212 protein-coding genes, 4 tRNA genes, 1 pseudogene and 1 riboswitch are annotated in these 223,673 nt (G+C 70.9%); of the genes and pseudogenes, 127 read left to right on the forward strand and 90 right to left on the reverse strand.

All coding sequences use genetic code 11. The features are described from left to right. The 3 genes from ACFY1H_RS05645 to ACFY1H_RS05655 all read left to right on the forward strand — a co-directional run. Positions 1 to 83, forward strand: an 83-nt coding sequence (locus ACFY1H_RS05645) for an integrase core domain-containing protein (RefSeq protein ID WP_386945928.1), incomplete at its 5' end; no start/stop codon positions are given. Between the two features lie 83 nt (positions 84 to 166). Continuing rightward, positions 167 to 3,190 (forward strand): DEAD/DEAH box helicase, encoded by a 3,024-nt coding sequence (locus tag ACFY1H_RS05650; RefSeq protein WP_386944881.1) that lies wholly within the window; start codon positions 167 to 169, stop codon positions 3,188 to 3,190. Then, a complete protein-coding gene (locus ACFY1H_RS05655) occupies positions 3,183 to 3,914 on the forward strand; it encodes a hypothetical protein (protein ID WP_386944882.1) in 732 nt (243 codons plus the stop codon). Before ACFY1H_RS05650 ends, ACFY1H_RS05655 begins: the two co-directional genes overlap by 8 nt. A gap of 42 nt (positions 3,915 to 3,956) precedes the next feature. Here the strand turns inward: ACFY1H_RS05655 and ACFY1H_RS05660 are convergent, their stop codons facing one another. Next, entirely contained in the window at positions 3,957 to 4,589 is a 633-nt protein-coding gene (locus tag ACFY1H_RS05660; RefSeq protein ID WP_386944884.1) for a GAP family protein, read from the reverse strand. 74 nt (positions 4,590 to 4,663) lie between these two features. Beyond that, positions 4,664 to 7,021, reverse strand: a complete 2,358-nt coding sequence (locus ACFY1H_RS05665; protein ID WP_386944885.1) for an arylsulfatase — start codon at positions 7,019 to 7,021, stop codon at positions 4,664 to 4,666. Between the two features lie 225 nt (positions 7,022 to 7,246). Between ACFY1H_RS05665 and ACFY1H_RS05670 the strand changes: the two genes are divergently transcribed. The 3 genes from ACFY1H_RS05670 to ACFY1H_RS05680 all read left to right on the forward strand — a co-directional run bounded on the left by ACFY1H_RS05670 (position 7,247) and on the right by ACFY1H_RS05680 (position 9,934). Then, the gene (locus tag ACFY1H_RS05670) at positions 7,247 to 8,197 is read left to right on the forward strand and encodes a formylglycine-generating enzyme family protein (protein ID WP_386944887.1); all 951 of its coding nucleotides are present in this window, start codon (positions 7,247 to 7,249) and stop codon (positions 8,195 to 8,197) included. Positions 8,198 to 8,216: 19 nt separating this feature from the next. After that, complete coding sequence (locus ACFY1H_RS05675; RefSeq protein WP_386944889.1) at positions 8,217 to 9,119, forward strand: HAD family hydrolase; 903 nt, start codon at positions 8,217 to 8,219, stop codon at positions 9,117 to 9,119. Positions 9,120 to 9,505: 386 nt separating this feature from the next. After that, entirely contained in the window at positions 9,506 to 9,934 is a 429-nt protein-coding gene (locus tag ACFY1H_RS05680; protein WP_366588896.1) for a nuclear transport factor 2 family protein, read from the forward strand. A gap of 126 nt (positions 9,935 to 10,060) precedes the next feature. Here the strand turns inward: ACFY1H_RS05680 and ACFY1H_RS05685 are convergent, their stop codons facing one another. Together ACFY1H_RS05685 and ACFY1H_RS05690 are read right to left on the reverse strand one after the other, a co-directional pair. Beyond that, positions 10,061 to 10,873, reverse strand: a complete 813-nt coding sequence (locus ACFY1H_RS05685) for an SDR family NAD(P)-dependent oxidoreductase (protein ID WP_366588898.1) — start codon at positions 10,871 to 10,873, stop codon at positions 10,061 to 10,063. A gap of 141 nt (positions 10,874 to 11,014) precedes the next feature. Continuing rightward, positions 11,015 to 11,911 carry a TIGR03619 family F420-dependent LLM class oxidoreductase gene (locus ACFY1H_RS05690; protein WP_366588901.1) on the reverse strand — a complete coding sequence of 299 codons (897 nt, stop codon included), beginning with the start codon at positions 11,909 to 11,911 and terminating at the stop codon, positions 11,015 to 11,017. A gap of 174 nt (positions 11,912 to 12,085) precedes the next feature. Between ACFY1H_RS05690 and ACFY1H_RS05695 the strand changes: the two genes are divergently transcribed. From ACFY1H_RS05695 to ACFY1H_RS05705, 3 genes are all read left to right on the forward strand, one after another. Further along, complete coding sequence (locus ACFY1H_RS05695) at positions 12,086 to 12,595, forward strand: flavin reductase family protein (protein WP_366588903.1); 510 nt, start codon at positions 12,086 to 12,088, stop codon at positions 12,593 to 12,595. A gap of 27 nt (positions 12,596 to 12,622) precedes the next feature. Continuing rightward, on the forward strand, positions 12,623 to 13,447 hold the full coding sequence (locus ACFY1H_RS05700) for a CoA ester lyase (RefSeq protein ID WP_366588906.1): 825 nt from the start codon (positions 12,623 to 12,625) through the stop codon (positions 13,445 to 13,447). A gap of 180 nt (positions 13,448 to 13,627) precedes the next feature. Continuing rightward, positions 13,628 to 14,386 (forward strand): IclR family transcriptional regulator, encoded by a 759-nt coding sequence (locus tag ACFY1H_RS05705; RefSeq protein WP_366588908.1) that lies wholly within the window; start codon positions 13,628 to 13,630, stop codon positions 14,384 to 14,386. A 10-nt stretch (positions 14,387 to 14,396) separates the two neighbouring features. Here ACFY1H_RS05705 and ACFY1H_RS05710 read toward each other — a convergent pair whose 3' ends face one another. Then, the gene (locus tag ACFY1H_RS05710) at positions 14,397 to 15,842 is read right to left on the reverse strand and encodes an aldehyde dehydrogenase (protein ID WP_386944892.1); all 1,446 of its coding nucleotides are present in this window, start codon (positions 15,840 to 15,842) and stop codon (positions 14,397 to 14,399) included. A 140-nt stretch (positions 15,843 to 15,982) separates the two neighbouring features. Between ACFY1H_RS05710 and ACFY1H_RS05715 the strand changes: the two genes are divergently transcribed. From ACFY1H_RS05715 to ACFY1H_RS05745, 7 genes are all read left to right on the forward strand, one after another. Beyond that, positions 15,983 to 17,053 (forward strand): LLM class flavin-dependent oxidoreductase, encoded by a 1,071-nt coding sequence (locus ACFY1H_RS05715; protein WP_386944894.1) that lies wholly within the window; start codon positions 15,983 to 15,985, stop codon positions 17,051 to 17,053. Further along, positions 17,050 to 18,435: a carboxylesterase family protein gene (locus ACFY1H_RS05720; protein ID WP_386944895.1), complete on the forward strand. Its 1,386-nt coding sequence runs from the start codon at positions 17,050 to 17,052 to the stop codon at positions 18,433 to 18,435. The genes ACFY1H_RS05715 and ACFY1H_RS05720 overlap by 4 nt, the downstream gene beginning before the upstream one ends. Further along, positions 18,436 to 19,611 carry a CaiB/BaiF CoA transferase family protein gene (locus ACFY1H_RS05725; RefSeq protein WP_386944897.1) on the forward strand — a complete coding sequence of 392 codons (1,176 nt, stop codon included), beginning with the start codon at positions 18,436 to 18,438 and terminating at the stop codon, positions 19,609 to 19,611. Continuing rightward, on the forward strand, positions 19,608 to 20,459 hold the full coding sequence (locus ACFY1H_RS05730) for a MaoC family dehydratase N-terminal domain-containing protein (RefSeq protein WP_386944899.1): 852 nt from the start codon (positions 19,608 to 19,610) through the stop codon (positions 20,457 to 20,459). Before ACFY1H_RS05725 ends, ACFY1H_RS05730 begins: the two co-directional genes overlap by 4 nt. A gap of 121 nt (positions 20,460 to 20,580) precedes the next feature. Next, on the forward strand, positions 20,581 to 21,741 hold the full coding sequence (locus ACFY1H_RS05735) for a CapA family protein (protein WP_386944900.1): 1,161 nt from the start codon (positions 20,581 to 20,583) through the stop codon (positions 21,739 to 21,741). A 96-nt stretch (positions 21,742 to 21,837) separates the two neighbouring features. Further along, positions 21,838 to 23,187 (forward strand): MFS transporter, encoded by a 1,350-nt coding sequence (locus ACFY1H_RS05740; protein WP_366588928.1) that lies wholly within the window; start codon positions 21,838 to 21,840, stop codon positions 23,185 to 23,187. 38 nt (positions 23,188 to 23,225) lie between these two features. Beyond that, positions 23,226 to 23,990 (forward strand): alpha/beta fold hydrolase, encoded by a 765-nt coding sequence (locus ACFY1H_RS05745; protein ID WP_386944901.1) that lies wholly within the window; start codon positions 23,226 to 23,228, stop codon positions 23,988 to 23,990. 111 nt (positions 23,991 to 24,101) lie between these two features. On the opposite strand, the gene ACFY1H_RS05750 is transcribed toward ACFY1H_RS05745, so the two are convergent. The 6 genes from ACFY1H_RS05750 to ACFY1H_RS05775 form a co-directional block, all read right to left on the reverse strand. Beyond that, positions 24,102 to 24,764, reverse strand: a complete 663-nt coding sequence (locus ACFY1H_RS05750) for a GPR1/FUN34/YaaH family transporter (protein ID WP_386944902.1) — start codon at positions 24,762 to 24,764, stop codon at positions 24,102 to 24,104. Between the two features lie 84 nt (positions 24,765 to 24,848). Then, positions 24,849 to 25,955 (reverse strand): NADH:flavin oxidoreductase/NADH oxidase, encoded by a 1,107-nt coding sequence (locus ACFY1H_RS05755; protein WP_386944904.1) that lies wholly within the window; start codon positions 25,953 to 25,955, stop codon positions 24,849 to 24,851. Positions 25,956 to 26,004: 49 nt separating this feature from the next. Further along, the gene (locus ACFY1H_RS05760) at positions 26,005 to 26,985 is read right to left on the reverse strand and encodes a PDR/VanB family oxidoreductase (RefSeq protein WP_386944906.1); all 981 of its coding nucleotides are present in this window, start codon (positions 26,983 to 26,985) and stop codon (positions 26,005 to 26,007) included. A gap of 142 nt (positions 26,986 to 27,127) precedes the next feature. Next, the gene (locus ACFY1H_RS05765; RefSeq protein ID WP_366588941.1) at positions 27,128 to 28,459 is read right to left on the reverse strand and encodes an MFS transporter; all 1,332 of its coding nucleotides are present in this window, start codon (positions 28,457 to 28,459) and stop codon (positions 27,128 to 27,130) included. Between the two features lie 177 nt (positions 28,460 to 28,636). After that, positions 28,637 to 28,915 carry a hypothetical protein gene (locus ACFY1H_RS05770; protein ID WP_366588943.1) on the reverse strand — a complete coding sequence of 93 codons (279 nt, stop codon included), beginning with the start codon at positions 28,913 to 28,915 and terminating at the stop codon, positions 28,637 to 28,639. After that, entirely contained in the window at positions 28,908 to 30,221 is a 1,314-nt protein-coding gene (locus ACFY1H_RS05775; protein ID WP_366588945.1) for a Rieske 2Fe-2S domain-containing protein, read from the reverse strand. The genes ACFY1H_RS05770 and ACFY1H_RS05775 overlap by 8 nt, the downstream gene beginning before the upstream one ends. Before the next feature lie 288 nt (positions 30,222 to 30,509). On the opposite strand from ACFY1H_RS05775, the gene ACFY1H_RS05780 reads away from it, so the two are divergent. The 6 genes from ACFY1H_RS05780 (at position 30,510) to ACFY1H_RS05805 (ending at position 34,867) form a co-directional block, all read left to right on the forward strand. Continuing rightward, entirely contained in the window at positions 30,510 to 31,751 is a 1,242-nt protein-coding gene (locus ACFY1H_RS05780; RefSeq protein WP_386944908.1) for a TetR/AcrR family transcriptional regulator, read from the forward strand. A gap of 698 nt (positions 31,752 to 32,449) precedes the next feature. Beyond that, on the forward strand, positions 32,450 to 32,647 hold the full coding sequence (locus ACFY1H_RS05785) for a hypothetical protein (RefSeq protein WP_366590568.1): 198 nt from the start codon (positions 32,450 to 32,452) through the stop codon (positions 32,645 to 32,647). A gap of 275 nt (positions 32,648 to 32,922) precedes the next feature. Next, entirely contained in the window at positions 32,923 to 33,072 is a 150-nt protein-coding gene (locus tag ACFY1H_RS05790; RefSeq protein ID WP_386944910.1) for a hypothetical protein, read from the forward strand. 16 nt (positions 33,073 to 33,088) lie between these two features. Next, a complete protein-coding gene (locus tag ACFY1H_RS05795) occupies positions 33,089 to 33,640 on the forward strand; it encodes a cupin domain-containing protein (protein WP_386944912.1) in 552 nt (183 codons plus the stop codon). A gap of 78 nt (positions 33,641 to 33,718) precedes the next feature. Further along, on the forward strand, positions 33,719 to 34,423 hold the full coding sequence (locus ACFY1H_RS05800) for an SDR family NAD(P)-dependent oxidoreductase (protein ID WP_386944913.1): 705 nt from the start codon (positions 33,719 to 33,721) through the stop codon (positions 34,421 to 34,423). 33 nt (positions 34,424 to 34,456) lie between these two features. After that, positions 34,457 to 34,867 carry a YybH family protein gene (locus tag ACFY1H_RS05805; RefSeq protein ID WP_386944914.1) on the forward strand — a complete coding sequence of 137 codons (411 nt, stop codon included), beginning with the start codon at positions 34,457 to 34,459 and terminating at the stop codon, positions 34,865 to 34,867. Positions 34,868 to 35,661: 794 nt separating this feature from the next. Here ACFY1H_RS05805 and ACFY1H_RS05810 read toward each other — a convergent pair. Next, positions 35,662 to 36,270, reverse strand: coding sequence for a TetR/AcrR family transcriptional regulator (locus ACFY1H_RS05810; protein WP_386944916.1), 609 nt, complete (start codon positions 36,268 to 36,270; stop codon positions 35,662 to 35,664). A gap of 214 nt (positions 36,271 to 36,484) precedes the next feature. On the opposite strand from ACFY1H_RS05810, the gene ACFY1H_RS05815 reads away from it, so the two are divergent. The 5 genes from ACFY1H_RS05815 to ACFY1H_RS05835 are packed head-to-tail and all read left to right on the forward strand — an operon-like array spanning position 36,485 to position 44,717. Next, on the forward strand, positions 36,485 to 37,249 hold the full coding sequence (locus tag ACFY1H_RS05815; protein ID WP_386944918.1) for an SDR family NAD(P)-dependent oxidoreductase: 765 nt from the start codon (positions 36,485 to 36,487) through the stop codon (positions 37,247 to 37,249). A 58-nt stretch (positions 37,250 to 37,307) separates the two neighbouring features. Next, positions 37,308 to 39,389: a hydantoinase/oxoprolinase family protein gene (locus ACFY1H_RS05820; RefSeq protein ID WP_386945929.1), complete on the forward strand. Its 2,082-nt coding sequence runs from the start codon at positions 37,308 to 37,310 to the stop codon at positions 39,387 to 39,389. Beyond that, positions 39,389 to 41,686 (forward strand): hydantoinase B/oxoprolinase family protein, encoded by a 2,298-nt coding sequence (locus tag ACFY1H_RS05825; protein WP_386944919.1) that lies wholly within the window; start codon positions 39,389 to 39,391, stop codon positions 41,684 to 41,686. Before ACFY1H_RS05820 ends, ACFY1H_RS05825 begins: the two co-directional genes overlap by 1 nt. After that, complete coding sequence (locus ACFY1H_RS05830; protein ID WP_386944921.1) at positions 41,686 to 43,209, forward strand: class I adenylate-forming enzyme family protein; 1,524 nt, start codon at positions 41,686 to 41,688, stop codon at positions 43,207 to 43,209. The genes ACFY1H_RS05825 and ACFY1H_RS05830 overlap by 1 nt, the downstream gene beginning before the upstream one ends. Continuing rightward, positions 43,206 to 44,717, forward strand: a complete 1,512-nt coding sequence (locus ACFY1H_RS05835) for a flavin-containing monooxygenase (protein ID WP_386944923.1) — start codon at positions 43,206 to 43,208, stop codon at positions 44,715 to 44,717. Before ACFY1H_RS05830 ends, ACFY1H_RS05835 begins: the two co-directional genes overlap by 4 nt. A gap of 833 nt (positions 44,718 to 45,550) precedes the next feature. On the opposite strand, the gene ACFY1H_RS05840 is transcribed toward ACFY1H_RS05835, so the two are convergent. Further along, positions 45,551 to 48,043, reverse strand: coding sequence for an FtsX-like permease family protein (locus ACFY1H_RS05840; protein WP_386944925.1), 2,493 nt, complete (start codon positions 48,041 to 48,043; stop codon positions 45,551 to 45,553). After that, on the reverse strand, positions 48,043 to 48,789 hold the full coding sequence (locus tag ACFY1H_RS05845) for an ABC transporter ATP-binding protein (protein ID WP_366576932.1): 747 nt from the start codon (positions 48,787 to 48,789) through the stop codon (positions 48,043 to 48,045). The genes ACFY1H_RS05840 and ACFY1H_RS05845 overlap by 1 nt, the downstream gene beginning before the upstream one ends. Positions 48,790 to 48,923: 134 nt before the next feature. Between ACFY1H_RS05845 and ACFY1H_RS05850 the strand changes: the two genes are divergently transcribed. Together ACFY1H_RS05850 and ACFY1H_RS05855 are read left to right on the forward strand one after the other, a co-directional pair. Continuing rightward, entirely contained in the window at positions 48,924 to 49,616 is a 693-nt protein-coding gene (locus ACFY1H_RS05850; protein ID WP_366576930.1) for a response regulator transcription factor, read from the forward strand. Next, positions 49,609 to 51,063: a sensor histidine kinase gene (locus ACFY1H_RS05855; RefSeq protein ID WP_386944927.1), complete on the forward strand. Its 1,455-nt coding sequence runs from the start codon at positions 49,609 to 49,611 to the stop codon at positions 51,061 to 51,063. Before ACFY1H_RS05850 ends, ACFY1H_RS05855 begins: the two co-directional genes overlap by 8 nt. A gap of 275 nt (positions 51,064 to 51,338) precedes the next feature. Here the strand turns inward: ACFY1H_RS05855 and ACFY1H_RS05860 are convergent, their stop codons facing one another. From ACFY1H_RS05860 to ACFY1H_RS05870, 3 genes are all read right to left on the reverse strand, one after another. Next, on the reverse strand, positions 51,339 to 51,485 hold the full coding sequence (locus ACFY1H_RS05860; protein WP_366576926.1) for a hypothetical protein: 147 nt from the start codon (positions 51,483 to 51,485) through the stop codon (positions 51,339 to 51,341). A 60-nt stretch (positions 51,486 to 51,545) separates the two neighbouring features. Further along, positions 51,546 to 53,567: an ABC transporter ATP-binding protein gene (locus tag ACFY1H_RS05865; RefSeq protein ID WP_386944929.1), complete on the reverse strand. Its 2,022-nt coding sequence runs from the start codon at positions 53,565 to 53,567 to the stop codon at positions 51,546 to 51,548. A 1,161-nt stretch (positions 53,568 to 54,728) separates the two neighbouring features. Continuing rightward, positions 54,729 to 55,355, reverse strand: a complete 627-nt coding sequence (locus ACFY1H_RS05870; protein ID WP_386944931.1) for a hypothetical protein — start codon at positions 55,353 to 55,355, stop codon at positions 54,729 to 54,731. Positions 55,356 to 55,557: 202 nt separating this feature from the next. Here ACFY1H_RS05870 and ACFY1H_RS05875 point away from each other — a divergent pair, with 202 nt between their 5' ends. Continuing rightward, on the forward strand, positions 55,558 to 56,112 hold the full coding sequence (locus tag ACFY1H_RS05875) for a YkvA family protein (protein WP_386944932.1): 555 nt from the start codon (positions 55,558 to 55,560) through the stop codon (positions 56,110 to 56,112). 25 nt (positions 56,113 to 56,137) lie between these two features. On the opposite strand, the gene ACFY1H_RS05880 is transcribed toward ACFY1H_RS05875, so the two are convergent. From ACFY1H_RS05880 to ACFY1H_RS05890, 3 genes are all read right to left on the reverse strand, one after another. Then, entirely contained in the window at positions 56,138 to 56,578 is a 441-nt protein-coding gene (locus ACFY1H_RS05880) for a hypothetical protein (RefSeq protein ID WP_386944934.1), read from the reverse strand. Positions 56,579 to 57,535: 957 nt separating this feature from the next. Next, on the reverse strand, positions 57,536 to 58,534 hold the full coding sequence (locus ACFY1H_RS05885; protein WP_386944936.1) for an NAD(P)-dependent oxidoreductase: 999 nt from the start codon (positions 58,532 to 58,534) through the stop codon (positions 57,536 to 57,538). Positions 58,535 to 58,658: 124 nt separating this feature from the next. Continuing rightward, the gene (locus ACFY1H_RS05890) at positions 58,659 to 59,033 is read right to left on the reverse strand and encodes an ArsR/SmtB family transcription factor (RefSeq protein ID WP_386944938.1); all 375 of its coding nucleotides are present in this window, start codon (positions 59,031 to 59,033) and stop codon (positions 58,659 to 58,661) included. A gap of 96 nt (positions 59,034 to 59,129) precedes the next feature. Between ACFY1H_RS05890 and ACFY1H_RS05895 the strand changes: the two genes are divergently transcribed. Further along, on the forward strand, positions 59,130 to 60,416 hold the full coding sequence (locus tag ACFY1H_RS05895) for an MFS transporter (RefSeq protein WP_386944940.1): 1,287 nt from the start codon (positions 59,130 to 59,132) through the stop codon (positions 60,414 to 60,416). Here the strand turns inward: ACFY1H_RS05895 and ACFY1H_RS05900 are convergent. The 7 genes from ACFY1H_RS05900 to ACFY1H_RS05930 all read right to left on the reverse strand — a co-directional run bounded on the left by ACFY1H_RS05900 (position 60,342) and on the right by ACFY1H_RS05930 (position 64,409). Beyond that, positions 60,342 to 60,680 carry a hypothetical protein gene (locus ACFY1H_RS05900; RefSeq protein ID WP_386944942.1) on the reverse strand — a complete coding sequence of 113 codons (339 nt, stop codon included), beginning with the start codon at positions 60,678 to 60,680 and terminating at the stop codon, positions 60,342 to 60,344. The genes ACFY1H_RS05895 and ACFY1H_RS05900 overlap by 75 nt on opposite strands. 617 nt (positions 60,681 to 61,297) lie before the next feature. Continuing rightward, on the reverse strand, positions 61,298 to 61,816 hold the full coding sequence (locus ACFY1H_RS05905) for a S1 RNA-binding domain-containing protein (RefSeq protein WP_386944943.1): 519 nt from the start codon (positions 61,814 to 61,816) through the stop codon (positions 61,298 to 61,300). A gap of 217 nt (positions 61,817 to 62,033) precedes the next feature. Continuing rightward, on the reverse strand, positions 62,034 to 62,273 hold the full coding sequence (locus ACFY1H_RS05910; RefSeq protein ID WP_386944945.1) for a hypothetical protein: 240 nt from the start codon (positions 62,271 to 62,273) through the stop codon (positions 62,034 to 62,036). Positions 62,274 to 62,342: 69 nt separating this feature from the next. Beyond that, entirely contained in the window at positions 62,343 to 62,699 is a 357-nt protein-coding gene (locus ACFY1H_RS05915; RefSeq protein WP_386944947.1) for a hypothetical protein, read from the reverse strand. Between the two features lie 95 nt (positions 62,700 to 62,794). After that, on the reverse strand, positions 62,795 to 63,754 hold the full coding sequence (locus tag ACFY1H_RS05920; RefSeq protein WP_386944949.1) for a tyrosine-type recombinase/integrase: 960 nt from the start codon (positions 63,752 to 63,754) through the stop codon (positions 62,795 to 62,797). After that, positions 63,703 to 64,068, reverse strand: coding sequence for a hypothetical protein (locus ACFY1H_RS05925; RefSeq protein ID WP_386944951.1), 366 nt, complete (start codon positions 64,066 to 64,068; stop codon positions 63,703 to 63,705). The genes ACFY1H_RS05920 and ACFY1H_RS05925 overlap by 52 nt, the downstream gene beginning before the upstream one ends. Then, on the reverse strand, positions 64,065 to 64,409 hold the full coding sequence (locus ACFY1H_RS05930; RefSeq protein ID WP_386944952.1) for a hypothetical protein: 345 nt from the start codon (positions 64,407 to 64,409) through the stop codon (positions 64,065 to 64,067). The genes ACFY1H_RS05925 and ACFY1H_RS05930 overlap by 4 nt, the downstream gene beginning before the upstream one ends. 402 nt (positions 64,410 to 64,811) lie before the next feature. Between ACFY1H_RS05930 and ACFY1H_RS05935 the strand changes: the two genes are divergently transcribed. From ACFY1H_RS05935 to ACFY1H_RS05945, 3 genes are read left to right on the forward strand one after another with little or no spacing between them, the layout of a single operon-like run. Then, on the forward strand, positions 64,812 to 65,597 hold the full coding sequence (locus ACFY1H_RS05935) for a hypothetical protein (RefSeq protein WP_386944953.1): 786 nt from the start codon (positions 64,812 to 64,814) through the stop codon (positions 65,595 to 65,597). Continuing rightward, on the forward strand, positions 65,594 to 66,385 hold the full coding sequence (locus ACFY1H_RS05940; RefSeq protein ID WP_386944955.1) for a TRM11 family SAM-dependent methyltransferase: 792 nt from the start codon (positions 65,594 to 65,596) through the stop codon (positions 66,383 to 66,385). The genes ACFY1H_RS05935 and ACFY1H_RS05940 overlap by 4 nt, the downstream gene beginning before the upstream one ends. Beyond that, complete coding sequence (locus ACFY1H_RS05945) at positions 66,379 to 66,735, forward strand: hypothetical protein (RefSeq protein ID WP_386944956.1); 357 nt, start codon at positions 66,379 to 66,381, stop codon at positions 66,733 to 66,735. The genes ACFY1H_RS05940 and ACFY1H_RS05945 overlap by 7 nt, the downstream gene beginning before the upstream one ends. A gap of 232 nt (positions 66,736 to 66,967) precedes the next feature. On the opposite strand, the gene ACFY1H_RS05950 is transcribed toward ACFY1H_RS05945, so the two are convergent. The 8 genes from ACFY1H_RS05950 to ACFY1H_RS05985 form a co-directional block, all read right to left on the reverse strand. After that, positions 66,968 to 67,909: a hypothetical protein gene (locus ACFY1H_RS05950; RefSeq protein ID WP_386944958.1), complete on the reverse strand. Its 942-nt coding sequence runs from the start codon at positions 67,907 to 67,909 to the stop codon at positions 66,968 to 66,970. Between the two features lie 22 nt (positions 67,910 to 67,931). Beyond that, the gene (locus ACFY1H_RS05955; protein ID WP_386944959.1) at positions 67,932 to 68,168 is read right to left on the reverse strand and encodes a hypothetical protein; all 237 of its coding nucleotides are present in this window, start codon (positions 68,166 to 68,168) and stop codon (positions 67,932 to 67,934) included. Positions 68,169 to 68,183: 15 nt separating this feature from the next. Next, on the reverse strand, positions 68,184 to 69,785 hold the full coding sequence (locus ACFY1H_RS05960; protein WP_386944961.1) for a hypothetical protein: 1,602 nt from the start codon (positions 69,783 to 69,785) through the stop codon (positions 68,184 to 68,186). 23 nt (positions 69,786 to 69,808) lie between these two features. Further along, entirely contained in the window at positions 69,809 to 70,870 is a 1,062-nt protein-coding gene (locus tag ACFY1H_RS05965; protein ID WP_386944963.1) for an FG-GAP repeat domain-containing protein, read from the reverse strand. After that, positions 70,867 to 72,915: an FAD-dependent oxidoreductase gene (locus tag ACFY1H_RS05970; RefSeq protein WP_386944964.1), complete on the reverse strand. Its 2,049-nt coding sequence runs from the start codon at positions 72,913 to 72,915 to the stop codon at positions 70,867 to 70,869. The genes ACFY1H_RS05965 and ACFY1H_RS05970 overlap by 4 nt, the downstream gene beginning before the upstream one ends. Further along, complete coding sequence (locus ACFY1H_RS05975; protein ID WP_386944966.1) at positions 72,903 to 73,859, reverse strand: polyprenyl synthetase family protein; 957 nt, start codon at positions 73,857 to 73,859, stop codon at positions 72,903 to 72,905. Before ACFY1H_RS05975 ends, ACFY1H_RS05970 begins: the two co-directional genes overlap by 13 nt. Then, positions 73,856 to 74,470, reverse strand: a complete 615-nt coding sequence (locus ACFY1H_RS05980) for a hypothetical protein (protein ID WP_386944968.1) — start codon at positions 74,468 to 74,470, stop codon at positions 73,856 to 73,858. The genes ACFY1H_RS05975 and ACFY1H_RS05980 overlap by 4 nt, the downstream gene beginning before the upstream one ends. Positions 74,471 to 75,032: 562 nt before the next feature. Further along, positions 75,033 to 75,467 carry an Lsr2 family protein gene (locus ACFY1H_RS05985; protein ID WP_386944970.1) on the reverse strand — a complete coding sequence of 145 codons (435 nt, stop codon included), beginning with the start codon at positions 75,465 to 75,467 and terminating at the stop codon, positions 75,033 to 75,035. 226 nt (positions 75,468 to 75,693) lie between these two features. Here ACFY1H_RS05985 and ACFY1H_RS05990 point away from each other — a divergent pair, with 226 nt between their 5' ends. Together ACFY1H_RS05990 and ACFY1H_RS05995 are read left to right on the forward strand one after the other, a co-directional pair. After that, positions 75,694 to 76,035: a helix-turn-helix domain-containing protein gene (locus tag ACFY1H_RS05990; protein WP_386944972.1), complete on the forward strand. Its 342-nt coding sequence runs from the start codon at positions 75,694 to 75,696 to the stop codon at positions 76,033 to 76,035. Positions 76,036 to 76,068: 33 nt separating this feature from the next. Then, positions 76,069 to 77,400 carry a tyrosine-type recombinase/integrase gene (locus ACFY1H_RS05995; RefSeq protein WP_386944974.1) on the forward strand — a complete coding sequence of 444 codons (1,332 nt, stop codon included), beginning with the start codon at positions 76,069 to 76,071 and terminating at the stop codon, positions 77,398 to 77,400. Positions 77,401 to 77,448: 48 nt separating this feature from the next. On the opposite strand, the gene ACFY1H_RS06000 is transcribed toward ACFY1H_RS05995, so the two are convergent. The 4 genes from ACFY1H_RS06000 to ACFY1H_RS06015 all read right to left on the reverse strand — a co-directional run bounded on the left by ACFY1H_RS06000 (position 77,449) and on the right by ACFY1H_RS06015 (position 78,246). Continuing rightward, positions 77,449 to 77,523: transfer RNA gene (locus ACFY1H_RS06000), tRNA-Val, on the reverse strand. Between the two features lies 1 nt (position 77,524). Then, positions 77,525 to 77,595, reverse strand: a tRNA-Cys gene (locus ACFY1H_RS06005). Between the two features lie 25 nt (positions 77,596 to 77,620). Continuing rightward, positions 77,621 to 77,693, reverse strand: a tRNA-Gly gene (locus tag ACFY1H_RS06010). A gap of 127 nt (positions 77,694 to 77,820) precedes the next feature. Continuing rightward, the gene (locus ACFY1H_RS06015) at positions 77,821 to 78,246 is read right to left on the reverse strand and encodes an SsgA family sporulation/cell division regulator (RefSeq protein ID WP_005159130.1); all 426 of its coding nucleotides are present in this window, start codon (positions 78,244 to 78,246) and stop codon (positions 77,821 to 77,823) included. Between the two features lie 385 nt (positions 78,247 to 78,631). Here ACFY1H_RS06015 and ACFY1H_RS06020 point away from each other — a divergent pair. The 10 genes and pseudogenes from ACFY1H_RS06020 (at position 78,632) to ACFY1H_RS06065 (ending at position 88,703) form a co-directional block, all read left to right on the forward strand. Beyond that, positions 78,632 to 78,706: transfer RNA gene (locus ACFY1H_RS06020), tRNA-Val, on the forward strand. Between the two features lie 996 nt (positions 78,707 to 79,702). Next, a complete protein-coding gene (locus tag ACFY1H_RS06025; RefSeq protein WP_386945931.1) occupies positions 79,703 to 81,268 on the forward strand; it encodes a sugar transferase in 1,566 nt (521 codons plus the stop codon). 180 nt (positions 81,269 to 81,448) lie between these two features. Continuing rightward, positions 81,449 to 83,476: a threonine--tRNA ligase gene (gene thrS, locus ACFY1H_RS06030; protein ID WP_386944976.1), complete on the forward strand. Its 2,028-nt coding sequence runs from the start codon at positions 81,449 to 81,451 to the stop codon at positions 83,474 to 83,476. Next, positions 83,473 to 84,021 (forward strand): HIT domain-containing protein, encoded by a 549-nt coding sequence (locus tag ACFY1H_RS06035; RefSeq protein WP_366576903.1) that lies wholly within the window; start codon positions 83,473 to 83,475, stop codon positions 84,019 to 84,021. Before thrS ends, ACFY1H_RS06035 begins: the two co-directional genes overlap by 4 nt. A gap of 168 nt (positions 84,022 to 84,189) precedes the next feature. Further along, positions 84,190 to 84,720, forward strand: coding sequence for a MarR family transcriptional regulator (locus tag ACFY1H_RS06040; RefSeq protein WP_366576901.1), 531 nt, complete (start codon positions 84,190 to 84,192; stop codon positions 84,718 to 84,720). Positions 84,721 to 84,820: 100 nt separating this feature from the next. Then, positions 84,821 to 85,429: pseudogene (gene pgsA / locus ACFY1H_RS06045) on the forward strand (phosphatidylinositol phosphate synthase); the annotation flags it as partial. A gap of 161 nt (positions 85,430 to 85,590) precedes the next feature. Beyond that, positions 85,591 to 86,508, forward strand: coding sequence for a phosphatidylinositol mannoside acyltransferase (locus tag ACFY1H_RS06050; RefSeq protein WP_366576899.1), 918 nt, complete (start codon positions 85,591 to 85,593; stop codon positions 86,506 to 86,508). A 16-nt stretch (positions 86,509 to 86,524) separates the two neighbouring features. Then, on the forward strand, positions 86,525 to 87,670 hold the full coding sequence (locus ACFY1H_RS06055) for a glycosyltransferase family 4 protein (protein WP_366577009.1): 1,146 nt from the start codon (positions 86,525 to 86,527) through the stop codon (positions 87,668 to 87,670). Further along, positions 87,667 to 88,155, forward strand: a complete 489-nt coding sequence (locus ACFY1H_RS06060) for an NUDIX hydrolase (protein WP_366576897.1) — start codon at positions 87,667 to 87,669, stop codon at positions 88,153 to 88,155. Before ACFY1H_RS06055 ends, ACFY1H_RS06060 begins: the two co-directional genes overlap by 4 nt. Positions 88,156 to 88,190: 35 nt before the next feature. Beyond that, on the forward strand, positions 88,191 to 88,703 hold the full coding sequence (locus ACFY1H_RS06065) for an XdhC family protein (RefSeq protein WP_366576895.1): 513 nt from the start codon (positions 88,191 to 88,193) through the stop codon (positions 88,701 to 88,703). Positions 88,704 to 88,721: 18 nt separating this feature from the next. Here the strand turns inward: ACFY1H_RS06065 and ACFY1H_RS06070 are convergent, their stop codons facing one another. Continuing rightward, a complete protein-coding gene (locus ACFY1H_RS06070) occupies positions 88,722 to 90,833 on the reverse strand; it encodes an elongation factor G-like protein EF-G2 (RefSeq protein ID WP_386944980.1) in 2,112 nt (703 codons plus the stop codon). 144 nt (positions 90,834 to 90,977) lie between these two features. On the opposite strand from ACFY1H_RS06070, the gene ACFY1H_RS06075 reads away from it, so the two are divergent. Together ACFY1H_RS06075 and ACFY1H_RS06080 are read left to right on the forward strand one after the other, a co-directional pair. Next, positions 90,978 to 92,417, forward strand: a complete 1,440-nt coding sequence (locus tag ACFY1H_RS06075; protein ID WP_386944982.1) for an FAD-binding oxidoreductase — start codon at positions 90,978 to 90,980, stop codon at positions 92,415 to 92,417. Between the two features lie 59 nt (positions 92,418 to 92,476). Continuing rightward, positions 92,477 to 93,442, forward strand: coding sequence for a DUF5937 family protein (locus ACFY1H_RS06080; RefSeq protein ID WP_386944983.1), 966 nt, complete (start codon positions 92,477 to 92,479; stop codon positions 93,440 to 93,442). A 4-nt stretch (positions 93,443 to 93,446) separates the two neighbouring features. Here ACFY1H_RS06080 and ACFY1H_RS06085 read toward each other — a convergent pair whose 3' ends face one another. Both ACFY1H_RS06085 and ACFY1H_RS06090 read right to left on the reverse strand, forming a co-directional pair. Further along, complete coding sequence (locus ACFY1H_RS06085) at positions 93,447 to 93,767, reverse strand: AzlD domain-containing protein (RefSeq protein WP_386944985.1); 321 nt, start codon at positions 93,765 to 93,767, stop codon at positions 93,447 to 93,449. Further along, positions 93,767 to 94,462, reverse strand: coding sequence for an AzlC family ABC transporter permease (locus tag ACFY1H_RS06090; protein ID WP_366576885.1), 696 nt, complete (start codon positions 94,460 to 94,462; stop codon positions 93,767 to 93,769). Before ACFY1H_RS06090 ends, ACFY1H_RS06085 begins: the two co-directional genes overlap by 1 nt. 70 nt (positions 94,463 to 94,532) lie before the next feature. Here ACFY1H_RS06090 and ACFY1H_RS06095 point away from each other — a divergent pair, with 70 nt between their 5' ends. Next, complete coding sequence (locus tag ACFY1H_RS06095) at positions 94,533 to 95,096, forward strand: XRE family transcriptional regulator (protein ID WP_366577007.1); 564 nt, start codon at positions 94,533 to 94,535, stop codon at positions 95,094 to 95,096. 41 nt (positions 95,097 to 95,137) lie between these two features. On the opposite strand, the gene pdxS is transcribed toward ACFY1H_RS06095, so the two are convergent. Further along, complete coding sequence (gene pdxS, locus ACFY1H_RS06100; protein ID WP_366576883.1) at positions 95,138 to 96,052, reverse strand: pyridoxal 5'-phosphate synthase lyase subunit PdxS; 915 nt, start codon at positions 96,050 to 96,052, stop codon at positions 95,138 to 95,140. A 453-nt stretch (positions 96,053 to 96,505) separates the two neighbouring features. Between pdxS and pdxT the strand changes: the two genes are divergently transcribed. The 3 genes from pdxT to ACFY1H_RS06115 all read left to right on the forward strand — a co-directional run bounded on the left by pdxT (position 96,506) and on the right by ACFY1H_RS06115 (position 98,701). Continuing rightward, entirely contained in the window at positions 96,506 to 97,150 is a 645-nt protein-coding gene (pdxT, locus tag ACFY1H_RS06105; RefSeq protein WP_366576881.1) for a pyridoxal 5'-phosphate synthase glutaminase subunit PdxT, read from the forward strand. Between the two features lie 60 nt (positions 97,151 to 97,210). After that, positions 97,211 to 97,966: a YebC/PmpR family DNA-binding transcriptional regulator gene (locus ACFY1H_RS06110; protein WP_360604005.1), complete on the forward strand. Its 756-nt coding sequence runs from the start codon at positions 97,211 to 97,213 to the stop codon at positions 97,964 to 97,966. 213 nt (positions 97,967 to 98,179) lie between these two features. Beyond that, positions 98,180 to 98,701, forward strand: coding sequence for a DUF4262 domain-containing protein (locus ACFY1H_RS06115; RefSeq protein WP_360604007.1), 522 nt, complete (start codon positions 98,180 to 98,182; stop codon positions 98,699 to 98,701). 34 nt (positions 98,702 to 98,735) lie between these two features. On the opposite strand, the gene ACFY1H_RS06120 is transcribed toward ACFY1H_RS06115, so the two are convergent. After that, positions 98,736 to 99,182 carry a cupin domain-containing protein gene (locus ACFY1H_RS06120; protein WP_386944989.1) on the reverse strand — a complete coding sequence of 149 codons (447 nt, stop codon included), beginning with the start codon at positions 99,180 to 99,182 and terminating at the stop codon, positions 98,736 to 98,738. A 74-nt stretch (positions 99,183 to 99,256) separates the two neighbouring features. On the opposite strand from ACFY1H_RS06120, the gene ruvC reads away from it, so the two are divergent. From ruvC to ACFY1H_RS06160, 8 genes are all read left to right on the forward strand, one after another. Continuing rightward, the gene (gene ruvC / locus ACFY1H_RS06125) at positions 99,257 to 99,898 is read left to right on the forward strand and encodes a crossover junction endodeoxyribonuclease RuvC (protein WP_255638075.1); all 642 of its coding nucleotides are present in this window, start codon (positions 99,257 to 99,259) and stop codon (positions 99,896 to 99,898) included. Continuing rightward, a complete protein-coding gene (gene ruvA / locus ACFY1H_RS06130) occupies positions 99,895 to 100,491 on the forward strand; it encodes a Holliday junction branch migration protein RuvA (protein WP_366576876.1) in 597 nt (198 codons plus the stop codon). The genes ruvC and ruvA overlap by 4 nt, the downstream gene beginning before the upstream one ends. A gap of 3 nt (positions 100,492 to 100,494) precedes the next feature. Further along, a complete protein-coding gene (gene ruvB / locus ACFY1H_RS06135; RefSeq protein WP_386944992.1) occupies positions 100,495 to 101,577 on the forward strand; it encodes a Holliday junction branch migration DNA helicase RuvB in 1,083 nt (360 codons plus the stop codon). 155 nt (positions 101,578 to 101,732) lie between these two features. Further along, on the forward strand, positions 101,733 to 102,161 hold the full coding sequence (gene yajC, locus ACFY1H_RS06140) for a preprotein translocase subunit YajC (protein ID WP_386944994.1): 429 nt from the start codon (positions 101,733 to 101,735) through the stop codon (positions 102,159 to 102,161). 205 nt (positions 102,162 to 102,366) lie between these two features. Beyond that, positions 102,367 to 104,121, forward strand: coding sequence for a protein translocase subunit SecD (secD, locus tag ACFY1H_RS06145; protein ID WP_366576871.1), 1,755 nt, complete (start codon positions 102,367 to 102,369; stop codon positions 104,119 to 104,121). A 1-nt stretch (position 104,122) separates the two neighbouring features. After that, complete coding sequence (secF, locus tag ACFY1H_RS06150) at positions 104,123 to 105,391, forward strand: protein translocase subunit SecF (RefSeq protein WP_386944996.1); 1,269 nt, start codon at positions 104,123 to 104,125, stop codon at positions 105,389 to 105,391. A 5-nt stretch (positions 105,392 to 105,396) separates the two neighbouring features. Next, positions 105,397 to 105,915 carry an adenine phosphoribosyltransferase gene (locus tag ACFY1H_RS06155; protein ID WP_386944998.1) on the forward strand — a complete coding sequence of 173 codons (519 nt, stop codon included), beginning with the start codon at positions 105,397 to 105,399 and terminating at the stop codon, positions 105,913 to 105,915. 178 nt (positions 105,916 to 106,093) lie between these two features. Beyond that, complete coding sequence (locus tag ACFY1H_RS06160; protein WP_386944999.1) at positions 106,094 to 108,457, forward strand: RelA/SpoT family protein; 2,364 nt, start codon at positions 106,094 to 106,096, stop codon at positions 108,455 to 108,457. Here ACFY1H_RS06160 and ACFY1H_RS06165 read toward each other — a convergent pair. Beyond that, positions 108,433 to 109,296 carry an alpha/beta fold hydrolase gene (locus tag ACFY1H_RS06165; protein ID WP_386945001.1) on the reverse strand — a complete coding sequence of 288 codons (864 nt, stop codon included), beginning with the start codon at positions 109,294 to 109,296 and terminating at the stop codon, positions 108,433 to 108,435. The two genes, ACFY1H_RS06160 and ACFY1H_RS06165, sit on opposite strands and share 25 nt — an antisense overlap. Before the next feature lie 73 nt (positions 109,297 to 109,369). On the opposite strand from ACFY1H_RS06165, the gene ACFY1H_RS06170 reads away from it, so the two are divergent. Next, the gene (locus tag ACFY1H_RS06170) at positions 109,370 to 110,149 is read left to right on the forward strand and encodes an enoyl-CoA hydratase-related protein (RefSeq protein ID WP_366576865.1); all 780 of its coding nucleotides are present in this window, start codon (positions 109,370 to 109,372) and stop codon (positions 110,147 to 110,149) included. Between the two features lie 18 nt (positions 110,150 to 110,167). Here the strand turns inward: ACFY1H_RS06170 and ACFY1H_RS06175 are convergent, their stop codons facing one another. Both ACFY1H_RS06175 and ACFY1H_RS06180 read right to left on the reverse strand, forming a co-directional pair. Then, on the reverse strand, positions 110,168 to 110,953 hold the full coding sequence (locus ACFY1H_RS06175) for an aminotransferase class IV (protein WP_386945003.1): 786 nt from the start codon (positions 110,951 to 110,953) through the stop codon (positions 110,168 to 110,170). An 18-nt stretch (positions 110,954 to 110,971) separates the two neighbouring features. Beyond that, positions 110,972 to 111,859 (reverse strand): peptidylprolyl isomerase, encoded by an 888-nt coding sequence (locus tag ACFY1H_RS06180; protein ID WP_386945005.1) that lies wholly within the window; start codon positions 111,857 to 111,859, stop codon positions 110,972 to 110,974. A gap of 146 nt (positions 111,860 to 112,005) precedes the next feature. Between ACFY1H_RS06180 and ACFY1H_RS06185 the strand changes: the two genes are divergently transcribed. Next, positions 112,006 to 112,581, forward strand: a complete 576-nt coding sequence (locus ACFY1H_RS06185) for an MBL fold metallo-hydrolase (protein ID WP_386945007.1) — start codon at positions 112,006 to 112,008, stop codon at positions 112,579 to 112,581. A 5-nt stretch (positions 112,582 to 112,586) separates the two neighbouring features. After that, positions 112,587 to 113,243, forward strand: coding sequence for a hypothetical protein (locus tag ACFY1H_RS06190; RefSeq protein ID WP_366576858.1), 657 nt, complete (start codon positions 112,587 to 112,589; stop codon positions 113,241 to 113,243). Here ACFY1H_RS06190 and ACFY1H_RS06195 read toward each other — a convergent pair. The 3 genes from ACFY1H_RS06195 to ACFY1H_RS06205 all read right to left on the reverse strand — a co-directional run bounded on the left by ACFY1H_RS06195 (position 113,215) and on the right by ACFY1H_RS06205 (position 116,874). Next, positions 113,215 to 113,502, reverse strand: coding sequence for a hypothetical protein (locus ACFY1H_RS06195; protein WP_366576856.1), 288 nt, complete (start codon positions 113,500 to 113,502; stop codon positions 113,215 to 113,217). The genes ACFY1H_RS06190 and ACFY1H_RS06195 overlap by 29 nt on opposite strands. A 101-nt stretch (positions 113,503 to 113,603) precedes the next feature. After that, entirely contained in the window at positions 113,604 to 114,923 is a 1,320-nt protein-coding gene (locus ACFY1H_RS06200; protein ID WP_386945934.1) for a YibE/F family protein, read from the reverse strand. Between the two features lie 973 nt (positions 114,924 to 115,896). After that, a complete protein-coding gene (locus ACFY1H_RS06205) occupies positions 115,897 to 116,874 on the reverse strand; it encodes a GlxA family transcriptional regulator (RefSeq protein WP_386945009.1) in 978 nt (325 codons plus the stop codon). A 98-nt stretch (positions 116,875 to 116,972) separates the two neighbouring features. Here ACFY1H_RS06205 and ACFY1H_RS06210 point away from each other — a divergent pair, with 98 nt between their 5' ends. From ACFY1H_RS06210 to ACFY1H_RS06230, 5 genes are all read left to right on the forward strand, one after another. Next, the gene (locus tag ACFY1H_RS06210; protein ID WP_386945010.1) at positions 116,973 to 117,674 is read left to right on the forward strand and encodes a DJ-1/PfpI family protein; all 702 of its coding nucleotides are present in this window, start codon (positions 116,973 to 116,975) and stop codon (positions 117,672 to 117,674) included. Positions 117,675 to 118,426: 752 nt separating this feature from the next. Then, a complete protein-coding gene (locus ACFY1H_RS06215; RefSeq protein WP_386945012.1) occupies positions 118,427 to 121,387 on the forward strand; it encodes a BTAD domain-containing putative transcriptional regulator in 2,961 nt (986 codons plus the stop codon). 98 nt (positions 121,388 to 121,485) lie between these two features. Further along, positions 121,486 to 121,992, forward strand: a complete 507-nt coding sequence (locus ACFY1H_RS06220) for a hypothetical protein (RefSeq protein WP_386945014.1) — start codon at positions 121,486 to 121,488, stop codon at positions 121,990 to 121,992. A gap of 186 nt (positions 121,993 to 122,178) precedes the next feature. After that, on the forward strand, positions 122,179 to 122,529 hold the full coding sequence (locus tag ACFY1H_RS06225) for an STAS domain-containing protein (protein ID WP_366576846.1): 351 nt from the start codon (positions 122,179 to 122,181) through the stop codon (positions 122,527 to 122,529). Between the two features lie 113 nt (positions 122,530 to 122,642). After that, the gene (locus tag ACFY1H_RS06230) at positions 122,643 to 123,041 is read left to right on the forward strand and encodes an SPW repeat protein (protein ID WP_366576844.1); all 399 of its coding nucleotides are present in this window, start codon (positions 122,643 to 122,645) and stop codon (positions 123,039 to 123,041) included. On the opposite strand, the gene ACFY1H_RS06235 is transcribed toward ACFY1H_RS06230, so the two are convergent. Both ACFY1H_RS06235 and ACFY1H_RS06240 read right to left on the reverse strand, forming a co-directional pair. Then, positions 123,025 to 124,458 carry a DNA polymerase ligase N-terminal domain-containing protein gene (locus ACFY1H_RS06235; RefSeq protein ID WP_386945016.1) on the reverse strand — a complete coding sequence of 478 codons (1,434 nt, stop codon included), beginning with the start codon at positions 124,456 to 124,458 and terminating at the stop codon, positions 123,025 to 123,027. The genes ACFY1H_RS06230 and ACFY1H_RS06235 overlap by 17 nt on opposite strands. Before the next feature lie 50 nt (positions 124,459 to 124,508). Further along, positions 124,509 to 125,258 carry an SRPBCC domain-containing protein gene (locus ACFY1H_RS06240; protein WP_386945018.1) on the reverse strand — a complete coding sequence of 250 codons (750 nt, stop codon included), beginning with the start codon at positions 125,256 to 125,258 and terminating at the stop codon, positions 124,509 to 124,511. Positions 125,259 to 125,378: 120 nt separating this feature from the next. Here ACFY1H_RS06240 and ACFY1H_RS06245 point away from each other — a divergent pair, with 120 nt between their 5' ends. After that, entirely contained in the window at positions 125,379 to 127,127 is a 1,749-nt protein-coding gene (locus ACFY1H_RS06245; RefSeq protein WP_386945020.1) for a pyruvate dehydrogenase, read from the forward strand. Positions 127,128 to 127,209: 82 nt separating this feature from the next. On the opposite strand, the gene ACFY1H_RS06250 is transcribed toward ACFY1H_RS06245, so the two are convergent. From ACFY1H_RS06250 to ACFY1H_RS06260, 3 genes are all read right to left on the reverse strand, one after another. Next, positions 127,210 to 129,111, reverse strand: a complete 1,902-nt coding sequence (locus tag ACFY1H_RS06250) for an ABC transporter ATP-binding protein (RefSeq protein WP_386945936.1) — start codon at positions 129,109 to 129,111, stop codon at positions 127,210 to 127,212. A gap of 104 nt (positions 129,112 to 129,215) precedes the next feature. Beyond that, positions 129,216 to 130,949: an ABC transporter ATP-binding protein gene (locus ACFY1H_RS06255; protein ID WP_366576838.1), complete on the reverse strand. Its 1,734-nt coding sequence runs from the start codon at positions 130,947 to 130,949 to the stop codon at positions 129,216 to 129,218. A gap of 123 nt (positions 130,950 to 131,072) precedes the next feature. Then, a complete protein-coding gene (locus ACFY1H_RS06260) occupies positions 131,073 to 131,726 on the reverse strand; it encodes a TetR/AcrR family transcriptional regulator (protein WP_386945022.1) in 654 nt (217 codons plus the stop codon). Positions 131,727 to 131,963: 237 nt separating this feature from the next. Between ACFY1H_RS06260 and ACFY1H_RS06265 the strand changes: the two genes are divergently transcribed. Together ACFY1H_RS06265 and ACFY1H_RS06270 are read left to right on the forward strand one after the other, a co-directional pair. Next, positions 131,964 to 132,854, forward strand: coding sequence for a Ku protein (locus ACFY1H_RS06265; RefSeq protein WP_366576834.1), 891 nt, complete (start codon positions 131,964 to 131,966; stop codon positions 132,852 to 132,854). Between the two features lie 187 nt (positions 132,855 to 133,041). Further along, a complete protein-coding gene (locus tag ACFY1H_RS06270; protein ID WP_285966505.1) occupies positions 133,042 to 133,254 on the forward strand; it encodes a hypothetical protein in 213 nt (70 codons plus the stop codon). A 254-nt stretch (positions 133,255 to 133,508) separates the two neighbouring features. On the opposite strand, the gene ahcY is transcribed toward ACFY1H_RS06270, so the two are convergent. From ahcY to ACFY1H_RS06295, 5 genes are all read right to left on the reverse strand, one after another. Further along, positions 133,509 to 134,984 carry an adenosylhomocysteinase gene (gene ahcY / locus ACFY1H_RS06275; protein WP_386945025.1) on the reverse strand — a complete coding sequence of 492 codons (1,476 nt, stop codon included), beginning with the start codon at positions 134,982 to 134,984 and terminating at the stop codon, positions 133,509 to 133,511. A gap of 95 nt (positions 134,985 to 135,079) precedes the next feature. Continuing rightward, entirely contained in the window at positions 135,080 to 135,208 is a 129-nt protein-coding gene (locus ACFY1H_RS06280) for a hypothetical protein (RefSeq protein ID WP_366576829.1), read from the reverse strand. A 17-nt stretch (positions 135,209 to 135,225) separates the two neighbouring features. Beyond that, positions 135,226 to 135,309: riboswitch (S-adenosyl-L-homocysteine riboswitch) on the reverse strand. Between the two features lie 63 nt (positions 135,310 to 135,372). Beyond that, positions 135,373 to 136,146 (reverse strand): GAF and ANTAR domain-containing protein, encoded by a 774-nt coding sequence (locus ACFY1H_RS06285; protein ID WP_366576827.1) that lies wholly within the window; start codon positions 136,144 to 136,146, stop codon positions 135,373 to 135,375. A 73-nt stretch (positions 136,147 to 136,219) separates the two neighbouring features. Beyond that, positions 136,220 to 137,281 carry a DNA polymerase IV gene (locus tag ACFY1H_RS06290; RefSeq protein WP_366576825.1) on the reverse strand — a complete coding sequence of 354 codons (1,062 nt, stop codon included), beginning with the start codon at positions 137,279 to 137,281 and terminating at the stop codon, positions 136,220 to 136,222. Positions 137,282 to 137,344: 63 nt separating this feature from the next. Then, positions 137,345 to 137,614 (reverse strand): DUF3040 domain-containing protein, encoded by a 270-nt coding sequence (locus tag ACFY1H_RS06295; RefSeq protein ID WP_366576823.1) that lies wholly within the window; start codon positions 137,612 to 137,614, stop codon positions 137,345 to 137,347. A gap of 468 nt (positions 137,615 to 138,082) precedes the next feature. Between ACFY1H_RS06295 and ACFY1H_RS06300 the strand changes: the two genes are divergently transcribed. From ACFY1H_RS06300 to ACFY1H_RS06310, 3 genes are all read left to right on the forward strand, one after another. Continuing rightward, a complete protein-coding gene (locus ACFY1H_RS06300) occupies positions 138,083 to 139,897 on the forward strand; it encodes a serine/threonine-protein kinase (RefSeq protein ID WP_366576821.1) in 1,815 nt (604 codons plus the stop codon). Next, positions 139,894 to 140,727: an FHA domain-containing protein gene (locus ACFY1H_RS06305; protein ID WP_366576819.1), complete on the forward strand. Its 834-nt coding sequence runs from the start codon at positions 139,894 to 139,896 to the stop codon at positions 140,725 to 140,727. Before ACFY1H_RS06300 ends, ACFY1H_RS06305 begins: the two co-directional genes overlap by 4 nt. Before the next feature lie 68 nt (positions 140,728 to 140,795). Beyond that, positions 140,796 to 141,545 (forward strand): FHA domain-containing protein, encoded by a 750-nt coding sequence (locus tag ACFY1H_RS06310; RefSeq protein ID WP_386945028.1) that lies wholly within the window; start codon positions 140,796 to 140,798, stop codon positions 141,543 to 141,545. A 16-nt stretch (positions 141,546 to 141,561) separates the two neighbouring features. Here ACFY1H_RS06310 and ACFY1H_RS06315 read toward each other — a convergent pair whose 3' ends face one another. Further along, positions 141,562 to 142,041: a MarR family winged helix-turn-helix transcriptional regulator gene (locus tag ACFY1H_RS06315; RefSeq protein ID WP_366576816.1), complete on the reverse strand. Its 480-nt coding sequence runs from the start codon at positions 142,039 to 142,041 to the stop codon at positions 141,562 to 141,564. A 98-nt stretch (positions 142,042 to 142,139) separates the two neighbouring features. On the opposite strand from ACFY1H_RS06315, the gene ribA reads away from it, so the two are divergent. Further along, positions 142,140 to 142,775, forward strand: coding sequence for a GTP cyclohydrolase II (ribA, locus tag ACFY1H_RS06320; RefSeq protein WP_366576814.1), 636 nt, complete (start codon positions 142,140 to 142,142; stop codon positions 142,773 to 142,775). A gap of 27 nt (positions 142,776 to 142,802) precedes the next feature. Here the strand turns inward: ribA and ACFY1H_RS06325 are convergent, their stop codons facing one another. Next, positions 142,803 to 143,786 carry a LacI family DNA-binding transcriptional regulator gene (locus ACFY1H_RS06325; protein WP_366576812.1) on the reverse strand — a complete coding sequence of 328 codons (984 nt, stop codon included), beginning with the start codon at positions 143,784 to 143,786 and terminating at the stop codon, positions 142,803 to 142,805. 164 nt (positions 143,787 to 143,950) lie between these two features. Here ACFY1H_RS06325 and ACFY1H_RS06330 point away from each other — a divergent pair, with 164 nt between their 5' ends. From ACFY1H_RS06330 to ACFY1H_RS06350, 5 genes are all read left to right on the forward strand, one after another. Then, a complete protein-coding gene (locus tag ACFY1H_RS06330) occupies positions 143,951 to 144,715 on the forward strand; it encodes a sulfite exporter TauE/SafE family protein (RefSeq protein ID WP_366576810.1) in 765 nt (254 codons plus the stop codon). Positions 144,716 to 144,799: 84 nt separating this feature from the next. Further along, the gene (locus ACFY1H_RS06335) at positions 144,800 to 147,064 is read left to right on the forward strand and encodes a xanthine dehydrogenase family protein molybdopterin-binding subunit (protein ID WP_366576809.1); all 2,265 of its coding nucleotides are present in this window, start codon (positions 144,800 to 144,802) and stop codon (positions 147,062 to 147,064) included. A gap of 1 nt (position 147,065) precedes the next feature. Then, complete coding sequence (locus ACFY1H_RS06340) at positions 147,066 to 147,536, forward strand: (2Fe-2S)-binding protein (RefSeq protein WP_366576807.1); 471 nt, start codon at positions 147,066 to 147,068, stop codon at positions 147,534 to 147,536. Further along, positions 147,533 to 148,348, forward strand: a complete 816-nt coding sequence (locus tag ACFY1H_RS06345) for a xanthine dehydrogenase family protein subunit M (RefSeq protein WP_366576805.1) — start codon at positions 147,533 to 147,535, stop codon at positions 148,346 to 148,348. Before ACFY1H_RS06340 ends, ACFY1H_RS06345 begins: the two co-directional genes overlap by 4 nt. Positions 148,349 to 148,433: 85 nt before the next feature. Then, positions 148,434 to 149,132 carry a flavin reductase family protein gene (locus tag ACFY1H_RS06350; RefSeq protein ID WP_366576803.1) on the forward strand — a complete coding sequence of 233 codons (699 nt, stop codon included), beginning with the start codon at positions 148,434 to 148,436 and terminating at the stop codon, positions 149,130 to 149,132. Positions 149,133 to 149,153: 21 nt separating this feature from the next. Here ACFY1H_RS06350 and ACFY1H_RS06355 read toward each other — a convergent pair whose 3' ends face one another. Continuing rightward, positions 149,154 to 150,104 carry a hypothetical protein gene (locus ACFY1H_RS06355; protein WP_366576802.1) on the reverse strand — a complete coding sequence of 317 codons (951 nt, stop codon included), beginning with the start codon at positions 150,102 to 150,104 and terminating at the stop codon, positions 149,154 to 149,156. Positions 150,105 to 150,287: 183 nt separating this feature from the next. Here ACFY1H_RS06355 and ACFY1H_RS06360 point away from each other — a divergent pair, with 183 nt between their 5' ends. The 13 genes from ACFY1H_RS06360 (at position 150,288) to ACFY1H_RS06420 (ending at position 165,980) form a co-directional block, all read left to right on the forward strand. Continuing rightward, a complete protein-coding gene (locus tag ACFY1H_RS06360) occupies positions 150,288 to 150,779 on the forward strand; it encodes a helix-turn-helix domain-containing protein (protein ID WP_366576801.1) in 492 nt (163 codons plus the stop codon). 103 nt (positions 150,780 to 150,882) lie between these two features. Continuing rightward, positions 150,883 to 152,100 (forward strand): MFS transporter, encoded by a 1,218-nt coding sequence (locus tag ACFY1H_RS06365; protein WP_386945033.1) that lies wholly within the window; start codon positions 150,883 to 150,885, stop codon positions 152,098 to 152,100. 68 nt (positions 152,101 to 152,168) lie between these two features. After that, positions 152,169 to 152,672: a DUF302 domain-containing protein gene (locus ACFY1H_RS06370; RefSeq protein ID WP_366576797.1), complete on the forward strand. Its 504-nt coding sequence runs from the start codon at positions 152,169 to 152,171 to the stop codon at positions 152,670 to 152,672. 32 nt (positions 152,673 to 152,704) lie between these two features. Continuing rightward, a complete protein-coding gene (locus tag ACFY1H_RS06375; RefSeq protein WP_386945035.1) occupies positions 152,705 to 153,211 on the forward strand; it encodes a DinB family protein in 507 nt (168 codons plus the stop codon). A gap of 82 nt (positions 153,212 to 153,293) precedes the next feature. Then, on the forward strand, positions 153,294 to 154,223 hold the full coding sequence (locus ACFY1H_RS06380; protein ID WP_366576794.1) for a 2-dehydropantoate 2-reductase: 930 nt from the start codon (positions 153,294 to 153,296) through the stop codon (positions 154,221 to 154,223). Between the two features lie 302 nt (positions 154,224 to 154,525). Then, on the forward strand, positions 154,526 to 155,374 hold the full coding sequence (locus tag ACFY1H_RS06385) for an ESX secretion-associated protein EspG (RefSeq protein WP_366576792.1): 849 nt from the start codon (positions 154,526 to 154,528) through the stop codon (positions 155,372 to 155,374). A gap of 29 nt (positions 155,375 to 155,403) precedes the next feature. Beyond that, positions 155,404 to 155,820 (forward strand): hypothetical protein, encoded by a 417-nt coding sequence (locus ACFY1H_RS06390; protein WP_386945038.1) that lies wholly within the window; start codon positions 155,404 to 155,406, stop codon positions 155,818 to 155,820. 10 nt (positions 155,821 to 155,830) lie between these two features. Further along, positions 155,831 to 157,792 (forward strand): hypothetical protein, encoded by a 1,962-nt coding sequence (locus ACFY1H_RS06395; RefSeq protein ID WP_386945040.1) that lies wholly within the window; start codon positions 155,831 to 155,833, stop codon positions 157,790 to 157,792. 7 nt (positions 157,793 to 157,799) lie between these two features. Further along, positions 157,800 to 158,435, forward strand: coding sequence for a type VII secretion target (locus ACFY1H_RS06400; protein ID WP_386945041.1), 636 nt, complete (start codon positions 157,800 to 157,802; stop codon positions 158,433 to 158,435). An 84-nt stretch (positions 158,436 to 158,519) separates the two neighbouring features. Continuing rightward, positions 158,520 to 159,089, forward strand: a complete 570-nt coding sequence (locus ACFY1H_RS06405) for a YbaB/EbfC family nucleoid-associated protein (RefSeq protein ID WP_366576788.1) — start codon at positions 158,520 to 158,522, stop codon at positions 159,087 to 159,089. A 22-nt stretch (positions 159,090 to 159,111) separates the two neighbouring features. Then, the gene (locus ACFY1H_RS06410; protein ID WP_386945043.1) at positions 159,112 to 164,901 is read left to right on the forward strand and encodes an RHS repeat-associated core domain-containing protein; all 5,790 of its coding nucleotides are present in this window, start codon (positions 159,112 to 159,114) and stop codon (positions 164,899 to 164,901) included. Positions 164,902 to 165,361: 460 nt separating this feature from the next. Continuing rightward, a complete protein-coding gene (locus ACFY1H_RS06415) occupies positions 165,362 to 165,889 on the forward strand; it encodes a DUF4190 domain-containing protein (protein WP_386945045.1) in 528 nt (175 codons plus the stop codon). Then, a complete protein-coding gene (locus ACFY1H_RS06420) occupies positions 165,825 to 165,980 on the forward strand; it encodes a hypothetical protein (RefSeq protein ID WP_386945047.1) in 156 nt (51 codons plus the stop codon). The genes ACFY1H_RS06415 and ACFY1H_RS06420 overlap by 65 nt, the downstream gene beginning before the upstream one ends. A 46-nt stretch (positions 165,981 to 166,026) precedes the next feature. Here ACFY1H_RS06420 and ACFY1H_RS06425 read toward each other — a convergent pair whose 3' ends face one another. Further along, the gene (locus ACFY1H_RS06425) at positions 166,027 to 166,659 is read right to left on the reverse strand and encodes a nitroreductase family protein (protein ID WP_386945049.1); all 633 of its coding nucleotides are present in this window, start codon (positions 166,657 to 166,659) and stop codon (positions 166,027 to 166,029) included. Positions 166,660 to 166,724: 65 nt separating this feature from the next. Beyond that, positions 166,725 to 167,306 (reverse strand): TetR family transcriptional regulator, encoded by a 582-nt coding sequence (locus tag ACFY1H_RS06430; protein ID WP_386945050.1) that lies wholly within the window; start codon positions 167,304 to 167,306, stop codon positions 166,725 to 166,727. Between the two features lie 122 nt (positions 167,307 to 167,428). Here ACFY1H_RS06430 and ACFY1H_RS06435 point away from each other — a divergent pair, with 122 nt between their 5' ends. From ACFY1H_RS06435 to ACFY1H_RS06475, 9 genes are read left to right on the forward strand one after another with little or no spacing between them, the layout of a single operon-like run. Continuing rightward, positions 167,429 to 169,045 (forward strand): ATP-dependent acyl-CoA ligase, encoded by a 1,617-nt coding sequence (locus ACFY1H_RS06435; protein WP_386945052.1) that lies wholly within the window; start codon positions 167,429 to 167,431, stop codon positions 169,043 to 169,045. A 16-nt stretch (positions 169,046 to 169,061) separates the two neighbouring features. Then, positions 169,062 to 169,811, forward strand: coding sequence for an enoyl-CoA hydratase/isomerase family protein (locus ACFY1H_RS06440; protein ID WP_386945054.1), 750 nt, complete (start codon positions 169,062 to 169,064; stop codon positions 169,809 to 169,811). A gap of 20 nt (positions 169,812 to 169,831) precedes the next feature. Continuing rightward, positions 169,832 to 170,320 carry a MaoC family dehydratase gene (locus tag ACFY1H_RS06445; RefSeq protein WP_366576774.1) on the forward strand — a complete coding sequence of 163 codons (489 nt, stop codon included), beginning with the start codon at positions 169,832 to 169,834 and terminating at the stop codon, positions 170,318 to 170,320. Beyond that, positions 170,317 to 170,763, forward strand: a complete 447-nt coding sequence (locus ACFY1H_RS06450) for a MaoC/PaaZ C-terminal domain-containing protein (protein WP_366576772.1) — start codon at positions 170,317 to 170,319, stop codon at positions 170,761 to 170,763. Before ACFY1H_RS06445 ends, ACFY1H_RS06450 begins: the two co-directional genes overlap by 4 nt. Continuing rightward, a complete protein-coding gene (locus tag ACFY1H_RS06455; protein WP_386945056.1) occupies positions 170,760 to 172,277 on the forward strand; it encodes an acyl-CoA carboxylase subunit beta in 1,518 nt (505 codons plus the stop codon). The genes ACFY1H_RS06450 and ACFY1H_RS06455 overlap by 4 nt, the downstream gene beginning before the upstream one ends. A 10-nt stretch (positions 172,278 to 172,287) precedes the next feature. After that, a complete protein-coding gene (locus ACFY1H_RS06460) occupies positions 172,288 to 173,112 on the forward strand; it encodes a CoA ester lyase (protein WP_366576768.1) in 825 nt (274 codons plus the stop codon). Beyond that, complete coding sequence (locus ACFY1H_RS06465) at positions 173,112 to 174,035, forward strand: LLM class flavin-dependent oxidoreductase (RefSeq protein WP_366576767.1); 924 nt, start codon at positions 173,112 to 173,114, stop codon at positions 174,033 to 174,035. The genes ACFY1H_RS06460 and ACFY1H_RS06465 overlap by 1 nt, the downstream gene beginning before the upstream one ends. Further along, on the forward strand, positions 174,028 to 175,767 hold the full coding sequence (locus ACFY1H_RS06470; protein WP_366576765.1) for a biotin carboxylase N-terminal domain-containing protein: 1,740 nt from the start codon (positions 174,028 to 174,030) through the stop codon (positions 175,765 to 175,767). Before ACFY1H_RS06465 ends, ACFY1H_RS06470 begins: the two co-directional genes overlap by 8 nt. Positions 175,768 to 175,813: 46 nt before the next feature. Next, positions 175,814 to 176,593 carry an SDR family NAD(P)-dependent oxidoreductase gene (locus tag ACFY1H_RS06475; protein WP_386945059.1) on the forward strand — a complete coding sequence of 260 codons (780 nt, stop codon included), beginning with the start codon at positions 175,814 to 175,816 and terminating at the stop codon, positions 176,591 to 176,593. An 18-nt stretch (positions 176,594 to 176,611) separates the two neighbouring features. Here the strand turns inward: ACFY1H_RS06475 and ACFY1H_RS06480 are convergent, their stop codons facing one another. Beyond that, a complete protein-coding gene (locus ACFY1H_RS06480; RefSeq protein WP_366576761.1) occupies positions 176,612 to 177,988 on the reverse strand; it encodes an NADP-dependent succinic semialdehyde dehydrogenase in 1,377 nt (458 codons plus the stop codon). Between the two features lie 303 nt (positions 177,989 to 178,291). Next, positions 178,292 to 178,918 (reverse strand): helix-turn-helix transcriptional regulator, encoded by a 627-nt coding sequence (locus ACFY1H_RS06485; protein WP_366576759.1) that lies wholly within the window; start codon positions 178,916 to 178,918, stop codon positions 178,292 to 178,294. A 184-nt stretch (positions 178,919 to 179,102) separates the two neighbouring features. On the opposite strand from ACFY1H_RS06485, the gene ACFY1H_RS06490 reads away from it, so the two are divergent. Continuing rightward, entirely contained in the window at positions 179,103 to 179,951 is an 849-nt protein-coding gene (locus ACFY1H_RS06490) for a helix-turn-helix domain-containing protein (protein ID WP_386945062.1), read from the forward strand. Next, a complete protein-coding gene (locus ACFY1H_RS06495) occupies positions 179,948 to 180,130 on the forward strand; it encodes a DUF397 domain-containing protein (protein ID WP_366576755.1) in 183 nt (60 codons plus the stop codon). The genes ACFY1H_RS06490 and ACFY1H_RS06495 overlap by 4 nt, the downstream gene beginning before the upstream one ends. Positions 180,131 to 180,214: 84 nt before the next feature. On the opposite strand, the gene ACFY1H_RS06500 is transcribed toward ACFY1H_RS06495, so the two are convergent. The 4 genes from ACFY1H_RS06500 to ACFY1H_RS06515 all read right to left on the reverse strand — a co-directional run bounded on the left by ACFY1H_RS06500 (position 180,215) and on the right by ACFY1H_RS06515 (position 184,030). Continuing rightward, positions 180,215 to 181,078, reverse strand: a complete 864-nt coding sequence (locus ACFY1H_RS06500) for a dioxygenase (RefSeq protein WP_366576753.1) — start codon at positions 181,076 to 181,078, stop codon at positions 180,215 to 180,217. 34 nt (positions 181,079 to 181,112) lie between these two features. Continuing rightward, positions 181,113 to 181,910: a citryl-CoA lyase gene (locus ACFY1H_RS06505; protein ID WP_386945064.1), complete on the reverse strand. Its 798-nt coding sequence runs from the start codon at positions 181,908 to 181,910 to the stop codon at positions 181,113 to 181,115. After that, a complete protein-coding gene (locus ACFY1H_RS06510; protein WP_366576750.1) occupies positions 181,907 to 183,115 on the reverse strand; it encodes a CoA transferase in 1,209 nt (402 codons plus the stop codon). The genes ACFY1H_RS06505 and ACFY1H_RS06510 overlap by 4 nt, the downstream gene beginning before the upstream one ends. A gap of 96 nt (positions 183,116 to 183,211) precedes the next feature. Then, positions 183,212 to 184,030, reverse strand: coding sequence for an IclR family transcriptional regulator C-terminal domain-containing protein (locus ACFY1H_RS06515; RefSeq protein WP_366576748.1), 819 nt, complete (start codon positions 184,028 to 184,030; stop codon positions 183,212 to 183,214). Between the two features lie 226 nt (positions 184,031 to 184,256). Between ACFY1H_RS06515 and ACFY1H_RS06520 the strand changes: the two genes are divergently transcribed. The 6 genes from ACFY1H_RS06520 to ACFY1H_RS06545 all read left to right on the forward strand — a co-directional run bounded on the left by ACFY1H_RS06520 (position 184,257) and on the right by ACFY1H_RS06545 (position 192,588). Further along, positions 184,257 to 185,693: an amidohydrolase family protein gene (locus tag ACFY1H_RS06520; RefSeq protein ID WP_386945067.1), complete on the forward strand. Its 1,437-nt coding sequence runs from the start codon at positions 184,257 to 184,259 to the stop codon at positions 185,691 to 185,693. 70 nt (positions 185,694 to 185,763) lie between these two features. After that, on the forward strand, positions 185,764 to 186,765 hold the full coding sequence (gene ligD, locus ACFY1H_RS06525) for a non-homologous end-joining DNA ligase (protein ID WP_386945069.1): 1,002 nt from the start codon (positions 185,764 to 185,766) through the stop codon (positions 186,763 to 186,765). A gap of 278 nt (positions 186,766 to 187,043) precedes the next feature. Further along, positions 187,044 to 187,652 carry a short chain dehydrogenase gene (locus tag ACFY1H_RS06530; protein ID WP_386945071.1) on the forward strand — a complete coding sequence of 203 codons (609 nt, stop codon included), beginning with the start codon at positions 187,044 to 187,046 and terminating at the stop codon, positions 187,650 to 187,652. Between the two features lie 715 nt (positions 187,653 to 188,367). Next, on the forward strand, positions 188,368 to 189,066 hold the full coding sequence (locus ACFY1H_RS06535) for a hypothetical protein (RefSeq protein WP_386945073.1): 699 nt from the start codon (positions 188,368 to 188,370) through the stop codon (positions 189,064 to 189,066). A gap of 23 nt (positions 189,067 to 189,089) precedes the next feature. Beyond that, a complete protein-coding gene (locus ACFY1H_RS06540) occupies positions 189,090 to 191,207 on the forward strand; it encodes a bifunctional lysylphosphatidylglycerol flippase/synthetase MprF (RefSeq protein ID WP_386945075.1) in 2,118 nt (705 codons plus the stop codon). 70 nt (positions 191,208 to 191,277) lie between these two features. Next, a complete protein-coding gene (locus ACFY1H_RS06545) occupies positions 191,278 to 192,588 on the forward strand; it encodes an MFS transporter (protein ID WP_386945076.1) in 1,311 nt (436 codons plus the stop codon). A 12-nt stretch (positions 192,589 to 192,600) separates the two neighbouring features. Here ACFY1H_RS06545 and ACFY1H_RS06550 read toward each other — a convergent pair whose 3' ends face one another. The 4 genes from ACFY1H_RS06550 to ACFY1H_RS06565 form a co-directional block, all read right to left on the reverse strand. After that, positions 192,601 to 192,855: a hypothetical protein gene (locus ACFY1H_RS06550; RefSeq protein ID WP_366576735.1), complete on the reverse strand. Its 255-nt coding sequence runs from the start codon at positions 192,853 to 192,855 to the stop codon at positions 192,601 to 192,603. Between the two features lie 63 nt (positions 192,856 to 192,918). After that, positions 192,919 to 195,264, reverse strand: coding sequence for an aerobic carbon-monoxide dehydrogenase large subunit (locus ACFY1H_RS06555; protein WP_386945079.1), 2,346 nt, complete (start codon positions 195,262 to 195,264; stop codon positions 192,919 to 192,921). After that, the gene (locus tag ACFY1H_RS06560) at positions 195,261 to 195,734 is read right to left on the reverse strand and encodes a (2Fe-2S)-binding protein (RefSeq protein ID WP_386945081.1); all 474 of its coding nucleotides are present in this window, start codon (positions 195,732 to 195,734) and stop codon (positions 195,261 to 195,263) included. The genes ACFY1H_RS06555 and ACFY1H_RS06560 overlap by 4 nt, the downstream gene beginning before the upstream one ends. A gap of 5 nt (positions 195,735 to 195,739) precedes the next feature. Beyond that, on the reverse strand, positions 195,740 to 196,606 hold the full coding sequence (locus tag ACFY1H_RS06565) for an FAD binding domain-containing protein (protein ID WP_386945083.1): 867 nt from the start codon (positions 196,604 to 196,606) through the stop codon (positions 195,740 to 195,742). 188 nt (positions 196,607 to 196,794) lie between these two features. Here ACFY1H_RS06565 and ACFY1H_RS06570 point away from each other — a divergent pair, with 188 nt between their 5' ends. The 15 genes from ACFY1H_RS06570 (at position 196,795) to ACFY1H_RS06640 (ending at position 209,747) form a co-directional block, all read left to right on the forward strand. Continuing rightward, entirely contained in the window at positions 196,795 to 197,031 is a 237-nt protein-coding gene (locus ACFY1H_RS06570; RefSeq protein ID WP_285966560.1) for a hypothetical protein, read from the forward strand. Positions 197,032 to 197,041: 10 nt separating this feature from the next. After that, a complete protein-coding gene (locus ACFY1H_RS06575; protein ID WP_386945085.1) occupies positions 197,042 to 197,905 on the forward strand; it encodes an FAD binding domain-containing protein in 864 nt (287 codons plus the stop codon). Next, entirely contained in the window at positions 197,902 to 198,420 is a 519-nt protein-coding gene (locus tag ACFY1H_RS06580) for a (2Fe-2S)-binding protein (protein WP_366576726.1), read from the forward strand. The genes ACFY1H_RS06575 and ACFY1H_RS06580 overlap by 4 nt, the downstream gene beginning before the upstream one ends. 10 nt (positions 198,421 to 198,430) lie before the next feature. After that, positions 198,431 to 200,821: an aerobic carbon-monoxide dehydrogenase large subunit gene (locus ACFY1H_RS06585; protein WP_366576724.1), complete on the forward strand. Its 2,391-nt coding sequence runs from the start codon at positions 198,431 to 198,433 to the stop codon at positions 200,819 to 200,821. A 10-nt stretch (positions 200,822 to 200,831) separates the two neighbouring features. Then, complete coding sequence (locus tag ACFY1H_RS06590; protein ID WP_386945088.1) at positions 200,832 to 201,773, forward strand: XdhC family protein; 942 nt, start codon at positions 200,832 to 200,834, stop codon at positions 201,771 to 201,773. Continuing rightward, on the forward strand, positions 201,767 to 202,351 hold the full coding sequence (locus ACFY1H_RS06595; protein WP_366576720.1) for an SRPBCC family protein: 585 nt from the start codon (positions 201,767 to 201,769) through the stop codon (positions 202,349 to 202,351). The genes ACFY1H_RS06590 and ACFY1H_RS06595 overlap by 7 nt, the downstream gene beginning before the upstream one ends. An 11-nt stretch (positions 202,352 to 202,362) precedes the next feature. Beyond that, positions 202,363 to 202,617: a hypothetical protein gene (locus ACFY1H_RS06600; RefSeq protein WP_366576718.1), complete on the forward strand. Its 255-nt coding sequence runs from the start codon at positions 202,363 to 202,365 to the stop codon at positions 202,615 to 202,617. Positions 202,618 to 202,630: 13 nt separating this feature from the next. Beyond that, positions 202,631 to 202,858 carry a hypothetical protein gene (locus ACFY1H_RS06605; RefSeq protein ID WP_386945090.1) on the forward strand — a complete coding sequence of 76 codons (228 nt, stop codon included), beginning with the start codon at positions 202,631 to 202,633 and terminating at the stop codon, positions 202,856 to 202,858. A gap of 13 nt (positions 202,859 to 202,871) precedes the next feature. Beyond that, positions 202,872 to 203,114 carry a hypothetical protein gene (locus tag ACFY1H_RS06610; RefSeq protein WP_366576716.1) on the forward strand — a complete coding sequence of 81 codons (243 nt, stop codon included), beginning with the start codon at positions 202,872 to 202,874 and terminating at the stop codon, positions 203,112 to 203,114. Positions 203,115 to 203,119: 5 nt separating this feature from the next. Further along, on the forward strand, positions 203,120 to 203,395 hold the full coding sequence (locus ACFY1H_RS06615) for a hypothetical protein (RefSeq protein WP_220241270.1): 276 nt from the start codon (positions 203,120 to 203,122) through the stop codon (positions 203,393 to 203,395). Further along, positions 203,392 to 203,751 carry a hypothetical protein gene (locus ACFY1H_RS06620; protein WP_366576714.1) on the forward strand — a complete coding sequence of 120 codons (360 nt, stop codon included), beginning with the start codon at positions 203,392 to 203,394 and terminating at the stop codon, positions 203,749 to 203,751. Before ACFY1H_RS06615 ends, ACFY1H_RS06620 begins: the two co-directional genes overlap by 4 nt. Before the next feature lie 230 nt (positions 203,752 to 203,981). Further along, positions 203,982 to 205,415, forward strand: coding sequence for a cytochrome ubiquinol oxidase subunit I (locus ACFY1H_RS06625; RefSeq protein ID WP_366576712.1), 1,434 nt, complete (start codon positions 203,982 to 203,984; stop codon positions 205,413 to 205,415). Further along, positions 205,412 to 206,455: a cytochrome d ubiquinol oxidase subunit II gene (locus ACFY1H_RS06630; protein ID WP_366576710.1), complete on the forward strand. Its 1,044-nt coding sequence runs from the start codon at positions 205,412 to 205,414 to the stop codon at positions 206,453 to 206,455. The genes ACFY1H_RS06625 and ACFY1H_RS06630 overlap by 4 nt, the downstream gene beginning before the upstream one ends. Before the next feature lie 104 nt (positions 206,456 to 206,559). After that, a complete protein-coding gene (locus ACFY1H_RS06635) occupies positions 206,560 to 208,419 on the forward strand; it encodes a glycoside hydrolase family 15 protein (RefSeq protein ID WP_386945093.1) in 1,860 nt (619 codons plus the stop codon). Continuing rightward, a complete protein-coding gene (locus tag ACFY1H_RS06640) occupies positions 208,416 to 209,747 on the forward strand; it encodes an NAD(P)/FAD-dependent oxidoreductase (protein WP_386945094.1) in 1,332 nt (443 codons plus the stop codon). Before ACFY1H_RS06635 ends, ACFY1H_RS06640 begins: the two co-directional genes overlap by 4 nt. Before the next feature lie 57 nt (positions 209,748 to 209,804). Here ACFY1H_RS06640 and zwf read toward each other — a convergent pair whose 3' ends face one another. The 6 genes from zwf to ACFY1H_RS06670 form a co-directional block, all read right to left on the reverse strand. Beyond that, positions 209,805 to 211,205 (reverse strand): glucose-6-phosphate dehydrogenase, encoded by a 1,401-nt coding sequence (gene zwf, locus ACFY1H_RS06645; protein WP_366576705.1) that lies wholly within the window; start codon positions 211,203 to 211,205, stop codon positions 209,805 to 209,807. Between the two features lie 108 nt (positions 211,206 to 211,313). After that, positions 211,314 to 211,703, reverse strand: a complete 390-nt coding sequence (locus ACFY1H_RS06650) for a hypothetical protein (protein ID WP_366576704.1) — start codon at positions 211,701 to 211,703, stop codon at positions 211,314 to 211,316. Next, the gene (locus ACFY1H_RS06655; RefSeq protein WP_366576702.1) at positions 211,700 to 211,966 is read right to left on the reverse strand and encodes a hypothetical protein; all 267 of its coding nucleotides are present in this window, start codon (positions 211,964 to 211,966) and stop codon (positions 211,700 to 211,702) included. Before ACFY1H_RS06655 ends, ACFY1H_RS06650 begins: the two co-directional genes overlap by 4 nt. Positions 211,967 to 211,978: 12 nt before the next feature. Then, positions 211,979 to 213,082, reverse strand: coding sequence for a VWA domain-containing protein (locus tag ACFY1H_RS06660; protein WP_386945097.1), 1,104 nt, complete (start codon positions 213,080 to 213,082; stop codon positions 211,979 to 211,981). After that, a complete protein-coding gene (locus ACFY1H_RS06665) occupies positions 213,075 to 213,950 on the reverse strand; it encodes an AAA family ATPase (protein WP_386945098.1) in 876 nt (291 codons plus the stop codon). Before ACFY1H_RS06665 ends, ACFY1H_RS06660 begins: the two co-directional genes overlap by 8 nt. Positions 213,951 to 213,954: 4 nt before the next feature. Then, a complete protein-coding gene (locus ACFY1H_RS06670; protein WP_366576696.1) occupies positions 213,955 to 214,203 on the reverse strand; it encodes a hypothetical protein in 249 nt (82 codons plus the stop codon). Between the two features lie 100 nt (positions 214,204 to 214,303). On the opposite strand from ACFY1H_RS06670, the gene ACFY1H_RS06675 reads away from it, so the two are divergent. Next, the gene (locus ACFY1H_RS06675; RefSeq protein WP_366576695.1) at positions 214,304 to 215,248 is read left to right on the forward strand and encodes a LysR family transcriptional regulator; all 945 of its coding nucleotides are present in this window, start codon (positions 214,304 to 214,306) and stop codon (positions 215,246 to 215,248) included. 8 nt (positions 215,249 to 215,256) lie between these two features. Here the strand turns inward: ACFY1H_RS06675 and ACFY1H_RS06680 are convergent, their stop codons facing one another. After that, positions 215,257 to 215,544: a putative quinol monooxygenase gene (locus ACFY1H_RS06680; protein ID WP_386945100.1), complete on the reverse strand. Its 288-nt coding sequence runs from the start codon at positions 215,542 to 215,544 to the stop codon at positions 215,257 to 215,259. Between the two features lie 53 nt (positions 215,545 to 215,597). Continuing rightward, the gene (locus tag ACFY1H_RS06685; protein WP_366576691.1) at positions 215,598 to 215,747 is read right to left on the reverse strand and encodes a hypothetical protein; all 150 of its coding nucleotides are present in this window, start codon (positions 215,745 to 215,747) and stop codon (positions 215,598 to 215,600) included. A gap of 191 nt (positions 215,748 to 215,938) precedes the next feature. Between ACFY1H_RS06685 and ACFY1H_RS06690 the strand changes: the two genes are divergently transcribed. Next, positions 215,939 to 216,271, forward strand: a complete 333-nt coding sequence (locus ACFY1H_RS06690) for a hypothetical protein (protein WP_366576689.1) — start codon at positions 215,939 to 215,941, stop codon at positions 216,269 to 216,271. A 128-nt stretch (positions 216,272 to 216,399) separates the two neighbouring features. Here the strand turns inward: ACFY1H_RS06690 and ACFY1H_RS06695 are convergent, their stop codons facing one another. The 7 genes from ACFY1H_RS06695 to ACFY1H_RS06725 form a co-directional block, all read right to left on the reverse strand. Continuing rightward, positions 216,400 to 216,723 (reverse strand): putative quinol monooxygenase, encoded by a 324-nt coding sequence (locus tag ACFY1H_RS06695; RefSeq protein ID WP_366576687.1) that lies wholly within the window; start codon positions 216,721 to 216,723, stop codon positions 216,400 to 216,402. A 1,070-nt stretch (positions 216,724 to 217,793) separates the two neighbouring features. Beyond that, entirely contained in the window at positions 217,794 to 219,443 is a 1,650-nt protein-coding gene (gene groL, locus ACFY1H_RS06700) for a chaperonin GroEL (RefSeq protein WP_366576685.1), read from the reverse strand. A 50-nt stretch (positions 219,444 to 219,493) separates the two neighbouring features. Then, the gene (locus tag ACFY1H_RS06705) at positions 219,494 to 220,519 is read right to left on the reverse strand and encodes an NAD(P)-dependent alcohol dehydrogenase (protein ID WP_386945102.1); all 1,026 of its coding nucleotides are present in this window, start codon (positions 220,517 to 220,519) and stop codon (positions 219,494 to 219,496) included. Further along, positions 220,516 to 221,085 carry an iron-sulfur cluster assembly protein gene (locus ACFY1H_RS06710; protein WP_386945104.1) on the reverse strand — a complete coding sequence of 190 codons (570 nt, stop codon included), beginning with the start codon at positions 221,083 to 221,085 and terminating at the stop codon, positions 220,516 to 220,518. Before ACFY1H_RS06710 ends, ACFY1H_RS06705 begins: the two co-directional genes overlap by 4 nt. Further along, positions 221,082 to 222,116, reverse strand: coding sequence for an amidohydrolase family protein (locus ACFY1H_RS06715; RefSeq protein ID WP_386945106.1), 1,035 nt, complete (start codon positions 222,114 to 222,116; stop codon positions 221,082 to 221,084). The genes ACFY1H_RS06710 and ACFY1H_RS06715 overlap by 4 nt, the downstream gene beginning before the upstream one ends. A 101-nt stretch (positions 222,117 to 222,217) precedes the next feature. Next, on the reverse strand, positions 222,218 to 222,568 hold the full coding sequence (gene mimD, locus ACFY1H_RS06720; RefSeq protein ID WP_360603108.1) for a propane 2-monooxygenase effector subunit MimD: 351 nt from the start codon (positions 222,566 to 222,568) through the stop codon (positions 222,218 to 222,220). Further along, positions 222,565 to 223,668 carry an aromatic/alkene monooxygenase hydroxylase subunit beta gene (locus ACFY1H_RS06725; protein WP_386945108.1) on the reverse strand — a complete coding sequence of 368 codons (1,104 nt, stop codon included), beginning with the start codon at positions 223,666 to 223,668 and terminating at the stop codon, positions 222,565 to 222,567. Before ACFY1H_RS06725 ends, mimD begins: the two co-directional genes overlap by 4 nt. Positions 223,669 to 223,673: the final 5 nt, after the last annotated feature.

Genomic DNA, 223,673 nt, shown 5'->3' on the forward strand with positions numbered 1-223,673 from the left:
CCTGGCTCCAGCACTACAACACTCAACGCCGCCACAGCGCACTCGGCGGGCATCCACCCACCAGTCGACTGCCACCAACCTGACGGCCGAATACAACTAGCCGCAACCTGGCCCTGCCGTGCGACGATCTGCGGGGAACGCAGATCGGACGAAGGAGCCACAGACCTTGCCCTTGGTGCACGCTCTGTGGTCTCCGGGCCGGGGTCTGCTGCTCTGGGCGGAGCACGACCGAGGCCCGGCCGGCACGTCGAGCCGTTCGGCGCGGATCGCGCTTCCGCATCCGTTCGCCGTCTCCAGCACGAAGCTGACCGCTCTGCATCCCGGAAAGCCCACGTCGGTGACGTTGCTGCTGCCGTCGCGGGCGAACCGGCCGCTCGCCTCCTCCGAGGCGGCGGCGGGTGGCAAGCGGCGTGGGCCGGCACCGTCGCTGCGGCCGTGGTCGGTGCCGGCGTTGATCGTGGACGCGACCGAACTGGACGACCTCGACGACTCGGCTTCGTACGGCTCTTCGGTCACCTACTTGCGGGCGGTGGCCCGCCTGGCCGCGGATCTGGTGCGGCGCGGGCGGGTTCTGCCGACGCTGGTCCGCCAGGGCGATGTGGCCGAGGCGCGGTGGCGCCCGGTGCTCCAGGGCGTGGATTTCGTCGCGTTCGAGGCGCTGGTCGCGGCCATGCCACCGGTCGGGCGGGCCGAGCAGATCGCGCCGCTCACCGGGGCCTCGCCTCGCGCACTCGTCACCGATGCCCTCCACACCCTGGTCGACGCGGCGGTCCGGGACCGGCTGGCGCGGGCGGATCCGCCCGTCGACCTGCGCGCGGGCCGGGGCCCGGCCGGGGTGTGGCTGTCCGCTTTGCAGGGCGGCGTCGCCCGCGTCGAGCTGCCGCTGGGTGAGCTCGGTGTCCTGGCCGACGCGGTCGCGAAGTGGGACGAGGTCGCCGATACCGACGTCGTCGACGGCCGGGCGTGTTTCCGGCTGGCCGAAGTCGGCACCCTGCGTCCGCAGGACGCGGACGATCCCGACGACCAGACCGGCGACGGCACCAAGTGGCAGCTGCAGTTCCTCCTGCGGGCGACGGCCGATCCGAGCTTGCTGCTGCCGGCGGAGCAGATCTGGTCGGGCCGGGCGATCGGGCTGGTCCGGGATCCCGAGGGGCTGCTGGTCGCCGAACTGGGCCGGGCCGCGCTGGTGGAACCGATGCTGGCGCCGGCCCTGCGCCGGGACCGGCCGGCCGAGTACGACCTGACCTTCGAGGAAGCCGAACTGTTCCTCACCTCGGGTGCGACCCGGCTGGTCGAGGCCGGGTTCGAAGTGCAGCTTCCGGCCACCTGGGACGGCCGGCGCCGGCTCGCGCTGCGGCTGTCCGTCCGCAGCGCTCCCTCGGAACAGGTCGTCGCCCGCAGCCGGGTGGGCCGCGACGAGCTGGCCGGGTTCCGCTGGTCGATCGCGGTGGGCGACGACGAAATCGGCGAAGAGGAGCTGGCCCGGCTCGTCGCGGCGAAGACCTCGCTGGTGCGGCTGCGGGGCAGGTGGATCAGCGTCGACGCCGACCGGCTGCGCGCCGGTCTCGAGTACCTGCGCCGCGACCCGCACCGGCAGATCCGGGGCATCACCGCCGCCGAGCTGCTGGAGCTCGTCCACCTCGGGCAGGAGACGCCGCTGCCGGTCACCGACGTCAGCGCCGACGGCTGGGTCGGGGACGTCCTGGCCGGACGGGTCCACCGGACACTCCAGCCGGTCGAGCTGCCGCCGTCGTTCCGCGCCACCCTGCGCCCCTACCAGCAGCGGGGTGTCGCCTGGCTGGTGTTCATGTCGGCGCTGGGGCTCGGCGCGTGCCTGGCCGACGACATGGGTCTCGGCAAAACCGTCCAGACGCTGGCCTTCGAGGCCGTCGAGCGCGCCGGCCACGACCACGGGCCGACGCTGGTGCTGTGCCCGATGTCGCTGGTCGGGATGTGGCAGCGGGAGGCGGCGAACTTCGCCCCGGGGCTGCGTGTCCACGCCCACCACGGCAGCGCCCGCGCACACGGGGACGCGCTCGCCGAGCAGGTCGCCGCGGCCGACCTCGTCGTCACGACCTACGCCACCGCCGCCCGCGACGCCGACGAACTCGAGACGTTCACCTGGCGGCGCCTGGTGCTCGACGAAGCGCACGCCATCAAGAACGCCGACACCGCGACGGCCAAGGTGGTGCGCCGGTTCGCGGCCGGGCACCGGCTCGCGCTGACCGGCACCCCGGTGGAAAACCGGCTGGCGGACCTGTGGTCGGTGCTGGACCTGCTCAACCCCGGGCTGCTCGGCAGCAGGTTCGAGTTCCGGCAGCGGTTCGCGGTCCCGATCGAGCGGCGGGGCGACACCGCCACGGCCGCCGCTCTGCGCCGGCTCACCCAGCCGTACCTGCTGCGCCGGGTGAAGACGGACCCCGCGATCGTCCCCGAGCTCCCGGAAAAGATCGAAATCAGGCAGGAATACCGGCTCACCCGCGAACAGGGCACGCTGTACAGCGCGATCGTCGACGAGATGATGAAGAAGATCGAGAACAGCCGGGGCATCAAGCGCCGCGGCCACATCCTCGCCGCGATCACGAAACTCAAGCAGGTCTGCAACCACCCCGCGCACCTGCTGCACGACGGCTCCCCGATCGGGCACCGCTCCGGCAAGGTCGCCCGCCTCGAAGAGATCCTGGCGGAAATCCTGGCATCGGGCGATCGGGTGCTGTGCTTCACGCAGTACACCGAATTCGGTCATATGCTCGTGCCCCATCTGTCGGAGCGGCTCGGCGTCGAAGTCGCGTTTTTGCACGGCAGCCTGGCAAAAGGGGCGCGAGACGCGATCGTGGAACGCTTCCAGTCCACAGATGGGCCGCGGATCCTCTTGCTCTCGCTCAAGGCAGGCGGTTCCGGGCTCACGCTGACCGCCGCCGGCCAGGTCCTGCACCTGGACCGCTGGTGGAACCCGGCCGTGGAGAACCAGGCCACCGACCGGGCGTTCCGGATCGGGCAGGGCCGCAACGTCCAGGTGCGGAAGTTCGTCTGCCCGGGCACCATCGAGGACCGCATCGACACCTTGATCACGAAGAAGCGCGCGCTCGCGGGCATGGTCGTGGGCGAGGGCGAAAGCTGGCTCACGGAGCTGTCGACGGACGCGCTGCGCGGAGTGCTCACGCTGGGGGAGGACGCGATCGATGACTGAGCCACTCCCGTGGTGGGCGACCCGGTTCATCCGGGCGTTGACGGCGATCGGCGTTCTCCTGCCGGCGCGCGGCCAGGGGCGCGTCGTGTCGCTGGAGGTCGGTGCCGGGCGCGTCGACGCCACGGTGCAGGACGGCCGCCCCCAGCAGGTGCGGATCGGGCTCACGGCGTTCGGGAAAACGGACTGGGCGGCGATCACCCATGCCCTCGCCGCGAAAGCGTCGGCCACGGTCCAGCTGCTCAGCGGCGAGCTGCCCAGTGACGTCGAACAGATCTTCACCGCGCTGCGGCTGCCCTTGTTCCCGTCGTCGGCGCGGGAGGTGTCACTGGACTGCACCTGCCCGGACGTCGAGGTGCCGTGCGGCCACCTCAACGCGGTGTTCTCGGCGCTCGTGGCGCAGGTCGGCGACGATCCGTTCACCGTCCTCGCGTTGCGCGGCCGGGACCGCGAAACGCTGCTCGAAGAGCTGAAGAACCGGCTCATCTCCGCGGAGCCGCTCGATCCGGACGACCGGTCTCCGGCCCTGACCGAGGTCATGGACTCCTTCTTCGACTGCGGTCAGGCCCCGGGCCTGGGCGGCGCGGCGCCGTTGCCCGGGCCGCGAGCGCAGTTCGACGCGCTGCTCGGCCAGGCCCCGCCGTTCGCGATCACGGTGGGCGGTGAAGACGTCACCGAGCTGCTCCGCCCGGCGTACCGGGCCCTCGCCGGAGAGCACGGCGGTTAGCTTCGGCACCCGGTGTTCCCCGGTTCGTCCCGGCGGTGTGGATCACACGAGGTGGGCGATGCCCGAGCCGATGAGGAAGATGCCGAAGCCGGCCGCCACGACGACGATGATGGTCCGGCCGTGTCGTCCCAGCCACGCGTTCACGGCGGTGACCCAGCGGATCGTCGTCTCCGGCCAGATGGCGTGGGCGATGATCGGTATCTCGATCAGCAGCATGTAGATCACGGCGACGAGGATGATGCTCAGCGCCGTCACCAGCAGGCTGGCGTGCGCCTTGGCGATCGCGTGCAGCGAGGCCAGGTACAGCGCCGTCGGCGTGTACATCAGTATCCCGACGCCCAGCAACCCGATCACGCCGAGCTCGCGGCGCTTCTTGGCGGCCTTGGGTCCGCGCGGCGGCCGGAACCAGACCACCAGGGCGAAGGCCACCAGCACCACGCCGATGGTGAGGTCGATCCAGGCCGGCACGGTGTGGTGCTGGGGGCTCTCGGCTCCGCTGCTCTGCAGCACCAGCACCGAGAGGAAGCCGAAGCCGAGGGTGATGAACACGGCGCCGGCCAGGAAGATCAGCGCCCGCTTCCTGGGTTGCGGATTGACCAGCAGGAACGCCATGAACAGCAAGGCGGGCGGGTAGATCGCCGCACCGAACGCGGCGGGAACAGCTTCGGACAACATCGCCGTCGGCACCTCCTCGGGCCGGCCGGCCGGCGGCGACCCGGGGGAGGTGCCGACGGCAGACCGGCGTGCGGCTACTCGCGCATGAGCATCGCCTCGGCCTCGCGCTCCTGGTCGACGTAGGGTTCGCCGCTGACGTCGATCACGACCCGTTTGATGGTGCCGCCGGTGAACCGGTGGGGGCGCTGTCCCCGGTAGTCGTCGGTGACGGCGGCCCCGCTGTCGCGGCCGACGCACAGGCCCTCGCCGGCGAGTTCGAACGCGCCGGGTTGTGTCTTGATGCGGCCTTCGCCGACCTTCTGGTCGCCGTGGTAGAGCGACAGGGTTCCGGTGGCGATGCCGGGCGGGTCCTCACCGTCCTTGTCGAACGAGGCCGCGAGGATCAGGTTCTCACCCGTCGGCAGGTCCTCGGTCCCGTCGATCTTCTGCTCCAGCATGCCGACGAAGTTGTAGACGTAGTGCAGGCGGTTGTCCTTGACGTAGAGCGCGTGTCCGCCGAACCGCGCGCCGTGGGCGAACAGCACGCCCTCGGCGCCCTTGCCGGGGATGTCCACAAGGGACCCGATCGAGTAGGACCGGTTGCGGATGTTGACCGCCTGTTGTTCGGGAACGTCGGCGACGTCGGCGTAGTAGACGTACCGGTTGCGGGCCGCGGACAGCTGCGGCCGCGGCGTGTTGAGGATTTCCAGTGGTGACCGGTCGTCGAGCGGGAACGCGCCGTTGGCGTCGGCCTCCGCGAACCAGAGCCGGATCAGCTCCTCGAGCTTCTCGGGCCGTTCGGCCGCGAGGTCGTGCACCTCGGAGCGGTCGACGTCGGTGTGGTAGAGCTGCCACACGTCGTCGTCGAAGTGGCTCCAGCCGCTGATCGTCGGGTGTGTCGTCACGGCCTTCCAGCCCTCGTGCCAGATCCCGCGCGAGCCGAGCATCGAGTAGAACTGGGTGGATCTGGCCGACGGCGCCGAGGGATCCGCGAAGCTGTAGCGCATGCTCACCCCGTCGAGCGGGCTCTGCGCGTGTCCTTTGATCGCCTCCGGCACCTGCACGTCCAGGCAGTCGAGCATCGTGGGCACGAGGTCGATCGCGTGGTGGTACTGGTGGCGGATCTCGCCGCCGTGCCCGAGAACCGCGGGCCAGGAGATGATGCACGGGTCGGCGGTGCCGCCGTTGAACTCGTAGCGCTTCCACATCTTGAACGGCGTGTTGAAGGCCATCGCCCAGCCGTTCGCGTAGTGGTTGTAGGTCTTCGGACCGCCCAGCTCGTCGAGCATCGCGAGGTTCTCGTCGAGGTCGTCGGGGATGCCGTTGAACAGTTTGTTCTCGTTCACCGAACCGTCGGGGCCGCCCTCGCCGCTGGCGCCGTTGTCGGAGACCAGGATGACGAGCGTGTTGTCCCGTTGCCCGGTCTCTTCCAGGTGGTCGAGCAGCCGGCCGATGTGGTGGTCGGCGTGGGCGAGGAAGCCGGCGTAGACCTCGGCCATGCGCGCGAAGAGCCGCTTCTCCCGGTCGGACAAGGAGTCCCACGGCTTCGTGTAGTCCAGCGGCGGGAAGGGCTGCCCGTCCGGGCCCTGGCGGGTCTGGGGAGTGCCGATCGGGTTGATCGGCGGGAGTTCGGTGTCGGCCGGCACGATGCCGAGTTCTTTCTGCCGCGCCAGCACGGTTTCGCGCAGCGCGTCGTAGCCCAGGTCGAAGCGGCCGGCGAATCGTTCGATCCACTCCCGCGGTGCGTGGTGCGGCGCGTGGCACGCGCCCGGCGCGTAGTAGAGGAAAAACGGCTTGTCCGGCGCGATCGCCTTGGCGTCCTTGATGAACTCGATCGCCTTGTCGGTGATGTCGTCGGTGAAGTGGTAGCCCTCCTCCGGGGTCTTCGGCTGGTCCACGGGGTGGTTGTCGTACACGAGGTCGGGGTACCACTGGTTCGTCTCGGCGCCGAGGAAGCCGTAGAACCGCTGGAACCCGCGCCCGGTCGGCCAGTTGCGGCGCGTCGCGGCGAGGTTCATCTCGTCGGTCGGGCACAGGTGCCACTTGCCGACGATGTAGGTGTTCCAGCCCCGCTCCTCGAGGATCTCGGAGATCATGCCGTTCTCCGGCGGGATCGTGCCGTTGGCATTCGGGAAACCGATCGCCGCCTCGGTGATGCACGCCATCGCGTTGCGGGTGTGGTTGCGCCCGGTGAGCAGGCAGGACCGGGTCGGTGAGCACAGCGCGGTGGTGTGCCACTGCGTGAACCGCACGCCGTCGGCCGCGATGCGATCGATGTTGGGGGTCTCGATGACGCCGCCGTAACAGCTCATCGCGGAGTACCCGACGTCGTCGAGAACCAGGTACACCACGTTCGGGGCACCCTCGGCCGCCTGTGCCGGTTCGAAGGGTGCCCAGTCGGGCACCGAGTCGCGGATGTCGACGTTGATCTTGCCCTGGAACGAGTTGCTCATGTCACTCCTCGGATCCCCCGGGTGAAGGCGGCCTCGACCACCCCATCCGACCGCGTGCGGCGGCGCCCGGCTTCACCTGCACCAGGTGAACACCGCAGGGGTCGGGCTCGCGCCGTTCCGTCGTGGGGATCGTCCGGCGCAGGTCACCCGGCACGGGTGATGAAGCGCGATCGGGCCCGCTGCGAATGTGTGGCGACGTCGCGCACAGCAGACAGGGGACACCGGATGGCCACGGCGCACACGGGGCAGGGCCGTCGGCCGGCCGTGGCCGCGAACCCGGACCCGACGACGGGAATGGTGTGGATCGCCGGCCGCACGTTCGCGATGGGCTCCGACGAGCACTACCCGGAGGAAGGCCCGGTCCACGACGTGACGGTCGGCGCGTTCTGGATCGAGCCCACCGCGGTGCGCAACCGTGACTTCGAGCGCTTCGTCCGCGCCACGGGCCACGTCACGCTCGCCGAGCGGGCACCCGATCCGGCGGACTACCCGGATGCGGCGCCTGAGCTTCTCGTGCCGGCGTCGTCGGTGTTCGTCGCACCGCGGCACGAGGTCGACCTGCGCAACGCCTACAACTGGTGGAGCTCCGTGCCCGGTGCGGACTGGCGCCACCCGTCCGGCCCGGGCAGCTCGATCCGCAAGCGACCCGACCATCCCGTGGTGCACCTGGCGTGGGAGGACGCCGAGGCCTACGCGCACTGGGCCGGCAAGGACATCCCCACCGAGGCGGAGTGGGAGCTCGCCGCGCGGGGCGGGCTCGACCGCACCGGCTACGCGTGGGGTGACGAGCTCACCCCCGGCGGCGTGTGGATGGCCAATACCTGGCAAGGCCGGTTCCCGTACACGAATACCGGCGCCGACGGATACCTGGGCACCGCGCCGGTCGGGCGCTACCCGCCGAACGGATACGGCCTCCACGACATGATCGGCAACGTGTGGGAGTGGACCGCGGACTGGTACTCCGCCCACGACGAGCGACCCGGCTCCTGTTGTGGCCCGAGTCCCCGGGACCGCAGCATCGCACGGGGTGAACGCGTTCCGCGCAAGGTGATCAAGGGCGGCTCGTACCTGTGCGCGCCGGACTACTGCCGTCGCTACCGGCCTGCCGCCCGCACGGGGCAACCGGTCGACACCGCGACCTGCCACGTCGGTCTCCGCTGCGTGGTCCGGCCCTGACCCCGGGAAGGACGGTTGCGTGGTGCTGACCACCTGGCGTGAAGGCGCGGCGAAGAAGGCGATCACCGAGTTCGTCGAGCACGCCTCGGACGTGCCGGCCGACGAACGGGTGGCGACCTTCGACAACGACGGCACGCTGTGGTGCGAGAAACCGGTTCCGATCCAGCTGGACTTCATCCTGCGCCGCCTCGTCGCGATGGCGGGGGAGACTCCCGAGCTGCGCTCGCGGCAGCCCTGGAAAGCTGCGTACGACAACGACCTGGCGTGGTTCGGCGCGGTGGTCGCCGCGCACTACGCCGGGGACGACACCCAGCTCCCCACCCTCGCGGCCGGAGTGCTCGAGGCGTACGCCGGCATCGGCGTCGAGGACTTCGAAGCCCAGGCGAACGCGTTCCTGACCACCACGCAGCACCCCACGTTGCGCAGGTCGTACGCGCGCTGCGCCTACGCGCCGATGGTCGAACTGCTGGCCCACCTGCGCGACAACGGCTTCAGCACCTACATCGCCTCGGGTGGCGGCCGCGACTTCATGCGGCCCATCAGCCAGGCGGTCTACGGCGTGCCGCGCGAGCAGGTCATCGGCAGCACCGCGACCCTGTCCTACGAGGACGACGAGCACGGCGGCACCATCCGCCACCAACCCGTCCTCGACTACCTCGACGACGGCCCGCAGAAGCCCGTCCGCATCTGGAGCCGCACCGGACGCCGGCCCCTGCTGGCCGCGGGCAACGCCAACGGCGACATCCCCATGCTCCGCTTCACCCACCACACCGGTAAACCGACCCTGCGCCTCCTCGTCCTCCACGACGACCCCGACCGCGAGTTCGCCTACACCGCCGGCGCCGAACAGGCACTCGAACAGGCCGGCCGCGACGGCTGGACCGTCATCAGCATCCGCGACGACTGGCACACCGTCTTCTGAGCGGTTGACGCTCTCACCGGGGCTTCCCGCCCACCGGGGCCCGATCCGGAGCCGCCGGCCGACGCGCGATCCACCGACCTTTCCACCACGTGGAAACGCCCGCGGCGCGAAGGCCGCCCGCCGCTTTACCTTCGGGACGGTGATCGACAAAACTCACGGAGGGACCCGATGAGCCCTCACGACAAGGTGACGCCGCTTCGCCACCCGGACCGCGTCCTCATCGGCGGCGAATGGGTTCCCCCTGCTCGGGCTGAACGCGTCGGTGTTCACCGCCGGCACCGACCGCGCGCTCCGTCGCCGTGATGGTCGGCGCCGGCCTGAAATCAGTCCACAACAGACTTTTCGGCGCGGTTTCGCCCGTCGCCACCACCGGAATGGAGAGCGAAATGAGTGAGCACCGCACGGTCGAGGAGCGCAATCGCGCCATCGTGCAGCAGGCCTACGAGCTGACGGCCCGGGACGACCTCGAGGCCCTGTTCGAGGTGCGGGACCGGAACTACCGGGTGACCCTGCCGGACGGGTTCCCGGTTCCGGGCTCCTGGACGGGGGAGGACGCCAACGCCGCGAGGCTGGAGATCTTCGGCACCCTGGGCGCCGACGGGATCAAGTACCACGAGATCATCGCCGACGGGCCGAACCGCGTCGTCGCGCTGTGCGAGCCGACCGGACTCGACGGCGAGGGCAAGCGGTGGTCGATGCTCCTCGCGGAGTTCTTCTGGATCGAGGACGGCAAGATCACCGACATCCGGCCCTTCTGGTGGGACGTCGTCGAGTTGCGGCGCGTCGCGGAATCCCGGAAGGCGGCACGGAGCTAGCGCGGGCGCCGCGGAAACGCCGTCCGCTCGCATCGCCCGGGGGCCGCCGTGACGCGGCCCCCGGCCCTTGTCGATCCTTTGTGGACACACGGTCCGGGACGGCTGCCCCGGACCGTGTGCGCCGCGCTAGTGCATCACCGCACCGCCGTTGACGGCCAGCGTCTGTCCGGTCACGTAGGACGCCATGGGCGACAACAGGAACTCGACCGCGTCGGCGACGTCCGAGGCCTCCCCTTGGCGGCCCAGCGGAATCGTGGCGGCGGCCTCGTCGCTGACGATCCCCGTGCGGCTCGACTGCGCGACGACGCGCGCCGTGCGGATCACGCCCGGGGCCACGCAGTTGACGCGGATCCCGTCCGGCCCGACCTCCGCCGCGAGATAGCGGGTGTACTGCACGATGGCCGCCTTGGCGGACCCGTACCCGGCCAGGTAGCCACCGGCCCGGACGCTGAGCGCGGTGCCGCTCGCGACCGTCACGATCGCGCCGCCGCCGGCTGAACGCATCAACGGCACCGCCGCGCGGCAGCAGTTGACAGCCGTGCGCACGTTCGCGTCGAGCAGCGCGGTCAGGTCCTCGTCCGGAACGACGCTGGCCCGGCTCCTGTCGTACGGCGTGATCGCGCCACCCGCCGTCGTGACGAGCAGGTCCACCCGCCCCCATTCCGCGGACGCCGCGTGGACGGCGTCGGCGGCCTGCTCCGGCGAAGCCAGGTCGGCTTGCAGGGCCAGGCCGGCCCCGGCCCGGGCGATGAGCTCCTCCGCGACCGACGACGCGGTGAGGCTCTCGCCGTACTCGGCTGCCGCGGCCAAGTCTCGGTCGACGACGGCGACGCGCGCGCCGAGCTCCGCCAGGCGGAGGGCGCAGGCTCGGCCGATCCCGCGCGCTCCGCCCGTCACCACGGCGACCGCGTCCCGAAAACCCTCTGCAGCAGTATGCATTCGACCTCCATGTGAACTTCGCCGGTCACCACCGCCGGACAAGTCGACGAGGCGGCCCGGCTGCGTCAGGTCGGCTTACCCGGCCTCACGCCGCGGCCGCAACGAAACCGTTCCGCGCCATGGAAATCGGTGCCGCGGGGTTCACAGCTCGTTCGAGATCAGCGCTGCCGCGGCGGTGCTGATCTCGACGTGTTCGGCCGCCGAGCGGCCGGCCCCGCGGCAGTCGACCGTCAGGTGCGTCGGCGCGGCCGCACGGATGTGCGCGAGCTTCGCCCGCAGCGTCGCGTCGTCGTCCCCGGCACCGACCACGAGCGTGGCCTGGATCCCCAGCGAAGCCGGATCACGGTCCGCCCGCTCGGCGCACTCCCGCAGCGCGGACACGGCCGGAGCGAGCTGCTCCGGCGCCAGTTGCGGTGCGGTGATCCAGCCGTCGCCGAGTGCCACGACGCGGCGGCGGACTCGTTCGCGCGCCCACTCGGTCTTGCCGAGCCCGCCGCCGAGCCAGAGGGGGATCGGCTCGGGAGGCAGCGGAGCGACGCCGACCGCGTCCAGCCGGTGGTAGCGGCCGTCGAAGGACACCGCGCGGCGCGACCACAACAGCCTGAGCACGGCGATCTGCTCCTCCATTCGCTCGGCGCGAGTGCCGAACGTGGCGCCGAGGGCTTCGAACTCCACGGCGTTCCAGCCGACGCCGACCCCCAGCCGCACCCCGCCACGGCTGAGCAGCGCCAGCTCCGCCGTCTGCTTCGCCACCACCGCGGTCTGGCGCTGGGGCAGGACCACCACACTGGGCACCAGCTCCAAGGTGGTGAGTGCCGACACGTGTCCCAAGTGGACGAACACCTCGCGAAACGGGTCCGCGGCGGTGTAGCGGCCGGTCCAGCCGGGCCGGTGCGTGGTGTCCGCGCCGACGACGTGGTCGGCCAGCGTGAGGTACCGGTACCCGGCGTCCTGCGCGGCGGTCACCAGCGCCCGGCGATCGCCCGGGACGTCGTGGGGCAGGGCTAGGCCGATCCGCACCGGCGCGGTGGGGGACATGTCAGGAACCTCCGAGGCAGATCTGGTCGGGTTTGCGGCGGAACCGAGCGTTCAGCCCGGCGGCGTCGGTCGCAACACCGCGTTTCCACGCCGCGGAAGCGCAACGTCGACAAGGCAGCGCACGACGTCTGAAGCTGGCGAGCACCACAACCCGTGATCCCGAGGTGATCAGACATGACACAGGCATCGGCACCGATCCCCGGCCCCGGACACCAGGACCTCCGCCGCGCGTTCGCGGCGTTCCCGTCCGGGGTGACCGCGGTGTGCGCGTTCGTCGACGGCGCGCCCGCGGGCATCGCCGCGAGCTCGTTCACGTCCGTTTCCCTCGATCCGCCGCTCGTCAGCGTCGCACTCGGCGCGCGGTCACGGACGTGGGCGCGGCTGCGCGAGGCCACGCACCTCGGCATCAGCGTCCTGGCCGAGGAACACGCCGAGTACTGCCGCGTGCTCGCCGGGCCGGGCGAGCGCTTCGCCGAGGTCGACTGGACGGCCACGCCGGAGGGGGCCGTGCACATCGGTGGCTCCGCGCTCACGCTCACGTGCTCGATCGCGGACCTGACGGCGGCCGGTGACCACGAGGTCGCCTTCCTGCTCGTGGAGGACATCCACCAGCCCGACGGTGTCGAACCGCTGCTGTTCCACGGCAGCAGGTTCCGCCGCGTCGCCGACCGCGTGGCGGTTTGACCGCGCATCCGAGGAGCAGCACGGAAAATGCCGACGAACGAGTCACCCGCGAGCGACGACCTCCGGCACGCCAGGACGTTCCTGTTCGTGCCGGGGCACCGTCCGGAACGGTTCGCGAAGGCGGCCGCGGCCGGCGCGGACGTCGTGGTCGTGGATCTGGAAGACGCGGTCGCGCCGGCGCAGAAGGCCGAAGCCCGGGAAAACGCCCGGGCGTGGCTGGCCGAGGGGCACCGGGCGGTCGTCCGGCTGAACGCGCCCGGGACTTCCTGGTATGAAGCCGATCTGGCGGCCGTCGGCCCGCACGCGGCGGGCGTGTTGGTGCCGAAAGCGGAAGACCCGGCCACGCTCGCCGCGGTCGCCGCCGCCCTGCCGGCGGGCAGCGGCGTGGTGCCGCTGCTGGAGACCGCAGCGGGCATCGCGAACGCGATCGCCCTGTGCGCGTGTCCGTCGGTCGTCCGTCCGGCGTTCGGCAGCGTCGACCTCGCCGCACAGCTCGGCGTCGACCACCGCTCGCACGAGGCCCTGCGCTACGCCCGGTCCACCGTGGTGCTGGCCGCCGCCGTCGCCGGCCGCGGTGCCCCGGTCGACGGCGTCACGACCGCGTTGGCCAACGAGGGCGCGCTGACCACCGACCTCGACCACGCGGTGCTGCTGGGCTTCACGGGGAAGCTGTGCATCCACCCACGGCAGGTGGAGCCGTCGAACCGGCGCTTCAGCCCGACGGATCGTGAAGTCGAGTGGGCTCGCGGGGTGCTGGCGGCGGACCGGGACGGTTCCGTGGCGGTGTACGACGGACAGATGATCGACCGCCCGGTGGTGCGGCGGGCACAGGCGATCCTGGCCCGCCGGTGAGTGCCGGCAGGGCCCGCGGTCCAGCGGCACACCTGGTGACGCGACTGCGCCACGCGGTGCCTTTCCGTATCGTGGAAGATCGTGGAAGCGTTGGGCCTTCCGGGTTAACATGGGCGACACGTGCGCGGGGCGCGCTCCGCCGCCGGTGGTCGTCCCGCAGCCCCAGTACCCGGAGGAGTGATGGCGCGGAAGCCCGGTGCCGAGCTCGGCAGCCACGTCGGTCGCGTGTTCGGCATCCTGGACCTGCTGGGCGGATCCGAGCCGCTCACGCTCAGCCAGGTGGCCCGCCGCGCCGAGCTGCCGGTTTCGACCACGCACCGGCTGCTGGGCGAGCTCGTGGCCTGGGGCGGGGTCGAACGCACCGAGTCCGGCAGCTACCGGCTGGGTGACAAGATCTGGCGCCTCGGCGCTTCCTCGTCCTGGGAACGGGAGCTGCGCCGCGCGGCGCTGCCGTTCGCCAACGAACTCGCCGGACGCACCGGCGCCGCCGTCGCGATCAGCACCATGATCGGCGACCGCCTGGTGTGCATCGACACCGTCCGGGGCAAGCTCGACAGCATCTATCTCGCGCACGCCGGCGACGAGATCCCGCTGTTCGCGACCAGCGCCGGCAAGCTGCTGATGTCCACTGTGGACCGGCCGGTGCTGGCCGAGGCGCTGCGCACGCGCCTGGAGCGGCGCACCCCGTACACGCAGGTCGTGCCGCGCCTCGTGCTCGCGCAGCTGGAGGCCGCGCGGCAGGCGGGGTTCGCCGTGTCCCGATCGGAGAGCACGGCGGGGCAGTCCTCGCTGTCGGTGCCCGTCGCGACCGGGATCGACCGCACGCCGATGGCGCTGACGGTCCTGGCGCCCGCGACCGACGTCAACCTCGCCCGCCTGGTTCCGACGCTGCGCCAGTACGCGTCGTCCATCTCCCGGTCGATCGCCGACGCCGGGTGAGCCCGCCGGCTCACCCGTAGACGGCCTTGACCTCCTGGAAGCCGGCCAGGGCCGCCGGGCCCAGCTCGCGGCCCAGGCCGCTGTCCTTCATCCCGCCGAAGGGCGCACCCGGGTCGACGCGGTACCCGTTGATCCCGATAGTCCCGGTTCGCACGCGCCGGGCCACGCCGTGGCCGCGTTCGGGATCGGCGGTCCACACGCTGCCGCCGAGGCCATACGGGCTGTCGTTCGCGATCCGGACGGCATCGTCGTCGTCCGCGTAGGGCAGCACGGTCAGCACGGGACCGAAGATCTCCTCGCGGGCCACCACGCTGTCGCGGTCCAGCCCGGTGAACACGGTCGGCTCCAGGTACCAGCCGGTGGGCTGCCCGGCCGGTCGGCCGCCGCCGGTCACGAGGGTGCCTCCGTCGGCTCGTCCGCGCTCGATGAACCCCTCGACGCGGTCGCGGTGTGCCGCGGTCACGAGCGGACCCAGCTGCGTCGCGGGGTCCAGCGGGTCACCGATCTCGAGCGATGACACGAAAGCGGCGAGGTATTCGGTGATCTCGTCGTGGCGGCCGCGCGGCACGAGGACGCGGGTGCCGAGGTAGCACGTCTGGCCGGTGTGGCCGAGCAGCGCGGACGCGAGCCGTACGTTCAGGCCGGGCGCGGTGAGGTCGACGTCGTCGAGGAACACCGCGGCGGACTTGCCGCCCAGCTCCAGCGTGGCCGGGCGCAGCAGCCGCCCGCAGACCTCGGCGATCGCGCGCCCGGTCGCGGTCGACCCGGTGAACGCGATCTTGTCCACCTCGGGGTGCGCGACCAGGTACCGGCTTGTGTCACGGCCGGCCGGGAGCACGTTCAGCACCCCCGGCGGTAGTCCGGCGTCGGCCGCCGCTTCGGCGAGGAGGTTCGCGTCCAGCACGGTTTCCGGCGAAGGCTTGATCACCACGGTGCAGCCCGCCGCCAGCGCGGGCGCGTACTTGAACGACGCCAGTGACTGCGGCGCGTTCCAGGGCGTGATCGCGGCGACCACACCGAGCGGTTCGTGGAGCACCCAGGTGGTGCCGCCGCGCATGCTCGGCTGGGCGTGCTCGACGTTCGTGACGGCGGCGACGCCGGCGAAGTGCCGCAGCAGCCGCACCGGCAGGTCCGCCTCTCCGGCCACCGCCATCGTGATGGGCATGCCGTTCTGCGAGCTGACGCGCCGCGCCATTTCGTCCCGGCGCGTTTCCAAGGCGTCCGCCAGCTTCTCGAGCACTTCGGCCCGTTGCCGGCCGGTCCAGCGGGACCAGCCGAGCGGGTCGTCGAACGCCCGCCGGGCCGCGTACACCGCCCGGTCGGCATCGGCCTCGCCTGCGTCGGGCACGGACCCGAGAACCTCTTCGGTCGAGGCCGAGCGGACCGTGATGCGCTCGGCCGAACGCGGAGCCAGCCAGGCCCCGTCGAGGAACAGCGAGGAGTAGTCCATCGTCATGGAGCCAGTGAAGGGACACCGGTTTCCGCTGTCCACGCACCGCTTCCGCGCGATGGAAAGATCCTCTCGACCCGGTCGCCTCCCGTGCTCCAGAGTGATCCGACATCCACCGGCACGCGAAGAAGCGGAAAGGTCGTCGCATGGCTTTGGAATTCGGGATCTTCGATTCGTTCGACCTCGCCCGGGGCGGCGTGGGCGAGCTGCTCGACGATCGCCTGCGGTTCGCTCAGGAGGTCGAGCGGCTCGGCTTCGCCCACTACCACGTGACCGAGCACCACGGCACGCCGTTGTCCGTCTGCCCGTCGCCCAACCTGTTCGTCGCGGCGCTGAGCCGGCTCACGAGCACGATGCGGCTCGGCACACTGGTGAACGTGCTGCCCGCCTACGAGCCGTTCCGCCTGGCGGAGGAGATCGCGACGCTGGACCAGCTCACCCACGGCCGGCTGGACTTCGGCGTCGGTTCCGGCATCAGCCCGCTGGAACTCGGCATTCTGGGCGTGCGGGGCGACCAGGCGCGCGAGATCTACCAGGAGACGCTGACCGCCGTCACGAACGCACTGCGCACCGGCCGGATGACGCACCAGGGCACGCTGCTGCGCGACTACGACGCGGCGCTGTCGGTGTTGCCGGTCCAGCGCCCGTACCCGCAGCTGTGGTACGCCTCCGGCAGCGCGGTCACCGCCGAGTGGGCCGCCGCCAACGGCATCAACTTCGTGACCCGGTGGGAGGACGGCGCGGTCGCCGAGGTGGGTACCACCTTCTGGACCGCGTGGGAGAAGCACCGGCACGACGAAGGCCGCCTCAACCCGATCACCGGGCAGCCCCGCTTCGGCATCTCCGGCCCCGTCGTCGTCGCCGGCAGCCGGGCCGAGGCGGAAGACGTCTTCGGCCGCGCCAATGAGCTGCACGAGGAGCGCCTCCTGCACCTGTGGCACGAACACGACGACCACCGGCTCGACGGCGTGTTCGGCACGGAGCGCGTGCTGGCCAAGGGCAACGGCATCATCGGCACCGCCGACTCGGTGCGCGACGAGATCGTGGCGCAGGTCGAGGCGTCCGCGGTGAACTACCTCGAGCTGAAGATCATCTTCGGCGACATCGGTCGCGACGCCGCCGTCGCGACCGCCCGCACGATCACGGGGCACGTCGCCCCGGCCGCCCGGGAGGCCGCGGACAGGGCGGCCCGCCGCCTCGGCCTCCCGGTCGAATGACCGCCGGCTCCGCATCGGGCTCGGCGCGCCGCGTACACGTCGAGTCGGGCGAGCTCGAAGGCACGGCCGAGGACGGGGTCGCCGCGTTTCTCGGTGTGCCGTATGCCGCGCCGCCGAGCGGGGCGGCGCGGTTCCGCCCGCCCGGGCCGGCGCGGCGCTGGCGGGGTGTGCGGCCGGCCGTGCAGTTCGGCGCGGCGGCTCCACAGCCCGGGAGTCTCCGTGCCCGCCTGATCCTCGGGCGGTCGGTGCCGTCCGGGGCCGACTGCTTGGTGCTGAACGTGTGGGCACCGGAGGGCGCTCGCCCGGGCGCGTTGCCCGTGCTGGTGTGGCTCCACGGCGGCGGCTTCACCAACGGCTCGGGCGACGTGCCCGCCCTGCGCGGCGCGGTGCTGGCCAAGGACGTCGACGCGGTCGTCGTCACGGTCAACTACCGGCTCGGCCCGCTCGGTTTCGCGTGGCATCCCGACCTGACCGGAGACCACGCGAACCTCGGCCTGCTCGACCAGCGGGCCGCGCTGGAGTGGGTGGGCCGCAACATCAGCGCGTTCGGCGGTGACCCCGGCCGGGTCACGCTGGCCGGTGACTCCGCTGGCGCGATGAGCGCCGCGATCCAGTCCGCGCTGCCCGGCGCGGGGGAGCGGATCTCCGCACTGGCCCTGCACAGCGGCCTGCCCCGCCTGGCCGAGCCGGACGCGGCCGCCGACGGGGTCGAGCGCCTGGCGGCCTGGCTGGGCGTGCCGGTGCGCGCGCTGGCCGAGGTCGGCAACGACGCGCTGATCACCGCCGCGGCCGCGATCGCCCCCGCGCACCGGTTCGGCCCGGTCGCGGCGGGCGAACTGGCGCGCGGCCTGCCCGCTCCCGGCGCGCTGCCGACGCTGCTCGGCACCACCGGTGACGAGGGCACGTTCTTCCTGCTCGACGAGCGTTCCCCGCGCGAGCTCTCCGATGCCGAGGCGCGCACCCTGGCCGAGGCGCTGCTCCCCGGCGACGCCGCAGCCCGGTACGAGGCCGCGGCCCTGGCGCTGCCGCCCGAGCGAGCACTCGGCTCACGCTGGGCCGTGGCCGCCGCGGCCACCGTGGCCCTGTTCGACGAACCGGCCGACGAGTGGGCCGCCACCGCGCCCGGGCCCGTGTGGCGCACGCAATACTGCCGGCCGGCGACGCTGTGGGACGGCTGGCTCGGCGCCACCCACACGCTCGACGTGCCGGTGCTGTTCGGTACCCACCGGAGTCCCGAGCCGGCCCGGCTGTTCGACGGTGACGACGGGGTCGAGCTGGTCTCCGCCCGCTTGCGCCGCGACTACCGCTCATTCCTGCACCGAGGCGTGCTCGACTGGCCACAGTGGACGCCCGGTGCCCCTGTCGTGCGAAAGGTGTCCTGAATGGACCTGAAGAACCTGCCGCTGTCCGGTGTCACCGTGGTCTCTCTGGAACAGGCGGTGGCCGCGCCGTTCGCCACGCGCCAGCTCGCCGACCTCGGCGCCCGGGTGATCAAAGTGGAACGGCCCGGCGCCGGCGACTTCGCCCGTGACTACGACCGCACCGTGCACGGCCAGGCCAGCTACTTCGTCTGGCTCAACCGCGGCAAGGAGAGCGTGGAGCTCGACATCAAGGCGCCCGCCGATCGCGCGCTGCTGGACGCCGTGATCGCGAAGGCGGACGTGTTCCTGCACAACCTCGCGCCCGGTGCCGTGGACCGTCTCGGCCTCGACGCCGAGACGGTGCGCGCCCGCCACCCGCGCCTGATCACCTGCGCCATCTCCGGGTACGGCACGGCCGGGCCGTACCGCCGGAAGAAGGCCTACGACCTGCTGGTGCAGTGCGAAACCGGCCTGGTCTCGGTGACGGGCACGCCGGACACCCCGGTGAAGGTCGGCGTCTCGATCGCCGACGTCGCCACCGGCATGTACGCCTACAGCGGGGTGCTGACCGCGCTGTACGAGCGTGAGCGGACCGGGGAAGGCAGCGCGCTGGACATCGCGATGCTGGACGCCCTCGGCGAGTGGGTCGCGCAGCCGTACTACTACTCGGTGTACGGGCAGCGCGCGGCCGAGCGCACCGGCGCGCGGCACGCGTCGATCGCGCCCTACGGCCCCTACCCGGCGGGCGACGGCGGCACGGTGTTCCTCGGCCTGCAGAACGACCGGGAGTGGGCCGTGCTGTGCGAGCGCGTGCTCAACCGTCCCGACCTGACCGGCGACCCGCGGTTCGCGCACAACCCCGACCGGGTGGCGCACGACGACGAGCTGACCCCGATCGTCGAAGCCGCGTTCGGGAAGCTGACCGCGGACGAGCTCGTGGCGCTGCTGGACGAGGTCGGCATCGCCAACGCGCGGCTGCGCACACCGGCCGAGTTCGCCGAGCACCCGCAGCACGAGGCCCGCGGCCGCTGGCGCGAAGTGGACACCCCGAACGGGCCGATCCGCGCGCTGCTGCCGCCCGTCACCGTGGCCGGCCGGGAGCCGGCGATGGGGCCGGTGCCGGCATTGGGCGCACACACCGACGCCGTGCGGGCCGAGTTCCTCGGCGCGCGGGCCGGACAGGAGGAGACGTGGTGAACGAGCAAACCGTTGCCGGACGGGAAACGGCCGAGCACGTGGTGCGGACCGAGGTCCTCACCGGCGGCCCCGCCCACGCGCTGGCCGGCCTGATCGAGGTTCCCGAGCCCGCGCCCGGCTCAGGACTGCCACCGCTGTGGCACTGGGTGTACCTGCTGGACCACCCGCCGCGCTCCGCGCAGGGCCCCGACGGCCACCCGGTCACCGGCGTGCCCCGTCCGCCGGGACCGGGCCGCCGCCGGATGTGGGCCGGCGGGCGGGTGCGCCGGCTCGACCGGCTGCTCGTCGGCGAGGAGGCGACGCGCCGCACTTTCGTGCGCCGATCGGTGGACAAGCAGGGCAGCACCGGTCCGCTGACCTTCGTCACCGTCGCGCACGAGATCAGCCAGGGCGGCCGCGTGGTCGTCGACGAGGAACAGGACCTCGTCTACCGCGCGGCGACCGCGGCCGGGCCCGGCGCACCCGAGTCCGCCGAGGTCGTGCCGCCGGAGGGCAAGGAGCGCCGGATCGTGGTCGATCCGGTGCTGTTGTTCCGCTACTCGGCGCTCACCTACAACGGCCACCGCATCCACTACGACCGCGACTACGCCCGCGACGTCGAGGGTTACGCCGGGCTGGTCGTGCACGGTCCGCTGCAGGCGTTGCTCATGGCGGAGGCCGCGCGCGCACGCCGGCCCGAGGTGACGGCGGTGGAGTTCGACTACCGCCTCGTCTCGCCCTTGATCGACCACCAGGGCCTGGTCGTCTCGGCCGTCGCGGGGGAGGACGGCGCGCTCGTGACCCGGGCGCGCGACGACTCCGGCCGCACCACCGCGACGGGCATCTGGCGACCGCTCGCGTCCGCCTGATCTCCGTGCGTGGCCCGGGCCGCCCGCCTTCGGCCTGGTTTCCACGCGGCGGAAAACCCTGGTCGACGCCGCCCCGGCCGGCCTTGATACTCAGCCCATCCGCGCAGCGAGGAGGCTCCGCATGTCGGTTCCCGATCCGATCCGCGTCATCGCCACGGGCGAGCTCATGCTCTGCATGGAGGATGACCCGGAGCCCTATTTCGAGCCCACGGCCCCTTACCTGCGTGCCGCGGACGCCGTCATCGGGCACCTGGAGTTCCTGCACACCACCGACCCGCAGCCCGCGTGGGACAACCGCTTGCCCGCGCCGCACCCCGACAAGCTGCGCGGCCTGCTCACCGGCAACGTCACCGCGGTCACCCTGGCCGGCAACCCCGCCTACACCTACGGCCCGCCCGGGGTCACCGACACCCTCGCCTGGCTGGACGAGCACGGCATCGCGCACACCGGCGCGGGTCACAACATCGACGAGGCGGTCGAACCCGCGATCCTCGAGCTGAACGGCACGACCGTCGGGCTGCTGTCCTACGACTGCATCGGGGTCGAGGCCAACGCCGCCACCCCGACCAAGCCCGGCGTCGCCTACGTCGACGTGATCACGCACTACGAACCGGGCCGGATCACCGCCGGCCCGCCCCAGATCTACACGTGGCCCGAACCGTGGAGCCTCGAGGCGATGCGCGAGGAGATCCGTGCGCTGCGCCGGAAATGCGACGTGGTGATGGTCGGGATCCACATGGGACTGGTGCATTTCGCGGCCGCGCGCAACGAGATCCGGCTGGCCGACTACGAGCCCGCGGTGGCGCGGGCCGCGATCGAGGCGGGCGCGGACGTGGTGCTGGGCAACCACGCGCACGTGCTCAAGGGCGTCGAGTTCTACCGGGGCAAGCCGATTTTCTACTGTCTCGGCAACTTCGTGACCGCGTTCCCGTGGGAGGCGCACTTCGCGTTCCGCCGTGAACCGCTGACCACCCGGATGCGCTCCCGGCTGCGTGAGCGGCCGGGGTCCGCCGCGGACCACATCGACCCGGCGTACCCGAACTACCCGTTCCCGCCGGAGTCCCGCAAGGCGATGCTGGCGACCATCGACCTCCGCGGCGGCGCCGTGTCGCGGCTCGGCCTCGTGCCGTGCCTGATCGACCCGCACGGGGTGCCCGTGCCCGTGTCCCGCGAAGCCGGCGGCGAGGACGTCGTGGGATACCTGCGCAAGGCCACCGAGGGAGCGGGCCTGAACGCGAAGTTCGACTGGGACGGCGACGAGGTCGTCATCACCGAGAGCTGATCCTGCTTCACCACCTCCGCCTGGCGCGCCTCGCGCCAGGCGACTTCGACGCGCTCGCGTCACGTGATCTTCGGCCACCACAAGGGAGAATCAACGATGATTACACCACCGCTGCCATCAGGTTCCGCGCCGCGTTCGCGGCTGCGCGGCTGGATCGTGGTGACCGTGCTCCTCATCTTCATGATCATCAACTTCGTGGACAAGTCGGTGCTGGGCGTGGCCGTCAAGCCGATGCTCGCCGATCTCCACCTGAACCTCGACCAGTACGGCTTGGCCTCGAGCGGGTTCTTCTTCCTGTACTTCGTCTCGGCCCTGGTCGTCGGATTCGCGGCGAACCGCCTGCGGGTGCGATGGATCCTCTTGACACTGGCGATCGTGTGGAGCCTCGCGCAGTTCTCGATGCTGACGGCGGCCGGGCTCGGGACCGTGCTGATCTCCCGGATCGTGCTGGGCGCGGCGGAAGGCCCGGCGTTTCCGTTGGCCAACCACGCGGCGTACAACTGGGTCCCCGACCAGGATCGCCCGGTGGCGAGCTCCATGCTCGCGGGCGGAGCGGCCGGCGGCATCCTGGTCGGCACGCCGCTCATCGCCTACCTGGTCTCCGCGCACGGCTGGCGGTCGGCGTTCCTGGTGACCGCGCTGATCACCGTCGCGTGGTGCGTCGTGTGGGCGTTCGTCGGCAAGGAGGGGCCGCTCGCCCGGCCGGTCGCGCGGCGCAGCGCCCCGAGAACGCGCGCGGAACGCCGGGCGCTGTGGGCGTCGTACCGCAAGGTGTTCCTGTCCGGCACGTTCCTCGCGACCGTGTTCGCCGGGTTCGCGGCCAACTGGGCCACCGTGCAGGACGGGGCCTACGCGCCGCTGTACCTGCAGGACGCGCTGGGCTTGTCGTTGGGGCAGGCGAGCGCGTTCGTCGCGGTGAAGCAGGGTTTCGCGGTCGTCGTGGTCTTCATCGGACTCGGCGCGCTCATGAAGGCGATGCTCCGCCGCGGTGTGCCGACCCGGCACGTGCGCGGCACGGTTTCCGGCGTGTGCCTGTTCGTCTCGGGCGTTTCGGAAGCGGCGTTCGTGCTTGTTCCGGGTGCGGCGGGGAAGCTGGTGTTCAGCTGCCTGAGCGTGCTGTCGCTGGTGATCTTCGCGGTGTCGCAGACGGTGTGCGCCGAGATCACGCCGATTGCCCAGCGAGCCGGCGTCCTCGGCGCGTACAGCGCGGTGTACTCGCTGGCCGGCGTGATCGCCCCGGCGCTCACCGGCCGGATCGCCTCGGCCCAGGGCGAGGTCGCGGGCCTGCAGACGTCGTGGCTGATCGTGGCGGCGCTCCTGGTGGTTTCGGGCGTGCTGGCCATCGTTTTCATCCGTCCGGCTCGCGACGCTGCCCGCGTCGCCGCCCGGCTCGGCCACGCCGGGGGACTCCGGCCCGGCGTGGCCGAGCCCGCGGTGGTGGACTGAGGAAGACCCCCCGAGTTCGACGTCAGACGAGGAGGACCATGAAGCACGCCGGAGCGCATTTCGTGCTCGTGCACGGAGCTTGGTACCAGGCCTCGTGCTGGGCGAAGATCGTCCCGCTGCTCGAAGCGGCGGGGCACACCGTGGACGCGGTGAACCTGCCCGGCCGCGACGGCCGCCGGCCGATCGAGACCGTGACGCTGGACGACTGCGTCGCGACCGTCCGGGCCCGCGTCGAGGCGGCCGGGCGGCCGGTGGTGCTGGTCGGGCACAGCATGGGCGGGCTCACCGTCGCCCAGGTCGCCGAGCAGGTGCCCGACCGGATCGCGCAGCTGGTCTTCCTGTGCGCGTTCGTACCGGGCGACGGCCAGCTCCTCGCCGACCTCACCGCACTGCCGGAGTTCCGGTCGTCGTCGGCCGCGCGCCACCAGCGCCGGGACGTCGCCAACGGCGTGTCCACGCTGCCGGCTGAGCACGCCACCGAGGTCCTGTTCGGCACGTGCGCGCCCGACGTCGCCCGCGAAGCGGTGGGCCGGCTGGTTGCGGAAAGCCTGGGAATCGGAGCCCAGCGGGTGTCGCTGACGCCCACCGCGTACGGCACAGTCCGCAGCGCCTACGTCGAAGCGCTGCGCGACGAAGCGATCCCGCTCGCGGCCCAGCGCGCGATGCACCGCGCCGCCGCGTGCCAAGAGATCGCCGCGGTCGACTCCGACCACTCGCCGTTCCTGTCTCAGCCCGAGCGACTCGCGGACGTGTTGCACCGCCTCGCCGAACCGGCTGCCCGTACCGGGGAAGCCGGCGCTTGACCGCCCGGCATCTCCGGATCGTGCTGGGGAAGCCCCGTGAGCCCGGGAACGAGCGCCGCGCGCGGAAGGTCGCGCAAGCTCTCGGGCGCTTCACCGGCCCACGCGGGGGTGTCAGCGAGTGAGCAGGGGCCGGCCGAGCGGAAGTCCACGGCCGCCGGTTTCGGTGGACATGAGGTCGGCGTAGAGGTAGACGGAAACGGCGACGAAGGCGAACACGACGGCGCCGCCGGCGCGGGTGAGGCCGGTGGCCCCGGTCATGGTGCCGGCGAGGAGCAGGGCTAGGGCGAGGTCCACCAGGCCGAGCAGGAGGGTGAAGCTCGACGGTAGGCGCAGGGTGACGAGCGTGAGCAGGACGATGGTGATCAACCAGGACAACAGCCAGGTGACCTGGGCGTCGGTGGCGGAAACGACGGAGGTGCCGAACCAACCGTGGGCCAGGCCCAGCGTGAGGGCGGCGTAGCTGGCGTAGAACCCGAAGAACACGGCGAACAAGCTGGCGGACGCGTTCTGCCCGAGGGCCGCGGCCCAGACGGTGGTGATCAACAGCCCGATGACCGTGCAGGTGCCGAGGATGGCGAGCGTGGCGCCGGAGGCACCGCCGGGCATCGCGCCGATGTTGATGAGGCCGAGGCCGACGGCGCCCGCGATGACGGTGGGGATGCCCACGACTCCCGGGTTACCCGCCAGCGGATTGGCCGTTGGGGCTTCCGGCTCCGTGGATTTTCCGGTGGCGCCCGCAACGCGGCCTTGTGCGTGCTCGGACATGACGGTCATCGCGGTGCTCCTTCGTGGTGCGGATATGGTGCGGATCAGATCGGGACGTCGAGAAAGATGGAGCCCGATACCGCCGGAAGGGCATCACGGTCGTGCGCGGTTGTATTGGACCGGCGTCCGGACCTCGCCCCCGAGCTCGGTCGCGGCTCGGCGCGCCCAATACGGGTCGCGCAGCAGCTCGCGGGCCAGCAGAACCGCGTCGGCCTTGCCCGAGGTGATGATCTCCTGCGCCTGCGCGGGCTGGGTGATCAATCCGACGGCGGCGACCGGCATCCCGGCCTCGGCGCGGACGCGCTCGGCGAACGGCACCTGGTAACCAGGACCCCGGACGATCTTCGCATCGGGCACGTTGGCGCCGGTGGACACGTCCATCAGGTCGACGCCGTGCGCCGGCAGCTCCTTGGCGAAGCGGACGGTGTCGTCGGCGGTCCAGCCCTCGCGGTCGTCGTCGGGGTTTTCGGTGAGCCAGTCCGTGGCGGAGATGCGGAAGAACACCGGCAGGTCCTCCGGCCACACCCGCCGGACGGCGTCGACGACCTCCCGGGCGAACCGCGTCCGGCCCTCGAACGAACCACCGTATTCATCGGTGCGGTGGTTGCTGTACGGCGAGAGGAACTGGTGGATCAGATAACCGTGCGCGCCCTGGATCTCCACGACCTCGAACCCGGCTTCCAGGGCACGTTCCGCAGCCGCCGCGAACTCCTGGACGATCTCGCCGATCCGCGCCCGGGTCAGCGCCTGCGGGACGGTCGAGGAATCGCTGAACGGGATCGCACTGGGACCGACCGGCGTCCAGCCGTGCGGTTCGCCCGGTGCGAGGCGGCGGCCGCCGTCGACCCAGGGGCGCTCCACACAGGCCTTCCGGCCCGCGTGCGCCAGCTGGATTCCGGCGGTCGTGCCCTGGGACTTCAGGAACGTTGTGATACGGCGAAAGCCGTCGACCTGCGTGCGGTTCCAGATACCGAGGTCGTGCGGGCTGATCCGGCCCTCCGGGCTGACCGCCGTACCCTCGGTGAGGATCAATCCGGTACCACCCGCGGCGCGCGCGGCGAGGTGGGCGAAGTGCCAATCCGTCGGAACACCGACTTGCTCGCCGCCGGGCGCCGCGCTGTACTGGCACATCGCCGACATCCAGATCCGGTTCGGGATCGTCAGCGACCGCAGCCGGTACGGGGTGAAGAGCGTGTTCAACCTCGACTCCTTTGTGGACTTCGGGTTCGGGTCGGGGGTCCGGAACCGCCTAGAGATACAGTGTCAGATGTGCCGTCTTCGCTCGGGAAACACAGATCATCATCACGTTGTTCTCGGCGCGTTCCTCGTCGGTCAGGAGCATGTCGCGATGGTCGGGGACGCCCTCGAGGACAGCGGTCTCGCAGGAGCCGCAGACGCCCTCCTCGCACTGGGAAACCTGCCGGACACCCGCGTCGCGAAGAGCGACCAGAATGCTTTCACCGGCGGGAACGGTCCGCCGGACGCCCGACCTCGCGCACCTGACCTCGAACGCCGCGTCCTGAGACGTGTCGATGTCGTCGGCGGCGAACCGTTCCGTCCGCACCGGAACGTGCGGCGGTGCGGCATTCTCGATCGCGCCCAGCAGACGGGAGGGACCGCAGGCGTAGACGGAGGTGCCCGGGGACAGCCGCTGAAGCAGCCCTGGGACGTCGAGCCGCCGGGTCCCCGACGGATAGAGGGTCACACGGTCGCCGTAGCGGGCGGTGAGCTCGGCGACGAAGGCCATGCTCTCGGCGCTGCGCCCCGCGTAGTGCAGTTCCCATTGCACGCCGCGGGAACGCGCCTCCTCGATCATGGCCCGGATCGGCGTGATCCCGATCCCGCCGGCGACGAACACCACCGGACCGCTGCCGGCGAATGCGAAGTGGTTCCGCAGGCCACTGATCCGAAGCGTCGCACCTTCGGCCACCTGGCTGTGCAACCAGGACGACCCGCCTCGCGACTCGGGCTCCCGCAGGACGGCGATGCGCAGAAAATCGGCGCCGGGCGGTCCGCACAGTGAGTACTGGCGAGTCAGTCCGGCTTGAGGAATGTCCACGTCGACGTGCGCGCCCGCCGACCACTGCGGCAGTGGCGTTCCCGCCGGTGGTGCGAGATCGAGCGTCATCACCGCATCGGCCACGCGTCGGCGGCGAACGACGCTGAATTCGCTCGGGAAGACGCCGGTGCCACCGGCAACTGTTTCGATGCTGGACGAGGAGAGCGGCACGAGCATCCTTTCAGGGAGAGAAGACGATTTACCGGTGTCCGCGGCGAGGTGCGGGCCGACGTCGCGGTTCGAGCCGCAAGGGCGGTCGACCGGGCGGGCGAGCGGGAGCACCGCTCGCCCGCCGGATCTCGCGACGGTCGGTTCAGGCCACGGCGGGCAGCGTGGCCTGCTCGCGATTCTCCTTCGCTGCCTTGCCGAGCAGGCTCATGGACACGAAGCTGATCACGCACAGGGTGACGGAGTATCCGGCCACGGCCATCCAGGATCCTGTCGCGGTCAGCAAAGCCTGCGCGATGAACGGCGCGAATCCGCCACCGAGGACCGCTGCGACCTGGTAGCTCAGCGAAATCCCGGTGTAGCGCACCTTGACGCTGAAGGTGGCGGCGAGGATCGAGGCGATCGGCGCGTACGCCGCGGCGTTGAAGGCGTTGCCGAGCATGCGCACGGCGAGGATCGCCGCGAAGGACCCGGTGTTGACGATCAGGTAGGTCGGGAAGGCGAGCAGCGCCAACCCGATGAGTCCGACGTAGAAAACCGCTCGGTTGCCGACCCGGTCGGCCACCCGCGCCGCCACGAAAGTCATTCCGGCGTTGACCGCCGAACCCATGATCGTCACCAGCAGCATCGACGAGGCCGGTACTCCGGCGTTCGTCGTGGCGTAGGACAGCAGGAACACCTGGCCGAGGTAGAAATCCGTGCTCGTCACGATCGTCAGGCCGATCGTCAGCGCGACCGAGCGGGGGTACCTGGTCAGCACCTGAAGCAGCGGCGGGCGTTGCGGCCGCTTGCTCTTGGCCGCGAACTCCGGGCTCTCGGGCACGCCCGAGCGCACGACGATCGCGATGGCCACCACCACGATGCTGAGCAAGAACGGGATTCGCCAGCCCCAGGAGAGAAGCGCCTGGCGGTCGAGTGCACCTTGGAGCACGAAGAACATCGCCGCCGAGAGGAGATAGGCGATGGGAACGGCCGCCTGGGTGAAGGCGCCGTAGAACGTGCGACGGTGCCGCGGTGCGTGCTCGATGGCCATCAGCGTGGCGCCGCCCCACTCGCCGCCGGCGGCGAAGCCCTGGAGCAGCCGGAGCAGCACGAGCAGTGAAGGCGCCCAGATCCCGATCGCCGCGTAGGACGGCAGGATGCCGATCGCGACGGTGGCGCCTCCCATGAGCAGGACCGTCGCCACGAGCATCGGGCGACGTCCGTACTTGTCGCCGAGGTGCCCGATGATCACCGCGCCGAGCGGGCGCATGACGAATCCCGCGCCGAAAGCGGCGAACGCGGTGAGCGTGCCCGTCGCCGGATCACTGCTCGGGAAGAAGACCTGGGAGAAGATCAGGGCGGCGGCCGTGCCGTAGATGAAGAAGTCGTACCATTCTATCGTCGTGCCGAGCATCGCCGCCGCGAGTACCCGCGCGGTGCTCACCTTTCTCTGGGGCAAAGTCGGATCTTTCGACTCGGCCGAAGCTTCGATCATGACCGTACCTCCGTTGGTGCGGTGGGATTCGAGGGTGAAAACAGGCTGCAGCTATTTCTCGTACCGGGTTTCGATCTGATCGCGGGCGCCGGAAGCGGCTTTGCTTCGGCATGCCGATGATTCGCTACGAGAGCGAAACAATTAAATGAAGTTCCGCGCGGGGAGTCGTCGATCCGTTCAGGACCGCAGCGACGGACGCGGAATCGGAATTTCCCGGTTGGTCTCCACCCGATGCCGCAGCCATTGCTCGCGCTGCCTTTCGAGCTGGTCATGGGCGTCGAGAGCGTCCCTGCTCTCGGCGACACACCCGGCCAGCTCCGGGTATTCGAGGCGGCAGACCCACTCGCCGCTTTCGGACTCGCGAGTGGACACGTCCATCATGTACGGAATGGACAGTGCGCGCTCGAGGGCGCCGTCGCCAGAGGTGCGGCCGGCGGCTTCGCTCGGCTCAGACACCGGCGGCCAGCGCGGGATCGGTCGTCGGCTTTTCGGTGCCGTCACGGAGTCCTTGCGTCGCGGTGAGCCAGTCGGCGCCGGTCGGCAGCACGACCCCGCCGGAGCGCTGCCGGTAGAGGTCGGGCTCGTTGGCACCGGGGGGAAGTTCGCCGCTGTCGACGAAGGTGCGCAGAGCTCGCAGGATCCTCCGCCGGACGCGGATGACCATCACGTCGGAGCTGCCGAGGTGTTCATGGCGGCGGTCCAGGACGCCTCCCATGCTCTCGGTCATCGCCCGGTCCTCGAGCGGCACGCTGTCGAGGCCGGTGAAGCTGCGCCCACTGCGCTGGGCGTCACGGTCGATGTCGTAGTCGTTGTCGAGCGTACGAGCGGAGCGGAACCGGCCGTGCCAGTCGGTGGTGTTCGGCAGGAGCTTGAGATTCTCGTACGTCTCGGCGCCGATCGCGAGATCGCTGGGCACCTCGTCCGCGGTGGCCAGGTAGACCATGGTGTGCTCGTCGTCGAGGGGCACCCGTGCGGTCACGGTCTTCGAGCTGCCGAGAAGCCCGGTGGGGATCATGGTGTAGAACGGGAACAGGTAGTGGGCGATGCGCCAGTAGGTCTCCTGATCGTTTCCGGCAGGTCGATACGCACCGTAGGACGAGCCGAATTCGGTGTCGACCACCTTGTACCTCGGGGCCCGGTCCTCCAGCATGTGGCGGAGGAAGGTGCCCTCGGGCGCGGCATCGTCGGCCAGGTGCCCCACGTGCAGAAATCCGAAGTGGCTCGTGTCGATGTCGCCTTCGAGAGCCTGGAGCCAGTTGCAGTTGATCTGGAAGACGTTCACCGCCTTCGTCGCACTCGGTCCGTCGTCGAAGAACTCCAATGCGGGCAGCGGCGGCGGCTCGGCCTGTGAGCCGAGGTAGGCCCACACGAGCCCGCCCCGTTCGACAACCGGCACGGACCTGGCTCGGACTTTGTCCTTGAAATTGCTCTCGGCCGGCTCGTTCGGCATGTCGAGGCACCGCCCCGAGACGTCGAACTTCCACCCGTGGTAGACGCACCTCAGGCCGCCCTCTTCGTTGCGCCCGAAGAACAACGAAGCGCCGCGATGCGGGCACTGCGCGGAAAGCATCCCCACGGATCCCGAACTGTCGCGGAACGCGATGAAGCGTTCGCCCAGAAGGAGAACGCGGACCGGGTCGCAGTCGGGCGCGGGCAACTCCGTGGACACCAGCGCGGGCATCCAGTACTCGCGCATCATCGACCCCATCGGGGTGCCCGGTCCGACCTTGGTGAGTAGCTCGTTGTCACTCGAGCTGAGCATCGCTTCTCCTCGACTTTGAGGCGCGCCGCGTACACGCAACGCACGAACGGAACCCCTGGTCCGACCCGGGGCAGGAACTCGAACATCGTTCAGCTTCGGTATTTACGCACTTGATCTCGACGCCTGTCAAGCACGTCTTTCGGCAGGTCTGCCCCCGGCAGGTCGACCGTCCGGGGCGGCGGCTGTAGCGTCAGGACGGTGTCGACAGCCCCTGAGAACTCGCCGGCGAGCCCCGCGAACGTTGCCCTCCCGCCTCAGGAACGAGGGCGGACGCGGCATGCCCGGATCGTGCGCGCCACGGCACTCTTGATCGATTCGGCGCCCTCCTCGGGGCGCCGGCCGCTGACGCTCCGCGGAATCGCCGAGGCCGCCGACGTACCCGTGGCGTCGATCTACCACTACTTCCCCGACGTGGACTCGATCGTCGCCGCCGTGGCCACCCAATACGGCAATGAACTCAGCTCCGCTGTCGAAGCCGGGGTGTCCCGCCCGACCGAATCCCCGAGTGCGCTGCTGGACACCATTTTCACCATCTATCGAGAGTTCTTCGCGGCGCGACCCGGCCTGCGCGAGCTTTGGTTCGACCGGAAAGCCTCGGAGAAGGTCGTCGAAATCCACCGCTACTTCCGCGCCGGCCTGGCCGAGATCCTGCGCTCGGGAATGCACGGGTATTCGACCGAGCCGCACGATCCGCTGGCTTATCAAACGTGGATCGAAATCACCGGAATCCTCTGGGAACTGGCTTTCCAGTCCGATCCCGAGGGGGACCCGCGCGTAGTCGCGGAGATTCGCGAAGTGTCCGAGCGCTTCCTTTGCAGGCGATTGGGTCTCGAATTTCCCCCGACTGACCGGGAAGGCCGGAAAGACCACGACCAGCCCGGCGCAAGCCTCTCGGCACCAGCGGGAGAGTCGGCGCCCCATGCCTGGGAGCTGCCACTTCCGCCACAGGCGCGAGGGCGGAAGAACAGGGCGCAGATCCTGTCGGCCGCGTCGGCGATCATCGATTCCCAGGGGCCGCACGGCCCGGACGTGAACGTCCGCGCCATCGCCAGCGCGGCCGGGACGTCACCCGGGTCGATGTATCGCTACTTCGAAGACCTCGATTCCCTGGTGGCCGCGGTCGCCGACACCTACATGCACGACCTCCTGGCAGTTCTCGACGAGGTGGAGGCCGCTTCCGAAGGACAGGACTTCGCCGCGTTCAACAAGCGCAAGATGGTTGCGTACCAAGCTTTCTTCGCGCGACGTCCGGGCCTGCGGGAGCTTTGGTTCGATCGCCGCGCCTCCGAAAAGGTGCAGGAAATCCATGCCCACTATCGCCGCGTCCTCGCCGAGCGCAACCACCAGGCGATGTCCCGCTACGCCCCCCGTCCCGGGGAACTGTTCGGCCACACGCTGCACATCGAGGTGACGGGCGCCCTGTGGGACCTGGCTTTCACACTGGATCCCGAAGGGCACCCGTACGTGATCGACGAAATCGAGGAGCTCGGCATCGACTTCGTGCGGCGTCTTCGCGAAGGTTCGAGCTGACGAACCGGCACGGATACGGGACGAAGCTTCAACGAAAGTCTGTACATCCGTCGGTTGTCTGTAGAAGGATCTGTCTCACTCTGCCGGTCGGGGGGCGTCGGTCCCCTTGGCGGCACGGGGACAGGGGTCCGAAACCGACGTCACGACGCGCCTTCTCTTGCGCGGCTGGTGGGGCGCTGTGCGGAAGGGAGTGCGCCTGGTGACTGCCGAGATTCGGTCCTGGGCCACACCGACGATGCGATCGTGGTGAGTGCGTCGACGAGTCCGATGCTGTCGTGGTGACTGTGGTGTCGAGTGATCGTTGCAGCCTGTGGAGCCCACCCCGGACGCCAGTGGCCTCGGGGACCAGGATCGCCCGCGGCACCGTAGCCTGCTCAAACGTGTGGGTGACGTCCATCTCAGATATGGACGTTCTAGTCCAGTTGAACCAGGGTTAAGCTGAAACAATCATACTGCACGGAATGAAGTGGACTATATAGTCCAGTACGTTCGCGCTTCACCCAGTTGACACGACGACTTGGCAGAGACCGCACCCGCCTGAAAGTGGACACCGGACGTTGAGATATCAAGCGCCTCAACCATGACAGAAGCGCGAACCAGACCGCACTGGCCACCGCTCCAGGTTCGCGAATCCACCGAACCCGCGCCCCCGAGGTGCCGGGGGTTGGACAGCACCTCGCCGACGCTCAGGAGGAACGATGAACGAGAAGCCCGCACCCACGATCCACAAGCTCCACGACGCGGTCGATCTCGAACTTGCCGAGGTCGCCAACAGCGCCGACCCCGAAGGCGATGACGTGCCGGAGCGCGAACTCTACGAGGCGGAACTACGCAGCTTCCACGACGCTGTTGTGGTCGTGGAGAAGGCGGAGGAGACGCGCAACTCCGAAAGTTGATCGTGCGGCACCTGCGTTGCTCGGCCGGCCGCCGCTCATGAACCCACCGTGCGCTGGAAGCCGCAGCGAACTGGCCCGAGGCCGGGCTCCAGCAACACCGATCGGATCGCGCGCGACCACGAGCAGGTGCGTTGCGATCGATGGGCGCCCGACAGGGCACTTTCGGGCAATCGTTCGCCGAACCCCGAAAGATTCGCCCCTCGGTCTACACCAATCGAAGTTGACGACGACGGCCGACGGCACAAGCCGCGGCCCCATGGTGATGGGAGCCAGCCATGCCGGTGGAGACCACCGAACGGAATTTCGACCCGGACGACCCGGAGTACTTCATCGCCCAGCTCGCACGCGACCGCGAAGCCGCGCCCGCTGAACCGGCCGCGCCACGGGGTGAGCCGGACGACGCCGGCAGCATGTCACATCCATGACAACCGGGGAGTCACCATGGGCGACACAACGCCTCCACCACTGACGATCCTGCAACCGGGAGAGGGAAAGGAGGGGGATCTCGGCGACATCGGAGTGGTCTTCAAGCTCTTCAGCCACGAGACCGGAGGTGCGGTGTCGATCGTGGAACACCCCTTCGCGGTCGGCGCACTGGTCGCTCCGCACCTGCACACGCGTGAGGACGAGTACTCGATCGTGACCGAGGGGGAGATCGGTTTCCGATCAGGCGACCGCGAGGTCGTACTCGGCGCGGGTGGATACATCACCAAGCCACGCGGAGAGCTCCACACGATGTGGAACGCGGGCAAGACGCCCGCGCGGATGATCGAGGTGATCGCCCCGGGCGGCTTCGAAGGGTTCTTCCACGACCTGTCCGACCTGATGGCAGGCAGCCCGCCCGCCGAAGGGGAGATGGCACGCCTCGCGGCCGAGTACGGACTGGAGTTCGCCACCCCCGATTGGCTGCCGGACCTCATCGCCCGCTACGGGCTCACACCACCGCCGGCCGCGCCTAGCCCTGCCGCGGTGGGCGTGCGTCCTATCGACTGACGGCGGTAGCCGAGTCGAGGAATCCCATCCCGTCACCGAGCCCGTGTGCGCGCTCGGTCGAACATCCGGAGGAATGTCATGAATCAGAAGGTTGCCGTCATCACCGGTGCCTCGCAGGGTATCGGCGCCGGCCTGGTCGAGGCCTACCGCAAGCTCGGCCACGCGGTCGTCGCCACCTCGCGCACCATCACCCCCGCCGAGGACGCGGGCGTCCTCGCGGTCCAGGGCGACATCGCCGACCCGGCCACCGCCGAACGGGTGATCTCCGCTGCCCTCGAGCGGTTCGGCCGCGTCGACACCCTGGTCAACAATGCGGGCGTCTATGTCTCCAAGCCGTTCACCGACTACACCGCCGAGGATTACGCCACCATCACCGGGATCAACCTGGCCGGGTTCTTCCGTCTCACCCAGCTCGCCGTCGGCCAGATGCTCGCCCAGGGCGGCGGGCACATCGTCACCCTGACCGCCAGCATCGTCGACAACCCCGATTCCCGGGTCCCGTCGGTCCTCGCCGCGCTGACCAAGGGCGGGCTGCAGGCCGCCACCAAGTCCCTCGCCATCGAGTACGCCACTCGCGGCATCCGGGCCAACGCCGTCTCCCCGGGCACCACCCGCACCCCGATGCACGACCCGCAGATGCACGAGTTCCTCGCCGGCCTGCAGCCCGTCGGCCGCATGGTCGAGACCCGCGACGTCGTCGAGGCCGTCATCTACCTGGAGAACGCCCCGTCCATCACCGGCGAGATCCTCCACGTCGACGGCGGCATGAGCGCCGGCCACTGACCACGCTCACCCACCCTTTCCTGGAGCACTGCCATGAACCAGAACACCGCGGACAGCGAGACGATCCTGCGCGGCGTCCTCGACGGCTGGAAGGCCGCCGTCGACAAGCATCAGCCCGACCAGGCGGCCGCCCACTTCACCGACGACGCCATCTTCCAGGGAATGCACCCCTACAGCGTCGGACGTCCCGGCGTCGCCGCCTACTACGACTCCCAGCCTCCCGGCCTGACCGCCGAGTACCGGATCCTGGAGACCAGGCGCCTCTCCGACGACCTCGTCCTCGGATACCTCAACGTCGACTTCTCCTTCACCGACCGTCCCACGGTCAACGTCTACCTCAGCATCCTGCTGAAACAGACCGCAACCGGCTGGGCTATCGCCCTCTACCAGGTCTCCAAGCTCGACCAGGACACCACCGGCGAAGCCTCCGACGGGCCGACGTAGCGGACAGCACGGACCTGGAGAGCCGCGAGGGATCAGCACGGCGCTCGCCGATCAGCCTCCGGCCCTTGAGGTCGAGGAAAAGAATCGCTTAGGCCGCACAGGGCGCGGTGTCCATGGTCATCGATCAGATCATCCCGCTCGGCTCGTCCGCACCGCCCGGTGCTGCCGCGCCATCCGGATTTCGGCCGGTCCGCAGACCTTCTCCGCCGCCGTCCCGGTCCCGGACGACCTCCACTCCGCCCTCGACGAACTCCACCGTCATTTTCGCGAGACGATTCTCCCGCAGCCTCGCCGGCCGGCGGTGTGTTGGCACCGCTCGCCGTGTCAACCTGAGCCGGCTCGCTCTCGTGGAGCGGGTGTCCGTCGCGCTTCTATACTTCATGCTCACTGAAGGGGGAGTGGCGATGGCGGAGGTGCCCGCTCGCCGGCCGTCGACGGGGCGGCCGCGTATGCCCGGCGTGGAAGAGGCGGTGCTCAAGATGGTTTGGTGGATCTTCTTACCCGTGATCGTTCCTGTGGCCTTTGACTCGGCATTGCCGATCACCACGGTGCCCCTCGCCCGTCGGAAGTCTTCGGTCGCGTCGAGCTCGTTGTCCTCATGGGTCGCGCAGTCTCAACTCGTGTAATCGAGGGGCAACTTTCGTTGTGAGATAGGAGAGCTGATGGCGATTCTTGCGCAGACGCTCGGTCGCCGAGTGGGTTGAACTGCGACCGAAGCTCGTCTGCGGCCCGTCGTGCCGTCGGCTTCCGGCTTGCGGCCGACTCGCAGACTGCCTGTGAACGGTGAGCGGCTGCTACCGAGCCGGTCGTGCGCCCAGGATCGTCGTGACGATGTCGGTGTAGTGGTCGACAAGCTCGGAGCGGGTCAGGGGGCCTCCCGGGGCGAACCATTCGCGGACGCCGTTGAGCATGTCAAGCACGGCCATGGTCGTGATCGGGACGTTTTGTACGCTGAATTCTCCGCAGCGGCAGCCGTCCTCGATGGTGTCCCGTACTGCGTCGTGGTAAGCGGACTGCAGTTTGATGCCCTGTTCTTTCTGGGCTTGGTTGAGGGCATAGCGGATCGGGTTGCCCACGAGGAGCTCGGGGCGGCGGTGATCGCTGATCTCGATATGGAGGCGGACTGCCCGCCGGATTCGCTCGGTCGGGTTCACCGTGCGGTCGCGAAGCATCGGGACGGTGGCATCCACGAAGTCGGTCATGAATCGCGAGACTATGGCGTGCAGGACGTCCTGCTTGTTCGCGAAATGGTGGTACATCGTCGAGGACGAGATTCCGGCCGCGTCGGCGATGTCCCGAATCGACGTTGACCCGAATCCCCGCTCGTAGAACAGTCGGCCGGCCTTCTCGAGGATGTGCCCGCGCAGCACAGGCCCGTCGTCGAGCGACTTCTTCCTGGCCACGCGCGCACCTCCTGTCGAGCCCCGCCGGCCCCGGGTTCGGCGATGGTAGCGGACACCGGCGTTGTGTCGATCGAGTGATCGACATATGTGCCGAAACCATTGACGCCGTGGTCGGCGTCACTATACCGTTCGTGTCGATCGAACGATCGACATTGCCGCAGGGGCGGTGACCTGGGGCGATCGTGGTGCGAGTCGGATGACAAGGTGGTCATGCATGGCGGAGTTCGGTTCGGGATGGTCGACGACGCCTGTCACGGGAAGCCGGGTCGTGGTCACCGGAGCGGCCGGTGGTCTCGGCCGTGAACTCACTTCGGTGCTGGCCGGCATCGGGGCGGACGTGGTCGGGATCGATCGCCCGGGCGCCACGAGCGCGCCCGGAGTGCGACTCGTCGAAGCCGACCTCACCGACGACGGCGCCGCACGCCGCGCCCTCGACCAGGCCGGTGAAATACTCGGCGGTATTGACGCGCTGGTCTGCGGCGCGGGAATCGTCGACACCATCCATCGGGCGAAGACGTTCCCCCTCGCGGATTTCCGTGCCGACGTCGAGGCGAATTTGCTCTCGCAGTTTGTGGTCGCGCAGGCCGCATATTCCGCGTTGGCGGCGGCGGACTCGTCCTCGATAGTGTTCCTGGCCTCGATCGCGGCGCAGGATGGTTTGCCCGGTCAGGCCTCGTATGCCGCGGCGAAGGCCGGGGTGCTGGGCCTGACCAGGAGCCTGGCCGCGGAGTGGGCACCCGACGGGATCCGGGTGAACGCGGTCGCGCCCGGGTTGTTCGCGACGCCGAAAGTGCTCGCGATGCCGGATTCGGCGCGGGACCGGCTTCTCGCCTCGGTGCCGATGAAACGGGTCGCCAGCCTCGGCGAGGTGGTCGGCTCGGTGCTCTATCTGCTTTCCCCGGCCGCCGGTTACACGACCGGCCAGATCCTGCGCCTCGACGGCGGCGCCGGTCTCACTCTCGGCGGCTTTTACCGCTGATCCCCTCGACCTCCGCCGCGGCATCGCGCCGCCGCGGAGCAACAGTCAGGAGTTGCGTTTGTACTACATCGGCGTAGACATCGGTGGCACCTTTACCGACTGTGTCCTCGTTGACCAGAACGGCAAGCACCGCACGGCGAAGGCGTTGTCCACAAAGGATGATCCAGTGTCCGGGGTGATGACCGGGCTCGGGCGGCTCGCGGAGGCCGAGGGACTCGATTTGGCCACCCTGCTGGCGCGAACCAACCGGTTCGGGCACGGCACGACGATCGGTACCAACGCGGTTCTCGAGCGGGCGGGCGCCAGGGTGGGCTTGGTCGCGACCGCGGGCCACGGCGACGCCCTGTTGATGATGCGCGGATCCGGACGGGTGGCCGGCCGGTCCATCGAGGACGTCTTCGCGGTACACGGCAGCCGGCTCCCGCAGCCGATCACTGTGCCCGGAGCGATTCAGGAGGTGCACGAGCGGATCGACGCTTCCGGCGCGGTCGTGGTCGACCTCGACACGGAGCAGGCGGTCGAGGACATCACGCGGATGATCGCCGAGCACCGGCTGGACTCGATCGCGATCTCGCTGCTGTGGTCTTTCGCCAACGCCAAGCACGAGAGGGCCTTGGCCGAGGCGCTCGCAGCGGCGGCTCCTGATGTGTTCGTGTCCAGTTCGGCGGTGGTGTCGCCGCGGCTGGGCGAGTACGAGCGCACCGTCGCGACTGTGATGAACGGCTACGTCGGGCCGGCGTGCTCCCGCTACCTCAGCCGGCTCGCCGACCGTCTCGGTCACACCGGGCTCACCGAGCCACTGCTGGTCATGCAGTCCAACGGCGGTGTCCTCCCGGCGGAGGCGGCCGCGGCGACGTCGCTGGGCACCATCGACTCCGGTCCCGCCGGTGGGCTGACCGGAGTCGCGACCCTCGCGCAGGCGTACGGCCACGACCGGGTCGTGGCCACCGACATGGGCGGTACGTCCTTCGACATCGGTCTGGTCATCGACGGTAAGCCGGTCATGGCGGAGGACAACGTCATCGACCAGTACACCTACCGGCTCCCGCACCTGGCGGTGAAGACCATTGCCTGCGGCGGAGGAACCCTCGCGCGGTTCGACGAGGCGACAGGCGGTCTGCGGGTCGGGCCGCAGAGCGCGGGTTCCGAGCCGGGGCCCGCCAGCTACGGCCGTGGCGGCACCGAGCCCACGGTCACCGACGCGGACGTCGTGCTCGGGCTCCTGCGGCCGGCGGCCTTTTTGGACGGACGGATGCCGCTGGATCGCGATGCGGCGGTCGGCGCGGTCGGGCGGCTGGCCGAGCAGCTCGGGTTGTCGTTGGAGGAGACCGCCGCCGGAATCCTGGAGATCAACAACATGCGTGCGGCGACGGTGATCCGGCAGCAGACGCTCGAACGCGGGCACGATCCACGCGACTACGTGCTCTACGCCTACGGCGGCGCGGGCCCGGTGCACGCCTTCGGCTACGCGGCCGAGTCCGGGGTGCGGGAAGTCGTCATCCCGTTGGGCAACGGAGCATCGACCTTGTCGGCCTACGGGATCGCCTCCGGCGACGTGGTGCTCTACAAGGAGCTCGAACGCGGCGTGCTCGCACCGTTCGACGGTGAGCAGGCCGATGCCCTTGCCGCAGGCGTCGCGGAGGTGGAAGCCGCCGCCCGTGCGGACCTGGCCGCGGCCGGATTCGGGGATGACGTGGTCGTCGAGATCGACGCGCTGATGCGCTTCCGCGAGCAGCTGATGCACAGCCTGGAGATTCCGGTGACGCTGCCTTCGGACGGCAAGCGACTGCTGGCCGATTTCGACGCGGAGTACGTGCGCCGGTACGGCTCCGGCGGGACCGCGATGTTCCAGACCGTCGAGGTGTTCGCGTTCCGGGCCCGGGCGTCGGTCGCCGCGGGTATCCCGATTCCCGCGCCGCACAGCGAGCCGGCCGCCCCGGTCGAACACGCCGATGTCTACTGGCCCGGCCGCGGATGGACCTCGACCGAGGTGCACCGCGGTTCCGTGACCGGAACGGTCTCCGGCCCGGCGCTCGTCGAGCTCGCGCACACGACCATCGCCGTCCCGCCCGGCGCGTCCCTGTCCACCGGGACCCGCAACGAGCTCCGCCTGCAGCTTCCGACCACGAAGGAGTCCTGATGCCCATCTCTCCCGAGGCCCCGGGTGTCGTCTGGGACGGTGTCGCGCGCGGGTACATCCCGAGCGAGCCGCTCACCGTGCCGTCAACCGTGCAGCTGCACACTACGGCTTCCGCCGCCGTCGACCCGGTGACGTTCGAGGTCGTGCGCTATTCGCTGATGAACATCAATCTCGAGCACGGCCAGACCCTGCAGCGGCTCTGCGTCTCGCCGGTCACCATGATCACGCGGGACTTCCAGCCGTCGATCCTGACCCAGGAGGGCGATGTCGTCTTCCTGGGGCCGTACCTGCAGTACTTCTCCAACTCCCAGTCACTGACCATCAAGTGGGTCCTGGAGAACCGGGCCGAGGACCCCGGCATCGCTCCGGGGGACATGTACGTCTCGAACGACCCGTTCGTCGGGTCGCCGCACCAGCCCGACGCCGTTGTCGCCGCGCCGGTCTTCGTGGGTGAGGAGATCTTCTGCTGGGTCTCCAACGTTCTGCACCACAGCGACGTCGGTGGCTCGGTGATGGGCAGCTTCTGCGTCGACGCCACCGATATCTTCCTCGACCCGCCCGCCTTCCCGCCGTTCAAGCTCGTGGACCGCGGGAAGATCCGGCCGGATCTGGAACAGATGTTCCTGCGCCAGTCCCGGGTTCCGACGAACGTGCACATGGATCTGCGCGCGGCGATCTCGGCGAACCTCGTGGCCGTGGAGAAGATCACCAAGCTGTTGGAGCGCTACGGCGCGGACACGGTGAAGGCCGTCATGAACCGCGTGCTGGACGCGGGGGAGCGAACCGTCGCGGAGCGGCTGGCGAAGATCCCCGACGGCACCTGGTCTCACCGCATGTACGCCGAGGCCGCGCACACGGGCGACAATGCCACGTACGTCTACCAGACGACGGTGCGGAAGGTCGGCGAGCACCTCTACGTCGACAACCGCGGCACCGATCCGCAGACCGGGTCGATCAACGTCGCCTACGCGGGGTTCGCCGGTGCCTTCCTGGCTGCCCTGACGGCGTCGCTGACCTCGGATCTCGCCGGTGCCTACGGCGGGGTCTACCGGCGGGTGCATTTCGAGCCGGTCCCCGGAACGCTGTCCTGCGCGGACTTCCCCGCCGCGGTCAGCCCGGCGGGGATGTACACCATGGAGACATTGATCAGCCTGGCCAGCACCGTGATCGGCAAGATGCTGGCGTGCGCCGAGCCGGAGATCGCCGGGCTCGCGATCGGGCCGGCTCACCCCGCGTTCTACGCGATGATCTCCGGTGGCGTCACGGCGGAGGGAAATCAGTTCATCGGCACCAACGCCAACAACATGATCGGTTCGCTGGCGGCGTCTCCGGCGGGCGACGGCGTGGATTTCGGCGGTCATTTCTGGATCCCCGAGGGCACGGCGAGCAACGTGGAGGAGCTCGAACTGCTGTGGCCGATGCTCTACCTCTACCGGCGGGCACTTCCGGGCGGCGCCGACGGTGCGGGGCAGTTCCGCGGTGGCCGCGGGTTCCTCGAGGCCGCCATCCCGTGGGGGGTCCCGGGTCTGGCCGCGGCGGTCTACATCGACGAGTCGTTCCCCAAGGTGGTCGGTGCGTTCGGCGCCAATCCGGGGTCGGTCGGGCATTTCCGGCTCAAGCACGGCTCGGACGTCCGCAAGTCGTTCGAGGCCGGCGTGATCCCTCAGGACTTCGACGCCATCGGGGGCGCTGAGGCGGCTGTCGAGGCGAAGGGCCCGGCGCTCATGGTCGGCGATGACGGGGTGTGGGAATGGACCGGTGCCAACGCGACCGGTTTCGGTGACCCGCTGGCCCGCGAGTCCGACTCGGTCGCCGCGGATGTGGCCGCGGGTGCACTGCCCGCCGATGCCGCGGACCGGGTCTACGGCGTGGTGCTCCGCTCGGGCGGCGAGGTCGACGCGCCGGCGACGACCTCGCGGCGAGCTCAGCTGCTGCGAGACCGCCTCGCCGCGGCGACCGTACCGGACGGCGTGCACACCGCACCCGAGTCGGCTGAGCTGCACCTGCTCGGCGGTGAGCTCGCACTGGTCCGGCACGAAGGGGCGTGGCACTTCGTCACCGCGTCCGGCCGCGCCTTGCTCGCGCCGGTGACCGCGAACTACAAGGACGGCTGTGCGGTGCTCGAGCGCCCGGTGCGGGAACTGGGGCCTGAGTTCTCGACACACGAGACGCGCGCCGGCTACACCGTGCGGTACCGCGAGTACCTGTGCCCGGTCACGGGACGCCGGATCGAAACCGAGATCCTGCGGGACGGCGACGAGCCCCTTCGCGACATGGCTCTCCAAGAGCGAGCGTGATGACGGCGACCAACGTGGCGGGACGGTTCGTCGAGGTCGCCGGTGCCCACGCTGCTCGCGAGGCATTGGTCGACGGACCCGTGCGGCTCAAGCACCAGGAGGCCCTGCGCCACTCGACAGCCGTCGCGGTCCGGTTGCTGGCCCGGGGTATCGCGCCGGGCGACCGGGTCGCGATCCTGCTGCCCAACGGCTGGCAGTACGCGATCGGGTACTGCGGCGCACAATTGGCCGGCGCGATCGTCGTGCTCGTGAACACCCGGTTGACCGAGCCGGAACTCGATCACATCCTGAACGACAGCGGTGCCACCGTGATCGTCACCGATGACACGCTCGGCGCCCGGGTGCCGGCGGCGCTCGCCGACCGGATCGTCACCGCGGACCTTCTCACGGCCGAGCCAGGCGCAGCCGAGGATGTCGATCCCGCGACCCTGCCCGGGTGTGCCCGCGCTCCGCACGACGTCGCCCACCTGCTCTACACATCCGGGACGACGGGCCGACCCAAGGGGGCCATGCACACACATGCGAACCTGCTGTTCAACGCGCGCACCGTCCGGGAACGGCTCGGTGCGGCCGCGAACGAGCGGACGCTGATCGCGGCGCCGATGTTCCACGCGACCGGCACCGTCTCCCAGTTCATCGGCTTCTTCACCGCGGGAGCGTGCTGTGTGTTCACCCCCGCGTTCAAGGCCGAGACCGCCGTGGCGCTGATGACCCATGAGCGAGTCACGTTCTTCGCGGGAGTCGCCGCGATGCTCAGGCTCATCCTGCTCAAGGCGGCCGACACCGCCGCGGATCTGTCCGCGCTGCGGTTGTTCGTCCTGGGCGGCTCCGCGGTGCCCGAGGGGTTTCCCGCGGAGGTCGCGCGGCAGCTTCCCGGGCTCACCCTCGGCAACGTGTGGGGCCTGACGGAAGGAACCTCGATCGTCACCTACACCGAAGGCAAGGAGTACCTCGGCCGCACCCAGACGGTGGGCAAGCCGGTCACCGGCGTGCAGGTCGCCGTTTCCCTCGAAGGTGGGCGGCCCCGGGATGTGCGCGACACTGTCGGCGAACTGTGCGTCCGGGGGCCGGTGGTCGCGGGCGGCTACTGGAACAACCCTGAGGCCACCGCCTCGACCTTCGTCGACGGCTGGCTGCACACCGGCGACGTGGGCAGTATCGACGCCGACGGGTTCGTCCGGGTCCTCGACCGGCTGAAGGACATGATCATCCGGGGTGGCGAGAACGTCTACAGCCTCGAGGTGGAGAACGTCCTCGCCACCCATCCGGACGTGGCCGAGGTGGCCGTCGTCGGGGTGCCGGACCCGATCTTCGACGAACGGGTGCGGGCGGTCGTGGTCCCGCGGCCGGGGCGCACTCCGAGCGTGGCGTCGTTGCGCGCCCATGCCGCCGGCGCGCTGGCCGACTACAAGGTGCCCGCCGAAATCCGCTTCGTCGGCGAACTACCCCGCAACCCCTCCGGAAAAGTCCTCAAACGCCGCCTCGTCGAGGACGCGGCCGCCACCGGCGAAGGAGTTCGATGACTTCCGCGGCTGATACTTCCTCGGCCGAGGCCGAGGTACCGGCCGTCAACGACGTCGACGTCGTGATCGTCGGCGCCGGATTCAGCGGGCTGGGCGTCGCGACGATGCTCGGCAAGGCCGGCATCCGGTCCTTCAGGATCCTCGAGGAAGCCGACGACCTCGGCGGAACCTGGCGGGACAACACCTACCCGGGCTGCGGTTGCGACATCCCTTCGCCGCTCTACTCCTACTCGTTCGACCAGAAACCCGACTGGACCCGGCTTTTCGCCGGCCAAGCGGAAATCCTGGACTACCTGCGTGAGGTCGCCCGGCGCCGCGGCCTGATCGACCACACCCGGTTCGGGCAGCGCGTGCAGCGGGCACGGTGGATCGAGGCGGACGCCCGCTGGGAAATCCTGACCTCGACGGGGGACAGCTACCGCGCGCGATTCCTGATCTGCGCGGTCGGGCCCCTGCACCATCCGGCCTACCCGGACTTGCCCGGTGTGGAGACCTTCCGGGGGCCGGTGTTCCACTCGGCGAACTGGCGGCACGACGTCGACTTGAACGGCAAGCGGGTCGCGGTCATCGGGACGGGTGCCAGCGCCATCCAGTTCGTCCCCACGATCGTCGATCAGGTCGCCTCCCTGACCGTCTTCCAGCGGACCCCGCCGTGGATCGTCCCCAAGGCCGACCGGCCCTTCGACGAGCGGCACCGCAGGCTGGCGCGATGGCTGCCGCCCTACCGATGGTGGGTGCGGGAGCGGCTGTTCTGGATCCACGAAAACCGCGCCGCGGGCTTCGTCAGCGACCCGGCCGCGATGGAGCAGACCGCGGCGCTCGCCCGACGGCTGATCAAGAAGCAGGTGCCGGACCCGGAACTGCGCGAGATCGTCACGCCGGACTACACCATCGGCTGTAAACGGTTGCTGATCTCCAGCGACTGGTACCCCGCGTTGTCGAAGCCGCACGTCACCGTGCACCAGGGCGGAGTCGCCCGGGTTCGGGCCGACGCCGTCGTCGGTGCGGACGGCGCCGAGACCACCGCCGACGTCCTTATCTACGGCACCGGGTTCGACTCTCAGAACACTGTGCGCATCGACATCGCCGGACGCGACGGCCGCACGCTCGCCGAGGCCTGGAGCGAGGGGAACAAGGCCTACCTCGGCACCGTCGTCGCCGGATTCCCGAACATGTTCCTGATGGTCGGGCCGAACACCGCGCTGGGCCACAACTCGCAGGTGTTCATGATCGAGTCGCAGGCCCGCTACATCGTCGACAGCCTGCGCAGGCTCCGGCGGCGAGGAGCGGAGTGCGTGGAGGTCCGGCCGGAAGTACAGGACTCGTACAACGAATGGCTCGATTCACGGATGGCCGGCACCGTGTGGCAGACCGGCGGCTGCCGCAGCTGGTACCAGGACCCTCGCTCCGGGCGCAACACAGTCCTGTGGCCGGACACGACGATCGCTTTCTGGCGCCGAACCCGGCGGGCCCGGATGTCGGACTTTCAGCTGCGAATGTCGCGGTAATCCCATTTGACCGTGAACCTGCAGTGGCGCTGGTGACTGCATGCGCCGGACCACGCGGCACCGAATCGTAACCAGATTTCCGGTTACGAGACGCCACTTCCCGTTGACCTCGGAATGTGCGCCCGGGTTCTGCGGGGCGGGGCGCTGCGGGAGCAGCGCGTAGGCCGCCCCTGTCGCGCCCTGACCAGGGCGCCGCAGGGGCTCACCCAAGCCGCATTGGTGGGCGGGAACAGCTGGTACGAGGTCGACAAGGTCGCAGCCAAGCAGATCATCGCGTCCATGCCCGAGGTGGGCGCGGTTCGCGCGGGAGAACCGCAACTTCCTGACCCGCGGCTGCCGGTGGCTGGTCGAGCAGACCGAGGTCCGCCAGGATCAGGTAGTTCTCGACGGGTTCCTGGACGTTGAGAGTGGGGCGATGTCGCGGCCGCGTGCGTGAACGCGGACTCGGTAGGAGCCGGCACCCGTGTGGGCCAGTTCGCGGCCCGGGCCGTGGTCTTCGTAGTAGAGCTCGATCGGCGCGCCGTTTTCTTCCCCGACTGTCACCTTGGGCATGAGCTGTCCTCTCGTGCGCGAAACGGAGTGGGTGCGGAGCCTCGGGTCGTGGCGTCGTTGCCGGCACCGGTGCTGCCGAGGTGAACGCCAGTCCGGTGCGGTGGTGTGGCGGCAGCACCACGACCGGTGAACTTCCGGTGCCCGGCGCCGTGACCTGCGTGTCGTTCGCCGAAATTGTCTTATCGGATAAGGGGAACCCGCCGGCAGCACACTTTTTGCCGACGGCGCGTTCCCCGATCGACCACGGACCGAGGTAAGAACGGACGTCCTCTGTGGACTGGTTATTGCCCGGCCATCCCGGCGGTGAGCGAGCCCCGGGCGGCGCGCCGGGCCGGCAGTGCCGCTGCGATCGGGGCCGCGAGCACGGCGGCGGCCAGCAGCACCGCGAGGCGGGCCCAGGGCAGCGCGAAGAGCACGGGCTCGGCGTCGGTCGAGGCCACGCGGGCGATCAGCCACGCCGAGCCGATCCCGAGCAGCAGGCCGCAGGCCGCGCCGAACACGGCGACGAACACCGACTCGGCTGCCAGTGCGGCGCGCAGGCCACCCCTCGTCAGGCCGAGGGCACGGAGCAGGGCCGATTCGCGGGTGCGTTCGAGGACCGAGAGCGACAGCGTGTTGGCGATCCCGGCGAACGCGATCAGCACGGCGAGCGCGGTCAGCGCCCACAGCAGGTCGAGCGCGCTGCGCAGCGGCGCCGACAGCTGGTCTTCCAGGTCCGCGATCGTGCTCAGCTTCGCCAGCGGAGTCGGTTGCAGCGCCCGATCGAGCGCGGTTCCGACCTGGTCGGTGTCGGCGCCATCCGCCAGTTTCACCAGCACACTGCCGCCGTGTTCGCTGTCCGGCATCGCGATTTTCGGCAGCTCACCCTGGTCGACGAGCGCGAGGCCGAGGTCGGCGCCCGGCGCGTCGACGCTGTCGTAAACGGCCACGACCCGCAGCGACGACCCCGAAGCCGTGCGCACGGTCGCGCCCGCCGCCAGCCCGGTCTCTTCGGACAACTGCCGGCTCACGGCCAGCTCGCCGGGGCCGAGTCGGTCGAGCGCACCGGAGACGACCACCGGCCGCAGCAGCGTGCCGAGCGAGTCGCCGCGCACGGCGGTCATGCCGTACGCGCCGAGCGAGCCGAGGTCGCCCGTGAACTCGGTGACCGACGTCGTGGCCGCGACCCCCGGCACCGCCGCGAGCGTCGCGGGGAGGGTCGCGGGCAGTCCTTGCCCGTTGACCACCGAAGTCACCGTGAAGTCTGCTCGCAGCTGCTGCTCTACGCCTTGGCTGCGGCCGGCCTCGACGCCCGCGGTCACCGTGGTCACGAGCGCGACGACGGCCAGTCCGATGGTCAGCGCCGCAGCGGTTGCGGCTGTGCGGCGGGGGTTGCGGTCGGCGTTGAGCGCCGCGAGCTTCGCCGGCTCGCGCAGCACCGGGGCGGTGACGGCGCCCAGTACCCGCACGGCGGGTCCGGCCAGCAGCGGCCCGACCGCGAGCAGTGCGCCGAGCAACGCGACCATCGCGGCGACGGCCAGCACCGCGCCGTCCTGGGCGTCCGCCGCGAGCGCGGCCACCGCCGCCCCGACTCCGGCCACGAACAGCACGGCCGCGACGATCGCGCGGGGCCGTCCCGCGCGGGCCTGACGTCCTTCGACCGGCTTTCGCAACGCCGCCACGGGCGCCACCCGCGTCGCCGCCCGCGCCGGGGGCACGGCCGCCAGCACCGTGACCAGCACGCCGACGACGAGCGCCAGCACCGCCGTCCGCGCGGTGAGCGGGACGTACACCGGCGCTCCCGGAGAGCCGGTGATCGCCTGCAGCGCGGCGGCCACCCCGAGCCCGCCGAACAGGCCCACGACGGACGCCACCACTCCGACCACGGCCGCTTCGGCCAGCACCGCGCCGAACACCTGCCGTTTCCCGGCGCCCACGCACCTCAGCATTGCCAGCTCGTTCGCCCGCTGCGCGACCAGGATGGTGAACGCGTTGGCGATCACCATCGCGGCCACGACCATCGCCAGCACGGCGAACGCGGTGAAGAACTTCGTGAGCTCCGCCGAATCGGGCGCGGTCGTGTTCAGCAGCTCGGCGGCGGCCCGGCTTCCCGTCACGACGGAAATGCCCTGCCCGCCTACCGCCTGGTCGAGGTTGGTGACGAGTTGAGACGGGGCCACCCCCTGCGCCGCCCGCACCACGATCTCGTCGAACTCCGCGCCGGGTGCGACCTGGCGCAGACCCTCGGGTGTGAGGACCAGGTCGTCGGCCCCGATCCCGGCGTCCGTCGGCCGGCTGAAGGTGCCGACGAGCGTGTAGGCGTGTTCTTTGCCCTGCTGATCGAACAGCGTTACCTGCTGCCCGAGCGAGAAGTCCCGGGCGGTGGTCGCTTCCATTGCGAGCTCGCCGGGCTGCTGAGGGAACCGGCCACCGGCCAGGTCGAACGGCCGCAGCGCGGCATCGGCGGGCAGCGCGGTTGCGGCCGCGTCGGTCGCGTGCCCGGAGGCGGCGCGGATCGGCGCGCTCACGGTGACGCGGCCGTCCGCCGCCGCGACGCCGGACACCCCGCGCACCTTCGCGAGCAGCGCGTCGTCCAAGGTCGCGCCGCGGGTCTGGCTGACGACCGCGTCGGCTCCGCGCAGGTGGACGGACACCGCGTCGCGGAGCCCAGCGCCGACGGCACCGGAGAGGATGAACGAACCGGACACGAACGCCACGCCGAGGGCGATCGCGACGGCTGAGAGCAGCAGGCGCAGGGGCCGGGCCCGGACCCCGGCGGCGATGACGCGCAGCATCACACCCCCAGGCCGGTCAGGGCGGCCAGCACGGAGTCGGCCGTCGGACGGGGCACGTGGGCGGCGACGCGACCGTCGGCCAGCAGCACGCCGTGGTCGGTGTAGGAGGCGGCCACGGGATCGTGCGTCACCATCACCACCGTCTGGCCCAGCTCGCGCACCGACGCGCGCAGGAAGCCGAGCACCTCGGCACCGGAGCGCGAGTCGAGGTTGCCGGTGGGCTCGTCGGCGAACACGACCTGCGGCCGCCCGATCAGCGCTCGCGCGCACGCCACGCGCTGTTGCTGACCGCCGGACAGTTCCCCCGGGTGGTGGCGCAGGCGTTGCCGCAGGCCGAGCGCGTCGACGACCACACGCAACCAGGCCGGGTCGGGCTTGCGGCCGGCCAGGCGCAGGCCGAGCAGGATGTTCTCCTCGGCCGTCATGGTCGGCAGCAGGTTGAACGACTGGAACACGAACCCGACGTGGTCGCGCCGCAGCCGGGTGAGCGCCGCGTCGGAGAGCCCGGTGAGCTCGGTCCGTCCGATCCGGACGCTGCCGGCGTCCACGGTGTCCAGCCCGGCGAGGCAGTGCATCAGCGTGGATTTGCCGGAGCCCGACGGCCCGAGCACGGAGGTGAACCGCCGCGCCGGGAAGTCGAGGGACACGTGGTCCAAGGCCCGCACCGCCGTGTCGCCGCGTCCGTGGATCTTCACGACCTGCCGCACTCCCGCTGCGACGGGACTGTCCACTGTGTCTGGTTGCATCCGCTCTCTCCCCGACCTCGTCGCGCCGTTCTCGGCGCCTCGGCCCGAGCTTGGCGGGCCCGTGCTGAAGCACTCCTGAAGAACCCTGAAGATCGCTTCAGGTTCCCGCGCGGGCTTCTGGGAAGATCGGGTTCATGAGGGTGCTCGTGGTCGAGGACGAGAAGCGATTGGCCGAGACGCTGCGGTGGGGGCTCGAGGCCGACGGATACGCCGTGGACCTTGCCCACGACGGCGAGACGGGGCTGGAATGGGGGCAGCTGCACCCGTACCAGGTGATCGTGCTGGACATCATGCTGCCGAAGCTCAACGGCTACCGGGTGTGCGCCGCGCTGCGCGAGCGCGGGGTGACGACGCCGATCCTCATGCTGACGGCCAAGAACGGCGAGTACGACGAGGCTGAGGCCCTCGACACGGGCGCCGACGACTTCCTGAGCAAACCGTTCTCCTACGTGGTGCTCACCGCCCGGCTGCGCGCGCTGGTCCGCCGCGGCCGGGCAGGCGCGGCGGCGACGCTGACGTTCGGCGACCTGGTGCTCGATCCCGCGAAACGCACGTGCCGGCGCGGCGGCACGCCAGTCGCATTGACCACGAAGGAGTTCGCCGTGCTCGAATGCCTGCTGCGCCACGACGGGCACGTGGTGGCCAAGCACGAGATCCTCGGGCAGGTGTGGGACGTCGCGTACGAGGGCGATCCGAACATCGTGGAGGTCTACGTGAGCGCGTTGCGGCGCAAGCTGGACACGCCGTTCGGGCGGCGCACGATCGCCACCGTGCGCGGCGTGGGGTACCGGCTGGTCGCCGACGGACCCGGTGCGTCGCATGAGTAGGTGGTGGCCCGAGTCCGTGCGGCGGAGCACGGCGCTCGCGGCGGTGCTGCTCAGCGTGCTGGTGTTCGGGCTGGGCTGGTGGGGGATCCGGCAGTTCGTGGCGACGCAGCTCTCGCGCAACGCCGTGCAGGCGACCCGGGCGCAGCTCGAGCGCGTTGCCGACGCGTATCGCCTGGGCGTGATCGACTCCGCGGCGCTCAACGGCGACGCGATGTTCGAGGTGGTCGCCGACGACGGCCGGGCCGTGGTCCACAGTGGCAACCTGACCCGGCTGGATCCCGCATGGAAGCCACTGCCGCCGGCCCCTCGTGACGCGCCGCACGGGTGGACGACCACCACGACCGCCGCGCTGCACCCGGGCACCCACCCGCAGTGGCGCGAGTACCGCACCTACACCGTGGTGGGCACGGTCGTCGACGATGTGCCGGGCAGCCTGGTGGAACCGCTCGGCCGTGAAGGATCCACTGTGGACACCGGCTTGTCGCGTGCCGCCTCGAGCACGCACTACCGGTTGACGCTTTACCTGTTCGTGCTCCCGTGGGACACGCTCACCACACTGACGCTGCTCGACGACATCCTCGAGGTGTTCGTGCCGCTGGCCGTGCTCCTCACGGCGCTCGTCGCGTGGTTCGCCGCCGGGCGCGCGCTGCGGCCCGTGGAGGCGATCCGCGGCGAGCTCGCCGAAGTGAGCGGCAGCCAGCTCGGCCGCCGCGTGCCGGTGCCGCGCTCGCGTGACGAGATCGCACGCCTGGCGCACACGACCAACGCCACGCTCGACCGTTTGCAGCACACCCACGAGCAGCAGGAACGATTTGTCGCCGACGCGAGCCACGAGCTGCGCAGCCCCCTGGCGAACCTGCGGACCGGCCTGGAGGTCGCCCTCGCACACCCGGAGCGCGCCGACTGGCCCGCCGTCGCCGAACGCTCGTTGCTCGACGTCCGGCGCCTGCACCGCATCACCGCCGACCTTCTGCAGCTCGCCGTCGACCCCGGTCGCGTCGCGCCGGTGGAGGTCGACCTGGCGGACGTGGTGCGTGAGCAGGTCGCCGAACGTTCGGCCGTGCCGGGCCGCCCGGCCGTGCGATCCTTTGTGGACGGCCCCGCGCGAGCGCTCGGTGAACCCGTGCAACTCGAACGCCTGCTGCGCAACCTCCTCGACAACGCCGTCCGCCACGCGACCTCCGCCGTGACCGTCACCGTGGGTCGCCACGGCACCTCCGTGGTGCTGGAAGTGCTCGACGACGGCCCCGGCATTCCCCCTGTCGATCGGGAACGCGTCTTCGACCGCTTCGCCCGCCTCGACGACGCCCGCACCCGCGACGCCGGCGGCTCCGGACTGGGCCTCACACTGGCACGCGAAATCGCCCGGCGCCACGGCGGTTCCCTGGCGGTGGCCGACTCGGAAACCGGCGCCCGCCTGGTTGCGCGGCTACCTGCCGCGGACTGAGGTGGTCGTTACGTCGTGCCGGGAGTACTCGGCACGCTCGTGGCACCGCACATCGAGACGATGGCGCTGACCTGTGTCGCGGCCGGCTTGCCCGGCGTCGCTGCGCGGCCATGGTCTGCACCCCTGCTGGCCCCGGTGATTCGATTCTGAGCGAGATGCAACGGCGTGGGCGTTGGCGGCCTCTTTCGGGGAGGGCTGGATTGCCGGCGTCGGAAGGTGCGAGGCTCGGCATGGTGTGGCGGCAGTTCGGGGTGTACGGCGCCGCCGGTGGACTCCTAGTCGAGCTGCTCGCGCTCTTCGGCGCTGTCGCCGCTTGGCAGGCGGCTCTGCGGACATAGAGCGGCCGCGTTGCGAAGCGTCCGGCGCGCCTGAGGACGTTCGTCGATGTTCAGACGCACAGCTGCACCGGTTTCGGTGAACACTGGTACTCACCGCCGGCGCGGAAGCAACCCGTACCTGGAGATCGATGCATTCTTGCCCAGTCACTGCGAAAGGGCGGAACGGTGGCCGTCCTCTGGGTCGAAAAGCTGGCCCTGTATCCGCCAGCGGACGGGTTCCATCCCCGGACGCCGCTCGCCTTCGCGTCGCGCGGCTGTCACGGAACCGTGGATAGTGGAAGGGTCAGTCGTCTGGGGACCACCAGCCTCCGGCTTTGCCTGCGAGCCCACCAGCGCCCATGGCGACGTGGGTGGGGTTTTCGCTTCAGCCCGGTGCTGCGCGTACAGCTTGGCGTACGGTCCGTGAAGGTCCAGTAGGTCTTGGTGCCGACCGGATTCGATCAGCCGGCCGTGGTCCAACATCAGGATGTGATCTGAAGCCGGTGCCAGGGACAGATCATGGCTGATCAGGATCGTCGTCTTGCCGCTGGCCAGCCGGCGCAGTGGTTCGATCACGCGCTGGACGGCACGCGCGTCCAGCCCGGCGGTGGGCTCGTCCAGGACCAGGATCGGGGTGTCGCGGACGATGGCCCTGGCGATCGCCAGCCGTTGCCGCTGCCCACCGGAGAGCCGCTGGCCGGAGCTGTCCAGCACGGTCTGATATCCCTCCGGCAGGGCGGAGATGAACTCGTGGGCGTCCGCCGCGACCGCCGCGGCCACGATCTGGGCATCGGTGGCCGAGGGCCGTCCGTAGGCGATGTTGTCACGCACGGTGCCATGGAAGACCTGGGTCTGCTGCAGCACCAGGGTCACCTGTTCGCGCAGCGATTCGGTGGTGATACCGCGCAGGTCGAAGCCGTCGAGCCGAATACTGCCTGAAGACGGGTCGGCGAAGCGCAGCAGCAATTTTGTGATGGTCGACTTGCCGGCGCCGCTGGCCCCGGTGATCACCACCAACTGGCCACGGCGGACCGTGAACGACAGCTCGGTCAGCGCGGGCCGGTCGGCCTCAGGATAGCGGTAGGTGACCCGCTCCACGCTGATCTCGCCACGGGAGTGGGCCAGCACGTGGGCACCCGCGTGGTCGACGACCGTCGGTCTTGTGTTCAGCAATTCCGAGATGCGGTCGGAGCTCGCCGTGGCCGCGTTCACCATGATCGTCAGAGAGCCGAGCTGGCGCAGCGGAGGGTAGAGATAGCCGAGGTATGCGGTGAACGCCAGCACGCCCCCCGGGGTCAGGTGATGCTGGCTGATCTCCCAGATCCCTGCGCCGACGACCAGCAGCAGCGCCGTGACCTCCGTGATGTCCACCAACGGTGCGTACGCTCCGGACACCCGTGCTTCGCGCACCTTGGTTCGCATCCAGGACGCGCCGTGTGCGTGCAGCCGCTGTTGTTCGGTCTGCTGTTGGTTGTAGGCCTGCACCAGGGGCAGGTTCGTCAGGCTTTCCTGGACCGCAGCGGTGATCATGCCGTTGTAGTCGCGCTCGTCGCGGGACACTGTCTTGATTCTCTTCGAAAACGACCGTGCCGCCAGTCCGAACAGCGGGGCGAGAATAAATGACGCGAGTGCCAGCTGCCAGGATACGATCAGTGCCGCGCCGGCGTAGAAAATCGCGGTCACGATCGCGCTGACGGTTTCGACCGTCCCGGACGCGGTCAACTGTTCGACCATCTCGATGTCACTGGTCACCCGGGCCACCAGGTCACCGGTGTCATGCCGGGCGAAGAAGTCGGGGGAAAGCTGTTGCAGGTGCGCGTATACGGCGTCGCGCAGGCGAAGCAGGAACCGCTCTGACACCCAGGAGGTAAGGAGGCCGCCTCCGAACGAGGCGAACCCCCCGACTGCGGCCATGCCGACCCAGATCGCGGCGGGCCGCCAGAACCCGCGGAGGTCGCCCGTGGTCAAGGCGTCGTCGATGATCACACCGAAGGTCCAGATCGCCACGGTCTCCGCGACTGCACTGATCACCAGTAAGAGAATGGCCAGCAGCAGCAGACGGCGTTCGGCGCGGACATAGGGCCAGAACCTCCGGAATGCCTGACGTACCGACGCCGGCTTCGTGGGGATGTCCGCGTCGTTCGGGTAGGTGCCGCTGTCGCTCGCCGCGGGAATAATGGCGGTCACGCACACCTCGTTTCGAGTCGTTCCGTCGACTGCGGGTTGGCCGGCCGGGTTGGGGAAAGAGTGAGGGCCGGCGCCTTCGACGCGCCGGCCCCTCTCCCTCTTTCGGGATCAGGACTTGCTTGTCCTGACCATCAGAACAGGATCAGCGACCGTAGCGACGGTTGCGGTTGTACCGCCGGGAGTGGTCGTGGTCGTTACGCCGCGAGTCGTAACGGTCGCGGTGAACCGGCTTGAAAGAACCCATCGTGATCTCCTCCTCAATACAGTTTGAATCTGTTCCGTCGGCGCGCCCCGACATCAACGACGGTACCCCGGAAATCGACAAGCAGACTTGGTGCGAGAAGTGTCGTCGAACACGTCGCGTAGACCGTGAAAACTGCGTAAGGAAAGGCGATTTCCGGCCATGGTCCGCATTTGCGCAGAGTGCGCAAATGCGACGCCAGCCGATGAAAAGCCACACACCACGCAACCCATAGATCAACTCCTGCGCCCACATCGGATTAGAGTAAAACTGTCGCCGATCTTGACGTCTTCATGGGGCCGGCTTGGCTCGCGCATACCTGACAAATGGGAAACAGGAAGCGCGGCAACCGACCTTCCTCGATTCGCTGTCTGGCCCGAGTTTTCACGTCTGAACTGGGCGATCAGGAACTTGATGATCACGCATGAAGCCCCTGGGTGATCATGCTCCCTGCGACAGAAAGTCGATCACACCAAGGCCTTCAGTTGATCAGCGTGCGCAATGCCGGCGTTGCGACATCCGGAGCCTCACCCGCTCGCGGCCGGAGCTCCACTGCCGCCGAGGGACCGGTCCGCTCGTTGCCGGAGTCATCGGCCAGGCGAACCCTGTCGTCGGGGCTCCACAGGGCGGCGAAGGCGGGCTCGCCCGTGACGGGTAGTTCGCGAGCAGCTCACTCCGCGACGCCGAGTCGCCAAGCGAGCCTGACGAGCACGGCTGCCGGCGGCACCGCGCAAGCGACGTGCGCCGCCGGAGTTGCCGGGGTTGACCGCGGCGTCGGTTTGGCTGTGTACGGCGATCGTCCGAGCGTTGCTGCGTGCCTGCCGGCGCGCTCGACGGTCGGTTTCCTCCCGCGTCTCGCGCGGAAGTCACCCAGCGCGACGTGCCGTGCACTCACTGGTATTCGGGATGCCCGGTGGGACTCAATCGCCGCACATCCAGCCGTATTTGCCGAGTCGTGGCCGGAGTTTGCGGTCGACGCTCCACATGGCGTTGCCCGGAGCGGCCAGCAGGGCCAGGGCAGCGATGATGTACCCGATCGACGGGCCGATGTCGGTGGCGCCGGCCGCGGACCACGGGAGGCCGAACGCCTCCGCCGCCGACCAGATCCCGAACGAGTACACGGCGCTCCCGACATACACCACATTGCACAGCGTGCCGGTGAGCAGGCCGACCGCGATGAGCGTTTCGACGATGGCCGTCGCGACGCCCATCCCGGTGGGCACCAGGGCGGCGATGTACTGCCACAGGTCGATCCACTGGCGGATGACGGGAGTGGTGATCTGGTCGTGGATGCCGAACTGGTGGGCGAACACCTGGCCGCGCAGGAAATCGGGGCGCCACTTGAGCGAGGCGTCGATCGCCCACACCACCCCGAACAGGATCCGCAGCACGCCGGCCAGCCGGCGGCGGCCGGAGACCGGAGCCGCCGACTGATTCGGCTCGTGGTGCTCCTGCATCTCCCGGGGCGCCGGGGCCGTCCTGGTTTCGTCCGCGAACCCCGCCGGGTTGGCCCCGACGTCGCCGTCGTGCGGTTCTCCGTGTTTCACCGCCGCTCACCACCCAGTGAACCGCTCGTGGATTCCCAGCGCTCCCGTTGCAGCAGCTCGAGGACGCCTTCGTTGTTCTCCGCCATGGAAACCTCCTTCTTGTCACCTGAAGGCTTCCCGGGAACACGAAGTTCATGCCTCGAACTTTTCTGCGACGGCAGCTCGCCCTCGTCGCCGGAGGAACGGCGGGACCGGTGTCGGCGTGGGCGACCGCCCGGACGTCACCGGTCCCGCAGCGCAAGGGCCGGTACGTGCCGGAGTCGACTGCACACCAGGCGAAGATGCTGCCTGCTGTTGGCTCCACGCTCGGCGCCGACATCCTCGAAGTAGGCGAGCGCGGGCTCCGCCGGGGCAGCCGGATGAACTGGAGCTCGTCGACCACTGGCGCCGCTGCCTCGACAACAACGCCTCCTGCCTTGCGCTCCCGATCGACCCGATCCCCGGCGTCATCTCGGTCCTGGGCTACGCCGACGACGCGATCGTGGTGACTGCGGTGCTCCGCGCGGTCGTGCGCCGCGCCGGCCTCGACACCGTTGGTGCCGCAGGCCGGGCACCGACGACGGCGTCGACGAGTTCGATGCTGTCGTGGGGCAGTGCGGTGCCGGGTGGTGGAGGGAGGTCGTTGCAGCCGATGGAGCCCACCCCGGAGGCCACTGCCGTCGGGGACCAGTATCTCCTGTGGCGCCGTAGCCTGCTCGAACGTGTGGTGGCGTTCATCTCAGCGTTGGACTTTGCAGTCCATTTGAATCAGGATTAGGTTCGAATCATTGGGCTGTGCGTCATCAAGTGGACCTCATGGGCCTGTTTCTGACAGAACCGAGTTTTCCTTGTGCACGGTGAGAGTCTCGAGAGGAGATCACGTCGTCATCGCCGCACGCCGGCGAGGTGGCTGTATCGGTCTCCGTCGCTGTAAACGTGCCGTGCTGGAAGAACCGGTCGCCTGCATGCGCGCCCTGGCAAAACGAGAAGAACTCCCACGTCTGCTTGCACTCCTCCAGCCCTGCGGCGAACTCCCGGACGTAGAGCAGCTGGTCGGCGCGGCCCACGATCGTGGACAGGTCGTCGGCCTCCCGTTGGCCGCGAGTCAGGCCGAGGAATCCAAGCAGCGTGCCGACCTCGATGCGATGTATGGGCGGCGGAAGATGAGCCCTTGACTGCGCCGCCAGGGCCACGAGGTGGCCTTCTGCACCGTCGACCGGGTCAAGCGCGAACTCGGCCTGCATGGGGTGACCCGGGGCCACGCACCGCGGACCACGATCCGCGCCAAGGACGACGTGCGAGCCGGCGACCGGCTCAACCCCGGGATTTCAGCGCCGGCGCCCGAACCTCGCTTGGGTCGCCAACTTCACCTACGTGTCGACCCGGACGGGATGGGTGTATGTGGCGTTCCTGTTCGACGTTCAATCCCGCGCCATCATTGGCTGGACCGCCGCGGGTTCGAAGAGCGGCCCTGGTATCCAAGCCCCTGAATATGGCGATCTGGCGACGTGATCGCGCCGGGCATCCGGTCGAGCCGGAGCTGCTCCACCACTCCAACGCGAGCAGTGAACCCGGGTTCAACCGGTCGACGCAACACCAACTTTACTGACGTGACAGCGCCGGAACCCTCCCGAGACCACAGCGGCCCCCGCGCCCGCCGCCACCAAACAGCGAACCTTCGGTCGCGCCCGCGCCGATCGCGATGGCGCAGGAGCTGTCGGTGATGACTATGCACGCCCCGCGCGTCGAGGACCACCAGAATGGTTCGCCCAGGATAAGCCATTTCGGCATGGGGGACGGGTGATCCACCGGAGCCGAGACGGATTCGTGTGACGGCGGGAACTCGCCGGCGGCCTTGCCACCTCTGGTGGGTTCGCTGGAGCGGCCCGATGCGGTATGCGCCGTGATCACCAATGCGGCCCCTGCCGGATGCCCTGCTGGTCACGCTCGCCGAATCGTAAACCTTCGCGTCGGGGGCCAGACGGCCGTACCGAACCATCTGATCGTGGGTTTCGCTTCATGCGCAGAGCATGCCGACTGCCGGCAGCAGTGGCAGCTGCGGCGGACCGTGCGTCATTTCAGTTTGGCCGACCGCTTGCTGAGCAGCGCCTGGCCACAATGAGTTCAAGCGCGCAAATACCGGCGTGTTATTGATTTGCCGTGGCAGCAGCACCATCCCAGATAACCGGCCTGACGACTCACTACCGCGGCAACACTCCACCCACCGCATCGGGGCGTCGCCGCGCGGCGGGCGTGAAGGCCAGTTCTCGCGGGTCGAGGCACGACGCGAGGTAGTCCTCCAGCTGCCCGGCGGCGCCTGAGGCGAATTCGGCGAAGGCTTCGCGCACGGTCCAGCCGATGTGAGGGGTGAGCACTACATTGGACAGGTTGCGTAGTGGAGAGTCCTCGGGCAGCGGTTCGGTGGTGAACACGTCCAGCCCGGCGGACTGAAGCGGGCCGTCCTGCAGAACTTCGGCCAGCGCGTTCTCGTCGACGATTGCTCCGCGAGCGGTGTTGATCAGCACGGAGCCGGGTTTCATTTTGCTCAGCTTCGCCGCGTCGAGCAGGCCGCGCGATTCCGCGGTGAGCCGCAGGTGGATGCTCACCACGTCAGAGGTTCCCAGCAGCTCCTCCAGCGGCAGCCGAGGGACTCCGTCGTCCGCTGCGGCGCGACTGCCCGGCCTGGCCCAGGCGACGACGTCCATGTCGAATGCCTGCCCGAGCCGGGCCACGGCCGCGCCCTGCAGGCCCATGCCCAGCACGCCCAGGCGACGGCCGCGCAGCGTGCCGCCAAGGAGGCCGGGCCACCTCCCGGTGCCAAGGGAGTGGTGCGCCTCGGGAAACTTGCGCAGCGCGGCGATCATGAGGCCGAAGGTGAGTTCCCGCATGGCGGCCTCGCACGCATCGTGGCGGCGCCACAGCGGCACCGCGATGCCTCGCCGGGCCGCCTCGTCGAGGTCGATGTGGTAGGCGTGTCCGCCGGTCTGCAGGATGAGCTCGAGCAGGGGCAGCCGATCCAGCATGGCCACGTCGAACCGGGTGCGTTCGCGGATCGCCAGGACGACGCGAACGTCTGCCAGCTCGGTATCGGGTACGTCGGCGAGCGGGCTGTCCAGCACGGTGACGTCGGCCAGCTGCCGTAACCGGTCCGCGCCGGGCGCGGTGCGGAGCTCACCTTCCCAATCGTCGAGGATCAGCATCTTCGGTCGTGGTCGGCTCATTGCTGGGCGAGGTCCTTTCGCTCGGTCGTGGTGCTCGGCACCTCGACGGTGGCTGAGGTGTCACAACAGTCGTCCGCCACACCGAGCAGGACGCGCGACACTCTCACTTCGGGCTGGACGCGGGTTCCCACGCCGCGACCAGGTCCAGCAGACCGGGAAACCGGGCGTCGAGGTCTTCGGTGCGCACGCGGCTGCGGCGTTCCAGCCCGTACTGCCGCTGCCGCAGGACACCGGCTTCCCGCAACGCTTTGAAGTGGTGCGTCAAGGACGACTTCGGCCGGTCCAGCTCGAACCAGCCGCAGGTGTGGTCGTAGGCCTCGCGTTCCCGCAGCAGCTTGCGCACGATCGTCAGCCGCAAGGGGTCGCTCAGCGCGCCCAGCACCGCCTCCAGCCGCAGCTCCTCGCGAGCCGGCTCCGCCAGCGCGGGTGGCAGATCTGCAGGAGGGGTGTCCGGGCCGGTCACGGTCGACGTGGTCATGGACACAGTCAACACCTCAATACGAATAAAGTCGAACTACCGTCGGTTGCACAGCGAAACCCCGCATAGTTCGACCTCATTCGTACTGGAGTTCCCATGGACGACGCGCGCGACACCGCACCAGCCCGGACGAGCAGCCCGTGGCCGGCCGCGTGGCCGGTCACCGCCGTGTTCGTCCTGTCCAATGCCCCCACGCCGCTGTACGTGCTGTGGCAGCACCGACTGGGCTTCTCCGCCGGCACGCTGACGGTGATCTTCGCCGCCTACATCGCCGGCCTGCTGGCCGCGCTGCTGGTGGCCGGCCGGGCCTCGGACCGGATCGGCCGCAAGCCGGTCATCCTGCCCGGCGTGGTGCTCGCGCTGGTGGCCTGCGTGCTGTTCGCCACCGCCGGCTCCGTCGAGGTGCTGGCGCTCGCGCGCTTGCTCACCGGCGTCGCGGTCGGCATCACCGTGTCGGCGGGCATGGCGGCCGTCGTGGACGTCGGTGGCCCGGGCCGGGCCCGCACCGCCACCCTGGCTGCGTCCACCGCGATGGTGTTCGGCGCCGGCCTGGGACCGCTGCTGGCCGGAGCCCTGTCCGAGACCCTCCCCGCGCCGACGGTGTCGATCTTCGTCCTCGCGGCCGTGCTCCTGCTCGTCGCCGCGGTCGTGGCCGCTCGGCTGCCACTGAGCCGCCCGAGCACCGACGCCGGCGGCGGCTGGGTCCGCGTGCCCAACGTGCCGCGCGCCCACCGCAAGCACGTCGCGCTCGGCATCGCGGTCTTCGCGCCCGGCATCACCTCGACGTCGTTCGTGCTCTCGCTCGGCCCGGCCCTGCTGGCCGACGTCCTCGGCACCGCCAGCCGGCTGCTCGCCGGGGTCACCGCGTTCGTCATGTTCGGAACCGCTACCGCCGTGCAGTTCGCGGCGAAACGGCTCGGCATCCGCGCCGTCCTGCTCACCGGCGCCATCAGCGCCTTGGCCTGCATGGGCTCGCTGCTGGCGGCCGTGCACGCCGGCTGGATCGCGGCCATCGTCGTCACCGCGATCTTCGCCGGTGCCGCGCAAGGCCTCGGCCAACTCGGCGGGTTGACGATGATCAGCACCCACGTCGCCGCCCACCGGCGTGCGGAAGCCAACGCACTGCTCAACTTCGGCGGCTACATCCCCGCCGCGTTGCTCCCCGTGGCCACCGGCTACCTCAGCGACAGCCTCGGCCTCGCCACGGGAACGACCCTCTTCGCCGTCGTGCTTTCCCTCGCCGCGCTGGCCGCCGGGGGGCTCGTGTGGCGGCACACCGCGACCGCGCGGACGGATCGTCCGGCCGGCTCAGCCGGCCGCCGGTGGGGTCGAGGAGCCGTCCGCAAAGTCCCAGCTCCCCAGCAAGTTCAGCGCTCGCTGTGACGGCGAACCGGGTTCCGCGGTGTAGACGTGGAGCGTGGCGTCCGGGTCCCCGGCCGGCGTGAAGGTCTCGCAGTCCGCGGTCAGGTCTCCGACGACCGGGTGCCGCAGGCGGATCGCCCGGCAGGCGCGGTGGTGCACCCGGCGTTCGTGGCGGGTCAGTTCGGGAAGGCAGCGTTCGACGCGGTCGGTCCGCTGCTGTTGATCGGATGGTCGGAGGTCGGTCCTGCCCTTGTGCAGGCGATCGGCGCCACCAACAATGCGCATTCCCCAGACGAGGACGATGCACCCAAGCCAATTTCCGCGGAGGTACTACGCGCCCGGCTTGGAATGGGGCGTGCCGCGCCCGCCATCTGGTCAACGTCGTCCGCGCCGAATTCGCCGAGGAGGCTGCCCAGTGACCTGGACGTGAGACCCGGCCGGAAACTGCTCTGCGGCCATCAACGCCGCACAAGTCCGGTGGCGGTGCGCGAGGATCTTCGGCTCAGTCCGGATGCGGTATTGGCGTGGTCCTCCGGGCGACTATGGCGCGGCATGTCGGAGATTGTGCGGTCGGCTCGATCTCGAATGAGTTGCGCCACAATGACCGGAGTCACTTGTGTTGTCGCTGTACGTAGCGGTCGTACAGCGCGATTGCAAGGCCCGCGACGCAGGAATGCTGCCCCAGGCTTGGGAGGTCGTCGATCAGGGGGTGGGTGATCGTGCCGGGGCCGCGGCCGCTGCGCGAACCGGTGCTGGGCGGCTGGACCGTGCGCAACCATGGCGGAGCCCCGCGAGGGAGGTTCTTCTCGAACCAGCTCTGGCCGTCGACGCCGTCGGGGTAGTGGATGATTAACCGCACTATGGCATTCACTCGCGTGTGTCATGCGCCGGTCGGTGATTGGTCAGCTTCTGCGCAGCAGCACCCGGCGCGTGGTGTCGAGGTGGCGGTCTACCACGAAGCGGGCGTTGGCGCCGACCACGGGCGGCGTGCCCGTCCACGCAAGGACGGACCAGACGCCATCGAACCTGACGCAGTATTCGCGGTTCGACGTGAAGACGTCGGTGATCTCGGCGATCACTTCAAAACCAACGGGATACCTGTGCTTCACCGACTGCCACTCGGGCTCGCTTCTCCAGAAGTCGGCCGTGTCCGACCGGAATGCTTCGTCGAGCGGCCAGAGTCGGACCTGTTGGTGGCGGTGCTGGAGCACCTCGAAATCGGTAACAGTGCCGATGCCCGGCCACTGGTCGACGGATCGGGGGAGGTGAACTGCGTCGACGAATCCGGTTGGCGGCCGGCCAAGGTCAACGAACAGCCCTATGCGCGGGATCAGTGTGACCTTCCCGGTCACGTGATCACCAACCGGATATGTCTGGCGAGCAGTGTCAAGTTCCAGGTCGCGGGGATCAGGGTCGGTCATCGTATGACCATCTCAACGATCGGCGCGGCCGGTTGTCAACCATCAGTGATCAGAACCAGGTGGCTGTGGTCAAGACAGCTGCAGGTCGTCGACCACGACGGGTCGCCGGTTGAGACGACTCTCAAGCTTGTCTGGTGATCAGGCCGTTACATCGAGCGTTGCCACCGGCCTAATCTGCCCGGTACTCACTGCGGAGCAGCACCGCCCACGCGCGCAGTCAGGTGCGGCTGGGCGAGGTCCGCAGCGCGGGCATGCCGATGGTCACCGGTCCGCCGTTGCCGGCGCGCTCGAGCGCCCGGTCGAGGTCGGCGAGTTTCGTGGTGGCGGCGGAGAGGCTGGTGGCCAGGCCTTCGACTTCACCGAGCCAGCCGTTGAGACGGGCCCCGGTGATCCGGTCGCGCAGGTTCGACACGATCTCCACCAGCCGGCCGCGTTGGCGCGGGTCGACGTGCAGCATTGGGCACCGGACACAGGCTTAACCGAAATGATCTTGAGTTGCTTGACCGTGTGAGCTGCTCCGTCGATGTCACTGAAAGTGATCGAGAGGATCTTCACGCCACGCATCCCCTGCTTCGTAGCCCCGATCATGGATGACGGGGAAAGTCTGCTCTGTCGAGACGATCCAGGCGTCAACCTGGTCAGGTGAGCACCTGACCGCTTCGATCAGCGCTTCGATGGCTTCCAGCTTGCCTGCGGTCACGTGCGCCTGGAGTTCACGTGTGGTCACCTCTTGATAGGGCATGGCCAGCTGCCATACGAATCTCATGAGGTAACGACACTCATCCTGTTCTCGGTCATCCGCGAGCCGTTCCTGGATCACGGCTTGCGCGCGCCGACGCTGCGCTTCGTCACGAAAGCCACTGCTGAGGTCGGTCAGGCTCATGCTCGGACGCTATCAAGAGAACGTGTCGATGGCTGACACATTTTCAGGCTCGCGGCTGCTGAAGCGCACCGTGCGGAGTGTGACCTGCGTGCCGTCTACGTCTGGGTGAATCGGCCCGACGCCGACCGCAGATCCGGCATGCCAAGGTGAACAGTCGCACTGCGGGTGGCCCGCATGGCTCCGAGTTTCTGGGCAGCGGCGGCCATGGTGGTCTTGATCGCGGCGACCTCACCCAACCAGCCCTGCCCCTTCGCCTCGGCGAGCCGGTCGACGAGGTTGGTATGGATCTCCTCCAGGCGCGGCATCTGGGCTGGGTCAACCCGAAGGAGTGGGCATCTGACACACGCATTTTCGTGCTGGCAAGGGGTTCCGTGGTCGCGACCACAGGTTCCGAGGGCCACTTCCCGCAGTTCGAAGTGGGCGAGGAACTCGTCCCATTCGGCGGTGGTGAGCTCACGGTATTCCTCGCTAGGCCGCTCAGCGCGACGACGGGCGATGAACGCCCGGTGGTGTGCGATCACGCCCTCGGGACAAATAGCAGCGTATCCTATGGTTGTGTCCACTGTGGAATGGCCGCAGACCTTCGCGGCGATGTGCGGGGGCAACCCGGAGCGGATGGCGTCGGTGACAAAGATCCTCCGAAAATCGTGGGGCCGCCATTCCAGCGGCTGACCGCCGGCAGTGATCTCGGTAGCCTGCGACATGGTGACAAGGCACTCCCGGATGTAGCTGCGAGTGAGAGGCCGGTCCTCGGTGCCGAACCTGCGTTGGAACAGGAACGGCATCGGCGAGCACCAGGTCTGCTCAAACACGTCGTAGGCCGACACCAACGGCAGGGCCGCTTTGCCCACACGGACCCGAAAGATGATCGCGGTCAAGACCTCCGCGAGCTCGGGCGAAACCAACAGAAGCCTCTCCGCGTCTGTCTTCGACGGAGCGACTTGCAGCATCGGCACCACCTCGCCGGTGGTGGGCAGCGTGTAAGCAATGAAGCTGTGGTGGGTCAGCTCCAGCATCTCCTCGATCCGGACGCCGGTGTGCCGCAACACTTCCACCGTCGCCCAGGACCAGAACGCGGCCTGCTCCTCGTGGGTGAGGTCCCGTTGCTTTCGGTGGCCAGGTCGGTGGCGAAGACCCGCCCGGACTGACCCGCTCGAGAGGCTTTCCACCACGTGCGGGCGATGCCCTCGGTGTGCGGTAGCGCGTGCCACATCAGGATGACCGGGGCGGCGGCGATCAACAGGATCGTCAGCATCGCCCGCACGATGAACGTGATGAGCAGGACCACGATCATTACCAGCAGTCCCAGACCGATGAAGATCAGCCACAGCCCGCCGCCCTGCAGTGTCTTCAACACCATGTCGGTCATCGCCTTGCTCGCGGCCTCGGGATCGACCCCTGGCCCATCACCGCCTGCGCGAGCCCGTTGGCCAACGAGATCGCCTTGCCCGCGATGAACAACGACAACGTGCCCGCGAGGAACCCAACCGCGAGCCGCGGCGCGATCTCCTTGACGCTGTAGCGCGGCTGCAGCGTCTGATACGACATGAGGATCAACCCGGCTACCAGCACGACGATCCCGTAGACCGCGAGCAGGATCTGCCACGACTCGGTCCACAGCTGCGCCAGCCCAGGCACCGAGGCCGGGTCCGGGGTAGCCAGCAGTGTCTTGCCCAGCAGAGCCAGCAGCGAGTTCAGCGCATCGGTCACGACGCCACGGAAGAACCTGCCCAACGCCTCGGTGACACGCGCGCGCAGATCGGTCAGGCCGCAGTCATCAGACTGATCACCGTCTCCAGCCGACGGGCCGGGCGACTGGCCCGGCGTCGGGTAGAGCGGGACCGGCTGAGGGATGCAATCCGGCCCGTCACACGACGGCGGTGGCGCGGACGTCGGCAGCGCAGGCGGAGTGCACTCGGACGTGATGGCACCGGGGAAACACGACGCCGACGGCGGCATCGGGTGTGCCGGAACTGGCACCAGCGGTCTACTCGGCAACCCGGTCGGCGGCGGCGGGGGCGGGCCGGGCAGCGTGCACACCGGGTCGGTCGAGCCCGGTTCACACGGGTCGGTCGTGGGCAACGGGATCGGCGGCGGCGCGGGAGTCGGCTGTTGCGCCGGCGCGAACGCAGAGGCCCCGTCGACCGGACGAGCTGGCGCCGCCTCGGCGCGCGCCGCCATGCCGCCAATCGCGGCCACGAGCATGAGCAGGACCGGGACCGAGCGGAAGTGGCGGCGCGGGGTCCGCAGCGCTTTCGAACGGGAGCGCTTCGGCAGCGGGTTCGGCTCGACGAAAGTTGTGCATGCGACAGCGAGCTAGCCGCCGCACGCGACGCGGTGCGCGCAGCAGGGCGAGACGTCGCGGTTGCGCAGCTCGTCGTGGCGAGGTCTCCGAACGCCTCGTCGGCGAGCGACGCCACCTACCTGTGCGGCACCACGGCGCACGACGAACACGCGGAACTTGACGATGGCGAGCAGCCGTGCCCGGAGGCCACGGAACAGGTCGACTTGATTGTCACGGCGCTCCCCGCGGACCGCCGAAACGATCCCTCGATCGAGGCCGTTGCGCTCGCGGCCGCTCGCAGGCTCACCTTCGGTGGCATCTTCGCCGTCTACACGCACGGCGATTGGACCACCGGGCGACTGCACGACCCGTCAAGGCTGATGATCGCCGCCGCGCAGAACGCGGACCTGCTCTACCTCCAGCACATCGTCACCCTGCACACACCCATCCGGAACGGCCGGCTCCAGCCGCCCGCGGCGAGCGTACGTCTGCTCGAGGAAACCGCAGTGCCTCGCGACGTCGGATCGCCGACGCCGCACGTCCGCGTGCACGGCGACGTGCTCGTGTTCGCCCAAGCGCACGCCGACGCCGGACAGCCCGAGGAACTCCGATGACCGAACGACCGGAAGCCAGGTACCGCGCCATGACCATCACGCCCCTCACACCGCAGTCGACGGTCGACGAGCCGACCGTGCCATTCCCACGCGCGTTCATCGACGCCCTCGACACCGCCCCACCCGCCGAGCGCGCGGACACGACCAGCACCCCGCCCACCACCGCGCCGACCGACTGGGACGAGACACCGGTGTCGGTGTGGGCGACCGCCCAGACGTCGCCGGCCGCGCAGCGCAAAGGCCGGTACGTGCCGGAGTCGACTGCGCACCCGGCCAAGATGCTGCCCGCCGTCGCCGCGCACGCCATCGCGCACTACACCCGGCCCGGCGACGTCGTGCTCGACCCCATGTGCGGAATCGGCAGCACGCTGGTCGAAGCGATCGACCTCGACCGCCGCGCGGTCGGCGTCGAATACGAGCCGCACTGGGCCGACATCGCCCGGGCGAACCTCCGCTTCGCCCGCCAGCGTGGTCATGACCACGACGCCCGGGTCGTTCGCGGCGACGCCCGCCAGCTCACGACGCTGCTGCCGCCGGAGTACGTCGGGCAGGTCGCGCTGGTAGTGACGTCGCCGCCGTACGGACCGTCGGCACACGGGCTGGTGTCAACGGGCGAACAGACCGACGACGGGAAAGTCCGCAAGCACCACTACCGGTACGGCAGCGCCCTCGACCGCGGCAACCTCGCGAACATCGGTCATCACCGCCTGCTGGCAGGCTTCACCCGCATCCTCACCGCATCCTCACCGCGTGCGCGGGTGTCTTGCGCCCGGGGGGCCACGTGGTGATCACGGTCAGGCCATGGCGCGAGCACTCCGAGCTGATCGACCTGCCGTCACAAGTCATCGCCTGTGGAGTCGCCGCCGGTCTGATTCCGGCCGAGCGGTGCGTTGCCCTGCTCGCCCGGGCCGCAGACACCGAGCTGATCGCGCGCGGCAGCTTCTTCCAACGTGACTTCATCCGCAAACAGCGCGCAGCAGGGCTACCGCTGCACCTGATCACTCACGAAGACGTGATCGTCCTGCGAGCTCCGGACGATCAGGATGTCGTCCACCAGCGTTCAGCCGCGGGAGCGGCGCGTCCGAACTCTGTACATCACGAGTGCGGGATGATCGGGCCCGGTCACTGGGCTGCCTGACCGGCACGTCCGAGCGGGACGACAGTGGTGTCGCCAGTTCCACATCAGAACTGGTTCGGGTGGCGAAACCACACCTCCGGGCGCTTCGGCGCAGCCGCGGCCTTCTCGTAGGCCAAAGGTCGAATCTGGTCTGAACCGTGGCTCTGTTGTGGGTGAGGCGCTGTCAGGGAACGGCGAGATATCGAGCCGTTGATGATGTGCGCGTCCGTCCGGCGAGTGGGCCATGAGGGCTTCAGCTGGGCCGTTGCGCGAGAGCCACGGCGAGTTCTGGCACGAACTCACCGGCCTGACTTGCCGGCGCGATCCCGCAGGGACCGTCGGAGATGCCGGGCGTAGTGAGCCACAGTTGCTGGGACTGATCACGGTCGCTGGTCAGCAGCTGGTTCTGCCCGGTGCGGGCGTTCGGCGGGTTGCAGTCACCGGACACCGCCGCGCCGTTGCGGCTGCTGTCGATCACCGTGAGGTAGTCCGTGCGGCCGGTCTTGGCTATCAGGGCGCGCCGGATCGCTTGGGCATTCGCGGTGGCGACGTCGTCGGGGGCGTAACGGCCGATGTTCAGGGCTGCCCCGTCGGACCCTGCGGCCAGATCCGCGGCTGCGGCGGGCGACGGGGCGTCGGTGACATCGATCAGGACCGTCGTGTGCGAGGCGCGGGCAAGAGTGTGGACTGCGTCCGTGAGCAGCCGCGCTCGGGCAGCCGGCGAGGGCATTGCTGCGCAACGCTGACCGGCGCGAACCACGACCAGTGCCCGGGCTTGTCCCAGTCCGTTCGCCAGGTTGCTAAACCACTGCGAATATCCGGATGGGCAGGCACCAGCTTGGTCGGCGTCGGCGAGGAGGACCGGGATCGCATTGGCAGCGGTTGCCGCCGCGACGACTGCGTGGGCTCGCGTGGCCACCGCCACGGCAGGGGAGGCGATCAGGACGGCGGCAGGCTTGCCGGCGATGGCGCTCCGAACGACCTCCGCGGTGGTTCCGGACGGCGCGGTCTGCAGCCACGCTGCCGCTGGGTTGTCCGGGTCGACGTAGATCCCCGCCGCGCCGTCGAACAACACCGGTGGCGCCCCTGCCATCGGCGGGTCGACCGCGCTGACGGTGGGGCCACACGCCGTGAGGGTCGCGAACAGCCCGACCAGTGCTGCCGCCACCGCGACGCGCCGGTGCGCCGGAGTCACCCTCGTACGAGTCATCCCCGCCTCATTGTCCCTTCTCGCCCAGGCCGTGGACGGGCCCGATGTCCTCCCAAACTACCCGGTACCCCCGGAATTCGTCCGGCATTCGACCAGTGGCGACGCCTCGCACCGGGGAGAGGAGGACGATCCACTCGCCGTCGCGGAAGGCGAAGCCACCTCCTTGCAAGGCCTGGTCGCCGTGGATCAGGAGGCGCAAGGCCTCCTGATCCTCCTCACTCGGGAACGCTGCCATGGGGTCCACAGCCGCCTCCCTCTCTCAACCGGGGCCGATGACGCCTTCGGTGACGATCGTGGGCACGTTGACAAGGGTGTCGAGCACCTGATGGTAGACATCGTCGTTGTTCATGTAGGTGACGATGTCGTCGTAGCGCATACCGAGCGTCGGAGTGATCACGGTGTTGTAGATGCCGGCGAGGGCGTCGGACTCTTCCTGACGCATGCGAAGAGCCGCGCCGTTAATGGCTTGCGCCGTGTCGTCGAGGTGCTCTTGGGTCACGACGTACTGCGGATCGCGGGGTGCAGCCATCGCCGCCTGGACGTAGTCGCGGTACTTGTCGTACAGGCTCTGTGCACCGGCCTTCTCGTAGTCGGAGGTCGGCGACTCGATGGCACGGTTCGTCACCGTTTCCGCGTTGAGGTAGAACAGATGAGTCAACAGGTTCCCGAGCCGAGTCTGGGCGAGGAAGTTGTCCCTGATGTTGTCGGCGAGTGGGATGTCGCCGTTGAGCGCGAGGTCGTACATGGTGCCGACCGAGCTGAACACGCCGCAACCGCTGTCGGGCACGTTCTCGCGGATCACCGGCGTGATGCCGTCACCGCCGAGCCTCACCAGCGAGCCCGAGTCACCGGGCCAGCCCATCCGCTCCGTCCTGATGAGGTTGTCGAAGGCGTAGGACCGCCCATCGTCCATCCTGATCTTCGTCGAGTCGATGACGTTGACGATCTGCGTCGAGCTGTACCCGGTTCTCGCGCCGACTTTCTCGATGGGGTCGAACATCTGGTAGCCCGACACGTCGAACGTGCTGTCAGCGACCAGCATCGAAACGCCCAACTGCTGGAGCATGGGCTCGAGCCGGACGATCCAGCCGAGCGAGTGGTCGTTGTTGGAGGCGAAGAACAACCCGATCGCCTTGTTCTGAGGGCTCACCGGCGTCATCCGGTTCGCGGGGTAGGTGTTCGTGAAGTTTTTCTGATCGTAGAGCCGCGCAATCGCGCAGTCCATCGTGTTCTTGGCGAAGATGCCGCTCTGGTAGGGAACATAGTTGGCGAGCTCGCCCACGGTCGACGCAGCCTCGTCGTTCGGGTTGGGGAAGGGCTGGGACATCTTGTCACCGATGACCGTCTCGCCGGCATGGAGGCGATCGAGATTGACCATGACGTGCGCGTTGGACAGCGCGTAGACGATCCCCTGGGGGTCCTTCACGAAACAGGCGATCGTGCCGCCGAGGTACTCCGTGCCTCCGTTGTCGTCGGTGAAACGCGTCGTAAGATCGACGATCGCTGAGCCTGCCTGCATCGGTATCGTCGTTGAATTGATCATCCAGGTCTTCGCCGGGTCGTTGCCCGCGCCCGGGAATTCCTGCTGGCCGCTGAACCGGACGATACCGGTCTCGACGACGTCGACGCGGTGGCTCACCCCGTCGACGTCGATGCGCTCCGGCAGGATCTCGTCCGCTCTCAGATAGCCCGGTCGGCGCTTCTTGACGACCCCCACGGTGACCGCGGGTTCGTCTGTCCACTCGCCGCCGCGTTGGCGCGCTCCGACGCCCACCGAAGTGATGTTGGAGTGCGTCCAGAACCGGCCTTTGATCATCTCCTTGCCGTGGGCCAGTCTGGTCTGGGTAGCCGGATCGATCATCGTTCCTCCCTCTGTGGACTCGGTCAGGCGGCGAGGCGGTAGCCAGTCCAGCCGGTGGCCACCGTGAGTTCGTGCGCAACGTCGAAGAGCGTGGACGGCGCACCGGGGTTCCAGTTGCCGCTGTGGAGGTCGACGGTCACCGTTCCCGTCGACTTGTGCCACACCACGAGATCGGGGAATCCGTCGCTGTTGACGTCGGTGAGGGTACGGTAGTCAGAGGCGAGGGATCCTGTCGGCTGGATGGTGTACCACTTCTCGTGCCACTCGCCGCTGGAGTCCTGTTCCGCGAAGATGTCGAGTAGCCGGGAACTCCCGTCGGTGAACGTCATGTAGAAGTCGGGAAAGCCGTCTCCCGTTTCGTCGCCGAGCTCGACCGATGTCACGGCCTGCATCGAGTCCAAGAGCTTGCCGCGATTGCTCAGCTGGGGGATGCCATTGGCGTCGGGGCCTTCGTTGACGTACAGGTAGTACCCGTTGTCCCCGCTGTAGCGGAACAGCACGTCCGCCAGCCCGTCGAGCGTGGTCGGGTCGTTGGGGTCCTTGCCCACGAAATCGGAGAGGACGAAGAGGCTGCCCGCCTGCCATCCGGTCGTCCATGTGAACTCCGGCTCGAGCGTCGAAGTCCCGCTGAAGGTTCCCGAGTGTGCGTTGATGCGCATGGCGCCATCGCTGGAGAAGGTCAGGATGTCGTTGTTGCCGTCGCCGGTGAGGTCTCCCTGCCCCATCCAGATCCGGTCTGCGGCGCTCGTTCCGATCGTCGTGCTTGTGGTGAACGCTCCGGAGCCGCCTCGTGCACCGGCGTGGACGTCGAGTGTGTTGGTTCCGTTCGCGATGGTGACCAAGTCCGGGACACCGTCGCCGGTGATGTCACCGCGGCCCGTGGCGAGGATTGCAGCCCTGTCTCGCATAGGGCCGGCATGGGCGGATCTGAGCAGGCCGCGTGCTTTTTCGGGTGCCGACAGCGTCGGGAGTGTGACGGACTGGGCCGTCGTCGAGGTGTGTGCGGCGGCCGCACCGGCTACGGCAACGGACGAGCCGGTCATGATCAGCACCATTGCTGCGGTGACGAGCTGAGATTTTTTCACAGCGTCTTCCCTTCGCTGGTTGGTTTTTCGGGCGTGCAGTTCTCGGCGTACGACACGGGGTCGGCTAGGGCTGCGCTGAATTCGCGGAGTATGGAACGCGCCTGTGCGGATGGAATCGCGCCACACGCCGTGGCTGCGGCGTAGGCTTGGTACCGGCACGATTCGATCGAAGCTGCGAGGGCTCGGTGTCGAAGTCCTTGGTCGGCATCCAGACGTTCATGAGTCAGGCCGGCCTCACCGAGGACCGTGGGCAAGGCGGACAACCGGGTGTCGAGCAGGCCTCGCAAGGTGGCGTCCAAACGCGTCGGCATGTCCTGCAGTGCGCGGACGTCCTCGGTGTGAGCGAAAATTTTGCCGCATGCGCGGCCGAACCGGCGCATCGCGGCGACGACCTCGTCTGGTGCACCACCCAGTTGCGCGCCGATGCGCGCGGGGAATTCGAACAGCGACGCCAGAAATGGGAGCGATCCACGGACGTTGGCCGCGCCCTCGAGCTGGGTTCCGCGGTGCTCAGCCAATTCGGCCAGCCAGCCGGCGAAGGCCGCGTCGACGTCGTTGTCGTGACCGGCGGCGAGTCGGCCTGCTTGCGCCAGCAGAAAATCTCCTGCGAGGACTGCGCTGGCCGATGCCCAGTTGACCCCTCGCTGGGTTGTCGGTCGCGCGGGTGAGGCGGTGAGCGCGAGCATGCCCAGCGTTGCCAGTTCGATGGCCGCACCGAGGTTCGTGTGCTTTGTGTCCGGCGGCGCGCCTACCGCACTCAAGGCGGCACCGAACAACAACGCGGGCCGCATGCTCTGTCGGTGTCCGGATCGACCGGCCGCGACTATCGACGCGATGAACGGCCACTGCTCGCGGACGGCGGCCAGGGCCACTTCTGAGCAGCCGGCCAGGAAGGGATAGATCGCCGTTGCTGCACTTGGGCCGTGGTCGTCATCCGTCGACGGCGCCAGAGTGGTGAAGCCGCCCGGCACCAGCACGGCGGTCCTGGCTTTGCGGAAGAAGGGGTTTTCGCTCGTCGCGGTCGCAGCGAGCACCCGCCACGCGAGGTGGTAGTGCCGGGCCAGTTTTCGCACCCCCTCGCCGTAACCGACGAAGGTTCGCCGCACGGCGGCCTGGTAGTCGCGCGCTGCCCCGTTCGGGTCGGCGAGGTGCGTGGCGATCGCGTCCGCGGCCAAGGTTGCGGTGCGGATCGCGTTGTCGTATGCCTGCCAGGAAAACGGATCGAGGAGCCCGAGCGCGTCGCCGACGATCAGTTGCGAGTCCGCGGATACAGCTTCGGCCGTGAACGAGATTCCGGCTTCGCCGTGAACCAACGGGCCAACGGGTACGAGCGCGTGGCTGTCGTCGCGGGTCGAAGTGAGGGTCTCGACCGCGAGGTCCATGAGCGCTTGCGGCGCGGTGCTGCTCCTGGAGCCGGTTGCGATGACGGTGACGGTGATTTGGTCATCGGTGTGAGAGGCCGGCAGAACTCGAATGGACAACGGCGTGTCGTGTGGGTCGGTGATGGCGGGGGCGAGGAGGTGAACGGAAACTGCGTCCGGCGCAGGCGAGCGGAACCGCTGCGAGCAGATCACTCCGTGAGGCGCGCCGGAACGGGACGTCCATCCGGTGGCGCGCACGACGTGGGATGCGACAACGGTCGGCTTCTCCAAGCCGTGGTGGTCTCCGCTGATGTGCAGCTCGTGTCCGTGCAGCGACGTCGCGCGACCGGCAATCCTGCGCACATCCGTCTTGCCGACCAGGTCAGCGGCCGCGCGTTCGAAGTCCTGTCGGCTGTACACGGCAAGCGAAGGCGTAGTCCACTCCGCTGTCGAGTCGCTGCCGAATCGCACGGCGTATGAATCGATCGCCTTGAAGGGCGCTGCGCCGGCAACGGTGCGCCCGGCGTGTGCGGTCATCACGACGTCGAAATCAGTATCGGGTAGGTGGTCCCTGGGCCCGACGAGGACGGTGTCGACGCCTCGGCGCGCGAGTTCGGCCGCGGTAAACGCTCCGGTGACGCCGGCGCCGATCACTGCGACGTCCGTGCGGATCACGCGTTCCATGGTGTCTCCCGCAGCAGTGTCTCCCGAAGCGCTGCCAGCTCCTGCCCGGGCGCAGTCGAGGCAAGCCGGCCGAGCGCTCCGACACCGTTTTCGAAGTGAGCGTGGGCCGTAGCCTGGGCGAGACTGATTCCCTGCCCCTCGATGACGAGTGTGCGAATTCGGGGGAGATCCGCGCCCGAGAGCGAGGGGGACAGCAGCAGCTCTGCTAGCTCGGGTACGTCGTTGCCCAGCGCGCACAACGTGGGAAGCCCGAAGAGGCCGAGGAGGTGGTCGGTCCCACGGGGCTTGCCGCCGGGGTCGTCTGCGAGATCCAGGCAGTCGTCGAAGATCTGGAACGCCGTGCCCAGCTGGGCCCCGAATTCGGCGAGCGCCGCGACCGTCTCGCGGCCCGCGCCGCTCTCGATAGCCCCGATGGCGCAGCAGAACCTGAACAGGGAACCCGTCTTCCGGCGCACGAGGCGCAAGTAGTCCTCCACGGACTGGGTCGTGTCGAACGACCGCTCGATGTCGAGGAGCTCTCCATACGCCAGATCCGCGGTCACCACGGCCACGGCACGGCTCACGCCGGAGCCCAATTGCGCTGCTTCCTGCGCCGCGCGGGCCAGGCAAGACGCTCCGGTGACGACGGCGTATTCCGGGCCCGCGACACTGTGCGCCGAGGGAGCGCCACGCCTTATTGCTGCGTCGTCGACAACGTCGTCGTGGAGCAGCGATGCGAGGTGCAGCAGTTCGACGAGCGCACCCAGCGAAACCAGCCGAGTCCGGTTCGGCTTGCCGAAGCGTGAACAGATCTCGATCAGGCGAGACCGGATTCCCTTGCCGCCGGCGCGCACGAGTGGGAGCACCAACGCGCTCTGCGCGGAGGGCAGGCTGCCGACCAGTTCCTCGAGATGACGATTCACTCGGAGTGCATACGTGGGATCCGGCTGGACCGGCCGCGTCACCTCGCGAGGCGCTGCGCGTAGTGGGCGCTGAAATTCAGCCACAGCTCAGCCGCGGCATCGTCGATCGGACTGAAGTGCGAGGTCACGATGGAGTGCGCGAGCGCCGTCACCGGGACCAGCTCAGTCTTCGCGTGGGCATCCCGGCGCACTGCCGCTCCGATACCTGCGATGAGCGTGCTCTGGTCGGCCGCTGAGGCGACCAGCGGGGTCAGGACGTTCAGCCCTCTGTGCACCTGTACCCGTCGTGACGATGCGAGCAGGGCGAGCCGATCTGCGAGCCGTGCTTGGGTGACCCGTGAAAGTGGCGTCCCCGCCTCCTCGAACGACGGCAGCGGAGCCGGGGCCGTCGCGACGGCTCGACTGAGTGCTAGCAGTGCCGTGGTCTCCGCTTCCGAGAGCGATTTGGTCGCTGCTTGGCTGGTCGACACGCCGGCGGTCCCCAGCGCCACAGTTCCCAGCGTGATCACCGAGAGCCTCACGAAACCGCGCCTGTTCAGCGCGGGAATGCGCTCAGCTCTGCCGTCGTCGTTCCCGGTCATCGTTGCCCCCTCGACGTGGTTCGGTCCGCAGGTGCCCCAGCCACCGCTGCCGTCCGGGTAGTCGAACTTCAACCGAACCTCGTTAGCTTGTGTGATCTAGCGCCACCGGGACGGCCTAGTCCCAAAGTGGGATCGAGCTGCCCGGTGGTGATCTCGACGGCGTAGATGTCGAGTGTCCGGCCGACGGGTCCGGATTCAAGGTCCGGGCAGGTGAGATAAGTGGACTACCTGGGGATGAACCTGTCGCGACGTACGCCGCCCGGTTGCGCTGTGCGCGGTCGCGGCCGCCCCGAGGGCGGCGCCTTGTGAACTACGCGCTGGCGTCACCTTCCGCTCAGTCGTCCGGCTTGGTGTCTGGATTGCTTGCCTCGTGGACGATTCAACTGAGCTCGCGGAGCCGCGGGCCTGGCCGCGGCGTTCCGGGCGGGGAAGGCGCCGAGGAGGTCGCTGACAGCCTGTCTCCAAGGGGGCTGATTGCCGAAGTCAGAGGTGTCAAGGGTGCTGTGCCCGGCACTGAACCGCTACCTGCGGAGGACGTTGATGGCACTTCTGTATCGAGTCACATTGAGTTCCTTTCCGGAGAAATGCTCGTCTTACGGATCGGTGGCGTGTGCGCCCCGTTGCCGGTCGGTTGTTACCTGCTGCTGCGCTTGGCTCGGTGCGTTTTTCCTGGTCGGGTTCGAGTTTTTGGCGAGGTCCTCGAGCTGCGGGCCTGCCGTGATGAGTGGTGTGCGTCGAGAACCGAGCGGGCGATCCGCCCGTGGGCGGCTACCTCGTATCCATTGTTTTGGGCCCATGAACGGATGGCGTGAGTTGTCGGGTGATCGGTGACGGTTTGAGGTTGCTTGCTTGTGCCGTCGGTTGACTGGCCGACTGCGAGCTTGACCCGACGGCCTCCGGTGCGGCGAGCGACTGTCATGTACGGCTGTAGTGCTGACCGCAGTGCTTCTGCGTTCGAGGCGGAGAGGTCGATCTCGTAGGTCACCCCATCAAGTCCAAAGGGGATGGTCTGGTCAGCTGGGGAGCCGTCGGTGTCGTCGGAGATCTCGATCGTGACTTTCTTGGCCATCTATGTCGCCTTCGTTGAGTTGTCCGGTGATGTGTCGGTTCGTTGAATAGTAACGTCCCGGAATTACGTTTATGCGGCTGGTATGTGTCAGGATGAGGTTCTCTATTTTTCTTTCGAGGTGCTATTGACGGCTTGTTGGATTGCTGGCATGGATAGTTGTGTGCTGCGGCGAACACTTCCCTGAAGGGGCTGCGGGCAACGACTCATAATTGCGTTGGAGTGTGTGATGGGAATCGAGGGTAGCGGAGATAATGTCCACGGTTGTGCCGCAGTCGCCGCCGCGATTCGAGAAGTTGCGACGGCGGTGCGTGCTGCCGCGCCGGGTCCGCCGGCGGACCCGGATGCGTTGCTCACGGCGGAAGACGTGGGGGAGTTGCTGCAGCTGTCGCCGAGGACGTTGAAGGACCAGGCTGCCGCCGGTGTTCTGCCGCATCACCGGTTCGGCAAGCACTACCGGTTCACCCGTCGGGATGTTGCCGAGATCGTGCGGCTAAGCGCCGCTTCGGCGAAGCCGGTACGGCGGCGCGTGCCGCTGGGGGATCTTGCCCAGGACTTCCGTGCCGCGTGAGGCGGGCGGAGTAACAGAGAAGAGGAGTCAAGGATGGCCTACGGCCAGGAACAGCCCGGGACCGGCAGGTGGCGTGCGCGCTACAAACGGCCTGACGGGACGTTGGGAAGCAAGTCGGGATTCCCGACCGAGAAGGCTGCCGAAGACTGGGGCTTGGAGCAGGAGGCGTTGATCCGGCGCAACATGTGGCTGGATCCCCGCGACGGAGAGACCTTGTTCCAGGACTTCGCCGAGGAGTGGCTCGACGCGGTGACGCCTCGACTTGAGCTGAACACTGTCGCGAAGTACCGATCGTTTCTCGACAAGCAGTTGTATCCCCAGTGGGGTGCCTGGCCGTTGATTGGGATCTTCAACGGCTACGTGGAGATCGAGCGGTGGCTGTCAGAGTTGCACGAGGACTACGCCGAGTCGTCGGTGTCGTCGTACTTTGCCTTGTTCTCGACGATCCTCAATCGCGCCAAGCGGGCGCGGATGATCCCGGCGAATCCGTGTAGCGGTGTCCGCGTGACCGGTGGTGAGTTTGAGACCGAGCGGTTGGTGGCGTCGCCGGCTCAGGCGCTGCGGGCTGCGATGCGGCTCTACGAGACCGGGCTTGGGGTGTCGGGGTTCGTTCTGTGTCTGATGGACTTCTATTCCGGGGCCCGATGGGGTGAACTTGTCGGGCAGCAGCGGCATGAGTACGACTCCGAGCGGCGGGGTATCGAGATTCGGACGCCGCTGAAGGAGATTGGCGGGAAGGTCTACAAGGGCGGCCGGAAGAGTGATCGCGATCACTCGCCGAGTTGGCAGCGGCCTCCGGCTCGGCGCGGGAACGCCCGGCCGAAGAAGGGGCGGACGAAAACACCGGCGGGTACGCGCTTCGTGGCGCTGCCGCCTGGGATCGCGGTGTTGTACGAGGAGCTGATGGACAGCCATCGGCATCCCTTTGTGTTGTCCACGCCGGAGGGGCACCCTTGGCGGCGGTCCAATTTCCGGATCCGGTTCTGGCGTCCGGCGTGGGACGGGGTTGAGCTCGACGACGCTGGGGCGGGGGAGCGGCGACCGCCGATTCTGCCCATGTTCACCTTCCACGAAGGCCGGCACACCCACGCCACGTGGCTGACTGAGGACGGGATCCCGGAGGTCGCGCGGCGCGCCCGTCTGGGCCAGAAGATGAAGGGCGTCGCGCGGGTCTACGACCATGTGACCCCGGCGATGGTGAACGAGATCCTGGACGCGTTGGAGGAGCGGTGGCTGCGGTCGCTGGCTTCTCTGTACCCGGGGGAGCGGGCGAAGCTGGTGTCCTGGTTCCCGCACCTGCGGTCCCGGCGGGGGCTGGACCCGGGTTCTGGGCCCATCGCCATTCCATCGCCATCTGACGACTGAAGCCCCGCCCCTCCGGGGAGGAACAGGGCTTCCGGCCTGTGTTTTGGCTGGTGCGCGATACTGGGATTGAACCAGTGACCTCTTCCGTGTCAGGGAAGCGCTCTCCCGCTGAGCTAATCGCGCGAGGTGGAGACGGGATTCGAACCCGTGTACACGGCTTTGCAGGCCGTTGCCTCGCCTCTCGGCCACTCCACCGTGCAAGGCCTCGAAGAGCCTTTCGAGCGGACGACGGGATTCGAACCCGCGACCCTCACCTTGGCAAGGTGATGCGCTACCAGCTGCGCTACGTCCGCACTCTCCGCGGGTCCCGAGTGCCTGGTCAGTGGCCTGGCACCCCGTCGCCGTGGTGTGAGAGAACCATATCGGACCCCGAAAACCGCCCCGTCACCGGGGGGCCATCTGCCGGTTGCGGGGCTGTGATCAGGCGAGATCGTTGGGGATGAGGTGGGTCAGGGCGTCGTCGACGTCGACCCACAGGTGTTCGTTGCCGGGGAGCACCACGTCGTACGTGCGGTCGAGGAAGTCGGCGAGCTCCTGGGCGGAGGCTTCGAACATGGCGTGCCCGGAGGGGGAGTTGAGCTCGATGAGCACGGACTCGGGATCTTCGACCGACGGGCGGATCCGCACGTCGCCGTCGCCGGCGTCGGCGAGGAGGCCGTCGGCGAGGAGGTCGCGGGCGTAGACCCACTCGACCCAGCCCGCGCGGCCGGTGCGGAAGGCGGCGACGACCGCGTAGGGGTCGCGAGTGTCGTAGCGCAGTTCAACCTTGACCGGAACCGCCGGGGTCCGCGGCGCCAGCAGGTCGAAGACCGCCGTCGAGCGGAGCGTCACGTGATCGTTGCGCATCGTCCTACCCTTCGTCTCCCTTCCCGGCCCGGACGACCGAGGACGACGATGAGACGCTCCGGGAAGCCGATTCCGTCGCGGGTTCTCCGGAGATCACCCGTCCGTGGTCGGCAGTACCGTTCCGTCCGTCGTCGCCCGCGCCGCGCAGCCTTCCGCGGGCGCCCGCTGGGCAGCCACACGTACATACTGCGCGGTTCGACCGCCGCGCGATAGCACCGTCGCACGGATGTCGAAGCCGGGCGCGAGCGGCCCCACCGCGGCACAACCCCGGCTAGCTCGGGGTTGTTCGCTCCGTATTCGCTGGTAGACGGAGGGTGTTCGGCGCCAACCACCCGTTTGCAGGCCCTCGAAAGTCGTGTTGTAGAGTTGTCCTCACTCCACGAGCGGGCGATTAGCTCAGGGGGAGAGCGCTTCGTTCACACCGAAGAGGTCACTGGTTCGATCCCAGTATCGCCCACCACATCGAGGCTCCGGATCTCACGATCCGGGGCCTCGACTGTTTTTCGCGCAAGAATCTTCGCAGGTCAGCACCTCGCGGCGGCCCGGACCGGCGCGGCGTCCGGGGGGATCCGGTCCGACCTGGTCGATCACGGCTCCACAACGGTCTCGACACGGCTTCCTGACCTGCAATTTGCAGGTCGCACGCGCACAGATGACCTTCGCCGTACGGCTCGCGTCGGTTTTGTGGCACGAGGACTCTGTGAGACACCTTGAGTGTGATCCTGAGCACTTTCTCGATCATGTCAAGATTCGAACCACCCGAACGGCCGCACGCAGTTCGCCGCAACTCCGGCCGCGGGCCGGCGGCGCGGTCCGCCGACGTTCGAAGGTTTCCGTCCGGGGCGCGGCCGTTCCGGTGAATCTGCCGCGCTTCCGAGGCGCCCCCACAGCCTCTGGTATCGGCGGGCCCGGTTCGGCAAGACGGGTGAACGCGGCGATTCCGCGGTGGGAGCACGGCGTGATCGGCGCGCCAGCCCGCGCACCCCGGGGGAGTATGGCGCCCGGCCGGCGCCTCACGTGCGACGAAAACCCGACGCCGTGACACCGCGAAGCAGAATGTCACCGCCGGCGCGATCCGATCCGCCGAGCCTCCGGGGAAATCCACTGTGGACGCGTCCGGACCGGAGTGTCCACAGTGGAACATCCCGGTGGCCGGGACGCCTCGCCCTCGCCGCGGACAGTGGTGGAACATTGACTACATTCCGTAGTTATCGGTGGGTTGCCACTTATTACTCATCGTCATCATCCTGTTATCTTCAAGCCATTCATTTGCGTGAAGCAGCCGCAGGATGTGGCTGGAAATCCTTGTAACGAGTCCCGGATAGCCGCCGATACCTTGGCGTGTGTCGCTCCTTTGGTGGCTGAATCGGGTAAGGGTCATGATCACGCTCCGAGATCAAACTCGTTCACTCAGCGTGCCGGCGGAGACCTTCGAACCATGCTCCTGGGAGGTCTGATGGAAGAGTCGGTGCGGCCCACATCCACGGTCAGCGGACCGCCGCCGCACATCGACCTCCAGGCGATGCCGGAGATCCCCGCACCCGCCGGCGCGAGGACCGGGAAAACCGCGACCGCGCACCCCGTGCCGGCCGTGAACGCACCGCGGCCCGCGCCCGTCGAGTCGACCACGGCGAAATCGCATCCCGCTTCGTGGGAGAAGCGTTACCGCGCCTGGGTCATCGCCAGTGACATCGTCGCCGCCTTCGTGGTGATCGGCGTCAGCGCCTTCGTGATCGACCGCGTGGCGCCGCAGGACATGCACGCGTTCGGCACGGCACTGGCGGTGCTGTGCGCGCTGCCCGTCAGCCGCGCGTGGAGCCCGCGCGTGCTCGGCGAAGGTCCCGAGGAGTACCGGACGCTCGGCCGCGGCCTCATCACCGCCGCCGTGCTGGTGGCGCTCGGCGGCCTGCTCTTCCGCGCGCTCGACGTGCAGCCGTGGGTGTTCATCGTGGTGCCCGTGATCGCGCTCTTCGCCTTCCCGCAGCGGTACCTGCTGCGCCAGGTCCTGCACCGCCAGCGCCGACGCGGCCTGTGCCTGCTGCCCGTGATGGCGGCCGGCAGCCCCGGGACGGTGGCCGACCTCATCGCCCGCACGAAGACCGAGGCGCACGTCGGCTGGCGCGTGGAGGCGGTCTGCACGGTCGACGGCGGGGGCAGCGGCGAGATCGACGGCGTGCCCGTGGTCGGCCGGCTCGAGGAGCTCTCCCGCCACGTGCGCCGCGGCGGCTACCGCGTCGTCGCCATCACCGCCGACCAGTACTGGACGCCGAAGCGGCTCCAGCGCCTCGCGTGGGACCTCGAAGGCACCGCCGCGGAGCTGGTCGTGGCGCCGGTGCTGATGGAGGTCGCGGGGCCGCGGCTCAACGTCTCCGGTGTGCTCGGCATGCCCCTGCTGCGGGTCACGGCGCCGCGGTTCACCGGTGGCCGCCGGCTCGTGAAGGAGGCCGTCGACCGCTGTGGCGCGGCGTTCCTGCTGACGCTGTTCTCCCCGCTGCTGCTGGCGATCGCGCTGGCCGTGAAGCTCGGCGACCGCGGCCCGGTGATCTACAAGCAGCGCCGCGTCGGCAAGGACGGCGAGAACTTCACGATGCTGAAGTTCCGCACGATGGTCCCCGACGCCGACAAGATCCGGCAGAACCTCGAAGAGGCCAACGAAGGCGCCGGGCCGCTGTTCAAGATGAAGCGCGACCCGCGCGTGACCCGCGTCGGCGGGCTGCTGCGCCGCTACTCGCTCGACGAGCTGCCCCAGCTGTTCAACGTGCTCTACGGACGTATGTCGCTCGTCGGGCCCCGGCCGCCGCTGCCGGAGGAGACGCGCCAGTACGCGCCCGACGCCCGCCGCCGCCTGCTCGTGAAGCCCGGCCTCACCGGCCTGTGGCAGGTCAGCGGCCGCAGCGACCTTTCCTGGGCCGACAGCATCCGGCTCGACCTGCGCTACGTCGAGGACTGGTCGCTCGCGCTGGACCTGGTGATCCTGTGGAAGACCTTCCGCGCCGTCGTCGGCGGGGACGGCGCCTACTGAGCCCGGGCCACGCCCCGCGGAGCGGCCGCCGACCACCCGGTCGGCGGCCGCTTCCGCAGTGCCGGGAGACGAGCCCGGCCGGGCCGTCGCGGTTAGCGCCGACACGCGTGAGGCGCCCGCGGGCCGACGACTAGCATCGACCGGAGTCATCCCCGTCACTTGCCCCAGAAGGAGCCGATCGTGTCGCATCCGCCGTCAGCCGCCGCCGTCCCCGCCGAGCGCGTGGTGGTCCCGGCGGGCACTACGGCGGGAGCCGCGGTCCGCGAGGCCGGGCTGCCGACCAAGGGCCCGGACACGATCGTCGTGGTGCGCGACGCCGAGGGCAAGCTGCGCGACCTCGCGTGGGCGCCGGAGGCCGACGCCGAGGTGGAGCCCGTCGCGGCCAACACCGAGGACGGCCGCAGCGTGATCCGCCACTCGGCCGCCCACGTGCTGGCCCAGGCCGTGCAGCAGGAGTTCCCCGACGCGAAGCTCGGCATCGGGCCGCCGGTCAAGGACGGCTTCTACTACGACTTCGCCGTCGACAAGCCCTTCACCCCGGAAGACCTGCAGGCGCTGGAGAAGCGCATGAAGCAGATCGTGAAGGGTGCCCAGCAGTTCTCCCGCCGCGTGTTCGACTCCGTCGACGAGGCCAAGAAGGAGCTGGCGAACGAGCCGTTCAAGCTCGAGCTGGTCGACCTCAAGTCCGAAGTGGACACCGACGAAGTGATGGAGGTCGGTGGCGGCGAGCTGACGATCTACGACAACCTCGACCCGCGCACCAAGGACCGCGTGTGGAGCGACCTCTGCCGCGGCCCGCACGTGCCCACCACCAAGTTCATCCCCGCGTTCAAGCTCACCCGCGTGGCCGCCGCCTACTGGCGCGGCAGCGAGAAGAACCCGCAGCTGCAGCGGATCTACGGCACCGCGTGGGAGTCGAGCGAGGCGCAGGACGCCTACCTGGAGCGCATCGCCGAGGCCGAGCGCCGCGACCACCGCCGCCTCGGTGCCGAGCTCGACCTGTTCTCCTTCCCGGAGGAGATCGGCTCCGGCCTGCCGGTGTTCCACCCCAAGGGCGGCATCATCCGCCGCGAGCTGGAGAACTACTCGCGCCGCCGCCACGAGGAGGCCGGCTACGAGTTCGTGAACACGCCGCACATCTCCAAGGGCGAGCTGTTCCACACCTCCGGCCACCTGCCCTACTACGCCGACACGATGTTCCCGCCGGTCAAGTTCGAGGACGAGGACTACTACCTCAAGGCCATGAACTGCCCGATGCACAACCTGATCTTCCGCTCGCGCGGGCGGTCGTACCGGGAGCTGCCGCTGCGGCTGTTCGAGTTCGGCACGGTGTACCGCTACGAGAAGTCCGGTGTGGTCCACGGCCTCACCCGCGTGCGCGGCCTGACGATGGACGACTCGCACATCTACTGCACCAAGGAGCAGATGCCCGGCGAGCTGCGCTCGCTGCTGAAGTTCGTGCTCGACCTGCTGGCCGACTACGGGCTGTCGGACTTCTACCTGGAGCTGTCCACCCGCGGCGACTCCGAGAAGTTCATCGGCGAGGACTGGGAGTGGGAAGAGGCCACGGAGACGCTGCGGCAGGCCGCGATCGACTCCGGCCTCGAGCTCGTGCCCGACCCGGGCGGCGCCGCCTTCTACGGCCCGAAGATCTCCGTGCAGGCGCGCGACGCCATCGGCCGCACCTGGCAGATGTCCACGATCCAGCTGGACTTCAACCAGAACAAGCGCTTCAACCTCGAGTACACCGCCTCCGACGGCTCGCGCCAGCGCCCGGTGATGATCCACCGCGCGCTGTTCGGCTCGATCGAGCGGTTCTTCGGCGTGCTGACCGAGCACTACGCCGGCGCGTTCCCCGCGTGGCTCTCGCCGGTCCAGGTCATGGGCATCCCGATCACCGCCGACCAGGTCGAGTTCCTCGACGGGGTGCAGAAGGCGTTGCGCGCCAAGGGGATCCGGGCCGAGGTCGACGCGAGCGACGACCGCATGCAGAAGAAGATCCGCACCCACACCACGCAGAAGGTGCCGTTCCTGCTCCTGGCGGGCGCCAAGGACGCCGAGGCGGGCGCGGTGTCGTTCCGCTTCCGCGACGGCGGCCAGATCAACGGCGTGTCCGTGGACACCGCCGTCGACGCCATCGCCGAGTGGGTGGCCGGCCGGGAGAACGCCTCGCCGAGCGCGGAGGCCGTGGAGAAGATCCTGCGGTGAGCGACGCGGACGGTCCCGAGATCGTCGAGCAGGACGGAGTGGGGGTCCCGGACGCGTTGCAGCGGCTGTGGACCCCGCACCGGATGGCCTACATCAAGGGGCAGGAGAAGCCGGACGACGACGAGTCCGACGGCTGCCCGTTCTGCCGCATCCCCAGCCTCGACGACGAAGCGGCGCTGATCCTGGCGCGCGGCGAGACGGTGTACGCGGTGCTGAACCTGTACCCGTACAACCCCGGTCACCTCATGGTGGTGCCCTACCGCCATGTGGCCGACTACACCGACCTGACCGAGGCCGAGACGCGCGAGCTGGCCGAGTTCACGCAGCACGCCATGCGCGTGGTGCGTGAGGTGTCGGCAGCGCACGGGTTCAACATCGGCATGAACCAGGGCGTGATCGCCGGCGCGGGCATCGCGGCGCACCTGCACCAGCACCTGGTGCCGCGCTGGGGCGGCGACGCGAACTTCATGCCGGTGATCGGGCACACGAAGGTGCTGCCGCAGCTGCTCGGCGAGACGAGGAAACTCCTGGCCGACGCGTGGTGAAGACCACGGGGGCGCGCGAGTGTACCGACGCGGTCTGTGCCGATCATTACTCACCCGACCACAGTCACGGCCGAATGGCTTCGTAGCAACGGTTACGTGCCGCCAGGGGGTCGGCCTACCTTTGGCCGGATGAGTAATTGAGCACTCAATCAGGGGTAGCATGGAGGTATGTCCGAACCTCGCTGGCTTTCCGAAGACGAGCAACGCGTCTGGCGTGATTTCTCCCAGGCCGCCGCGCTTCTGCAAGCGCACCTCGAAGGCCAGCTGCAACACGACTCGGGCATGCCGCACACGTACTACGAGGTCCTGGTCGCGCTGTCGGAGGCCGACGGGCGCCGGCTGCGGATGAGCGAGCTCGCCGAAGCGCGCGGCTCCTCGCGCAGCCGGCTGTCCCACGCCGTGGCGCGCCTGGAGGGCAAAGGCTGGGTGCGGCGCGAGTCGTGCCCCACCGACAAGCGCGGCGCGTGGGCGGTGCTCACCGACGCGGGGTTCGCGGCGCTCGAAGCGGCCGCCCCCGGCCACGTCGAGGCCGTGCGCGAGAGCCTCTTCGACCGGCTGACACCGGAGCAGGCGCACCAGCTGGGCGAGATCAGCTCGGCGATTCTCGGCGGTCTGCGGCCCCAGTGCGCGGCCGCGATCGCCGCCGAGGAGGCGGGCGAATTCGTGGCCCCGGTCGTCGAACTGCCGAAATCAGGCTGATCGCCCGGCGGGTCGCGGGGCGGGACGTCGGGCCCGTGACGGCGGGTCGATAGGCTTTCGTGGCCCACCCACCCCCGAGCCAGGTGCACCAGACGACGAGATGCTCAACATTTTCGCCCGTGCCTCAGTATCCCGCGTCACCGATCCGATCGGTCGGACGCTGGTCCGTGCCGGACTGACTCCGAACGCGATGACCGTGATCGGCACCGCGGGTGCCGTGGCGTGCGCGCTGGTCTTCTTCCCTCAGGGGCTCCTGCTGTGGGGAACCTTCACCGTGTGGGGGTTCGCCATGCTCGACCTCCTCGACGGCGCGATGGCCAGGGCCCGCGGCTACGGCACCCCGTTCGGAGCCGTCCTCGACGCCACGTGCGACCGCCTGGTGGACGGCGCGCTGTTCGCCGCCATCGCGTGGTGGTGCTTCGTGGTCGACCACAACAACCGCGCGGCGGCGGCCGCCCTGATCTGCCTGGTGCTCGCCCAGGTCATCTCCTACGTGAAAGCCCGCGCCGACGCGTCGGGCCTCGAAGCCGACGGCGGCCTGGTCGAGCGGGCCGAGCGGCTGATCATCGCGCTCGTCGGCACCGGCCTGCACGGCCTCGGCGTGCCCTACACGGTGGAGATCACGCTCTGGCTGCTCGCCGTGCTGTCGGTGATCACGCTGCTGCAGCGCGGTGCCGCCGTCGCGAAGGCCGCGCGAGCCGTGGCCGAGCAAGCGAAGCAGACCGCGCAGGCCGGCCAGGCCACGCAGACCGAGGAACCCACCCGCGCCGAGCAACCCGCGCAGGCCGAGAAACCCACCCAGGCCGGGCAAGCCGCCGCTCCGGCCGAGCAGGCCACGACCGGCGACGTGCAGACGGGCGGGGCGCAGCCGTGAGCGCGCTGTCCCAGCGGCTCGGCGAGTTCGGCTACACGGCGGGCTGGCAGCTCGCCCGCCGGATGCCCGAGCCGATGGGGACGGCGGTGTTCGCGCTGGGCGCAGACCTCGCCACCCGCCGCGGCGGCGGGGGCGTGCGGCAGCTGCGCGCCAACCTCGCGCGGGTCGTGCCGCAAGCCGACGAGACGGAGCTCGACGAGCTCGTCCGCCGGGCCATGCGGTCGTACTCGCGGTACTGGTACGAGACGTTCCGGCTCCCGTCGATGGACCGCGCCGAGGTGATCTCCAAGGTCGGGGCCGCGATCACGGGGGTCGAGAACATCGACGCCGCCCTCGCCGAGGGCAACGGCGCGGTGATCGCGCTGCCGCACAGCGGGAACTGGGACGCGATCGGGGTGTGGCTGGCCGACCGGCTCGGCGGGTTCACCACGGTCGTCGAACGCCTGAAGCCCGAGTCGCTGTTCAACCGGTTCGTGGCCTACCGCGAGGCGCTCGGGTTCGAGATCGTGCCGCTCACCGGCGACAGCGCGGCGATGCGCCTGCTGCTGAAACGCCTGCGCGAGAACAAGGTCGTGTGCCTCGTCGGCGACCGCGACCTCACCGCGAGCGGGGTCCCGGTGCGGTTCTTCGGCGAGCGCACGCGCATGCCCGCGGGCCCGGCGCGGCTCGCCGCCACGACCGGGGCGGCGCTGCTGCCCGTCGGCTCGTGGTTCAGCGAGGACGGCTGGCAGGTCCGCGTGCACCCGCGCATCCGCGTCACCGCGCGCGCCGAGGTCCCCGCGGCCACCCAGGCGCTGGCCGACGCGTTCGCCGGCGACATCGCGGCGCACCCGGCCGACTGGCACATGCTGCAGAAGATCTGGCTCGCCGACCTCGAGGCCGGCGAACGCGCCAGCCTCGAAGAAGTGGGCTGACCCGGTGGCGGGCGGGCTGAAGATCGGGATCGTGTGCCCCTACTCGTTCGACGTGCCGGGCGGGGTGCAGGGCCACGTGATCGACCTCGCGCGGGCGCTCATCGCGCGGGGACACCACGTGTCCGTGCTGGCGCCGGCCGACGAGGACGCCGTGCTGCCCGACTTCGTGCACCCGGCGGGCAAGGCGCTCGGCATCCCGTACAACGGCTCGGTCGCACGGCTGCAGTTCGGGCCCGTCTCCTACGCACGGGTGCGCCGCTGGATCCGCGACAACGGGTTCGACGTGCTGCACCTGCACGAACCGGCCGCGCCCAGCCTGTCGCTGCTGGCCCTGAAGGTGGCCGACGGGCCGATCGTCGCCACCTTCCACACGGCGACCACGCGCTCGCGCACGCTGGCGGCGTTCCAGCCCGTGCTGCGGCCGCTGCTGGAGAAGATCACCGCGCGCATCGCGGTGTCGGCGCTGGCCCGGCGGGTGCAGGTCGAGCACGCCGGCGGCGACGCGGTGGAGATCCCCAACGGCGTCGACGCCGAGTTCTTCGCCCGCGCCACGCCGCTGGAGGGCTACCCGCGCGCGGGCGGCACGGTCGGGTTCGTCGGCCGGTTCACCGAACCCCGCAAGGGCATGGACGTGCTGCTGGAGGCGTCGCGCCGGTTGCTGCCGGAGTTCGAGGACCTGCGGCTGCTCGTGGTCGGCCGCGGCGACCCGGACCAGCTGCGGCGCATGGCCGGGCCCGAGCTGTGGCCGCACGTCGAGCTGCTCGGCCAGGTCGACGACGCCACGAAGGCCCGCGCGCTGCGCAGCGTCGACGTGTACTGCGCGCCTAACACCGGCGGCGAGAGCTTCGGCATGATCCTCACCGAGGCCATGGCCGCGGGCACGCCCGTGCTGGCCAGCGGGCTCGACTCGTTCCGCCGCGTGCTCGACGACGGCAAGGCCGGCCAGCTCGCGGCGACCGGTGACGCCGGCGCGCTCGCCGACGGCCTGCGCGAGCTGCTCGGCGACCCGGCGCGGCGCGCGTCGCTGGCCGCGGCGGCGGGGGAGCGCGTGACGGGGTACGACTGGTCGGTCGTCGTCACCCAGGTGCTGCGCGTGTACGAGACCGCGATCGCCGCCGACCCGAGGCTGGTCGTCCCCGCGGAACGGGAGTTCGCGCGGTGAGCTGGCTCGCGTGGCTGATCCCCGTGCTGGCCGCGATCGTGGTGCTGGGCGGGCTGTTCCTCGTCGCGACGGCCAACCGCCTCGACCGCCTCCACGTGCGCATGGACGCCGGCTGGGCCGCGCTCGACGCGGCGCTGGCGCGGCGGGCGGTGGTCGCGCGGGCCGTCGCCGCGCTGCTGGACGGCACCGGTCCCGGCCTGCACGCCGCGGCCGAGCGGGCCGAACGCGCGGCCCGCGCCGAACGCGAGGCCGACGAAAACGAGCTGACCCTGCGGCTCGGCGCGATCGACCGGACGGCGCTGCCGCCGGCGCTGGCCGAAGAGCTCACCGACGCCGAGCACCGCGTGGTCATCGCGCGCCGCGTGCACAACGACGCCGTGCGCGACACGCTCGCGCTGCGGCGCCGGCGGAAAGTGCGGTATTTCAAGCTCGCCGGGACGGCGCCGCTGCCGGAGTACTTCGAGTTCGCCGAACCCGACGTGTGACCGGAGTTCGGGGTGACGGTGGCAGACTGAGCCGCATGACCGTCGAACCGGATGCCTGCGCCGTCGCCCACGGTGCTCCCGAAGCGAACCCCGACGCGCGGACGCTGGTCGCCGTGTTCGCGTCGCCGGTGGCCCGGTACCTGCTGAGCTACGCCGCCGACCTGGGCTACCACACCGTGCTGTTCGAGCCGGACGCCGCGCGCGCCACCGACGTGCAGTCCGCGTGCGACATCCGCACCTCGATGCCGTCGGTCGACAAGACCGCGGACGTCGTGGTGACCGACCACCACCGCACCGAGCTGGGCCCGGTGCTGCGCGACGCGCTCGCCGAGGAGGCCCGCTGGGTCGGCGTGCTCGGCAACCCGCGGCACGAAGGCCCGCACGTGGCGGCCCTGACGGCGCTGGGCGTGCCGGCCCCGGACATCGCGCGGGTGCACCGCCCCGTGGGGCTGAACATCGGCTCGCGCAAGCCGGCGGAGATCGCCATCGCCGTGCTGGCCGGCCTCATCGCCGACCGCAACGGCAAGCCGGGCGGCTTCGAGTTCTGACCGGTGTGACCACCGGGTTCACAGGGGCATCGCCGCTCCTTCCGGCAGCGGTTCGAACCGGGCGTGGACGCGGGTGAACGTGGCCGTGCCCGAGCTCAGTGAGCGCAGGTCGATCGCGTAGCGCAGGAGCTCCGCCGCGGGCACCTCGGCGTTGATGACCGTGCGGCCGCCCTCGCCCGACTCGGTGCCGAGCACGCGCCCCCGCCGCGACGACAGATCGCCCAGCACGGTGCCCAGGTGCTCGTCCGGGAGCGTGATGGCGACGGTGTCGAGGGGTTCCAGCAACGTGATCCGGCTGGCCGCCGCGGCTTCCCGCAGCGCGAGCGCCCCGGCGGTCTGGAACGCCGCGTCCGACGAGTCGACGCTGTGGGCCTTGCCGTCCACGAGCGTCACGCGCACGTCGACGACCGGGTGCCCGTCCATGAGCCCGCGCTTGAGCTGCGCGCGCACGCCCTTCTCGACACTCGGGATGAACTGGTGCGGCACCGAGCCGCCGACGACCTTGTCGACGAACTCGAACCCACTGCCGCGCGGCAACGGTTCCACCTCGATGTCGCACACGGCGAACTGGCCGTGGCCGCCGGACTGCTTCACGTGGCGGCCGTGGCCGCGGGCGGGTTTGCCGAACGTGGCGCGCAGGCTGATGCGCACCGGTTCGGTGTCCACGTCGGCGCCGCCGGCGCGCAGCCGCGACAGGACGACGTCGGCGTGCGCCTCGCCCATGCACCAGAGCACGAGCTGGCCGGTTTCGGCGTTGCGGTCGAGCCGCAGCGTCGGGTCTCCGGCGACCAGCCGCGAAAGGTTGCGGGAGAGCGTGTCCTCGTCGCTGCGGGTCTTGGCGATGATGGCGACCGGCAGGAGCGGCTCGGGCATGCGCCACGGTTTCATCACCAGCGGGTCGTCCGGCGACGAGACGGTGTCGCCCGTTTCGGCCGAGCCGACCTTGGTCAGCGCGCACAGGTCGCCCGCCACGCAGTAGGGAACTTCGCGCAGCGCGGACCCGAGCGGCGAGTACAGGTGCGCCACGCGTTCGTCGGCGTCGTGGTCCTCGTGCCCGCGCTCGGCGAGGCCGTGCCCGGACACGTGCACGGCGTTCTCCGGCCGCAGCGTCCCCGAGAACACCCGGACGAGCGACACGCGGCCGACATAGGAGTCCACGGCCGTGCGCACGACCTCCGCGGCGAGCGGCCCCGCGGGGTCGGCCGTCAGGTCGCCGTGCGGGCCGCCGTCGGGAGTCGTGACGCCCGGCAGCGTGTGTTCCAGCGGCGACGGGAACGCGCGCACGATCCCGTCGAGCACCTCCGCGAGCCCGATGCCGCTGGTGGCGCACACGGGGATGACGGGGTGGAACGACCCGCGCGCCACCGCCGTCTCGAGGTCGGCGATGAGCGTGTCCTCGGAGATCTCCTCGCCGCCGAGGTATCGCTCCATGAGGGTCTCGTCCTCGCTCTCGGCGATGATGCCCTCGATGAGCTCGTTGCGGGCGTCCTCGAGGCCGGCGAGGTCGGCCGGGTCGGGCTCGCCGATCTGCGGCGGGTAGCTGGCGGAGTAGTCGAAGTAGCGCTGGGTGATGAGACCGACCAGCCCGTCGCGAGCCGGGAGGTACAGCGGCAGCACGCCCGCACCGAACGCGGCCTGGCAGGCGGCGATCTCCGCGAGCGCGTCGGCCCGGTGGTGGTCGAGGCGGGAGACGATCACGGCCCGGGGCATCCCGACCGACGCGCATTCCTCCCACACGGCGACCGTCGCGGCGTCGACGCCTTCGGCCGCGCACACCACGAACAGCGCGGCGTCGGCGGCGCGCAGCCCCGCGCGCAGCTCGCCGACGAAATCGGCGTAGCCCGGGGTGTCGATGAGGTTGATCTTGTGGCCCTGGTGCAGCACCGGGGCCACCGACAGCCCGACGGACCGCTGCTGGCGCACGGCGGCCGGGTCGTGGTCGCACACCGTGGTGCCCTCGACGACCGAGCCGGCGCGCGGGACGGTGCCCGACGCCGCGAGCAACGCTTCGGTCAAGGTGGTCTTCCCGGACCCCGAGGGCCCCACCAGCACAACGTTGCGTACTCGGGCGGGGTCGGCCACAGCGACGGCGGCCCCGGTGTCGGTACTCCTGCTCTGTTTGTCGGCCATGGCGACTCCTCGGCGAACGGCTGGTGTACGCGATGTGTCCTCGATCACACACCCGCTACCCTGGGCAGGGCAAGGCAGGGCCGGGGGGACCACGCGTTTGCTCCCCGGTGTGTTCCGGCTTCGGGCCGGGTGACGGGGGGCGGGATGACGATCAGCAGGCGCACGTTCCTGTGGGCGTCCGGGGCGGCGGTACCGGTGGCGGCGGGCCTGGGGGCCACCACGGCGGACCGGTGGGCGGCCCTGCGGCGACGGCTTTCGGGGACGTTGCTCGTACCCGGCGACGCGGGGTACGAGGCCGCTCGTCACGGTTATTTCACGCTGTACGACCACCATCCGGCCGCGATCGCCGGCTGCGTGAGCGAGGCGGACGTGCAGGCGTGCGTGGACTTCGCCGCGCAGCACGCCATCCCGGTGGCCGCGCGCTCGGGCGGGCACAGCTACGTCGGATACTCCACTGTGGACGGCGGACTGGTGGTGGACGTCGGGCGGCTCGCCGGGATCCGCGTCCTCGACCACGGACGGGCCGTGGTGGGGGCGGGTGCGCGGCTGGGCCCGGTGTACCAGGCACTGGGGACCGCGGGGCGGGCGCTGGCCGCGGGAACGTGCCCGACCGTCGGCATCGCCGGGCTGACGCTCGGCGGGGGAGTCGGGGTGCTGGGCCGCAAGCTCGGGCTCACGTGCGACCAGCTCGAGTCGGCGCGGGTCGTGACGGCCGACGGCGTGGCGCGCACGGTGTCGGCGCACCAGGACGCGGACCTGTTCTGGGCGTTGCGCGGCGGCGGGGGCGGCAACTTCGGCATCGTCACGTCGTTCACCTTCCGGACCGCCCAGGCGCAAGCCCTCACGTCCTTCAGCCTGCAGTTCCCGCCCGAGACGGCCGCGACGCTGCTCGCCGAGTGGCAGGACTGGCAGCCGCGGATGCCCGACGAGCTCTGGTCCGACCTCGGGCTCGGCGCCACGGCGGCGAACTTCGGCGGCTGCTTCGTGGGTCCGCGCAGCAGGCTGAAGCCGATCCTCGACGATTTCGTCCGCCGGGTCGGCGCGGCGCCGCTGAAACGGGAGGAGCCGGAGACCGATTTCCTCGGCGCGATGCGGTACTTCGCCGGTTGCCCGGACCTCGCGGGTTCGGCGTGCGGTCCCGGCTGGGGTGGTGGCACGGGCAAGATCGGGACCGCCGCGTACGTCGCGACGTCACGGATGCTGATGCGCCCGGCGCAGGACCCGGCCGCGGTCCTGGAACTGCTGAGCGAGGACCCGGATTCTTACACGATCGTGGACGGTGGCGGCGGCGCGATCGCGCGCGGCGACTCGGCTTTCCCGCACCGCCGGGCGCTCGCGAGCTTCCAGTTCACCCACGGGCTGGAGCACGCGACCGAGGCCGCGGCAAGGCGCGCGATCGGGCGAATTCGCGACGGGCTCGGGCCGGAATTCGGCACCACCGGTTACGTCAACTACCTCGATCCGGAAATGCCGGAGTGGGGCCAGGCCTATTACGGCGGCAACCTGCCCCGGCTGCGCGCGGTGGCCCGGCGCTACGACCCGGACCGCGTGTTCTCCTTCCCCCAAGGGGTAACCCCGGCCTGACTGTCCACAACGGATCGTTTTACACTTCTCCGATTCCCGTTTTTTCGAGGAGGAGGAACGTGCTGGAGCTGGCGTGGTCGGCGGACGAACTCGCGCGAACGAGGCTCGCGTTCTCCCCGCTGTGGGAAATCGTGGCGAGCGTCCGGGTGCTGGCCCGCCCGGGCGAGCACGCGCTGCACCTGCCGTGGGTGCGCAAGGCGTCGGGCGCGCTGGCCGACGCGGGGATCGACGTCACGCCACTCGCCGATCTCGTCGCCGGCCGCTCGGTGCCGCGGTTCCTCACGCCCGCACCGGCTTCGCCCGTGCCGCAGCTGGCCGACGAGCTGGCGGACCTGCGCGACCTCGCCCCGCGCGCGGTGCGGCGCGAGCTGGAGGCGATGGACCCGCCGCGCTCGGCCGCGCTGACCCGCCTGCACCGCGACCCGGAGGCCGGGCTCGACCGGCTCGCGGGGCTGATGGAGCGGTACTGGGCGGTGGCGCTGGCGCCCGCGTGGCCACGCATGCGGGCGCTGCTGGAAGGCGACGTGCTGCACCGGTCGCGGCTGCTCGCCGCCGGCGCGGCGGAGGACCTGTTCCACGACCTCGCGCCCGCCGTCCACTGGGCCGAGGGCGCGCTGATCGTCGCCCAGCGGCTCGTCCCCGCCACGGGCGCGCCGCACGGCCACGGGCTCGTGCTGGCGCCGTCGGTGTTCGTCTGGCCGCGCGTGATCTCACGAACCCACGCGGGCCGGCAGCCCGTGCTGCGCTATCCGGCCCGCGGCGTCGCCGGCCTGTGGGAAGCCGGTGGTACCTCGTCGTCGGCCGCCCTGCGCGGAGTGCTCGGCCGCAGCCGCAGCACGCTCCTCACCTCGCTGACCACGCCGGCGGACCTCGGCGAGCTGGCGCGCCGCACGGGCCTGAAGCAGGGCGTCGTCGCGAAGCACCTCCAGCTCCTGCGTGCCGCGGGCTTGATCGCCACGGCCCCCGACGGCGTCCACTCGCGAACGGTCGCCGCCGACGCCGTGGTGACCGCGGCCGACGACTGAGGGCTCAGGGCACCCCGGCCAGCCGCAACAGCGCCGCCGTCGCCGCGGCGGCCACGACCACGGCCACGAACGGGGCCTTGCGCCACGCGAGCACCCCGCCGACCAGCACGCCGGCCGGGCGGGCGATGCCGGCGAACGCGTGCCCTTCCGTCAGCGCGCTCGTCGTGACGAGCGCGGCCAGCAGGACGACGGCCGAGAGCGCCATGAGCCGCTGGGCACGGGGGGAGAGGTGCACGCGCGTGCGCAGCACCGGCCCGGCGAAGCGGAAGGCGAACGTGCCCGCCGCGAGGACCACGGTGGCGATCAGGAGCTCGACGCCGTCCATCAGTGGGCTCCTTCCAGCGTCTTCGGTTCCTTGGCCGCCACGCCGACGAGTACGCCGGCCAGCGCCAGCAGCACCGGCAGGCCCGCGGGCAGGAACGGGGTGGCCGCCAGGGCGACCACGACGCCCACGGCGACGGGCAGCCGCGTGGCGCGGTCGCGCAACGACGGCAGGACGAGGGCCAGCAGCACGGCCGGGAACGCGGCGTCCAGGCCGAACGCGGCGGTGTCACTGATGGCGGTGCCCGCGAACGCACCCGCGACGCAGCCGGCGTTCCACGCGACGAACAGGCCCGCGCCGCACGCCCAGTAGGCGGCACGCCGGCGTCCCGAATCGCGCTGGGCCAGGGCGAAGGCCACCGACTCGTCGATCATCAGGTGGCTGCCGGCGATGCGGGTGGCCCACTTCGGGCCGAACACGTCGCCGATCGCGAAGCCGAACGGCAGGTGCCGCGCGTTCACCAGCAGGCCCGCGACCACGGCGGCCAGCGGGTTGCCGCCGCCGGCGATGATGCCCACCAGCATGAACTGCGACGCGCCGGCGAAGACCAGCAGCGACAGCAGCATCGGAGCCCACAGCGGGAACCCCGAGCCCACCGCGATGGCGCCGTAGGAGACGCCCACGAGGCCGTCGGCCAGGCAGACGAGCGCGATGTCCCGGGTCAGCTCCCGGTCGAGTGTTCGCCAAATCGAACGCATAGTGTCTTATGCTGAACACAGGACCGGGTGTTCGTCAAGGCGAACGGAAAGACTGATGGAGCGAACACAGATGTCGCAGGAGACCGGCGGCGCGCCGCTGGAGATCATCGCCGCGTCGCTGCGGCGCGAGCGCACCCGCGCGGGCCTGTCGCTCACCGAGGTCGCGCGCCGCGCCGGCCTGGCGAAGTCGACGCTGTCGCAGCTGGAGTCGGGCTCGGGCAATCCGAGCGTCGAGACGCTGTGGGCCCTCGGCGTGGCGCTCGACGTGCCGTTCTCCCGGCTCGTGGAACCCGAACGGCCCCAGGTCCGCGTGATCCGCGCGGGCAAGGGGCCGACGGTGTTCGCCGAGCACGCCGACTACGCGTGCACGCTGCTGTCCGCGTGCCCGCCGTCGGCGCGCCGGGACCTGTACGTGATCCGCGCGGAGCCGGGCACTCCGCGCAGGTCGGACCCGCACATGAACGGCGTGGTCGAGCACATCGTGATCTGCGCCGGGCGGGCCCGCGTCGGCGTGCGCGACGACCCGGTCGAGCTCCTGCCCGGCGACTACATCTGCTACCCCGGGGACGTGCCGCACATCTTCGAGGCGCTGGAGCCCGGCACGTTCGGGGTGGAGATCTCCGAGTACTCGTGAGAAGCGGTACCCGGGAACCCCCGCGGTGAAAAACCCGGGGCTTACCAGCCGCGCTCGGCGAGGCGGTGCGGCTCCGGCAGCTCCTCGACGTTGATGCCGACCATCGCCTCGCCCAGGCCGCGCGAGACCTTGGCCAGCACGTCGGGGTCGTCGTAGAACGTCGTCGCCTTGACGATGGCCTCGGCGCGCTGCGCGGGGTTGCCGGACTTGAAGATCCCCGAGCCGACGAACACGCCCTCGGCGCCGAGCTGCATCATCATCGCCGCGTCGGCCGGGGTCGCGATGCCGCCCGCGGTGAACAGCACCACCGGCAGCTTGCCGTTCTGCGCGACCTCCTTGACCAGCTCGTACGGCGCCTGCAGCTCCTTCGCCGCGACGAACAGCTCGTCCTCGGGCAGCGAGGACAGCTTGCGGATCTCGGCGCGGATCTGGCGCATGTGGGTGGTGGCGTTGGAGACGTCGCCGGTGCCGGCCTCGCCCTTGGAGCGGATCATCGCCGCACCCTCGGTGATCCGGCGCAGCGCCTCGCCCAGGTTGGTCGCACCGCAGACGAAGGGGACGGTGAAGGCCCACTTGTCGATGTGGTTGGCGTAGTCGGCGGGCGTGAGCACCTCGGACTCGTCGATGTAGTCGACGCCGAGCGACTGCAGCACCTGCGCCTCGACGAAGTGGCCGATGCGGGCCTTCGCCATGACCGGGATCGAGACGGTCTCGATGATGCCGTCGATCAGGTCCGGATCGCTCATGCGCGCGACGCCGCCCTGGGCGCGGATGTCGGCGGGCACGCGCTCGAGCGCCATGACCGCGACCGCGCCGGCGTCCTCGGCGATCTTCGCCTGCTCGGCGGTGACCACGTCCATGATCACGCCGCCCTTGAGCATCTCCGCCATGCCGCGCTTGACCTTGGCGGTGCCGGTGACGGACTGGGGTTCGGGGGTGGTCTGCTGCTCGGACACCTCGGGGCCTTTCTCGGGACGGACTGCTGCGCCTTCGAGCGTAGGGGCGCGGTGGACCGGTGAACCAGGCCAGTGCCCGGCTATCTCGGCAGTCCACTTTTCGCGTGGCCACCACCTGCGGATCCGCTCGCCGCCGGGCGGTGTCGGGCGCGTCACGTGCCGCCGGATCGACGCTGACCTGCACCGGCGCCGGCGGGGTATCCTGGAGGTATCTGTGGGGGCGGCCACGCGGATTCCCGCTGCCGCCCGGCCCGCGGGTGTGCTGAGCTCCGGCAAGATCCCCCTCGAGGTGGCCACTCGGCGACGTTTCGAGAAGGCCACTCGGCGGCGCCGGGGTCCGGTGGCCGGCCCCGTCGCTCGGGTGGGTGACAGCCGGCCGACTGCCCGCTGACCTGGCCGGGAGGCCCGCGAGGCGTCCCCCTAAGCTGAGCAGAACGTCTTTCGGGAGGTCGGGTGGCGACAGCTTCGGGAGCACGGCCGACGGTCGGCGTGCTCGCCCTGCAGGGCGCCGTGCGCGAGCACGTCGCGATGCTGGAGCGCGCGGGCGCGCACGCCGTGCCCGTGCGCCGCGCGGCGGAATTGTCCGAAGTGGACGGCCTGGTGCTCCCCGGCGGGGAGTCCACCACCATGTCGCGGCTGCTGGAGAGCTTCGAGCTGCTCGAGCCGCTGCGGGCGCGGATCGCGGACGGGATGCCCGCCTTCGGCTCGTGCGCCGGGCTGATCCTGCTGGCGCGCCAGGCGCTCGACGGGCGCCCGGACCAGCAGCAGCTCGGCGGGCTCGACGTGGTCGTCCGGCGCAACGCGTTCGGCCGGCAGGTCGACTCGTTCGAGGTGGACCTCGACTTCGCGGGTGTCGAAGACGGGCCCGTGCACGCGGTGTTCATCCGGGCCCCGTGGGTCGAGAAGGCGGGGGCGGGGGTCGAGGTGCTGGCCACCGTGCCGGCGTCGCTCGTGCCCGACGACCCCGACGGTGGCGGGCGCGAGGCTAGGATCGTCGCCGTCCGGCAGGGGTCGGTGCTGGCCACGGCCTTCCACCCGGAGATCACCGGGGACGAGCGGGTGCACCGGTTGTTCGTCGAGCTCGTGCGAGAAGCCTGAGCAGGGATTGCGGCGTGCGCGCGACGCGAGTCGGGGGCACGCGGAACAAATGGAGGAAAGATGAGCGGCCACTCCAAGTGGGCCACGACGAAGCACAAGAAGGCCAACCTCGACGCGAAGCGTGGCAAGCTCTTCGCCCGGCTGATCAAGAACATCGAGGTGGCCGCCCGGACCGGCACCGGCGGTGGGGACCCCGACGGCAACCCCACCCTCTACGACGCCATCCAGAAGGCGAAGAAGAACTCGGTCCCGCAGGACAACATCGAGCGCGCCCGCAAGCGCGGCGCCGGTGAAGAGGCCGGTGGTGCCGACTGGCAGAACATCACGTACGAGGGCTACGGGCCCAACGGCGTGGCGGTGCTGATCGAGTGCCTCACCGACAACAAGAACCGCGCCGCCATGGAGGTCCGGACCGCGCTCACGCGCAACAACGGCTCGCTGGCCGACCCGGGCTCCGTCGCGTACATGTTCAACCGCAAGGGTGTCGTGATCATGCCCAAGGGCGAGGCGACCGAGGACGACGTCCTCATGGCCGTGCTCGACGCGGGTGCCGAGGAGGTCAACGACCTCGACGAGAGCTTTGAGATCGTCTCCGAGGGCGGCGACCTGGTCCCGGTGCGCAAGGCGCTGCAGGAGGCCGGGTTCGAGTACGAGTCGGCGGAGCTCACGTTCCTCCCGACGGTCTCGGTGCCGCTGGACGTCGACGGCGCGAAGAAGGTCTTCAAGCTGATCGACGCGCTCGAGGACTGCGACGACGTGCAGAACGTCTACGCGAACTTCGACGTGTCGGACGAGGTCATGGCCTCGGTCGACTGACGTCGGCCCGCGGCGGGTTTTCCCACCGCGGCAAGGAATTCGGCGGCACACCGAGAGTAGAGCGTGCCGGCGAACGGCCCCGGTCGGGTGCGGGAGAGTCCGCGTCCGGCCGGGGCCGTTTCTCGTGTGATTAGCGTCGCGTAGTCGGATTCCTTGCTGTGCCCGGAAATTCGCGGCTGTCGGTACTGGGCTCAGCCGCGCGGGTACGGCACAATGGCCGCCGTGACGACCTCAGCCCTCACCGCCGAAGAGCAGCGCCTGATCGACTGGATCGAGTCCCAGGCGAAGGAACGGGGCAACGCGGTCATCGCGGTCCCGCAGGACGACCAGGGCGCCGGCTTCTGTTTCACCGCTTGCGCGTGGGCGCTGCACAACGTGCCGGAGGCCGTGGTCGTCGGCCTGCCCGGCGACCTGGGGCCGATCCTGCTCGACGCGTACGTCGACCGCGCCGCCAACGGCGAGATCTTCGAGGTCGGCAAGCGCTACGACGACTTCTTCCAGGGCAGTGCCGTCGTGTTCGAACGCGTCGCGAAGGGGCACTACCCGGAGTACTTCGGCTCGGCGTTCCTCGTCTACCCGGACGGCGACTTCCCGGCACTGCAGGTCCTCGTCGCCACGGCCGACGGGCACTTCCCCTGGCAGGACACGGCTCCCGAAGGGTTCGCCGAGTGGCAGCCGGTGCTCACGGAAAGCGGTGTGCCCGAAAGCTGGACCCCCGGCGTCGACGGCCCGTGATCAGCCACGGCCGGTGATCACCGCCGGCCGCTGATCACCGCGGCAAGGCCCGCAGATCCGCCGCCGCGCCGGGAAACCGCGCGGCGAGCGTCTCGACGTCGGCGAACTCCACGCAGTCGTCGGTGTAGGGCGGCACCACCACGGTGCCGAGCAGAGACCACTCGCCCAGCGGTACCGTCGCCTGCCACGTGCCGGCGGGCACCACGACCTGCGGCTGTTCGCCCGCGGCGACGTCGGTGCCCAGCACCGGCCGCGTGACCGTGCCGTCCGCATGCAGGAGCAGCATCCGCGCCGGCGCTCCGGCGTGGTGCACGAAGACTTCGACGCGGTCGAGCCGGTGCGGCGCCGAGAACTGCGGCGCCACCAGCAGGTAGTAGATCGCGGACCCCTCTTCGGAACGCCAGCTCTCCGCGAAGAGGCCGCCTTCGACGGGCAGCGGCGACAGACCCAGGTGGCGGATGAATTCCGGCGGCTGCGGCATGGCGACCATCCTGCCGGGCCCCCGCCCAGTAGCCTGCACCTCGAACGGATGTTCGCGCGGGCGAAGGAGAAGGTGTGCGGGTGCTCGGGGTCGACCCCGGTCTGACCAGGTGCGGTCTCGGCGTGGTCGACGGTGGCAAGGGCCGGGTCGTCCGCGCGGTGGCCGTGGGTGTCGTGCGCACCCCGCCGGAGGACGATCTCGCCCACCGGCTGCTCGGCATCGCCGACGAGGTCGAGGTCTGGCTGGACCGCTATAAGCCCGAGGCGATCGCGGTCGAGCGCGTGTTCGCGCAGCACAACGTCCGCACGGCCATGGGCACCGCGCAGGCGGGCGGCGTCGTCGCGCTGGCCGCGGCCCGGCGCGGGCTGCCGGTCGTGTTCCACACCCCGAGCGAGGTCAAGGCCGCGGTCACCGGGTCGGGCCGCGCGGACAAGGCGCAGGTCACCGGTATGGTGATGCGCCTGCTCAACCTCGAGGTGAAGCCGCACCCCGCCGACGCGGCCGACGCGCTGGCGCTGGCCATCTGCCACCTCTGGCGCGAGCCGATGCGCGTCCGTCTCGCCGAGGCCGAGGCGCGCGCGGCCGAGCTGGCCCGCGCGCACAAGGCCAAGCTGGCGGCCGCCGCGAAACAGGCGGGCGCCGCCACCCGCACCCCCGTGCGGCGCGCGGCCCGCCGGACCCCGAGCAAGCTGGACGACACTGGAGCACCCCGATGATCTCCTCCGTACGCGGTGAAGTGCTGTCCGTCGGCCTGGACCACGTCGTGGTCGAGGTCGGCGGCGTGGGCTTCGCCGTGCAGGCCACTCCGGCGACGCTCGCGACGCTGCGCCGCGGCGAGCAGGTGCGGCTGCACACCGCGCTGGTCGTGCGCGAGGACTCGCTGACGCTGTTCGGGTTCGCCGACGAAGACGCGCGCGAGCTGTTCGGCCTGCTGCAGACCGTGTCGGGCATCGGCCCGCGGCTCGCGCTCGCCACGCTCGCCGTGCTGGAGCCCGACAAGCTGCGCGCCGCGCTCGTGGAAGGCAACATCACCGTGCTCACGCAGGTGCCCGGTATCGGCCGCAAGGGCGCCGAACGGCTCAGCCTCGAGCTGCGCGACAAGGTCACCGCGCTCGGCGGCACCGGCGAGATGCCGGCCGTGTCCGCGCCCGGCGCGCTGCGCGCCGAGGTCGTGGAAGCGTTGGCAGGACTGGGTTTCCCGGCCAAGCAGGCCGAGCAGGCGGTGGACCGCGTGCTGGCCGAGGGCGACGGGCACACCACCGCCACGGTGCTGCGCTCGGCGCTGGCCACCCTCGGGCGCAAGCGGTAGCCGGTGGACCACGAAGTGACCGAGTTCGAAGCCGGCAGCGACTCCGACGAGACGCTCTCCGCGCTCTCGCAGAACGGCGAGCGCGAGGTCGAGACGACCCTGCGGCCGCGCAAGCTCGACGAGTTCGTGGGCCAGCCCCGCGTGCGCGAGCAGCTGGAGCTGGTGCTGGAGAGCGCCCGGCGCCGCGGCGTGCCGCCCGACCACGTGCTGCTGTCCGGCCCGCCCGGCCTCGGCAAGACGAGCATGGCGATGATCGTGGCCGCCGAGCTGGGCGCGGCCATCCGCATCACGTCCGGTCCGGCGCTGGAACGCGCGGGCGACCTGGCCGCGATGCTGTCGAACCTCGCGCCCGGCGACGTGCTGTTCATCGACGAGATCCACCGCATCGCCCGGCCCGCCGAGGAGATGCTGTACCTCGCGATGGAGGACTTCCGCGTCGACGTCGTGGTCGGCAAGGGACCGGGCGCCACGAGCATCCCGCTCGAGATCGCGCCGTTCACGCTGGTCGGGGCCACCACGCGGTCGGGCTCGCTGACCGGGCCGCTGCGCGACCGCTTCGGCTTCACCGGGCAGATGGAGTTCTACTCCGACGCCGAGCTGGAACTCGTGGTGCGCCGCGCCGCGACGATCCTCGACATCCCCATCGACCGCGACGGCTGCTCGGAGATCGCCCGCCGCTCGCGCGGCACGCCCCGGATCGCGAACCGCCTGCTGCGCCGCGTCCGCGACTACGCCGAGGTCCGCGCCGACGGCACCGTGACCAGGGACGTCGCGCGGGCGGCGCTGAAGGTCTACGACGTGGACGAACTCGGTCTCGACCGGCTGGACCGGGCCGTGCTCACCGCGCTGACCCGCTCGTTCGGCGGGGGACCGGTCGGCATCTCGACGCTCGCCGTCGCCGTCGGTGAGGAGGCGACCACGGTGGAAGAGGTCTGCGAGCCCTACCTGGTCCGCGCGGGTATGCTCGCCCGGACTCCGCGTGGCCGGGTCGCGACCGCGGCCGCGTGGGAGCACCTCGGCCTGGTGCCACCGCCTGACGCAGGGCGGCCGGACCAGGGCGGTCCCACGTTGTTCGACCAGAGCTGAACCAGGGCTGACGGGGACGTCGGACACCGGCCGGCGGGAGCGCAACGGACGGTGGGTGCTGGCGATTTCGCGAGCACCTGGCACACTCGAAGACAGCACATCCGTCAAAACCGGACGTAAGCACCGACGACGCGACGTCCGTCGAATGGAGAGTCATGAACAACTTACTGCTGCCGTTGCTGCTGCTGGTCGTGGTGGCCGTGCCGCTCGTCCTCGGTACCCGCAAGCAGAAGAAGCAGCAGGCAGCCCAGCAGGACCTGCAGAAGAGCATCGCCCCCGGCGACCGCGTGATGACCACCTCGGGCCTCTACGGCACCGTCGCCGACGCTTCCGGCGACGACACCATCGACATCGAGATCGCCCCGGGCGTCGTCACCACGTGGCTGCGCATCGCGGTCCGCGAGAAGGTGCAGCCGGCCGTCGAGACCGACGAGACCGAGGTCGACGCCGAGGACACCGCCGACGAGACCGTCGGCGGCGTCGCCTCGACCACCGCCGAGGCGCCCGCCCAGGAGTCCATCGCGGACGAGGGCGAGAAGTCCGGTGCGCAGATCGCGCCCCCGCTGGAGCACGGCAAGAAGTGACCTGCTTCTTCCCCGGGCAGTGACACGCGCGTAGCCGACGAAAGTCGGTACGGGCGAACGCAGGGCTCACGCAGCACCGAGTATTGTCTCGGTGCTGCGTGCGTGTCCGCCGCCATAGTCATGCCCAGCAGCGTGCCGGGAGCACCGTCCCGGCTCGCTCACCGAACCAGTTGGGGTCCACCCAGTCCGAGGAGACCGAAGCACCGTGGCACCATCGGCCGGGCATCTCCGCCCGGGACGCTATCTCGCCTTCTTCGCCCTGATCGTGGTCGTGCTCTACGCCCTGGTGTTCTTCACCGGCAGCGGCAAGCCCACGCCGAAGCTCGGCATCGACCTGCAGGGCGGCACCCGGGTCACGCTCACCGCGCGGACGCCGGACGGCGGCCAGCCCACGCGAGACTCGCTGAACCAGGCGCGCCAGATCATCGAACAGCGCGTCAACGGGATCGGTGTCGCGGGCACCGAGGTCGTGCTCGACGGCAACAACGTCGTGATCACGGTCCCCGGCGCGCAGGGCGACCAGGCGAAGTCCCTCGGCCAGACCGCGAAGCTCGGCTTCCGCAAGGTCATCACCTCGCAGCCGAACACCCCGGCCGCACCGCCCGCCTCGGGCAACCCGGCCGCACCGCCCGCCTCGGGCACGGCGGCACCGCCTTCGGGCAGCCAGGCCCCGCCGCCCTCCTCGGGCGCGCCGTCGAGCACGCCGAACGGCGGCGGTGGCGCGGCCGGTGCGCCGGCCCAGCAGCCGCCGAGCACCACGCCGTCGGCCCCGCCGGCCTCGAACACGCCGGCGGCCGGTGGCCAGGCGCAGACGCCGATCCAGCAGGCACAGGCGATCCGGCAGAACCCGGATCTGGTCTCGACCGACCAGGCCAAGGCGCAGGCCGCGCAGCAGGCCGCCCTGGCCTCGCTCACCTGCGCGCCGAACGTCGGCGACCCGCTCGAGGGCAACGACCTCTCGGACAAGCCGCTGGTCGCGTGCGGTGACAAGGACGCCACGAAGTACGTGCTGGGCCCGCAGTTCCTGCCCGGCACCGAGATCTCCAGCGCCAACTCGAACTACGACCAGCAGCGCGGCCAGTGGGTCGTCGACCTGACCTTCAACGGTTCCGGCAGCAAGACCTGGGGCGACTTCACCTCCGCCAACGTCGGCACACAGGCCGCGTTCGTGCTCGACACGCAGGTCGTGTCGGCGCCGACCATCCAGGGCGCCATCCTCGGCGGCAACACGCAGATCACCGGCCAGTTCACGCAGGCCGACGCCAAGAACCTCGCCGACGTGCTGAAGTACGGCTCGCTGCCGCTGTCGTTCGACTCCTCCGACGCCACCACCGTGTCGGCGACGCTCGGCTCGGCGTCGCTGCAGGCGGGCCTGCTGGCCGGCGCGATCGGCCTGATCGTGGTCTTCATCTACTGCCTGATCTACTACCGCCTGCTCGGCATCCTCACGATCCTGTCGCTGGCCCTGTCCGGCCTGCTGATCTACGCGGTGCTGGTCCTGCTCGGCCGGTGGATCGGCTACACGCTCGACCTCGCCGGCATCGCCGGCCTGATCATCGCCATCGGCATCACGGCGGACTCGTTCGTCATCTACTTCGAACGGCTCAAGGACGAGATCCGGGAAGGGCGCACGTTCCGCTCCGCGGTGCCGCGCGGCTGGGCTCGCGCCCGGCGCACGATCCTGGCGTCCGACGCGGTCAGCTTCCTCGCCGCGGCGATCCTGTACGTGATCGCGGTCGGCGACGTGCAGGGCTTCGCGTTCACCCTCGGCATGTCGACGGTGCTGGACCTCGTGGTGGTCTACCTCGTCACGCACCCGCTGGTGGCGATGGTGTCCACGTCGAAGTCGGCGTTCCTGTCCAACCCCCGCAACCTCGGCCTCGGTGCCGTCCAGCGCCTGGCCTCGGAGCGCAGGTCCGCCCGCCCCGCCGTCGGCCGCACGAACGTGAAGGAGGCCTGACGTGGGCGTCGAAGACCTGGGCACGGACGCCGAGGCGGGCGCCGGCAAGGCCACCCCGTCCGGCAAGACCCCGTCCGGCAAGAAGGAAAGCGTCTTCCACCGGCTCTACGTCGGCACGGGCGCGTTCGACATCGTCGGCGCGCGCAAGCGCTGGTACATCTTCTTCGCGGCGCTGGTGCTCGTCAGCATCCTTTCGATGCTCATCCGCGGCTTCAACTTCGGCATCGAGTTCGAGGGCGGTACGCAGATCCAGCTGCCCGCCCACGGCGCGCACGGCGAGATCACCACTTCGCAGGTGACCGAGTCGTTCACCAAGGCGCTGGGCAAGGAGCCGTCGGAGACCCAGAGCGTCGGCACCGGCAACGCGAAGACGATCCAGATCCGCTCCGAGGCGCTGCCCGTCGACCAGGTCACGAAGGTGAAGCAGCAGCTGTTCACCGACCTGGCGCCCGAGGGCACCAACGGCCAGCCGAGCGCGCAGGCCATCAGCGACAGCGCGGTGAGCGCGTCGTGGGGCGGGGAGATCTCGCGGCAGGCGCTGATCGCGCTCGCGGTCTTCCTCGTCGCCGTGGTGATCTTCCTGGCGATCTACTTCGACACGCGGATGGCCGCGGCGGCGCTGATCTCGCTGATCCACGACATCGTGGTCACGGCGGGCGTGTACTCGCTCGTCGGCTTCGAGGTCACGCCGGCGACGGTGATCGGCCTGCTGACCATTCTCGGGTTCTCGCTGTACGACACGGTGGTGGTCTTCGACAAGGTCCGCGAGAACACGCGCGGCCTGCTCGGCCTCACCCGCCGCACGTACGCCGAGGCGGCCAACCTGGCGTTGAACCAGACGCTGATGCGGTCTTTCAACACGGCGTTCATCGCCCTGCTGCCGATCCTCGGCCTGCTCATCGTCGGGTACGTCCTGCTCGGCTCGGGCACGCTGCAGGACCTGGCGCTCGTGCAGCTGACGGGCACCCTGGTCGGCGTGCTGTCGTCGGTCGCGCTCGCGACGCCGCTGCTGGTCGACTTCAAGATGCGTGAGCCGAAGTACCAGCAGCAGGCGCAGCGCGTCGCGGCCCGCCGGGCCAAGGCCGCCGCTCGCGAGGCCGAGGGCGAGGACTTCGACGCGACGGACGACGACGCCCTGGCCGCCGAGCTGCGCAAGGAGAAGGCGATGGCCGCGGCGGCCGGCGTCCCGGCCCGCACTCCGAAGGCGCGTCCGCAGAACAAGCCGCGCCGCGCCGGTGGCGGCGTGTCGTCGGCGAAGCGGAAGCGCTGAGCCGGATGGAGCTGGAAAAGGCCCTCGGCCTGATCGCCGAGGTGCCGGACTTTCCCGAGCCCGGCGTGCTGTTCCGCGATCTGAGCCCGCTCTTCGCGGACGGCCCCGGGTTCGCCACGGTCGTCGACGCGCTGGCCGGCACGCTCACCCCCGGGGTCGAGCTGCTGGCCGGCGTCGAGGCCCGCGGTTTCCTCCTCGCCGCGGCCGTCGGGTACTCCCGCGGCCTCGGCGTGGTGCTCATCCGCAAGCCCGGCAAGCTGCCGTCGGTGGCCGGCCGGGTCGACTACGCCCTCGAATACGGCACCGCCAGCGTGGAGCTGCCGGCCGGCGTCGTGCACCCCGGCCAGCGCGTCGGCGTGATCGACGACGTCCTCGCCACCGGTGGCACGGTCGCCGGGACGGCCAAGCTGCTCGAAGACGCCGGCGCCGTGGTCGACGGCGTGTCGGTGGTGCTGGAGCTCGCGGCGCTGGGCGGCCGCGGCGTGCTGGCGGGCCGCCGGGTCGAGGCGCTGCAGGTCGTCTGACCCCGCGTCACCAGCGCGAACGGCCGGGAAGCCGGGACGCGCGTGCTGCGTTGAAGAAGACGTGGTCCCGCCGGTGCTCGGCGGCGCGCCGTCTGCCGATCGGACGTAGGCGGCGAGGCCACGCGGTCGAACGGCTACCCTGGGGGTTCGAAGGCCGCACGAGCAGCAGGAGGTGCGGGTGAGCCAAGAGCTCGACGCCGCGGTGCCCGCGAAGCCGGTGCCCGCGAAGGATGGCTCCGGTGCGCGCGGTGCGCAGTCGGTACCGCCGCCGAAGGCGAACGGGGCCGCGCCCAACCCGTCGGCGACCCGCCGGGTGCGGGCCCGGCTGGCCCGGCGCATCACGGCCCAGCGGGCCGCGCCCGTGAAGCAGGTGCTCGAGCCACTCGCCGTGATCCACCGGGAGCTGCACCCCAACGCGGACCTCGCGCTGCTGCAGCGCGCCTACGACGTCGCCGAGGAGCTGCACCGCGACCAGCGGCGCAAGTCCGGTGACCCGTACATCACGCACCCGCTCGCCGTGGCCACCATCCTCGCCGAGCTGGGCATGGACACCACCACGCTCGTCGCGGCGCTGCTGCACGACACCGTGGAGGACACGGGCTTCTCGCTCGACCAGCTGAAGGCCGACTTCGGCGACAAGGTCGGCGAGCTCGTCGACGGCGTCACCAAGCTGGACAAGGTCAAGCTCGGCATGTCGGCCGAGGCCGAGACGATCCGCAAGATGGTCATCGCCATGGCGAAGGACCCGCGGGTGCTCGTGATCAAGCTGGCCGACCGGCTGCACAACATGCGCACCATGCGGTTCCTCCCGCCGGAGAAGCAGGCCCGCAAGGCCCGCGAGACGCTGGAGGTGCTCGCTCCGCTGGCCCACCGCCTCGGCATGGCGACGGTCAAGTGGGAGCTCGAAGACCTCGCGTTCGCGATCCTGCAGCCGAAGAAGTACGACGAGATCGTGCGGCTGGTCGCCGATCGCGCACCGTCGCGCGACACCTACCTGCGCAAGGTGATCGCCGACCTGACGGGCAACCTCGTGTCGTCGCGGATCACCGCGAAGGTCGAGGGCCGGCCGAAGCACTACTACTCGATCCACCAGAAGATGATCGTGCGCGGGCGCGATCTCGACGACATCCACGACCTGGTGGGCGTGCGGATCCTCGTCGAGGACGTGCGCGACTGCTACGCCGCCATGGGTGTCGTCCACGCGCTGTGGCAGCCCGTGCCCGGCCGGTTCAAGGACTACATCGCCCAGCCGCGGTTCGGCGTGTACCAATCGCTGCACACCACCGTGATCGGGCCGGACGGCAAGCCGCTCGAGGTGCAGATCCGCACCTACGAGATGCACCGCACCGCCGAGTACGGCATCGCCGCGCACTGGCGGTACAAGGAAACCAAGGGCACCCACAGCGGCAACTCGATGGACGTCGACGAGATCGCGTGGATGCGCCAGCTGCTCGACTGGCAGCGTGAGGCCGCGGACCCGGGTGACTTCCTCGAATCGCTGCGCTACGAGCTGGCTGCGCGCGAGATCTTCGTGTTCACGCCGAAGGGCGACGTGATCACGCTGCCGGCGGAGTCCACGCCGGTCGACTTCGCCTACGCCGTGCACACCGAGGTGGGGCACCGCTGCATCGGCGCCCGCGTGAACGGCCGGCTCGTGGCGCTCGAGCGCAAGCTGGAGAACGGCGAGAACGTCGAGATCTTCACGTCGAAGGCGGAGAACGCCGGCCCGAGCCGAGACTGGCTGCAGTTCGCCGGTTCGCCGAAGGCGCGCGCGAAGATCCGCCAGTGGTTCGCGAAGGAGCGCCGCGACGAGGCGATCGACGCGGGCAAGGAAGCGATCACCAAGGAGATCCGCAAGGTCGGGCTGCCCATCCAGCGGCTCGTCTCGGCGGAGTCGATGGGCTCGGTCGCCAAGGAGCTGCGCCACGGGGACATCTCTTCGCTGTACGCCGCCGTGGGGGAGGGCCACACCAGCGCGAAGCACGTGGTGCAGCGGCTGGTCGCGCTCATCGGCGGCGTCGACGAGGCGGAGGAGGAGCTTGCCGAGCGGGCCACGCCGTCCACCGTCACGCGGCGGCGCGGGTCCAACGACGTCGGCGTGATCGTGAAGGGCGCCAGCGACGTGTGGGCCAAGCTCGCCCGTTGCTGCACCCCGGTGCCGGGCGACGAGATCCTCGGGTTCGTCACGCGCGGCGGTGGCGTGAGCGTGCACCGCACGGACTGCACCAACGCCGACGACCTGCGCACCCAGCCCGAGCGGCTGGTCGAGGTGGAGTGGGCGCCGTCGTCCTCGTCGGTGTTCCTCGTGGCCATCCAGGTCGAGGCGCTCGACCGGCACCGGCTGCTGTCCGACGTCACCAAGGTGCTGGCCGACGAGAAGGTCAACATCCTCTCTGCGTCGGTCACGACCTCGCGCGACCGCGTGGCCGTGAGCCGGTTCTCGTTCGAGATGGGCGACCCGAAGCACCTCGGCCACGTGCTGAAGGTGGTGCGGGGCGTCGAGGGTGTGTACGACGTCTACCGGGTCACGTCGGCTTCCTGATCGGCGAAGAACGAACGGAGCGCCTCGGTCACTTCGGCGGGGCGCTCCATCGGCGGCAGGTGGCCGGTGTCGGGCAGGTCGAGCCGGGTCGCACCGGGGATTTCGTGCTCGAACCGGTCGGCCAGTTCGAGCAGGCCTGAGCCGTCGGCGAGGCCGATGATCACGAGCGTGGGCGCGGTGATCTCGGCGAGGCGGTGGCGGGTGTCCGGGACGTCCTCCGTCCACTTCGGATCGGTCCACTCACGGCGGTAGACGCCCTCGCACAGCGCGAGGGCGCGGGTGTAGAAGTCCTGGTCCACGTCCGCTCGTGTCCGATGTGGACCGACGACGAGGTAGCGGACGTTGGCGTCGGCGATGGCCCGGACGTCCTCCTCGTCGACGCGTTCGGCGGTGTGGTCGAGGTAGCGCTCGAGCTTCTCCCGCGGCACCGCGGCGCGCATGGCTTCACGGCTGTCCGACGCCATGGGCTCGGGCCACTCGTGCCCGGACAGCCCGGCGCCGACGAGCGCGATCCGGGTGACGCGTTCGGGCGCGGCCAGCGCGGCGTCGAGCGCGTAGGCGCCGCCCATCGACGAGCCGGCGAGCGCGGCCCGGTCGATGCCGAGCGCGGACATCAGCGCGAGCAGGTCGCGGTGGTGGGAGACGGTGCCTTCGGCCGCCTGCGAGTCGCCGTGGCCGCGGCGGTCGTAGCGGATCACGCGGTGGTGCTCGGCCAGGGCCGCGAACTGGTGATCCCACATGCGCCGGTCGGCGAGTCCGGCGTGCAGAAGTACCACCGGCGGGCCTTCGCCGGCCTCGTCGTAGCCGAACCGCGCGCCGTCGACCTCGATCATCCCCATGGCGGCCACGCTAGCGCGGCGAGCTGGTCACAGACGCGGGTTTCGCGCAGGGCGATCCCGCTAGGGTGCTGGCATGACCGACGGATTCGAGTTCACGCGCGACGGTGAGGTCGCGCGGCTGACGTTCGCCCGGCCGGAGAAGATGAACGCCATCACCTACGACATGTGGTCGGCCATCCCGGGCGTCGTCGCCGAGGTCGAGGCCGACCCGGCTCTCAAGGTCCTCGTGCTCACGGGCGCGGGCAAGCACTTCTCGGCCGGCGCCGACATCAGCGAGTTCCGCGACCTGCGCTCCACCGCCGACGGCGCGGCCACCTACGACAAGGCCGTCGACGGCGCCGTGGCCGCCCTGACCTCGATGCGCAAACCGTCGGTCGCCATGATCCAGGGCAACTGCATCGGCGGCGGCTGCCAGCTGTCGGTGGCGTGCGACTTCCGCTTCGCCTCGGAAGACGCGCGCTTCGGCATCACGCCCGCCAAGCTGGGCATCGTCTTCCACTTCGACTCGACCCGCCTGCTGGTCTCTCTCGTCGGCCCCGCGAACGCCCGGTACCTCCTGCTGTCCGGCGAGCTCATCGACGCCGTCCGCGCCCGCGAGATCGGCCTCGTCAACGATCTCCACGCCGCCGAAGGCCTCACCGCGGCCACCGCGGCCTTCGTGGAAACGCTGTGCTCGCGTTCGCAGGCCTCGATCCGCGGCATGAACCGGATCATCGAGAAGATCGTCGCGGGCCAGCAGACCCCGGACGACGAAGTGGACGCCATCCGCCTCGCCGCCCTGCACGGCGAGGACTACGCGGAGGGCGTCGACGCGTTCCTGAACCGCCGGCCGCCGAAGTTCACGTACCGCTGAGGACGCTGGGGGCGCCGCTCAGATCTCGTCCCAGGGCGCACTTTCGTACGCCTCGGCCAGCAGCCGCGCGACCGCCGGGTCACTGCGCAACGCCACCCCGTCGACCGACGCGACGGGCCGTCCGATCGTTTCGGAGTTGGTGAGGAACACGGCGTCGAAACCGGGGAGCTCGCGGGGGTGGACCGGGCGGGTCACCTGCGCGACGCCTGCGGCGCCCAGCCGTTCCTTCAGCAGCAGGTAGGTGATGCCCGGCAGCACCGCTGCTTCGGGCCACACGATGGTGTCGCCTTCGAGGAACCCGAGGTTCCAGATGGATGCTTCGCTGAGGTGTCCACTGTGGTCGATGAACACCGCGTCGTCGTAGCCCGCGAGCGCAGCCTGGCGCGAGTGGTGGATCAGGCCGAACGTGCCGGTGTGCTTCACCTCGGGCAGGTCGCGTTCATACCGCACCGACTTCAGCCGGATCGGGTCGGCGACGTGCTCGTGCGGGGGACCGGTGCGCACGAGGATTTCGGGCGCCATGACGGGAGCTTCTTCGCCGGCGTAGGAAGAGATGTGCACGCGCACGGACAGCGCGCCTTGCCCGGCGACGAGTTTGCGGACGTAGCCGCGGACCTGATCAAGGTCGAGTTCGCTGCCGAACAGCAGGCGAGTGCTCGAGGCCAGGCGCGTGAGGTGCAGGTCGAGGCCGCGGACCCGGCCGGCGCGGACCTGCATCGCGGTGAAGTGACCGTAGCCGCCCAGAAAACGAGCGAGCTGAACGGCGCCGGGTTCGGCGCCGTTCAGCTCGAACGGGAAGGCCACTGAGCCTCGAGAGAACAATCAGGCCGCGACGTTGACGGCCGTGAACTTGACCTGCTTCTTCGGCTCGCCGGTCGCGCCGTCCTGGCCGACGGTGCCGATGCCCGTCCTGGCGATCGCGTCGAGGACCTTGAGGCCGTCGTCGGAGATGCTGCCGAAGATGGTGTAGTTCGGGGGCAGCTCGGCGGTGCCGTAGACCATAAAGAACTGGCTGCCGCCCGAGTTGGGCTGGCCCGTGTTGGCCATGGCGAGGATGCCGCGGCCGTACTTCTCGCCGTCGATGAACTCGTCCGGGATGGTGAAGCCGGGGCCGCCGGTGCCGTCGGTCGTCACGTCGCCCTTGGCGTTCGGGTCGCCGCACTGCAGCATCTGCAGGTCGGTGACGCCGAGGCGGTGGCAGATCGTGTCGGTGTAGAAGCCCTGCTTCGCCAGGCTCACGAACGCTTCGACGGTGCACGGCGCGAGCGCGCGGTCGAGCGTGATCGGGATGTCGCCGACGGTGGTCTTCATCGTGATGTCGACCTTGCCCTGCGACGACACGTTCTTGCCGTCCGGCGCCGTGGTCTTCTTCGGCGGCGGCGCGCTCGTCGTGTCGGCCGGGTACGAGCACGTGGTCGGGTTCGGCAGGGCCTTCGGCCGCGTCGGCAGCGCCGTGCGCTGCGTCGGGATCTGGCCGACGGTCGGCACAGGCGGCGCCGAGCTCGACGGCGGCGGGGTGGCGGCCGCGGTGGCGTCGTCGCCACCGCCGCTGTTCACGACCCACACGACTACGCCGGCCACGATGAGGACGACACCGCCGACCACTCCAGCGCCCACGATCTTGCGTCGCTTGGCCCGGTCCCGCCGGCGCTCGATCTGCCGCTCGAGTTTCCGCTTAGCGGCTTCACGGCGCTGCTGGTTGGTCGCCACCCGCCCTCCAGTTCAGGCTCGATGTCACACGTCTGAGGTAGCGGCAGTGTATGGGCACAGCCTGTGAGGACTCTGTACAGGGGCCGCTAGTCTCGATCCGATCGTGATCGGCGCCGCTTCGCAAACACCGGGACTGGAGGGGTTTGGTGCTCGTCGTCGGGTTCGCCGCGGGGCCGCTGCGCGCGAACTGCTACCTGCTCGCCCCCGCGCCCGGCGGCGAGTGCGTGGTGGTCGACCCCGGGCAGGAGTCCGCGGAACCGCTCGCGGCCGCGCTGGCCGAGCACGGGCTGACGCCGGTCGCGCTGCTCGCCACCCACGGTCACCCCGACCACGTCGCCGGCGCCGCCGGCCACGACCTCCCGCTGCACCTGCACCCGGCCGACCGCGAGTGGTTCGCGGGACCGTCGGTGGCCCTGGCCGAAGGCCCGCTCGAAGTGGCGGGTCTGGTGCTCGACGTCGTGGCCCTGCCCGGCCACACGCCGGGGTCGGTCGCGTTCGCCGGGCAGGCGAGCGAAGGTGGCAGGCTGGTGCTCACGGGGGACACCTTGTTCGCCGGGTCGATCGGGCGCTCCGACGGCTCCGGCGCCGAACTGGAGAGATCGTTGCGCACGAAGCTGCTGACCCTGCCCGACGACACCGTCGTGCTGCCGGGCCACGGGCCCGCCACGACCATCGGGCGCGAACGCGCGACCAACCCCGCACTCACGGCGGCGGAGGCGTGACGGGCATGACCGAGCAGGACGGCGTCAAGGGCGCCCCGGAACGGCTGCCGCTGTTCGCCGAGGACGCGAAGCTCACGCGCCGCCGCGCGTGGTCCGGGTTCGTCGGCGCGGTGATCGTGGCCGCGGCGTTCGGGGGCATCGCGGGCCTGATCGGCGGCCAGCTCGCCGGCCTGATCGTCGCGGTGGTCGTGGCGCTTCCCCTGCTGTACATCGTGCTGTACACGCTGCGCCGCCGGATCTGGCTGGAAGGCACGACGCTGGTCGTGCGCACGTGGGGCGTCCGCCGCATCGGGCTCGTCGAGGCGGAGCGGCTCGACATCGTGATCGGCGACGTGCGCGGAACCCGCACGGTGAGCCTGCTCGTGAACGCGGGCAAGCGGCGCAAGACCGTGAAGGTCGACCTCGCCGTGTTCGCCGGCACGGGCGGGCGCGAGCTGGGTGCGCTGCAGCTGCGCCGCGTCGCCGACGCGCTGCTGAACAACACCGAGGCCAACGGGCTGGTGTTCTCCGAGCTGCTGGTCGCGGAGCTGCGGTCGGAAGCGCGCGGCGACGCCGTGGCCGAGCGGCCGCTGTACCGGCTCGCGTCGGCCGCCCCGGCCGGGCGCTACATCCAGCGGTTCCCGATGGAAGCCGTCAGCCGCTTCGTCGCGACGCTGGAGTGACCGCCGGGGTGACGCGGTCCTTCGAGGCCTCTTCCATGCCGTCGACGCGCGCGCGGATCTGCTCCACCTGGTCGGCGAGGTCCGGCAGCTCCTCGGCGACGTAGGCGAGCAGGCGCTCGAGGTGGCGCAGCGTCGCCCGCACGTCGTCGAGCGCGGTCGCGATCCGCGGGACGGTCTCGGCCGCCTCCAGCACCGCCGAAAACAACCGCCGGACCAGGTGCACGGTGACCCGCGGTCCCGCCAGTACGGCTGAGAACACGACCCCTCCTCGGGTACGGATGTACTCGCCTCGGTCGCGGACTTCGTACCGCAGCCACCGGGTCGGGTTCCGGCCGGGGTTCGCTCGTGTTACTGGTGTGACTACGGCGTATTCGTGGTGCTCACGAGGTGGTCGACGGGCTCGCGCGCCGCGATCAAGGCCGCCAGGATCGTCGTCACCGGCACCGCCGCGACGATGCCCACGGAGCCCGCGAGCGTGCGGATGATCTCCGACGCGATGTCCTCGCTGCCGAGCAGCGCGCCGAGCCCGACGCCGGAGATCGACGAGTAGAGCAGCACCGGCAGCGCGGCACCGGCGTAGGCCATCACCAGGGTGTTCACGGCCGAGCCGACGTGGTCCCGGCCGATGCGCAGGCCGGAACGGTAGAGCTCGCGCCAGCCCAGCGCCGGGTTCGCGCGCCGCAGCTCCCAGACGGCGCTGGTCTGCGTCACCGTCACGTCGTCGAGGACACCGAGCGCGCCGATCACGATGCCGGCGAGCAGCAGGCCGCGCGCGTCGATGCCGTGGCCGAGCGAGCCGATGAGCGTGGACGTGCTGTCGTCGAGGCCGGTGAGGGAGGCGCCGACGGAGAAGATCGCCGACAGGATGCCGATCAGCGCGAGGCTCACCAGCGTGCCGAGCACCGCGACCGACGTTCTCGCCGACAGCCCGTGGGTCAGGTACAGCGCGACGAACATGATCGCGCCGGCGCCCGCGATCGCGACCAGCAGCGGGTTCTCGCCGGCGAGGATCGAGGGGAGCACGAACAGCACGATCACCACGAAGCTCAGCACCAGCGCGACGAGCGCCGCGAGCCCCTGCCAGCGGCCGAGCACCAGCACGGCGAGGGCGAACAGCGCGGCCAGCAGCACGAGCGGCGTGCCGCGCTGGAAGTCGACGAGCTGGAACGACGCCGGGTCGGTGGCGTTGCCGCCGTTGTAGGCGAGGACCACGTTGTCGCCGGTGGAGAAGCGCGGCGTGCTCGGCTCGATCGGCACGATGAGCCGCAGCGGTTTCCCGTTGCCGGGGCCGTCGGTCATCGTCAGATCGACGGTGAGGCACGGCTTCTGGTCGGGATCGGTGTCCGCGCCCACCTGCACCTGGCCGTTCGCGAGGCACGGCCCCGTGGCGGTCGCCGTGATCGACGCCTGCACCGGCGTGCCCTGCGGCACCACACTCGTCGGCGACGCCTTGCCCCACGGGTACAGCACGATCATCCCGACGACCGTCGCGAGGGCGAGCGGGATGAGCAGCACCATGAGCAGCTTGCGCACCCGGGTGGAGGCAGGGGCGGCGGGGCCGTGGCCATGTCCGTGCCCATGACCGTGGCCGTGCGCTTGGGCGGTGAGCGCGGCACGGAGGCCCTTGCGGGCGGTGGGTTCGGGGGTGGCGTCGGGTTCCGGCGCGTCGCCCGGGCTCACGGCGGTGCGGGGGCGGCGGCCGGTGGGGGGAGGCGTGTCACCGGTGCGGCGGCCGGTGGACGGCCGGCCGCTCTCGGCGTCGAGCGAGAAGGATTCGCTTGGGGCGTGCGAGGTTTCGCTGTCGCGGCGCGCTTGTCCTGGGGTGCGGCGGGTGGGTGGGAGCGGGGTTTCGCCGGTGTGGCGGCCTGTGGACGGCGAGCCGCCGTCGGTGTCGGGTGGCCAGGATTCGCTGGTGGTGCGCGGGGTTTCGCTGTCGCGGCGTGCCTGCCCTGGGGTGCGGCGGGTGGGTGGGAGCGGGGTTTCGCCGGTCCGGCGGCCTGTGGACGGCGAGCCGCCGTCGGTGTCGGGTGGCCAGGATTCGCTGGTGGTGCCCGGGGTTTCGCCGTCGCGGCGCGCCTGCCCCGGAGTGCGCCGGGTGGGTGGCAGCGGAGTTTCGCCGGTCCGGCGCGAGGTTTGACCGCCCCGGCGGCCGGTCGGCGGCGGGGTCTCGCCGCGGCGGCGTGGGGGCGCTGGGGTTTCGCCCGTCTCGCGGCCGGCGGGGGTTCCCTCGGCGTCGCGGGGCGGCAGCGGAGCTTGCCCGGTTCGGCCGGATCGAGGGGATTCGGCCGTGCGGCGGCTCGCCGGGGGTGGGGTGTCCCCGGTGCGGCGGCGGGCCGGCGTCTCGCCGGCGCGGCGTGGTGGCAGGGGGGTTTCGCCCGTGCGGCGGCCGGCCGGGTTGTCGCCGGAGCGGGGCGTGGCGCGGCGCACCGGCTCTTCGGCGCCGGGCCAGGCGGGTTCGTCGCCGGTGCGGGGGCGGCGGGGCCGGGCGGGGGGCGCGGAGGAGTCGTCGGCGACGCGGCGGATGGGGCCGGTGTCGGCGGCGTCGTCGAAGTCGGCGGGGTAGTCGGGCGGTGCCACGGCGCACATCCTGCACTCCGGCCGTGGCCGTCACCCGTACCGGGTGGGGACGACCCGGTCGTATCCGGCGTTTCGCTCAGCCGAGGGCCTGGCGCAGGTGCACGCGGCGGTAGGCGGATGGTGGGGTGTCGAAGTGGTCGAGGAAGGCCTGGCGCAGCGTCTCGGTGGAGCCGAAGCCGCAGCGGCGGGCGATGGCCGCCAGGGGCAGGTCGGTGCCCGCGAGGAGGCGGGCGGCGTGCTCGGCGCGGACGGTGCGCACGTACTTGCCGGGTGTGGTGCCGAGGTGGGCGTCGAACAACCTGGTCAGCTGGCGGGTGCTGATGCCGGCCTGCCGGGCCAGCACGGGTGTGCCCAGGTCGTCGCCCAGGTGTTCGGCGACGAACGCGGTGAGGTCGCGCACCTGGCGGTGCTCGGGCGGCGGGCCGGACAGGAACATGCTCACCTGCGCCTGGTTGCCGGGGCGCTGCAAATACGTCACGAGGGCGCGGGCGGCTTCGCGGGCAAGCGTCGGGCCGTGGTCCTCCTCGACGAACGCCAGCGCGAGGTCCAGCCCGCTGGTGACGCCGGCCGAGGTGTAGACGTCGCCGTGGCGGATGAACAGCGGCACCGGGTCCACCCGCACCGCCGGGTACTTCGCGGCGAGCTGCGCCGCGTACGCCCAGTGCGTGGTCGCGCGACGGCCGCTCAGCAGGCCGGCGGCCGCGAGGACGGTGGAGCCGGTGCAGACCGACGCCGTGCGCGTGCTGTCGCGGGAGAGCCGGCGGACGTGTTCGAGCAGGCGCTCGTCGGCCGCGGCCGCGCGGTGACCGGTCCCGCCGGAGACGACGATCGTGTGCAGCGGCCCCGAAACCTGGTCGAGGCGCACGTGGGGCGTCAGCGTGATGCCGGACTGGCAGCGGAACGGGTGTCCGTCCACAGTGGCCAGCCGCAGGGCGTAGCCGGGGCGCGCGCCGAGCCGGTTGGCGGCGTCGAGCGCGTCGGAGACGCACGCGATGTCGAGCAGCTCGGCGTCGGGGTACCCGACGATCACGACCTGCCGTTCCGGCCCCGGCATGATCGAACGTTAGCAGGTCAGCAGGCCGATCGACATGGTTCGCAGGATTACGGACATCGCCCTCCTCTCTGCGCGCTCGCGGGGGCACGGTGGGAGGCATGACCGAGAAGACGTTCGCCTTTGTCCTCTACCCCGGCCTCACGGTGCTCGACCTCGTGGGCCCGCTCCAGGTGCTGAGCGCGTTCGCCACGGCGGAACCGGACTTCCGCGTGGTGGTCGTGGGCGAGACCCTCGACCCGATCGGCACCGACACGCCCCTGCGGATCGCGCCCAGCCACACGTTCGCCGACGTCCGCGAGCCCTACGGCGTCCTCGTCCCGGGCGGCTCCGCGCCGACCCTGGAGGCGCTCGCGAACCGGCCGCTGATCGACTACCTGGCCACGACCGCCCGCACGGCCGAGCTCATGACGTCCGTCTGCACGGGCGCCCTGCTCCTCGGCGAGGCCGGCCTTCTCGACGGCCGCGAAGCCACCACCCACTGGATGTTCCGCGACCTGCTGCGCGCCTTCGGCGCCACCCCGGTCGCCCGCCGCTGGGTCGACGCCGGCCCCGTGATCACCGCCGCGGGCGTCTCGGCGGGCATCGACCTGGCCCTGCACCTCGTCGACCGCCTCGCCGGCCCCGACGTCGCCCGCACCGTCCAGTTCGGCATCGAATACGACCCCGAGCCGCCACTGGGCCCGCTCGACTGGGAGACCGCGCCGCACGGTGCGCTGAAGCCGTTGCTGGAACACACCCTGGGCGACCACGTGCTGGCCGACCGGCCCGACCTGAAGGCGAAGCTGCTTGCACACGCCTGAGCCGGACGCCCGCGCGAGGGGACCGTTCGCGCGGACGCCTGGTCGGGGTGCGGTGACGGTGGCCGGCTGACTCGGCGGCCGCGGCGCGGCGGGAGTGAGCGCGGCGGGACCGCTCGCGCGGGCCGCACAGGATCGTGGGGCGTGGCACGGCGTTCGGCGAACGGCCGCTCGCCGAGCGGTGGTCGAGCGCGACGGCACGATTCGCGATGAGCCACGTCGGCCGGGCGAGCCGCGTAGCCCACCAGCCGGCCTGTCGGCCGTGGGCTGGTGCGAAGGGACCGCTCGCGCCGACTGCTGAGGCTGGCCACTGTGCGAGGCGCATGCTCACCTGGGTGTGGACGAGGGCCGGAGTGAGCGGACGGTTCGCGCTTGACCGATCGGGCCGACCACCGCGCGAGGTGCACGCGCGCCCGGCCTGCTGGCCAAGGGCTGGCGTGAAGGGACGGTTCGCGCCCGGTTGATCAGGCTGAGCGCGGCCCAAGGCGCATGCCTGCGCGGGTGCAACGGCGAGTCGGGCCGAAGGGACCGTTCGCGCCCAACTGATCGGACCGGCCATCGCGCGAGGTGCATGCTTGCCTGGGTGTAGGCAAGGGCCGGCGCGAAAGGACCGTTCGCACCAACCCGGCCCCGAGCACCCTTCCAACGGGGTGGGCCATCCGGGTGAGGGCCGTCCGAACCGGCGGGAACGGAGGGTCGCGCAGGTACTTTCGGGGCGCTCGATCAGGTGACGTGCGGCCCGTGGGGAGCTTGCGGTGCGGTTCCAGGTCCTCGGTCCGCTGGCGGCGACCGTCGCGTTGCCGTCGGCGGCGCAGCCGCGGCGGTTGCTCGCGTTGTTGCTCGCGCGGCCCAACGAGGTGGTCGGGCGGGCGACGATCGTCGACGAGCTGTGGCCCGACGGGGCGCCGCCGAGTGCGGCGGCGATCGTTCAGGTGACGGTGTCGAAGCTGCGCAAGGCGTTGTCGCCCGGGCTGGCGGCGGACGACCCCGCGCAGCGGCTCAGGTCGGGGCCGCGCGGGTACGCCCTGAGCGTGGCCGAGGGGGAGCTCGACGCGGCGGAGTTCGTCGCGCTGGCGTCGGCCGGGCTGGCGGCCGAGGACGCGAAAGCGAAGCAAGAGCTGCTCACTCGGGCGCTCGCGTGCTGGCGGGGTGGGGCGTTCTGCGACGTCGCGACGGGACCGCTCGTCGAGGCGCACGAGGTGTGGCTGGAGGACCGCCGCCGGACGGTCCTGCTGCAGCTGGCGGAGCTGCAGCTCGCCGAGGGCGACGGTCAGGCCGTGGTGTACCGGCTCGCCCCCGTCGTGGCCGCGCGGCCCGCCGACGAACGGCTCGCCGGCCGCCTCGCCGGGGCGCTGGCGGGCCTGGGCCGCCGCGACGCCGCGCTCGACGTGCTGCGCCGCACGCGCCGCGCGCTGTGGGACGAGGCCGGCGTGGTGCCGGGGCCGGAGCTCGACGCGCTGTACCGCCGCATCGCCGGCGCCGAGTGGACGGCAGGCGGCCCGCCCGCGCAGCTGCCCGCACCGGTGCCCGACTTCACGGGCCGCGCAACGGAACTCGCGGCCGTCTCGCGGCACCTGCGCGCGCCCGCGCCGGTCGTGGTCCACGGCGCCGCCGGGGCGGGCAAGAGCGCGCTCGCCGTGCAGGCCGCGTGGCGGGCGCGGCGCCGCTTCCCCGACGGGCAGCTCGTGGCCGACCTCGCCACCACCGAACCCCGCGACGTCCTCGTCGCCTTCCTGCGCGCCCTCGGCGCCGCCACGGCCGAGCTCACCGGCGACCTCACCGCGCTCGTGGCCGCCTGGCGCAGCCACACCGTCGACCGGCGCCTGCTCGTCCTGCTCGAAAACGCGCGCACCGAGGCCCAGATCCGCCCGCTGCTGCCGAGCGGCTCCGGCTGCGGCGTCCTCGTGACGGCGCGGCGGCCGTTGCCGGGATTGGTGGCGGCAAGGCCCGTTCCCGTCGGTGAACTGTCCACTGTGGACGCCACGACGCTGCTCGCCGCCGTCGCCGGCGAAGCGCGGATCGCGGCCGAGCCCGCCGCCGCCGGCGAAGTGGTCGCGCGCTGCGCCGGGCTTCCCCTCGCGCTGCGCGTCGCGGGGCTGCGGCTCGCCACCCGGCCCCATCTCCGGATCGCGGACCTCGCCGCCCGCCTCGGCGACGACCGTCGCGCCCTCGACGAGCTCGCCGCCGGCGACGTCAGCGTCCGCGCGGCCGTCCTCCCGGCCCTGCGCGACTGCCCGGGCGAAGACCGCGATCTCCTGCGCCTGCTCGGCTTGTTCCGCCGGCCCGTGCCCGACTGGTGCGCCGCCGCGCTGCTCGCCACCCGCCCCGCCGAAGTCCGCGACCGCCTCGAAACCCTGGCCGACACCCACCTCCTGGTCGCCGACGAGCACGGCCGCCACGGCGTGCCCCGCTTCGTCCGCCTCGGCCTCGCCCGGCTGCCCGGTGAACCCGACCCCGCCGCGGTCGACCGCGCCCTCGAAGCCGTCCTGGCCCTCGCCGAACGCGTGCTTTCCGTACTGGACAAGGGTTTCGAACCGGCCGGACCGCCGTTCGCGCAGCCGGACGCCGCCGCGGCCCGGCTCGCCACCGCCGACCCCGACGCTTGGCGCCGCCGGGAAACCGAGCTCGTCGCCACGGCCGCCCGGCTCGCCGGCCGCCACCACCGGCACGCACTGGCCGCCCGCCTCTCCGACGCGTGCGCGGCCCTGGCCGGCACGCCGTGGCTCGGCCGCTCCGCGAGGGCGGTCTCGGTCGTCGGCCTCGCCGCGGCCCGCCGCCTCGGCGACCGCCCGGCCGAGGCGGGCAAGCTGTTCACCCTCGCCTCCGTCCACTGGCAGCTCGGCCGCTCGCGCCAGGCCCGTACCTACTTCGCCATGGCCGGCGCGCGCTTCAAAGCCCTCGGTGACCCGCGCGGCCGCGGCGCCGCCCTGGTCGCGCTGGCCGACCTCGACGCCGACGCCGGCCAGGCCGAGCTCGCCGTCGAAGAGCTGCGCGAAGCCCTGGAACTCCTGCGTGCGTGTGGCGACGTCCGGGGCCAGGCCATCGCGGCCGCGCAGTTCGGCGGCCTGTCGGAGGACCTCGGCGACGTCCGCCGGGCCGTCGAGAGCTTCGAAGCCGCGCTCCTGCTCGCCGGCGACTGCGCGGGCCGCTGGCACGACCAGGTCGCCAAGCGCTACGCCGACGTGCTCCGCCGCCACGGCCGCACCGACCGCGCGGCCGACCTGCTGACGGGCGCGCTCGGCGGCGCCGTCCGCACCCGCGAACGCCACTGGGAGGCCCACGTCCTGCGCAGCCTCGGCGACCTCCACACCGACGCCGGCGAGGTCGCCGAAGGCGAACGCTGCCTCACGCGTTCGCTCGACCTGTTCGAGCAGATCGGCCACCGGCACGCGGCCGCCTACACCCACCGCAGCCTCGCCGAGACCCGCCTGCGCGCGGCCGACCCGGCGGGCGCGCAGCAGCACCTGCGCCGCGCCATGGCCGTGTTCCGCGACCTGCGCGACCGCCGCGGCACCGGCTACGCGCTGCTGAGCCTCGGCAAGCTTCAGGCCCGCGCGGGCGAAGCACCCCGGGCCCTCGCCGGCGCCGCGGACGTCTTCCGCGAGCTCGGCTTCCCGCTGTGGGAGCTGCGCGCGTTGCGCGAGCTCAACGCCGCTTCGAGTGATTCACCCGCCGGCGACCGGGCCTGTGAAGTCTTGGCGAAGATCAGGACCTGACGCACACGCCGGCGTCGCCGCGGCACCGGCGTTTGGCGTTCGTATGGAGCCGCGCACTTGGCTTCCCCTCGTCGAAAGTCCCCACGAGGAGGCAAGTCATGCGCGTTCCTCCGATGCTGCCCCAGGCGGCCGTCGGACTGGCCGCCGCGGCGGCCATGACGGTGCTCGGCACGGCCGCGGCTTCGGCCGCGCCCGCCGTCACCAAGCTGACGCAGGCCCAGGCGGCGTCGCAGCTGTCGGCGGCGGGTGTCACGCACTCGTCCAGCGGCGGGTGCACCACGCGGTCGAACTCCACCTGCACGTCGTTCGAGCAGATCAACCAGACCACCGTCAGCGGCGTGATCACGCTCAAGCGCGCCAGCGGCTGCGCGATCAACATCACCGGCGGCACCGAGGTCGGCCACGCCTCGGGCACCTACAGCCACTACAACGGCTACAAGGTGGACATCTCGCACAACAGCTGCATCGACGGCTACATCAAGAACAACTTCTCCTACATCGGCCTCCGCGGCGACGGCTACCCGCAGTGGCAGGCCCCCTCCAGCAACCTCTACTGCGACGAGGGCAACCACTGGGACATCACCTACTACACCACCGGCGGCTGATCGGACCGGCCGCGCGGCCGGCCGGGGACTGCCCACCACTGAGGGCGATGGGCAGTCCCCGGCCCGGCCCAGCAGCACCGATGACCGTTCCGCACCCGTTCGCTCACTCTGGGTGATTCGTGAGGTCGCCCACGCGTGCGCCGCACGGGGGTTGACCGCATCCGCGGAGCGCGTACCGTCGAACCAATGCCCCAGCGCCGAGGGGATTCCGGCCTCACCCTGCTCACCACCGTCCGCGACGACCTCGTGCTCGTCACCGCCGCGGGCGAGATCGACGCGGCCTCGGTCGGCGACTTCCGGACGGTGCTCGCCGAAGCGTGCGTGGTGGGGGAGAAGCTCGTGGTCGACCTCTCGCGCGTCGGGTTCCTCAGCTGCGCCGGCCTGCGCGTGCTGGAGGAGACGAGCCGCACGCGCCCCGCGTTGTCCGTGGTCGCGACCGGACGCCTCGTGCTGCGGGTCTTCGACGTCACGGGCGCCGCCCAGGCCCTGGACGTGCGGCCGCGGCTCGTGGACGCCTGCGCGGCCGCCCGCGCCTAGACCGGCCGCCGAACGGGTGGAGATCACCCGGGCCCGTGTCGAGCCCCGCCGATCGTGGGTACTCCACTCGTGAACCCGATCAAGGGAACCCGACTACGGCGAGGTGATCCGGGATGTCCACCACGACCGAACGCACCGGCGCGAACGGCGCCGTCGGCGCACTGGTCGGCGGCGCCGCCGGGCTGGCCGTGCTGGCCGGCCTGTACTTGATCATCGGCCCGTGGCTCGCGCGGTTCGGCGGCGCGGCCGAGCTCGCGATCAGCAACACGGTGGCCGGTCTGGCGATCATCGTGCTCGCCGCCGTGCGAGCGCGCACCACGCGCCCGCAGGCCCTCACGTGGGTTCTGCCGGTGCTCGGCGTCTGGGCCGCGGTGTCCCCGCTGGTCCTGCGCTACGGCGACGAGACCGCGCCCTCGGCGGGCGCGCTGACGGGCAACCTCATCGCCGGCGCCGTCGTGCTGCTGGCCGGCATCGCGCTGTGTCTGCGCCGCCCGGCTACCCGGGCTCGCTGAGCAGCCCGCGCCAGCGCGGCGCAGACTTCGGCCCGTGCACGACCTCCGCGGCGAGCACGGGCCGCACCCAGCGCGCGTCGGGGTGGTCCGGCACGTCGGCGAACGGCGGCTCCGGTTGCTCCAGCTGCGCGAGCGCTGCGGCGAGCGAGCCGAGTTCCTCTTCGGAGAAGCCGACCCCGACACTGCCCGCGTAGCGCAGGCCGGCGCCGTCGGGCACGGCCAGCAGCAGTGACCCGAACGTCCGTGCTCGCCGGCCGCCGCCGGGGCGCCAGCCCGCAATGAGCACCCGGCGTACGTCCGGCGACTCCACGAACAGCCAGTCCGTGTTCGCCCGGCCCGGCCGGTACGGGCTGCTCCGGCGTTTCGCGAGAAGGCCGGGCAGGCCGTGGTCGCGGCTCGCCCGCGCGACCGCGCCCCCGTCGCCGAGGTGGGTCGGCGGCACCTGCCAGTGGTCGCCGGCGAGGCCCAGGTCGTCGAGCAGCTCGCGGCGTTCCACGTAGGGCAGGTCGAGCCGCGAGCGGCCGTCGAGGTGCAGCACGTCGGAGACGAAGAAGAACGCGGGATGCCGGTCCCCGAGCCGGCGCGCCGTCGCGGGGTCCGCTTCCGCCCGGCGGCGCAGCCCCTGCGGGTCCGGCCGGCCCGCGGCGAACACCACGATCTGCCCGTCCAGCAACGCTTCCGTGGAGCCCAGCTGCGCGGCGAGACCACGTAGCTCCGGGTAGCGCGCGGTCACGTCGGCGCCGGTCTCGTCGGCGGCGGTCACGCGTGCGCCGCCCGCGCGCACGAGCGTGCGCCGACCCGGCCACGCGAACTCGTAGGCCCAGTCCCCGTCCTCGGCCGCCGGCGGCATGCGTCCCGGCCGGGCGGGCATCGGCGCCAGGAAGCGCGGCGTCTCCTCGTGGCCGGGCTCGGCGGGGTCGAGACGGCGCAGCCGCCAGCCGTCCGTCCCGTCGGCTTCGGCGCCGCCGCGGTCGAGCTCGTAGCGGCCGCGCAGGCGTTCGCCGTACAGCACGAACTCGATGTGGTGGTCCTGCCAGTGCACGGTTTCGTAGCGGCCGCGGTCCCACGTCTCGACCGTTCCGGCGCCGTACTCGCCGGCCGGGATCTCGCCTTCGAAGTCCGCGTAGTCCACCGGCTGGTCGTCGATGCGGATGGCAAGGCGCCCGCGGCCGGGGGAGCGGGGCAGGCCGCGGGGGACGGTCCACGACGTGAGCACGCCGCCGCGTTCCAGGCGGAAATCCCAGTGCAGCTGCGACGCGCGGTGCTCCTGGACCACGAACACGCCACTGTTCTCGACCGGGTGCCGGTCGGCAGGATGCGTCTCGACGGGATGGTGGTCGACCGGGTGTTCGAGGACCGGTTCGGAAGCCTGGCCGAGTGCGCGTCGGCGCCGGCGTTCGGCGAGTTCGTCCGCCATCGCAGGCGTGGCACCCCCGTCCCTTCGGGTGCGCCCACTTTAGCGCCCGCTCACGCCAGTACGCGCTCCAGCCACGCCTGCCAGGCCTTGCTTTCCTGGTCGACGTCGGCGTCGGCGGCGAACAGGTGGTGCCCGATCGCGATCGGCATCCCCAGTCCCGACCGCTCGTGGAAGCGGTAGAGCGCGTCCGGGGTCCGGATGCCCGCGTAGTGCGGGGTCGTGTAGTCGAGGATTCCGTCGACCGTCCCCACGCCGTCGACCGCGAACCGCACCGGCCGCCCGGCCTCGGGTGTGTCCGGCAGTCCCAGCGCGTGCACGAGCTTCTGCCAGGCGTCGAGCGAAGCCGACGACTCCGGGCCGCTCGCGATCACGAACCGCGCGCGGCGGCCGGGGAAGTGCCGCAGGAGCTGGCCGAGCGTGTGCAGGTACATGTCCCAGCCGCGGCTGAAGCCCTCGTGGTACTCCTCGCCCCAGTCCTGCGCGGTGAAGCCGTGGTGGATGAAGCGCAGCACCGACGTGCCGCCCTCGGCCGCCTCCACGAGAAACTCGAACGCGTCGAAGCTGCCGTCGTGCGCCGGCGTGGCGCGGTAGGCGAAGCACCGTGGCGGCTCCCACGTGGTGATCTCGGCTTCGCTGGTGAACTCGCCCATGGTGAAGCGGACGCGCCGGGCCTGCGCGTCGACCTCGTGCTTGCCCATGAACCACGAGTCGATGCCCGGCCCGGTGGCCACGGCGTCCCACACGTCCTCCGGGGGCGCGGGCAGACGGACCTGCTTGGTTACGTCGAACTCGTGGGTCATGACCGGTTCCTCCTCACCTGACGGGAATCCCACCGTGTCATTGACAAGAATAGTTGTCAAGGGCGAGCGACGTTCACCGGGAGGTGCGAGACTGCCGGGGAACCGAGGAAAGGACCGCTCATGGCGACCGTGGCCGACCAGCTGATCGACGTTCTCGTGCAGTCCGGCGCGCGCCGCATCTACGGCGTGGTGGGCGACAGCCTCAACCCCGTGGTCGACGCCGTGCGCCGCACCGGCGGCTCGGCGCGCGGCGGGATCGACTGGGTGCACGTGCGCAACGAGGAGGCCGGCGCGTTCGCCGCGGCCGCGGAGGCGCAGCTCACCGGCGAGCTGGCCGTGTGCGCGGGCAGCTGCGGCCCGGGCAACCTGCACCTGCTGCAAGGGATCTACGACGCCCACCGCTCGGGCGCGCCGGTGCTCGCGCTCGCGTCGCACATCCCGTCGACGCAGATCGGCACCGGCTTCTTCCAGGAGACGCACCCGCAGCAGCTGTTCGCGGAGTGCTCGCACTACTGCGAGCTGGTGAGCGGACCGGAGCAGATGCCGCGGCTCGCGCGGATCGCGGTGCAGAACGCCGTGGGCCGGCGCGGCGCGGCCGTGCTGGTGCTGCCCGGCGACGTCTCGCACGAGTCCGCCGTGAACCCGACGGGCGTGTCCGCGCCGCTGGGCACCCCGCCGGCCATCGTGCCCGCCGCGGCCGACGTCGACCGGCTCGTGGAGCGGATCAACCGCGCCGAGAAGGTGATGATCATGGCCGGTGCGGGCTGCCGCGATGCCCACGAAGACCTCCTCGCGCTGGCCGACACGATCGGCGCGCCCGTCGGGCATTCCCTGCGGGGCAAGGAATACGTGCAGTACGACAACCCGTTCGACGTCGGCATGAGCGGCCTGCTCGGCTACGGCTCCTGCTACGACGCGATGCACGAGGCCGACCTCGTGCTGCTGCTCGGCACCGACTTCCCGTACGACACGTTCCTGCCGCAGCGCAACACCGTGCAGGTGGACATCGACCCCGCCCGCATCGGCCGCCGCTCGGTGCTCGAGTTCGGCGTGCTGGGCGACGTCGGCGCCACGATCCGCGCCGCGCTGCCGCGGCTCCGGCGGCGGGAGGACCGCTCGTTCCTGCACAGCATGCTGCACAAGCACGAACGCAGCCTGCAGCGCGTGGTCGACGCGTACACCAGCGACGTCGCGCAGCGCGTGCCGCTGCACCCGGAGTACGTCGCCGACATCCTCGACGAGGAGGCCGCCGACGACGCGGTGTTCACCGTGGACACCGGAATGGGCAACGTCTGGGCGGCCCGCTACGTCACGCCCAACGGCCGGCGCCGGCTGATCGGCTCGTTCGTGCACGGCAGCATGGCCAACGCCCTGCCCCACGCCATCGGCGTGCAGTCGGCCGCGCCGGGCCGCCAGGTCGTGGCTATGTGCGGTGACGGCGGGCTGGCGATGCTGATGGGGGAGCTGCTCACGCTGAAGACCCACGCGCTGCCCGTGAAAGCCGTGGTGTTCAACAACTCCTCGCTCGGCATGGTGAAGCTCGAGATGCTCGTGGACGGCCTGCCGGAATTCGGCACCGACCACGACTCGGTCGACTTCGCCGCCATCGCCCGCGCGTCCGGCCTGCATTCGCGCCGCGTCGAGAAGCCGGCCGATGTGCGCGACGGTATCCGCGAGATCCTCGACCACGACGGCCCCGCGGTGCTCGACGTCGTGACCGACCCCAACGCGCTGTCGATCCCGCCGAACATCACCGCCGCCCAGGTACGCGGCTTCGCGCTCGCCGCGAGCCGCACCGTCCTCGGCGGTGGCGTGGGCAAGATGCTGCAGCTCGCGAAGTCCAACCTGCGCAACGTGCCCCGCCTGTAAAACACGGCCCGGAAAAGAGTCCGGGGCGGCGCCGCCGTGGTTCACCACAGCGGCACCGCCCCGGACCGAGCACCTCGAACGATCAGTCCGTCTCGGCCATCGCCTCGGCGAACTGCGCCGCGTACAGACGGGAGTACGCGCCGCCCGCGTGCAGCAGGGTTTCGTGGTCGCCCTGCTCCACGATGCGGCCCGCTTCCATCACGAGGATCACGTCGGCGTCGCGGATCGTGGACAGGCGGTGGGCGATCACGAAGCTCGTGCGGCCCTCGCGCAGCGAGTTCATCGCGCGCTGGATGAGCACCTCCGTGCGCGTGTCCACGGAGCTGGTCGCCTCGTCGAGGATGAGGATGGCCGGTTTCGCGAGGAACGCCCGCGCCACCGTGATCAGCTGCTTCTCGCCGGCGCTGACCGAGCCGCCCTCGTCGTCGAGCACCGTGGCGTACCCATCGGGCAGGGTGCGCACGAAGCGGTCGACGTACGTCGCCGTGGCCGCTTCGACGACCTGCTCGTGGGTCACCTCGTCGGCCCCGTAGGCGATGTTCTCCTCGATGGTGCCACCGAACAGCCACGCGTCCTGCAGGACCATGCCGGTCTTGTCGCGCAGCTCCTCGCGGTCCATCTTCGCGATGTCCACACCGTCGAGCGTGATGCGCCCGCTGTCGATCTCGTAGAACCGCATGAGCAGGTTCACCAGCGTGGTCTTGCCGGCACCGGTCGGGCCGACGATCGCGACGGTCTGGCCCGGCTCCACCGTGAGCGAGAGGTCCTCGATCAGCGGGGTGTCCTCGAGGTAGCGGAAGGACACGTCGTGGAACTCGACCTTGCCGTGCACCACGGCCGGGCGCTGCGGGTCCGCCGGCTCGGGCTCCTGCTCCTTCGCGTCGAGCAGCGCGAACACCCGCTCGGCCGAGGCGACACCGGACTGCAGCAGGTTCGCCATGCTCGCGATCTGGGTCACCGGCTGGCTGAACTGGCGCGAGTACTGGATGAACGCCTGCACGTCGCCCAGCGTCAGGCTGCCCGACGCCACCCGCAGCGCGCCGATCACGGCCACCAGCACGTAGTTCAGGTTGCCGATGAACATCATCGCCGGCTGGATCGTGCCGGAGATGAACTGCGCCCGGAAGCTCGCGTTGTACAGCGTGTCGTTCTGCTCGCGGAACGTCGTTTCCGCCTCTTCGCGCCGGCCGAAGACCTTCACCAGCGAGTGGCCGGTGTACATCTCCTCGATGTGCGCGTTGAGCTTCCCGGTCGTCGCCCACTGCTTGATGAACTGCGGTTGCGCGCGCTTGCCGATCTTGGCCGCGATGAACACCGACGCGGGCACGGTCAGCAGCGCGATGACCGCGAGCAGCGGGGAGATCAGGAACATCATCACCAGCACGCCGATCACCGTCAGCACCGACGTGACGATCTGCGAGAGCGTCTGCTGCAGCGACTGCGCGAGGTTGTCGATGTCGTTGGTGACGCGGCTGAGCACCTCGCCGCGCGGCTGGCGGTCGAAGTAGCGCAGCGGCAGCCGCGCCAGCTTCTCCTCCACGTCGCGGCGCAGCGAGTACACCGCGCCCTGCACGAGGCTCGTCGTCAGGCGCGCCTGGATCAGGCCGAAGAACGACGCGATCACGTACAGCGCCAGCACGATCAGCAGCACCTGGCCCACGGCCGTGAAGTCGATGCCCTGGCCCGGCACGATGTCGGCGCGCGCGAAGATGTCCGCCAGCGTGGTGTTGCCCTGCGCCCGCAGGCCCGCGACCACCGCGTCCTTCGTGACGCCGGCGGGCAGGTTCTTGCCGATCACGCCCGCGAAGATCAGGTCGGTGGCGCGCGCGAGGATCTTCGGCCCGATCACGGTCAGCGCGACGCTCAGCGTGCCGAGCACCAGCACCCCGATCAGCGCCGCGCGCTGCGGCCGCAGCAGGCGCAGCAGCCGGGCCAGCGACCCCTTGAAGTCCATGGCCTTCTCCGGCGGCATGCCGCCGGCCATGAACCGCCCCGGCCCCGCGGCCGGCGCGACGTTCTTGTTGCGCGCCGCCGTCGGCCGTTCGCCGACCTCCGTCGCGACGGCTCCCGTGGTGCCCTCTTCCTCGCTCACGCCGCCTCCTGCTCGGTCAGCTGCGAAAGCACAATCTCGCGATACGTTTCGTTGCCGTCCATCAGTTCGTGGTGGGTTCCGGTGCCGACGACGCGCCCGTCGTCGAGGACGATGATGCGGTCGGCGCCCCGGATGGTGCTCACGCGCTGCGCGACGATGACCACCGTCGCCTCGCGGGTCTCGTCGGTCAGCGCGCGGCGCAGCGCCGCGTCGGTGGCGTAGTCCAGTGCGCTGAACGAGTCGTCGAACAGGTAGATCTCCGGTTTGTGCACCAGCATCCGCGCGATGGCGAGCCGCTGGCGCTGCCCGCCCGAGACGTTCGTGCCGCCCTGGGCGATCGGGGAGTCGAGCCCCTGGGGCATCTTCTGCACGAAGTCCTTGCCCTGCGCCACTTCCAGCGCGTGCCAGAGCTCCTCGTCGGTCGCGTCGGGGTTGCCGTAGCGCAGGTTGCTCGCCACCGTGCCCGCGAACAGATACGGCTTCTGCGGAACCATCCCGACGGCCGAGGCGAGCACCGCCGGGTCGAGCTCGCGCACGTCGACGCCGTCCACGCGGACGGTGCCGGCGGTGGCGTCCATGAGCCGGGGGATCAGGTTGAGCAGCGTGGTCTTGCCGCTGCCGGTGCTGCCGATCACGGCGGTGGTCTCACCGGGGCGCGCGAGCAGCGAGATGTCGCGCAGCACCGCCTTCTCCGCGCCGGGGTAGCAGAACTCGACGCCGGTCAGCTCCAGCACGCCGTGCACGCGGCCGGGGGAGACCGGCTTCAGCGGCGGGCGGACGCTCGACTCGGTGTCGAGGACCTCGGAGATGCGCTCGGCGCTCACCTCGGCGCGCGGTACCATCATGAACATGAACGTGGCCATCATGACCGACATCAGGATCTGCAGCAGGTAGGCCAGGAACGCGGTGAGCGCGCCGATCTGCATCGAGCCGCTCTCGATGCGGTGCCCGCCGAACCACAGGACCGCGACGCTCGAGACGTTGACCACCAGCATCACGGTGGGGAACATCAGCGCCATCAGCCGGCCGACGCGCAGCGACACGGTGAGCAGCTCGTCGTTGGCCTGGCCGAAGCGCTCGCGCTCGCGCTTGTCGCGCACGAACGCGCGGATCACGCGGATGCCCATGATCTGCTCGCGCATCACCTGGTTGATCTTGTCGATGCGCACCTGCATGAGCCGGAACGCCGGGCGCATGCGGGCGATGATCAGCCCGACGGCGACGCCCAGCACGGGCACGATCACCAGCAGCAGGGACGAGAGCGGCACGTCCTGGTTCAGCGCCAGGACGATGCCGCCGACGCACATGATCGGCGCCGACACCATCAGCGTCAGCGTCATCAGCACGAGCATCTGGACCTGCTGCACGTCGTTGGTCGTGCGGGTGATGAGCGAGGGCGTGCCGAACTGGCCGACCTCGCGGGCGGAGAAGTCCTGGACCCGGTGGAACACCGAGCCGCGCACGTCGCGGCCCAGGGACATGGCGGTGCGCGCGCCGAAGTAGACGGCGCCGATCGAGCCGGCGATCTGCACGAGCGTGACCAGCAGCATCATCCCGCCGATCCGCATGATGTAGCCGGTGTCGCCCTTCACGAGCCCGTTGTCGACGATGTCGGCGTTGAGCGTCGGCAGGTACAGCGCGGCGAGGGTCTGGATCAACTGCAGGACGACGACCAGCCAGATGGCCGTCTTGTAGGGGCGCAGATGACTGCGCAACAGGCGGATCAGCACGGGTCGGTTCTCCCCCAGGGTGGTGTTCTGTGGTGGTGTGTCCGGTTCGGACGGTTCGGTTGTGGAATTGTGGTGCGGTTCGGGCGGTTCACGACGCCGGGTGGTTCATGAAACCCCGGTGTTTCATGAAGCTACGGTGCGTGCCGTGGTGGTCGCGGCGGCCGCGGTCAGCGTGGGCATGCCCGCAGATGCTTCCCGCAGCAGGTTCACGAACGTGGGCAGGAACTCGGTGTCCGGTCCGGAGGTCAGCCACGTGTGGAACGAGATACGGAAAGCGCTCTGTACGATCCCCGCGAGCATCCTCGCGTGCAACGGATTTGCGGTGCTGCCCGCCCGTTCGGCCACGGCTTCGGCCAGCACGCGTTCCACGGTGGCGTGCGCGCGCAGCATTTCGGCGAACAGCCCCGCGTTGCGGAGCATGTCCCGCATGCGGTGCACGTCCTCGCGCCGGGGCGCGCCGTCGCGGGTGGCCTGCACGACCGCGGCGTTGATCACGGCCTCCCACAGCGGCTCGTGGGCCGGCCGGGCCCGCAGTGCCTCCCGGATCCGCTCCTGCTGCGCGACGATGAACGAGCAGACGGCCTCCTCCTTGCTGGAGAAGTAGTTGTTGAAGGTGCGCGGCGACACGCCGACCTCGCTCGCGATGTCCTCGACCCGCAGCTGGTCCAGGCCGCGCTCGAGCGCGAGCCGCAGCGCCGCGGAACCCAGCGCCTGCCGGGCCGCCAGCTTCTTGCGTTCGCGCAGCCCGAGCACGGGCTCCGCGGGTTCGGAGGTCATGCGAGCCAGCGTAGCAAAAGTGCGGGGCACGCAATAAACTGCGTGCCCCGCACTTTTGTGCGGCGGGAGTTTTCGGCGCAGCCGCTACCCCGGGTGACCGGCTCGGGCGGGTCACCGCAGGTCAGGCTGGGCCGGTCGGGACCCGCGCCGACCGGCGGGACTGTCGGGATCGGATGATCCGGGCTACGGTTGTTACCGAGCGTGAGTGGAGGACCGGCGGACGGCGGAGGAGCGCGCATGCGGTCGATGTGGAAGGGCTCGGTCTCGTTCGGGCTGGTCAGCATCCCGATCCAGCTGTACGCGGCCACGGAGAACAAGAACGTCTCGCTGCGCCAGGTGCACGAGTCGGACGGCGGCCGCATCCAGTACAAGCGCTTCTGCTCGGTCGACGGGCAGGAGGTGCCCTACGCCGAGATCGCCAAGGGCTACGAGCTGCCCGACGGCGAGATGGTCGTGATCACCGACGCCGACCTGGCCGACCTGCCGCTGGCCACGCAGCGCACGATCGACGTGCTGGAGTTCGTGCCGCTCGAGTCGATCGACCCGATCCAGTTCGACAAGACCTACTACCTCGAGCCGCAGAAGAACGCCGTCAAACCGTACGTCGTGCTGCGCGACGCCCTGCACAAGGCCGGTCACGTGGCGATCGCCAAGGTCGCCGTGCGCCAGCGCGAGAGCCTGGCCCTGCTGCGGGTGGTGTCCGACGTGCTCGTGATGACGACGATGCTCTGGCCCGACGAGGTGCGCACGCCCGATTTCCCGTTCCTGCGCGAAGATCCGCCCCAGGTGCGCCCGCAGGAGCTCACCATGGCCGGCTCGCTCATCGATTCGCTGGCGGAACCGGTGTTCGAGTCCGAAAAGTACACCGACGGCTACCGCGAGGCGCTCGAATCCGTGATCGAGGCCAAGGTCTCGGGCAACGAGACGACGAAACCCGGGGCGGTGGCGGCGAAAGCCGACGTGGTCGACCTCATGGCGGCACTGGAGGCGAGCGTCTCCGAAGCCCGCAAGTCGCGCTCGGCCGCGCCGGCCAAGAGCACCTCCTCGCGTTCGCGCAAGGCCGCACCGGACGAAGAGAAACCGGCCAAGAAGGCCGCCCCGCGCGCCCGCCGGCCGAAGAGCGCCTGAGCGCAGTTTTCCCGCCGAGCCGCCGAAATCCCCGCCGGTCCGAGATCACCGGACCGGGTGCGGCGACACGCCGCCCGTATGCCAGACTCTGGCGCTCACCGGTGGTAGCAAGAAGCTGTCCGGTCCGAGATGAGCCGGGTTCGAACAGCACCGGTTCGAGAGCACGAGAGCGGAAGGCGGCCTGAGCATGGAGTGCGCGTTCTGCACCAGCGGGATCGACCACTGTCACGGCACCCTGGTGGTTCACCCGGACGGCGGGTTCGCCGAGTGCACGGACGAGAGCTGCGCGGACCTCGACCGCGTCCGCCACGCCCTGATCATCGACTGCCACACCGTCGACGCGGAGTGCTCCTGCACGCTCGCCGTCGAGGTGGAGGCGGAGCTTCGGCAGGCTTCCTGAGCCCTCCCGCGGCCCAGTGACCGTGAAGGCCTCGTTCCCCGGCAGCCCGGGGAACGAGGCCTTCACGGTTTTCCGCCGAAGGATTCCCCTCGGCCCCCGATCCTTACCCGATCGTGTATGCAGCTGTGTACACCGGCTTGGCGATGTGCTAACACTAACGAGGTCCTTCGGCTCTCCCTCCCCCTCGGAGCCGGAGGACCCCTTATTTCCGGCCTCCGGTCTCCGCCGGGGCGGCCCGGGCCCGTAGCGGTGGCTCAGTAGCGGTAGTGCTCCAGCTTGTACGGGCCGGCCGCGTCCACGCCGATGTACTCCGCCTGCTCCTTCGTGAGCTTCGTCAGCTTCACGCCCAGCGCGTCGAGGTGCAGCCGCGCCACCTTTTCGTCGAGCAGCTTCGGCAGGCGGTGCACGCCCACCGGGTACTCGCCGGGCTTGGTGAACAGCTCGATCTGCGCGATCGCCTGGTTCGCGAACGAGTTCGACATCACGAACGACGGGTGCCCGGTGGCGTTGCCGAGGTTCATGAGCCGGCCCTCGGACAGCACGATGATCGAGTGCGCCGGGCGACCGCCGTCCGCGGGGAAGGCCCACTCGTGCACCTGCGGCTTGATCTCCAGCTTGCGGATGCCCGCCACCTTGGCGAGGCCGGCCATGTCGATCTCGTTGTCGAAGTGGCCGACGTTCGCGACGATCGCGTTGTGCTTCATCCGCGCCATCTGCGCGGCGGAGATGATGCCGAAGTTGCCCGTGGTGGTGAGGAAGATGTCGCCGCGCTCCACGACGTCGTCCAGCTCGACCACGTCGAGGCCCTCCATCGCCGCCTGCAGCGCGCAGATCGGGTCGATCTCCGTGACCACCACGCGGGCGCCCTGGCCGCGCAGCGCCTCGACGGCGCCCTTGCCGACGTCGCCGTAACCGCACACGACGGCGAGCTTGCCGCCGATCATCACGTCGGTGGCGCGGTTGAGGCCGTCGACCATCGAGTGGCGGATGCCGTACTTGTTGTCGAACTTGGACTTCGTCACCGAGTCGTTCACGTTCATCGCCGGGAACAGCAGCGTGCCCTCGGTCGCGAGCTTGTAGAGCCGCTTGACGCCGTTGGTGGTCTCCTCGGTCACGCCGCGGACCTCGCCGGCGATGCGCGTGAAGCGCTTCGGGTCGGCGGCGAGGCTCTCGGCGAGCGTGCGCAGGACGATCGCGTACTCCTCGGCGTCGGCGTCCGTGGCGGCCGGCACGGCGCCCGCGGCTTCGAACTCGACTCCCTTGTGGACGAGCAGCGTCGCGTCGCCGCCGTCGTCCAGGATCATGTTGGGGCCCTGGCCGTCGGCGAAGCGGAAGAGCAGGTCGGTGCACCACCAGTACTCGTCGAGCGTCTCGCCCTTCCACGCGAACACGGGCGTGCCCTCGGGCCGTTCGGCCGTCCCGTTCGGGCCGACGACGACGGCGGCCGCCGCCTCGTCCTGGGTGGAGAAGATGTTGCAGGACACCCAGCGCACGTCGGCGCCCAGCGCCACGAGGGTCTCGATCAGCACGGCGGTCTGCACGGTCATGTGCAGCGAGCCGGCGATGCGGGCGCCCTTCAGCGGCTGCGCCTCGGCGAACTCGCGCCGGATCGCCATCAGGCCCGGCATTTCGTGCTCGGCCAGGCGCAGCTGCGTCCGCCCGGCCTCGGCGAGCGCCAGATCGGCCACTGCGAACTCGAGTCCGCCGACGTTCTGCAGTTTCGGGCTCATCGTTGTTCCGCTCCCATTCGGTGTGGTTTCTGTTTCAGGGCACGGGGAATCGCGGCACCACCGGGTTCGGCGGCACCGGGCTCACCCGGGAGGGTTCAGGAGGTGCGGGGGCCGTCCGCCGGCTTTTCCTTCGGCGGCAACGGTTTCGTCGACAACTGCTGTGACGACAACGGTGTGGTCGCCAACGGCGTGGTCGACCACGGTGTCATCAACAACTGGGTCATCAAAAAAGGCACCTCCTTCGCAGGAGGCGCCCTTGTTCCGGAACTCGCGGGCCGAGCGTGGCGGAAACCCCTCGGCTTCCGTCGCAGCGCCTCTCGGCCCGGAGTGCGCCTCGACGGCGCACGGTTCTACCGGTTCCCACCATGGCAAGGTGGGCCGGAGACTGTCAAGCGCGCGGACCGGGCAGGTCGAGCTCGGTGTGGCGGGTGGCCAGGGTCTCGGCCAGCACGGCGAGCTTCACGTTGAGGTCCTGTGACGTGCGGCGCAGGATGTCGAACGCCTCGTCGGCCGAGATGCCGCGCCGCTGCATCAGGATGCCCTTCGCCTGGCCGATCACGTCGCGCGAGTCGATGGCCTTGCGCAGGTGCGCTCGCTGCAGGTCCGCGGCGGTCACGGCGTTGGTGGTCGCCAGCGCCAGCGATCCGTGGGTGGCCAGCAGCAGCGCGAGGTCGCGGTCGGTGGGCGTGAGCGCGCCGGCTTCGCGCGCGTAGACGTTGAGCGCACCGGACAGCTGCGGCTCGCGGGCGTCGGGCAGCAACGCGATGGCGAGCATCGAGCCCATGCCGCGTTCGGCCGCGGCCGGCCCGAACTTCGGCCACGCGGGCTCGTGGGCGAGGTCCTGGCTCTCCGCGTGGGCCGGTCCGTCCGGGCGTGCCGCGTCGAGGCACGGGCCCTCCCCGGTGCGGTACTGCACCTGGTCGAGCTCCACGGCGATCGGATCGGTCTCGATCGGCGTGTAGAACAGCCCGTCGGGTGAGCGCAGCGTGACGCTGACGACGCTCGCGACGGGGATCACCCGGACCGCCGCCGTCACCAGCTGCTGCAGCACGCCCCCGACGGTCGTGACCTCCAGCAGCGACCGAGTGAGGTCCCGGAACTCGCCGCCCAGCCCGCCGAACCGGTCGTCGGAACCGGTCGCGGGAAAGCCGTTTTCGGACATGCCTCACCTCACTCGTGTGCCGGAGCGCCGGTTACCCCGCCGGGGCGCCGCCAAACGCGCACCCGCCGTCGGGTCACGCGGGCGGGTGGGGGAACTCCGCTCGAACGCCGAGCAGGCGGATCGGCTTGCCGAGCGTGAACATCCCGAGCACCTCGCGGGCGGCGCGCCCGATCGCCGCGGCGTCCGACGTCGGTTCCGGCAGCGTGATGCTGTGGGTGTGCGTGTGGAACGGCGCGAAGCGCACCTTCACCGCGACGCGCGCCGCCGGGCGGCCTTCGTCCACGACGTCGTGGGCGACCCGCACGGCGAGGGTGTCGATTTCTTCCGCGATGCGAGCGGGATCGGTGAGATCCTGCTGGAACGTGGTTTCGCGGCTGCGGGAGCGCGCGACGTACGGCGTGGCGGTGACCTCGGCGTCGCCGATCCCGCCCGCCAGCACCCGGTACCACGGGCCGAGGCGTGGGCCGAAGCGGGCGGCGAGGTCGTCCGCGTCGGCGCCGGCCAGCTGCAGCACGGTGGTGAACCCGGCTTCGGCGAGCTTCTTGGCGGTCTTGCGCCCGATGCCCCACAGCGCGTCGGTGGGCCGCTCGGCCATCACGGCCCACCAGTTCTCCTGCGTGAGGCGGAAGATCCCGGCGGGTTTCGCGAACCCGGTGGCGAGCTTGGCGCGCAGCTTGTTGTCGCCGATGCCGACCGAGCACGAAAGCCCGGTCTCGTCCTCGACCGCCCGGCGGACCTCGGCCGCGAACGCCTCGGGGTCGTCGGCGCCGGCGCTCTCGGTGCCGAGGTTGTCGGTGTCGAGGCCGAGGAACGCCTCGTCCCACCCAAGGACCTCGACCACCACCGGCAGCTCGCGCAGCCGCGCCATCACGCGGTCGGAGACTTCCTGGTAGACGGGCGCGTCGGTGGCCAGGAACACCGCGTCGGGACAGCGTTTCGCGGCCAGCCGCAGCGGCATGCCGGACTGCACGCCGAACTCGCGGGCCTCGTAGGACGCGGTGGCCACCACGGCACGCTCGGTGGGGTCGCCGTTGCCGCCCACGACCACCGGCCGGCCGCGCAGCTCGGGCCGGCGCGCGATCTCGACCGCGGCGATGAACTGGTCGAGATCGACGTGCAGGACCCAGGCGGACACCCCACCAGTGTGCGGTGCGGACCTCGGTCGACGCACGTCGGACGCGCCGCGGGCGCCGCCGCGTCAGGAGCGGCCGTGCCCGCGCACGATGTGCAGCGCCACCCCGCCGCCGGCGGCGAGCAGCGCGCACAGCGTGAAGGCGGGGCTCGTGGTGACGAGACCGGTCACGAGGAACGCGACGGCCGAGACGTCGAAGAGCACCGCGAAGAAGGTGAGCAAGCGGCGTTTCGGGGCCGGCTTGCCCCGCGAGAGCGCCGCCGCCAGTTCCGGATCGCTGAACTCGAACCAGCGTTCGATCTTGTCCAGCTCGCTGCGTTCGTGGTGACTGAGCATGGAAGTCTCCTTCGGCGGCGCGCCTGCCGTCACGTCCGCCAGATACCCCCGGCCACCGTGATCCAACCGCGGATCCGGGCGCTGCCCGGCGGATTCACCCGGCCGCACCCATCCGTATAACGGTCTATACGTCGAATCCTGGACCACCGTGCCGGTTTCGGTGTCCTCTGTGGACACTTGATCGGCCGGACGGGTGACCCCGGCGCTCACGCAGCGCAGTGCGCTGCGGTGCCGGTTCCCGTTGGCGCGCAAGGGAATCGGGACCGACGTCACGGCTCGGGCCCGACGTAACCTGCGCGGGACGATTTGTCGATCCCGACCTCGCAGTGGACGGCCGGGTCGACGTGGTTGCCCTCGGGGCGGCGGGGGAGTGGTCCCGATCCGGGGCGCTTCCTGCCATCGGACGTGATGCAGTATCGTTACTGCGCGTTACCTCACAGAGGTCCGACCACGCCGAGGGGAGCGTCGGTGCAGGGTGACCAGCTGATCGCGCAGCGCTATCGACTGCTCGAGCGGATCGGCACCGGCGGCATGGGCGTGGTCTGGCGTGCGCACGACGAGCAGCTCGACCGCGAGGTGGCGCTCAAGCAAGCCCGGCTCTCGGATGCGGTCAGCGGCCGCACGTTGCGTCGCGAAGCCCGGCTCGCCGCCGGCGTGCAGCACCCGAACGTGGTGACCTTCTTCGACGTCGTCGCCGAGGGCGACGAGCTGTGGCTCGTGATGGAGTACGTGCCCTCGCGCAGCCTCGCCGAGGTCCTCGCCGCCGAGGGCAGCCTGCCCGTGCGCACGGTCGCCGAGATCGGCGTGCAGGTCGCGGGCGCGCTCGCCGCGGTGCACGAGGGCGGCGTGGTGCACCGCGACGTGAAGCCCGGCAACGTCCTCATCACCGACGACGGCCGCGCCAAGCTCACCGACTTCGGCATCTCGCGCTCGGTCCGCACGGACGAGACGGTCACCGACTCCCCGCACATCGGCGGCACCCCCGGTTACCTCGCGCCGGAGGTCGCCCAGGGGCACCCGCCGACCGCCGCGTCCGACGTCTTCTCCCTGGGTGCCACGCTGTTCTCCGCCGTCGAGGGCGCTCCGCCCTTCGGCGGCGGCAACGAGTACGCGACCATCCGGCGCGCGGCCGAGGGTGCGGTCCCGCCGCCGCGCAAGGCCGGTGACCTCACACCCGTGCTGGCCGCGTTGATGCGGACGGCTCCCGAAGACCGGCCCACCGCCTCCGCCGCGCACGACCTGCTGGCCGGCAGCGTGGGCGGGCTGCCTCCCGCACCGCCGCTGCGCCGTTCCGGCGGTCGGCGCCGGTTCATGATCGCGGGGGCGGTCGCCGCCGTCGTGGTGCTCGCCGCGGTGACCCTGGTCCTGCTGCCCGACAGTGGCCAGGCACCGGCCCCTGCCGCGGCTTCGAAGGTGCCGGCCGCGCCGGCGAAGCTCGGCATCGGCAAGGACCCGCACTCGGCCGATCCGTGCCGGCTCGTGGACGCGGTGCCGCTGCGCCCGTTCGGTGAGCCCGAGGTCGATCCCGACTACGGCAACTTCGACCGCTGCGACGTGATCCTCAAGCGGGGCAACGATCTGCAGGCCGACGTGAAGGTCGAGCTGGAAGACCCGCCGTCCGACGGCGCCGCACCGGAGGGGCAGCGCTCGCGCTCCGGCCCGTTCGACGTGTTCGGCGACCCCGCGCAGGACGGCGCCTGCGTGCGCCTGATCCAGCTGCAGGACAAGTACCTCGTTCGCGTGACGGTGTCCGACGACGACGGCGACAACCTCGACACGTGCAAGCCCGCCGACGTCGCCGTCGCGTCGGCGACGAAGGTGCTCGCCGTCGCGGGCGTGCCGGCGCGGACCTCGCCGGTCCCGTCCGGCTCGCTGTCCGAAGTGGACGCTTGCTCGCTGCTGAGCTCAGCTTCGCTCGGCACCACCGCCGGCGTCACGGCGCCGGTGCAGGTGATGCCGGGCTACGGGAACTGGACCTGTGACTGGGACAGCTCGGCGTCGGACCGCGCGGTCACGGTGATCTTCGATCGCGACCAGCCGCCGGACGGCGACTCGGGCCAGCTCGTGAAGGTCTCCGGGCACGACGCGTACCTCGCGACCGACGACTTCGCCGACAACACGTGCCAGGCGCTGCTGGTGTACCGGACCTACACCGACGCACACGGGGAGGCCGCGGTGGAGCAGATCAAGGTGGTGGTCCACGGCGACCCGCCGTCGCAGGGCCTCTGCGGCCCGGCCACGTCGCTGGCGGGCGACGTCGTCGCGAAGCTGCCGCAGGCATGACCGCGCTGCGATCCGGCGGGCCGGCCGAGTCCCTCGGCGCCGACCACGGCAGCCTCGCCTACGGGGTGCCGCCCGCGGCGCCGGGCACGATCTTCGCGCTGGCCGTGACCGGCGGCGTGCGCATGCCGCCCCGCGACGGCCGGGAAGTCCTCTTCGGACGCAACCGCGAGGACGTCCACGTGTGCGTGGGGGAGGACGACCGGAAGGTCAGCCGCAAACAGGGTTTCCTCGTGCGCCGAGGCGACGCGTGGTGGATGCACAACACCGGGCGGCAGCCGATCCGCCTGCCCGGCTCGCGCCTGTTGTTCCCCGACGAGGAGCCCGTGCCGCTCGCGGAGGGTTACACGGCGGTGTTCGTGCGCGGTTCGGCCGACCGCGAGCACCTGCTGGAGCTGTACGTGTCCGGGGCGGACGGCCGCCGGCCGGAGTCGCGCCCGCAGGACGTGACCGAGCCCCCGCGCATGTGGCGGCTGAGCCCCGAAGAGCGGCTCGTGCTCGTCTCGCTGGCCCAGCGTTACCTGCTGCAGCAGCCGTACCCGCAGCCGATGGCGTGGCGGCAGGTTGCCGAGCAGCTCTCGGAGCTGGCGCCCGGCAGCCGCTGGACGCCCAAACGGGTGGAGCACCTCGTGGTCGCCGTGCGGACGCGGCTCGCGCGCGCCGGCGTCGCGGGCCTCACGCGCGAAGAGGTCGGCGAGCCGGTGGGCAACTCCCTCAACGACAACCTCGTGAAGGAGCTCCTGCTGTCCACTTCGCTGGTGCCGCCGGACCTCGCGTTGCTCGAGCCACCCGACGAAGCCGCTCCGGGAGGGGTCCCGGCTCCGCCCGGTTAGCCTCCCGGCGCGCGGTGGGGCAGGCCCCGCGCCGGGAACGGGCGGGGGACGAGGTGACGGGTGAGGGGATGCGGGCTCTGCCCGCCGGGCATCCGAGCCTGGCGCGGGGCTTCGCGTCACCGCCCGGCACGCTGGTCGTGCTCGGGCTCGCCGGGGGAGTGCTGGTGCCGCCCTCGGCGCCGGGCCCGGTGACGTTCGGGCGCAACACCGCGGAGGTCTCGGTGCCGGTCGGGGAGGACGACCGGCGGGTGAGCCGCCGCCACGGCGTGCTGGAGCACCACCGCGACCGCTGGTGGGTCCGGGCGACGGGCAAGGTCCCGTTGCGGCTGCCGGAATCGCGGCTCCTGTTCACCGGCGCGGCGCCGGTCGCGCTGCCCGCGGGGTACCTGCCGCTGTTCGTGCACGGCTCGCGCGGGCGGGAGCACGTGCTGGAGGTGCACGTGGCCGACGGCAGGCCCGCCGTGCCCACCGTGCCACCCGCGCCGGACGGAACCCTCGACGCGCGCGAACGGTTGGCGCTCACCGTGGTCGGCCAGAGCTTCCTGCGCTGGGAGGCGCAGCCGCGGGCGGTGCCGGCGGAGCGGGCGGCGGCTCAGCTCGCGCTGCTGGACCCCGGCGGCGACTGGACGCCGCCGGGCGTGCGGGCCGCCCTCGACGGCGTGCGGGCCCGGTTCCACCCGGCGAGCGGAGACGACCGGTTGCTCGGTGCCCTGCTCGCCGCGGCCGTGCTCGTGCCGCCGGACCTGGCGTTGCTGGCCGCCGAGCCGGTTCCGCAACCGCGCGTGCCCGACTGGACACAGAGGACAGTCGGCTCGTAATGCGGGGTGCCGAGCGTCACACGGCGGTTCGCTGCGGCGCCTGGGCGCCGCGCAGCCGGGACTCCAGGGTGTCGAGCACGGTGCTGAACGCGCCGAACTGCTCGGGCGTCAGCGTGTCGACGAGCAGTTCGCCCACGAGCGCGGCGTGCCCGGCGGCGGCCTCGCGAAGCTGTGACCAGCCCAGATCGGTCAGGAACGCGATCACGCCGCGGTCGTCGGACTCGCACGAGCGGCGCCCGACGAGCCCGGTCTTCTCCAGCTGGCCGACCTGGTAGCTCAGCCCGCTCTTGGACGTGAGAGCCGCGCCCGCCAGCTCCGTCATGCGCAGGGCGCCGCCGGCGGCGGCGAGGCGCGCCAGAACTTCGTACTGTGGGTGCGAAAGCCCCGCGTCGTCGCGAAGCTGCTGTTCGACGCGACGGGTGAGCTGCGAGCTCACCGCCAGGAAGGCCTGCCAGGTCTTCAGCTGGCGATCCGTGAGCCATCGGGGGTCGGCCATGCGCCCATGGTAACGCAGGTTGTTCGAATTTGAACCATGTTGTAGGGTCGATCAAGTCGTGGTTCGAATTTGAACCACCTGGGAGAACGGAGTAGCCGATGGCGACGGTGGCGGAGGTGCGTACGCGGGTGCGGATCCCGCTGCGGCTGGGCGACGACGTCTCCGTCGACGCGGAGGCCGTGACGTTCCGCGGCCTCGCCGACGGGCTGGAGCACCTCGCGTTCGTGCTCGGCGAGCCGGGCCCGGTGCCGCTCGTGCGGATGCACTCCGAGTGCCTGACCGGCGACGTCTTCGGCTCGGCCCGCTGCGACTGCGGCCCGCAGCTGCGTGAAGCGGTCGCGCGGATCTCCGAGACCGGCGGCTACCTGCTCTACCTGCGCCAGGAAGGCCGCGGCATCGGCCTGTACAACAAGCTCGACGCGTACGCGCTGCAGGACGGCGGCCTCGACACCTACGAGGCCAACGCGGCGCTCGGCCTGCCCGAGGACGCCCGCGACTACACCGCCGCCGCGCAGATGCTCACCGCGCTCGGCGTGAGCCGGCTCGACCTGCTGTCGAACAACCCCGACAAGGCCGCGCAGCTGACCGCCCACGGTCTCGACGTGCGCGACCGCGTGCGCACGGGGGTGTTCGCGACGGAGACCAACGTCCGGTACCTGCGCGCGAAGGTCGAGCACACCGGGCACAGCCTGGTGCTGCCCGCCGGGTTCGGCCACGCCGGCCTCGCCAGCTGAAACCGTCCACATCGGACGTCGTTCGCGTCAGGGCGCCGACTCCCGCACCACCAGCTCGGTCGGCAGCACGGTCATCCCGTCGAGCGGTGAGTCGCCGGTCAGCTTGCCGAGCAGGCGGCGGGCCGCCGTTTCCCCGAGGGCGCGCAGCGGCCGGCGCACGGTCGTGAGCGGCGGCTGCGTGAACGCCGCGAGCGGCTGGTCGCCGAACCCGGCCACGGCGACGTCCCCGGGCACAGTGCGGCCGGCTTCGCGCAGTCCGGTGAGGACACCGGCGGCCACCACATCGTCACAGGCGAACACGGCGTCGAACCCGACGCCCGAGGCGACGAGCCGCCGCACCGCCGCGCGGCCGCCGGCCGCGGTGGAAACCGCCTCGGTGACGGCGTTCCCGGTGAGCGGTGAACCGGCTTCTTCGAGAACGGACCGGAATCCGGCGAGCCGGACGGCCGCGTGCTCGTCGGGACCCGTCACCACGGCGACGCGGCGCCGGCCGCGCGCCAGGAAGTGCCGGGCGACCGCGGCCGCTCCCGCGGCGTCGTCGCCGGTCACCGAAGGGAATGCGGAACGCGACCCGTCGACCACCACCACGGGCAGGTCGGAGTCGCGCAGCGCGTCGTTGTCCGTGACGGCGGCCGGCGGGTCGAGCAGCAGCAGCCCGTCGAAGGCGTGCGCCCGCACCTGGTGGGTGAAGCGCTCGAGCGAATCCGCGCCCCGGGCGGCGGTGCTCAGGAGCAGGCCGTGGTCACTCGCCTCGACGACGTCGGCCACTCCCTGCAACACCTCGCCGACACCCGGCGGCGAGAGGCCCGGCACGAGGACCCCGACGAGCCGGGTCCGGCCTCTCGCAAGGCCGACGGCCCCGGCGCTCGGGATGTAGCCCGTCGCGGCGATCACCTCGCGCACGCGCACTGCGGTGGCGGCGTCCACGTCGGACTTGTTGTTGAGCACCCGGGACACGGTCGTCTTGCTCACCCGCGCTCGGCGGGCGACCTCCGCGATCGTGACGCGCATCGGTCCTCCAAGGGGAATCCGAGCACCGGGCGGGTTGCCTTCCCCTCAACGTACTCGCCTGTCCGCCGGTCGCCGGGCGTCCGTTCGGCGGTGTCCGTTCAACCGGAAGTGACTTGTATAACAACCTATACGGCGGCGCGAGAACGCGTGTTCTGATGGCGGGCGTGATCATCGACGCGGGCGAGTTCGTCCTCCTGCTGCTCGCCGGAGCAGGCGCCGGTCTCGTCGGCGCCACCGCCGGACTGGCCTCGCTCGTGTCGTACCCCGCGCTGCTGGCCGCCGGGATGCCGCCGGTGGTCGCGAACATGACCAACACCGTCGCGATGCTCGGCACCACCGCGGGCGCGGCCGCCGGCGCGCGGCCCGAGCTGAAAGGGCAGTGGCGCCGCCTGCTGCCGCTGTGCCTCATCACCACGGCCGGCGGCGGGTGCGGCGGGCTCGTGCTGCTGCTGACGCCGCCCGGCGCGTTCACCGTGGTGGTCCCGTGGCTGATCGGCGGCGCGTCGGTGGTCCTGTTGGCGGGTCCGCGGTTGCGCCGGTTGGCGGAAGGCTCGGAGCGCCACGGCATCGGCCCGGTCACCGGCGCCGCGGCGTTTCTCGTCGGCGTGTACGGCGGTTATTTCGGTGCCGCTGCGGGCGTTCTGATGCTCGCGCTGCTCACCACCGTGTGGACACAGCCGCTGGCCCGCACGAACGCGGCGAAGAACATCGCCACGGGCACGGCGAACCTGATCGCCGCGGCCGTCTTCGCGTTCACCGGCCGCGTGCTCTGGCCCGCGGCGCTCGCGGTGTGCCTGGGTTCGGTGGCGGGTTCGTGGCTCGGTTCGATCCTCGTGCGGTATCTTCCCGCGACCCCGTTGCGGATCGCGATCGCGGCCGGCGGGCTCGTGCTCGCGGTGGTGCTCGCGCGGGAGGCGTACGCCGGCTGATCGCAGCGGATTCGTTGCCGGACCAGGCTGACGCGCGGGTACCTCAGGGGGCATGATCGGCGGGGTACCCGAGCAGGAGGCCAGATGAGCATTGTCGGCACCCGCGTGGTGCGCGTCGAGGACGAGAAGCTGATCACCTCGGGCGGAACGTACGTCGACGACTTGCGGGAGGCGGCGCTCACCGGCGCGGTCCACGCGGTCTTCGTGCGCAGCCCGATCGCCCACGCGCGCATCTCCGGCATCGACACCGAAGAGGCGAAGCAGGCACCGGGAGTCGTCGGGGTTTTCACGGCGGCGGACCTCGACCTCGCGCCTCGCCAGACCGGTCCCGTCACCGAACCGTTCCTCGCCACGGACGTCGTGCGTTACGTCGGCGAACCCGTCGCGCTGGTGCTCACCGAAGAGCGCTACCAGCTGGCCGACGCGGCGGAGCTGGTCGACGTGGACTACGACCCGCTCGACGCGGTGGCGAGCATCGACGCCGCGCTGGCGGGGGAGACCGAGCTGTTCCCCGGTGCCGGTGACACCGGCAACGTCATGCAGGTGAACGGCGCCGCGGAGTTCGACGACGCGGTGTTCGCGGACTGCGACGCCGTCGTCACGCAGACGATCCTCAACCCTCGCGTGGCCCCGGCGTCGCTCGAAGTGCGCGGCGGATCGGCGGCGTGGGGCGAGGACGGGCGGCTGACGCTGTGGCTGTCCACGCAGAACGCCCAGATCGCCCGGACTTCGGTGGCGAGCGCCCTTGAGCTGGACGAGGAACGGGTGCGCGTGATCGCGCCGGACGTCGGCGGCGGCTTCGGCGCCAAGATCGGCGCCGACCCCGAGGCGAGCCTGCTCGGCTGGGCCGCGCGGGCCGTCGGGCGGCCGGTGCGGTGGACCGAGTCGCGCAGCGAGAACCTCACGGCGATGACCCACGGCCGCGCGCAGCAGAACACCGTGACCATCGGCGGGAAGCGCGACGGGACGGTGCTCGCGTACCGGATCGACGTCGTGCAGGACAGCGGCGCCTACCCGCGCGCCATGTTCCTGCCCACGCTGACCGAGATGATGGCGCCCGGCGTGTACCGCTTCCCGGTGGTGCAGACGCGCAGCCGCTGCGTGGTCACGAACACCACGCCGATCGCCGCCTACCGCGGCGCGGGCCGCCCCGAGGCGACGGCCGCGGTCGAGCGCGCGATCGACCTGTTCGCCGCCGAGATCGGGATGGATCCCGCCGAGGTGCGGCGGGTCAACTTCATCCGCCCGGAGGAGTTCCCGTACACCACGCCGACCGGCGGGGACTACGACACGGGCGAGTACGCGGCGGCGCTGGACAAGGCGCTCGAAGCCGCGGGCTACGCCGAGCTGCGGGCGGAGCAGGAGCTGCGCCGCGCCGCGGGCGACCCGGTGGCGCTGGGGCTGGGGATCGCGGCCTACGTCGAGATCACCGGCGGCGACGCGAGCGGCGAGAGCGGCCGCGTCGACATCCACGAAGACGGCTCGGTCACCGCCTACACGGGCAGCTCGCCCCACGGCCAGGGGCTGGCGACGTCGCTGGCGATGCTGCTGTCCGACCAGCTCGGCGTGCCGCTGGAAAAGATCACCGTGAAGCACGGCGACACCGACGAGGTCCCGCGCGCGGTCGGCACGTTCGGCTCGCGGTCGCTGCAGCTCGGCGGCTCGGCGATCCGGCAGGCGGCCGACGAGGTGATCGCCCAGGCCCGCGAGCTCGCGGCCGACCTGCTCGAGGCGGCGCCCGAGGACCTGGAGCTCGACACCGAGCGCGGGGTCTGGCAGGTGCGCGGCGCGCCGTCGAGCACCACGCTCGACTGGGCGCGGGTCGTGTCCTCGGCCGAGAGCACGGCGCTGTCGGCGAACGTGTGGTTCGGCGACGGCAAGCCGACGTTCCCGTTCGGCGCGCACCTCGCCGTGGTCGAGGTCGACACGGAGACGGGCAAGGTCGAGGTGCGGCGGCTGGTCGCGGTCGACGACGCCGGGCCGGTGGTGAACCCGCTGACCTTCCGCGGCCAGCGCCACGGCGGGCTCGGTCAGGGCATCGCGCAGGCGCTGCTGGAGGTCGTGAACTACGACGACGACGGCAACCCGACCACGGCCACGCTCGCGGACTACTCGTTCGTGACCGCGACCGAGCTGCCCGACTTCGAGCTCGTGGACATGGCGACGCCCACGACCCGGAACCTGCTGGGCGTCAAGGGGATCGGCGAGGCCGCGACGATCGGGTCGACGCCGGCGGTGCACAACGCGGTGGTCGACGCGCTCGCCCACCTCGGCGTGCGGCACCTGGACATGCCGGCCACCCCGATGCGGGTCTGGGCGGCCCTGAACGACGTGAGGAAGGCGGACTGACGTGCGGGTCTCCATCGAGGTGAACGGCCGGACCACGGCCGGGGAGGTGCCGGACCGGACGCTGCTGGTGCACTACCTGCGCGACACCGTCGGGCTCACCGGCACGAACATCGGCTGCGACACCACTTCGTGCGGCGCCTGCACGGTCCTGCTCGACGGCGAGTCGGTGAAGTCGTGCACGGTGCTGGCCGCGCAGGCCGAAGGCCACGAAGTGACCACAGTGGAGGGTCTGGCCGGTGACGACGGCGAGCTGCACCCCGTGCAGCGAGCGTTCCGCGAGCAGCACGGGCTCCAGTGCGGCTTCTGCACGCCGGGGATGATGATGGCGTCGGTGTCGCTGCTGAAGGAGAACCCGCGGCCGTCGCGACGCGAGGTCCGGGAGGCGCTCGAGGGGAACCTGTGCCGCTGCACGGGTTACCACAACATCGTGAGCGCCGTCGTCGAAGCGTCGGGCCAGGAGGTGGACCGGTGATCCCCGCCGAGTTCTCCTACCGCCGGGCGTCCACTGTGGACGAGGCACTGGCGCTGCTGGCCGAGCACGGCGAGGACGCGAAGCTGCTCGCCGGCGGGCATTCGCTGCTGCCGCTGATGAAACTGCGGTTCGCGGCACCCGAGATCGTCGTGGACATCGCGCCGCTCGACGAGCTGAAGTTCGTGCGGCTCGACGGGAACGAGGTGGTGATCGGCGCGCTGACGCGCTACCACGACCTCGAAGGCGACCCCGTGCTCGCCGAGCACGCGCCGCTCGTCGCGCACGCTTCGGGCGCCGTCGGCGATCCGCAGGTGCGCCACCGCGGCACGCTCGGCGGTTCGCTGGTGCATGCCGACTCGGCCGCCGACCTGCCCGCGGTGATTCTCGCGTCCGACGGCGTGCTCGTCGCGCGCGGCCCGGAGGGGGAGCGGCGGATCCCGGCCGCGGAGTTCTTCCTGGGCCCGTTCACCACGCCGCTGGAACCGGACGAGCTGCTGACCGAGATCCGCCTGCCCAGCCAGGCCGGGCTCGGCTGGGGCTTCGAGAAGTTCACGCGCCGCAACATCGACTGGGCGATCGTGGGCGTCGCGGTGGTGGGCAAGTCCGTCGGGCTGATCAACCTCGGCGGCACCCCGCTGCGGGCCGCGGCGACGGAGAAAGCCTTGGCCGACGGCGCTTCGGCCGACGAGGCCGCGGCGCTCGCCGCCGAGGACACCTCGCCGCCCGACGAGCCCCACGCGTCGGCGGAGTACCGCCGGCACCTCGCACGCGTGCTGACGCGGCGCGCACTGCTGGCGGCGGGCATCGCCTGAACCGTGCGGCCGGCGGGGAACGGGCGTGATCGCGACGTCCGTTTCCCGCCAGCCGCGGGGCCCTCGCGTGCGCAGACTGGGGGACGTGACCACGACGTTTCCCTTGCACACGGCCATCGAGCCCGGAATCCTGTACTTCGGCACCCCCGTGGTGCTGATCTCCACGACCAATGAGGACGGTTCGGCAAACCTGGCCCCGATGTCCTCGGCGTTCTGGCTCGGCTGGCGAGCCATGCTCGGCCTGGGCGCGCGCTCGAAGACCACCCAGAACCTGCTGCGCACGCGTGAATGCGTGCTGAACCTGCCTTCTTCCGCTCTCGCCGCGGCCGTCGACAAGCTCGCGCTCACGACGGGTTCGGACCCGGTGCCACCGGGCAAGCAGCAGCGCGGCTACTTCCACGTCGCCGACAAGTTCGGCCGCGCGGGCCTCACCCCGGTGCCGTCCGAGACGGTCGCGCCGCCGCGCGTGGCCGAGTGCCCGGTGGCCATGGAGGCCGTCCTCGAGGCCACCCACCCCTTCGCCGCCGACGACGAGGCCCAGCACGGCTCCGTCCTGGGCCTGGAGGTCCGCGTCCAGCGCGTCTTCGTCCACGACGACATCCGCCTGCCCGGCACCGAGGACCACGTGGACCCCGACGCGTGGCGCCCGCTGATCATGAGCTTCCAGAAGCTCTACGGCCTGGGCCCGCAGGTGCGCGAGTCGACGCTGGCGTCCATTCCGGAGCGGCTGTACCGGGGTCCGGACATCGACCGGGCCCGGCGGGCCGTGGTCCGGACCGACTGAGAGCTTCCGGCCGCCGACCGGTCAGCCCGCGGTCCAGGCGGCCAGTGCCGGCGCCAGGGCCTTGATGCCCGCGGTCACCGCGGCGCGGCCTTTCGCCGACGACGTGGCGGCCGGCTGCTGCGTCAGCAGCACCACGACGTAGCGCGAGTCGACGATCCCGGTGGTGTTGAGCACGAGGGCCGAGCGCAGGATCATCCAGCCCTGCTTGATTTCCCACGTCGCGCCAGGCAGGCCGTCGGGGATGCCGAAGTACTGGGGGTAGCCGTCGTCGGCGGGCTGGCGAGCGTCGGCCATCGCGGTGAGCAGGGGCTGTGCCGTGGCATCGGGCACGGTGTCGGTGAGGTAGCGGTAGGTGGTGACCACGTCGTCGGGGCTCATCTTCGTCATGCCCCACTGGCCAGGGTCCGTCGGTTCGAGCGTGTGCGAAAGCCCGATGAGGTCGGCCATCCGCCCGACGATCGCGGTCCCGCCGTCGGCTTCCCACAGCTTGTCGGCGACGGCGTCGTTGCTGCCGGAGATCATGTCGGTGAGCTCGTCGGCGGTGTCGTCGGTGGGGACCTGCCAGGTGCCGTCGTCGTACAGCGAGTCGAGCGCGATGAGCAGCTTCACCACGGAAGCCGTGTAATACGGGGTTTCCGGGTCGGCGAGCGCGAGGGTCTTGCCCGTCTTCGTGTCGTACACCGCGAGCCCGACCTTCGTGCCCTTCGACGCGGCGCTCACCGCGTCGGTCACGTCGTCGGCCACGACCGAGGGGTCGGGCAGGGGAGTCTCCGAGGTGGCCGGAGCCGACGGGGTCGTCGAGGACGTCGGCGGTTCGCTCGTGGTCGGCGGCGAGGACGAGGGCGGCGGCAGCGTCTGCGCCGCGGGCATCGTCGTCATGTGCCGCGTGCTCGCGGTGACGACGACCGCTGTCGTGAGGACCGTCGCGGTGAGCCCCGCGGCGGCGAGCGTCCATCTCAGCCGTCTTGCCATACCGGGACAACGCCGCGGAACCCCTGCGTTGCACCGGATTCCACCTGTCTGTTTCCTGTGTGTTGCTGTGAAGCCGCTGTGCTCGGCCGAATGGTCCAGTCCGGCTCGTCCCGTGCTACGGTCGGTGACGGCTTGCGCCGCGAAAGCCAGCGAACGCGGTGCGGCGGAAGGAAGGGAGCGGTGATGGCCCGACGCATCCAGTGGTCCGGACACGCGTGCCCGATCGCCCGGGCGGTCGACGTGCTCGGCGAACCGTGGACGTTGCTGATCCTGCGCAACGCCACCACCGGCACCACGCGCTTCGACGAGTTCCGCGACGAGCTCGGCATCGCCGACAACGTGCTGACGACCCGGCTCGCCAAACTCACCGAAGCGGGACTGCTCACGCGCGTGCCGTACCGCGAAGGCGGCCGCACGCGTCACGAGTACCGCCTGACGAAGGCCGGCGCCGACGCGCTGCCGGTACTGCTGTCCCTCGCCGAGTGGGGCGACGAGCACACCCGGTCCGACCCGCCCGCGGAACCCATGCTGATCGTCCACGACGCCTGCGGGGCGCGCACCCGCCCGGGCACGACGTGCGACGGGTGCGGCGAACCGATGCGGCGCGAGGACATGCGCTGGTACCGGCCGTGGCGCTCGCCCGAACCCGTGCCGCTCGCCGAACCCGTGAGCTGACCCCGTTTCCCGGGGCGTCCGCGCACCCGCCGGGCGCCCCTCGGTCGTTCTCGCGGCCCGAAGCTGGCTTGCGCGGAACAAGTCAACGTTCTACCGTGCGGGCATGTCGCAGCCACGTCTGGCGGAGGTGCCCGTTTCCGCCGCGCGCGGGGCGTTCGCCGCCGGTGCGGCGACGCTGGCCGCGCTGTACGTGGGCAACAACCTGCCGAGTGCGCTGTATGCCTTGCTGCGCACCACGTTCAGCTTCTCCGCGATGATCCAGACCTTGCTCTACGCGGTCGCGGTGGCGGTGATTGTGCCGGCGCTGCTGGTGGCCGGGCCGCTGTCCGACGCCGTCGGGCGCCGGCCGCTCATGCTGTGCGGTCTCGTCGCGTTCCTCGCCGGCGACCTCGTCTTCGTGCTCGCCACGGGCACGGGCTGGCTGTTCCTGGCCCGCGTCCTGCAGGGGCTCGGCATGGGTGCCGGCGCGGCGGCGGCGCAGGCGATGCTCAACGACAGCGCCGGGCAGGACGCGCGCGGCCAGCGCCGGGCCGCGCGGACGGCGACGGCGTGCGTCACGTTCGGGCTCGCGCTCGGCCCGCTGGCGGGCGGGCTGCTCGCGCAGTACGGCCCGCTGCCGCGGCAGCTGTCGTTCCTGGTCCACGCGGTGGCCGTCGGCCTGGTGGTGCTGCTCGTGGTCCGGACCCCGCGCGCCGCGGGCTCGGGAGCGGAACGCCGGTGGCGGCCGCGGCTCGGCGTGCCGCCCGTGGTCCGGCGGACGTTCGTCATCGCCGGCGCGTGCTCGTTCCTGGCGTGGGCGGTGCTCGGGATGTTCTCCGCCGTCGTGCCCTCGCTCGTGTCGGGCCTGCTCGGCTCGGCGAACCTCGCGATCGCGGCGGGCGCGCTGACGCTGATGATCGCCACGCCCGGGTTCGTCCAGCTCGGCGCGGGCAGGCTCGCGCCCACGTCCGCGCAGGCGATCGGGCTCGTCGTGCTCGCCGCGGGCCTGGCGCTGCTGGTCGTGGCGAACGAGGCCGGCGTCGGTTGGCTCGTGGTGCCGGCGATGCTCGGCACGGGAACCGGCCACGGGCTCGTGTTCACCGGCGCGCTGGCCGAGCTCACCGTCGTGACGCCGCCGGCCGAACGCGGCGCGGTGATCGGCAGCTACTTCGTGGTCAGCTACCTCGGCCTCGGCGGCCCGGTGATCGTCGTCGGCCTGCTCTCGCTCGCGCAAGGGCTGGCCGCGGCGACCGTGCTCGTCGCGGCCGTGGTCGGCGGGTGCTGTCTCGTGCTGGCCCCGCTGGTGTTCCTGGAGATCTGCCGCCGCGCCAATCCACAATAGACAGTCCGTAACAGACAGTCCGTAACAGACAGTCCACAGCAGGCAGTCCACAGGGAACGGGAGGGCTCATGTCCGTACGCCGGGTCGCGCACGAGGCGGTGCGGCTGGAGGTGCCGGTAGCGGCGCCGTTCGCGCAGTTCCGCGCGCGGTACGAAGAGGCTGTGCCGAAGTTGCCCGGAGACGAGCTGGCGCGGCTGGTGGCCGAGGGCCCGAGCTGGACCGACGTCCGGGCGGCCGCCGACGCGAGTGCGCCCTTCGGATTCCTGCGGTACTGGGAGACCGACGTCGGCGCGCTGATGAGCCTCGCCGCACCCGCGCGCCCGTGCACGGAGTACCTGATGGGCAACCACACGATCGCGCAGCGGATGTTCGTCCACGAGCCCGGCGTGATGCTCTACGCGCCCCTGCGCACCACGATCCACGAGGATGCCGACGGTGCCACGTGGTTCACCGTCGACCTCCCGAGCAGCCGCTTCGGCAGCTTCGGCAACCCGGCGGTGACGGCCGTCGGCCGGGAGCTCGACGACAAGGTCGCGGCCCTGCTGGAGCACCTCGACGCGCCGGTAGCCTGAGGCCGGACGGGCCATCGGGTTAAGGGGGAGCCGTGGCGACGGAACGGATCGGGCCGCCGGCGATCGCGGGGGAGCGGGAGATGCTGCGCGCGTTCCTCGACTTCCACCGCGCGACACTCGCGATGAAGTGCGACGGGCTCTCCGACGAGCAGCTGCGCCGGCAGTCGATGCCGCCTTCGACGCTGTCACTGCTGGGGCTCGTGCGCCACCTCGCCGAGGTCGAGCGAGCCTGGTTCCGTCGCGTGATCGGCGGCGAGGACGTGCCGCTCGTCTGGTCGGCCGACGGCGACTACCAGGCCGCCTACGACGCCACCGACGGCACGCGGGCCGAGGCCTTCGCCGCGTGGCAGGCCGAGGTCGAGCACTCGCGGCGGATCGAGGCGGCCGCCGAGTCGCTCGACGTCGTCGCGTACAACGCGCGGTGGGGCGAGGACGTCTCCCTGCGGCTGATGATGCTGCACCTGATCCACGAGTACGCCCGGCACAACGGCCACGCCGACTTCCTGCGCGAGGGCGTCGACGGCGTCGTCGGCGCCTGATCCGAAGACCCCGGCGAAGCTCGAGTGTGACTGCGCCGACCCTGACTTGTCCTAGGCAAGCCAGGGGCCTAGTGTCGGACGGGTGACGAGCGCGAAGCGAATCCTGGTGGTGGGTGCCGGTGCGACCGGCGGGTTCTTCGGCGGCCGGCTGGTGCAGGCCGGCCGGGACGTGACCTTCCTGGTGCGCCCCGGGCGCGCGGCGGCGTTGATGGAACGCGGCCTGCGGATCACCGGGCTCGGCGAGGAGACCGTGCTCACCCCGAAGCTCGTGCGCGCCGGCGAGCTCACCGAGCCGTACGACCTCGTGCTGTTCACGGTCAAGGCCGCCGGGCTCGAGCAGGCGATCGAGGACGTGGCGCCGGCGGTCGGGCCGGACACCCTCGTGCTGCCGGTGCTCAACGGCCTGCGCCACCTCGACGCGCTCGTGGCCCGCTTCGGCGAGGAGCGGGTGCTCGGCGGCGTCGCGATCGTGATGACCACTGTGGACGGTGCCGGCGACATCCGCCGCCTGTTCGACCTCCAGTCGCTGACCTACGGCGCCCGCACCGAGCCGGCGCCGGCCGGGCTCGCCGAGGTACACGAACTGCTGTCGGGTTCGGGCTTCGACACGGCGCTGTCCCCGGACATCACGGCGGCGATGTGGGCGAAGTGGGTGTTCATCGCCTCGATCGGCGCCGTGACCTCGCTCATGCGCGGCACCGTCGGCGACGTCGCCGGGCAGCCGGGCGGGATCGCGTTCGCCGAGGCCGTGGTCGCCGAGTGCGCGGCCGTCGCGGCGGCCTCCGGGCACCCGCTGGACGCGGCCGCCCTGGAAAACGCCCGCGGCTCCGTGACCGAGGTCGGCTCCCCGCGCGCGCCCTCGCTGTACCGCGACCTCACGGCCGGGCTGCCCGTGGAGGGCGAGCAGATCTTCGGCGACCTCGTGGAGCGGGCGCACGCGCTCGGGGTGTCCGTACCACTGCTGGAACTGGTCCGGCTCAACCTCCGCGTGTACCAGGCACGGCTGGGCTGAGGCCGCCGGAACGAACCTGAACGAACCCCGTTTCGGCGCCTCCTGGGAAGTCCGCGAACTTTTTCCCGGCAGCGGTGAACCGAATCGGCTCCGGCCCACGTGATGGGTGCGGAAGGGCACGAAGGCCGTGCCCGGGTTGACACGGACGGATGGTCTTTCGGGCACCGGTTCGAGTGGTGATTTCCCGCCACACCAGGACTGCTACGCTCCGATCAGTGACATCTGCGCCCCTTTTGGCGCAGGTGTCCGGACCGCGGCGCAGCGCCGTGCACGACCCGCCGTGGGGAAGGAAGCTCTCGGGTATGGCGGACAGGTTCGAGTTCGTTCTCGACGTCTTCGAAGCTCTTGTGGTCAGCCAGGCAACCGGCGGTGACATCCGCCAGTACCCGTTGCGAATCGGCACGGTGCCTTCGGATCCCATCCGGTTCGTCCGCGTGGCGACTCAGGTCTACCGGGCGATGGAGGACAAGCGGCTCTCCACCCACGGCGAGCTCAGCCCCCATGTGCAGACGGCGTTCGGGCTGCTCGCCCGGCCGCGCGTCTCCGTCGCGGTGGCGGGGGTCGACGGTGTCGGCGCCGACATCGCGGTGCTCGCGCTGAGCGACGGCCGGCAGGCGCTCGGGATCACGCAGAACCCGCGCACCGACGAACTGCTGTTCTCGCTCTTCGCCGACGAGGACCTCGTCGACGTCGTCACCGGCGTGCTGCCCCCGGCGCGCGCCGCGACGACCGGCGCCCACACGGTCAGCCGGCAGGCGACGCGCGCCGTGTCCGCGATGACCGCGCGGCGCATCGCCGAGGCGGCCGAGGACGAGGAAGAGACCGACGCGTTCGGGATGATCGAGGTCCGCGGGACCGTGCGGCCCAGCCGCACCGACCCCCGCGTGACGCCGACGCCCGGCAGCACCGAGGTGCTCGAGCGCGTCATGGCCGCGCCGCGCCTCGGCGGCGGCCACCTCACCGTCACCGGCTGGGGCCGGCACGGCGAGCTGCGTGCGGCCGACCCGCTGAGCTGGCTCGACACGCAGGACGGCCGCTACCTGGTCCACACCACCGCCGGCGAGGCCGGTGAACTGAGCGCGAAGTACGTCCCCGCAGGGCGGTCCGAAGTGGCCCGCGCCGTGCAGAACGCCATCGCCGCCGTCTACTGACGCGCGCGCACCAAGAGGAGGGAGACCCGGTGGCCGACGACGCGACCCCGGCGAAGATGACTGCGCGTGAAGTGATGCCGCAGTTGTCCGGGACCGAGCTGAAGCGATTGGCGCAGACCGGAAGTTTCGCGGTGGACGACACCACCGGCAACCAGATGATCCAAGCGCTCGAAGGTGTGATCGACACCCTTCAGGCGCGGTGGGACGCTTTGCAGAAGCTGGGCACGGCCCCGGCCATGTCCTCCACCGCGACCGGCAAATGGGTGTCGACCCACATGCTGAACACCGCCAGCGACGCCCAGGGCCTGCTCACGCAGCTGCAGGCCGCGCGCGACGAGTTCCCGACGTATGTCGAGGCGATCAAGCTGGCGAAGCAGAACTACAGCAACACCGAAGCCGGGACGCGCGACACGATCAACCGTCTCCCCGTCGACGAGCTGACCTGAGGAGGATCTCGTGGCCACGACAACCGACCCGTCCACCTCGGCGGTCTCAGACCCGTCGTCACCGGACTACGACCCGCACAGCCCCTACTACGACGTGACGGCCGACTCGTCGTCGAAGTACTACGTCGGCCCGGTCAAGCCGGACGACGTCGCCTCCGGTGACCAGATCCGCGCCGAGGCGACCAAGGAGATCGACGACGAGATCGCCCAGGGCTGGCTCGGCCCCGTCGTCGACCCGAACGTGCGCAACCAGAAGATCCAGGAGCTCTACGAGCAGCGGCTCGTGGAGGCGAAGTCCGAGCTCCACGACGGTCTCCAGCTGCGCCAGAACGACGGCGCGCCCTACACCGACTGGTCGCAGGCGACGCACGAGCAGATGCAGCAGGCCATCACCCAGCAGGCGAACTCGGCCACCGTCGCCGAGTCGTCGGAGGAGTGGGTGCGCGTCGGCAACGACCTGGCCACGCACCAGCAGAACCTCGCGAACGCGATCAACGCGAGCACGAGCAACTGGCAGGGCGCCGGCGGCGACGCGGCGCGCGAGCACCTCGCGAACGTCGGCAAGTGGCTCGGCACCACCGCCCAGGGCGCGACCCTGGCCGGGCGCCAGCAGGAGATCCACTCCCAGGCGCTGAACGAGACGCAGATCGCGATGGCCGCGAACCCACCGGTGCAGTTCGACGTGCAGCAGGCCAACGCGCAGCTGCAGCAGATCAAGGACCCCACCGAGTACGCCGCGCAGGCGTCCAAGGCGATGGCGACCTTCACCGAGCAGCAGGCCGCGCGCCAGCAGGCGGCGCAGCTGATGACGCAGTACGACCACACGATCGGCGCGGCCGTCGTCACGCCGGCGTTCGCGGCTCCGCCGAAGCTTCCTGGCTCGACCGGCGCGAACGGCGGCGGCGGCGCGGGCGGCGCCGGCGGTGGCGGTGCCGGGAGCCAAGGTCTCCCGGTCGGCCCCGACGGGCGCCCGATCGGCCCCGACGGCCTGCCGATCGGCGGCGCCGGAGGTGGCGCGGGCGGCGGTGCCGGGGGTGCTGCCGGCGGCGGCGCGGGTGGCGGTGCCGGCGGTGGCGCCGGCGGCGGCTTCAACCCGCCTCCGCTCAACGTGCCCGACGGCCCGGGTGGTGTCGGTGGCGGCGGCCTCGGCGGCGGTTCCGGAAGCGGCGCCGGCGGCGGTGCGGGTGGTGGCGGTGGCTTCAACCCGCCTCCGCTCAACGTGCCCGACGGCCCCGGTGGCGTCGGTGGCGGTGGCCTGGGTGGCGGCGGCTTCGGCGGCGGCTCCGGCCTGCCGGCCGACGAGACCACGAAGACCTCGGGCTTCACGCCCCCGCCGCTGAACGTGCCCGACGGTCCCGCCGGTGGCGGGGTCGGCGGCGGAGGCGGCTTCAACCCGCCGCCGTTCAACCCGGGCAGCGGTGTCGGCGGCGGTGGCCTGGGCGGCGGTTCGGGTTCGGGCACGGGCTTCACCCCGCCGCCGTTCAACCCTGGCACGGGCGTCGGCGGCGGTTCGCTCGGCGGCTCCGGTGGCGGCATCGGCGGCGGCTCGGGCAAGATCCCGACCATCGGCCGTGGTGGCGGCATCAACGGCGAGAGCATCAGCAGCCGCCTCGGCGGTGGCGGCGGTGCCGGTGGTGCCGGGATCGGCGGCATCGGTGGTGGCGCCGGCATCAAGGGCGCGGGCCTCGGTGGCGCGGGCTCCGCGGCGGGCGCGGGTGCCGGTTCCGGCGCCGCGGCGACCGAGGAGGAGCTGGCCGCGCGTGGCGGTGCCGCGCAGGCGGGCGCCAAGGGCGCGGCCGGGTCGCCGGGCATGGGCGGCATGGGTGCTGGCCAGAAGGGCGGCAAGGGCCCGGAGGACAAGGAGCACAAGATCGCCGACTACGTGGAGTCGGACGACCCGAGCTTCTTCGCTCCGGACGAGGTCGTCGCGCCGCCGGTGATCGGTGACTGGAAGAACAAGGACTGGAAGTGAGGCGGGGATGACCAGCGGAGGCTTCGACGTCGAACCCGACGAGCTGACGGCGCACGCCAGCCACCTCGACGGGCTCGTGGACCGGCTGAACAACGCCGTGCAGGCGGCGGACTACGCGTTGAGCGACGACGCCTACGGCCTGCTGTGCGCGTTTCTCCCGCCGATCGTGAACCCGACGGGGCAGCAGGCCAAGGACGCGGTGAGCGCCGCGGCCGAGGGCATGCAGACCACGGCGGACAACGTCCGCACCACGGCGCAGGCGTACCAGGACGGCGACTCCCAGGAGGCGCAGCCGTTCCTCAAGCAGCTGGCCGGCAGCGACGACGCCGCGGGCCTGACCAACGGGGGCTCGGACGGCTACTCGTCGAGCAGCTACCCGTCCGGCAGCGAACCGCTGTCGCCGCGCATCGGGACGACGATTCCGAGTGAGCCGTTGCAGGAGCCGCTGTCGCCGCGCATCGGGACGACGATTCCGAGTGAGCCGTTGCAGGAGCCGCTGTCGCCCCGCATCGGTACGACGGTGCCGAGGGAGGCCGCGGAGCCGCTCGCGCCCGAGCAGCCGAGGTTCCGGGTCGGCACCACGGTGCCCGACGAGCCCGTGGTGAACCCGTCGTCGTTCCGGATCGGCACGGTCACCGAGTAGCGGGTGACACCGTGGCGCCGGGCGAGGTCCGCCCGGCGCCACCCGAACAGTTCAGCAGCAGGCAGATCGAGGAGTACGAACACCATGACCAGTGCGGGAGGGTTGGGTGACCTGATCAGGGACCCCGACGAGGCGATCCGGCGGATGGACGAGTGGGCGGCGGGCTTCGCCCGCAAGGCCGAGCGCTACGCGGCGGCCCAGCAGGAGACCGAACGGCTGCGTCTCACGGCGTCGAGCCCCGACGGCACCGTCAGGGTCACCGTCGGCGCCGACGGGGTCGTGTCCGACCTGGTCTTCGGGTCCAAGACGCGGACCATGCCGCCGGAGGAACTGGCCCGCATGGTGCTCGACACCATGCGGCGCGCCCAGTCGGGCATCACCCAGCGCGTGGCCGAGGTCATGACCGAGAACCTCGGCGACGAGGACCAGGACACCCGCAGCCTGATGCTGGGTAACCTCCGCAGCCGCTTCCCGAACCTCGAAGAGGCCGAGGACGGCCCGGGCGAGCCGGAGCCCCCGGCTCCGACCCCGCCGCCGCCCGCGCCGCCGGCCGGTGGTGCCGCGACCCCGCCGCCCGCCGCCCCGCCCGGTCCGACGGCCCCGCGCCGCCCGGGTGGCATCGATCCCGACGAGCAGGACAACAACCCCTGGTGATCCCCGACGTCCACTGAGGACAGTGGACGTCGTGCTGGGTCGAGGTATTCCGTGGCTGCGGCCGGCTTTTCAGGCCGGCCGCAACCACGAGCGAATTGCCATGACGGTCGCTGATGCCGACCGAAAACAATGGCTGAGTTCCCGGCTGCGTTGTCGCCCGGAATTGTGCCTGTCTTTCTTCTCAATTTCTGATTGTCCCGGCAGTTTCGCTCGCCGGCATAGGAGGGGTGTCGAAGTGAGCAATCCGTTGATCGTGCCCACGAAGGATTCGACCAAGGCGTATTCGGGAATCTCCCTGCTGGAGGACGCGAACAGTCTGGCCCAGGGAATCGAGTCGGGTGACTGGGCGTCGGTCGCGATGGGTGCCGTCGGGACAGGGCTCGACATGTTGTCGGCGGCGATGGACCCGTTCGGCGCGGCCCTGGCGGCCGGCGTGGGCTGGCTGCTGGAACACGTGGGGCCGTTGAAAGAGGCGCTCAACGGCCTGACTGGCAACGCGGACCAGATCCAGGCGCAGTCGGAGACGCTGGCGAACGTCGCGAAGGAATTGGGCGCGGTCGCGACGGATCTGACCGACGAGGTGAACGCGGATCTGCAGTCGTGGTCGGGCGCCGCTGCGGATGCCTACCGGCAGCGGGCGCAGGATCTGAGTGCGTCGCTGCAGGCGGCGGCGAAGGGGTGCGAGGGCGCGGCCAGCGGGGTGAAGAAGGGCGGCGAGATCGTGGCCGCCGTGCGGACGCTCGTGCGCGACATCATCTCGCAGCTGATCGGGCACATGATCAGCTGGGCGCTGCAGGTGGCGGCGACGCTGGGCATCGGGCTCTCATGGGTCATCCCCGAAGTGGCCGAGAACGTCGCGAAGACGGCGACGCAGATCTCGAAGCTGGTGACGAGCCTCGTCAAGGCGCTGAAGGCGCTGGCCCCGATGCTGAAGAAGACGGGGCAGCTGTTCGAAGACGTGGGCAAGGGCCTCAAGGACATCAAGGGCGGGAAGATCGCGGGCCCGGGCAAGACGGGGGAGCTGAGCGGAACGCCGAAGGCGCCGCCCGCGAAGTCGGGTGGTGGCGACACCGGGGGTGGGACGAAGGCCTCGGGTTATCAGGGCAATCCGAAGGATTACACACCGCCACCGGGCAAGTCGGGCGCTGACGACGGAACCCACGCTTCGGGTTACGACGGCAGCCCGAAGGACTACACGCCGCCGGCCGGCAAGACTGGTGGTGCGGACGAGGCAACGAAGGGGTCGGGTTTCAGCGGCGGCGGCTCGAAGGACTATACGCCGCCGCCCGGCAAGGCTGGTGGTGCGGACGAGGCAACGAAGGCGTCGGGTTATAGCGGCGGCGGCTCGAGGGACTACACGCCGCCACCTGCCGGCAAAGCCGGCGGCGCCGACGAAGGAACGAAGGCCTCCGGCTACACCGGTGACGGGTCAAAGGACAGCGCCCCGCCGGCAGGCTCGAAGGCGGGTGACGACACGACCCACGCGTCCAAGTCGCCCGACGGTACCGGAGCCGCCGGGGATGTGCCCTCGTTCGGCGGCGGGAGTCGCGGCCTGCCCAAGGACGACAGCACTGGCACCCCCGACACGAAGAGCCTCAAGGCAAGCAACGCCGATCCGCACGAGAACAGCACCCCGGTCAAGGACCGCACTGACTGCGGTGACCCGATCGACGTCGCCACCGGCTGGATGATGCTCACCCAGACCGACCTGGTCGTGCCCGGCGCGCTACCGCTGGAGGTCTCGCGCACGCACCTGTCGTGTTACCGTGCCGGCCGGTTCTTCGGCCCAACCTGGGCGTCCACAGTGGACCAGCGGATCGAGGTGGGGGACGACGGCCTGCACATCGCGCTGGCCGACGGCAGTATCCAGACGTATCCCGTCCCGGCCGACGACCCTGTGCTGCCAGTCGCCGGCCCCGCCCGGTCACTCTCCCGGTTCGAGGGTGGCTATCTCGTCACCGACGACGACCAGTCGCATTCCCTGTTCTTCACCGACAACGGGTCCGGCGTCTGTCCGCTCACGACGATCGGCGACGGCGACGGCAACCGGATCGAGGTGGTCCGCGACGAAAACGGCGTGCCCGTCGCAATGGTCCACTCCTCCGGCACCAGCGTGCTGTTCGACAGCGCGGACGGCCGGATCACCGCGCTCCGCGCCCAGGACGGCACCGTGCTGGCGGCCTACTCCTACGACGCACGCGGCCGGCTCACCGAGATCGTCGACCAGGCCGGCACGCCCACGCGGTTCACCTACGACGCCGACGGCCGCATCATCCGGTGGGAAGACGTCAACGGCCGCTGGTACGGCTACGGGTTCGACAGCGCCGGCCGCGTCGTGCGCGCGAGCGGCACCGGCGGCTACCTCGACTGCACCATCGAGTACGACCGCGAGCGCCTCGTCACCACCGTCACCGACTCGCTCGGCGCCGTGCGGCGGTTCCACCTCGACGACCGGCTCGACGTGATCGCCGAGACCGACCCGCTCGGCCACACCACGACGTTCCTGTACGACGAGCACGGCCGGCTGCTCACCCGCACCGACCCGCTGGGCCGCCAGACCCGCTGGGAACGGGACGAGGCCGGTCGCGTCACGGCCGTCACCGCGCCGGACGGCACACGCTCGCTGACCGAGTACAACGAGCTCGGCCGCCCGTCCGCCGCGATCGGCCCGGACGGCGCCACCTGGCGGTACGAGTACAACGAACGCGGCAAGGCCGCCGCCGTCGTCGACCCGCTCGGCGCCCGGACCACCTTCGGCTACGACGAACGCGGCAACCTCACGCTGATCACCGACGCGCTCGGCGGCACCACCCGAATCGAGTCCGACCCCGCAGGCCGGCCCCTGACCGTCGTCGACGAGGAAGGCGCCGTCGTCCGCTACACCTACGACGACCTGGGTCGCACCACCTCCGTCACCGACCAGCTGGGCGCGGTCACCCGGTACCGCTGGGCCGGCGGCGACGAGCCGGCCGAGGTGATCGGCCCTGACGGCGCGACCTGGCAGTCGCGCGACGCCGCGGCGGGCAACACCCAGGACCGCAGTGATCCGCGCGGCAACCGGACCCGCACCGAGTACGCGCAGTTCGACCTGCCCGTAGCGGAGACAGGCCCGGACGGGCAACGCATCGAGTTCGCCTACGACACCGAGCTGCGGCTGGTCTCCATGACCAACGAACAAGGCTTCGTGTGGCGCTACGAATACGACGCCGCCGGCAACCTGGTCCGCGAGACCGACTTCAACGGCCGCACACTCACCTACCGCTACGACGCGGCCGGCGATGTCATCGCCCGTACCAACGGCGCAGGAGAGACCACGCAGCTGGAACGGGACACGATGGGCCGTGTCGTCCGCCGCACGACCGGCAGCGACGTCGCGACCTTCGCGTACGACTCGGCCGGTCGGCTCGTCGCCGCCCGTAACGCGGACGCCGAAGTTACCTTCGCCTACGACGCACTCGGGCGGGTGGTGGCGGAAACCATCGACGGCCGTCCGGTGTGTTCCGAGTACGACGCGCTGGGCCGGCGCGGGCTGCGGCGCACGCCGTCCGGTGCCGAATCGAGCTTCGACTACGGTCCGGCCGGCACCCTCGTGGCGCTGCGGGCCGCGGGCCGCACCATCGGATTCGACCACGACCTGGCCGGCCGTGAACGCGTCCGCCGCTTCGGTGCCGTGGAGCTGCGCCAGAGCTGGGACTCCGGCGACCACCTCACCGCGCAGAGCGTCGTCGCGGGCGCGCGCACGACGCAGCACCGCGAATACAGCTACCTCGCCGACGGCTACCTCACCTCGGTCGCCGATGCGCTGTCCGGCCCACGGACGTTCGAGGTCGACCGCAGTGGCCGGGTCCGCTCCGTCGCCGGCCACGGCTGGCAGGAGAGCTACGCCTACCACTCGTCCGGCGCCATCGCCCAGGCGCAGACTCCCGGCACGCCGTCCGCCGGACCCCGGGAGTACCGCGGCACGCTCCTCGCGTCGGCGGGAGCGCTGCGCTTCGCCCACGACCCCGAAGGCCGCACCACGCTTCGGGGCACGGGGGCCGGAGGCCCGCAGTGGCAGTTCCGGTGGAACGCCGAGAGCCGCCTGACCGCGGTTGTCACCCCGAACGGCGAGCACTGGCACTACCGCTACGACGCTCTCGGGCGCCGCGTCGCCAAGCAACGGCTCGCCGCCGACGGCCGGATCACCGAACAGGTCCAGTTCGCCTGGGACGGGGGCACCATCGCCGAACAGGTCCACAGTGGACCCGGACGGCCGCAGGTCGCGACCGTGTGGGAGTTCTCGCCCGACACCGGCCGTGCGCTCGCCCAGACCCAGCGCGTTCTCGGCACCGCGGACGAACGGTTCCACGCGATCGTCACCGACCTCGTCGGCGCGCCCAGCGAACTCGTCGACGAGCGCGGCGAGGTGGCCTGGCACCGGCAGGCCACACTCTGGGGCAAAGTCCTCTCCGCCGCCGGTGGCGCGACGACCCCGCTGCGTTTCCCCGGCCAGTACCACGACGCTGAAACCGGGCTGCACTACAACGTCAACCGATACTACGACCCGGAAACCGGCCGGTACCTCTCGCACGACCCGCTCGGCCTCGACCCGGGCCCGGACTCGCAGGCGTACGTGCTCAACCCGACTGCGCTGGCCGACCCGCTGGGCCTGATGCCGAAGGCGACCCCGTGCGCCGCGGCGAAGAAGAAGGCTGCCAAACAAGGCCAGACGCCGTACACGAAGCCCCCGAAGAAGCCGAACCCGCCGAGGGTCCCGCCGGACGGCACCTACGGCAAGACGAAGGCCGAGCAGAAACGGCTGAACAACGAGTACTACGACGACATGAAGAACGACCCGACCTGGCCGCACAGCAAGCCCGAGCTGAACGGCGACCACACCCATCAGTCCGAGCACCCGATCGGCTACCACGCGCTCGCGCCCGATTTCAAGCGCGGCGAGTCCGCCACCGCCAAACGGATCGAGGACGACGCGCCCGCCTACCAGGAGTCCTTCCAGGCGCACCGGGACAACATCGGGACCGGCAACCGGGTCGAGCCGGACGGCTCGGGAGTCGATGCCAGGGGCTACCGCGAATCGCTCGAGAACTCGGTGCAGGAGGGGCGGCCGGGCAACGCGATCCAGATGAACCAGCTGACCTACGCCAACCAGCACATGAAGCCGGTTCTCGACAAGAACCCGAACTGGAAGAGCTACGACGAGACCCCGGACGAACCGCGCTTCGTGCAAAAGACCGAGCCCAACCCGGCTTTTGTGAGCAAGGACAAAACGCCGAACGAACCGGAGCGGGTGGCGTCGATGGAGCCCGCACCCGAAAGGGACAGCTTCCGGCCGACCGCGGGCACCACCCAGGGCCGGATCGCCGACGATTCCTACCACCGCATGGTCGACCACATGCGGGACCGGCCGATCGAGTACAGCGACCGGCAGGGCGGCACGACGCACACCCCCGGCCCGGACGTGCGGGCCACCGCGGAAATGCACCTGGCGCGCGACACCGCGCGTTCCGGCCACTACCCGACCCAGGCCGAGGAGGACGCGGCCATCGAACGGACGTACGACCACCGGACCCCGGCGGATGAGCGCAGGGCGCAGGAGTACGACAACAACCACGCGGCCGCCGAGGCCAACCGCACCGATAAACCGGCGCCCGGCCAGAAGCCGGAGGACTACGCACGCCAGCGCCAAGAGGAATCCATGGCCCAGCGCCTCGGTATCTCGCCGCAGGAGCTGCGCGACCGGCTCGCCAATTCGCAAAAACAGCAGGAGGACGTCAGGCGAGCAGAGCAGGACGATGCGATGGACGTCGACTGACACTTCTCCGGGAACCGGCAGTCGTTCCCGCTCGGGCCTTGCCGGAGGCGATCCTCGTGTCGCCTCCGGCAAGGCCGAGTCCACCTCGGCTGGCCGCGAACGCCGGGGTGGTGTCCTGGTTCGCAAACCGGAACACCACCCCGGAAGGCCTGAAGCGCCAATCCGGCGAAACGGCACGGCAGAAGTCCGCGACCGCGGTGAACGCCGTGGACACGGCATGATCACGGCGACTGCTCCATTCGGGTGGCTTACACCGCGTCTTCTCACTCCACGTGGACAGCGCTCCGCTCACCCGGACGCCTCCGAGCTGCACGACCAAAAGGGCGCGGGATCACCGATGCCCGGTTCGTGACCTGCCACACGATGAGGGCCTTGTTGCGAAGAGCCGCCGAGTGGCGATCGAGGGAACGATGTGTGACCGGACCGGTCGCGCGGAGTGTCCCGTCGGAAGAGGAAAACCGTGCTCGGCCTGGTCGGGCTGCTGTTCGCGTTCATCCCGGTGGTCGGCGTGATCGCCTGGCCGCTCACGATCCTCGGCGTGATCTTCGGCGTCGTCGGCATCACGCGGGCGAACAAGGGCGAGGCCGACAACAAGGGCATGGCGATCACCGCCGTCGTCCTGTCGGCGATCGGTCTCGTGATCTGTGTCGTGTGGACGGTTGCGTTCGGTGCGGCGGTCAAGGACGCGGCGGACGACGCGCCGCACGGGGGTCGGGCGCGCGGCGGTTCACGATCTGGAGGCCACGCCTGGCAGCACGACCGCGAAGTCCGCGCCTGGCAGCACGGCCGCGGAGGCCGCGGCGAGCGGGCACACGATCGTCATCGACGTGACGACCGGGGCGAAGTCCAACTTGGGCTGGAACGCCGGTTTCACCGAGCACTCCCAAGAAGTGCTTCCGGCGGAGAAAAAGTGGACCCAGACGGTGTCCCTGGAGAGCCTCGCCTGGACCGCCGTCACCGTCCGCCCGGTCGATTTCGACCTCGGTGACAACGACAACACCTGCAAGATCACCGTCGACGGCAAGATCGTGGCGGAGAACTCCAACTCGATCGGGGCGATCTGCACCTACCAGCCGTGAAGCCGGGGCCGGTCCGGGTGAGCGCGAGCCCGCCCGGACCACTCGGCTACCACTGGTCCCAGTGGGTCACCTCGTCCGGAGCCGGGCGGGGCGCCGGGCGGAAGTCCGTGCCCTTCGTGAACGCCAGCGGCGTCAGCACAGCCTGCGCAACGGTCTCGTACGGGATGCCGAGGAGGTTGGCGACATCCTTTTCGCGGGCGACGTGCATGGAGGTCCACGCGGTGCCGAGGCCGCGGGCGCGCGCAGCGAGCATGAAGCTCCATGTGGCGGGCAGGATGTTGGACATGCCGGCCGTCGCGGAGGCGCGATCTGGGCCCTCGTTGCAGGCCAACACGAGCACGGGGGCCTCGCCCATGCGCTCGCCGAGGTAGTCGGCGGAGTTGGCGAGGCGGGACTGCGCGCGGTCGCGCTCGGTGGCGCCCGGGTTGTTGCCCGGGTAGTGTGGCGAGGCCTTGTACTGGGCGTAGACGGAGCCGTAGATCTCGCCGATGGCGCGGCGCTTGGCTTCATCGCGCACGACCACGAAGCGGGCCGTGACGACGTTCGAGCCGGCCGGGGCCTGCAGGGCGAGGGCGACGCATTCGCGGATGAGGTCGTCGGGCACGTCGCGGGTGAAGTCGAGGCGCTTGCGCACCGCGCGCGTGGTGGACAGCAGCTGGTCGGGGGAGAGTTCGAGCATGCCGCGATCATAGGTCCGCGAGCCGGGGGCGCGCGCCTCGCGAGACCGTGACCACAGGCCGCGGTTCAGTGCGCGCGCAGGCCTTCGATCAGCAGGTCGGCGAAGCGGTCCGCGAGCTCCTCGGTGGTGAGTGATCCGTCGGGGGAATACCAGACATACGCCCAATTCAGGATGCTCGTGAGCGCGATGCCGGCGATGCGCGGGTCCGCTTCGCGGAATTCGCCCGCTTCGATGCCCTGGGTGATGATGCTGCGCAGTCCCGTTTCCCAGCGGTCGCGGCTGGCGATCACGGCCTGCTGGCGCGGTTCGCTGAGGTTGCGCCACTCGTGGAAGAAGACGGTGGCGAACTCCTTGTTCTCGCCGATCAGCTTGAGGTCGCGCGCGGCGACCTGGCGCAGCTGCTCGGTGGCGGTGCCGCCGGCGGCGAGGATCTCCTCCATGTCCCGCTCGGAGCGTTCCATGATGCTGTGCACGATCGCCTCGAGCAGGTCCTCCTTGCTCTGGATGTGCACGTAGAGACTTCCGGCGTGCACGCCGACCTCCCGGCCGATGTCGCGCATGGAGGTCCCGTGGTAGCCCTTTCGGGCGAACAGGCTCGCAGCGATCTCGACGATGGGCGTGACGTAGTCGGTGGCTCGTTCGGACACCCGCCCATTAGACACTACGGCGAGTGACGAGTCGATGGGCAGAACGAGTGCAACAACTGTTTGTTGACCGATCGCGCCCGTGCGGTTAGCGTCCGGAGGCGAGACTTGGAGGCAGCCCGAAGATGCGCTACTACGAGATCGACCAGAGGACCACCGCGCACATCCTCGCCGACAAAGCCGCCCGCGTCGGCGACCGCCCGTTCCTGCACTGGGCGGGGCGCACCTTCACCTACCGCGACCTCGACGAGATGACCAACCGCTACGCCAACGGGTTCGCCGCGCTCGGCATCGCGCGGGGCGACCACGTGGCGATGATGATGCCCAACGGCCCGGAGTTCCTGTGGACGCTCTGGGGCCTGGGCAAGCTCGGCGCCGTGGCGGTGCCGCTCAACACCGCCGCCAAGGGCGAGCTGCTGCGCTACTTCCTCGACCAGTCCGACTCCACGGCCGTGTGCGTGGCCGGTGACCTGCTCGCGCGCGTCGCCGCCGTGCTGCCCGAGGTGCCGGCCGTGCGCACGGTGCTGGGGCTCGGCTCCGACCCGGCGCAGCTGGCCGCGCTCGACGGGATCACCACGCACGACCTCGCCGACCTCGGCCAGGCCTCACCCGAGCCACCGCGGCCGGCCGAACCCGTGCGCTGGAACGACCCGCACCTGATCCTCTACACCTCCGGCACCACCGGGCCGTCCAAAGGTGCGATCTGCCCGCAGGCGCAGGGCCACGCCGTGGGGCACCAGATGGCGTCGCTCAACTCCTACCGCCAGGACGACGTGCTCTACACCTGCCTGCCGGTGTTCCACGGCAACGCGCTCTGGTACACGGTCTACGCCGCGCTGTGGGCCGAGGCGTCCGTGGCGCTCTACCCGCACTTCTCGGCCAGCCGGTTCTGGTCGCAGATCCGCGAGTCGAAGGCGACGGTGTTCAACTGCCTCGGCGCGATGGCGAACATCATCTGGCAGCAGCCGCCGTCGGAGCGAGACCGCGACCACTCCGTGCGGATCTGCATGATGGTGCCCAACTCCCGCGAGCTGGCCCAGGGTTTCCTGGAGCGCTACGGCACGCGCGTGACGTCGGTGTACGCGATGACCGAGAACTGCGCGGTCACCGTGTTCAGCCCGGACGACTCACCGGAGAAGGTGCCGTCGGCCGGACGCGTGCGCCCGGACATGAGCGTGCAGATCGTCGACGACGAGGGTCGCGCCGTGCCCACGGGTGAGGTGGGCGAGATCCGCCTGCGCCCCAACGAACCCGGCATGACCATGCTGGAGTACTACAAGATGCCCGACGCCACCGTCGGCGCCACGCGCGACCTGTGGTTCCACACCGGCGACCGCGGCTGGCTCGACGAAGACGGGTACCTGTTCTTCTCCGACCGCAAGAAGGAAGCCATCCGCCGCCGCGGCGAGAACATCTCCGCCTACGAGGTGGAGACCATCGTCTGCAAGCACCCGGCGATCCTCGAGGCCGCGGCGGTGCCCGTGGCTTCCGAGCTGGGCGAGGACGACCTGATGGTGTACGTCGTGCTCGAAGAGGGTGCGAGCGCCACCTACGAGGAGATCATCGCGTTCTGCGACGAGCGGATGCCGTACTTCATGGTGCCGCGGTACCTGGAGTTCATCGACGGCCTGCCGAAGACGCCGAGCGAGAAGATCGAGAAGTACAAGCTGAAGACCGCCGCCGCGGACCGCGTCGGCGAGCTGTGGGACCGGGAGGCGGCGGGCATTGTCATCAGGAAGTGAGGCCGTCGAGTTCAGTGTGGACGGTCCCGTCGGCCGGATCACGATCGACCAGGAGGCCACGCGCAACGCGCTCAGCCCCGAGGTGATCGCCGGTCTGGACCAGGCGATCACGGCCGCCGGGGACTGCTCGGTGGTCGTGGTGCGCGGGCGGGGCGGGACGTTGTCGGCCGGTGCCGAGCTGAAGTTCCTGCGTTCGGTGCTGGACGACCCGGCCGCGGTGCGCGAGTACATCACCTCCATCGGGGTGACGCTCGACCGGCTGGAAGCCGCGCCGTTCGTGTCCGTGTGCGTGATCGACGGCTACGCGGTGGCGGGCGGCTGCGAGATCATGCTGGCCTGCGACCTCGCCGTGGTCAGCGAGACCGCGCAGATCGGCGACCGGCACCTCGAGTACGGGCTGCTGCCCGGTGCCGGCGGTTCGGTGCGCCTGACCCACGCCGTCGCGCCGGCGATCGCCCGCCGGCTGCTCTACACCGGGGAAATCGTCGACGGCGCCACCGCCGCGGGCTTCGGGCTCGTGAGCAGCGCGGTGCCCGCGGCCGAGCTCGACGACGCCGTCGAAGCGCTCGTCGCGCGCCTCGCCCGGCACGCGCCCGACGCGTTGCGCGGCATGAAACGCCTGCACCGCACGGCACTCGCCGAGGAACCCGCCGCCGCGATCACCGCGGAGCGGGAGACGTTGCTCGCGCACCTGGCCGGCCCCACCGCGCGGGAGGGGCTGGCCGCGTTCGCCGAGCGGAGAGCGCCGCGGTTCGGCAGGCTCTGACTGGGTACGGAAGGAAAACGATGAGCACAGACACCGATCGCCCGGTTTCGGGCCGGTGGTTCGAACAGCTGGAAGTCGGCACTGTGGTGCAGCACGCGACGCGGCGCACCGTGACCGAGACCGACAACGTGCTGTTCACGACCATGACGATGAACCCGGCGCCGATGCACCTCGACGCCGACTACGCCTCGCGCACCGAGTTCGGCAAGCCGCTGGTGAACAGCATGTTCACGATCGCGCTCGTGGTCGGGCTCTCGGTGTACGAGCTGACGCTGGGCACGATCGTGGCGCAGCTCGGGATGTCCGACGTGGAGTTCCCGAAGCCGGTGTTCGCCGGCGACACGATCCGTGTGGAGAGCGAGGTCGTGGAGGCCCGGGCGTCGAAGTCGCGGCCGAACGCCGGGATCGTCGTGTTCGAGCACCGCGCCTACAACCAGCGCGACGAGCTGGTCTGCCGGGCCAAGCGCACGGGCCTGATGCACCGCCGGCCGGAAGGGGATGCCGCGTGATCACCGAGTACTTCGACCGGATCAAGGTGGGGGACACCCACGTCAGCCGGGCGCGCACGATCACCGAGACCGACATCGTGCAGTTCGCCATGTTCACCGGCGACTGGCACCCGGCGCACACCGACGCCGAGTACTTCGGCGCCGACCCGGTGTTCGGCGGGCGGGTGGCGCACGGCGCGCTGTCGCTTTCGGTCGCGCTGGGCCTGGTCACGTTCTGGCCCGAGGCGATGAAGGCGTTCTACGGCATCGACAAGCTGCGGTTCATCACGCCGGTGCGCGTGGGCGACACGATCCACGTCGAGACCGAGGTCACCGAGCTGACGCCGCGCGGCGACGGCCGCGGCGTGGTGACGTCGGCGTTCCGGATCCTCAACCAGCGCGGCGAGACGGTGCTCGCGGCGTCGCTGAAGACCCTGGTGGTCACGGAGGAGGCGGCGCGATGAGCGAGGTGACGGCCGACCTCGAGAAGGCCGAAGAGGTCGCGCTGGCGGGCGGCGATTCGAGCCGCTGGCCGAACAAGCTCCCGGTGCGGGAACGCATCGCGCTGCTGCTCGACCCCGGCAGCTGGGTCGAGGACGGCCTGCTCGCCGACGCGTCGGGCGACGGGTTGCCCGCCGACGGCGTGCTCACCGGCGTCGGCACGGTCGAGGGCCGGCCGGTCGCCGTGATCGCCCACGACTTCTCGGTGAAGGCCGGGTCGTGGGGCGAGCTGACGTGCGAGAAGCAGGTGCGCATCCTGGAGCGCGCCGACCGCGATCTGCTGCCGGTGTTCTACCTCGTCGACTCCGCGGGCGGTCGCCTGACCGACCAGCTGGGGTTCTTCTCCGGGCGGCGCGGGGCTTCGCGGATCTTCCAGCTGCAGGTGAAGCTTTCCGGGCGGGTGCCGCAGATCTGCTGCCTGCACGGACCTTCGGCCGCCGGCGGTGCGTACATGCCGGCGTTCACCGACTGGGTGGGCATGGTCGCGGGCAACGCGTCGATGTACCTGGCCTCGCCGCGGGTCGCGGAGAAGGTGACCGGCGAGCGCACGACGCTGGAGGAGATGGGCGGCGCGACCATGCACGCCACCGTCTCCGGCTGCGGCGACGAGGTGTTCGACGAGGACTGGCAGGTGATCGCGGCGGCGCGGCTGCTGCTGTCGTACCTGCCCGACGACTGGCGTTCGGCTCCCGCCCGCGCCGAGGCCGTGGCGCCCGAGAGCCCGGACTGGCCCGAGGGCCTGATCCCGGAGGACCCCAACGCGGCCTACGACGTGCGCGACGTGATCCTGCGGCTCGTGGACGCCGGGAGCTTCTTCGAGATCAAGTCCGCGTGGGCCGAGGAGATGGTGACCGGGTTCGCGCGCCTGGGCGGGCAGACCGTCGGGCTCGTCGCGAACCAGCCGTCGGTGCGCAGCGGCGCGATCTTCGTGGACTCGGCCGACAAGGCGGCGCGGTTCATCTCGATGTGCGACGCGTACAACGTGCCCCTGGTCTTCCTGCAGGACGTGCCGGGCTTCATGGTCGGCGTCGCGGTGGAGCGGCAGGGGATCATCCGGCACGGCGCCAAGATGGTCGCGGCCATGGCGAGCGCCGAGGTGCCGAAGTTCAGCGTGGTGCTGCGCAAGGCGTATGCGGCCGGCTTCTACGCGATGTGCGCGCCGGGCTTCGAGCCGCGGGCCACGATCGCCCTGCCGACCGCGACGATCGGCACGATGTCGCCCGAGGCGTCCGCGAACGCGGTGTACGCCAACAAGATCGCGGCGATCGAGGATCCGGCCGAGCGCGAGGCGTTCGTGCAGGCGCGCGTGGCCGAGCAGGCGGCTGACTTCACACTGCTGCGGCTGGCCGGTGAGCTGCACGTCGACACGGTGGTGAAGCCGGAGGCGCTGCGGGCCGAGCTGCTGGGCCGGCTGCGCGCGGCCGGGAGCTGGGAACGTTCCGGCCACCGTCGTCACCACCTGATCAGCCCGGTGTGAGGGAGCTTTGATGTCGGACGGACTGGTGCCCCGCAGCCTGCTGTTCATGCCGGGCTCGAAAGCCTCGATGATCGCGAAGATCCCGGCGATCGCGCCCGACGCCGCCGTGGTCGACCTCGAGGACGCCGTGCCCGCCGCGCAGAAGGCCGAAGCTCGGGCGACGACCGTGGCCGCGCTGGCGGACTTCGACGCCGGGCCCGCGACCACGGTGCTGGTGCGGGTCAACCCGATCACGTCGCCGTGGTTCGCCGACGACCTGGCGGCGGTGGCGTCGTTGGGCGGGATCGGCGTGGTGCTGCCCAAGTACGAGCGCCGCGAGGAGATCGACGCGGTGCGCGCACGGGTCGGTGCCGATGTGCCGGTGATCGCCGGGCTGGAAACCGTGCGGGGCGTGGCTTTCTGCCGTGAACTGCTGCGCGCGGGCGTCGACGCTGTCTACTTCGGAGCGGAGGACTACATCGCCGACATCGGCGGCGTCCGCACCACCCGGGGGGACGAGGTCCTGTACGCCCGCAGCGAGGTGCGGCTCGCCGCCCACCTGTGCGGAGTGTCCACCGTGGACCAGGCCGTCGTCTCCATCCGCGACGACGACCGCTTCCGCGCCGACGCCGAACAGGGCCGCGCGATCGGCTACACCGGCAAGATCTGCGTGCACCCGCGCCAGGTCGAGCTCGCGCACGAGGTCTTCACGCCCGCCCCGGACGAGGTCGCCCACGCGCGCGCCGTCCTGGCTGCCGCCGACTCCGGCGTCGCCGTCGTCGACGGCCAGATGGTCGACGACGTCCACGTCCGCATGGCCCGCACGGTGCTGGCCCGCGTGCCGGGGGAGGGCTGATGCGCGTCGGGCTGATGTTTCCGCCCGGGGCGGATCCGGGGGAGATCCCGGCGGTCGCGCGGAGGGCCGAGGAGGCCGGGTTCGACTTCTTCTGCTGTGGCGAACACGTGTTCTTCCACGGGCCGATCACCAACGCGTTCGTCGGGCTGGCCGCGGCGGCCGGCGCGACCGAGCGGATCGGCCTGCTGAGCGCGCTGACGATCCTGCCGGTCTACCCGGCTGCGCTGGCGGCCAAGCTCGTCGCGACGCTGGCGACGGTGTCGCGCGGCCGGTTCGAGCTGGGTGTCGGCGTGGGCGGGGAGCACCCGCCGGAGTTCGAGGCGGTCGGGGTGCCGCTCGCCGAGCGCGGGCGCCGCACCGACGAGGCCCTGGAGGTGCTGGCGCGGCTGCTCGCCGGGGGACGGGTGACGTTCCGCGGCGAGTTCACCACGATCGAGGACCAGGAGCTGCAGCCCGTGCCCGACCGGCGGCCGCCGGTGTGGGTGGGCGGCCGGCGCGGGGCGGCGATGCGCCGGGCCGCGCGCCACGGTGACGGGTGGCTGCCCTACCTGGTCACGCCGCGGCAGTTCGCCGGCAGCCTGGAGCAGGTGCGGGAGCTGGCCGGCGAGCACGGCCGCCGGCCGGAAGACGTGCGCGGCGGCGTGTACCTGTGGTCCACTGTGGACACCGATGGGGATCGGGCCCGCCGTGAGGTGGTGTCGTCCGTGAGCGAGCTGTACAACCAGGATTTCGAGGGCTACGCCGACCGCTACCTGCTGTTCGGCACGCCGGCGCGCGTGCGGGAGCGGCTCGCGGAGTACGCCGTGGCGGGCGCGGAGAGCGTGATCTTCGCCCCGGCGTGCGCCGACCACGAGCGCGCGATCGACTTGTTCGCCACCGAGGTCCTCCCGGGGATCCGGGAGAGGGGAGTTTCCCGTGTCTGAGTTCCAGAAGGTGCTGGTCGCGAACCGGGGTGAGATCGCGGTCCGCGTGATCCGCGCCGCCCGCGACGCCGGGCTGGCCTCGGTCGCCGTCTACGCCGATCCGGACGCCCGGGCGCCGCACACCCGGCTCGCCGACGAGGCCTACGCGCTGCACGGCAGCACGGCCGCCGAGTCCTATTTGGACATCGACAAGATCCTCGACGTCGCCAAGGTCAGCGGCGCCGACGCCGTGCACCCCGGCTACGGGTTCCTCTCGGAGAACGCCGGCTTCGCCCAGGCTGTGCTCGACGCCGGCCTGGTGTGGATCGGGCCGGGCCCGCAGGCGATCCGTGACCTCGGCGACAAGGTGACCGCGCGCAAGATCGCCCGGTCCGTCGGTGCGCCGCTGGTCCCGGGCACCGAGGAGCCGGCGAAGAACGCCGACGAGGTCGTGGCGTTCGCCGACGAGCACGGCTTGCCGGTGGCGATCAAGGCGGCCTTCGGCGGTGGCGGGCGTGGGCTCAAGGTCGCCCGTACGCGGGAGGAGATCCCCGAGCTGTTCGAGTCCGCCACGCGCGAAGCTGTCGCGGCGTTCGGGCGGGGTGAGTGTTTCGTCGAGCGCTATCTCGACCACCCTCGGCACGTGGAAGCTCAGGTGCTCGCCGACGCGCACGGCACGGTCGTCGTGGCCGGCACCCGCGACTGCTCGCTGCAGCGCCGCCACCAGAAGCTCGTGGAGGAAGCCCCGGCTCCGTTCCTGAGCGACGAGCAGCGCGAGCTGATCCACTCCTCCGCCAAGCAGATCTGCGCGGCGGCGGGATACCTCGGCGCGGGCACCGTCGAATACCTCGTGGGCACCGACGGCACGATCTCGTTCCTGGAGGTCAACACCCGCCTGCAGGTCGAGCACCCCGTGACCGAGGAGACGACCGGGCTCGACCTCGTGCTGGAGCAGTTCCGCATCGCCCGCGGCGAGCGCCTGGCCATGTCGGATCCCGAGCCGCGCGGGCACGCGTTCGAGTTCCGCATCAACGGCGAGGACCCGGGCCGCGGCTTCCTCCCGACGCCCGGCACCGTCCGCCGCTTCGACGTGCCCGAGGGGCCCGGCATCCGCCTGGACTCCGGCGTCGAGGCGGGCAGTGTCGTCGGCGGACAGTTCGACTCCATGCTGGCCAAGCTGATCGTGTCCGGGCCCGACCGGGCGACGGCCCTGGCGCGCAGCCGCCGGGCACTGGCCGAACTGGCGGTGGAGGGCCTGGCGACCGTCGTTCCGTTCCACCGCGCGGTGGTGCGCGACCCGGCGTTCACGGCCGAGGACGGGTTCACCGTCCACACGCGCTGGATCGAGGAGGACTTCGCCACCGTCCTGCCCGAGTACTCCGCCGAACCCGCCGACGACGGCAAGGTGTCGATCTCCGTCGGTGGCCGGGCCCTGCGGGTGTCGCTGCCCGGTCTGTCCGAAGTGGGCAGCCGGGCCGACGAGATCCGCGCGGCGTCCGCGGCCGTGGCACTCGGCCCGCGCGCGACGGCCGTGTCGGGAGATGCGGTGACGACGCCGATGCAGGGCACGATCGTCAAGCTCGCCGTGGCCGAGGGCGACACCGTCGAGACCGGGGACCTCATCGCCGTGGTGGAGGCGATGAAGATGGAGAACCCGGTGAAGGCGCACAAATCCGGTGTCGTCACGGGGCTCGCGGTGGCGGTCGGCGACAGCCGCGCCCAGGGCGAGGTGCTCTGCGAGATCGCCGGGTAAGGTCCACCGGGGACACTTCCGTGGGGCAGGACAGGGGAGCAGGCTCGTGGATCTCGGAATCGCCGGCCGCACAGCCGTGGTGTGCGCGTCGACCCAGGGGCTCGGACGGGCCTGCGCGGTGGAGCTCGCCCGGGCGGGCTGCACCGTGGTGGTCAACGGGCGCTCGGAGGACTCGACGCGCGCCGCGGCCGCGGAAATCGCGGCGGACACCGGAGCCACCGTGGTGCCGGTGGCGGGCGACCTCGGCGACCACGCCGTGCAGGACGCGCTGCTCTCGGCCGCGGGAGAAGTCGACATCCTGGTCAACAACAACGGCGGACCGCCGTTCCGCGACTTCCGCGAGGTCGACCAAGACGCGCTGTTCGCCGGCGTGCGCGCCAACATGGCGACGCCGATCCGGCTGGTGCAGCTGGTCGTCGACGGCATGGTGGAGCGCCGGTTCGGCCGGATCGTGAACATCACGTCCGGCTCGGTCAAGATGCCGCTCGCCGGCCTCGACCTCTCGAGCGGTGCGCGGGCGGGCCTCACCGGGTTCCTCGCCGGCGTCGCCCGCGCCGTCGCGCACGCCAACGTGACGATCAACTTCCTGCTGCCCGGCTCGTTCGACACGCGTCGCCTGCGTTCCGGCCAGGAAGCCGCGGCGGCGAACGCGGGTGTGTCGCCGGAAGTCGTCGCGGACGGGCAGCGCGCGTCGATCCCCGCCCGCCGCTTCGGGGAGCCCGCGGAGTTCGGCGCGGCGTGCGCCTACCTGTGCTCGGCGCAGGCCGGGTTCGTCACCGGCCAGAGCCTGCTCATCGACGGCGGGGCGTACCCGGGCGTGCTCTGACGCCCGGGGCCCCGCGCGTCAGCCGACCCAGACCGTCTTGAGGTTGCAGAACTCCCGGATCCCGTGCGACGACAGCTCGCGGCCGTAGCCCGAGCGCTTGACGCCGCCGAACGGCAGCTCCGGGTACGACACCGTCATGCCGTTGATGAACACCTGCCCGGCGTCGAGGTCGTCGATGAACCGCTCGATCTCTTCAGTGTCCTCGGTCCAGGCGTTGGAGCCGAGGCCGAACGACGTCGCGTTGGCGATCTCCAGCGCCTCGTCGAGGTCGGCCACGCGGTAGAGCGAGGCGACCGGGCCGAACACCTCTTCGGTGAAGATGCGCATCTCGCGCGTGAGGTCGGTGATCACCGTCGGCGGGTAGAACCAGCCCGGGCCGTCGGGTCGCTGCCCGCCGCACAGCACGGTGGCGCCCGCGGCGACGGCCTCGTCCACCAGTTCCTCGACGTCGGTACGGCCCTGCTCAGTGGCCAGCGGCCCGACGTCGGTGTTGTCGTCGAACGGGTCGCCGACCCGCAGCGCGCGCATCCGCTCCACGAACTTCCGGGCGAACTCGTCGTAGACGTCGGTGTGCACGATGAACCGCTTGGCCGCGATGCACGATTGGCCGTTGTTCTGCGTCCGCGCCGTCACCGCGGTCTCGGCCGCGCGGTCGAGGTCGGCCGAGGGCATGACCACGAACGGGTCGCTGCCGCCCAGCTCCAGCACGGTGTGCTTCACCTCGTCGCCGCAGATCGCGGCCACCGAGCGCCCGGCCGGCTCGCTGCCGGTGAGCGTGGCGGCGGCGACGCGGGCGTCCCGCAGGATCGGCTCCACCTGGCGCGAGGAGACCAGCAGCGTCTGGAAGCAGCCCTCCGGGAAGCCACCGCGGCGGAACACGTCCTCCAGGTACAACGCGCACTGCGGCACGTTCGACGCGTGCTTGAGCAGCCCGACATTGCCCGCCATCAGCGCGGGCGCGGCGAAGCGCATCACCTGCCACAGCGGGAAGTTCCACGGCATCACGGCCAGCACCACCCCGAGCGGCCGGTAGCGGCCCAGCGCCCGCGACGCGCCGACCACCGACGGGTCGGGCAGCGGCTCGTCGGCGAGGAACTCTTCGGCGTGGTCGGCGTAGTAGCGCATGCCCTTGGCCGACTTCAGCGCCTCCGCGCGGGCCGAGGCGAGCGTCTTGCCCATCTCGGTCGTCATCATCCGCGCGACGTCGTCCGCCTCCTTCTCCAGGAGGTCGGCGGTGGCGTGCAGCAGCGCGGCGCGCTCGGCGAACGTCGTGCGCCGGTAGGTCTGCCACCGATCGTGCGCGATCCCGATCCTGTCCCGGACCTCGGCCTCGGTCAGCTCGGTGAACGTCTTGACCGTCTCCCCGGTCGCGGGGTTGGTGGTGGCGATCGCCATGGGCGGAGCCGTCCCTTCTCCTCGTCGCGGTGCGGCCGCGCGGGCCGCCCCCAGCACGAGCCTAGGTCTTCCCGGACCGCGCGGCAGCCAAACCGGTGGCGGCCGAACCCGCACCAGGCAAACCCCGCTGCAGACAGATCCGCGGCAGACAGATCCGCGGCAGACAGATCCGCGGCAGACAAGGCAGCAGCGCGAAGCCCCCAGGTTCGTGAGTCCCTGGGGGCTTCGGCCCAGCCCGCCCGAGGCGGGAGTGGGAACCCGGCCGCCGCGCCCGGTCGGGGTCGCAACGCGGCGGCCGGGAGATCATTCGCCGGGAAGGTGGTCTTCGTCGTCGCCGGTTTCGGGGTTGCCGTCGTAGATCACCGAGCCGTCGTCCCGCATCCAGTTGCCCATCGCCGTCACCTCCAGCGGCTCGGCGAGGTGGAATTGCACGGTGTAGCCGTAGAAGCGGGCGTACAACAGGACGTTGGTGAAGGCCGCGTCGGCTGCTCCGGGGTGGTTTTCCAGGCGCCACAAGGTGAGTGGGGTGATGCCGAGGGTTTCGGCGACCTCGTCGCGGGTCAGCCCGGCCTTCCGACGCAGCGTGTGCAGGTGCTGGAGGAGCTGCCACAGCTCGGACATCGCCTGGGCGTCTCCGGGGTTGTCGCCGTGGGGCATGCGCTCGCGCCAGGGCGGGCGGCGCTGCCCGGGGTCGTCTTCGACGAGGACCACGTGCAGGCGGTACCCGAGGTGGCGGGCGTAGGCGTCGAGGACCGGCAGGGTCTGGCTGGTGCGGGCCCGCGTCCGGAACGAGTGGATGTTCCCCGCGAGCACCCCGAGGATCCGCCCCGCCTCCCGCAGCGAGAGACCCTCGGCGACGCGGACCTCCTCCAGTCGCGCGGCGACGACGTCGAGCTGCTCGAGCGCCGACCGCTGGACCACCGCGGTCATCGGGTGACCCCCACCCGGAAATGCACTGCGAACAGGGCCTCGGCGACCCCGCCGATGCTCTTCGCCTCCATGACCAGCCCCTTCCCGGTGCCCGTGTGTTGATCGCTACACTGGTGTACAACTCGGTCCGAGTGCAAGTCTTGCATTCATGCTTAGCCTTCAGTCCACTCGATAGGAGTAGTCCATGGCCAACGCACCGTCTCTTCGCCGGCGCCGGTTGGTGGGCGCGCTGAAGCGGCTGCGGCTGGATGCCGGATTGACGCTTGCTGAGGCCGGCGAAGCGGCTGGATTCAGCGAAGCCAAGGTCTCCCGAATCGAGACGTTCCGATTTCAGGTCAGTGGCGATGACACTTATGCACTGGCCAAGGCATTGGGCGCGAGTGAGGACACCGCGAATGCTTTGGTGAAACTCGCGCGATCGGCCAAGCAACGCGGATGGTGGCACGACGCCGCGAGTGAAGACAGCGGGCTGGGGACCTTCGCCGACTTCCTCGAATTGGAAAGCGAAGCTCGCGAGATCTTCGAATTCCAGGAGACACTCATTCCGGGGCGGCTGCAGACGGCGGGGTACGCCGCGGCGGTGATCCGCGCCGACCTGCCGAACGCGACTGAAGACGAGGTCGACCGGCGGGTGAAACTGCGCCTCGATCGGCAAAATCAAAGTTCCGCGCCCCTTTGGGCGGTGATCTTCGAGGCCGCCTTGGAAATGCCGGTCGGTGGGCCGGATGTGATGGCCGAGCAGCTGGATCGCCTCTCGGAAGCGGCGAAGCGGCCGGGAATTCAGGTGCAGGTCCTGCCGAAGCGTTCGCGCGGCCACGCCGCGATCGGCACGTCGTTCACCCTGTTCGAACTGACCGATGGCGCGACCTTCGCGCACATCGACACGCTGACCGGCGGCTTGCTGATCGAGGACTCCGCTCAGGTGGAGATCTATCGCAAGGCCCGGTCGGGCTTGCAGGCGGCAGCAGCCGACTTCGACGCCAGCGATACCCTGGTCAAGCGAGCAAGGGACGACCACCGGAGCACACCATGAACGAGAAGTTCGCTGGTCACTGGATCAAGGCCAGCTACTCGAACGGCTCGGGCAACTGTGTTGAAGCAGCTGTCCTGCCGGTGGCGGTGGGCATTCGCGACACGAAGGCCCGGGAAACCGGTCACCTGACGGTCACGCCTGCCGCGTGGGTCGCCTTCACCGAGGCGATCGCCAAGTAGCACGCGCGAGAAGGCCCCCAGCGATTCGTGAGCGCTGGGGGCCTTCTGCTGTCTCTGCCGCCGGGATTCTCCGGATTCCCGGACTCAGCCGGCGGGCTGCAGGACGAAGTCGTAGCGCGCCTCGACCCAGGGCACGGCCGACTCGCCGCCGTCGGGGGTCGGGCCGGGCTCGCGGGGTTCGAAGGTGACCACGAGTTCCTGCTTGGTGCCGAACACGACGTCGCTGTCGAGGTACTCCGCGCCCTCTTGGAACAGGTGCGTGATCAGTGGCTCGTGGCCGGCAGCATTGACGAGGAAGTGCACGTGGGCCGGGCGGAAGTGGCTGATGTCGGTGCGCGAGATCAGGTCGCCGACGGGGCCGTCCATCGGGATGGAGTACCCCTTCGGGGCGATCGTGCGCACGCAGTAGGTGCCGTCGGCGCGGGTGGTGTACTTCGCGCGCAGCCGGGCCTCGTCGATCTCCGGCAGCTGGGACTCGTACGAGCCGTCGGCGTCCGCCTGCCACACGTCGAGCAGGGCGCCGGCGACCGGGGAGCCGTCGAGGGAGCGGACGGCGCCGCTGACGTAGAGCGGGGTGCCTTCGACGCCGTCGGACATGTCGCCGCCGAAGTCCAGTTCGGGGGAGCCGTCGATGTGGAACGGGCCGAGCACCGTGGCCGGCGTCGCTTCCTTGTCGAAGGCGTGGTTCATCTGCACGACGAGCATGCTCAGGCCCAGCACGTCGGAGGCGAGGATGAACTCCTCGCGCTTCTCGTCGCTGATCTGGCCCGTCCGGGTGAGCCACTGGATCGCGGCCATCCACTCGGGCTCGGTGAGGCGCACTTCGCGCGCGAAGTCGTGCAGGTGCCGCACGAGCGCGGTCATCAGCTCCTTCGTGCGCGGGTCGTGTGCGGTGCCCCACCGCCGCGCGGCCAGCTCGGTGATGTTGTCCTCGGTGACGAGCTCCATGAGCGTCCTTCTTCTCGGCCGGATTTCGAGGGGGTCAGGGCGTGTACGGGTCCGGCTCGACGGGCCGGTTGTTCAGGTCTACCGCGAGGAAGATGTCGTTGCCCACAGGGTGACGCAGTTCCTCGGCGAGCTGCCCGATCAGCCCGGCCGTGCGGGCCAGCAGGGCAAATCCGCGCAGCAGCTCCAGCGGCAGCCCGAGGTCGGCCAGCGCGGCGCCGCAGACGCCCGCGCCGTTGAGCGGCAGGGTCTTGCCGAGCACCTGCGGGTGCACGCGGCCGATGGCGGTGAACAGCGCCAGGTGCGGGCCGACGAGCCCTTCCTCGGCGGCGATCTCCAGCAGCCGCGGCGTGCGCGGGTCGCCCTGCTTGTGCACGTGGTGGCCGAGCCCGGGGATGAACTCGCGCGCTTCTCGTTTGGCGCGAACGGTTTCGAGGGCGAGCGCGTCCCAGCCGGCGTCGTCGGCCGGGCGGTCGCCGGCGGAGGCCAGGACCTCGTGGAGGAAGCGGCCGCAGTCCTCGGTGACGCCGAGGAAACGCGAGCCGCCGCCGAGCAGGCCGGCGGCGAGCGCGCCCTGGATCGAGTCGGGCGCAGACAGGTAGGTCAGCCGGGTGACGATCGCGGTCGGGGTGAACCCGTGGTCGGCCAAGGCCGCGAGCACGGCCTCGAACACGCGGGTCTCGCCCGGCGTCGGCCGGCGCTGCGTCGCGAGCCAGAAGGACAGCTCGCCGAACCCGACCGTGCCCATCACGTCCTGCGCCAGGTCCTGGCCGAGCAGGGTGATCTTGTCGAGCGACGACGCACCGAGCGCCGTCTCGTACACCGGCTCGTTCACGCGTCGGCCTTTCCCGGGAGATCGCTGCTGGGGAGATCACTGCGCGGGGTGCCCAGCCAGGCACGCAGCTCGGCGCCGTGCTCGTCGAGCTCGGGCGGCGGCAGCCGGTAGGACGCCGGGGTCGCCGAGAGCCGCAACGGGTGGCGCGTGGTCGGCACCGCGCGGTCGCCTTCGCCGACCTCGACCACGGGGTCGAGCCCGAACCGTTCGGCCATCGCGAAGCCGCCGTCGATCGTGGAGATCGGGCCGCACGGCACGCCCACCGCCGTGAGGGCCTCGAACCAGTCGACGGCGCCGCGGGCGGCCAGGCGCTCGACGAGGATCGGGCGCAGTTCCTCGCGATTCTTCGTGCGGTCGGCGTTGTGCGCGAAGCGCGGGTCTTCGGCGATCTCGGGGATGGCGAGCACGTCGCACAGTTTGCGGAACTGGCCGTCGTTGGCGGCGGCGACGATGAGGTCGTCGTCGGCGGTCGGCAGCGGCTCGTACGGGAAGACGCTGGGGTGCGCGTTGCCCATCCGGTAGGGGACCACGCCGCCGGCGACGTAGGCGGAGCTGTGGTTCACCAGCCCGGTGAGCGCCGAGGACAGCAGGTTGACCTCCACGAGCTGGCCGGCGCCGGTCGCGTCGCGGTGGCGCAGCGCGGCGAGGATGCCGATCACGGCGTGGTTGCCGGCCATCACGTCGAACACGGAGATGCCGGCGCGGTACGGCGGCCCGGCGGGGTCGCCGGTGAGGCTCATCAGGCCGGAGATCGCCTGCACCATGAGGTCGTAGCCGGGCACGTGGCTGCCCGCGCCGGAGCCGAAGCCGGTGATCGACGCGTAGACGAGGCCGGGGTTGAGGGCGCGGACGGTCTCGTAGTCGAGGCCGTACTTGGCCAGGCCGCCGGGCTTGAAGTTCTCGATGAGCACGTCGGCGCGGGCGGCGAGCTCGCGCCCGAGCGCCGCGTCGGCCTCGTCGCGCAGGTCGAGCGCGATGGAGCGCTTGCCGCGGTTCACACCGAGGTAGTAGGTGGACGTCTCGCCGCGCACCGGCGGCATCCAGGTGCGGGTCTCGTCGCCCTGGGGACCCTCGACCTTCACGACTTCGGCGCCGAGGTCGGCGAGCAGCATCGTGGCGTACGGGCCGGCCAGCACCCGGGAGAAGTCCGCCACCAGCAGCCCCGACAGCGGTCCGGTGCCCGCTCCCGCCGGGGAGTCTTCCATGCTTCGCCTCTCTTCGTGTCCGTCAGGCGGACCACTGTCCGCGTGGGTCGTCCAACCGAGAGTCTGCGCTTGTGCGGCGCGCCGGTCAAGCGTGGGTCAGGACACGGCGGGCGCGGCCGCGGCGGCGCTGTGCGGCACGTCCTGCAGGCGCGCGAAGTCCGCGCTGATGTCGCCCGCGGCCTGCAGCAGCAGGGGCAGGTGGTGGCCCACCAGTCGGTCGACCGGGGTCTCGGCGGCGTGGCAGTTGACGTTCACGCTCGCGATCACGCGGCCGGCCCCGTCGCGCAGCGGCGCGGCGACCGAGCGGATCCCGAGGGTGAGCTGCTCGTCGGTCAGCGCCCAGCCGCGGGCGCGCACCTCGCGCAGCTCGGCGTCGCGTTCGGCGTGGTCCGGCTGCCAGCGCGGCACGAGCCCCGAGCGGGTCGGCTCGGCGAGCGTGGTCTCCAGCTCCTCGGGGGACAGGGCGGCCAGCAGGACTTTGCCCAGCGACGTCGGCAACGCCGGGAACCGCGTGCCGATCTGCACGGCCAGCGACACGATCTTCGGCACCGAAACCCGGGCCACGTAGACGATGTCGGAGCCGTCGAGCTGCGCGATCGAGCACGACTCGTTCGTCTGCGCGCTGAGCTTCTCCAGGTGCGGGCGGGCGATGTCCCACAGGCCCATCGACCGCACGTAGGCGACGCCGAGTTCGAGCACGCGGGGCGTGAGGGCGTAACCACGCTCGGCCGTGCGCACGTAGCCGAGCTCTTCCAGCGTCAGAAGGATCCGCCGCGCGGTGGGGCGGGCCAGCTTCGTGGCGGTCGCGACCTCGGCGAGCGTCATCACCGGCTGGTGGGGCCGGAAGGCGGCGATCACTTCGAGCCCGCGGGCGAGCGCCTCGATGAAGTCCGGACCGGTTCCCTCTCGTGGCATCGCACGACCTCCTCACGGCCTGGCGGGCACTGCGTCCCGCGAAGCGTATCCGCCCGCTGTCCGCGAGCCGGACAGCGCGGCCCAGCCTCGCGCCGCGCCCGGGCCCGGCCGGGCATTGACAGGGGCTCGGCGGTGCGCAAAAGTGTCTGCACCCCACTGGTTGTCCGTCAAGCGGACGATTGTACGCGTCAGGGCCCGTGGGCTCCGGCGTGGAAGAGAGGCAGCCATGAGCGAGCCCACCGGCCGGCCGGTCGTCCTGCGCGGCGGGACCGTGCTGACCGTCGACGCCAACCGCCGCGTGCTGCCCGGGCACGACGTGCTGGTCACCGGCGACACGATCACCGCCGTCGGCCCGGAGCTGGCCGTGCCCGAAGGCACCGTGGAGATCGACGCGACCGGCGGCATCGTGATGCCGGGCATGATCGACACGCACCGGCACATGTGGCAGACGGCGATGCGCGGGTACGGCGCCGACTGGACGCTGACGCAGTACTTCGTCTGGTACTACCTCGAACACGGCAAGACGTTCCGCCCGGCCGACGTCTACGCGGGCAACCTGCTGTCCGCCTGGGAGGCGCTCGACGCCGGCGTGACGACCACAGTGGACTGGTCGCACGGGCTGCAGACGACCGAGCACGCCGACGCGGCCGCCGACGCGCTGCAGGCCGTGCCGGGCCGGTTCGTGCTGGCGTACGGCAACATCCAGGACGCGCCGGCGCACTGGACCGCCACGCCGGAGTTCCGCGAGTTCGTCGCGCGCCGCATGACGGGCGACCCGATGCTCGGCTTCCAGCTCGCGTTCGACGTGACCGGCGACCCGGAGTTCCCGGAGAAGCCGGCGTTCGAGGTCGCGCGCGAGCTCGGCGTGCCCGTGACCACGCACGCGGGCGTGTGGGGCGCGACCGGCGACGACGGCATCCGCCTGATGCACGACCACGGTTTCATGACGCCCGAGACGATCTACGTGCACGGCGCGTCGCTCTCGGCCGACTCCTACCACCGGATCGCCGCGACGGGCGGTTCGGTGTCGGTGTCGACGGAGAGCGAGCAGAGCGCGGGCCAGGGCTACCCGCCCAGCTGGGCGCTGCGTTCGTACGGCATCCCGGTGTCGCTGTCGATGGACACGTCCGTGTGGTGGAGCGGGGACCTCTTTTCGGCCATGCGCACCACGCTGGGCGCCGACCGGTCGCGCGAGCACCTGGAGGCGCACGTGAAGGGCGACACCGTCACGCACGCCGCGCTGCGCGCCGACCAGGTGGTGGAGTGGGCCACGCGCGGCGGCGCCCGGGCGCTCGGTCGCGAGGCGGAGCTCGGCAGCGTCGAGGTCGGCAAGAAGGCCGACCTGGTGCTGGTGAAAAACGATCACTCGCCCGTGTCGTTCCCCCTGCTCAACCCGCACGGTCACATCGCGTTCCAGGCCCAGCGCGGCGACGTGCACACCGTGCTGGTGAACGGCCGCGTCGTGAAGCGCGACGGCCGCCTCGTGGACGTCGACCTGGCGGCGGTGCGCCGCACGGTGGACGCGACGGTGGAGCACCTGCGCGCGCAGCTGGGCGACGAGGCGTGGGAGCAGGGGATGAACCCTGACGTGCCCGAGGCGAAGATCCTCGACAACCCCTACACCTACACCGACTACCAGAGCGGCAGCACCCACGGCGGGTGACCACTGTGGACGTTTCCGCTCGCTTCGCCCTACGGTGGGGCGAGCGGGACGTCCGAGGCGGGAGGCCGGCATGGCAGGCGGTGCTGAGCGGTCGCGCGTGCCGGCCCCGATCGAGCCCATGCTCGCGACCCCCGACGGCGGTCTCCTGCGCGACGGCCCGGACTACGCCTACGAGTTCAAGTGGGACGGCTACCGGGCGATCATGCGCGTCGCCCCCGACGGCACCACCGTGCTGACGAGCCGCAACAACAACGACTTCACCGGCCGGTTCCCCGAACTGCTGGGCGCCTTCGGCGACGCGCTGGGCGGCCGGCCCGCGGTGCTCGACGGCGAGATCGTGGCCCTCGACGAGCAGGGACATCCCGACTTCGGCCTGCTGCAGAACCACGACACCTCGGCGCGCGCGGTGTCCTTTTTCGCGTTCGACGTCCTTTCGCTCGGCGGCGAGTCACTGCTGGACGCCACGTACGACGAACGGCGTGGCGTGCTCGAGACTCTCGAGCCGCCGGACCGTCGCCTCATGGCCATCACCCCGTCGTACTCCCACACCGACCTGTCGGCCCAGGGGATGTCGCCGCAGGACCTGCTGGACGTGGCGCAGAAGACCATGCTCGAAGGCCTGGTGGTCAAGGCGCGCGGTTCGAAGTACCACCCCGGGCGGCGGAGCCCGGAGTGGTTGAAGCACCCACTGATCCGGACCACCGAGGTCGTGCTCGGGGGCTGGCGGCCGGGTCAGGGGCGTCGCGCTTCGACCCTTGGCGCGCTGCTTCTTGGTGCGCACGACCCGGTTTCGGGTGATCTGCTGTACCTGGGTGATGTGGGGACTGGGTTCACGGAGCAGATGCTGGTGGACCTGCGGGAGACTCTGGCGCCGTTGGAGCGGTCGGTGAGCCCGTTCGCGAATGTGGTGCCCCGCGACCGCGCGCGGGGGGCGCATTGGTTGGCACCTTCGCTCGTCGGCGAGGTCGTGTACCGCCGCCTGACACCGGGCGACCAACGGCTCCGGCACACGGCCTGGCGGGGGTTGAGGCCGGATCGGGTACCGGGTGAGGTGGAAGTTCCGTCGATGTAGGGCGGAAGCGCAGTTCTGCCGGCATCGACACGGTCGGCGGTGGCCGGATCGTCGCGGACCTCGCTACCAGGCCGACAACCGTCGTGGGTCGGGCTGACCGTTTTCGTCGACTCCGACGAGATGCGCTGCTTCGGGGCCGCTGCGGGAGTCTTCGTCCAGTGGTGTGCTCGCTGTGGAGTGACAGGCGCGGCCCTCGGGTGGACGACTGCCTGGGTGGCGTGTCATGCTGAAACTGTCAGTGACTGACATAAGAGTCATCTCATGACAGGTGGAGCACAGTGAAAGCAGTGGTGATCGGCACCGGGACCATCGGCGCGGCCGTGAGCGAGGTGTTGGGGGAGCAGGGCCACGAGGTCGTGACGGTTGGCAGGAAGTCCGGGGAGTACCGGGCGGACATCACCGACGTCGGGAGCCTGCGGGCGTTGTTCGCGGGGCTGGGTGGATTCGACGCGGTGGCGAGTGCGGCCGGTGACGTGTTTCCGGCGCCGTTCGAGGAGGCGACGGACGAGCAGTGGGCGGGTTCGCTCGCGTCGAAGGGGATGGGGCAGGTCAATGTGGTGCGGGCGGCGCTGCCGTACCTCGCGGACGGGGGGTCGTTCACGTTGGTGTCCGGGGTGCTGACCGATGAGGTGACGCCGGCGGCGACGATCGGCGCCACGGTGAACCACCTGGTCGAGGGGTTCGTCAAGGCGGCGGCGACGGAGCTGCCGCGGGGGATCCGGATCAACTGCGTCAGCCCGACGGTTCTCGCGGAGTCCACGGCCTACCACCCGTATTTTCCCGGGTTCACGCCGGTGCCGGCGGCCGAGGTGGCGCAGGCGTATCTGCGGGCGATGGCGAATCCCGGCACCGGGCGGGTGGTGAAGCTGCACAAGACGGACAGCTGACGCCGAGCCGCGGCGATCCGGCCGCGGAAGCGGGCCGTGGTGCAGGGCTGTCGCACGAGCAGCGACTGACGGTGACGCCGCCGGTTGCGGATGCACTTTTCACCGTCGGTAGCCGATCACCGGAAGAGGTCACGAGCAACACCGCGGCCGGACGTGATCGAGACCCGGTTCGAAATCCCGTACAGGCACCACGGCGTCAGTGAGCCCGGTCGGCGCACGGCAGGGGTCGGCATCGCGCCGCCAGGCGGGGCCGGACGACCGAAGATCATGCGTACCGCCGAACCGTTGGACCGCAAGAGAATTCCCGAACCGCACCCACGCGAATCGGGCTGAAAAGCCGACGCGCTGGCGCCCGCCCGCGGCAGCACCGATCCCCGCGAAGAAGGCCAGAACGGCGCCGTGCGCAACGCCGTGCGCGGCCGGCGCCGAGGAGACCCGTCCGCGCCGCGCCGGGCGGAGGAGCCGGCCGCCACCCCGTCCCGAGCCGGCCGGAGGTGCCCGAAAGCGGGGTTACCATCCGTTTCATGCTGCGACGACGTTCCTCGGTCGCCGGGCCGTGGCGTGTCCCGCGAAGCCCGGGGCCGGGTCGTGCGGGGAAGTGGCGCGCAGCGGGGCCGAAGGGTGAGTTTCCGCCGGGCGGCCGGGTTTGGTCGCCCACCGACCACAATGGACACCCGAGGGCCGGGGGACCCGTCTTCGAGCCGGGGAGGCGCCGATGACCGCCACCTATCCGCCGCGCCGCAGTCCCGCGCGGGTCGCCGTGATCGTGATCTCGGTGGTCGTGCTCGTGATCGGCGTGTGCCTGGCCATCGGGGGCGGCGTGCTGCTGCTGGTGTTCGGCTCCGGCGGGTCGCTGAAGTCGGGGCAGCACGACGTGACGACCCCGACCGCAGCCATCGTCACCGACACGGCGCAGATCACCGACACCGGCCGGCTCACGCGTGCGCTCGGCTCGCCGTCGATCACCGTCCACGCGACGGGCGGCAACGCCTCCGGGCTGTTCATCGCCATCGGGCCCGCGGCGGACGTCGACCGGTACCTGACCGGTGTCGCGATCGAGCAGGCGCGCAACTTCGACCTCGATCCGTTCGCGCTCGACGCCGTCCGCCGCGACGGCACGGCGCTGGCGGCCCCGCCGGCCACCCAGCCGTTCTGGGTCGCCTCCGGCGCGACCGACGTGACGTGGCAGATCACCGACGGTGACTACCGCGCGGTCGTGATGAACGCCGACGGCACCCCCGGCGTCGACTCCCGCCTCGCCGTCGACCTGAACCTGCCGGGCCTGTTCGGCTACGCGCTCGGGTTCCTCATCGGCGGGCTCGTCCTGGTCGCGGCCGCGATCGTCGCGCTCGCGCTGGGCCGGCCGCGCAGCCGGGCCCCGGAGCCGACCACACCGACCCCGCCGCTGTACTGAGACCGCGGACGGGGCCGGCCACCATGGCAGAACACACCGCGGCCGTCGAGCACGCGACCCCCGAGTTCCTCACGCGCGCACGGTCGATCGCGCTGGTGCTGTGGCGGCGCGCCCCGTTCACCACGGCCGTCGTCGTGGCGATGGTCGCGCTCGGCCTGGCGACGGGCACGCTGTGGAGCGCCGTCGAGACGCGCGCGTGGTTCCCGCAGGTGTCCTACGGCCTGCCCTCGCTCCTCGACGGCCGCTGGTGGACGTTCCTCATCGGACCGTTCTTCGCGCTGAACCCGCTGTTCTACCTCCCGGTGGCCGGCGGGTTCGCCCTGCTCGTCGGCCCGTCCGAGGCGCGGCTGGGCACGCGCCGGACCGCCGCGATCGCCGTCGGCGCGCAGCTGGCCGCCACCCTCGGCGCCGCGCTGATCCTGCTCGCGCTGCGCGGCACCGGCTGGGAGTGGGCGACACAGCTCGCGGCGCGCACCGACGTCGGGTTCTCCGCGGGCGCGCTCGCCGTGGTCGCCGTGGTGAGCGCGACCATCCGCTCGCCGTGGCGGCTGCGGTTGCGCGCGCTCCTGTGCGTGTACGTCGGGGTGTCGATCCTCTACATCGGCACGCTCGCCGACCTGGAACACCTGCTCGCCGTCGGCCTCACACTGCCGCTCGCGCGCCGCCTCGCCGGCCCGAAACGCCTGCGGTCCTCGGGCCGCCCGACGCGGCGGGAGTGGCGCCTGCTCGCGGTCACCGGCCTCGTCATCGCGGGCGCGGTGCAGATCGTGGTGCGCATCGCGCCCGGCGTCAGCCCGCTCGGCTCCACGGCGGGCCAGGCCGATTCGGTGCCGGAGCTGGCCATCGTGCTCGTGGTGATCGCGTTGATGATCAACGGCCTGCGGCGCGGCAAACGCGCGGCGTGGCGGTGGGCGGTCGGGCTCGCCTCGCTGATCGTGGCGCTGGGCGTCGTGATCGCCGTGGTCGTGGTCGTCGCGGAGATCTTCGGCCTGGCCTACACGATCGAGAACGCGTCGTTCCTCATCGCCGACGCCGTGCTCTGGGGCGCCATGCTGACGCTGCTCATTGCCGCGCGCGGGGCGTTCCGCGTGCCCTCGCGGCGGAAACGGCGCCGGGCTCTCGGCTCCCGCGACGTCGACGGCGCCACCGAACTGCTGCAGCGCCACGGCGGCGGCACGCTGTCCTGGATGACCCTCTGGCCGGAGAACTCCCACTTCTTCGGCCCCGACGGCGAGTCCTACCTCGCCTACCGCCGCCACGCCGGCGTGGCCATCGCCCTCGGCGACCCGATCGGCCCCGACACCGCCGGCACGATCCGGGCGTTCGCGGAGCTGTGCGACAACTCCGGGCTGGTGCCGTGCCTGTTCTCCGTCACCGAGGAGACCACCGCCGTCACGGACTCGCTCGGCTGGGCCCGCGTGCAGGTCGCCGAGGACACCCTCGTCGACCTGGCGGACCTGGAGTTCCGCGGGAAGGCGTGGCAGAACGTGCGCTCGGCGCTCAACCGCGCGGTGAAGGAAGGCGTGGCCTTCCGCCTGGTGACGCTGGCCGACGAACCGTGGTCGCTCGTCGCGCAGGTCCGCGCGATCTCCGAGGAATGGGTGGGGGACAAGGGGATGCCCGAGATGGGCTTCACCCTCGGCGGCGTGGACGAGGCGCTGGACCCGCGCGTGCGCGTCGGCCTGGCCGTGGACGCCGCCGGCGTGGTGCAGGGCGTCACGTCGTGGCTGCCCGTGTACGGCGGCGACGGGCAGGTCGAAGGCTGGACGCTCGACGTGATGCGCCGCCGCGGCGACGGGTTCCGGCCCGTGGTGGAGTTCCTCATCGCCTCGTCCTGCCAGGCGTTCCGCGCCGAGGGCGCGAAATTCGTGTCGCTCTCCGGTGCCCCGCTGGCCCGTGCGCCGGAGGCCCCGCCGGCCGCGCCGCTCGAACGCCTCCTCGATTCGTTCGGCGGGGCGATGGAGCCGTACTACGGGTTCCGCTCGCTGCACGCGTTCAAGACGAAGTTCAAGCCCCGCTACGTGCCGATGTACCTGTCCTACCGCGAGGAAGGCGACCTGCCGCGCATCGGCGTCGCGCTCGCGCGCGCCTACCTGCCCGACGCCTCGCTGGGTTCGCTGGTGCGGATGGGGAAGAACTGACGGGACGGTCGGACACTCGGGCGAGGATTGGCCGTTTCCCCCTCGACCTGCGCGGACTATGCTCGCCGCGATGATCGACGGGGGAGAGGACGGGATGGCTGAGCAGGTCCTGGTGCGCGGTGAGCAGGTGCGCCGCGTCGCGGTGGCGAGCGCGATCGGCACGACGATCGAGTGGTACGACTACTTCATCTACAGCACCGCCACCGCGCTGGTGTTCAACAAGCTGTTCTTCCCGTCGCTCTCCCCGGCGTCGGGCACGCTCGCGGCGTTCGCGACGCTCGGCGTGGGCTTCGTCGCGCGCCCGCTGGGCGGGATCGTGTGGGGCCACTTCGGCGACCGCGTCGGGCGGAAGGCGATGCTGGTCGCGTCGCTCGTCCTGATGGGGCTCGCGACGGCCGCGGTCGGGGTGCTGCCGACGTTCGCGCAGGCCGGCGTGCTCGCGCCCGTGCTGCTGGTGGTGCTGCGCGTGCTGCAGGGCATCTCGGCCGGCGGCGAATGGGGTGGCGCGGCGCTGATGGCCGTCGAGCACGCGCCCGCGGGCCGGCGCGGGCGCTACGGCTCGTTCTCCCAGATCGGCGTGCCCGCCGGGCTGATCATCGCGCAGCTGGTGTTCTTTGCGGTGACGAGCTCGCTGTCGCCGGAGGACTTCCGGTCGTGGGGCTGGCGCGTGCCGTTCCTGGTCAGCCTCGTGCTGGTGGTCGTGGGACTGGTGATCCGCCTGCGTGTGGCCGAAAGCCCGGTGTTCGCGCAGCTGCGGGACAGCGGCGAACGCAGCCGCGTGCCGATCGCCGACGTGCTGCGCCGGCGCCCGCGCGAGGTCACCGTGGCGGCGCTGAGCTTCATCGCCAACACCGCGCTGGGCTACGTCTTCTTCGCGTACCTGTTGTCCTACGGCACTTCCGTGCTCAAGCTGAGCAGCACCACGATGCTGGTTGAGATCATCGTCGGCAGTGTGGTGTGGCTCGTGAGCATCATCGCGGGGGCGATCTGGTCGGACCGCGTCGGGCGGAAACGGGTGTACCTCGTGGGTTCGGTGCTGCTCGTGGTGTGGTCGATCCCGTTCTTCCTGCTCGTCGACACACGCCAGCCGTGGCTGCTGGGCGTCGCGGTGGTCGTGCTCAACCTCGGCCTGGGCGCGACCTACGGCCCGCAGTCGGCCTTGTTCGCGGAGCTGTTCGAACCGCGCTACCGCTACAGCGGCGCTTCCTTCGCCTACGCCGTGGGTGCGGTGCTGGGCGGTGGTTTCGCGCCCCTGATCGCGACGGCGCTGCAGACGTCGACCGGCACGTCGCTGTCGGTGTCGCTGTACATGGTGGCGGTCGCGCTGATCAGTCTCGGTGCGGTGATCGCGTTTCCGCGCTCGCCGGTCACCACCGGGTGAGGCCGGTGTTCCTCAGGCCGCGGAGTTCAGGTCCAGCGCCTGCCTCCCGGCCGGCGTGAGTTCGGCCGGTACCCACTGCCCGGGCGCGACCTCCCGCACCGGCCGGACGAGCCCGGCGTGCGTGAGCGCGTGCGCGGTGGGCTGGTCGGAGCAGAGCAGGCCGTCGATGCGCAGGTCGGGTTCGCTGCCGGCGCCGAGCTCGGCGCGGCCGGCCGCGACGGCGCGCAACAGCGCGAGTGCCCGGCCGTTGAGCGGGGTCGTCGTCATGGCGGTTCCTTTCCGCGTCCCTCACTGCGAACACGGCTCCGCGGCCCCGCCGGTTCACCCCGCTCAGGAGATCGCCAGGTCGGCCCGTAGCGGGGCGCCGCGCATCGCCCGCCAGACCGCGGCCGGCGTCAGCGGCATGTCGGCGTGGCGCACCCCGAACGGCGCCAGGGCGTCGACCACCGCGTTGACCACGGCCGCCGGGGAGCCGACGGTGGCGGACTCGCCGATGCCCTTGGCTCCGATGGGGTGGTGCGGCGAGGGCGTCACGGTTTCGCCGAGCTCCCAGGACGGGCACTCCAACGCCGTGGGCAGCAGGTAGTCCATGAACGAACCGCCGAGGTGGTTGCCCTCGGTGTCGAAGGCCATGAGCTCCATCAGCGCCATGCCGATGCCGTCGGCGAGACCGCGGTGCACCTGGCCCGCGACGATCATCGGGTTGATCCGCACGCCGCAGTCGTCCACGGCGATGAAGCGGCGCACGCGCACCTGGCCGGTGTCCGCGTCGACGTCGACCACGCACAGGTACGCGCCGAAGGGATACGTCAGGTTCGGCGGGCTGTACACGGTGCTCGCGTCGAGCTGTCCTTCCACGCCCTCGGGCAGCGCCAGGTCGGAGTGGGCGGCCAGCGCGATCTCGCGGATCGTGTGCCCGCGGCCGGGCACACCGCGCACGAACCAGCGTCCGCGTTCCCATTCGAGGTCGTCGGGGCTCACCTCGAGCATCGCCGACGCGACCTGCCGCGCGCGCTCGCGCACCTTCCGCGCCACCGTCACGGCGGCCGCGCCCGACACCGGCGTCGAACGGGAGCCGTAGGTGCCGAGGCCGAACGGCGTGTGGTCGGTGTCGCCCTGCACGACCTCGACCTCGTCGGGCGGGATGCCGAGCTCCGCCGACACGAGCTGCGCGAACGTCGTCTCGTGGCCCTGGCCCTGCGACATGCACGAGAGCCGCAGCACGGCCGAGCCGGACGGGTGCACGCGCAGCTCGGCGCCGTCGGCCATGCCGAAGCCGAGGATGTCCATGTGCTCGCGCGGCCCGGCGCCCACGGCCTCGGTGAAGAAGCTCAGGCCGAGGCCCATCAGTTCGCCGCGCGCGCGTCTCTCGGCTTGTTCGCGGCGCAGTTCGTCGTAGCCGGCGATCTCCTTCAGCAGCGTCAGCGCGCGCGGGTAGTCACCCGAGTCGTACTGCCAGCCGGTGGCGCAGGTGTACGGGAACTGCTCGGGCCGCAGCAGGTTGCGCATGCGCAGCTCGGCCGGGTCCAGGCCCAGCTCGCGGGCCAGCACGTCCATCATCCGCTCGACGACGTACACGGCCTCGGTGATCCGGAACGAGCACGCGTACGCGACGCCGCCGGGCGCCTTGTTCGTGTACACGCCGGTGACCGAGCAGAACGCGGCCGGCAGGTCGTAGGAACCGGTGAACACGTGGAAGAACCCGGCGGGGAACTTCGCCGGCTGCGCGGTGCCGTTGAACGCGCCGTGGTCGGCGAGCACGCGCACCCGCAGCCCGAGCAGCCGGCCGTCGCGCGTGGCCGCGATCTCGCCGCTCATGTGGTAGTCGCGGGCGAACGACGTGCTCATCAGGTTTTCCGAGCGGTCCTCGGTCCACTTCACCGGCCGCCCGGTGAGCATCGACCCCACCACCGCGCACAGATACCCGGGGTACATCCCGACCTTGTTGCCGAAGCCGCCGCCGATGTCGGGCGCGACGATGCGGATCCGGTGCTCGGGCAGGCCCGTGATCCGCGAGTACAGGACCCGGTGCGCGTGCGGCGCCTGCGCGGTCGCCCACACGGTGAGCTTGCCGGTGATCGCGTCGATGTCAGCCACCGCACCGCAGGTCTCCAGCGGCGCCGGGTGCACGCGCGGGTAGAGCATGTCCTGCCGGGCCACCACGTCCGCCTTCGCGAACGCGGCTTCCGTGGCCGCCTCGTCGCCGGACGACCAGTCGAACACGTGGTTGTCGCCCTTGCCGAGGTCGTCGCGGATCACGGCGGCGCCGGGGGCGAGCGCGGCCGGCGCGTCGACGACCACCGGCAGCGGCTCGTACTCGACGTCGATCAGCTCCAGCGCATCCCTTGCCGCGTAACGGTCTTCGGCGACGACGAACGCGATCTCCTGGCCCTGGAAGCGGACCTTGTCGGTGGCGAGCACGGCCTGCACGTCGTGCGAGAGCGTCGGCATCCACGCCATGCCGCGCTCGGCCAGGTCTTTCCCGGTGAGCACGGCGCGGACCTTGGGATGGGCCTCGGCCGCGCTGGTGTCCACCGACACCAGGCGCGCGTGGGCGTGCGGGCTGCGCAGGATCGCGCCGTGCAGCATCCCGGGCAGCACGAGGTCGTCGACGAACGTGCCGCGCCCGCGCACGAAGCGCGCGTCTTCCTTGCGGGGCAACGAACCGTAGGTCATGCGGGCTCCCCGTCCGGGTGCTCGGCCGCCCAGCGGATCGAGCGGACGATGTTCTCGTAACCGGTGCAGCGGCACAGCTGCCCCGAGATCGCTTCGCGGATCACGTCCTCGCTCGGGTCCGGGTCGTGGTCGAGCAGCCAGCGCGCCGTCATCAGCATTCCGGGTGTGCAGAACCCGCACTGGATCCCGTGGCACGCCACGAAACCCTGCTGCACGGGGTCGAGCTCGGCCCCGTGGCCGAGGTCCTCGACGGTGCGCACCTGCTTGCCGTCGGCCATCGCGGCCAGCACCGTGCACGACTTCACCGGCAGGTCGTCGAGCCACACGACGCAGGTGCCGCAGTTGGAGGTGTCGCAGCCCCAGTGGGTGCCGGTGAGCCCGAGGTCGTCGCGCAGGAGGTGCACGAGCAGCAGGCGCGGCTCGACCGTGCGGCGGTGGGGTTCGCCGTTGACCGTCACCGTGATCTCCACGCCCGTCAGCCTCCGGCCCGTCGCGCCGCCCGGTACAGCGCCCGCGTGGTGAGCGTGGCGACGAGGTGGCGCTTGTAGTCCACCGGCCCGCGCTGGTCGGCGGCGGGGGAGCAGTGCTCGGCCGCGATGAGCCCGGCTTTCTCGAAGCGTTCCGCCGAAGCGGCGCCACCGCGCAGGAAGTCTTCGGCCTCGGCCGCCACGAACCGCGGCGCGCCGACCGCGGTGAGCCCGATGCCGGCCTCGGCGACGTTGTCGCCTTCGAGCACGAGCTCCGCCCCGGCGGCGGCCACGGCCCAGTCACCGGCGCGGCGGCCCACCTTAGCGTACGCGCTTCCGCTGCCCTCGCGGATCGGCAGCCGCAGCTCCACGAGCAGCTCGGCCGGGCCGACGACCGTGCTGTAGGGCCCGGTGAAAAACTCCCGCACCGGCACGGTCCGCGTGCCCTCCTCACCGCGGATCACGGCTTCGGCCCGCACCGCGGTGAACGCGGCCGACAGGTCCTCCGACGGGTCGGCCTGGCACAGCGAACCCCCGATCGTGCCGCGGTTGCGCACGATCGGGTCGGCGATCACGCGCTCGGCGTCGGCCAGGACCGGGAACAGCGCGCCGGCCTCGGCCGAGGCGAGCAGCTGGGCGTGGCGCACCAGCGCGCCGATGCGCAGCTCGCCGTCGGCGACCTCGATCCCGGACAGCTCGGTGAGCTCGTTGACGTCCACCAGCGCTTCGGGCCGGGCCAGGCGCAGCTTCATCATCGGGATCAGGCTGTGCCCGCCCGCGATCACGCGGCTTTCCGGGCCGTACTTGGCCAGCAGCGCCAGCGCGTGCTCGACGCTCGTGGCCCGCTCGTACTCGAACTGCGCCGGCACCTGCATGACGGTCGATGGTCCCCGCCCCGCGCGTCCGCCGCAACAGCGGATTAACCGTTGGCCTAATCCGTGTGGAGACCGGTTCCGTCCAGCTCGGCGGTGGGGTTAAGCAAAGGGTTAATCGCGCATTGTCGCGCCCGTGGCCCGGGGGGAGCATGACGGCAGCTGACCAACGGCGGAAGCAGGTGCGCGTCATGCGGATCGAGTCCGACGGGCACAGCCGCGGCAACCCCCGGCTGTTCGAGCTCGTCGAGGACGCACCGAAACAGGGCCCGAGTCCGACCGTATGGGCGTGGCCCGACCTCGTGGACTTCCTGAAGGTGGCGGGCCGCCCGGTCGCCGGGCCCTGGCCCCCGCACCAGCGGCCTCGTCAGGACCCCGAAGAGGACACGCTGCCCACGGCCGTGGCCGAGCCTCCCGAGAAAGCCTGAGGAGGCCGGCGTGTACCCGTCCCGGTTCCGCTACGAAGCACCCCGTTCCCTGGCCGAGGCGCTCGACCTGCTGCGCACCGGCGACGAGGCCAAGGTCCTCGCCGGCGGGCAGAGCCTGGTGCCGCTGATGAAGCTGCGCTTCGCCGCGCCCGCGCTCGTCGTCGACATCAACAACGTCCCCGGCCTGGCCCACCACGAGCTCGACGCCGAGGGCAACCTCCACGTCGGCGCGCTGTGCCGGCACGCCGACCTCGAACGCTCGCAGCTGTTGAAGGCCGTACAGCCCACCATGGCCGCGGCGGCGCCGCTGATCGCCGACCCCATCGTGCGCAACCGCGGCACGCTGGTCGGTTCGCTGTGCCACGCCGATCCCCAGGGCGACTGGGCCTCGGTGGTGCTCGCCCTCGACGGGTCGATCGTCGCGGAAGGACCCGCCGGCCGGCGGACGATCGCCGCGCGCGACTTCGTGCTCGGCCCGTTCCAGAACGCGCTGGCGGCCGACGAGATCGCCGTGGAGGCCGTCATTCCCGCACCCCGCGGCACCCCCGCGGGCGGGTACCTCAAGCTCGAACGCCGGGTCGGCGACTTCGCCACCGTCGGCGTCGCCGTGGCCGTGGAGACGCAGGAGGGCACGGTCACCCGCGCCGGCATCGCCCTCACCGGCGTCGGCGGCTCGACGATCGAAGCCACCGACGCCGAACACGCGCTCGTGGGCGGTCCGCTGACACCCGACGGCGTGGCGGAGGCCGCGGACCTCGCCGCCGCGGCGGCGCGCCCGAAGACCGACCACCGCGGCACCGCCGCGTTCAAGCGGCACCTGGTGCGCACCTTCGTGGTGCGCGCGCTGGACCGCACCGGGGAGGAAGCGGCATGACGAGCGTCCACGAGATCCACGAGGAAGCCACCGGCGACGTCCCCATCCGCCGGATCACCGTCACGGTCAACGGACAGCGCCGCGTCGTCGAGTGCGAACCGCGGTTGCTGCTCGCGCACCTGCTGCGCCAGGGCCTGCGCCTCACGGGCACGCACATGGGCTGCGACACCACCAACTGCGGGGCGTGCACCGTGCTCGTCGACGGGCGCGCGGTGAAGTCGTGCACGATGCTCGCGGTGCAGGCCGACGGGCACGAGGTCACCACCGTCGAGGGGCTCGCCACGGCGAGCGAGCTGCACCCGCTGCAGGAGGGCTTCCGCGAGGAACATGGCCTGCAGTGCGGCTTCTGCACGCCGGGGATGATGCTCTCGGCCAAGGCCCTGCTCGACGAGAACCCGGATCCGTCCGAAGAGGATGTCCGCTGGGCGCTGTCGGGAAACCTGTGCCGCTGCACGGGCTACCAGAACATCGTGAAGTCGGTGCTGTGGGCCGCCGCCAAGCTGCGGTCCGAATAGGAGGCTCGACGTGTCGCAGGCGTTGGACGAGAACAAGATCGGCGGGCTCGGCGTCAGCCGCAAGCGCGTGGAGGACAACCGGTTCATCCGCGGGCGCGGGAACTACACCGACGACATCGTGCTGCCCGGCATGCTGCACATGGAGATCCTGCGCAGCCCGCTCGCGCACGCGCGGATCAAGTCGATCGACACCAGCCGGGCGTGGGAGATCCCGGGAGTGCGGCTCGTGCTCACCGGCGAGATGGCCGCGACCCGCAACCTCGCGTGGATGCCCACCCTCTCCTACGACACCCAGGCCGTGCTCGCCACCGACAAGGTGCGCTTCCAGGGCCAGGAGGTCGCGTGCGTCGTCGCCGACGACCCCTACATCGCCAAGGACGCGTGCGAGGCCATCGACGTCGAGTACGAACCGCTGCCGGTGATCGTGAGCCCCGACCAGGCCGTGGCCGAAGGCGCGCCGCTGATCCGCGACGACAAGGCCGGCCAGGCCGACAACGTCATCTACCGGTGGGAGGTCGGTGACCAGGCCGGCACGGAAGCGGCGTTCGAGCAGGCCGACGTGGTCTCGAAACTGCGCCTGCACTACCCGCGTTCGCACCCCTCGCCGATCGAGTGCTGCGGCTCCGTGGCCGACTTCGACCGCGCCACCGGAAAACTGACCGTGTACATGACCACGCAGGCGCCGCACATCATCCGCGCCGCCGTGGCGATGGTCGCCGAGCTGCCCGAGCACCTGATCCGCATCATCTCGCCGGACATCGGCGGCGGCTTCGGCAACAAGGTGCCCGTGTACCCCGGCTACGTGTGCTCGATCCTGTGCTCCATCCTGCTGGAACGGCCCGTGAAGTGGATCGAGGACAAGACCGGCAACCTGATCTCCACCGGGTTCGCCCGCGACATGTACCTCGACGGCGAGATGGCCCTGCGCGCCGACGGCAAGATCCTCGGCGTCCGCATGCACGCCGAGGCCGACCACGGCGCGTTCTTCGCCGACGCCCAGCCGAGCAAGTTCAAGATCGGGTTGCTGCACTCGACGTTCGCCTGTTACAACGTGCCCGCCGCGCACCTCACCGCGCGCGGCACCTACACCAACAAGGCACCCGGCGGCGTCGCCTACCGCTGCTCGTTCCGCGTCACCGAGGCGATGTTCTTCCAGGAGCGCATGGTCCACCAGGCGGCGAAGGACCTCGGGCTGGACCCGGCGGAGTTCCGGCGGCGCAACTTCGTGCGCGCCGACGCGTTCCCGCACCGCACCCCGTTCGGCTTCCTCGTGGACTCCGGCCAGCCCGAGGCGTGCCTCGACGTGGGACTGAAGGCCGTGGGCTACGAGGACTTCTTGCGGCAGAAGGAGGAAGCGCGCAAACGGGGGCGCCGGCTGGGCATCGGGATCTCGACGATGACCGAGCCGCTCGGCGCCGGCAACAGCCGTGAGTACGACATCCTCGGCATCAAGATGTTCGACTCGGCCGAGCTGCGCGTGCACATGACCGGCAAGGCGTTGCTGCGGGTCGGGGCGAAGAGCCAGGGGCAGGGCCACGAGACGACGTGGGCGCAGATCGTGAGCCACGAGCTGGGCATCCCGGCCGACGACGTCACGGTCGAGGAGGGCGACACCGACACCGCGCCGTTCGGCATGGGCACCTACGCCTCGCGCAGCACACCGGTGGCGGGCGCAGCGATCTCCATGGTGTCGCGCAAGATCCGGGCCAAGGCGCGCAAGCTCGCGGCGCACCTGCTCGAAGTGTCCGAAGAGGACCTCGAGTGGGAGCTCGGCCGGTTCTCCGTGCGCGGCGTGCCCGAGCACGGCGTGACGATCCAGGAGTGCGCGATGGCGGCGTACGGCAACATGCCCGACGGCATGGAGCCCGGCCTCGAGAACCACGCCTACTACGACCCGCCGAACCTGACCTGGCCGTTCGCGGTCTACATCGTCACCGTCGAGGTCGACCCCGAGACCGGGGTGTGGGACGTGCTCAACACCGTGGCCGTGGACGACTGCGGCGTGCGCATCAACCCGATGATCGTCGAGGGCCAGATCATGGGCGGGCTCACCGAGGCCTACGCGATGGCGAACATGCAGTTCATCACCTTCGACGCCGAGGGCAACTGCGTCGGCTCGAACTACATGGACTACCTGCTGCCCACGGCGTGGGAGACACCGGGCTTCGAGCTGCACAGCGAGGTCGTCACGCCGTCGCCGCACCACCCGATCGGCGCCAAGGGCGTGGGGGAGTGCGCTGCGGTCGGCGGGCCGGCGGCGTTCGTGAACGCGGTGATGGACGCGCTCGACGACACCGGCGTGCGCAACATCGACATGCCGTTGCTGCCCGACCGCGTGTGGGAAGCCCTGACGCAGCACCACGACGTGTCCGGCGCGCCGCCTGTGCGGACGGACGAATGAGGTGCCTGGGATGTCCATGATGGACTCGCCCGACGGCTGGGACGTGCTGGCGCAGGCCGGTGAGCTGGCCCGCCGCGGCGAAGCGTTCGCGCTCGCGACCGTGGTGTGGCGACAGGGCCCGTCGTCGGGCAAGCAGGGCTGCCGCGCGATCATCACGGCCGAGGGCGAGCTGCGCGGGTGGATCGGCGGCGCGTGTGCCGAGCCGGCCGTGATCCGCGAGGCCCGGCAGGCGCTCGTCGAAGGCACCCCGCGGTTGCTGTTGCTCGGTTCGCCGGAGCAGTTCGGCGCGGCGGTGCCCGAGGGCATGACGGTGGTGCCGATCTCGTGTCAGAGCGAGGGCGCGCTGGAGGTCTACATCGAGCCGGTGCAGCCCGTGCCGCACCTGGTGGTGGTCGGGCGCTCGCCCATGGCGCACACGCTGGTGGAGCTGGCGGGTTCGCTCGGCTGGCACGCGCGGCTCGTCGAGCACACCGAGCTCGACGCGGTGACCGAACGGTCCTTCGTGGTCGTGGCGACGCAGGGGCACCACGACGAGGAGTCGGTGGAGCGCGCGCTGGCCGCGCGGCCGGCGTACGTCGGGCTCGTCGGCTCACGCCGGCGCGGGGCGAGCGTGCTCGGGTACCTCGCCGATCGCGGGGTGGCGGCCGACGAGCTGGACCGCGTGCAGGTGCCGGCCGGGCTGGACCTCGGCCACGTGTCGCACCGGGAGATCGCGGTGGCGATCCTGGCCGAGCTGGTGCGGATCCGGGCGGCCCGCGGTGTGCCGCCCGGGCCGGCCGGCGCCGCGGTACCCGACCCGGCCGAGACCGTCGACCCGGTGTGCGGCATGACCGTCGAGATCGACGACCCGGTGGCGTTCGAGGGCCACGAGTACAGCTTCTGCTGCGCCGGCTGCCGCGCCGCGTTCCTGCGCGACCCCGGCGCGTACGCCAAGAAGGAGAGCCGATGCTGATCCGCAACCAGTTCGAGGTCGCGCAGCCCGTGGACAAGGTCTGGCGGTTCTTCGACGACGTGCCCGCCGTGGCGACGTGCCTGCCCGGCGCCGAGCTGACCGAGGACCTCGGCGACGAGCGCTACCGCGGCCGCGTGGGCGTCCGCCTGGGGCCGGTGTCGCTGAAGTTCGACGGAATCGCGGCCATCACCTCGCGCGACGAGGCCGCCCGCCGGCTCGTGGTCGACGCGAGCGGCGCCGAAGCCCGCGGCCGCGGCCAGGCGGCCATGATCGTGACGGCGACGCTGGCCCGCGCGGACGTCGGCACCCGCGTCGACTTCGAGCAGGACCTGCAGGTGTCCGGCGCCGCCGCGCAGTACGGGCGGGGCATGATCGCCGACGTGTCGTCGGTGCTGATGCGCCAGTTCGCCCTCAACGTGCAGGAGGCCATCGCCCGGGCCGAACGCGGCGAGACGGCGGCGGCGCGCCACGCGGCGGCCCCGGCCCGTGGCTTCACCATCGGCCTGCAGGCGACGCTCATGGCGCTCAAACGCGTGGTCCGCCGGTTCTTCGCGCCCTATCCGAGCACCCCGTCCTGAGGAGGCAACCCATGGTCCTGTGGTGGATCGGCAACGCCGTGCTGCTGTTCGTGGTGCTGCCCGTCGTCATCGCCCTGCTCAACCGCGTGCTGGCCGCCGTCGAGCGGATCCGCGCCGCGGCCGACGACATCCTCGTGGGCGGCGTGCGCCTCGCGGGGCAGCTCGAACCCGTCCCCGCGGCGCTCGCGCAAACCGACCGCACCATCGGCGAAGTGGCCGTCGGCGCGACCCGGTACGCCGGCAGCGTCGCGAAACTGCTGGGCTGAAAGGAGTTCCGCCATGCCTGCCGCCGCCTGGGCCACCTTGGCCGTGAGCGCACTGATCATCCTGTTCGCCGCCGTCGGCCTGCTCCGCGTGATCCTGCACCTGCGCCACGTCCGCCGCACGCTCGGCAGCGTGCTCGGTGGCGTGCGGGTGATCGCCCAGGAGACCGCGCCCGTGCCCGCCGCGCTGGGCTCGGTGAACGCGAACCTCAAGCTGGTGCGCGACTTCTGCGAGTCGGTGTGAAAGGGGAGCCGTCGTGACCACGGGCTGGATCATCGGGTTTTCGATCGGGATCGTCATCGTGCTCGTCGTGGTGGCGCTCGTGGTGCCGATCCTGGTGCTCGCGCGCTCCATCGGCGAGGCCGCGCCGCTCATCGACGACGAGCTCAAGGCCGCCGAACGCAACACCGCGCCGCTGGCCGAGCTGCGCACCACCATCGACCACGCCGAGGTCATCGTCGCCGGCCTGCGCCGCGGCCGTGAGCGGCTGGGAGGCTGATCCGGATGTCCACACAGGACGAGACGTTGTGGTGGATCGCCATCGCGGCCGGGTTCGTGGTGATCCTCGTGGTGGTGGCTCTGCTGAGCCTGCTCATCCGCTACGTGAAGGTGATCGACCGCCGGGTCGCGGGCATCCGCGACACGCTGCACGGCGCCGCGGACAACACGCAGCACACCGACCTGATCCCCGTCACGGCCACGCGCGTCGACGCCGTGCTCGCCGAAGGCCTGCAGCACCACCTGTTCCTCGGACGGGTGCTCGGAAAGGTGAAGTCGTGACCACCACCCTGGTCGTGCTGACCGTCGTCGACATCGCCCTGCTCGTCGCCGGCCTCGCGGTGTACCTGTTCTGGGTCGGCGGCCTGCTCGCCCGCATCGCGACGAACCTCGAGGACTGCGCGGACACCGTCCGCCGCATCAACACCCACGCCGAGGCGATCGTGCCGGGCGTCTCGCACATCAACCGCACGGGCGGCGTCGTGGCGGGTGCGCTGCCGCTGCTGTACGGGATGGCCGAGGACATCGTGGTGGGCGCGACCTACACGCCGCCGACGGAGGAACGCCCGCCGGCGCGCCCGGCTTCGGGCACGCGGCGCTCGCGGCTGCACGACGCGGTGGGGTTCGCGCGGCGCTGATCCCGTCCGGCGCCTCCTGTCCGGCGCCGTCAGGTGCATCGAACGAGCCTCCCGGCCGGTCACGCGGCCGGGAGGCGCCCGCTCGTCCGCGGTCCGGCGCGGGGGCCGACGTCATCCCCGCGGGGTGATGCCCGCCGGGTGCGGCACCCGACAGGGTCGGGGCATCGCCACAACCGGCGAACCCGCCGAGCGGCCGGGGCCGGTGCACGGGCAAGCGGGCAGGGGTGATCGTGGGCGAAACGCTGACCGTCCTCGCGAACGCGGCCGCCGCCGTGAACCCCGTGCCCTGGGCGCGTTCGCAGATGGCGTTCACGCTCGGGTTCCACATCATCCTGGTGCCGCTCGGGGTGTCGTGGGCGTTCATGGTCCTGATCGCGAACTACCGGGCGGTTCGGCACCACGACCGGGCCGCGCTGCTGCTCGCGCAGCGCTGGTCGAAGTACATGGCCGTGACCTTCGCGGTGGGCGCGGTGACCGGGACCGTGCTGAGTTTCGAGTTCGGCCTGCTCTGGCCGCATTTCATGGGGACCTGGGGCGAGGCGTTCGGCATCCCGTTCGCGTTCGAGGGGATCTTCTTCTTCACCGAGGCGATTTTCGTCGCCGTCTACATCTTCGGCTGGCGCCGGCTGAAACCGTGGACGCACTTCTGGACCGGCGTGCCGATCGTCCTCGCCGGCGTGTTCGGCTCGGTCTCCGTGGTCGCCGCGAACGCCTGGATGAACGCCCCGTCCGGGTTCACGGCGAACGCGCAGGGCGAGATCGTCGACGTGGATCCGCTCGGGGTGATCTTCAACGACGCGATGCCGCTGCAGGCCGCGCACATGGTCGTCGCCGCCTACCTGGTCGGCGGGTTCCTGGTCGCGTCGGTGTACGCGGTCGGGATGCTGCGCAGCCGGACCGATCGCTACCACAAGCTCGGGTTGACCATCGCGTTCAGCGTGGCCGCGGTGGCGACACCCATCCAGATCGGCGTGGGCGACAGCCTGGCGCGCTGGGTCTACAACGATCAGCCGGTCAAGTTCGCCGCGATCGAGCTGGTGCCGACGACCAGCTCGGATGTGCCCGAGACTCTGCTGGGTCACCTCAACGCGGACGGCACGGTCACCGGCGGCGTCCCGATCCCGGGGCTGGCGTCGTGGTTGTCGGACCCGAGCACGGGCCGGTCGACCGTTGTCCAGGGACTCGACGCCGTGCCGGCTGACGCGCGGCCGACGGTGCTCGAGGCCAACGTCGTGCACCTCGCCTGGGACGTGATGGTCGGGCTCGGGACGGTGCTGCTCCTGCTGTCGCTGTGGTACGGCGCGGTCTGGTTGTTCCGGCGGCACCTGCCGACAAGTAAGTGGTTCCTGCGAGCCGCGGCGTGCGCGGGGGTGCTCGCCGTCGTCACGATGGAGGCCGGCTGGGTGGTCACGGAGGTCGGCCGCCAGCCGTGGATCGTCTACAACCTGATGAAGGTCGAGGCCGCGGCGACGGGCAACACCGGCGTCTGGATCACGTTCATCGCCGTGGCCGTGCTCTACGTCGCGCTCGGTGTCACGACGGTCGTGGTGCTCCGGTCGATGAGCCGGCGCTTCCGCCGGGCCGGCGGCTTCGCCGACCTCGATACGCCGTACGGGCCGGCGAAGGACCCGGAGCCGGCGAAGACCGGGGAGCGCGGGCCGTGAGCACCGCGGTCGCGGTCGTGCTGCTGATCGCCCTCGTGATGTACGCCGTGTTCGGCGGAGCCGACTTCGGCGCCGGTTTCTGGGACCTGACCGCCGGCGGACCCGAGCGAGGTGCCGCGCCGCGGGGCCTGGTGGAGCGGTCGATCGGCCCGGTGTGGGAGGCCGACCACGTCTGGTTGATCTTCATCTTCGTCGTCACGTGGTCGGCCTTCCCGGCGGCGTTCCAGTCGATCACCCTGACGATGTTTGTCCCGCTGGCCATCGCGGCGTTCGGGATCGTGTTGCGGGGCGCGAGTTTCGCATTCCGCAAGACGGTGGTCACCGTTCGCGTCCGGCGGGTCTTCGGTGGCTTGTTCGCGCTCTCGTCGGTGCTCGTGCCGTTCTGCTTCGGCGCGATCGCGGGCGGTATCGCGTCCGGTCACGTGCCGGCCGGTGGCGAGGCGGGCGATCCGGTGGGCAGCTGGCTCAACCCGACTTCGCTCGTGACGGGCGGGCTGGCGGTCGTGTTGGCGGCGTACCTGGCCGCGGTGTACCTCGTCAGGAACGCACGACGAGCCGGCGACAGCGCTCTGGCGCTCTACTTCCGCCGCCGGGCCGTGGTGAGCGCCCTCGCCGCGGCGGCGGTCGCCGTGATCGGCTTCGTCGTCTTGAGCGCCTCGGCTCCGTACGTTTTCGACCGGTTGACTTCGTGGGCGTTACCGCCGGTCGTGCTCAGCGTCCTGAGCGGGTTCGGCGCCCTGGTGCTGCTGATTCGCGGCGCGCCCCGCGGCGCACGGGTGCTCGCGGTGGTCGCGGTGGCCTGCATCATTCTCAGCTGGGGCATCGCCCAGTGGCCGTACCTGCTGCCGGTGACCACCACCGTCGCCGCGGCCGCCGCACCGTCCGGAACCCTGACCGCGTTGCTGGTCGCCGTGGGTCTGCTGGTGCTGATCGTGCTGCCCGGCTTCGTGCTGCTCTACGTGCTCGACCAACGCCGGCTGCTTCCCGGGGAAGGCGTCGAGGACGCCGCCGACCGCGCCGTCGACACCGAGGCCGGCTGAGCCGGACCGCAATCACCCCCGAAAGGTGATTGCCGCGCCGCCCGGTCCATCGATCGTCGAAGCAGGCCCGCGACTTCGCGCGTCACGATTGTGAAGGAGCTCCCGTGAACGCCACGACCTCGCCCTTCCCGCGGATCGCGGACTACGCGTTCCTGTCCGACTGCCACACCGGTGCCCTGGTGGCCCCGGACGGGTCCGTCGACTGGCTGTGCCTGCCCGCGTTCGACGCCCCGAGCAGCTTCGGCAATCTGCTCGACCGCGGAGCCGGATCCTTCCGGTTCGGTCCCTACGGGATCAACGTGCCGACCTCGCGCGCCTACGTGCCGGGCACCAACGTCATGACCACCACCTGGCACACGCCACGCGGCTGGCTGCTGGTCCACGACGCCCTGACGATGGGCCCGCGGCGCGGCCCCGACACGGTCACGCCCCACACGAGGCCCCCGGCCGACAACGACGCCGACCACCTGCTCGTGCGCACCGTCGAGTGCCTCGAAGGTGAGCTGGAGGTCGAGCTGGTCTGCGAGCCGGCGTTCGACTACGGGCGGGAGCCGGCCGTCTGGGCCATGGACGGCAACGACCACCACGCCGACGCGACCGGCGCCGGCCAGACCTTCCGGCTCAGCACGGACATGCTCATCGGCATCGAGGGTGGCACCGCACGGGCCCGGCACGTGCTCACCAAGGGCGAGAAGACGTTCTGCGCGCTGTCGTGGGCCGAGGGGCTGTCGTCGCCGGCCGACTTCGCGGAGGCACAAGCCCGGATCGACGCGACGGTCCAGTTCTGGCGCGGCTGGCTCTCCCGGGCCCGCATCCCGGACCACGCGCTGCGCCCTTCCCTCGAGCGGTCGGCGCTCACCATCAAAGGCCTGACCTACATGCCGACCGGCGCGACGGTCGCGGCACTGACCACGTCGTTGCCCGAGGCGCCGGGCGGCGAACGCAACTGGGACTACCGCTACACCTGGATCCGCGACACCACGTTCACGCTCCAGGCGCTGCACTACCTGAACCTGGACTGGGAAGCCGGGGACTTCATGCAGTTCGTCGGCGACCTCGAACCGAACGCCGACGGCGGGCTGCAGATCATGTACGGCATCGACGGCCGCCGGGACCTGGCCGAGTCCACTCGCGACGATCTCGGCGGCTACGAAGGCGCCCGGCCGGTCCGCGTCGGCAACGGTGCCTTCGACCAGCGCCAGAACGACGTCTTCGGCGCGGTGCTCGACTCGCTGCTGCTGCACACCGCCCGGAGCAAGCACCTGCCGCGCCGGCTGTGGCCGCTGGTGCAGTCGCAGGCCGCGGCCGCGACGGCGGTGTGGCGCGATCCGGACCAGGGCATCTGGGAGGCGCGCGGCAAGCCGCAGCACTACGTGTCGTCGAAGCTGATGGGCTGGGTGGCGCTCGACCGGGCCGCCAAGCTCGCGAACATCCGCGACGACGACGAGCTCGCGAGCCAGTGGCGCAAAACGGCCGACGAGATCCGCGCGGACATCCTCGAGAACGGCGTGAGCGAGCGGGGGGTGTTCCGGCAGCACTACGACACCGACGCGCTGGACGCCTCGACGCTGCTCGCGGCGCTGTTCGGCTTCCTGCCGGGCACCGACGAACGCATGCGCAAGACCGTGGACGCGATCGCCGACGAGCTGACCGAGAACGGCTACGTCCTGCGCTACAAGACCGACGAGACCGACGACGGGCTGTCCGGCAAGGAAGGCACGTTCCTGATCTGCTCGTTCTGGCTGGTCTCCGCGCTCGCGATGGTCGGCGAGATGGACCGGGCGACCAGCCTGCTGGAGCGCCTGCTGCGGATCGAGTCGCCACTGGGCCTGTACGCGGAGGAGTTCGAGGTCGAGCGGGCCCGGCACCTCGGCAACTTCCCCCAGGCGTTCTCGCACCTCGCCCTGATCCAGGCGGCGAGCCGGATCATCCTGTCCGACTTCATGGGGGAGCTGTCGCTGTGACCGGGAACCGCGACGTCGTGGTGCTGGGCGGCGGACTGGCGGGCGTCGCTTGTGCCCGGAAGCTCGGCGACGAGGGCATCGGCGTGACGCTGGTCGACCGCAACGACTACCACCAGTTCCAGCCACTGCTCTACCAGGTCGCCACTTCGCAGCTGCCCGCGGAGGACATCGCCCGCCCGCACCGGGTGATCTTCCACGACCTCCCGACGGTCGAGGTCCGCACCGCGCGCGTCACGGAGCTCGACTTCGCGAGCCTCGGGCTGACGCTGTCCGGTGGCGAGAAGATCAGCGGATCGCACCTGGTGATCGCGGCCGGTGCGCAGCCCGAGTACTTCGGCGTCCCGGGCGCCGCCGAGCACGCGTTCCCGCTCTACTCGGTGGCCGACGCCGTCCGGCTCCGGCTGCACGTGCAGGACCTGGTGCGGGAGGTCTCGGAAAAACGGCTCGGCGAGGACGCCCTCGACATCGTCGTCGTGGGCGGCGGCCCGACCGGCGTCGAGATCACCGGGGCGCTCACCGAGCTGATGACCGCCCTCGCGGCCATGGAGCGGATCCCGCTCGCCCCCCGGATCTTCCTGATCGACCGCGGCAGCAGGCTGCTCGGCGCGTTCTCCCACCGGTCGCACCAGTACGCCCACAAGCGGCTCACCGAGCGCGGCGCCGAGTTCCGGCTGGACACGGGAGTCGCGGCGGTGCACGCCGACCGGGTGGAGCTCGACGACGGCACCGCCATCCGCACCCGCACCGTCATCTGGGGCGGCGGCGAGTCGGCGGCGCCCGTGGTGCAGGCCGCCGCCGGGCTCGCGACCGGCCGTGGCGGGCGGGTCGACGTGCAGCCCGATCTGACGGTCGCCGGGCACCCGGACGTGTACGCGGTCGGAGACGCCGCCAACATCCCGGCCCGGCACCACGGGACGCTGCCGCAACTGGGCTCCGTGGCCCAGCAGTCCGGCGAGTGGGCCGCGGGCAACATCCTGCGCCGGCGAGCCGGGCAGCCGGCGAAACCGTTTCAGTACAAGGACAAGGGCATCATGGCCATGATCGGCCGCAACGCCGCCGTCGCCGAGGTCGGCAAGCACCGCCACCAGGTCGACGGGCCCCTCGCGTTCGCCGCCTGGCTCGGTGTCCACGCGATGCTGCTGAGCGGGGTGCACAGCAAGGTCGATGCCTTCATGTCGTGGGCGTGGGACTACTTCGAGCGCGACCACGCCGCGATCGTCGAGTGGTCCACGAAACCCCACCGCGTCGTGTGGGAGGACGACGACGCGGACGTTCCGCACATCTCCCTCGACCGGGGCGACGCGGCGACGTCGGCCGGCCGTTCCTGACGAGGCCGGCGGCGACCGGCCACCCAAGCCGCTCGGCCGAGTCGGGTCAGCGCGACGTCAGCGGGACGTCCAGGGCGTGCGCCAGCCGCCGAACCCGGCCGTGATCTCGTGGGCCGCGGCCGGGCCCCAGGTCCCGGGTTCGTAGGCGTGCACCGGCGGCGGCGCGTCGAGCAGCGGCTGCATGACCCGCCAGGTCTCCTCGACGCCGTCCTGGCGGGAGAACCGGGTGCTGTCGCCGATCATGGCCGCGTGGAGCAGGACCTCATACGGTGTCGGGCCCTCGCCGCCCTCGTCCGCGAACTCCATGTCGAGCTCGATCGGCGCGATGCGGGCGACATCGGCGCGGTACGCGTCGACCTGGATCCGGACCCCGGTCGACGGGTCGAGCCGCAGGACGAGCTGGTTCGGCTCCACCGCGGGCCCGACCAGCCCGAAGCCCAGCTTGGGCGGGCGCTTGAACACCAGCCGCAGCTCGGTCTGCGTCACCGGCAGCCGCTTGCCCGTCCGGATGAAAAACGGCACGCCGGCCCAGCGCCAGTTCTCGATGTCGAGGCGCAGCGCGGCGAACGTCTCGGTGGCCGAGTCGCGCGGAACGCCGTCGATGTCGAGGTAGCCGCGGTATTGCCCGCGTACGTAGTGGGCCGGGTTCGCCTCCATCACCGCCCGGAACAGGCCGACCTGCGACTCCTTGAGCGTCACCGGGTCGCCCCGTGACGGCGGCTCCATCGCGGCCGCCGCGACCACCTGCATCAGGTGGTTGACGACGACGTCGCGCAGCGCTCCGACGGGATCGTAGAAATGACCGCGGTCCTCGACGCCGAAGCTCTCCGCCATCGTGATCTGCACGCACTCGAGGAAGTTGCGGCTCCACAACGGCTCGAGGACGGCGTTGGCGAAACGCAGGTGGAGGATCTCCTGCAGCCCCATTTTCCCCAGGTAGTGGTCGACCCGGAACAGCTGCGCCTCGTCGACGTACCGGTGCAGCTCGTCGGCGAGCGCACGCGCGGACTGCTGGTCGTGGCCGAACGGCTTCTCGATGACGAGCCGGGCACCGGTCGTCAGCCCGGCGTCGGACAGTCCCTTGACCACCCGGGCGAACAGGAACGGCGGGATCTCCAGGTAGAATACCGGGGTCGCGGCGCCCTTGACGACGGTGCCGATCCGGTCGTAGATGGCCGGATCGGTGAAGTCGCCGCTGACGTAGGATAGCTTGGCGGCGAACCGGTCGAACACCGCCTTGTCGAGGTCTCCGGTCGCTTCGATCGACGACCGGGCCCGTTCGACGAGCTGATCGAGGGTCCAGTCGTCGGCGGCCACCCCGACGACGGGACAGGTGAGCAGGCCGCGGGCCTCGAGGCGGTAGAGCGACCGGAAGGTCATCACCTTCGCCAGGTCGCCGGTGATCCCGAAAATCACGAGGACGTCGGCCCGCGGCGGCGCGGTGGCTGTCGATGTCATCCCTGCCTCCAGCTCCGTCACGGCGCATCGCGGGCTCGGTCGTGTCCGGGAGGATCGTCGCCGCCGACCGAACGGCCGGGCCTCATCCGTGGAGGATGAGAGGGGCGCTCAGCGTTCGTGGCCGATCCAGTTCTCGTGCCAGGCGTGCTCGAACTGGGCCTCGTTGCAGCGCGGCCGGTAGACGGCGGTGAGCTCGCGGACGATCTGCTCGCGGTGCGCGGGCAGCCCGCCGGGGACCTCGTAGGTGCAGATGTGCACCTTCCACCGCGAGCCCGCGCGCGCGATCCAGCACTGCGCACGCGGGTGGCGGAACGGCAGGTCCGCCTGGGAGAGATCGTCGGCGTGGCCGACGTAGACCACGGCGTAGCGATCGGGCCGGGCTTCGGGTTCGGGGCGGTAGAGCACGGCGTACACCGCGGCGACGGCGGGCGGCGCCCACCCACCGAGCAGGCGGGGGCCCTCGAACGGGTACCCCGAGGCCGGGCCGAGGCGGATCACTCGTGCTCGCCCACGGCCTCGACGCGCCCGACCGGCAACGACGGCAGCCCGGCCGCCTTCGCCGCGCGGCGGAACTCCGCCGTGGCGAGCGTGATCGCCTTCTCGCGGTCGGGTGCCTCGACGAGCAGGCGCGCGCCGTAGCTCGTGGTGCCGATCCCGCTGGCGATGCCGCCCGAGGGCGCCACTGCGTCGGCCAGGCTCACGATCTCCTCGCGCGTGAACACGCGGTCGCCGTCCGCTTCGATCCCCACGCTCCACCGCATCGCCGGTGCTCCTCACCGAGCCCGTGGCAACGCTGCCGCGAGCTCCTCCAGGCTGCGCAGGTCGTGGCCGGTCACCAGCAGGTCCACGTACGGCGCGGCGATCCTCATCCCGAGCGGCGCCGACCCGAGGGCGCCGCCGTGCGGGTTCGTCCACACCAGCAGGTGGCACAGCCGCGACAGCCGTTCCACCGCCTTGGCCAGCACGTCCGGGTCGCCGCGGTCGAACCCGTCGGAGCAGATCACGACCACTCCGCCGCGGCACCGGCCGCGCCGGCCGAAGGTGCGCACGAACTCGTCGAGCGCGGCGCCGATGCGGGTGCCGCCCTCCCAGTCGACCACGGCTTCGGCCGCGCGCGCCAGGGCTTCGTCGGCGTCGCGGGTGCCCAGCTGGTCGGTGATCCGCGTGAGGCGGGTGCCGAAGCAGAACACCTCGACCTTCGCGGCGGCGCGGCGCGCGGAGTAGGCGAACTGCAGGAGCGTGCGGGAGTAGCCGGCCATCGAGCCGGAGACGTCGAGGACGAGGATCAGCGGCCGCAGCCGCACGCGGCGTTCGCGGTAGCGCAGCGCGCGGGGTTCGCCGAACGTCCGCAGCGAGTCGCGGACCGTGCGGCGCAGGTCCGGTTCGCGGCCCTTGCGCGCGGGCCGGGTGCGGCGCGTGCGGCGTTTCGGCGGCGTGAGGCGCAGCCGGGCCACGATGCGGCGGATCGCGGCGAGCTCCTCGGGCGTGCAGGCACCGAAGGACTTGCGTTTCAGACTGTCCACATCGGACGCGGTGAGGCCGAGCAGGGTGTCGGTCTCCCGCTCGTCGCCGGCGCGTTCGGGTTCGGGCAGCGCCAGGGTGGCGTCGACGCCCGACTCGGCGAGGATCGTGAGCACCGCCGCCGGCGGCTCGCCGGCGCCGAGGAAGTAGCGGCGGAACGTCTCGTCGTAGCGGGGGAGGTCTTCGTGACGCTTGAGCAGCGTGGTGCGCCCGCCCCAGTAGAGGTCGGCGAGGTCGGTCGTGTCGAGGACGGTCATCGTGCGGCACCAGCCGAGCGCGTCGCCGGAGCCCACGGGCAGGCCGGCTTCGCGCAGGGCCCGCGCGAAACCCACCAGCACCCGGGTGAGCTCAGCCACCGGAGGCGAGTTCCGCGAGGTGCGCCCGCACCACGTCGAGGTCGTCGCGGTCCTTCACGACGGCACCGAGCGTGTCGCCGGCGGAGCGTTCGTCGAGCGTGTCCTCGCCGAGGAACCGCAACATGCGGGCCCAGTCGATGGTCTCGGCGACCCCGGGCGGCTTGGCGAGGTCGAGCTCCCGCAGCCGGCGCACGGCGGCCACGACCTGGTGCGCCAGGGCCTCCTCGACGCCGGGCTCGCGCACGAGCACGATCTCCAGCTCACGATCCGCGCCCGGGTAGCCGAGCCAGTGGTAGAGACAGCGGCGCTTGAGCGCGTCGTGCAGCTCGCGGGTGCGGTTGGAGGTGAGCACCACGAGTGGTGGGCTGGGCGCGACGATGGTGCCGATCTCGGGCACGGTGACCTGGAAGTCGGAGAGCAGTTCGAGCAGGAAGGCTTCGAACTCGTCGTCGGCGCGGTCGATCTCGTCCACGAGGAGCACGGCGCCGGCGCCCGCGCGGACGGCGGCCAGCAGCGGCCGTTCGACGAGGAACTCGGGCCCGAACAGCTGCTCGACCACCTCGCCGGACTCGGCCTGGTGGTCCTGCAGTGCGCGGATGCGCAGCAGCTGGCGGGCGTAGTCCCACTCGTAGAGGGCCTGGGCGGTGTCGATGCCCTCGTAGCACTGCAGTCGGATGAGGCGGCGACCGAGCACCGCGGCGAGGGTTTTCGCGACCTCGGTCTTGCCGACGCCGACCTCGCCTTCGAGCAGCACGGGCCGGTGCAGCCGCAGCCCGACCAGCAGCGCCGTGGCGAGGCCGCGGTCGGCGAGGTATGCGGCGTCGCGCAGGGCGGCGGTGAGCCCCGCGACGGTGTCCGGCTCGGCCATTCCGTTACGGCTGCTCGTCCGCGCCGAGCACGAGGTCACGCACCGTGCTCGTGCCGGGCTTCAGCTTCCCCTCGCGGGCGAGCTGGTCGTGCCACGCCGCGTGCAGGTCGCCGTTCTCGGCGAGCCCGCCGAACCCCACGGCCGACATGCTCTTGCAGGAACGCTGGGGCCCGCAGGCCGCCTCCAGCTCGTCGGCGTCCTGGCCCTGGGCGCGCCAGACCTCGCGCAGGACTTGCAGCGCTTCGTCGTCCATGGGGCGAGTCAACACCGCCCGAGCGCCTCGCGCGGCGCTGGATTAACCCTTTGCTTAAGGAGTATTGTCCAGGATCCGGGGTTACCGAGAGTATTTGACCATGACACTGGGCCAGCTCAATGCGTTCGTCCTGGTGGCGAGGCTGGGGTCGGTCACCGACGCCGCGAAGGCGCTCGGCGTGAGCGAGCCCGCGGTGTCCCAGGCGCTGGCCGCGCTGCGCCAGCACCACGGCGACAAGCTGCTCATCAAGCGCTCCGGCGGCATGACGCTCACCGCGGGCGGGAGCCGGCTGCTGCCCATCGCGTCGCAGATGGTGGCGCTCGGCGCGGAGGCCGACGCCGCCGTGCGCCAGGCCAACGGGGTCGCGGCGCGCTTGCAGCTGGCGGTGACCAGTGAGATCGCGGAGTTCGTGGCCAACCCGCTGCTGGAGGCGTTCACGCGGAGATCGGGCAACGCGATCGACGCGTCGTCCGGGCTCGCGCGCACCGCCGAGCTGCCCGTGCTCATCACCAACCGGCTCGCCGATGTGGCGCTGGGCCCCGACGTGACCGGAGACGGCGGCGACCTCGACTGCACACCGATCTTCCGCGCGTCACTCGTGGTGGTCGGCTCGCCGCACTGCCGCCACCAGGGCAGCCCGGCGCACTGGCCGTGGCTGCTCGACCCGGCGGGCGCCGACCCGGGCAGCGACACCGGCCGGCTGCTGGCCCGCCTCGGCGTGCCCGACGACGCGATCCAGGTCTTCCCGAACCAGACGGCCGCGTGGTCGGCGGCCGCCAGCGGGGGCGGGGTGTCGGTGGCGCTGGAGCACCTGGTGGCGCCACAGCTGCGCCGTCACGAGCTGGCGGTGGTGCCGACGCGCCACACGCCGATGTCGACGTGCTGGTACGTGACCACCCTGCCGACCGACCGCCGCACGGGGGCCGCGAACTCGTTGCGGCACTTCCTGACGACGCCGGCGGCGATGCACGTGATGCGCGCGCCGGGCAGTGGCGTGCCGCCCTCGCGGTTCCGGCCGCCGGTGTACGTGACGATCTGGTCTTAACCTTTTCGTCAGGTCAGGTCGCGCACGCCGGCGATTTCGTACTCCGCCACGTCGGCGGCGAGGATTTCGGCGTTCTGCTCGTCGCTCGTGCCGCTGCCGCGGAACGCTTCGACGGCTTCCCGCGACTCCCAGTGCTCGAAGACGACGATGCGGCCGGGGTCGAGAAGGTCCGCGGTGAGGGAGAAACCGAGGCAGCCGGGTGCGTCGCGGGCGTGCTCGATCACGCTCACAGAGCCCGCGAGATAGGCGTCGCGGCGGCCGGGGTCGACGGCGAGATGCCCGGCGACGATCAGCATCTGCCGCTCCTTCGGTGCGGTTTTCCTTGTGATGCTGCGGTTTTCGGGGTTTTTCAGCGGGGGAGCGGCTTGCCCGCGTTGCCGGTCACGAGGTTCCCGATGCTTACCCCGACACCGACCCCCACCTCGGCCGCCCAGGCGAAACCCAGCGCCGTCGTGAGTGCGATGCTCAACACCAGACCTGGTTCTTCCTTGCGGGACAACGGTTTCCCTCCTTCGTTCGTTCTTCGTGGTCTGCCGGTCCGCTCCTGCACGGGTGCTGTCATGTCCCCACCGTCCGTCGAGTCAGCGGCGTCCACGCTAACAACGTGAGCCGAGGTGGCCAGGGACTTCACCCGGACGTTGTAATCGACGAGGATCGTGACCGGCAGCGACTCGACGAAGGAGTGACCACATGGGACTCAAGGACATCACCGCGTCCACGGCGGAGCTGTACACGGCGCAGCGCGTCTACAGCGACCCGGTCGAGAAGGATGGCATCGTTGTCATCCCGGCCGCCATGGTGACCGGCGGCGGGGGCGGCGGGCAGGAGGCGCCGGACAAGGAAGGCGTCGGCTTCGGGCTCTTCGCGCGGCCGACGGGAGCGTTCGTCATCCGCGGCTCGGAGGTGACGTGGGTGCCCGCCGTGGACGTGACCGCCTGGGGCCTGGCGGTGGGCGGCATGGTCGTCTCGCTGGCCTGGATCCTCACCCGCGCGACGCGGCGTCGGCGGGGGAGAAAGCGTTGACGGGGTGCGCGGGGGATTTGCTCGGGTGATCCGCCGGGCGATTCCCGGGTGATTTCCCCGTGATTCGGCCGGACAGGTCCGGACCCGTCGCGGCGGTCCGGACCGGTCCGGCCTTGTGGTGGGAGCGGTCAGTCGATGCGGAGCTCGCCCATCGGGCTCCAGCCGGCGCCGGGGGCGTCCAGGCTGACGATCTCCGGGGTGCGGGCGATGACGTCGGGCATCCACGCCATCGCGTCCGCGAAGTGCGGCGAGCTCACGTGCGCGCGGCCGGCTTCGGGGTCGGCGAAGGCCTCGACCAGCACGAACTGGTGGGGCACGTCGACGCTGCGCGACCATTCGAAGAACAGGTTCCCGGGCTCGCGCCGGGTGGCGAGGGTGAAGTCGTCGACCAGGCCGAGCCAGTCCTCGCTCCGCTCGGGCCGGACGGTGAACTTGACGACGATGAAGATCATGCTGTCCTCCGCACAGGCCACCGACGGTGCACGAGGCCACGCTGCCTCGTGACCGGGCGTGAGCCGGGCGCCGCGACCACCCGTACTCACGACCGGCCGCGGCCCCCGGCGGGCGTCCCGCGCCGGGAACCGAGTCCGGGTTCGCCGGGGCCGTGCTCCTCGCCCCGGCCGCCGTTACCACGGCTGCCTCACTTGCCATGCGTCCTGGAAACCTGCCATCGCGGTGACAGATCACCCCGGCAACCGACCGGTCCGGCTGTCCACTTGCCACGGGCTGTGGCACCTTGCCGTTCCGTCGGTCGCCTGCCACGGCTTCTCGCCGTTGTCACGGCGACTTGCCATTGCCGCGGCGTCTTGCCACGGCCACGGGTACCTGCGGCTCCCGTGGCAACTCGCCGTCGCCGTGGTTTCTTGCGTTTGCCGTGGCGTCTTGCCGACGCCGTGGCAATTTGCCATTGCTGCGGCTGTCTCGGCGAGTTGCCGTTGCCGAGGCGCCTCGCCGTTGTCATGGCGATTTGCCACGTCCATGGCGTCTTGCCGTCGCCACGGATAACCTGCGGATCCCGTGGCAACTTGCCAAGGCAACGCGCCGTTGCCGTGGCGTCTTGCCAAAGCCGTGGCAATTTGCCATTGGCCTGGCGAGATGCCGTGGCGGTGGCGGCCGGCTCTTGCCGTCCGCCTTGCCGTTGGCCTGGCGACTTGCCGGTGGCGTGGCTGGCTGTCACGTCGTTCCGGCAAGTGGCGATTCGTCGTGGTGTGTTTCCATCGGGGGCGGCTTCGTGCCAGGGCCCTTGGCAAGCGGCAAAGTAGGTGGCGGGATGCCGTGGGGTTTGGCAATTCGCCATCTGGTTCGCCTGCTTGCCAGGGCGGCTGACCGGTTCAGCCGGCTTGGTGCCAAAGGTGCCGGCAACAAGCCGTTCCGCCCGGCACTTGCCAATCGGCGTGGCACCTTGCCGACCAGCGACGCGACTTGCCACACACCACCGCCACCAAGCGGGCTGGTCGCTCGACAGGACCGAAATCGGTTCCGCACCCGGTCCCGTCGAGCGAAGCAGTGCCCGGCCGGCAGGTCAGTAGATGTTGGAAGGCCGCACCATGCCCTCGGCGAGGTCGCCGAAGCCGGGGGCGATGATGGCGCCCGGGTTCTGGATGATCTCCTCCACCACGAGCGTCTCGGTGGTCAGGAGCAGGGCCGCGATGGAAGCCGCGCTCTGCAGTGCCGAGCGGGTCACCTTCAGCGGATCGATGACGCCCGCGTCGAACATGTCGCCGTACTCGCCGGTGAGGGCGTTGAAGCCGTGCCCCGGGGCCGAAGAGCCGACGGCGGCCAGGACCTCGTCGCCGTCGTAGCCGGCGTTGATGGCGATCCAGCGCAGGGGTTCGACGAGTGCGCGGCGGACGATGTCGCGGCCCACGGCGGCGTCGCCGGTGAGGTCGAGGCTGTCGACTTCGGTGCGGGCCTGCACGAGGGCGGTGCCGCCGCCGGCGACGATGCCCTCCTCGATGGCGGCGCGCGTGGCCGACAGGGAGTCCTCGACGCGGTGCTGTTTCTCCCGCAGCTCGACCTCGGTGGCCGCGCCGACGTGGATCACCGCGACGCTGCCCGAGAGCCGCGCGATGCGCGCCTGCAGGCTGTCCTGGTCGTGCTCGTTCTCGGCGCGCTCCAGTTCCCGCTTGATCTGCTCGATCCGCGCGGACACCGCGGTCTCGTTGCCGGCACCGCCGACGAGCGTGGTGCTGCCCTCGGTGATGGTGATGCGCCGGCAGCGGCCCAGCTGCTCGAGGCGAACCGCGTCGATGCTCTGCCCCGCGTCGCCGGTCACGACCTCGCCGCCGGTGAACACGCCGAGGTCCGACAGCTCCGCGATGCGGCGGTGCCCGAAGCCCGGCGCCCGCACCACGACCGACTTGAACGTGTTGTGCACGTTGTTCGCCACGAGCATGCCCAGCGCGGGCCCGTCCACGTTCTCGGCGATGATCACCAGCGGCTTCTGCGTGCGGGTCACCTGCTCCAGGACCGGCATCAGCGTCTGCACCTTCGAGATCTTCTCGTTGGTGAGCAGGATGTACGGGTCCTCGAACACCGTCTCCATGCGGTCCTTGTCGGTGGCCATGTACGGCGAGATGTAGCCGTTGTCGAACTCCACGCCGTCCGCGAAGTTCACCTGCAGCCCGAACGCCGGCGACTCCTCGACGGTGACCACACCGCCGAGCCCGACGCGGCCCATCGCCTCGGCGATGATGTCGCCGATCTCCGGGTCGTTGTTGGCCGAAAGCGTCGCGACGTGCGCGAGGTCGCCCGCCTCCGTCACCTCACGGGCGCCGGCCTGCAGCACCTCGACCACCCGCTGCACGGCCTTCTGGATGCCGTTCTTCAGCAGCTGCGGGTTGGCGCCCGCGTCGACGGCGCGCAGACCCTCGCGCACGATCGCCTGCGCCAGCACGGTGGCGGTGGTCGTGCCGTCGCCCGCCACGCCGTTGGTCTTCATCGCCACCTCCTTCACCAGCTGCGCGCCCATGTTGGCGAACGGGTTGCGCAGCTGGATCTCCTTGGCGATGGTGACGCCGTCGTTCGTGATCGTCGGGGCTCCGGTGAGCTTCTCGATCACGGCGTTGCGTCCCTTGGGGCCGAGCGTCACCTTCACCGCGTCGGCGAGCGCGTTCACGCCCGACTCCAGCAGCTGGCGCGCTTCGACGTTGAACCGCAAGTCCTTGGCCATGTCTGTCCTTTCCGTACGGAGGTCGTGGTCGCGGCTGAACCTGCCGGCGGTCAGGGCACGAGGATCGCGCGGCCGCGGACGAGGCCGCGGTCCAGATCGTCGAGCGCCTTCTCGAAGTCGGTCAGGGCGTACGTGCTGGTGTGCAGCGCGACTTTTCCGCGCGCGGCGAGCACCATCAGCTCGGCGAGGTCCGAATAGGACCCGACGAGGTTGCCGACGAAGTTGATTTCGGTGGAGATGATGTCGATGGTCGGCACCGCCAGCGTCCCGCCGTAGCCGACCACGTAGTAGTTCCCGGCGCGCCGCAACATCTGCACGCCGGCTTCGATCGCGCCGCCCTCGCCCACGAAGTCGACGACGGCTTCCGCGCCTTCGCCGCCGGTGAGCTCGAGCACCGCCTGGGCTTCCGAGCCGTCGGCCACCACGAGGTGGTCGGCGCCGAGCTCGCCCGCGAGCTTCAGCGCCTCCGGCGACCGGTCGACCACGATCAGCTCGGCGGGGCTGATCGCCTTCAGCACCTGGATGCCGATGTGACCCAGCCCGCCCGCGCCGATCGACACCACGCGCTCACCCGGGTGCAGGTGAGCCGCCGCCTTGCGGGCGGCGTGGTACGCGGTGAGCCCCGCGTCGGCCAGCGCCGCCACGGCCGCCGGTTCGAGCGAGGAGTCCAGCTTTACCACAGCCCGCGCGTTCGTGCGCAGGTATTCCGCGTAGTCGCCGTCCCGGTCGATGCCCGGGAACGCCGACTGTACACAGTGGACGTCGTCGCCCGCGCGGCACGCCTTGCACAGCCCGCACGTGGCGAGCGGGTGCAGGATCACCGGGTCGCCCACGGACACCGACGTGACACCCTCGCCGATCTCCGCGACCCAGCCCGCGTTCTCGTGGCCGAGCGTGTAGGGCAGTGTGACGCCCGACTTCTCCGCCCACTGGCCCTCGATGATGTGCAGATCCGTCCGGCACACGCCGGCGCCGCCGATCCGCACCACCACGTCCAGCGGCCCCTGCACGTGGGCGTCGGGCACCTCGACGAGCTCGGGGGTGCGGTCGTAACCGCGCAGCTGCACCGCTTTCACGACGGTACCTCCTCTCGCACCTCGTCGCCGGCCCGGTAGTACCGCGGTTTCGCGGTGTCCTCGAGGGACACCCGCACGCCCTTGGCGAACCGCAGCAGGTTCTCGCGCTCGGGGGACTGCTGCGCGTCGACCCGCCACCCCTCGTCCACCAGCTTGCGCACCGCGCGCTCCATGCAAGCCAGGTGCGCCTCGCGCCGGAACTCCGGCGGGAGCTCGGCCAGCTCGCCGCCGGTCTGTTCGGGCACCGGGCCGCCGAACCTGGCGGCGGTGACCTCCTCGCCGGCGCGGCGGCCCTCCAGCACGATGTCGACCGTGTCGACGCTCGGCAGGCTCAGCACCGCGTCGTGCGCGTCGGCCACCATCAGGTACGCGAAGTTGGGCGCGCAGTAGTACGCGGGCAGCCGCAGCCGCACCGAAACCGAGTGCCCGCGGTCGTTGTGCAGGCGCACGTGGACGCCGGCGACGAACCCCAGGTCCGTGATCGGCTCGTGGAACTCGGGGTCCACGACGTCGGCCAGGGCGCGCCACACCCTGCTGGTCAGCGTCTCCGCCGTCGCCGCGGTCATGCCGGGACCTTCGAACCCGACCCGGTGGACGCGCGGGCACCGGCCATCCCGGCGGTCACCTCCGCGGGCACTTCCAGGTCGTAGAGCTGCGCGGCGTTGAGGCCGAGGATCTTCTTCTTCGCGTCGGTGGACAGCGTGCCGTAGTCGCCCTGCATGTCCTCGGGGAACTCGAAGTCCACGAAGGACTCGACGAGCCACTTCGGCTGCCAGATCGCGTAGTCGCTGGCGAAGGTGATGCGGTTCTCCCCGAGCCAGTACAACAGCTCGCCCACGACCTGCGCGAAGTAGCGCGGTCGCGTGTGGATGAACGGCATCGCCACCGCGAGGCAGGCGTAGACGTTCGGCTCCTGCGTGGCGATCCAGCAGAAGTCCTCGAACCGGGGCAGGCCCACGTGCTCGACGACGAAGTTCAGGTTGGGGAACGCGCCGGCCGCGTCGTCGATGTCGGCGACGTCGGCCGAGGCCCGCTCGCTCCGGTCGATCGAAGGTCCTTTGTGGACGTGGACGTTGCGGATCCCCAGCTGCTCACACTTCTCCAGGTAGCGGTAGGACCACGGGTCCGACAGCTGCCAGCCCTTCGACTCGCCCTTCCACTCCGCCGTGTACAGCTTCACGCCCTTGAGGTCCCACCGCTCGGCCAGCGCTTCGAGCTTGTCCAGCCCGGCCTCGCCGTCGCGAGGGTCGAAGGCGCCGTTGACGATGAACTTCCCGGGGTTGTTCTCCGCGACGGCCCCGTCCTGCTCGGTCGTGTTGAACCCGTTGACGTAGAACTCGGTGAGGTAGGTCGGCTGGAAGATGGCCTTGTCCACGTAGCCCGTCGTGAACAGGTCGTCGATCAGCGTCTCCTCGGAGTACTTGCCGAACTTCTCCAGCGACCACAGCCACTCGGCGGGGCTGAGGGTGCGGTGGTGGTCGTAGAAGTCCTCGATGAAGCCCTTGCCGTACCGGTTGGCCTGGTTGGCGGGCGAGCCGTCCCAGAAGTGCACGTGGCTGTCGACGATGAAATAGCTCTCGCCGTCCTTGCGGTACATGGGAGTCCTTTCGCGGAAGGGCGCCCGGGGGCCGGGGCCGGGACGGGTGTGCTCCGTCCCGGCCCGACCCCCCTCGGCGCGAACCGGTGGTCGTGCGCGGGCTACTCGACCGGTTCGAGATCGAAGTCGATGTACTCCGCGGCGTCCTCCGGGTTGGCGAACAGGACCGTCTCGTCGTCGAGGTGGACCATGCGGCCGTAGTGCGTCGACATGATCTCCTCGAAGTCCGGCTGCTCGAAGTCGAAGCCGATCGCCTCGGAGATCTCGTCCCAGTTGAAGACGATCTTGTTCGTGCCGTCCACGCGGATCATGGACGGGTACTCCGCCACCGTGACACCCGGCTTGCCGCGCATGACCTCAGCCACGACGTAGCCGTTCTGGTTGTTCATCAGGGTGACGCCGCACATGTTCGACGCGGTGCGGTCGACGGTAAACTGCCTGCTCGCGGTCATGAAAGCAGCCCTTTCGGTTCGTCGAGGGAGAGGTCGGACAGGAGGCTGCGCAGGTTGGTCACCGACGCGTCCCAGGACTCGGCGAAGGTCACGACCTTCTCCTGCGGCTGCGACCAGATCGGCTGCAGCGTGCGGGCGGCGGCCACGGAGACCGGCACCCACTTCTCGAGCCACGACGTGAGCACCTGCTTGTTGTGCGCGGAGTGCTCGGCGTCGCTGGTGAGCATGCTGAACAGGGCCCGCGTGTAGCTGCGGTCCCGCTCGTAGTCGTGCTCGCCGGCACCGACGACGGTCGGCGTGACGTAGTCGCCGTTGCGGGCGGCCACCTGCATCACCAGGTGGCTGCGGAAGAGCACGCCCACCAGGGACTCGAACACCACGTTGGCGGCGAACAGCGACTCGGCCCAGTCGCCGATCGCGGTCAGGCGCTCCACGTTCTCGCGAACGCCCTGCCACGCCGGGTCCTCGTGCCACACCGAACGGTGCACGGCACCGTCGAACTCGATGCCCGACTCCGTCAGGTCCAGGTTGTAGAGCGCCAGGTCCTGGGCGAAGCGCAGCTTGTGCGCGGTGTTCACGGCGATCGCGTTGTTGATCATGTTCGTCGGGGCCGACCGCTGCTCCGAGCAGAACACGTGCATGCCGAGACCGTGCTCGGCGTGCATCCACGCACCCAGGTGCCGCTCCACGAACTTGACCCAGCTCGGCGCCCAGTTGTCGTAGGCGCCGGCCTTCTTGGCGTTCTCGAGGTTGAGCTGGATCTGCCGGACGACGTTGGAGTTGTTCCGGTAGATCGTCTGTTCCCACTCCTCGTTGGGGTCGAGGAACTGGTGCCAGTTGCCGGACTTGAGCTCCGTCCACTCCTTCGGGTAGCCGCCGGGGCCGTTCGCGAAGCCGTAGATCCAGCCCTGCGAGAGGTGCCGCTCGGGGTCGGGCTGGACGTCGAAGGTCACGTCCTCGTACATCGTCGCGCGCAGCTTGCGCGGCTTGAAGTAGTTGTAGCTTCGGCTCTTCGAGCTCGGGAAGTCCAGCAGCCCGGCTTCGGCGCCCGTGAACTCCGGCTTCGGGAAGCTCTGCTGGGGCTTTTCCGTACTGACCATGAGCA

The sequence above is a fragment of the Amycolatopsis sp. NPDC001319 genome (genome assembly GCF_042896185.1).
GTDB lineage: Bacteria > Actinomycetota > Actinomycetes > Mycobacteriales > Pseudonocardiaceae > Amycolatopsis.

What these genes read in the sequence shown, in the direction of transcription:
- ACFY1H_RS05655 (WP_386944882.1), top strand. Translation starts at nt 3,183, where the DNA reads ATGACTGAGCCACTCCCGTGGTGGGCGACCCGGTTCATCCGGGCGTTG.
- ACFY1H_RS05660 (WP_386944884.1), bottom strand. Translation starts at nt 4,589, where the DNA reads ATGTTGTCCGAAGCTGTTCCCGCCGCGTTCGGTGCGGCGATCTACCCG.
- ACFY1H_RS05665 (WP_386944885.1), bottom strand. Translation starts at nt 7,021, where the DNA reads ATGAGCAACTCGTTCCAGGGCAAGATCAACGTCGACATCCGCGACTCG.
- ACFY1H_RS05670 (WP_386944887.1), top strand. Translation starts at nt 7,247, where the DNA reads ATGGCCACGGCGCACACGGGGCAGGGCCGTCGGCCGGCCGTGGCCGCG.
- ACFY1H_RS05680 (WP_366588896.1), top strand. Translation starts at nt 9,506, where the DNA reads ATGAGTGAGCACCGCACGGTCGAGGAGCGCAATCGCGCCATCGTGCAG.
- ACFY1H_RS05685 (WP_366588898.1), bottom strand. Translation starts at nt 10,873, where the DNA reads ATGCATACTGCTGCAGAGGGTTTTCGGGACGCGGTCGCCGTGGTGACG.
- ACFY1H_RS05690 (WP_366588901.1), bottom strand. Translation starts at nt 11,911, where the DNA reads ATGTCCCCCACCGCGCCGGTGCGGATCGGCCTAGCCCTGCCCCACGAC.
- ACFY1H_RS05695 (WP_366588903.1), top strand. Translation starts at nt 12,086, where the DNA reads ATGACACAGGCATCGGCACCGATCCCCGGCCCCGGACACCAGGACCTC.
- ACFY1H_RS05700 (WP_366588906.1), top strand. Translation starts at nt 12,623, where the DNA reads ATGCCGACGAACGAGTCACCCGCGAGCGACGACCTCCGGCACGCCAGG.
- ACFY1H_RS05705 (WP_366588908.1), top strand. Translation starts at nt 13,628, where the DNA reads ATGGCGCGGAAGCCCGGTGCCGAGCTCGGCAGCCACGTCGGTCGCGTG.
- ACFY1H_RS05710 (WP_386944892.1), bottom strand. Translation starts at nt 15,842, where the DNA reads ATGACGATGGACTACTCCTCGCTGTTCCTCGACGGGGCCTGGCTGGCT.
- ACFY1H_RS05715 (WP_386944894.1), top strand. Translation starts at nt 15,983, where the DNA reads ATGGCTTTGGAATTCGGGATCTTCGATTCGTTCGACCTCGCCCGGGGC.
- ACFY1H_RS05720 (WP_386944895.1), top strand. Translation starts at nt 17,050, where the DNA reads ATGACCGCCGGCTCCGCATCGGGCTCGGCGCGCCGCGTACACGTCGAG.
- ACFY1H_RS05725 (WP_386944897.1), top strand. Translation starts at nt 18,436, where the DNA reads ATGGACCTGAAGAACCTGCCGCTGTCCGGTGTCACCGTGGTCTCTCTG.
- ACFY1H_RS05735 (WP_386944900.1), top strand. Translation starts at nt 20,581, where the DNA reads ATGTCGGTTCCCGATCCGATCCGCGTCATCGCCACGGGCGAGCTCATG.
- ACFY1H_RS05740 (WP_366588928.1), top strand. Translation starts at nt 21,838, where the DNA reads ATGATTACACCACCGCTGCCATCAGGTTCCGCGCCGCGTTCGCGGCTG.
- ACFY1H_RS05745 (WP_386944901.1), top strand. Translation starts at nt 23,226, where the DNA reads ATGAAGCACGCCGGAGCGCATTTCGTGCTCGTGCACGGAGCTTGGTAC.
- ACFY1H_RS05750 (WP_386944902.1), bottom strand. Translation starts at nt 24,764, where the DNA reads ATGACCGTCATGTCCGAGCACGCACAAGGCCGCGTTGCGGGCGCCACC.
- ACFY1H_RS05765 (WP_366588941.1), bottom strand. Translation starts at nt 28,459, where the DNA reads ATGATCGAAGCTTCGGCCGAGTCGAAAGATCCGACTTTGCCCCAGAGA.
- ACFY1H_RS05775 (WP_366588945.1), bottom strand. Translation starts at nt 30,221, where the DNA reads ATGCTCAGCTCGAGTGACAACGAGCTACTCACCAAGGTCGGACCGGGC.
- ACFY1H_RS05785 (WP_366590568.1), top strand. Translation starts at nt 32,450, where the DNA reads ATGAACGAGAAGCCCGCACCCACGATCCACAAGCTCCACGACGCGGTC.
- ACFY1H_RS05790 (WP_386944910.1), top strand. Translation starts at nt 32,923, where the DNA reads ATGCCGGTGGAGACCACCGAACGGAATTTCGACCCGGACGACCCGGAG.
- ACFY1H_RS05795 (WP_386944912.1), top strand. Translation starts at nt 33,089, where the DNA reads ATGGGCGACACAACGCCTCCACCACTGACGATCCTGCAACCGGGAGAG.
- ACFY1H_RS05800 (WP_386944913.1), top strand. Translation starts at nt 33,719, where the DNA reads ATGAATCAGAAGGTTGCCGTCATCACCGGTGCCTCGCAGGGTATCGGC.
- ACFY1H_RS05805 (WP_386944914.1), top strand. Translation starts at nt 34,457, where the DNA reads ATGAACCAGAACACCGCGGACAGCGAGACGATCCTGCGCGGCGTCCTC.
- ACFY1H_RS05815 (WP_386944918.1), top strand. Translation starts at nt 36,485, where the DNA reads ATGGCGGAGTTCGGTTCGGGATGGTCGACGACGCCTGTCACGGGAAGC.
- ACFY1H_RS05825 (WP_386944919.1), top strand. Translation starts at nt 39,389, where the DNA reads ATGCCCATCTCTCCCGAGGCCCCGGGTGTCGTCTGGGACGGTGTCGCG.
- ACFY1H_RS05830 (WP_386944921.1), top strand. Translation starts at nt 41,686, where the DNA reads ATGACGGCGACCAACGTGGCGGGACGGTTCGTCGAGGTCGCCGGTGCC.
- ACFY1H_RS05835 (WP_386944923.1), top strand. Translation starts at nt 43,206, where the DNA reads ATGACTTCCGCGGCTGATACTTCCTCGGCCGAGGCCGAGGTACCGGCC.
- ACFY1H_RS05840 (WP_386944925.1), bottom strand. Translation starts at nt 48,043, where the DNA reads ATGCTGCGCGTCATCGCCGCCGGGGTCCGGGCCCGGCCCCTGCGCCTG.
- ACFY1H_RS05845 (WP_366576932.1), bottom strand. Translation starts at nt 48,789, where the DNA reads ATGCAACCAGACACAGTGGACAGTCCCGTCGCAGCGGGAGTGCGGCAG.
- ACFY1H_RS05850 (WP_366576930.1), top strand. Translation starts at nt 48,924, where the DNA reads ATGAGGGTGCTCGTGGTCGAGGACGAGAAGCGATTGGCCGAGACGCTG.
- ACFY1H_RS05855 (WP_386944927.1), top strand. Translation starts at nt 49,609, where the DNA reads ATGAGTAGGTGGTGGCCCGAGTCCGTGCGGCGGAGCACGGCGCTCGCG.
- ACFY1H_RS05880 (WP_386944934.1), bottom strand. Translation starts at nt 56,578, where the DNA reads ATGCAGGCCGAGTTCGCGCTTGACCCGGTCGACGGTGCAGAAGGCCAC.
- ACFY1H_RS05885 (WP_386944936.1), bottom strand. Translation starts at nt 58,534, where the DNA reads ATGCTGATCCTCGACGATTGGGAAGGTGAGCTCCGCACCGCGCCCGGC.
- ACFY1H_RS05890 (WP_386944938.1), bottom strand. Translation starts at nt 59,033, where the DNA reads ATGACCACGTCGACCGTGACCGGCCCGGACACCCCTCCTGCAGATCTG.
- ACFY1H_RS05895 (WP_386944940.1), top strand. Translation starts at nt 59,130, where the DNA reads ATGGACGACGCGCGCGACACCGCACCAGCCCGGACGAGCAGCCCGTGG.
- ACFY1H_RS05900 (WP_386944942.1), bottom strand. Translation starts at nt 60,680, where the DNA reads ATGCGCATTGTTGGTGGCGCCGATCGCCTGCACAAGGGCAGGACCGAC.
- ACFY1H_RS05905 (WP_386944943.1), bottom strand. Translation starts at nt 61,816, where the DNA reads ATGACCGACCCTGATCCCCGCGACCTGGAACTTGACACTGCTCGCCAG.
- ACFY1H_RS05910 (WP_386944945.1), bottom strand. Translation starts at nt 62,273, where the DNA reads ATGCTGCACGTCGACCCGCGCCAACGCGGCCGGCTGGTGGAGATCGTG.
- ACFY1H_RS05915 (WP_386944947.1), bottom strand. Translation starts at nt 62,699, where the DNA reads ATGAGCCTGACCGACCTCAGCAGTGGCTTTCGTGACGAAGCGCAGCGT.
- ACFY1H_RS05925 (WP_386944951.1), bottom strand. Translation starts at nt 64,068, where the DNA reads ATGACCGACATGGTGTTGAAGACACTGCAGGGCGGCGGGCTGTGGCTG.
- ACFY1H_RS05940 (WP_386944955.1), top strand. Translation starts at nt 65,594, where the DNA reads ATGACCGAACGACCGGAAGCCAGGTACCGCGCCATGACCATCACGCCC.
- ACFY1H_RS05960 (WP_386944961.1), bottom strand. Translation starts at nt 69,785, where the DNA reads ATGATCGATCCGGCTACCCAGACCAGACTGGCCCACGGCAAGGAGATG.
- ACFY1H_RS05970 (WP_386944964.1), bottom strand. Translation starts at nt 72,915, where the DNA reads ATGGAACGCGTGATCCGCACGGACGTCGCAGTGATCGGCGCCGGCGTC.
- ACFY1H_RS05985 (WP_386944970.1), bottom strand. Translation starts at nt 75,467, where the DNA reads ATGGCCAAGAAAGTCACGATCGAGATCTCCGACGACACCGACGGCTCC.
- ACFY1H_RS05990 (WP_386944972.1), top strand. Translation starts at nt 75,694, where the DNA reads ATGGGAATCGAGGGTAGCGGAGATAATGTCCACGGTTGTGCCGCAGTC.
- ACFY1H_RS05995 (WP_386944974.1), top strand. Translation starts at nt 76,069, where the DNA reads ATGGCCTACGGCCAGGAACAGCCCGGGACCGGCAGGTGGCGTGCGCGC.
- ACFY1H_RS06015 (WP_005159130.1), bottom strand. Translation starts at nt 78,246, where the DNA reads ATGCGCAACGATCACGTGACGCTCCGCTCGACGGCGGTCTTCGACCTG.
- ACFY1H_RS06025 (WP_386945931.1), top strand. Translation starts at nt 79,703, where the DNA reads ATGGAAGAGTCGGTGCGGCCCACATCCACGGTCAGCGGACCGCCGCCG.
- ACFY1H_RS06040 (WP_366576901.1), top strand. Translation starts at nt 84,190, where the DNA reads ATGTCCGAACCTCGCTGGCTTTCCGAAGACGAGCAACGCGTCTGGCGT.
- ACFY1H_RS06065 (WP_366576895.1), top strand. Translation starts at nt 88,191, where the DNA reads ATGACCGTCGAACCGGATGCCTGCGCCGTCGCCCACGGTGCTCCCGAA.
- ACFY1H_RS06070 (WP_386944980.1), bottom strand. Translation starts at nt 90,833, where the DNA reads ATGGCCGACAAACAGAGCAGGAGTACCGACACCGGGGCCGCCGTCGCT.
- ACFY1H_RS06075 (WP_386944982.1), top strand. Translation starts at nt 90,978, where the DNA reads ATGACGATCAGCAGGCGCACGTTCCTGTGGGCGTCCGGGGCGGCGGTA.
- ACFY1H_RS06085 (WP_386944985.1), bottom strand. Translation starts at nt 93,767, where the DNA reads ATGGACGGCGTCGAGCTCCTGATCGCCACCGTGGTCCTCGCGGCGGGC.
- ACFY1H_RS06090 (WP_366576885.1), bottom strand. Translation starts at nt 94,462, where the DNA reads ATGCGTTCGATTTGGCGAACACTCGACCGGGAGCTGACCCGGGACATC.
- ACFY1H_RS06095 (WP_366577007.1), top strand. Translation starts at nt 94,533, where the DNA reads ATGTCGCAGGAGACCGGCGGCGCGCCGCTGGAGATCATCGCCGCGTCG.
- ACFY1H_RS06110 (WP_360604005.1), top strand. Translation starts at nt 97,211, where the DNA reads ATGAGCGGCCACTCCAAGTGGGCCACGACGAAGCACAAGAAGGCCAAC.
- ACFY1H_RS06115 (WP_360604007.1), top strand. Translation starts at nt 98,180, where the DNA reads ATGGCCGCCGTGACGACCTCAGCCCTCACCGCCGAAGAGCAGCGCCTG.
- ACFY1H_RS06120 (WP_386944989.1), bottom strand. Translation starts at nt 99,182, where the DNA reads ATGCCGCAGCCGCCGGAATTCATCCGCCACCTGGGTCTGTCGCCGCTG.
- ruvA (WP_366576876.1), top strand. Translation starts at nt 99,895, where the DNA reads ATGATCTCCTCCGTACGCGGTGAAGTGCTGTCCGTCGGCCTGGACCAC.
- yajC (WP_386944994.1), top strand. Translation starts at nt 101,733, where the DNA reads ATGAACAACTTACTGCTGCCGTTGCTGCTGCTGGTCGTGGTGGCCGTG.
- ACFY1H_RS06155 (WP_386944998.1), top strand. Translation starts at nt 105,397, where the DNA reads ATGGAGCTGGAAAAGGCCCTCGGCCTGATCGCCGAGGTGCCGGACTTT.
- ACFY1H_RS06165 (WP_386945001.1), bottom strand. Translation starts at nt 109,296, where the DNA reads ATGGGGATGATCGAGGTCGACGGCGCGCGGTTCGGCTACGACGAGGCC.
- ACFY1H_RS06170 (WP_366576865.1), top strand. Translation starts at nt 109,370, where the DNA reads ATGACCGACGGATTCGAGTTCACGCGCGACGGTGAGGTCGCGCGGCTG.
- ACFY1H_RS06190 (WP_366576858.1), top strand. Translation starts at nt 112,587, where the DNA reads ATGACCGAGCAGGACGGCGTCAAGGGCGCCCCGGAACGGCTGCCGCTG.
- ACFY1H_RS06205 (WP_386945009.1), bottom strand. Translation starts at nt 116,874, where the DNA reads ATGCCGGGGCCGGAACGGCAGGTCGTGATCGTCGGGTACCCCGACGCC.
- ACFY1H_RS06210 (WP_386945010.1), top strand. Translation starts at nt 116,973, where the DNA reads ATGACCGAGAAGACGTTCGCCTTTGTCCTCTACCCCGGCCTCACGGTG.
- ACFY1H_RS06220 (WP_386945014.1), top strand. Translation starts at nt 121,486, where the DNA reads ATGCGCGTTCCTCCGATGCTGCCCCAGGCGGCCGTCGGACTGGCCGCC.
- ACFY1H_RS06225 (WP_366576846.1), top strand. Translation starts at nt 122,179, where the DNA reads ATGCCCCAGCGCCGAGGGGATTCCGGCCTCACCCTGCTCACCACCGTC.
- ACFY1H_RS06230 (WP_366576844.1), top strand. Translation starts at nt 122,643, where the DNA reads ATGTCCACCACGACCGAACGCACCGGCGCGAACGGCGCCGTCGGCGCA.
- ACFY1H_RS06235 (WP_386945016.1), bottom strand. Translation starts at nt 124,458, where the DNA reads ATGGCGGACGAACTCGCCGAACGCCGGCGCCGACGCGCACTCGGCCAG.
- ACFY1H_RS06240 (WP_386945018.1), bottom strand. Translation starts at nt 125,258, where the DNA reads ATGACCCACGAGTTCGACGTAACCAAGCAGGTCCGTCTGCCCGCGCCC.
- ACFY1H_RS06245 (WP_386945020.1), top strand. Translation starts at nt 125,379, where the DNA reads ATGGCGACCGTGGCCGACCAGCTGATCGACGTTCTCGTGCAGTCCGGC.
- ACFY1H_RS06250 (WP_386945936.1), bottom strand. Translation starts at nt 129,111, where the DNA reads ATGGCCGGCGGCATGCCGCCGGAGAAGGCCATGGACTTCAAGGGGTCG.
- ACFY1H_RS06260 (WP_386945022.1), bottom strand. Translation starts at nt 131,726, where the DNA reads ATGACCTCCGAACCCGCGGAGCCCGTGCTCGGGCTGCGCGAACGCAAG.
- ACFY1H_RS06265 (WP_366576834.1), top strand. Translation starts at nt 131,964, where the DNA reads ATGCGGTCGATGTGGAAGGGCTCGGTCTCGTTCGGGCTGGTCAGCATC.
- ACFY1H_RS06270 (WP_285966505.1), top strand. Translation starts at nt 133,042, where the DNA reads ATGGAGTGCGCGTTCTGCACCAGCGGGATCGACCACTGTCACGGCACC.
- ahcY (WP_386945025.1), bottom strand. Translation starts at nt 134,984, where the DNA reads ATGAGCCCGAAACTGCAGAACGTCGGCGGACTCGAGTTCGCAGTGGCC.
- ACFY1H_RS06280 (WP_366576829.1), bottom strand. Translation starts at nt 135,208, where the DNA reads ATGACCCAGTTGTTGATGACACCGTGGTCGACCACGCCGTTGGCGACC.
- ACFY1H_RS06285 (WP_366576827.1), bottom strand. Translation starts at nt 136,146, where the DNA reads ATGTCCGAAAACGGCTTTCCCGCGACCGGTTCCGACGACCGGTTCGGC.
- ACFY1H_RS06295 (WP_366576823.1), bottom strand. Translation starts at nt 137,614, where the DNA reads ATGCTCAGTCACCACGAACGCAGCGAGCTGGACAAGATCGAACGCTGG.
- ACFY1H_RS06305 (WP_366576819.1), top strand. Translation starts at nt 139,894, where the DNA reads ATGACCGCGCTGCGATCCGGCGGGCCGGCCGAGTCCCTCGGCGCCGAC.
- ACFY1H_RS06310 (WP_386945028.1), top strand. Translation starts at nt 140,796, where the DNA reads ATGCGGGCTCTGCCCGCCGGGCATCCGAGCCTGGCGCGGGGCTTCGCG.
- ACFY1H_RS06315 (WP_366576816.1), bottom strand. Translation starts at nt 142,041, where the DNA reads ATGGCCGACCCCCGATGGCTCACGGATCGCCAGCTGAAGACCTGGCAG.
- ribA (WP_366576814.1), top strand. Translation starts at nt 142,140, where the DNA reads ATGGCGACGGTGGCGGAGGTGCGTACGCGGGTGCGGATCCCGCTGCGG.
- ACFY1H_RS06325 (WP_366576812.1), bottom strand. Translation starts at nt 143,786, where the DNA reads ATGCGCGTCACGATCGCGGAGGTCGCCCGCCGAGCGCGGGTGAGCAAG.
- ACFY1H_RS06335 (WP_366576809.1), top strand. Translation starts at nt 144,800, where the DNA reads ATGAGCATTGTCGGCACCCGCGTGGTGCGCGTCGAGGACGAGAAGCTG.
- ACFY1H_RS06355 (WP_366576802.1), bottom strand. Translation starts at nt 150,104, where the DNA reads ATGGCAAGACGGCTGAGATGGACGCTCGCCGCCGCGGGGCTCACCGCG.
- ACFY1H_RS06360 (WP_366576801.1), top strand. Translation starts at nt 150,288, where the DNA reads ATGGCCCGACGCATCCAGTGGTCCGGACACGCGTGCCCGATCGCCCGG.
- ACFY1H_RS06365 (WP_386945033.1), top strand. Translation starts at nt 150,883, where the DNA reads ATGTCGCAGCCACGTCTGGCGGAGGTGCCCGTTTCCGCCGCGCGCGGG.
- ACFY1H_RS06370 (WP_366576797.1), top strand. Translation starts at nt 152,169, where the DNA reads ATGTCCGTACGCCGGGTCGCGCACGAGGCGGTGCGGCTGGAGGTGCCG.
- ACFY1H_RS06385 (WP_366576792.1), top strand. Translation starts at nt 154,526, where the DNA reads ATGGCGGACAGGTTCGAGTTCGTTCTCGACGTCTTCGAAGCTCTTGTG.
- ACFY1H_RS06400 (WP_386945041.1), top strand. Translation starts at nt 157,800, where the DNA reads ATGACCAGCGGAGGCTTCGACGTCGAACCCGACGAGCTGACGGCGCAC.
- ACFY1H_RS06405 (WP_366576788.1), top strand. Translation starts at nt 158,520, where the DNA reads ATGACCAGTGCGGGAGGGTTGGGTGACCTGATCAGGGACCCCGACGAG.
- ACFY1H_RS06425 (WP_386945049.1), bottom strand. Translation starts at nt 166,659, where the DNA reads ATGCTCGAACTCTCCCCCGACCAGCTGCTGTCCACCACGCGCGCGGTG.
- ACFY1H_RS06435 (WP_386945052.1), top strand. Translation starts at nt 167,429, where the DNA reads ATGCGCTACTACGAGATCGACCAGAGGACCACCGCGCACATCCTCGCC.
- ACFY1H_RS06445 (WP_366576774.1), top strand. Translation starts at nt 169,832, where the DNA reads ATGAGCACAGACACCGATCGCCCGGTTTCGGGCCGGTGGTTCGAACAG.
- ACFY1H_RS06455 (WP_386945056.1), top strand. Translation starts at nt 170,760, where the DNA reads ATGAGCGAGGTGACGGCCGACCTCGAGAAGGCCGAAGAGGTCGCGCTG.
- ACFY1H_RS06460 (WP_366576768.1), top strand. Translation starts at nt 172,288, where the DNA reads ATGTCGGACGGACTGGTGCCCCGCAGCCTGCTGTTCATGCCGGGCTCG.
- ACFY1H_RS06465 (WP_366576767.1), top strand. Translation starts at nt 173,112, where the DNA reads ATGCGCGTCGGGCTGATGTTTCCGCCCGGGGCGGATCCGGGGGAGATC.
- ACFY1H_RS06480 (WP_366576761.1), bottom strand. Translation starts at nt 177,988, where the DNA reads ATGGCGATCGCCACCACCAACCCCGCGACCGGGGAGACGGTCAAGACG.
- ACFY1H_RS06485 (WP_366576759.1), bottom strand. Translation starts at nt 178,918, where the DNA reads ATGACCGCGGTGGTCCAGCGGTCGGCGCTCGAGCAGCTCGACGTCGTC.
- ACFY1H_RS06490 (WP_386945062.1), top strand. Translation starts at nt 179,103, where the DNA reads ATGGCCAACGCACCGTCTCTTCGCCGGCGCCGGTTGGTGGGCGCGCTG.
- ACFY1H_RS06495 (WP_366576755.1), top strand. Translation starts at nt 179,948, where the DNA reads ATGAACGAGAAGTTCGCTGGTCACTGGATCAAGGCCAGCTACTCGAAC.
- ACFY1H_RS06500 (WP_366576753.1), bottom strand. Translation starts at nt 181,078, where the DNA reads ATGGAGCTCGTCACCGAGGACAACATCACCGAGCTGGCCGCGCGGCGG.
- ACFY1H_RS06510 (WP_366576750.1), bottom strand. Translation starts at nt 183,115, where the DNA reads ATGGAAGACTCCCCGGCGGGAGCGGGCACCGGACCGCTGTCGGGGCTG.
- ACFY1H_RS06515 (WP_366576748.1), bottom strand. Translation starts at nt 184,030, where the DNA reads ATGCCACGAGAGGGAACCGGTCCGGACTTCATCGAGGCGCTCGCCCGC.
- ACFY1H_RS06520 (WP_386945067.1), top strand. Translation starts at nt 184,257, where the DNA reads ATGAGCGAGCCCACCGGCCGGCCGGTCGTCCTGCGCGGCGGGACCGTG.
- ligD (WP_386945069.1), top strand. Translation starts at nt 185,764, where the DNA reads ATGGCAGGCGGTGCTGAGCGGTCGCGCGTGCCGGCCCCGATCGAGCCC.
- ACFY1H_RS06535 (WP_386945073.1), top strand. Translation starts at nt 188,368, where the DNA reads ATGACCGCCACCTATCCGCCGCGCCGCAGTCCCGCGCGGGTCGCCGTG.
- ACFY1H_RS06540 (WP_386945075.1), top strand. Translation starts at nt 189,090, where the DNA reads ATGGCAGAACACACCGCGGCCGTCGAGCACGCGACCCCCGAGTTCCTC.
- ACFY1H_RS06545 (WP_386945076.1), top strand. Translation starts at nt 191,278, where the DNA reads ATGATCGACGGGGGAGAGGACGGGATGGCTGAGCAGGTCCTGGTGCGC.
- ACFY1H_RS06550 (WP_366576735.1), bottom strand. Translation starts at nt 192,855, where the DNA reads ATGACGACGACCCCGCTCAACGGCCGGGCACTCGCGCTGTTGCGCGCC.
- ACFY1H_RS06555 (WP_386945079.1), bottom strand. Translation starts at nt 195,264, where the DNA reads ATGACCTACGGTTCGTTGCCCCGCAAGGAAGACGCGCGCTTCGTGCGC.
- ACFY1H_RS06565 (WP_386945083.1), bottom strand. Translation starts at nt 196,606, where the DNA reads ATGCAGGTGCCGGCGCAGTTCGAGTACGAGCGGGCCACGAGCGTCGAG.
- ACFY1H_RS06570 (WP_285966560.1), top strand. Translation starts at nt 196,795, where the DNA reads ATGCGGATCGAGTCCGACGGGCACAGCCGCGGCAACCCCCGGCTGTTC.
- ACFY1H_RS06580 (WP_366576726.1), top strand. Translation starts at nt 197,902, where the DNA reads ATGACGAGCGTCCACGAGATCCACGAGGAAGCCACCGGCGACGTCCCC.
- ACFY1H_RS06590 (WP_386945088.1), top strand. Translation starts at nt 200,832, where the DNA reads ATGTCCATGATGGACTCGCCCGACGGCTGGGACGTGCTGGCGCAGGCC.
- ACFY1H_RS06595 (WP_366576720.1), top strand. Translation starts at nt 201,767, where the DNA reads ATGCTGATCCGCAACCAGTTCGAGGTCGCGCAGCCCGTGGACAAGGTC.
- ACFY1H_RS06600 (WP_366576718.1), top strand. Translation starts at nt 202,363, where the DNA reads ATGGTCCTGTGGTGGATCGGCAACGCCGTGCTGCTGTTCGTGGTGCTG.
- ACFY1H_RS06605 (WP_386945090.1), top strand. Translation starts at nt 202,631, where the DNA reads ATGCCTGCCGCCGCCTGGGCCACCTTGGCCGTGAGCGCACTGATCATC.
- ACFY1H_RS06615 (WP_220241270.1), top strand. Translation starts at nt 203,120, where the DNA reads ATGTCCACACAGGACGAGACGTTGTGGTGGATCGCCATCGCGGCCGGG.
- zwf (WP_366576705.1), bottom strand. Translation starts at nt 211,205, where the DNA reads ATGACATCGACAGCCACCGCGCCGCCGCGGGCCGACGTCCTCGTGATT.
- ACFY1H_RS06655 (WP_366576702.1), bottom strand. Translation starts at nt 211,966, where the DNA reads ATGCGGTGGAGCGTGGGGATCGAAGCGGACGGCGACCGCGTGTTCACG.
- ACFY1H_RS06665 (WP_386945098.1), bottom strand. Translation starts at nt 213,950, where the DNA reads ATGGCCGAGCCGGACACCGTCGCGGGGCTCACCGCCGCCCTGCGCGAC.
- ACFY1H_RS06670 (WP_366576696.1), bottom strand. Translation starts at nt 214,203, where the DNA reads ATGGACGACGAAGCGCTGCAAGTCCTGCGCGAGGTCTGGCGCGCCCAG.
- ACFY1H_RS06675 (WP_366576695.1), top strand. Translation starts at nt 214,304, where the DNA reads ATGACACTGGGCCAGCTCAATGCGTTCGTCCTGGTGGCGAGGCTGGGG.
- ACFY1H_RS06680 (WP_386945100.1), bottom strand. Translation starts at nt 215,544, where the DNA reads ATGCTGATCGTCGCCGGGCATCTCGCCGTCGACCCCGGCCGCCGCGAC.
- ACFY1H_RS06690 (WP_366576689.1), top strand. Translation starts at nt 215,939, where the DNA reads ATGGGACTCAAGGACATCACCGCGTCCACGGCGGAGCTGTACACGGCG.
- ACFY1H_RS06695 (WP_366576687.1), bottom strand. Translation starts at nt 216,723, where the DNA reads ATGATCTTCATCGTCGTCAAGTTCACCGTCCGGCCCGAGCGGAGCGAG.
- groL (WP_366576685.1), bottom strand. Translation starts at nt 219,443, where the DNA reads ATGGCCAAGGACTTGCGGTTCAACGTCGAAGCGCGCCAGCTGCTGGAG.
- ACFY1H_RS06710 (WP_386945104.1), bottom strand. Translation starts at nt 221,085, where the DNA reads ATGACCGCGGCGACGGCGGAGACGCTGACCAGCAGGGTGTGGCGCGCC.
- ACFY1H_RS06715 (WP_386945106.1), bottom strand. Translation starts at nt 222,116, where the DNA reads ATGTACCGCAAGGACGGCGAGAGCTATTTCATCGTCGACAGCCACGTG.
- mimD (WP_360603108.1), bottom strand. Translation starts at nt 222,568, where the DNA reads ATGACCGCGAGCAGGCAGTTTACCGTCGACCGCACCGCGTCGAACATG.
- ACFY1H_RS06725 (WP_386945108.1), bottom strand. Translation starts at nt 223,668, where the DNA reads ATGGTCAGTACGGAAAAGCCCCAGCAGAGCTTCCCGAAGCCGGAGTTC.